This is a genomic window from Alkalihalobacterium sp. TH-98, from assembly GCF_057473385.1.
This window is the reverse complement of sequence record NZ_JBYCKM010000004.1, coordinates 1-168929: the sequence shown is the minus strand read 5'-3', so window position 1 is coordinate 168929 and position 168929 is coordinate 1. Positions and strand designations below refer to the sequence as shown.

Sequence of the window (168929 nt, the reverse complement as noted above, 5' to 3'; positions counted from 1 at the left end):
CAGATGATAGAGTGGTTGGGTCAAGCGGTTTGGGCTTGATGCATCCACGGCATCATCTATGCTTTTAAAAAGTGAAGAAGGGTCTACTGTTTCCATAATACGAGAAACTAAAATTCGTTATTTAGGTGTCCACTTTCTTGACATAGGTCCACAGAAAACTTTATTTTGATAAAAACCATCATTTTAGCAAAGTTAGAGGACTCAGAAGCCCTTATTTACTACTTTCTTTGTTGTTTTTTTATGAGTTTAGGCAAATAAGAGCCTCTGAGGCCGGTAAACACTTAAATAAAGGGGTTTTTCTTGAAATAAGGTCCACTCAGTCCGCTAAATAAAAAACGGTTACTACCTCTCTCTACAACTGACCGTATTTAACCTGGACCGCTCCAGTCCTATGCCGCTACCAATCGCTTGCACTTTTCGTTGTCTAGCTCCAGGGTCCATCGGCTCGAGGTCGCTTCGTTCCATCTAACGTGTCCAAGAGCAGGACACTAATAGATGGCCCTCCAGCGCTTGTCGCCGATAAGCAGGCCCCTTGCACTTTTCTCATATTACAGTGTATGATCGATTTATTAATTTGTTGAGGGTGATCGATTTGAGTAGTGTAACGATTAGTATATACGGTGCGGAAGTGAAATGTGCAAGTTGTGTCAACTTACCAACTTCTTTAGAAACGAAAGAATGGTTAGAAGCGGCACTTACTCGGAAATATCCAGACGTATCGTTGCAATTTAGATACGTTGATATTGAACAGGACGAGATCACAGAGGCGGATCAAGGTTTCGTTGAAGCGATCCATAATGACGAATACTTTTACCCGCTTATTGTCATTGACGGTGAAGTTGTCGCAGAGGGTAATCCAAAGTTAAAAGCGATAAGTGACAAAATAGAAGAAATGATTAAATAATCTTTCGGCCCAAACTATTCAACCCAATAAAATATGTCCAACGGCAAAAATAAAAATAGGGCATGGAGTATAGTCTCCATGCCCTTATTCAATCTAGCTGTACTTCTGTATAAAATCAACCAGAATGATATTTGTACATCCAAAGCACGCCGCTTTTAAGTACACGTGGTACACGGCCTAATAAAGTACGTTCTCCCATTAGTCCGAACCCGTGTTTCTTCCCAAGTGAACCGAGCACACCTTTTAATTTAATCTTAGGAAGTGTTTCAGGTATAGTTTCACCGTTCCAACGTTTTTTCAACACCATGACAATTTGTTCACCTTGGCCTTCAGCAAGCTGAGCACTTGGTGCGTGTGGTAAACTTGCGCAGTCACCGACAACGAAAACATTCTCGTCATTTGGCAGGTGATGATGAGGAGTTAATTTAACTCGACCTTGCTCATCTTTATCTGACTTTAAATTTCTAACGACTTCAACCGGCTGAATACCAGCAGTCCAAATAATGGCATCGCAATGAATTGGTTCGTTATGGTTATATAATGTATTTTCTTCAACAGCCGTAATGTTTGATTTATTGACGACTTCTACACCGTGGCTTTCAAACCAATTTTGCACGTAAGAACTTAAGCGGTGAGGGAACATGGATAATACAATTTCACCACGGTCAAATAACTTGATCGTTAAATCCGGACGACTCTCGCGTAGTTCACTCGCTAGTTCGACCCCACTTAATCCTGCTCCAACAATGGAAACAACAGCATTTGGGCGCAAGTTACTAAGGGTTTCATACGTTTTACGTGTTGCTTCCATGCTTTGGATACTTAATGTGTGTTCAGGTGCGCCGGGAACATTGTGATATTTATCTTCACAGCCTAAACCAATAATTAATGTATCGTATGAAAAAGCATCCTCATCTGCTAAATGAATTAACTTATTTTCTAAATCAATATCTTCTACCGTAGCATATTTAATTTTTAATCGTTCGTCATCTGGGAAGTGGACACGAATATGATGATCTGATTCGGTACCCGCAGCTAGTGCATAATATTCCGTTTTTAAACAATGATAAGGCATTTTATCAATCAATGTTACTTCAATATTGTTAGGTAGATCGTTAGTTAGTAAGCGTTGTAAAACTCTCATACCACCATAGCCGCCACCTAATACTACGAGTTTATGCATGTGATGATTTCCCCTTTTTTCTAGTATTGCCTGTAAACAAATGGTGACTAATTCCATCATTTGTTTAATTACATTATGCTTTGGCTGTCTGTCGGCAAACATGACAAGGCCATATAAAAATTGACTATTTATTAAGTGACTCCATCGTTTAATACATACATCTGGCTTCAGTTCGTTCGCTTGTATGGCTTGGTCTAATAATGCTTCCCAATATGTATGAATAATCTGATCTGATTGTAAGGAATGGACCCACATTTTTACTGTTAATTCAGGGTTATCGTTATAATCTGCTAACAATTCCGCAATTACTCTTTCAATCTTAAATAAAAGCGTTTTCTTCTTAAAGTAAGCTTCATTCATTAATGAAGTAACCGCTGTCAACCGCTCAGCGATTAAGGTTTGTAATATTGATTCTTTTGTAGGAAAATAATTAAAAAAAGTACCTTTTGCAACAGCGGCTGCTTCGGTAATTTCTTTTACTGTCGTTGCGTCAAATCCGTTCTCACGAAAAAGAACAATTGCAGCACTGACAATTCGTTCTTTTGTACGTTCTTTTTTATTTTTTTCCATTTCAGTACTCCTTAAAAGTGACCGTGGTCAGTTTGAATTATAACAATTCCATGTCTAAATAACAACAAATTTGTGAAAAATTTAAGGACTTTTAATAAGGAGTTTATGAGTATTTTTGATAAAAACATGTTAAGATTGATTTATTGTACTAAAGGATGTAGCATAATGGCAGAGTGAGAAATAGAGGTGATAACTGTGATAAAACCAATCGTAGAATTTTGCCTAAGTAATTTAGCTAGCGGTAGTCAAAAGGCAAAAGAAGAGCTAGAGAGAGACCCTAATTTAGACGTGATTGAATACGGGTGCTTAGGTCATTGCGGCCAATGTGCTGTATCGCATTTTGCTCTAGTAAACGGCGAGTTTGTATATGGGGAGTCAACGGACGAATTAGTAAAAAACATCTATATATATATTGAAGAGAATCCAATGTTTTAAAAAAAGCCAGCTCTTGAAAAGGAGCAGGCTTATTTTATAATGAGAATAAATTATCGACTTAAAGAGTAATCGTAGATAATCTAAATCCCATGCCACTACGCCTTAAGGGCAAAAGTGGAATAAATAACCTTATTATGTTAAAGCGGGCTTTGAGATCCTACCATGCCAGTTTGATATACTTTTATAAAAATTGATCTGTAACTCATTGCAAGCTATTAAAGGAGTGTTTCTATTGGATGTCATTCCATTTGAAAATACGTGGCCTTATGAAAAAGTAATGAAAGATATTTACTTTAGTGAATGTCCATATTGCGAGACAGAGAGTGTCTTGCTTCATATAAAAGAAAGTGACTTAAAGAGAGCGAAGGAAGGGATAAAAACGATAGTTGTTATGCCTTGCTGCCGCCATAAAATGACAATACTAGAAGCAGATGATGATTACTTTTGGACGGATGAAAAGTTAAGAAAGTGAGGAACTTCTGATGAAATTCACAAAAATGCATGGATTGGGAAACAGTTATATCTATGTCGATATGTTTCAAGAACAGTTGAAGGAAGAAGAACTTCCGCAACTAGCCGTAGAGGTAGCTGATAAAAATAAAGGAATTGGTTCAGATGGAATGATTCTTGTTTGTCCGTCTGAAGCAGCTCCAGTAAAAATGCGAGTTTTTAATAATGACGGATCGGAAGCGAAAAATTGTGGTAATGGCTTACGCTGTGTCGCAAAGTTTGCTTATGAAAAGGGCTATGTTAGGGATACGACGTTTCAAATTGAAACACTAGGCGGCTTAGTAGAAGCGACCGTCCACTTAATAGGGGAACAAGTAAAAGAAGTAACGGTAAATATGGGACAGCCTCGATTAGCGCGTAAAGATTTACCGATGATTGGTGACCCAGAAGGTCAAGTCATTGCTGAGCCAATTGAGCGAAATGGTCATGCGTTAGAGATGACCGCAGTCTCGATGGGTAATCCACACGCCGTATTTTTCGTCGATCAAATTGCTGACGCGCCTGTAGAAACGTTAGGCCCTGTACTTGAAAAGGACGAGATTTTTCCTGAATGGGTTAATGTAGAGTTCGTTGAGGCAATAAATGCAACTGAACTGCACTTTCGTGTATGGGAAAGAGGTTCTGGGATCACACAAGCGTGTGGAACAGGAGCATGCGCTGCTGTAGTAGCTGCCGTCTTAAATGACAAAGTGAAAAAGGGTGAAGAGATCACGGTTCACTTACTAGGCGGCGATTTAAAAATCACTTGGACAACAGATGGCGATGTCCTCATGACAGGGGCAGCTGAAACGATTTGTACAGGTGAATATATTCGAAAGTAGCAACAAAAAAACGGTCTCCATTTGGAAGACCGTTTTTTTTTTATTTAATTAATATTTCTTAACGATGTTATAGAATGTATCACGTTCTACTGGTGTTCTGCCAGCTGTTTTGATCAAGTGGATTAACTCGTCACGAGTAATACCAGCTGAAGTTAATGCACCGACAGCATGCGAGATACGCTCCTCAATTAATGTACCGTGAATATCATCAGAACCGAACGTTAATGCCATTTGTGTTAGCTGAACGCCGATATTAATCCAATAAGCTTTAATATGATCGAAGTTATCTAGCATCAGTCGGCTGATCGCTACTGTTCTCATATCATCAAAAGCAGATGTTCTACGCTTTAAGCCCGCATTAATAGAACGTGGCTGCATAGCTAGCGGAATAAATACCATATAACCGTTTGTACGATCTTGAAGCTGACGTAAGCGATCCATATGAATCAGGCGCTCTTCATATGATTCAATCGATCCGTACAGCATTGTGGCATGTGTTTTTAAGCCAAGTCCATGAGCAATTTCATGAGCTTCTAACCATTGATCCGTAGATGCTTTATCTGGACTCATTTTCAAGCGGTAACGCTCTGTTAAAATTTCAGCTCCCCCGCCAGGCATAGTATCTAAACCAGCTTTGATTAGCTCTTCAAGAACTTCTTTCATTGAGATCCCGGCAATTCTTGAGAAGAACTCAATTTCAGCACCAGTATAAGCTTTTACTGTAGCTTGTGGATAGTGTTTTTTCAATGTGCGGATCGTATCTAAATAGTAATCAAAAGGCACTTCATGGTTATGGCCACCAACGATATGGAATTCACGAATGTTATCGTTCCATCGATCGCTAACGTACTTTAGTAAAGCTTCTTCGTCCATTGTGTAAGCCCCTTCTTCACCCGGCTTACGCTTAAAGCCACAGAAACCACAGTTCGCTTCACAAACATTCGTAGGATTAATGTACATATTTTCGATAAAATAAACGTTATTTCCATTCTTTTTTAGATTGGCTTCGTTTGCTAGTTGAGCTACTGCTAGAAGATCTGGAGTTTCGTATAAATACAGTCCGTCTTCAATTGAAAGACGTTCACCATTTTGTATTTTGCTTGCAATTTCTTGCATGCGTTTGTCAAGAGTAAGTGTAGACATTAAATTACCTCATTTCATTATATTTGGCTGCATAAAAGCACATCGTGTAGCAGCACCAGTATTTAAAATTTTTTTTAACAAACTTAACGTATAGAAAAATGATAGAAATCTATTCAAATGGTTTTAAGGATAATTTCTTAATAACTAGATCATATAAATTAATGATATTGTACCACTGATATCATTATCCCCCAAGTTATGCGAAACATTTTGTTTTTAAATGTTCTTCTATTATACTATCAAAAAAAAATAAGAAAAAGAAAGAAAGAAGAATTGTAAAAAACTAGATTATTATGTTTAATATTCTTTCGATAAGGGTAAACCTTTAGTACGAGGGCATTTTTCAACGTGGATTTTTCTGAAAAGATATTGAATTCGAGACATTTCGTCTTTGTAAACAATGGGTCTTTTTGGTAAAATAATAAGTAAAGTTGTCCTTTTAAAAAGATAAATAAGGACTAAGGATAGGGGTGAGTGGTTTGGAGAGGATTTGTTGTGAAGAGTGCCTGTCGACAATTGAAGTTTTAAGAGAAAAAATGGTATCAACGGCTCTACAATATGGATTTAACCACCCACTAGTGTTGGAGTACAGTCAAAAAATAGACGAAAAACATAATGAAATATTAACAAAGCAGAAAAAACAAATGTTTTTTAACCAAAAGGTAAAAGAAAACGTCCTTCCTTGAGAACAATATGTATAGGTAGTAAAATAAGATATAGTAGAGGAGGGATTTGAATGTTAACCATAACAGAATCAGCGATTGCTCGTATCAAAGAGATGTTAAATGATGAAGAGGAGCAAGGGTTAAAGCTTCGAATTGGTGTGAAGGGTGGAGGTTGTAGCGGCCTTTCATACGGCATGGGCTTTGATAAAGAAGAGCAAGACAATGATCAAAAATTAGACTATGATGGCATAGAAGTACTTGTTGATGAAGAAAGTGCGCCTGTCTTGAATGGTGTAGTTATCGATTATAAACAAAACATGATGGGCGGAGGATTTACAATTGAAAATCCAAACGCGATCGCATCATGTGGCTGTGGTTCTTCGTTTAGAACAGCTGAGAATGCTGGAAAACCTGAAGAGTGTTAATCACTAATATTAATGGGATAAAACCTTTTTAACGACTTTTCGTTAGAAAGGTTTTTTTACTTTTCATTATTACTGGCTCTGTTATCGTTTGGTGTTAATTTAGGTTCCTTTCTTCTAATTCTTAAAAGGAATTGTGAAGTAACATTCTGACGTTCAATCGAAATTTACAGATATTAACTTAAAAGTTTAACTAATAAAAATAACCGCCTCCACGTTGGAAGCGGTTCGAATCCTTAATTTGCATTTGCCTTGACTTCAATAGCACGCTTTTCTTTACTAGGCCCCATATGGAGCATGTAATGAATAGGATGTAACCCATGTGTATCATATGTTTCTTGCTCATAATGTGGGTTGTTCAAAATTTTAGCGTTTGTTAAATCAGTCCCGTGGAATGGTTCCTGTTTAATAATTACTTCCTTTCCACCAGGAGTAATAATTTTGTGTTCATGCGCTCCAACTGTACTTGCTGCTCCTAGTACAAACGTTGCGGCTAATGCCAAACTAATTCCTTTTTTAAATATTTTCACTATAAACAACTCCTTAACAGGTAAATTTTAAGGTGTTAAATACTTCTATGATAAGGTAAAAATCCCTTCAAATTGCTATTACTAAGTAAAAATAGATCTAAAGTCAAGATAGTTAAAATTGGATAAGTGAGCAAAGTCTAAATGGTTAAAATTGGATAAGTGAGCAAAGTATAAAATCATTAAATTGACATATGTTATACATACATTATACAAAAGGAGGAATTGATCATGGCAAACAACAACAATTCAAATCAATTAGTCGTACCAGGAGTGCAACAAGCACTTGATCAAATGAAATATGAGATTGCTTCCGAATTTGGTGTACAACTAGGTCCAGACGCTACAGCTCGTGCTAACGGGTCAGTAGGTGGAGAAATTACGAAGAGACTTGTACAAATGGCTGAACAACAATTAAATGGCGGCTTTGTAAAATAAAAATACAATACCCATACCACACCTCCACTATGTTGAATAGATGGCAAAAAGGCTGAACTAACATTCAGCCTTTTTGTTTTTAATGTTTATTAAAACATGCTCGAACTGTGACCAGGCTGGAGGCGAGCATCTGGGTCCATATAGAATTTAGCGTTGTTAACGGCAGTAGGGGCTTCACCGAAGCCGACTGCAATTAACTTTACTTTACCTTCATACGAAGCGATGTCACCCGCGGCGTAGATGCCTTTAACGTTCGTTTCCATTTTTGAGTTTACAATGATGGAGTTTTTATGGATATCTAGACCCCATTGTTTAATCGGACCTAGTGAAGAGATGAAGCCGTAGTTGACGATGACAGCATCCACATCAATCGTTTCTTCTTTATCTCCTCGAACTTCTTCAAGGACAACTTGAGTAATGTTCTCACCATCCCCAATTAATTCTTTGATTGCAAAAGGGGTTTGAATGTCGACCTTGGATTGGTGTAACAGTTCTACACTGTGTTCATGGGCCCTAAATTTATCGCGACGATGTACGAGCTTTACGCTTTTAGCAATTGGTTCTAACATTAGTGCCCAGTCAACAGCAGAGTCGCCACCACCGCTCACTAGAACATTTTTATCCTTAAATACACTTAAATCATTTACAAAATAGTGGAGATTTTTTCCTTCGTATTGTTCAGCCCCGTCCACTTCTAAACGTCTTGGTTGAAATGCTCCCGCGCCTGCAGTAATAATGATCGTTTTTGAATAATGTATCTCTTTATTTGTATGGATTTTAAACACTTTATCTTGTTGTTTTTCAATGCTTTTTACAGATTGTTCTAATGCAACGGTAGGATTAAATTTACTCATTTGTTCTTTGAGGTTATCCACCAATTCTTGAGCACGAATTTTTGGGAAGCCAGCTACGTCGTATATGTACTTTTCTGGGTATAAGGCGGAAAGTTGACCTCCCAACTGTGGCATACTTTCGATAATTTTCACTTTCGCTTGTCTCATTCCACCGTAGAAGGCTGTAAATAAACCGACAGGACCACCGCCAACGATCGTAATGTCATAAACATTGCGCTTTTCCGTCAAGACTATGCACCTCCACTTATTTGTCTAAATATTTAAAAATATGTTTCCAATTTAAAAAATAGACGTTATAATGGTAATTTTGAAGAAAGAATTTGTTAATAAAATACGGTAATCAAGTCGATTATACCGGTGACTATAAAACTTTACATTCCAAATAAATACACACATAAACGTACGGAAATAAGAAGAAATTATAAAAAAGATAGTTGAAAAATATAATAAAAACAAATATGATAATACATGTGGATTTGTGACTATTTATCGAATTAATTGTTAGCCTTTGTATAATTTTATAAAAAATTTTAACTTTTTAAGTGAAGTAAATCACAAACTAGTAAATTACTTCAGAGATTAACAGTATTTAACTAAAAAGAAAATGGAAGTGATGAAGTTGAATAAGCCAAAAATTGTAATCCTAGGAGCAGGCTACGGGGGAATGATTACAGCTTCTCGCCTAACAAAAGAGCTAGGTTATAATGAAGCAGACATTACATTAGTCAATAAACATAATTACCATTACCAAACAACTTGGTTACATGAACCAGCTGCTGGTACGTTAGATCCTGAAAAAACACGAATGAAAATCAGTGATGTTCTTAATCTAAATAAGATTCATTTCATTAAAGATGTAGTTGTTGATATTAAAAAGGATGAAAAGAAAGTGATCCTGGAGAAAAACAACGAACTGGATTATGACTATTTAGTGGTTGCTTTAGGTTCAGAGCCTGAAACATTCGGAGTTCCTGGGGTATTTGAACACGCATTTAGTAAATGGACGGTTAACGGTGCTCGTCAAGTGAGAGATCACATTGAGTATCAGTTCTCTATTTATAATAATGAAGACGAAAAGCGTGATGAATTATTAACATTCATTGTTGCTGGTGCTGGATTTACGGGTATTGAGTTTATTGGTGAATTATCTGAGCGTGTACCACAATTATGTGAAGCATATGATGTACCACGCGAAAAAGTGAAAATGTACGTCATCGAAGCTGCGCCAACTGCATTACCAGGGTTTGATCCTGAACTAGTTGAGTATGCGATGAATTTATTAGAAAGCCGCGGGGTAGAATTCAAAATCAGCTGTCCGATTAAAGAGGTAACTGAGCATGGTGTAATTCTTGCGGATGGAAATGAAATTAAGTCTGAAACGGTTGTATGGGCAACAGGTGTACGTGGTAACTCACTTATCGAAAAAGCCGGATTTGAAAACATGCGCGGTCGTGTAAAAGTGGAGTCAGATCTTCGTGCTCCAGGTCATGAAGAGATCTTTATCATTGGAGATTGTGCGTTAATCATTAACGAAGAAATCAATCGTCCATACCCGCCAACTGCTCAAATCGCGATGCAACAAGCTGCCGTTTGTGCATCTAACATTAAAGCATTAATTCATAATGCACCAACAAAAGGATTCAAACCAGACATTAAAGGTACAGTTGCATCTCTTGGTGGTAAAGAAGCGATTGGTATCGTATTTGATCGTAAACTTTACGGTTCTTCTGCAAACTTTATGAAGAAGATGATCGACAACCGCTACCTATACATGCTTGGCGGAACACCGCTCGTTCTGAAAAAAGGGAAAAACCCTCTATAACTGTATGTTCAAAAGCTGACTCACCCAGAGTCAGCTTTTTTATATTAGATCGTTCGTGGATAAATGAGGGTAGCAGGTACCTTTAGTGCACTAAAGGTACCTGCTACCGAAAAGATAACAATTTCTGTGAAAATGCTGTAATTCTTTAAATAACGTTGATTTTAAAAGAGAATATAATTTGGTTGCGCTTACATGATAATAATTAACTAAAATTTATGTTTTGCAATTTCACTGAACAATTGATAAAATTATCTGAAATATCAGAAATATTAACAGGGAGGTTATTATAGATGAAGAAAAGGCAAATTATTCTCAAAGACGGTCAATGTCCATACTGCAACGGAACGGGTTATTTTGAATTATTTTTAGGTGGCAGTGAGACGTGCGACCTTTGTTCTGGGCAAGGTGAATTAAATAAGAAAGTAGAAAAGAGCGTAGTATCTTAATACTACGCTTTTTTTTGTAATGTTCACTAGTCGTTCAATTATTCAATATTGACGCAGTAACGGAGATTAAGTAAACTAACATTTGTAGTATTATGTCTAATTTACTTAGTTAAGCTGCTTTTTTGGGGGTGTAGTTATGGATTTTCTTATGGGTTTGCCCGTTTTAATTATATCGGTATTATTATTTTTAATCTTGTTTTTTGGGATCGGTTTCTTATTAAATATGATTTTACGTTCAACATGGGTCATGGCAATTATTTATCCAATTGTTGTCATTCTAATTGTTGATAACGTTGGATTATTGGATTATTTTACTAACCCTATCACTTCTTTAAGAGCATTGGGATCTGATTTAATCTCATTGAAACCAGCAGACATTATAATTTTATCGAGCGGAATGTTAGGTGCTGTTTTATCTGGTGTCGTTATAAGGATGCTTAGAGCTAGAGGGTATCGAATGTTTTAATGATAATATGGTGAATAAGTTTGAGCTATTCTTTTAGCTCATCCTCAAGTAGTCGGTTGTTTTATCGCCGACTTCTTTGTTTTTATAGACCACACTTCAGGTTTACACCATTAGTTATACAATTTGCTTTTATATTTATTGATTATTTTTGGTTACAGTAACACTAGGAGATAGGTGATAAAATGGGAGATGATCAGGTGATAGTACTCGGCGGGATGATAGGCGTAGGAAAATCAAGTTATGCAGATGCTATTGGTAAATACTATGGAACAGAAGTATTCTTCGAATCAGTAGACAACAATCCAATACTGGATAAGTTTTATTCAGACCAAAAACGCTACGGATTTATGTTGCAAATGTATTTCTTAGGAACAAGATTTAATGCAATTAAAAAAGCGTTTCACCATAGACGTAGTGTTCTAGACCGTTCTATTTATGAGGATGCATTGTTTACGCAAGTAAATTTTGAACTTGGGAATATAGCTAAAGAAGAAAAAATGGTTTATGACATGGTGTTTAAAGAAATGATGGAAGAAATTGAAGGTATGCCAAAAAAGGCTCCTGATTTATTTATCTATTTAAGAGCGAACTTCGACACGATTATGTATCGAATCGGTAAGCGTGGCCGTGATTTTGAACAAGATGAAAAACTAATTGAATACTATCGTTACCTTCATAGTAAATATGATGAATGGATCTATAATTCTTATGACGCTTCTCAAGTGCTTACAATCGATGCTAACAAATACGATATCCATCAAGAAGAAGATGCTAAAGAAATATTTTCTCTTGTGGATAGCAAGTTAGGTTTGATGAAAATATAAGTCAGGCAGATAAATGTTTACAGTACAATTTAGTACAAAATGTTCTTGCAAATAAGTGTCTGACAATGGCATGGAAGTCCGCACAAAATGGAAGGACGGAACTCGAGCATATTCTAAATCCGTTATTAGAAAGCCTACATACAGAATGGAAATGGACTGAAAAAGAATATGGACTTACCTTTAAAGGTAGGTCTTTTTGTTATATCAAAATATTTATTTTAGGGAACTTTGTCGAGAAGTCAGAAAAGTATAAAAGCAGACTTTTTGTATTCCTTTTTTTTGAATAATTTCTTCGAAAGTGGAGAAGCTTAGTCAATGAGAGGGAGTGAAGAAAATGGAAATTGCGAAAAATACATTTCGCAGAATAGCCATGACAATAATGTTTGCTTTAGCGTTTTTCACAACTTATCATGCGATTGTAGGAGCAGGTGCACAAGAATTACCTATATGGTCTAAGCTTGGTCTTATTGAGTCACCTAGTGCAAATGATAATGGAATAAAGGATAGTAAATTAGAACACAAAGAATTACCTACATTTCAGCATATGTATGAAGCAAAATCACTACCAGTCATTGATACAAACTCTGTTTCATTAGAGGACGCAGTGGATTGGGAACAGTATCCTTCTAAGAAGGTAGTGGCAACAGGCTATACTGCAGGATATGAGTCTACCGGAAAACAACCTGGACATCCAAGTTACGGTATTACATATTCTGGCGTACAAGTCCGCAGAGATTTATATTCAACAATAGCAGCCGATCCTAATACTTTTCCTATTGGAAGTATTCTCTATATCCCCGGTTATGGATATGGTGTAGTCGCTGATACAGGGTCAGCGATAAAAGGAAATAAAATTGATTTGTATTATGATACGGTAGCAGAAGTTTTTGATCAATGGGGTAAACAAGAAGTAGAAGTATATGTTGTGAAAGAAGGAACTGGAAAGCTGTCTGAACAAGAACTTGCGGAATTAAATGAAAATGAAGCCGTACAAGTTTTTCGTAGACAAATGTCGTTCTAATCAACCAAAAATAAGAGACTAACAGCAGGGTACCAGGTACCTTTAACACAGTAAAGTGAAGCAATGTAAAGCGGCGTGGATTGAGCGAGCTTACTTGTAGTAGTGTTAAGTGGTGAAGGACAAGCTTTAAGTTAGTCTCTTATTTAGTTTTTGTTTATATGTTCTTATGAGCTACGATTAAATTAGCTCGATGAAAAGAAATAGTATTAAATATCTCTATCCAAAATCAGATCTTTTCCATTAAACTTTGGATATTTTTCTGGATGTAAAAGGTAAGCTACCTTTTGTAATCCAACGAGTAAACGCGGAGATGGCCGGCAGAAAAGAGGCTCATCTAATACGTGAATTTTATCTTCGACGACAGGAGTGAACTCGTTCCAACCAGGACGTTTCCTGACAATATCAGGGTTAACTTTATCGTGGTCGACACCAACCCAGACAAGGCAAATGTGATCTGGTTTTCTGCTCACAACATCATCCCAATCGGTTTGAACACTCGCTTTATCCACGTCATCAAAAATATTCTTTCCTCCAGCTAACCGACTAATCTCTGTCAGCCAGTTTGTTTGACCAGGAGTAAACACGGGTTTTGGCCACCATTCCCAGTATAAACGGGGTTTATGTTCAATCTCATTGCTAATCGCATTATATTGGCTAAGTAAGTTTTGAATTCGCTCCACAACATTATTTGCTTGTGTTTGATGTCCAGTGAGTTCGCCAACTTTAAGAAGGTCCTCACAAATTTCTTCAAGTGAGTTCGGTTGAAGTACAATATGAGGAATATTACGTTCTTTTAGCCGCTCAATGTTTTTCTCCATACCAGGTACACTTAAAGATGCTAGGACGAGGTCAGGTTCAAATGAAGCTAACTTGTCCATATCGATATCTAAGTCTGGACCGAGACGTGGTAATGTTTGAATAGATTTAGGCCAATCTGAATAATCATCAATAGCAATGAGTTGGTCTTCAAGACCTAAATAGCCAAGTAATTCAGTGTTACTTGGACAAATAGAAATAATGCGCATATTTGTTCCTCTCCTTGTTATTTCTTCTCTTTTAATAGAATGTTTATATTTGTTTTGCATGAGGCTGAAACGAAACAATAGTGAAAACAACTAAACCTAGACAAAAAGAAAGATGACTCAAGAGCATAACTTTGGAGTCATCAATTTTACATCTAATATAACATTGTATGAAGGAAAAGTGTTAAGACAATTCCTAATAATCCACCAAAAAATACCTCGATCGGCTGATGGCCTAATAGTTCTTTTAATTCTTCTCTTTTTTCTTCTTCTTGCATTTTTGGCCAAGACTTTACTTCATGAACTAATTTATTAAAATCAGCAACAAGTTGATTGAGGACCGTCGCATGATAGCCTGCGTGTCTTCTAATCCCTGTGGCATCAAACATAACAATAATTCCGAAGATCGCCGCTATAGCAAAAAGAGGTGAGTTTAAACCTTCTTCAATGGCTAATGCTGTTGATAAAGCAGTAACAGCGGCTGAGTGAGAACTAGGCATTCCCCCTGTACTTGTAAGAAGTCTCCAATCGAATTTTCGTGTTGGTATGAAGGCTAGCGGTACTTTTATAAATTGTGCGAAACCGATCGCTATGAGTGCTGCCCATAAAGGGAAATTTTGAAAAATATCCATTGTTCGATATTCGTCCTTTCTATATAAAAGAAAATAATTGCGACATATGATTTGCAATAAGGATCATACTTAGTTTATGTTTTCAGTGGGCTGACATACTTTCTATTCCCGATTCTTTTAAATTTGTAACATGTAATGAGGTGATTTGGAATGGGTGATTCGGTATTATATCCAATGGAATACTATGAGTTTTTTATTAAATTCAATGAAGGTGACTACTATACCTGCCATGACTTACTAGAAGAAATCTGGATGACAGATAAAAGTAATTACTTTCTCAAAGGAATGTTACAAATGACGGTTGCCATTTATCATTATGAGTACGGAAATGTGAAGGGAGCAAGACTGATGATGTCTGCCGGACTCCACTATATTCAACCATACCGACCATTTTATTGGGGAGTCGACTTGGAAGAAATTGACCATTTTATAAAAAGGTGCTTGTCCATTATACCACAGGACATCGAACGCGTCCTGTATGAACAAGTGAATGAGCTTCCAAATCTTCCTCAACTCGCACTATTTCTGCATGATTAAAACAGAAATTCGATACTCGAAATAATGGGAACTTATCGTTATAATAAAAGAAACCGAAAAAGGGGGAAAACGATGTTTAACATTAAGGCATTGAATGATTGGAAAAATGAAGAAGTAGAAGGTCTTTTTATTGGATTGTATGAAGGTGAAAAAAATAATTCTGGAATAGTAGAAGAAATCGATACTGCATTAGGTGGAAATTTGAAGCAAATGCTTAAAGACAACCGTTTTAATGGAAAGGCAAAGGAGATCTTTTCTTTTCATACATTAGGTCAGTTGAAGGCTAAAAAAGTGTATGTCGTTGGTGTTGGTAAGAAGGCTGAAGCCAATGGTGAGCAGCTTCGCAGTGTTTTTGCTTCACTAAGTAAAGCGCTTCATGGCGATCAATTACAACGTGCAGGAATTATTTTAGACTCATTTTCAAATGGAGAAGAAGATTATGAGCAACTGAGTTACCTTCTCGGTGAAGCAATTGAACTTACAAGTTACAAAGTCGCTGATTACAAAGAAAAAAGTAATGTAGTTGAAAAGAAATTAGAAGGTGTCACTCTTTTTACTAATGAAGAAGAACAGTCATTGCTAGAAGAGTTACAAGCAGGGAAAGTTTATGGAAGTGGTACAAACTTAGCCCGTGCGTTAGTAAACACACCAGGAAATTTAATGACACCAACAGACCTAGCTCAAACAGCGAAGGACATTGCAGAGCGTTACGGAATGGAAGTTGATATTCTAGAACGAGAGGATATGGAAAAACTTGGAATGGGTGCACTTCTTGCAGTGGCACAAGGAACAGAACAACCACCGAAAATGATCGTGTTAAAATATCAAGGAAAAAAAGAGTGGAACGATGTTTTAGCGTTTGTAGGAAAAGGGCTTACGTTTGATTCAGGTGGAATCAGTATTAAACCGAGTTTAAATATGCATGAAATGAAGATGGATATGGGTGGTGCTGCAGCAGTACTTGGTGCCATGGAGATTATTGGTCAAATGAAACCGGAAGCCAACGTGTTAGCGGTCATTCCATCAACTGAAAATTTATTGAATGGACTAGCAATGAAGCCAGGTGATGTGATTACATCATTAAGTGGAAAAACGATTGAAGTTAGAAATACAGATGCAGAAGGCCGTTTGATCTTAGCTGATGGTGTTACATATGCGAAGCATTTAGGAGCGGACTATATTGTCGATGTTGCTACATTAACAGGAGCAGTGATTATTGCTTTAGGTGAATATACGACAGGTGCGGTTACAAATAACGAAGAGTTCATGGAAAAACTCTTGTACTCTGCTTACGAGTCAGGAGAATGGGTATGGAGATTACCAAGCTTTGAACCGTACCGTAAAATGCTGAAAACAAGTGATGTTGCTGACTTGAATAATTCCCCGGGCCGTCCAGGCGGCAGTATTACAGCAGGTTTATTCGTAGGTGAATTTGCAGGGGATACACCTTGGGTACACCTTGATATCGCTGGAACTGCGTGGACGTCTAAAGGTACAGAAACCGGTCCAAAAGGCGGAACAGGAGCGATGGCCCGCACACTAGCTAACCTCGCAGAACAGTTCGAATAATTTTTTCGGTACCAGGTACCTTTAATGCGCTATTGCACTAAAGGTACCTGGTACCGTTTTTTTGTTCAATTCTTCCTTTTCGTTCCTTTCCACCACATTTGCTTTTTGTATTTTCTTCCATTTCTTCTTCCTCTTCTTCTTTCATTTTCACAAATTCACCTATTTGGGAGTATTTAGACAGATATGTAAGGAGAGAAGAGGATATGTATATATGATATGGGTCAGTGTACTTCAAGTGAATATATCGTGAACAATCAAGACACACGCCTATATAAGCCAGTTGAGTTGGAAAAATAATCCCAGTATCATTAATGTATGTCGTGTTTTCAGACAACTTAGAATACATAAACGAGGAGGCTAAACTATTTGAATATCATTCAAAAGTTTGACCGTGGAATAATGAAGGTCGAAGAATGGATCTTAAGTTATTCGGTCATTCTCATTGCTGTCATGGTTGCCGGTAATGTATTAAGCCGTGCTATTACAGGGAAAAGCTGGGCTTTTGCAGGTGAGATTAGTGAGTTTGCGGTTATCCTTGCGACATTTATGGGGATCAGTTACGCTGCAAGAAAAGGTCGACACATTAGTATGTCTGCATTTTTTGACGTAGCACCGCCCAAAATTAGGAAAGCACTCGCGATATTCATTCCAGCTGTAACAGCTATTATTTTATTTGTACTTGCTTATTATGCCTATGGATATATGTATACCGTAATGGAAAGAGGAAGAGTCACGATGGCCTTGCAAATTCCAGTATGGATCCTGCTTACTTTTATCCCCCTTGGTCTAACGTTGGGTGGAATTCAATTTTTAAGAAATATGTGGATTAACATTAAAGAAAAAGAGGTGTATTTAGCAACGGAGAAAAAGGATTACTCTGAAAACTGAGTTTTCTTTTATCCTCTAAATCTATGAAAAAAAATGAATAGAGAGGGACAACTATGGTAGCAACTTTACTGACGTTAATGGTTATATTTTTAGTGCTAGGTTTTCCGATGTTAATTCCTTTAATTGCTGCACCCCTTATCGTTGTCATAATATTTATTCCGAACATCGATCCGATATTTCTCATACAACAAATGATCCAAGGAATATCTCCTTACGTTCTATTAGCGGTTCCGCTGTTTATCTTTGCAGCAGACATCATGTCTACCGGAAAAACATCGAAACGGCTATTAGATTTTGTCGGTTCTTTTATCGGACACCTTAGAGGCGGTTATGCGATTACTACCGCAGCGGCTTGTACATTATTCGGATCGATTTCAGGTTCAACTCAGGCGACGGTTGTTGCTATCGGTAAGCCAATGCGCGAACGGTTACGCTCGGTAGGCTATAAGGACTCCAATGCCATTGCTCTTATTATCAATGCGAGTGACCTTGCCTTATTAGTACCACCGAGTATTGCAATGATTATTTACGCACTTGCTGCACCACGAGCTTCTGTTAGTGAGCTCTTTATGGCTGGAATTGGTCCAGCGATTTTAGTTTTTACAATGTTTGCGGTGTACAGCTACATTTATGCGCGGATAAAAAATATCCCAATGGTCCCGAAAGCGACATGGAAAGAGCGATTAGTGTTTACGCGTAAAGCATTACTCCCGCTCGGGTTTCCAGTCATCATTATCGGGGGGATTTACTCAGGGGTTTTTAGCCCGACAGAAGCGGCTGCGATCTCGGTTTTATATGCACTAGTCTTAGAAGTCATTATTTTTAGAACGATAAAAATTACTGAACTCCCAAAAATTGCGTTATCGACTGGATTGGTTACATCGGCAGTCTTTATTCTAGTTGCCGGCGGTCAAGCATTTTCATATGTCATTTCTTATGCTCGTATTCCGCAAATGGTAGCAAATAACGTTATGGGTGGGGACCCATCAGCACTTACGGTTTTATTCATTGTTGCGATTTTCTTCTTTATTGGCTGTATGTTTGTCGATCCGATTGTAGTTATTTTAATTTTAACGCCAATCTTTTACCCAATCGCTATTCAAGCTGGTGTCGACCCGATTCATTTAGGTGTCGTCATTACGTTCCAGGCAGCATTAGGTTCGGCAACACCGCCGTTTGGAGTCGATATATTTACCGCCAGTGCGGTCTTTAACAAATCGTATTTAGATGTCATACGGGGAACACCGCCGTATATTGTCATGCTATTAATTGCATCCATATTAATTATATTATTTGAAGAAATTTCTCTTTTCTATCGTTACTTCATGTAAGGATGATTTGAAAAAGAGAGTTTCATATAAAAAAACAGGGGGTATTTGATGTTTTTTAAACAAAAAAAAGTCATGTTACTAACGTTAGCTATTATGGTCAGTATGATCCTTGCTGCATGTGGAAGTGAAGGCGCAAGCGGTGAAGGCACATACAATTGGACTTTTGTAACAGAAGAGATGGAAGGTCAAGTTCAATATGAATATGCAAGAGAGTTTGCCGAGCGTCTACATGAAAAATCAGACGGTGATATTAACATTGAAGTCTTTGAATTTGGCGGACTTGGAGATGAAGTAAACCAAGTGGAGCAGCTTCAAAGTGGAATTGTTGAATTTGCTATTGTATCTCCAGGTTTTACAGGAACAATGGTTGATGAAGGACAACTTTTTGCACTGCAATTTTTATTTACAGATGATATGGAGTTAAACCAACATATTTTAGATACAAGTGAAGCGTTAAACGTTCATTTAGCAAACAAGTATGAAGAACATAATATTAAGCCGCTTGCATTCTGGACAGAAGGTGCGATGCAGTGGACAGGTAACCGTGAGTTACGTACACCAGAAGATTTCAATGGTTTTAAAATGAGAACACAGGAATCTCCACTAATTGTTCGTTCGTATCAAGCCTATGGTGCAGATCCAACGCCAATGAGCTGGGGAGAACTTTATACTTCATTAGATCGTGGAGTAGTTGATGGTCAAGAAAACCCAATCTTCTTTATTGAAGATGCTTCATTCCATGAAGTACAAAGCCATATGACGATTTCAAGACATAATATTTACGTTGCGATGACAACAGTAAACCCAGACTTCTATAATGGTTTACCTGAAGATATCCGTAACATGATTGATGAGACAGTGGAAGAAATGCGTCCGGTAGGATTTGACCTTCAAGCACAGTTAAATGAGGAGCTATTAGACTCTATCGTTGATAATGAAACGCATCCAACAGAAGTAATTGAGCTAACAGAAGCGGAAAGAGATGCATTCAGAGCTTTAGCAGAGCCAGTTCGTGAGTATTTTGTAAACGAAGTGGTTGACGAAGACGGCAAGATGATTTTAGAAATGCTACAAGCTGAAATTGAAGCAGCGCAGTAATGTGAAATAAGAACAGCAAGGAGACTGACTATGTCACTTTGAACAAGCGATTGTTCAAGGCTGGCATGTCAGTCTTTTTTTGCGTAGTAGTGAGTGAGCGGAATAAACAAGTAGTCGGATTTGATCAAATGGTGTTGAGAAATCGATAAGTGACCATAAGTTGAAAATAAAATTGACAAAGTTAAAAATAAACCTGACAAACTTGAAAATAAAATTGACAAACTTGAAAATAAAACTACGAAACTTAATAAAAACTCCGAATTACAAAACAACACTCTGAGTGTTTGATACTTTTCTAGTAAAATATTACATTGACTTCAGTGGACGAGAAATGATAGTCTTTAGCATGTTAATTATTTAATACACTAAAGTGTTTTTGTGGTCGTTAAGGAGGATTTATTATGAACGCAGTGATCATCGCTGTTCTTATTATGTTAGTGCTAAGCTTAGCTAGAGTTCACGTAGTTATTGCCCTTGTTCTTGGTGCATTGGCAGGTGGACTACTTGGAGGTTTAGGTTTAACCGAAACAATTGATGTGTTTACAAATGGTCTCGGGGGCAGTGCAAATGTAGCACTAAGTTATGCGTTACTCGGTGGTTTTGCTATTGCTATCAGTCGAACAGGGTTACCTGATGTTATTGTAAAAATGGCAATAGCTGTCGTAGGAAGAGAGGGAGACAGTCGGAAAAAAGCATTATCAAAGGCATTAATTTTTATTCTTATACTTACTATTTCATGCTTTTCACAAAACGTTGTCCCAATTCATATAGCGTTTATCCCTATTTTAATCCCGCCAATCTTGAAGATTTTAAATGAACTAGCAGTTGATCGTCGTGCAATTGCAACGATCATTACCTTTGGATTAACAGCACCTTATATATTGCTACCATATGGATTTGGTGCGATTTATCACGATATTCTCGAAGCGAATATAGCTGAAAGTGGACTTGTGATTAATCGATCGGATATACCAACAGCATTATTGTTACCTGTCGCTGGTTTATTGATCGGGTTATTTGTTGCTGTGTTTATCACTTATCGAAAACAACGAAACTATGAAACGAAAGAGTTAATGACTAGTGAGACAAGCTTGGATAAAAACTATACGAAACGCTCGATTGTTTTTGCTATTATTGCAATCCTTGTTACATTAGTTGTCCAAATTCTTACGAAATCAATGATCATTTCCGCTCTAGCAGGGTTAGTAGTCATTTATTTAAGTGGAACGATAAAATGGAAAGAGTCAGATGAACTCGTTACTAATGGTATGAAAATGATGGCCTTTATTGGATTTGTTATGCTGTCTGCATCAGGATTTGCAGCCGTTATTAGGGAAACGGGGCATGTGGACCTGCTTGTTGAACAAGTGGCAGGTGTCATTGGCCATAACCAAGCATTGGCCGCATTACTAATGCTTCTTGTAGGCTTATTCATTACGATGGGAATTGGTTCATCCTTCTCAACGATTCCGATTATTGCAGCTATTTTTGTTCCTCTAGGTGTGGCAGTAGGGTTTAGTCCACTTGCCATCATTGCTTTAATTGGTACAGCTGGAGCATTAGGAGATGCTGGAGCACCAGCATCTGATAGTACGCTTGGACCAACTGCAGGATTAAATGCAGACGGGCAACATGATCACATTTGGGATACTTGTGTTCCAACATTTATCCATTTTAATATTCCGTTGCTCATTTTAGGTTGGGTTGCTGCTATGATTTTATAATTTTTTATTTTTTCCAAAAAAATGATAGATTAATGAAACTTTATACAGGGTAAATACGTCTATATATTTAGTATGGATGTGTTAGGGGAATGTGTATGAAGTATAGATTGAAAATGGTTAGTATAGGCTTAGTTTTTCTCATTTTAAGCGGTTGTTCTACTTTTGATGAAAGAGAAATTATTTATCACTTAAATGATATTTTTAACACCTCTACGAAGCTCTTTCAAAATCATAGTCCGTATGGAGAGATGTTTTACAATGAACAGTTTCATACGTTCGATGAAATTAAAAAATTACTAGACACAAAAGTAACAGAAGATGGTCTTCTTTATATGGTGGATCGCATTTTTGAAGAAGACGATGAGGTTTTAGTGTACAAGCAGCCATTTCAAACGTATATTCAGGAATCTAATGTTTATAATTCTACAACTAATCTAACAAATGGTTACTATGAAACGGTGAGAAAAACCATCTTAAATCCAGGTCTTCGTTTATTACCAGAAGACGAGCTAGTATTTGAAGAACAAGGGGATACCATTATTGTGACAGGAGAAAATGTCTACATTGAGTTTTACGATGAAGAAGAATACGGCGGTTCTGCGCACCAGTATGCTCGATACGGCTATCCCGCAAATGATGTGTTATCTGTCACTTTTACTTTTGTGAAGGATGAAAATGGGTATTTGTTAGACTCTTTTAAAATAGAAGATGGAGAAAATGTTTCATAAACACAATAAAAGTATGTGGATATTTAAAGTAGAAGACGCCAAAATTTTCTCTTTAAAAAATTCCTTCTCAGAGAAGGCGCTCGGGAAATCGGGGGTCTTTTTCTTATTCATTCTTATAACGGTGCCAGGCACCATCAACACTGTGATACGGTACAGTGTTAATGGTGCCTGGCACCTATTTCTATAACGCAGCTTTTAGGATGCTGCGTTATAGCTTCTTGCGTTTTTGCGAGTGGCATTGTAGACTCGTTCGCAAATAATTGCGCCGATAGCTGTAACGATAATGTCTTTAATGAGAGGGGCAACCATCCATGCCCATGCCATTCCGTAAGTGAAGCCCTCTGGAGCTTGAGCGATCGTAGTAAATGCGAAGTACATATAGTTTGTACCAAGAATATAGTTAATTGCTAAGCCTGTATAACCTGCAATTAAAAATGTTTTTAGAGAGGCTACACTAGCTTTTTCTACAATTTTTCCTGTGACATAGGCCATTAGAATAAAAGTTAATATAAATCCAAAGGTTGGTGAAACGAGTGTACTTAATCCGCCCTTAAATTGAGCAAAAACAGGCGCACCTACTAAGCCGACTAGCATATAAACGGTCATCGAAATAGCACCTAACTTACTACCTAATAAGGCACCAGCCATAATAGCAGTGATTGACTGAAGGGTAATTGGAACACCGCCGATCACTAAAAATGAAGTTAAGTTAGCTCCGATCGCCATCAGTGCTACGAATAATGGAACCATGACTAAATCTTTTGTTTTAAATTTTGACGTTGTAGACATATTGTTCACCTCATGAATTGTTTTGGTTAACAATATGATATTTAATGTTAAGGGAAGTGTCAATCAAAATTTTTAAAATTACAAGAATTTAAATAGGAAAAGTATTAGTCATTTTTGACTATACTCTTTACAAGTATTTAATTGACCATTAAGCTTGATGTAATATCTATTTTTATTGATAAACTATTATTTTAAAGAGTAAGAAGGGGCTAGTATGACAAAGATAAAAATTGTAACTGATTCAACTGTTGATTTCTATGAGCAATTAAAGGATTTAAATGTCGAGATCGTTCCGTTATCTGTAACAATTGAGGGGAAATCTTATTTAGATGGTGTTGATATTACGTCTCAAGAATACATTGAAAAGTTAACACAAGTTGAAGAAATCCCTAAAACATCTCAACCGGCTGTCGGTACTTTTGTAGATACATATAATCGCCTTGGAGAAGACGGTAGTGAAATTATTTCAATCCATATGACATCTGGTATGAGTGGAACAGTTGCTGCGGCTGAAACGGCTGCAGGTCTAGTTGATGTTCCAGTTACCGTTGTAGATTCGAAGTTTATTTCAGCCGCTTTGTCTTTTCAAGTCATTGAAGCAGCAAAAATGGCAAAAGAAGGCAAAAGTAAAGAAGAAATCTTACAACGTTTAGAGGAAGTTAGGTCAAATACATCACTCTATATCATGGTAGATACGTTAGACTATTTAGTGAAAGGCGGACGTATCGGCAGAGGAAAGGCATTAATCGGTTCATTGTTAAAAATTAAGCCAATCGCTTCATTAGCAGACGGTGTCTATACGCCAGTGACTAAGGTAAGAACGTATTCACAGTTAATTAAATATGTTCAAGGACAGTTCAAAGAAGAAATGAATGGGAAGACGGTAAAATCGATTGGAATTGCGCATGCGGATACCGAGTCGCTTGCCAATCAAATCAAGACATCATTTATGAATGATGGTGTTGTTGAAGATAAAATAAACATTGCCTTTACGACTCCGATTATAAGTACACATACAGGACCAGGTGCAATTGCTGTTATGTACTACGCTGAATAATGGAATTAATTAAAAAGAAAAGGCCGCACAAGTGCGGCCTTTTCTTTTTTTGGAAGCGCCGCTAAACGGGCGCTTCCGCTTTTCGTGTGTCTAGCTGCAGACGCCATCGGCTCGAGGTCGCTTCGGTCCATCAAACGTGTCCAAAGACAGGACACGTATCGCTGGTCCTCCAGCGCTTGTCGCCGATAAGCAGGCGTCTTCCGCTTTTCGTGTGTTAATTTATATTGAGTCTGTTCACCTAAGTCTTGCTCCAGCTGTTCGAATTCGCTTAACAGTAAAATATTTAACTTAGATCATTATGGTTGTTTATTTAACTGCGTCTTTTAATTGCTTTCCTGCTTTAAATGCAGGTGTTTTACTAGCGGCGATTTCGATTTCCTCACCCGTTTGTGGGTTTCTACCTTTTCTGGCAGCGCGTTCGCGTACTTCAAAGTTACCAAAACCGATAATTTGTATACTTTCACCTTTTGCTAGTGTATCAGAAATAACTTCAAATAGTGAATTGACACAAGTTGAAACATCTTTTTTCGTTAACTCAGAGTGCTCGGCAACCGCATTGATTAGTTCAGTTTTATTCATAATTTACCCTCCCAAATCTACTAATTTTACTTAGTTGCTATCATCGTTGCCGTTTTTTTAATAAATATACATGAAAACAAGAGTTTTAACGGAATTTTTTACTATTTACAACCAAAATGGGTGAAACATGAATATGGAAGGTGAATTTTTTTGATGACTAATACTTCTTTTAGGTGGAGGGGTTATTAGGTTGTAATTATTTAGTAAACATACAAAGGTTTTATAATTAGGGAAAATATAGGGATAAAAAGGAAAAAATTAAAAATACTGAATTTTGATAATTGCCTTTAATCCTATCTCTATATTGTATATAATAAGAAACTGTGTTTGTAATATAATAATTTTCTAATAGACTTAAAGGAGGTCAAGCATGAGAGACAAAAAGAAAGGCGTTGTTTATCAGTCGCTTGATGTGATTGAACGGGTCGGTAATAAATTACCTCATCCTGTTACGCTATTTGCTATTTTTGCTTTTTCTGTTATTTTACTTTCAGGACTTCTTTCAGCCATTGGTCTTTCAGTAGAACACCCTGCAAATGAAGGGGAAGTACTAGAAGTCAAAAATTTAATGAGCGCTGAAGGAATTCAATATATGTTCACAAGTGCGGTTGCTAACTTCACAGGTTTTGCACCGTTAGGTACTGTGCTTGTCACTATGCTAGGGATTGGTATTGCAGAACGTTCCGGTTTAATTAGTGCGGCGTTGCGTGCATTAGTTACTTCGGTTCCTAAGCAACTAATTACAGCAGCTCTTGTATTCGGTGGGATTATGTCAAGTATGGCTGCCGATGCAGGTTACGTTGTACTAACACCACTTGGAGCCGTCCTATTTGCTGGACTCGGCCGACATCCTTTAGCTGGTTTAGCTGCGGCATTTGCTGGTGTATCAGCCGGATTTAGTGCCAATCTATTATTAACATCGCTCGATCCATTATTAGGTGGTCTGACTCAAGAAGCTGCAGCTGTATTAAATCCAGAGTATGCGGCAGCGATGAACTACGCGATGAACTGGTACTTCATGATTGCCAGTGTGTTTATGCTAACGATTGTTGGTACACTCGTTACTGATAAAATTGTAGAACCGCGCTTAGGAAAATACGAGGGCGGTATTACCGAAACCGTAAATGGAATTTCATCTGTAGAGAAAAAAGGATTAATTGGAGCGCTTGTATCATTTATTGTAACAGGTGTTGCAATTGCACTATTAATCGCTCCAGAGTGGGGGCCGTTACGTGGTGAAAATGGAGAGGTGATTAACTCACCATTCTTCGCTTCACTTGTACCCGTCATTTTAATCATGTTCTTTATTCCTGGTTTTGTTTACGGGAAAATTACGAAATCAATTCAAAGTGACAAAGACGTGGCAGATCAGCTTTCTGACACGATGGCGACAATGGGGTCGTATATCGTATTAGCGTTTGCTGCTGCACAATTTGTGGCGTACTTTAATGAAACAAACCTTGGATTAATTCTAGCGATTTCAGGTGCAGAATTCCTGGAAACAACAGGGTTTACAGGATTACCGTTAATTTTAACGTTTATATTTGTAGCTGGTGTCATTAACTTATTTATCGGAAGTGCTTCTGCAAAATGGGCGATTATGGCTCCGGTATTTGTCCCGATGATGATGAATTTAGGGTATTCCCCTGAATTAACACAGTTGGCATATCGTATTGCGGATTCAACTACGAATGTAATTTCTCCACTTATGCCATACTTTGCCATTGTTATTGCTTTTGCACAAAAGTATGACAAGAAGGTGGGGATTGGAACATTAATTTCGACCATGCTCCCATACTCGATTGTCTTCTCGATTGTGTGGGTAATCATGCTAATTGTTTGGATGACTTTCGGTATCGACTTAGGACCAGGTTCTCCAATTCATTACCAACCATAATAAAAAAGTAATGTGTCAACATCCTACGAAAAAGGTTGCTGGATATTTCAGCAAAAGTAGGGTGTTGGCACTTTTTTAGTCTCTAAGTTGTTTACAAGTACATGTGCGATAGGTCAGAGCTATACGGGTAACATGAGCCTTACACTTTTCTTGTACTATAATTCCAACATTTCCTTGAAACTTTTTTACCTAACATTTCGTCTATATTGTAAAATAGAGTAAAAAGTATATTTTAACCAAAGAAAATAGACAGCTTAAGACTAGTTTTGTTCTTAGGTCAGGGTGTGGAGGGGAAACCGTGGCGAAAGATAAAAAGAAAGTAATAATTCAAGCAGCAACAAAATCATTTTCATTATTCGGGTATAAAGCGACAACGATGGATCAAGTAGCGAAAATTGCAAGGGTAGGTAAAGCAACCATTTATACTTTCTTTGCAACGAAAGAGGAATTATTTCAAGAGATTATTAATGACCTTGCAAGAGAAATGAAACAAGTGGCAAACGAAGAGATTGATCATGAACAGTCTTTCTCTATTAACTTACATCGAGCCATGTTACGTATTCTTGATTACCGTGAAACTCATACTTTAGTTATAAAACTGTTCCAAGAAGTAAAGGAATTTGGTACTCCTGCTTGTATAGATGCAATTGCTGTACTAGAAGAGGAAATTATCTCGTTTATTGAAAGAGAAATTGTTTATGCGTTGGATAAAGATCAATTAAAACCTTGTGATCCTAAAATAACGGCTTTTCTCATCTTAAAAATGTATATTTCGCTAGCCCATACATGGGGATTAAAAAATAAAAAAATCCCTAAAGAAGAAATTGCAAACTTATTGAATTTGTACTTAATGGAAGGCATCGCCAATTAAAAATTCTTACTGAACCCAGTGTTTCTGGATGACCAAATAGTTGCTACTAGTAGCGGCTATTTTTTTTGTTGACGTGTGTGTCAATTGTACGGGTGGAAATTTCTTTAGCTAGTGTATCAAATACGATTTTCCCTATTAGGGTAGGGTTATTTTTGTATTGAACACTAGCTGTGATTTTGCGCCTATTTATTGAAATATTTTACAAAAGGTTATTGCTAAAAACAAACTGTTCGAATATAATCGAACTATAAATAATTCGATCGGAGTCGAACAGAATGAAAGTAACCATTATGTTTCATCCAATCTATGAATTTTTCACAAGTTTCTACGTCTTTTCCGATAAAGGAGGACAAAAAAGAACCGATCTTGGGCTTAGTTGGGTCAACGATGTGAAATCCAACCTCAGTTCCGAATTTCAGGAGGAAGTGAAGAAAAAGGAAACAAAAATAAAAGTTGCAGTTATTCAATATTACTTGTTGTCACAATCGTTTGATGAGCAAGACGACATCTTAGAGCTTCTCAGTCAGATAGAGCAGGAAGAAATGAAAGAATTAATTACACCAGCTTATGAATGTACTGAATTTAAAGATCAAATTCCTCCAAATGTAAAAGATGTAATCCCGCTTCTACGAGAGTGGTATGACGCTTATTTTGCAACGTTCGATGACCAGATCCTGAACAATTTAAGGGAGAGTGTCAAAAAAGGATTTGCTCTACAACAACAGTTGGATGCTTCACAGCTTGTTGAAAAGCTGACAAATGGGGTCATTCCGCCGAAAGAAAGTGTTCGAGACGCTTTATTAATTCCGCAATATCATTACTCGCCAACGATCTTGCATGAAAAAACCATTGATCAGTATATCTACTTTTATCCGGTAGATGCCAAACCCGTAGAAGAAGGAAGTCCGCCAATTGAGTTAATGCGAACGATACGGGCTTTGAGCGATGAAAATCGTATGAAGATATTAAAATATTTAGCGCAAGGGGATCGAACATTCTCTGATATCCAAAAATTTATAGGGTTAGCGAAAAGTACAGTTCACCACCATTTAATAGTTCTTCGCTCATCAGGGTTACTAAGTCTAGTTCTTTCTGAAAACCAGCAACATCATTATCGCTTTCGAAAAGAAGGCTACAGGGGAATGGAACAATTGCTTAGTCGTTTTTTTTTAGATAGTGATCAAAAGAATTAAGCATAGGATCGGGTTTGCCGATGAAATTAAGTTTTTAAAGAAAAATAGATTGTAAATGATTTGAATAAAAGGAAGGCGAAAAAATGGGAGACTTATTTAAAAACCGTGCGTTTTCAGCTGTTTGGATCGCTCAGGCTTCCTCTGCTCTGGGCGGAACGTTTGCTACATTCATCATTTCGTGGCTTGTCTATGAATTATCAGGTTCAAAGATGGCGATGGGAAGTATTTGGATTACGTTTATGGTTCCATCACTATTAACAACTCTTTTAGCAGGACCTTATTTAGACCGATTTGATCGTAAAAAGATTATGATTTTATCTGAGTGGGTTCGTGCAGCCGTTTTCTTAGTACCGCTTATTTTATATCCACTAGGGTTACTAAATGTATGGCATTTGTACATCGTTGCAGCGACTTTAGGTGTAGCAGAACCACTTTTCCGGCCAACGAGTATGGCTTATGTGGCTCAAATTTTACCGAAAGATAAGTTAATGAAAGGAAATTCCTTTTTAGAAGGAACGATGCAGCTCATGATGTTAATTGGTCCTGCTCTTGGCGGGTTATTGATGTCAGTGTTAGGGGTTGTTCCTGTCCTTTCTTTCTTAGTTTTTTGTATGGCTGTATCAGGATTTGTCTTATTATTTATTCCAAGTGCCAAGAAGAAAGCAGCTAGTGAGAAAAAAGAAACATGGTTTGTACAGTTTAAAGCTGGTCTTAAGTTTTATCGATTATATCCCGTATTATTTTGGATTGGCATCTTGCTGATGATTTCTAACTTTAGCTCTGGAGCGGCAATGCCGATGTTCCTTCCTTTTGTTCTTGACCATCTTGGTGGTAATGAATTTCAGTACGGTTTGTTTATGTCAGCCTTTCCTTTAGGAATGTTATTAGGCTCGCTCGTAACAGGAACGTTTAATCAACCGAAAAACCTTCGCCGTGTTATGTTAGGCAGCTTATGGATGGGTGGGGTGTTACTTGCTCTTCTTGGTTGGGTAACATCGTATTGGATGGCGTTAATCGTTGTAATGTTCTCAGGATTTTTTGCAATGGTTTTCACGATTAACAACACGACATTCTATCAAAAACGAGTGCCTGATGAAATCCGTGGCCGTGTATTTGCGGTTCGTACATTACTTGCTCAGTCGGGAATGCCAGTCGGTGCAGCATTTGGAGGATTTTTCGCTGAAATGTACAGTTTAACGGCTTTGTTCACGCTGCTAGGAATTCTTTCGATTATTACGATTACGATTGCCTGGTTTGCTAAAGTGTTCTACCATCTCAATGATGAAATTGAAGAAGAACAAGCAACACTTCAAGTTGCTGTCACAAAATAAATACCATGAAGAAGAAACACCCTAATACTGTTTGGAGGTGTTTCTTTAGTTTTCATTGAATGTATGAGTGATTCGAATGAGTTGTGACGGGGCGGTAAGTATATGTGCCACGACCGAAAAACTGCAAGGTACATGAAGAGAAAACTACATGTGGAAGGGAGTGGAAAAATGTGTGTGCTACAAGACCGGAAAACTGCATGTTGAATGAGTGTAAAACTACATGTGGCACGAGCAGAAAATTACATAGCGCACGAGGATGAAAATTAGCGGACTGAGAGACCCTTATTTCGTTAAAAAGTGCCAAATTTGACTAGATAGCGGACTGAGAGGCCTTTATTTCGGTGGATTCGCCATGTTTATTGATGTTTTGTGGCAAATAAGGGCTTCTGAGTCCTCTAAAGTAGAAAATCCGAGCAACTCTGTCAAATAAGGGCCTCTGAGTCCGCTTAATACTAAACACTCTAATTTTTCCACCGCCTCGACCTTCAACAAAAAACAACCTAATTGGCATTGGAGAGCTTCTTCTCCATGTTCCCTCACCACTATCTTTTTACCGCCCCTCACTTATCGACCTACTAAAGAGTGTCAACCTCACTTATTCGTTCTTAAATTCGCGCGGTGGTTTTGTAAAGTAGCATTAATTTCTCCCCCAATGACGAGAATTAATCCGCTTAGGAAGAACCAAAACATTAAAATGATAACGCCTCCTAGACTGCCATAGGTTGCCGAGAAGTTCGCAAAATTCATAACATAAATGGAAAATCCTAGTGAAATAAGCTGCCATGAAATGGTGGCAAATAGCGCACCGTATATCGCATCTTTAAACCCAATTTTTCGATTCGGACCAATCATATATAAAAGGACTAAAACCAACGTCATAATGGCAATCCCAATGACCCAGCGAAGCCGGTTCCACAAAATAAACGCATGATCTGTAATATGAAAGATCGAGTCAATCGCCTCTAAAATTAACTTACCGAAGACAGGTAAGACAAGAGTGACCATGAAAACGATGACTAAGCCAAGCATCAGAATAATAGACAAGAGTCTAACTTTAATAAATGATCTCGTTTCTTCAATGTTATGAGATTTGTTCAGTGCCCGAATTAAAGCGTTAATTCCATTCGAAGCCGACCAGATCGTCGCAATAATCCCGAAAGAAAGTAATCCACCTTTTGGTTCAGCAACAAGTTCTAAAACGGTTGTAATAAATAGATCAGCAAGTTCATAAGGGGCGTACTCCTCAACAAAATCATAGATCTGCGAAACATCTAGTGGTAAGTAAGGAAGTACCGCTAAGATAAAAATGAGAAGTGGGAAAATCGATAGCAAAAAATAAAAGGCAAGCTGTGCTGCCCAATCTTGTATGGGGTCTTTTTTTAGTCGTTCATATAATTCGCCAAAAAACAAAAGCGGCGGTATTCGATTTGGTTTCATAAGGCTCATCCTATCTCATTCATTACTTCGGAAAGTTGCAATGTACAACGGTTCTATTGTCGTCTAATAACAATTCAACAACGTAAGAAATAATCCCTGCCTTACTATAAATTCCCCAAATAACGCTGCTTAAACCTGTTGTTTTAGACGTACGTATCGCCATAAAAAAATGCTAAGGTAAGTTTAGTTTATAACTAAAGACACCCTAGCATTCTTTGAACCTTTATAAAGTTTTACAGCATCTGAATAACGTACTTTATGCTGACATGTGTTCTTTTTCTTGAATCCTTTTGCTTTCGCGAGAGACAGATACCCATAAAAAGATCGCGCTAATGACAAGAAGGAAACCGGAAATATAGAATACCATCCCAATCCCGAACGCTGCAGCTATCACGCCGCCCATTACAGGCCCTATAACATTTCCTAGAAATCGGAAGCTAACATTATAGCCTAACACTTCGCCTTGAATGGAAAGAGGTGCTAGTTGCCTTATATAGGCCGTCATACAAGGAAGTAGCCCGCCAATTTGAAGACCGAATAGAAAACGTAGGATAATAAGTTGCCATAGTTCGGTTACGAGTGCTTGCGGAATAAAAAACAAGGCAGATGTAAATAGCAAAATGATTAATACTTTTCCGTGGCCAATTTTGTCTCCTAAAGACCCCCATCTGCGTGTAGCAACTAAATTTCCGAGCCCAGTAACTGAAAAAGCAAAGCCGGCAAGAAAAGCTAAATTCTCAGTCCGGGTTAATTCATGAACGTAGAGAGCTAATAGTGGTTGAATACTGAAATTAGCTGCTTGTATCACAAGAGAAATCAACATAACCGACATCAAAATCGGACTTTTGAATATGTGCATAACGACTTCTTTTCGCGTATATACTTTTTTCTCTTCGTTTGGTTCTTTAAAAACTACTTCTTTAATTCCAAATAATACGAGCAAGGAAGCTAGAATGATAACAGCACCAGTTAACGTAAACGTGTACTGGAACCCTACAGTGTCCGCTAGCAATCCACCGAGTAACGGTCCGCATAAACCACCGCTTACCGTTCCTGTTTGCAAGGTCCCGAGTGTTCGCCCAGCGGTTTCCTTTTTACATTGTGCTGAGATTAACGCGGCAGACATTGGTATAAAACCGGTCACGACTCCCATGAAAGCTCGTAGTATAAACAATTCAGTGACGGAAGTGACAAACCCCATTAATAGAACACTAAATCCAATACCTGCTGATGTAATTACTAATATTTTTTTTCGTCCGTACTTATCGCCAAATCTTCCCCAAATCGGTGAAAATAAAAAGGCAACGAGAAATGTTACACCGAATACGTAACCTGCCCATTGCTGAACGTATGCATCAGAAAAATCGCCTAATGTTTTAATGTACAACGATAAAAATGGTAAAACCATTGTAGCACTAGCAGCAACGAGAAAGTTAGCAAACCACATAATGACAATATTCTTTTTTTCTATCGTCACGGTACACACCTTCTTGTTGAAAATATTTCGGTACTCTAAATATTATAGAGGAAATGACAAAAATATGAAAGGAAAAAGTGCTAGCAACCTCTAAAAATGGTACTATAATAATGAAAATTGACAGCTGGAGGGAATAACGTTGGAGAAGATTTATCACACAAAAGAAGGAAAAACGATATGGGTGATCTTAATTTTTTTAACAATTATAAATTTATTTATGTTAAATGAACGAATTATGTTTTTACCCTATATTGCTCTAGTTATTTTTGTATGTGCACTTTTTTTGTCCTATGAATTTAAAATAAAAGGCAACACATTAACCTATCGTGTTATTTTATTTGGCTTGGTGATTGTAAAAAAAGAGGCAACAGCGGATGAAGTGAAAGAAATTTATTTTATCAGCTTACGAGGAGTCCCGAACGTACTCATCAAACCAATTAAAGGGATGCGCTGGAAGCTAGCGAAATTCAAGCCAGATACATATGCTGATGATGTTTATATGTTTGCTGAGCAAAACGGGATTAAAAAGGTTGAATTAAACGGTTATCAACCGAGTGATAAAAATGATCAATAATATTCGTTAAGGGTGACGTTGCTACTATACGGATCCTACAATTGTAATTTTCAGAATTTATTAGACAAATGATTGATCAATCCATTATACTTGTTGGAAAAAGACCATTTCTTAGGAGTGATCATCTATGCCGACAGTTGAAAGTTTTGAACTCGATCATACGATTGTAAAAGCACCATTCGTTCGCCCTTGTGGTACACACAAAGTTGGAACAGACGGTGTTGTTAATAAATTCGATATTCGATTTTGCCAGCCAAACAAACAAGCCATGCGCCCAGAAGCAATTCATACGTTAGAGCATTTGCTAGCATTGAACATTCGTCGCTTTGCCGAGGAGCATGAACATTTTGATATTATTGACCTTTCCCCAATGGGTTGTCAAACAGGCTTCTACTTAATTGTAAGTGGTGCGCCTTCAGTCGAGGATATTATCGATGTTCTCGAGCAGACGATGAACTATTCGATCGAACTAACAGAAGTTCCAGCGGCCAATGAAAAACAGTGTGGACAAGCGAAGTTACATGATCTAGAAGGCGCACAAAAGCTGATGAAACATTGGCTGTCGCATGACAAAGACTTTTTAAAAGAAATTTTTTAATGAATAAATAGAACGTTCGAACTGCACGTCATCTTGACAAAAAAAGGTGGCGTGCAGTTTTTTGATCGGATAGAAGACTAACGACCTTCCACGAGGTGACGAAAGTCTGATTGTCATTTTCCGTAATTACCGTTTACATAGAAATTATATATAATTAAAAATTTGCGTATTAAAATCCAACTTAAGAAAGTAAGTCATATATCAAAAAAACGTCCCTTCAAATCTAAGAATTAACTTCCGTGAATTTTTAGAAAAGTAAGTCCTTAATGACAGTTAATATGATATTATAGACGAAATAAAAAATACAAAACAACGAGTAGATAGGAAGGGGAGTATACGGGTGAATAGTAAAGAAATAGAAATTCTCCAAATCATTGAAGAGAATGGCCGTATAAGTATAAATACATTATCGAAAATGTTGGACTTAAGTGAGGAAGAAGTTGAAAATATTCTAAAGAAACTGCAGAAAGAAAAAGTGATTCTAAGTTATTCGGCTGTTATTGATTGGAGTAAAGTGCATGATCATGAAAATGTAACAGCAGTGATTGATGTGAAAGTGACGCCACAACGAGGAGTAGGCTTTGACGATGTAGCAGAACGAATATATCGTTTTTCTGAAGTAAAGGCGCTGTATTTAATGTCAGGTGCTTATGATTTATCGGTTGTGATTGAAGGAAAAAGTATGTCTCAAATTGCGCGGTTTGTTTCGGAAAAATTATCGACGCTCGAATCCGTTATTTCAACTACAACACATTTTCAATTAAAAAAATATAAGCATGATGGGGTTGTGTTTGAAGACGGTGAAGAAGACCGTAGAATTGTGGTGACTCCGTAATGACGAATTCTACACGTATTAACCAACGTCTGTCAAAAGCTGTTCAGTCTATTCAACCGTCAGGCATCCGACGTTTTTTTGATCTCGCATCGACGATGGATAATATTATTTCTCTTGGTGTTGGGGAACCAGATTTTGTCACACCATGGAAAATTCGTGAAGCTGCGTTCTCTTCGATGGAAAGAGGATTTACAGCCTATACAGCGAATGCTGGACTTCTAGAACTTCGAGAAGAAATCTCAAAATATATGAGTGAAGAATTCTCCCTTCATTATAGCCCTACAAGTGAAGTACTTGTTACGGTTGGAGCAAGTGAGGCCATTGATATTGCGATTCGTTCGCTCGTTGATCCCGGAGATGAAGTCATAGTTGTTGAGCCGACGTTCGTTTCGTATGCACCGATCGTCTCTCTCGCAGGAGGGATTCCTATATCCGTAGGAACGAAGAAAGAAGACTCTTTTAAATTAACGCCTGCTCAATTAGAAGCAGCGATCACACCAAAAACAAAACTTGTGATGCTATGTTTTCCGAATAACCCAACAGGTGCAGTGATGACAAAAGAGGAGTTGGAACTCATTTCTCATGTTATTAAAAAGCATGACTTACTCGTGTTATCAGATGAAATCTATGCAGAGCTCTCTTACGATACGAGTCATTATTCGATTGCTCGCCTGCCAGATATGCGTGAACGTACCGTTGTCATTTCAGGCTTTTCAAAATCTTTTGCCATGACCGGCTGGAGATTAGGCTTTACACTCGCCCCAGAGGATATTACAGCGGCGATGTTAAAAATCCATCAATACACGATGATGTGTGCATCTACACCGGCACAGTATGGGGCGCTAGAAGCGTTGCAAAACGGCTTAGTTGATGTAAAGAAAATGGTTCAAAGCTACCACCAACGTCGTAATTTTGTTGTTAAATCGTTTGCAGAAATTGGCTTGCCATGCCATACACCAGGCGGCGCTTTTTATGCGTTTCCCTCGATAAGAAATACAGGGTTTGACTCAGGAGAATTCGCAGAGAAGCTTCTTCTGGAGGAACGAGTGGCTGTCGTTCCTGGAGATGTCTTTGGTGCAGGCGGGGAAGGACATATTCGTTGTTCTTACGCCACATCTATGGAAAACCTAGAAGAATCTGTCCGCCGAATTGGCCAATTTTTAGAAAAGCATTGTTAAAGCTCACACAATCTATAGTTTATTTCAAGATGCTGTCCCTAGAAGCAATAAGCAGTTAGTTAACGCTAATTTTGCAATATTGCTTTAAAGGACAGCATTTTTTAATAGATTTTGCATCACCGTACATAATATATTCGTGAAAATTTACAAATGGAAAAAAGTGAGTCTAAGTTGAGGTTTAGGGCAGGTGAATTCCTGAAAACTGGTAAAAATAAGGTCTAAATTGAAGTTTAGAGCAGGTATATACTTGTAACTGGTAAAAAATGAACCTAAGTTGGGGTATAGATCAGAAATATTCCTATAGCTGGTAAAAACAGAACCTAAGTTGGAGTTTAGAGCAGAAATATCCCTTAAACTGGTAAAAACAGACCCTAAGTTGGGATTTAGAGTAGAAATATCCCTGAAACTGGTAAAAAATGAACCTAAGTTGAGGTTTAGAGTAGAAATATCCCTGAAACTGGTAAAAAATGAACCTAAGTTGAAGTTTAGAGCAGAAATATCCCTTAAACTGGTAAAAAATGATCCTAAGTTGAGGTTTAGAGTAGAAATATCCCTTAAACTGGTAAAAAATGATCCTAAGTTGAGGTTTAGAACAGAAATATCCCTGAAACTGGTAAAAACAGAATCTAAGTTGGGGTTTAGAGCAGAAATATTCCTGTAACTGGAAAAATTGGATACTAAGTTGAAGTTTAGAACAAGGCTATTCCAAAAACCAGAAGAAGTCTCTGAGTTATGATGTACAACATTGTAATAAATCGAAATATTACCGGTGCAACCTACACTCATCTCAACATACTCACACATTCCCAACATTTATCAATTACAATCAAAACAATAAAAAAAGACAAGGCGTTTACACCTTGTCTTAAAAGGGGGAATACTATATGGTAGTAAACAGTTATTCCCCGATATTTATGACTTTATACAAAATCCAGTAAAATAAATTAATTGAGGTGTTAATTATGTATATTTTTGAAAAAATAAAGGTAGATCAGCCACTGATACATTGTATGACCAATGTTGTCGTTACGAATTTTACTGCGAATGGACTCCTTGCGATTGGAGCATCACCCGTCATGGCCTATGCGAAAGAAGAAGTTCAAGATCTTGCTCAAATGGCTGGGGCACTATTATTAAATATCGGTACATTAAATAATGAACAAGTGGACGCGATGATATTAGCAGGACAAGCCGCAAACAAAGCAGGTGTTCCGGTTATTTTAGATCCAGTCGGTGCGGGTGCTACCTCTTATCGAACGGAGACGACTAAACGAATTCTCTCCGCAATAAACATTGATGTCCTGCGTGGAAATGGTGGAGAAATTGCCGCTCTCCTAGGTGAAAGTGGTATGATAAAGGGTGTCGATGGCTCAACAACACTTCCGAAAGATGTTTTAGCGAAAAAGGCAAAAGAAATTTTTAATACAATTACAGTCATTACAGGAGAAACGGACGTTGTTACAGACGGTGAACAAACGTATGAAATAGCAAATGGGCATCCGTGGATGACAAAAGTGGTTGGAACAGGATGTTTACTTGGCGCAGTATTAGGTGCATTTCTCTCGGTGAATAAACAAGAAAATCAAGTGCAAACGTTAGCTGAAGGATTAGCTTTTTATGGCATCGCAGGAGAAATCGCATATGAACAATCCAAAGAAAAAGGGATAGGTACATATCAAGAAGCCTTTTTAAATGTATTACATCAAATGAATGTTGAACAATATGAACAATATAAGAAGTTTTTAATTATAGAATAGAGGGATATTTGTGAGTAAAACATTTTTAGATTTAGGGTTAAACGAACGCTATGTAGAAGTTTTAAACGCTAAAGGAATAGAAGCACCGACAGAAATTCAACAACAGGGCATACCAGCCATAATCGAAGGCAAAAACGTAGTGCTCCATTCTCAAACCGGCAGTGGCAAAACGTTAGCTTTCGTCCTCCCATTATTGGAGAAGCTCGATGAAACGAAAAAGGATCTTCAAGCATTAATTGTCGCACCAACACAAGAGTTGGCAATGCAAATTTTTCAAGAAGTAAAAGATTTAACAAAAGATACGCCATATGACGTGGAAGCGTTTATCGGCAGCGGTAACATCAAACGTCAGTTAGAAAAATTAAAAAAGGTAAAACCGCAATTAGTTGTCGGGACACCGCGTCGAATTATTGAACTAGCTGAATCAAAATTAAAGATGCATCATGTACAAGCTGTTGTTTTTGATGAGGCCGATCGACAAATTCTAGATAGAAAAAGTAATGAAGACTATGTACAGTTAGAGCGTAAAATGCCTGGAAACTGCCAATTTATTTTTGCATCAGCAACCGCGACGCCAGAGCTGATGAACCGCCTCTCTCAAAAGGTCTCTGACCCCGTTTTCATTTCTGTAGATGAGGGTATAGTCAAAAATAAGATCGAACATTTATTTATTGTCGGTGACAGAAGACAACAAATTGAGCAACTTCGAGGAATGATCCGCAATTTAAACATTTCAAGAGGGATGGTATTTGTTAACAACTTAGAAAGAGTAAAGGAAACTGTTGATAAACTTAATTATCATGGAGTTAAAGCGGGCGCGCTTTCAAGTGAGCAAGACAAATTTCAAAGAGCCGATGTAATGGAAAAGTTCAGTAAAGGAGAACTTCAAATTCTAGTGGCAACGGATGTTGCTGCTCGTGGAATTGATATTCAAAATGTTACGCATGTGATTAATCTCCAATTGACTGACGAGAAAGAAGGATACTTACACCGTGCAGGCCGAACGGGACGGATGGGGAAAGAAGGAACTGTTATTTCAATCATCACAAAGCACGAAATCAATAAATTAAAAAAGTGGGCGCAAGCTTTTGAAATCACACTTCATGAAAAGCAATATCAATATGGTAAAATAACGGATTATAAAAAGGATCAAAGTCCTCAAAACCGAAATTCAAAACCTGTTTATTCAAAGGATAAGAAACAGTCGGCTAAAAAGTAATATTTTTGATTTAATATTAAAGTTATGTTAGACTAAGAAGGTTAAAAAATATTTAGGAGTTGTATATTGTATGGTAGCAAATTTAGAAGTAGGTAGCATCGTAGAAGGTAAAGTAACTGGTGTTAAAGCGTTTGGTGCGTTTGTAGCATTAGATGAAAACACACAAGGACTAGTTCACATTTCTGAAGTAGCCCACGGTTTCGTTAAGGATATTAATGAAGTTTTATCAGTAGGAGACGAGGTGAAAGTTAAGGTATTAACAATCGATGAGAACACGAAAAAGATTTCTTTATCTATTCGTGCAACTCAACCGGCTCCAGAGCGTCCAGAAAGAAAAGAGCGTCCAGCTCGTCCAGCTCGTCCACAAGGCGGCGGTAGAAAGCAAGAAAAACAAAGTGCAACTCAAGGTTTCAACACGCTTGAAGATAAGCTAAAAGATTGGTTAAAACAATCTAACGAAATTCAAGCAGAATTAAACAAACGCTCTAAGCGTTAATCTAATAACAAAAAGGAGAGACCTGCTCGGAAACAGGTCTCTCTTTTTTTTCCATAAATATTAATTTGGAATCATTTACATATTAACGCTCTGGTTGAGGACTTCTTTCCAGCTCTTCATCAGGCTTAAAGAGAATGGAAATACAATAAAGTCCAGCTAAACCAACAAGTGCATAAATAAAGCGGGAGAAACCAGCTGCCTGACCACCAAAGATTGCAGCCACCAGGTCAAATCGGAAGAAACCAATTAAACCCCAGTTGATAGCTCCAATGATTGCCAATACTAAAGCTGTACGCTGAATGCCACTCATAACATCCACCTCCGTCATTTTTTGTAGCACTGATAAAGATTGTGCTCTTTTTTTAGAATGAGGTATTTTATATAGAAATATGCATTCAGCAAATTTCTTTCTAAATTACAAAAATTTAAACCGTTGTTTAAGAGGATTTTGCTGTTAAATATCTAATAAGAACTAAATAGTATCTTTTCGTATCTAGATTGTTGCAACGAAGAGGTTTCTCGTTAATAATAATGGTGAAGGGAGTTGTATATACATGCAATCATTTGCGTTTGTTAACCCAACAAAATTAATTTTTGGTAAAGGTCAGATCGAACAACTCAGTAAAGAAGTAAAAAGGTTTGGTACTCGTGTACTTCTTGTTTATGGTGGAGGAAGTATTAAGCGAAATGGTGTTTATGATGACGTTCTTAATGAACTTGAAAAAATAAATGCTCATATCGTTGAATTACCTGGTGTTGAACCAAATCCGAGACTTACTACTGTACAAAAGGGAATCGATTTATGTCGCCAAGAAGAGATTGACTTCGTATTAGCTGTAGGTGGCGGTAGTGTCATAGATGCCGCTAAAGCGATCGTGGTTGGAGCTAAATATGATGGGGACATTTGGGATGTTATTACGAGAAAAGCACGCCCAACAGGTGGATTACCATTAGGGACTGTTTTAACTTTAGCAGCCACAGGTTCTGAAATGAATGCAAACTCCGTAATTACTAATTGGGAACTTAACCAGAAAGTAGGCTGGGCTAGTCCATATTCTTTCCCAAAATTTTCAATTCTTGATCCAGCTTATACGTTTTCAGTTCCTAAGGATCAAACGATTTATGGAATTGTCGATATGATGAGCCATGTACTTGAAGCTTATTTCCATCAAACAGCAAATACACCGCTTCAAGATCGGATTTGTGAGTCCATTCTAACAACTGTTATGGAAGTTGGTCCGAAACTTGTGGAAGACTTACATAATTATGATTATCGTGAAACAATATTATATTGCGGTACGATGGCACTGAATGGTTTTACGCAAATGGGTGCTCGTGGGGATTGGGCGACACATAATATTGAGCATGCCGTTTCTGCTGTCTATGATATCCCGCATGGTGGCGGACTCGCAATTTTATTCCCGCATTGGATTAAATACGCAATGTCGGAAAACTTAGACCGTCATGTTCAGCTGGCAACGCGTGTCTTTGGAGTAGAACCAGAAGGGAAAACGGATGAGCAAATCGCATTAGAAGGTGTTGAAAAACTTTCAGCATTCTGGACAAGCATTGGTGCCCCTGCACGTTTAGCTGATTATGATATTGATGATAGTCGCGTGGAGGAAATGGCAGAGATTGCTGCTCTGTTTGGTGACTTTGGAAACTTTAAGAAATTAAATAAAGAAGATACAGCTAAAATATTAACAGCTGCTCTTTAAAAAGAGCATGTTACCTTGATGTAAAGGAAAAGCTATTAGAGTAGAGAGAGTGGAGAATGTATTTCAATTTAGGAGGATCAACATTAATGAGTACGATACGCTTTGATTATTCAAAAGCTACACCATTTTTCAACCAACATGAAATTGACTATTTAAGCGGAGCTGTAGAAACAGCACATCAGCAATTACATAATGGAACTGGAGCAGGAAATGATTATATTGGGTGGGTGGATCTTCCTGTTAACTATGATAAAGAAGAATTTTCACGCATTCAACAAGCTGCACAAAAAATCAAGTCAGACTCTGATGTTTTATTAGTAATTGGAATTGGCGGATCTTATTTAGGTGCAAGAGCTGCTTTAGAAGCACTTCAGCATTCTTTTTATAATGTATTAGAGAAAGAGAAACGCGAAACGCCACAAATATTCTTTGTAGGTAACAATATTAGCTCCACTTATATGAAAGATTTGTTAACTGTCATTGAAGGAAAAGATGTTTCTCTTAACGTCATTTCTAAATCAGGAACAACGACAGAACCTGCGATTGCTTTTCGTATTTTCCGCGATTACTTAGAGAAGAAATACGGTAAGGAAGAAGCGACGAAGCGCATTTATGCGACAACCGATAAAGCAAAAGGCGCATTAAAAACAGTTGCGACAGAAGAAGGGTATCAAACGTTCGTCATTCCTGATGATGTGGGTGGACGCTTCTCTGTACTTACAGCAGTAGGTCTGCTTCCGCTTGCAGCAGCGGGTATCGATATTGAGGCGATGATGAAAGGGGCACAAGATGCACGCGAGGCATACAGTAACCCAAGTCTTTCAGAAAACGAAGCCTATCAATACGCGGCAGTCCGTAACGTCCTTTATAATAAAGGAAAAACGATTGAGTTAATGGTCAACTATGAACCATCTCTTCAGTATGTTTCTGAATGGTGGAAACAATTGTATGGCGAAAGTGAAGGAAAAGACCAAAAAGGAATTTTCCCTGCGTCTGTGAACTTTTCAACAGACTTGCATTCGATGGGGCAGTATGTTCAAGACGGACGTCGCGATTTGTTTGAAACCATTATTAATGTAGAAAAAGTAAGAGAAGAAATGATTGTTGAAAAAGCGGATAATGATCTCGATGGGTTAAACTATTTAGCTGGTGAAACGGTCGATTTTGTTAATAAAAAAGCATTCCAAGGAACGATGCTAGCCCATACAGACGGCGGCGTTCCGAATTTAATTTTAAACGTTCCAGAAATGAACGAATATCATTTTGGATACATGGTGTACTTTTTTGAAAAAGCTTGTGCGATCAGTGGATATTTACTTGGCGTAAATCCATTTGATCAACCAGGGGTTGAAGCGTATAAAACGAATATGTTTGCACTTCTAGGTAAACCTGGTTTTGAAGCAGAAAAAGCAGAACTCGAAAAACGATTAAAAGACTAAGCGAACAATACTTCTGTATCTCAGTCCATACGTAAATAAAAATGTCTTGCCACTCGATTGAGTGTGCAGGGCATTTTTTAATGGAAAGAGGGTAAGCTAAAGGTAACAACGTGAGTGAAAGGATGAAGCAGGATGATCGAATTAAATTCTGCCATTGAGAATAAACAATTTAAGCTTCAACATTTGGAAGAGAAGTTGAAGCCACTTGGTTATATAATTGGTGGTAATTGGGATTATGATCATGGCTATTTTGACTACAAAATTAACCAAACGGTAGGAAACTATATTTTCTTACGAGTTCCCTTTACAGCTGTCGAGGGCGAGTTAGATCAAAAAGGAGTAAAAGTAGAAATAGGAAGACCATTCTTATTAAATCATGACTTCCAGGAATCACTCGATGACAACATTTTAGAATATAACTCATTTATGAACCAATTTTCTGAGCCGGAAAATAAAGATGCGGAAGTCCCGCAAGACATGATCGCTCATGGTCAAAGCTTAGTGCAAGAGCTTGAAGCAACCCTGCTGTTTTTTCCAAAATAAAAGTAAAAGGCGAACATACACGTTAATTAAACGTTTGTTTAAAGTAGCAAGGTGTCGAATTGTGACATACTGTGTCACTTTTCCGATATATTAGGAAGTTTCGCCGATATATTGAAAGTTACGCCGATAAAACAAACTTTACTCCTATATGTTCTTAATGTTTATTGTAAATTAATAAGATAGGTGAAATTTCATCGATCCAACGAAAAAACCACTACGATCTTCGAAAAGTAGTGGTTTTTTCTAAGGTCCAACATTAAATGCAAAGCTTTTTATTATTTCTTATCAATCGACTTCGCATCTTGCATCACTTCTTCTAAGACATCCATCTCAATCATGTCATCAGCAATCGATTTTTTCTTTTCTTCTTTATGTGGTTGCCGATCGTGGTTGTTTCGTGCAGCTTGCCTGTTCCAATCGCTCATAAAATTCACCTCCAACTTTAGGTTTTGAATAAGTGAATAGCTTCATTCATGTTTCTTTAGACCGAATTCGACATATGTCTAAATTACCGCATGGACGATATATTACCTTTATTTAAAAGGAAAGACCTATACCTATAAGGGTCTTACGGTTCAAATTTTAACGAATATATAAAGATAGATTGTTTGAATGAGAGATTAGTGATATGATTTTTAAGGTTATATAATATGTCGAATTATAATGAATTATAGCTTATATACTACTTTTCATTTCTATATTTTGAGGGGGAATACATAATGACGTTGTTAATCATTTTGTTGTTTTTAGCAAGTGCAGGTTTATTCGTTTATTCTTTTTTTGCCAAAGACTATCAATCTGAAGTTACTACCCAAGTCAGTAATGTTCAAATTAATCTAATGCGAGAAATTAATCAATTGAAAGATAAATTAAAAGAAGTGAAAGAAGGAGGGGTTAAACGTGGATAAGCATACAGCGCGTGGGTTGTCGATGGGATTTTTAATCGCAGGTATCGTCTTGTTAGTGTTTAAATCAATACTAGCCCCTGCTCAAACTACAGCTGAGGCACCAGAATTAAGCCAAGACATGATTGAGGCCTTTCTAAAAGAACATAATCTGCTCGTCGTGTCTCAACAAGATTATGAAACGATGATGGGTGGACAAGTTGAGGTAAATGTACCGGAAGAGCCTGTTGAAGAAGCAAAACAGGAAGAAAAAGCAGAAGAAAAGCAAGAAGTAAAAGAAGAAAAAGAAGAGAAACAAGAAGAAAAGAAAGAAGAAGTAAAAGAGGAAGAGAAAGAAGAGAAGCCTGTTAAACATAAGATCACAATCGCATCGGGAATGGTAAGTCATGATGTGGCACGAATGCTGAAAGAAAAAGGTCTTATTAAGGACACTTCAAAATTCGTAAGCAGAATAGAATCAAGAAATGCAGCTAAGTATGTTCAAATCGGTGAACATACATTAACTACAGATATGAGCATTGATGAGATCATTCAAGTCATTACTAAAGGTAGAGCTGGGTAAGGCGAAGGATTTAAATAGAAGGGTACTGTGAAGCTGCAGTACCCTTTTTTGTCTTTTAATTAGTGATATTTTTACCTCTCTCACTCCTCTCGTTTTATGTGTGTACGACCTTATTGCAAGTAGATTTGGATATCTAGCGACTCGATTTGTGAAGTGAGTAGTTCTTCGTATTCTTGATGAGCTAAATAGTTTATTTCTGCATCGACTGCAGTCGGCTGCTCGTCTCTCACTTTATCAATCATATCTTGTTGGACCTTCTGCGACAAAACGATGAGTTGGTACTGATTTTGTTGCTTCTCCCAAAATCGGTCTTCACCGTATTGTTGAATGAGTTCAATGGCAACAGGTTCATTGGTCAATTCATCTTTTACCTTGGCGATTTCAAGATCCACTTCTTCTTGGGTCGTGAGATGTCCTTTTTCAATTGCTAAAAGGGCAACAGCGCGAAGTCGAATAATTTGTGTCAACAATGTATTGACATTTCCAGCTTCTATTTCTTGGGCATCCCAAAATTTTAAGGCTTCATCTAATTCTTTTCCTTCATACCGTTCTTGGTCATTTTTACGGTAAAGAGCGATTTGTAAGACATTTATAAAGTGGTAAAATTCGAGATCTTCTCCTAATATCTCTTCGCCATTAATCGTCGATATAACTCCTTCTATGTTTTGTTCAGGGGGGTGAGGACTTTCTTTATGTGCCGTTTCGGATGGAATTTCAAACGTTAATAAATGTTCAAAGGTTTGTACACCATTAGACATCGTCAGTTGTGAGAGCCATTCCCCAGCCATCGGTAAATGTAAATTTACTTCATAAACCCCTTTGTCAATTTCTGTAAATTTGTGTTCAATGACCCCATGATCCATTCGTACCATCTCAAAGACTCCCGTGATAACGAGTCCTGTAAGTGGGTCTCCATTGTCAGATATATAAATTTTGAGAATATCCTCTTCATGCTGAGGTTCATATTCAATAATAGTCTCAATTCCTGAACTTGCAGTTGAGCTACATCCGGTAAAGAATAAGAGGAGAAGGAGTAATCCGAATAATTTTATCATTTTGTGTTCCCTCCAAAAGGCATGTGATTTGAAAACTCTTCAACGGTATACTTCGTAATATTTTTATCCTCTAAGTAAGCAATGTGCGAGCAAATTTGTCTGATTTCATCCATATGGTGAGAAGATAATAATATCGTTTTATTCTGTAAGGATTTTAAAATTTGAAGAATTTCTTCTCGTCCCATTGGATCAAGGCCGCTCGTCGGTTCATCCAAAATTAAGATCTCAGTATCGTAATAAAGCATAAGGCCTAATCCTAAACGTTGAAGCATTCCTTTAGAATAGCTTTTTACGGGCAGTGTTCGTGCTTCAAGTAAGTTGACTTGCTGTAACACAGCCGTAACTCTCTGTTCATCGAGTTCCTTTTCTGCTAGGGAAGCAAAGAAATACATATTTTCCTCACCTGTTAATTGTGGGTACAACTGAAACTTTTCTGGTAAGTAAGCGACCTTCTTCTTCCATCCGGTTTTTTTATTAGAGATCCCTCCGAGATGGACTTTACCTTGTTTCATAGGTAGAAGACCGAGAATGATATGAATTAACGTTGATTTACCTGCTCCATTTCGACCGACTAAGGCACAGAGTTCATTTTGTTGGACATTGAAACTAATATCCTCCAAAATTTTTGTTTGTTTGTAGCTATGGGTTACTTGCTCTACTGTAATCATTGTCTGTCCCCCTTATTTCGTAAAAAGACGGCTAGTTCAAAGGATACGACCATCCAAATGATGAGGTTGCTGATGAAGAAAAGTGATGGCGACATCCAGACCACTTTTTCCATCAAACGAGACATGTACTCTAATGAAAAGACTCCCAATGAAGTTTCCAAGAAAAAATTTAGCGTATGAAGAGGATCCAGAAAGTAAAAAACAGAAAAGATGGTTACGTTGGAATACGTGACATAAGGTAAGGCATAAAGAAAAATTAGGTCAACTAAAAATATGAAGAAAAACCAGATGAATGTATTGGCACCAACTAGTTGCATGCGGGTGTTGCAAAGACTTCCCATGAGAAATCCAATTTGGTTAAAAATTAGTAATAAGGCAGAAATCGAAATTAAGAAGTAGAGAAAATCGATGCTATTAAAAGATAAAAATAGTTTCATAGGTATAGCAAAGATAATGTACCAACTAATAAAAACACCTAACGTTATCCCGTGTATAGCAAAACTTTTCTTTAAAAGAAAACTACGGTACGACTCTTTTTTCGTCATGAGGATCATTAACGTCTTCAGTTCTTTCTCTTGCATAATCGTAAATGAGGCTAAAAACAAACTTAATAAAGGAATTAAGTAAATTTGCATTTCATAAAGAGATAGTAAAAAGACTTGAAATCCATGTTCGATCGGAAAACTTCGAGCTTCCAATAGTAAAAAAACAGATAAGATTATCACGATTCCAAGAGCTAACCAAAGACCTTTTGCTCGTGATAGCTCTTTCCACTCTTTTGCCAAATACATCATCATTTGTTTGTCCTCCTTTTCGAGTACAGTGCAATCCATAGGAGTATTAAAGGAGCGGTAACCCAAGCTAGTTGAAGGCTCGTATCCTGCTGTATTAACGGATGTTCATCGACAACCATCACTTCATCTTTATGGATTAATTGATTCATCTTTTCGTATACAGAAATCGTCGGGCTATTTAAAAAAAGGTAGACGAGTTCATTTTCTTGAATTAGACGGTAAAGAGACGAGCTATATTTCAATGGAGTATCCCCGATTCCGTTTTGATCTAAATCGAGTAATGGCATATTAGGACCCCAATTATTTCCGCGATGATGTTCACTCCAGTTCGTTTCCGGTACTCCGCCGACGGTAATAACGGAGGCGACATTTTTCAAAAAGGAATTTTCGGTAAAGGTTTGGTTCTTTGAACTTGCCCAAAGTTCCACACCAATTTGATTTTGTATAATATTATTTTTTTCAATGCGGTTATTTTGCGACTGATCAATAAAGAACGCGCGTTGGTTTTGGAAAAACTCATTTTCTGTAATGACATTATCGTTGGCTGATTGTAGAAGTAGACCAAATGAACGAGTGCTTTGGTTTAATGAAAATTCGTTATTTGCGATCAGATTATTTCTCGAGTTCATAATGGCAGCGCCACCAGTATTAAAACTAAACTGATTGTTCATAAATTGGTTGTCATCCGAATACATGAAATGTAATCCGTACCTTGTATGGGTTAATTTGTTATTTTTCACCTCGTTTTGATTCGAGTAATCAAAGAACAGCCCATCTCTTGTCCCTGTGACGATATTATCGATAAATTGGTTGCGGTTCGAATACGAGACGTGAATTCCATTACCTTGCCCGTGGATCGCGTTATTCCCTTGACCGTTCACAAATACAGTTTCAATGAGATTATCGTGAGCTTGGCTAAGATAGACACCGTGGTAGGCATCGGTAATCGTTATATTTTTCAAAACATTATGGTCGGAATGAACTTTTATTGCTGCAAACTCTTCTTCTGAATTTAAGGAGAAGCTACTATTTTGAACCGACACATTTTCAATTTGAACATTTTCTGCCATAATCGAAATCACGTTTCCTGTACCGTCACCGCGAATCACCGTTTCTTTTGAGCCAATAAGGGTAAGTGGCTTTGTAATGACGATGTTTCCATGGTAGATTTGATCAGCTAGTTCGATAACGCCATGTTCTGGAGCACTCTCAATTACTTTCTGCAGGTCATCTTGGGCAAATGTGAAAGTATGTCCGATGACAGAAAATAAGAGCAGGAACAAAGCCACTTTTTTTACCATTACTTTCTCTCCTTCCAAAGAGGATACAAGATGAGTAAAAAGGCAAAACCAATTAAATAAGACCCAAAACTAAAGGAACTATGCGTTACAAAATTAGCTAACGTGTTTTCTCCAATGACTGGAGGAACAAACGGGTCAATCGTGATCGGTGCTTTGGGGTCTAGCTCAGTTCCGAACTTCGTTAATGTTTGTTGAAGATGATAGAGTCCATAAGCACCAAAAGCTAGGAAGAGACTAATAAGGCCATAAAGCCACTTTTTATTCTGTAATAATGCGACAATGACGGTAAACACCGCTAATCCACCTATGATATAAGGTAAATACTGCAACTCTGGAAAAGTCGATTCACTAAAGTTGGCCATGCCAATATAGTGATTGAGGCTATTGATAATCTGAATTTCACCAACTAATTTGTAAGGGTAGACCAGGATATTTAACCCTTCTTGATATTGGGGAGCGTAAAATTTCATTCCCCACCAAGGTAAAAAGATTGAGATAACGATACATCCGGCAGCTATTAGTAAACTAACAACGGAGGGTAAAGATAGTTTAGTACTCATAAAGTTCACCTCACTAAAAGAAGTGGAAAGGGTAATGCTACAATACCCTTTCCCTTTCGCCTATTATTCCTTAGGTTTGACTAGTAGGTATCCAGTCATTTCTTGGTGTAGTGCTGAACAGAAGTTTGTGCAATAAATCGGGAATACGCCTGGTTTATCGGCGACAAATGTGAGTGATTTCGTTTGACCAGGCATTTGTTCAAAGTTCAAGTTATAGTCCATAATACCAAGTCCGTGAACGATATCTTGATCAAAGTCCGTGTTTGTAATATGAAGGGTGACTGTATCACCTTCGTTTACCTCGATGACATCAGGACGGTCTGCAGCTGCATCAAAGATAAATTTCGAACGCATTGAAATACCGTAAACAGAAACGTGATCTCCATCTCGTTCAATACGAGTATTCTTTTGGTCATATACAGCATATGGATTGTTTTCATCTTGCTCGTATACATGGAAGGTGTTGATCACATCGCGATGAATCATTTGCCCATAGTGTGGTTCAGGGTTAACAGGTGTAGATGATAAGTGAACCATCTTCTCCCCATTAATATTGAATAAATCCATTGATTCTGGATGCGAAGGTCCAACCGATAAATAGTTGTCTTTTGCAATTTTGTTTAAGGAAACTAAGTAATCACCACGTGGTTTTGCTGTATCACCGTGAGCTGTTACTAAGTGACCCGGTGAATAATAGACATCGTGTCGATCTACGACTTCTCCCGTTTCATAGTCCCATTTTACAACTTCAGAAGAAATAAACATGGTAGTGTAAGCATATCCTTTATCATCAAATTGAGTGTGAAGTGGTCCAAGAGCTCCTGGAGGGTCAACTTCACGTTCCATGACAGACTCATAATTTAAGACCGGAATACCATTTCTTTCACTAGAGAAATCTTCATTGGCAATAGCTTCAAAGGCTTTTTCAAATGAAAATACGGTCATTGCAGGTGCTAGTTTACCAGAAGCGACAAAGTACTTCCCATCTGGACTTACGTCAACACCATGAGGAGATTTGGCTACAGGAACTAAATAAATGCCACCTTTATGCTTTTCAGGATAAATCATTTTTTGCCCATCAAATTCCTCATATTCTCCGTTTTCAATTTTCTGTTCTAATTCCTCCCAATTAAACAAAACAATGTAATCACGGTCCGCTTGAGAAGCGTTAATTTCTAAATTTGTTGTTGCTTCTTCTGTGTTATACGTTGTAATAACGGCCCATTTACCAGAAAGCCCTTTACCCGCTCTTGCCTTATCATAAGACCAAGGGGGGAGGGAGACTTGATAAGCAATATCTAATTTTTGTTCTTCTTCATCAAAAGTCACAGCAGACATGACTCCACGATACGTTTCACTGTATTCATCAAGTGAAGCAAATTCATTCCCCATCGGAACAGCAAAGCGTGTTGGTAAGAATAAGTATTCAGTGTTTTCTGTAACGAATGCAGCACAATGTGGTCCACCGCTATTTGGTACTTTTAACATATCGACCGTGTGGAAATCAGCTAAGTCAAGGGCAGCTACGCGGTTATTTGCTACATCGGTAGCAAAAAGAAACTTTCCGTCATAATCACCATCTGTCTCGGAAAAGGCAGGGTGGTGGAGATCGCCCCAAGTATAGTCGCCTAGCATTTCACGTGTATAGTCATCAAAGCCATATCCTGTCGCAGGATCTGGTGTAAAGACAGGGACTGTCCGAATATGGCGCATAGATGGAACACCGTAAATAAATAGCTGTCCGGAGTGTCCACCGGAATTAAATAGGTAATACTCATCTAATTCCCCGTGAGGTACATATACTTGTTCGGCTTTACTTTTTACATTTGCTGATGTTGTTGTTGAGTTTGTTGTATTAAAGTCGGCAAAAAACACAGTTGCAGCTAAGACTCCTGAAATCAAACCTGCAACCCCAGGAATTATGATCTTTTTCACACGATTCACCCCCAAATTATTGTTCAGACGCTTCTTTCAAAATAGCAACGATGGCTTCAATTTCTTCATCGGACATTGGGTTACCACTAACAACACTACTCATTACAGCAGAAGTAGGTTCTTTTAAGTACTCATCTAGTGGTTTCCCGTGCTTTCCTTCTACATTTAGATATGAGTTGGTTAAGTCGGGTCCTGTAACTCCACCATCTAACCCTAATCCTGAAACGGCATGACAAGATAAACAGCTAAAGTTGTTTAATGTTTCTCCAGCCAGCGAATCAACAGTTGCTGACATTTCTTCAACGGTTTCTTCAGCATCAACATGATCTTGTTCAGTTTCGGTGAGCTGTTGTTGTTCCGCCTCTTTTTCCGGTTGAAAAACAAGATAGCCTCCTCCAAAGGCGATTGCAAAAGTAAGTACAAAAGTAAGTATTGAGCTTTTCATCTTCTGGCTCCTTTCTATCTTTTTTGTAGAAAGGACTGAGCCTATTCTATTATTCTTCCAATCAAGGTAATTTTAGGATTATTCCTTTCTAATGATTTAATGATAGATTGTGTAAAATTTTGGAGTTGTGATGAATATCACACTTCACAAATCGTTCACGAATTTCATTCACTATCTTGGCTTGGATATAATAAATAGGAAGGAAGATAAGATGCTAGATAATGAAAAAGTGATATTTTTCACGTCCCACTAAACATCTCTTCGATACAATGAATAAAAAAGAAAAGAGGGTAATGGACAGTGAGTGAAAAGGAAATGAAAACTTTACTAAAAAATGTCACATTATTTAAAGAGTTATCTGATCAAGAGCTAGACCCAGTCATTGAGATTGCTCATCCGCGAGAGTTTAAAGAACGTGAAATGTTGTTTATGCAAGGTGAGCCGCTAGACCGAGTCTTCTTTATTCATAGAGGGAGAGTCAAGATTTTTAAAACCGATGTAAGCGGTAAAGAGCAGATTGTTTCTATCTTACAAAGTGGAGAGATGTTTCCGCATGCAGGATTTTTTCGGACGGGGAATTATCCAGCCCATGCTGAAGTGATGGAGGAGGCTACGTTACTCGTTATACCTATTGCAGAATTTGAACGTTTACTACTCTCCCGTCCTGATATTTGTATGAAGTTATTTCGGGTCATGGGTGAAAAGATCATCGACTTACAAAATCGTCTCGACGAACAAATATTTCATAATACATTTGAGCAAATCTTGATGTTACTTCTCAGGCTTTCTAAAATGTATGGCCAAAAACAGAAAGATGGATATTTAAAATTAACGATTCATTTAACCAACCAAGAACTAGCGAACATGATTGGTACTACAAGAGAGACAGTCAACCGAACGGTGACCAAGCTTAGGAAGAATAACATTATACAAATGAGTGAGAAAGGACATTTACTCATTTCAACAGATTTAGTGAAGCAAGAACTTCAAATTGATTAGAGATAAATCCGCGTTTCAAATGGTTCAATTGAAAATGATGAATGCAAATCTCCCTAAGAACTGTCTCCTAGGCTCGAATTTGACCTTTGAGGCAGCTTTTTTTGTTTTCTGTGATGTACATCACTTCATCAGCTCGTTTGATTCGTTACACTTAAATCGTAGAACAAAACAAAAAAATCCTAAATGGGGGTTATTCATTTGGAAACTGTCTTTGATTTTTCAACGAAAACAGGGGAGATAGTTACTCGATTACCAGAAACAAGTACGATTTTAAAACAATATAAAATTGATTTTTGCTGCGGAGGTAACCGTCCGATTGGTGAAGTGATTGTAGAGAAAAATTTAAATGGCACAGAGATACTAGAACAACTAAATAGTGCTTTTATTAAATCTTTAGAGAAGCCGAGTGTGACATGGGATGAGATGACGAATAAGGAATTAATTCATCACATCATCACTACGCACCATCAATTTTTAAATACGCTCCTTCCTGAGCTGAGCCAATTCACAACGAAGGTTTTCCGTGTTCACGGAAATCATTGTCCGGAGTTAGCTCAAGTTCATAAACTGTTTCATCACTTAAAAACAGAACTTGAACAGCATACGATTGACGAAGAAAATGTAGTTTTCCCATTAATTGAGGCTGTAGAAAAACAACCAACAACGGAGCGAATGAGTGAATTAACAGCTAAAATTGGAGACTTGGAAGGTGAGCATGAGGGAGCTGGAGACCTTCTAAAACAACTTCGAGAAGTGACGAACGACTACACAGCTCCAGATTGGGCTTGCATGACGTTTCAATTAACTTATCAGAAACTCGAACAGTTAGAAAGCGACCTGTTTGAACATATCCACCTTGAAAACAACATTCTGTTTCCAAGAGTTTTAAAAGAGTTAAAGGAGGTTCAATAAAATGAAAACACAACCTTTAGGCTGCATGAGTAGTATGATGATTAAAGAGATGGATCAGTTATGTCCAGGGCTTGAGCAATTGAAGTTAGAGCATATTCCACTTACGAGGCAGATGGAGGATTTTTACGAACTTACTCAACTCATGGAAGGAAAGGAGACAGAAGCAACATACGAAAACTTCCAACAGCTTTATAAGCAAGTCACTCAATTTGTTACAGAACTTGAACCGCACTCAGAGCGGGAGGAAGGAATTCTTTTTGAAATGGTTGCAGTATACATCGGGCGTGAAACGGGACCAATTGCAGTGATGGAATATGAGCATGATCAAGCCAAAAGCCACTTAAGGCAGTTCCTAGAACAAGCTGCTCTAATAGGGGCTGAAACAGATGTTGCTAACATAAGATCGGTTGCTGATCATGCAGCAAAAGCGTATTTAATCCTATCAGAGCATTTTATGAAAGAAGAAAACATCCTCTTTCCTCTTGCCGAGCAATTTCTTTCGCTTGAGGAAAAACAAGAGTTAGAAGTGAAAATAAAAAATGTCTAATTGAAGGGTGGATAGTATCTTATTTTTTAATATTTATGAGGGTATAAGTGAACACCTAATTTGATCTGCAAAAGTATATACTAAAAAACAACGTAAATAATAAATAACTTGATTAAAAAATGTTGCTTCTGTGGTTGGGTACTTTACTACAGAAGCTTTTTATAATTCAATTTTAAAAAACAATTGAAATAAATATAATAATCTGATAACATTTAGTTAATCGGTTTCAGAAACCGATTTCAGAAAACGGTTACATATTTTAAGATTTAATAAGTTCAGGGTGTGATTCTCATGAAAATTACAATGGATGAAGTTGCAAAACGAGCAGGGGTTTCAAAGACTACGGTTTCAAGGATAATTAATGGGAATTTTCAACATGTACATGAAGATACAAAAGAGAAAGTGTTAAGAATTATAGATGAATTAAATTATAAACCGAATGCGTTGGCTAAAAGTCTCAAACAAATGAAAACAAATGTGATCGGAATTGTTCTTTCTAATTTGCAAAATCCATTTTGGTCTAGTGTATTACAAGGAGTAGAAGATACATGTCATTCTAATGGGTACAACTTAATGATATGTAATTCAAATGAAAATTCGATACTTGAGCAAGAGCATATTGAGGGGCTGCAAGCAAAGCAAGTTGATGGAATTATTGTTAACCCAACAATGAAGAATAAACTGCTATACCAATCATTGGTAGATAGAGAATATCCGATCATCGCTATAAACCGCAAAATTGAGGATGTACCTATTGATACAGTCGTAGTAGATAATATTAAAGGTGCTGAACTTGCAATGGAGCATTTCTTGCAATCTGGTAAGCAATCTATAGCAATTATCGTTTATCCGCCAGATGGAATCAGTCCAAGGCTAGAAAGAATTGAAGGATATAAAAGTTCACTTTTAAAACATGGACGACTAATTAATGAAAAACATATTTGTATTGTTGAGGAAAAAAAGGGTGTTGCAAAAGAAGAAGTTAAGAAAATATTAACTTTACAGGATCCACCAGACGCAATCTTTTCAACAAATAATATGATGACATTAGAAATTCTTGAGGGAATTAAAGAGTTAGGTCTAAGAGTCCCAGGTGATGTAAGTTTAATCGGATATGATGAAACAGTTTGGTCTAAGCACTTAGATCCACCACTAACAACGGTCAATCAACCGAGTTATGAAATGGGAAAACTTGCAGCAGAAAAGCTTATTAATCTATTAAAAACAAAGCAGAAACAAGAACCTCAAGTTACTTTATTACAACCAAACTTAATCAAAAGAAGATCTTCATAGATCAAAATAAATAGTAGGAGGCGTCATCAAATGGGTCAATTAGGATTTAGAGTTTTACCAATCAATAAAAGACCAACCCAACAACTACTCGAAGCATTCTCAAATGTAGTAACTCCACATATTAGCGATAATATGAGTCGAATGAATGCAGTCGGAACAGAATTAAAGCCATATCATAAAAGTGGCAAGTTAATCGGTACAGCTTTAACAGTTAAAACACGACCAGGAGATAATCTTATGGTTCATAAGGGCATTGATATGGCTAAATCTGGTGATGTCATTGTTGTCGATGCAGGGGGGGACCTGACGAACGCCATAGTTGGTGAAATTATGTTGCGAATTGCTCAAAAGAATAACATTGCAGGCTTTGTAATCAATGGAGCGATTAGAGATATAGCAGCATTTCAAGAGGACACTTTCCCAGTATATGCAATAGGTGTAACTCACCGTGGTCCTTATAAAGATGGACCTGGAGAAATCAATGTTCCAATTGCTATAGGTGGAATGATCATCAAACCTGGTGATATTGTTGTCGGGGATGAGGATGGAATAATAGTAGTTCCATTAGAAGAAGCGGAAAATGTACTAGAAAAAGTAAAAAAACAACAAATAGCAGAAGAAGAAATTCTAACGTCAATTGCCAACGGCACTGTTGATCGTTCGTGGGTAAATAAGCTATTAGCGGAAAAAGGATGTGAAAATTATGATACCAACTAAATATGATTGGGAAAAGCTTCAAACCTTTTGTAAAGATGTTTTTAAAGCAGCTGGGCTGCCAGAAAGGAATGCCAAAATTGTTGCGGAGTCATTAATAGAAGCGGACTTACGTGGAGTCGACTCACATGGAGTTGTCCGAACATCAATTTACTTAAAAAGAATAGAAGAAGGTATGATCGAGCCTGACTCAAATTTTTTTATACACTCTGAAACCGATACCATGGCAGTTTTAGATGGAAATAATAACTTCGGATCAGTCGTTGGAATGGAAGCTTTAAATACAGCATTAGAGAAAGCTAGTAAAAGCGGGATTGGGGTAGTTGGTGTTAAAAATTCAAATCACTTTGGAACAGGTGCGTATTATGCAAAGAAGGCGATTGATCAAGGTTTTATTTTATTAGTACTATCCAACGCTTCACAAACGATGCCTCCAACGGGTGGAGTAAGACCTTTTTTAGGAACAAATCCATTAGCTATTGGTGTTCCTACAGGTACGGATGTTCCGTTTATATTAGATATGGCAACAAGCGTTGTTGCTAGAGGAAAAATCATTGTTGCGTCCCAAAGAGGAGAGACGATCCCCGAAGGATGGGCTATTGATAAAGATGGTAATCCAACAACGGATGCAGATGCTGCATTAGAAGGTTCGGTCCTTCCACTAGGTGGACCAAAGGGTTATGGTATTTCGATGTTCATTGACATTTTAGCGGGAGTACTTACGGGTGCAGGCTTTGGGAAGTACGTCAATAACATGTATGAAAACTGGGAAGACCCACAAAATGTAGGACACTTCTTCCTTGCGATCGATATTAATAGCTTTATGCCAATTGATTATTTTAAAGCAAGAATGGATCAATACATCAAAGATTTAAAAAGTGAACCGAAAGCGCCAGGTGTGGAAGAAATCTTTATTCCTGGGGAGCTTGAATTAAGAAAAACCCTCGAAAAACAAAAGAATGGTATCGATTTACCTGAAAAAGTAGTACAAGAGCTAATTGAAATTGGCAATAAATATGGATTGGACTTTACTGAAGCAGCTTTTTCAGCAAATATCAATACGGAGGTATCCAACTAATGTTACTAAATAAAGCGTTTAGATATGAAATACCAACTGTTATCGAATTTGAAAATGGATTAATTAGCAGACTTAATGAATTTGTAAAAGAATTTGGAGGAACAAATGTATTAATTGTTTGTGACCCAGGTGTTTTACAAGCAGGTGTTGTTTCAAAATTAGAAGAGCCATTAAAGACAGACAATATCCCTTACTCGATTTTTTCTGAAATTGAAGCTGATCCAGCCATTGAATCAGTTGACTCAGGTTTAGAGATTGCTCAGCAAGATGGCTGTGACATAGTAGTCGGAGTTGGGGGAGGAAGTTCGCTAGATACAGCGAAGGCGATTGGACTGATGTTAACAAACCCAGGCCATATTAAAGATTATGTTGGAATTAACATGGTTCCTAATCCAAGTGCACCTGTTATTGCAGTTCCTACAACAGCGGGTACCGGTAGTGAAATTACGATCTGGTCGGTTCTTTCAGATAAAAAGGAGAAAGTAAAGGTGAGTGTAGGAAGTGTCTATAACTGTCCAAATATGGCACTAATTGATCCAGAGTTAACCATTTCACTTCCGCCGCATATTACAGCAGCAACAGGAATGGATGCATTAACACATGCAATGGAATCTTACGTAAATAAAGCAACTCAACCGATTTCAGAAGGTTTATCTGTTCAAGCCATGAAGATGATTGCTAAAAACCTGCGTTTGGCTGTTGTTCAGGGTGAAAACGTCGAAGCAAGATCTAATATGCTTCTTGCTAGTTTAATAGCAGCTATGGCTTTCAATTCGACGCGCTTAGGGTTAGCTCATGCACTAGCAATTCCACTGGGTGCACATTTCAAAATTCCGCATGGTACTGTAAATGCTATTTTACTACCTGAAGTTATGGAATATAACGTTATCGGTAATGTTTCAAAATATGCAGAAATTGCTTCGATCTTTGGTGTAAATACGGAAGGGTTCACGGAGCGTGAGGCTGCTGAACAGTCAGTTGCAGCGATTCGTCAGTTAAACAAAGATGTAGGTATCACACAAACATTAACCGATTTTGGTTTAAAAGAAGAACATTTACAAATGATTGCAGAGGAAGCGATGTTATCTGGGAACGTTCCGGTAAACCCTAGAAAACCGACAATCGAAGACTTGAAGGCAATCTGTAGAGCGGCAATGTAATTTGCAAAAGGGGTGAAACCAATGAAACCAAAAGTTTTAGTAACAAGAGAGTTACCAGGCGATGGTATTAAAAGATTACGTGAAGTTGCAGAAGTTGAAGTTCATACAGGTAAAGAAGAGTTAACAAAAGAGCAGCTTCTTCAAGCAGTCGTAGATAAAGATGCGATTATCTCATTATTAGTTAATGAAATAGACGCGGAGGTGATGGATGCTTCTCCTCATTTAAAAGTTATTTCTAACTATGCAGTGGGCTTCAACAACATTGATGTGAAAGCAGCACAAGAACGCGGAATTATCGTTACGAATACGCCTGACGTTTTAACAGAGTCAACAGCTGATTTAACATGGGCCCTTTTACTTGCTGTTGCGAGAAGAATTCCGGAAAGTGATACATATACACGAGAAGGAAAATTTGTTGGTTGGGCACCTGAACTGCTTCTTGGAAGAACAGTATATGGTAAAACATTAGGAATTATTGGAATGGGGAGAATTGGTGAGGCTGTTGCGAGAAGGGCAAAAGGCTTTGGGATGAATATCGTTTATTACAACCGTCGGCCCCTCACTGCTGACATTGAAACAGAGCTCGGTGCAAGTTATGCAAGTTTAAATGAAGTGATAACACAAGCTGATTTTCTCTCGCTACACACACCGTTGACACCTGAAACGAAATATTTGATTGATGAAAAAGAGTTAAAGCAGATGAAGAAGACCGCTTATTTAATTAATACGTCAAGAGGTCCGTTAGTTAATGAAAAAGCACTAGTTAACGCTCTAAAAGCAAAAGCCATTGCTGGGGCTGGGCTTGATGTATTTGAAAACGAACCTGCAATTGAAGCAGAACTATTAAACTATCAGAATGTTGTCCTTGCTCCACATATAGGAAGTGCAACGATTGAAACAAGAGTAGAGATGGCCGATTTAGCGATAAATAATACGATCTCCATTTTAAAAGGAGAAAATGCTTTAACGCCTGTGTATTCTTAAGCCTAAGTATTCTTAAAGAAAACAAATCAAGAATAAAAGGAGATGAGAAATAAATGGAAGCAACAACAAACACATTTCTTGCTTGGTTAGAGAAAGAACAAGGAAAGTCCTACGATAACTTTATTAACGGTGAGTGGAAGCCGAGTTTAAGTGGAGAGACCTACCCTGTAACATGTCCAGGTAAAAATGAGCTTGTGTTAGGCCAATTTCCTTATTCTACCGAGGAAGATGTTAACTTAGCTGTAGAAGCAGCTCATCAAGCATACCAATCATGGTCTCAAGTGCCAGGTCCAGATCGAGCGGCTATTCTCCTAAAATTTGCTGATTTATTACAAGATCATTTAGAAGAATTAGCGTTTATTTTATCAGCAGAACAAGGAAAAGTCTTAGCAGAAGCAAGAGGCGAGGTAGGTAGGGCAATTAAAGAAACAAGAAATGTAGCTGGAGATGCAATCCGAATTGAAGGATCTACTTTACCTAGTGAAAAAAGTAATGTGACTGCAGCTGTAAAACATCAACCAATAGGAGTGGTTGCAGCGATTGCACCATGGAACTTCCCAGTCGTAACTCCAATCAGAAAAATTGTTCCAGCGCTTGCTTATGGATGTACTGTTGTTTATAAGCCAGCTTCAGAAACGCCTTGGACATCCATTAAAATTATGGAGCTGTTAAGTGAAGCTGGAGTTCCAAATGGAGTTGTTAACCTAGTTTCAGGTAGTGGTTCAAAAGTGGGGAATCCATTAATCAACCACCCATTAGTTAAAGGAATTAGTTTTACTGGCTCAACTGGTGTTGGAACGAAATTAAATGAAACGGCTGCTAGACGCTTAGTTAAAACACAATTGGAGCTTGGTGGGAAGAACCCTGCGGTTGTCCTTGATTATGAAGATGCAAATATCGTAGCCAAAGAAATCGTCGGTGCAGCCTTTGCTTGTAGTGGTCAACGATGTACATCCATTAGTAGAGTAATTGTTTTAAAAGATAAAGCGGAAGAACTCGTAAGGGCAATTAAAGAGCAAATGAATGCGTTAAAAATAGGACCGTCATGGGAACCGTCATCAACAATTGGTCCACTTGTCAATAAAGACCAGTTAGAAACGACACTTTCTTATATTAATATAGGAAAAGAAGAAGGTGCAACGCTTGCGCTTGGTGGAGAAGTACTAAATGAGGGTGAAATGGGAGAAGGAAACTATATTGTCCCAGCTTTATTTACCAACGTAACTCCAGAAATGAAGGTTGCGAAAGAAGAAATATTTGGTCCTGTCTTAAGTGTTTTAGAAGTAGACAGCTTTGAGGAAGCATTAAAGGTAGCAAATGATGTTGAATACGGCCTAGCAGCGTCAATCTTTACAAACAATCTATCATTAGCAAATCAATTCGTTGAAAGAGTAGAAACTGGTATGGTTCATGTTAATCACGGAACAGCCAGTCAAGCCCATGTTCCATTCGGTGGTGTAAAACAGTCAGGTTATGGAGCGTATTCAATAGGTAAAACAAACAAAGATTTTTATACTAATGTTAAAGTAAGTTATTTTCAATATTAATCAAGCCCATCTTTATGGGTTTGATTAATCTAAAATAAACATTTATAGGGGGATACAAAATGAAGAAATTGTTCTTAGGAAGTTTAACTGTTGCTATGTCACTTATGTTTGCAGTTGGTTGTTCATCATCAGATACTTCTTCAGGGGGAAATGAAGATACGACAAATAATGATGCTGCTCCTAGTGAAGAAGTGGATGCAACCGTTCTTAAATTAGGACATGTTTGGCCAAACTCAGAAATCCATGCACAAGGGGTCGAACAGTTTAAAGCGGAAGTAGAAGAGTTAACGGATGGACGAATTGTTATTGAAGTATATGAAAACGGTTCACTGGGTGATGACAGAGAGTTATTAGAAGGTTTAAATATTGGAACAGCTGACATTTGGGTTGGAGGTGCTGGTGTATTATCAGGTTCTTCTGAAACTGCGCAAATTTTTACAGTGCCGTTTATGTTTAGAGATCAAGCTCATTTTGATAGCGTTTACAACGGTGGAGTAGGAGAAGAAATTTCTAACCGAATTAATGCGGAAACTGGAAATCAAGTGCTTTCGTATTGGACTCGTGGGGCTCGTATGCTTACTGTAAATGAAGAAGTAAATACACCCGAAGATTTAAGTGGACTTCGTATTCGTGTTCCGGACAGCCCAGTTTTCGTTGAATCATGGAGAATGCTAGGAGCAGCGCCAACTCCAATGGCGTTTGGTGAAGTTTTCACTTCTTTACAACAAGGAGTCATTGATGGTCAAGAAAATCCACTTTCTTTAATTTATAACTCTAAGTTTAATGAAGTAGTTGACTACCTAGTGTTAACAGAACACGTAAGGGAGCCAATTGCTATGGTAATCAGTGGCTCTAAATTTGAAGGGTTAGACCAAGAATTACAAGACCTACTTTTACAAGCTGCAAATGGTCAAGGAAAAGATTATGTTGCGAATGAAGTATTATCTGGTGAAGAAGGGTACCTCGAGGCACTTGAGGAGGCAGGAATGCAAGTCGTTCGTCCAGATCTATCACTATTCCAAGGGAAGTTAGAAGGATTTGTTGAACAGCAGTTCCCGGCCGTTACAGAAATTCATGAAATGATTATTTCAGTACAATAAAAGAAAAGCAAGGGTGGGTTTCCTGCCACCCTTGTTTCTATAAATACTTCATGTATATCCTGTTTTTAATGATAGTGTATATATGAAGAATTTATAGATTAAGGAGGACTACAGGATGATAAACAAATATGTTCAATTCATAGACAGGGTCAATAGTTGGGTTTTTAATCTTATAGCAGTTGTATTTGGTTTAGTTACTTTATTAACTATCTACCAAGTATTTGCTAGATATGTGTTAAAAAATCCACTCGTTTGGTCTGAAGCGATTGTCCGTTATTCAATGGTTTGGGTCGTCCTTTTAGGAACAGCAATTGCATTACGTAAAGGATTACTAATATCTGTAGAAGTGGTACTATTTCTCGTTTCGAAAAAAATTAAAAAAATACTACAAATTTTAATTATGCTAGTTAATATTGTTTTCTTACTCTTATTGGTAAAGTATGGCTTAGATATCATGAGTAGTTTGGCAAATCAAAAGACAGGATCTATTAATATTCCTGTCAGTTGGATATATGCTGCAATTCCTGCTGGAAGTTTACTTGGATTGTTAAATTGTACAGTAATTCTGATTGAACTATTTACGAAAAAAGATGAGGAGGAACAAGAAAATGGCGGCCCTGTTATTCATTAGCTTATTTTTAATGTTCTTAATTGGTGTACCGGTAGCTTTTTCTATGGGTCTCTCATCTATGCTGGCGATGATGAATGAAGGAATTTCATTACAAGTAGCTATCCAAAGGATTTTTTCCTCGCTAGACTCTTTTACATTAATGGCTATCCCTTTCTTTATTTTAGCAGGTAGTCTTATGGAATATAGTGGGATATCCCAACGGTTAGTTGATTTCGCGAATTCCCTAGTAGGACGTATTACAGGAGGACTCGGGATGGTAACAGTTTTGACAGCTATGTTCTTTGCGTCTATCTCAGGTTCAAGTGCAGCTACAGTCGCAGCGATTGGGAGTATTTTAATTCCTGCAATGGTTAGAAGGGGGTTTCCGAAAGGTTTTTCCACTTCAGTTCAAGCTGTTTCTGGTGAATTAGGTGTTATTATACCGCCTTCCATTCCGTTAATAATTTTCGCGTTAAGTGCGGGAATGTCAATTTCAATTGGTGACTTATTTTTGGCTGGTATTGTTCCTGGTATGCTAGTTGGTTTATCTTTAATGCTTACCATTTATATAATTAGTAAAATTAAAGGTTATGGCGGACCAGAGACGCTTACAGAAGAAGATAAGCAGTTAATGACTACGACTGGTAGATTAAGAGCTTTTAGAAGAGCAATTCTTCCATTACTAATGCCTGTCATCATTTTAGGTGGTATTTATGGAGGTGTATTTACACCAACAGAAGCTGCAGCAGCAGCAGTAGGGTATGCATTTTTCCTTGGTATGTTTGTTTATAGAAAGTTTAATCCAAAGATTATCATGGATGTATTAAAGAATTCGGTTATTTCTACAGCGATAATTATGTTTATCATTGGAAACGCTGGACTTTTCGGGTGGGTATTAACTTCAGAGAGAATTCCTTATAAAGTAGCAGATTGGTTTGTTTCTATTTCAGATAGCCCAATTATCTTCTTATTATTAGTAAATATTATCTTGTTAGTTGTAGGAATGTTTCTAGAAACAGGTGCTGCAATTGTTATATTGGCTCCAATCCTTACACCAGTTGCAGTTATGTTTGGTATTGATCCTATTCATTTTGGGATTATTATGATCGTCAATTTAGCAGTTGGTATGTTAACTCCACCAATTGGGGTAAATTTATTTGTGGCCTGTCAAATAGCAGGGTTAAGGATCGAACAAATACTTAAGCCACTAATTCCGTTTTATTTGGTTCTAATCATTAATATCATTTTAATTACGTATTTACCTCAACTTTCATTATGGTTACCTCAATTATTCAAATAGAGGAGGGGGATTTTATGAAAATCGTGATAGCGCCGGATTCCTTTAAAGGTTCCATTTCTGCAAAAGATTTATGTGCTGCTATAAATAGAGGGGTTAAAAGCGTTTTTCCAGAAGCAAAAGTAATCGAACTTCCTATGGCAGACGGCGGGGAAGGGACGATGGAAAACTTAGTTCATGCGACAAATGGAACGATTATAAATGTGAATGTAACCGACCCATTAGGAAGAAGCATTCCTTCTGCTTACGGAGTGTTAGGCGATGAAAAAACAGCGGTCATTGAAATGGCTAAAGCATCTGGCCTTACTTTATTGGGAGAGCATGAAAGAAATCCTTTAAGGGCGAGTAGTTTTGGGACAGGCGAATTGATCCTTCACGCATTAGATCAAGGTTACCGGAAATTTATTATCGGCTTAGGGGGAAGTGCTACAAACGATGGTGGTTTCGGGATGCTTCAAGCGCTAGGTGTTAAATTTTTCAAGAAAAATGGCCAGTTAATTAAAAGTCATGTTAGTGACCTGCTTCAACTAGATGAACTAGACTTATCGAGTATAGATCAGCGCTTAACGGAAGCGGAGTTCGTCATAGCAAGCGATGTTACGAACCCTCTATGTGGTCCGAATGGAGCCTCGCATATTTTTGGTCCACAAAAAGGTGCGACACCAGAAATAGTTGAATTGCTAGATGAAAGCCTTGACCAATACGGAAAGGTCATCAATGAACGATTTAATATGAATATACATTCTGTTCCAGGTGCAGGCGCAGCTGGCGGAATGGGTGCTGGTTTAATTGCATTTCTAGGCGCGAAGGTCATGTCTGGGATTGATACAGTGATGGAAGCAGTTATGTTTGATAGTCAACTAGAGGACGCATGCCTCGTCATAACCGGTGAAGGAAAGTTAGATGAACAGACCCTTTCTGGCAAGGTAATCTCAGGAGTAAGTAAAGCAGCCAATCACTATAACATTCCTGTAATTGCAATCTGTGGAAGCAATGAGTTAACGAGTGGTCAGTTAGAACAATTGGGAGTTGCGGCAGCCTTTCCTATCGTTTCAGGTCCTTGTTCGATCGAGACGGCGATGACTCAAGCAGAAAGGTTAGTTGTTCAATGTGTTGAACAAATCATGAGCGTTTATCGATTGAGTATAGGAAAACAGCAAGATTAACGCTATTATAAAATAATAAAAAAACTGAGTGAGTTCACTCAGTTTTTTTGTCGTCCAGCTTTTGTCGGTACATTTAACTAGGTTTTACCGGCCGAGTTTGTAAATACAGTTCTAGGTCAGGACTATGCCCTTTTACAATGTCATCCACAATAATCCTAGATAGAATCATGCTATAAACGGTACCGTTATCACCAAAGCCAAACAAGAAGTGACAATTTGGATATTCATCATATTTTCCGATGATAGGAAGTCCATCATTGGTTCCCCCATAAAAAGCGGTAGCATAATATTCTGGCTCTACTCTTATATCAGGAAAAAGCTTGTTGAATTCCACCAGAAGCTTATCTCTTTTACTAATCAATTTACGATCACGTACTTCAGCGTACGGGGTATTTTCATCTAAGCCGCCGATAATAATCCGGTTATCCTTTGTTGTGCGAATAAAGGTATACGGTCGGGCTGTTTCCCAAATAAGGGTTTTATTGTACCATGACGAGAAGTTATCTACCTCTACAGGTTTTGTTGTGACGATATATGTACTGACAAAAGAAGTTTTCTTTTCTTTTTTGATATCAATTCCTTCGTACCCACAAGCAACAATAACATGACGTGCGTGAATGCTTTGATTATTTTTCGTTCGTATCGTAGCCTTTGTCTGTTCAAACTTTTTACCGTTCACTTCGGTATGTTCAAATATTTTTACGCCTTTTTTTGCAGCGTAATCAAATAAATTATGTGTAAAAGCAAATGGATTTATTTCTCCATCGTCATAAGAATAAAGAGCAGCATCTTTTCTAAAGGGATAGCGTTCTTCAATTTGGTCGGCGGATAGAAAATCGACTGGAAACTTTTCTTCGACTAATAAGTTGTATTCGTTTTGTAACTTCTGAACGTCTTCTTTATAGCTAGCAAAGTAAAAAGAATCTCTTCTAGTAAATTCACAATCAATATCTCCAACCGAAGAGGCTTGTTCAATATCATTGATCGCTTGTTTACATAGTTGTAAATGCCTGGAGATATACGGTCTGCCAAAGCTATTGACTATATCAGAAAACAACCTTTCGCCAGAATATTGAATGATAGCTGTATTGGTCGAAGTACTCCCACTACCAATTGTATTTTTCTCAACTACAACGACATTTAAGCCGGAATCTGCTAACAAGTAGGCGCATTGAGCACCAGAACTTCCACCGCCAATAATAAGAACATCACAATCAAGATCTTCTTGCAGAAGTGGATAGGTAGGTGGATTTTTTAATGTAGTCGGCCAATAATACGTACCTGTTTGTAAATTCATGCGGCTTACTCCTTTATGTTTAGATGTGAGCCGAAACTCGGTTTCACTTTCTACAAGTATTATTACCAAGCCTTATAAATCCATGCGAAGCTTTACTTATCTCGAATAAAAAATGCCTGCTACACTAAATTAGTTCTGTCAGAAACAGAGCTAATTTTTGTAAAAATATAAACCAGAAAACCCCTATCTTTAAGGAGTGGAACGAGTAAGTGGGGGAGTCAGTCACTGTATTGAGTAAGCCTGGAAATTAGGGGACTGAGAGGCCCCTATTTCAGTAAAATAGCGATTTTTTTGAGTTAGCGGACTCAGAAGCCGCTATTTACTAGTTTTTGAGGTGGATACGGCTAGTTTTACGCGAATAAGGGCCTCTCAGTCCGCGAAAACGCAAAATTAGTGATTTTCGACGAAATAACGGCCTGTGAGTCCGCTAAAAATCAAATTCTTGAACACCTAGTAATGATAAATCGTTCAGCTAGGTGTTTTATTCTGCCCCCCAAAAAAATACTAGTTTAAACAAGTACTTTATTAGTGAGCTAAATAAAAATAGTCAATAAAGCGGTATATTACCTATAAATTTAGTTGTTTAAACAAATATATTCCCTGAAAGCCATTGACAATGATTATCAGTTGGTAATATACTGTAACAGTGTTAAAGATAATCATTATCAGTTAGACATCAAAAACTGAAAACCCACCATATTTTCTTTTTTTAACTATTTAATTGATAATGATTATTACTTTTAGTATGCATCCTAGAGAGCAGGGGTAGAACATGAAATTAAGATATTTATTTCTAGCACTAATTCTATTATCTCTCACGTCTTTATTCATTGGCGTAAAAGGAATTAGCCCGTTAGATATCTTCAACTTAACGGAGGAACAAGCACAAATATTATGGGTAAGCAGGTTTCCGCGCTTAGTAAGTATCATCCTTGCAGGGGTGGGTATGAGTATTTGTGGACTCATCATGCAGCAGCTTACGAGAAATAAGTTTGTTTCACCAACGACGGCAGGAACATTAGATTCTGCTAGACTAGGAGTTTTAGTGTCGCTGATGCTATTTGCATCTGCTAGTGCATTTGTGAAAATGCTAGTAGCATTTGCTTTTGCTCTAGTAGGAACATTAATTTTTATGAAGATCCTTGAAAAGGTAAAGCATAAGGATGTTATTTTTATCCCATTAGTAGGATTAATGTTTGGTAGCATCATAGGATCAATCACTACGTTTTTTGCTTATCGAAATGACTTGATTCAGAATATGTCCTCGTGGCTGCAAGGAAATTTTTCATTAATTATTAAAGGGCGCTACGAGCTACTATACATAAGTATTCCGCTTATGATTATTGCTTACCTCTATGCAAATCGTTTTACAGTTGCAGGTATGGGGGAAGAGTTTTCAGTTAATCTCGGTCTTAATTATAAAAAGGTCGTAAATATCGGTTTAATCCTTGTTGCTGCTGTTACTTCCGTCGTTCTTCTAACAGTTGGGATGATTCCATTCTTAGGGCTGATCATTCCAAATATAGTAAGTATCTACAATGGAGATAATTTAAAGAAGAACCTGCCTCATACGGCATTACTCGGTGCAGTATTCGTTTTAATCTGTGATATTTTAGGTCGAGTTATTATATTTCCGTATGAAATACCAATAGGAACTACGGTTGGGGTAATCGGAAGTGCGATTTTCCTTTACTTACTAATGAGGAGAAAAGTCTATGAGTAATAAAACAAAATTAATCATTCTTTCTCTATTATCACTTGTGTTTACGGCTTTATTTATCTTTTATAACCTTAATTTCAATAGTAACTTGGAATATATTTTACCAAGACGTGGCGCAAAAATTTTAGCGATTATCGTAACTGGTGCAGCTATTGCCTTTTCGACCGTCGTTTTTCAAACGATAACAAACAATAGAATTTTAACCCCAAGTATTATTGGTTTTGATTCATTGTATCTGCTAATTCAAACGTTTTTAATCTTTGTGTTTGGATCTGCTAGTTTTCTAGTTATGAATAACCAGGTTAACTTTTTTCTATCTGTTTTGATCATGATGGCGTTTGCTGGAGTATTTTACTACATATTGTTCAAGCGAGAAGGTGGCAGAAATATATATTTCTTACTCCTCGTAGGGATTGTCCTTGGAACTTTGTTTTCTAGCATTTCAACGTTCATGCAGGTTTTAATTGATCCAAATGAATTTCTTATTGTTCAAGACCGAATGTTTGCTAGCTTTAATAACGTTAACACTAACATTTTGGGTATTGCGATCAGCTTATTTATTCTAGTAACGATTTATTTTTGGAGATATTTGAAGTATCTAGATGTCCTTTCACTAGGTAGAGATACTGCAGTTAATCTAGGTGTCGATTATGACCATGTGGTAAAGAGGCTTCTAATTCTAGTCGCCATTCTCGTTTCCATTTCAACCGCATTAGTAGGTCCAATCTTATTCCTAGGCTTACTTGTCGCCAATGTAACGTATGAATTTCTGAAAACACATAAGCACTCTTACATTATTACAGGTGCGATGTTAATAAGTATTGTTGCTCTTGTCAGTGGGCAGTTTTTAGTTGAAAGAGTATTTGCTTTCTCTGTACCCATCAGCGTAATCATCAACTTTATTGGCGGTGTGTACTTTATTTACTTACTTTTAAGGGGGAATAAATCATGGTAGTTGTAAAAGGCGTTTCAAAAAAATACGGAAATAAAAATGTCGTAGAGGACGTTTCCGTAGAAATTGAAAAAGGAACAATTACTTCATTCATCGGACCGAATGGAGCGGGGAAAAGTACACTCATATCGATGATTAGTCGTTTAATTGCGAAGGACTGTGGTCTGATTAGCATTGATGATAAGGAGCTAAGCGAATGCAAAAGTGAGGACCTAGCGAAGAAAATTTCCATACTTAAGCAATCGAATCACCTCAATATTCGTTTAACTATTCGTGACCTTGTGGCTTTTGGAAGATTTCCATATTCAAAAGGAAACCTGACTAAAGAAGATTGGAAACATGTGGACCAGGCAATCAAATATATGGAACTTGGTGAGATGGAAAATAAGTTTCTTGACCAACTAAGTGGAGGACAGCGCCAACGAGCGTTTATCGCGATGGTTATTGCTCAGGATACTGAATATGTTTTACTTGATGAGCCATTGAATAATTTAGACATGAAGCATTCTGTACAAATCATGCAGGTGTTACGAAGATTAGTAGATGAGCTTGGGAAAACAGTCGTAATTGTTATCCATGATATAAACTTTGCGTCCTGTTACTCGGATCATATCGTAGCTCTTAAAGATGGGAAGATTGTCAGAAAGGGAACCACACCTGAGATTATTAACCCAGAGGCATTAAAAGAAATCTATGATATGGATATTCACATCGAGAACATTAACCAAAATCGCATTTGTGTGTATTTTTAGAAGCCTATAGCAATTAGTGTTTAGTAGTTAAAGAAGAGTTAAAAACAAATGTCTATACACTAAACATTGGTAATTCGTTATTTTGATCGTTTCTTAAAATAGCCTGATCAACTATTTAATCGAAGAGACTATCAGAAATAACATTACAATATATTAAAACTAAGGAGAAATGATCAATGAAAAAGAATGCACTATTACTATTCTTAGCACTTATACCAATGTTTGTTTTAGCTGCTTGCGGTGGACAGCAAACAGGAGGAAATGAGTCAACTGAACCAGCTGAAGAGACAGAAGTAACAGAAACAGAAGTAACAGCGGAGCCAACAGAGCTTACTTATGAACACCAATTAGGTGAGGTTACAGTATCTGTTAATCCTGAGAAAGTTGTCGTATTTGACTTTGGAGTACTAGATTCACTTGATAAATTAGGAGTAGAGGTTACTGCATTACCACAAGCTAATGTTCCTCCATACTTAGCAAAATATGAAGATGCAAAATACGAAAATATTGGTTCACTAAAAGAGCCAGATTTTGAAAAAATTGCTGAAATTAATCCAGATCTGATCATCATTTCTGGAAGACAACTAGATTTATATGATGAATTATCAAAACTTGGACCAACGATTTTTATGGGAGTAGATAATACGAATTATATGGAGTCTTTCACTCATAACATGGAAGTGCTTGGGCAAATTTTTGGTAAGGAAGAAGCTGTTGCTGCCGAATTATCAGTAATTAACGAGGCAATTGCAGGTATTAACGAAAAAGCTGCTGACGCAGGAAAAGCTTTAATTATTTTAGCGAACGAAGGAAATATTAGTGCATACGGTCCAGGTTCACGTTTTGGTCTTATCCATGATGTACTTGGTGTAGAAGCTGTAGATGAAGGTATTGAGGTTTCAACTCATGGTATGAACGTTTCGTTTGAGTACCTTGTCGAGAAAGATCCTGACTTGTTATTTGTAGTCGATCGAAACGCGGTTGTAGCAGGTGAAGCGGCTGCTCAAGATACGATTGAAAATGAGTTAGTTCAAGAAACAAAAGCTTATCAAAATGAAAACATCGTATATCTTGATCCAAACTATTGGTACCTTTCTGGAGGCGGTTTAGTTTCAGTTTCTGAAATGGTCAAGGCGATTGAAGCATCAATTCAATAATTAGAGAGAGACCTGTTTTTTCACCTGATAAAACAGGTCTTTTTTCCGAAAAAAGAGGGAGGAATATACGATATGGTTATTCAAACAAGAACAATTACCGTTGAAACTGGCTATAGCGACCTTGTGGTAGAACGTTTTTCACAAGAGAGTCCAATCGACACAATGGACGGGCTGATTGATCGAACGGTTATGGTTAATCGAAAAAAGAAAGACCAAGAAGAGGTCATCGTCATGGTCCGCTGGGAATCAATAGAAGCATGGAAGAATTGGGAGAAAAGTGACATTCATATCCAAGGTCATAAGAACAACAAAGGAAAAGCCAAGCCCGAATATATTCTCGATATAAATGTAAATATGTATGAGGTCAAAGAAGTTAAGAAACAAGAGGCTAAAATAGACTGCTCTATTTTAGTTATTTTAAAATGAAAACGCGAAAAGAAATGAGTGAATGCGAATGGAAAAAGTGGAACAGTATATTGAGTCAACGTTTCATACGAATGATGCTTTTTTAGAAGAAATTAAAGCATCCATTATGGAACGGGGCATGCCGTCCATATCGGTTTCCCCGAATGCTGGGAAACTACTGACCATGCTAGTAGCTATTTCAGGTGCAAAGGAGATCCTCGAAATCGGTGCACTAGGTGGCTATAGTGGAACTTGTTTGGTAAGAGGTTTAGGTGAACAAGGGCATCTAACATCGCTAGAGTTAAAAGAAGAATATGGCAAGCTTGCACTAGAAAATCTAACAAAGGCTGGACTAGGCGAGAAGGTTACATATATGATTGGGGAAGCATTAACGAGCTTAGAAAAGCTAGTGACGATTTCTAGAGTGAAGGGATAGCAAATCGGGACATAGTTGAATTATGCTGTGAATTGACTGTTTCGTTCACAAGCTTGAGCCATGTTCCATTTTTACTACTTTATATTTGTGGAGAAACAAAAAGATGCTGAGTATCATTCAGCATCTTTATTACATATGTATGGTGGAGCATAGGGGGCTCGAACCCCTGACCTCTACGCTGCCAGCGTAGCGCTCTCCCAGCTGAGCTAATGCCCCGTTCAAGTTTTGCTAATTTCTTTTAATTTACAATTCCAAACTCATTCTGTCAATAGGAAGTTTCGCTTTAGTTAAAAGAAAGAAAGTGGATAATTTTTATAATGTAATCATATGTAAATGATTTGAAAAGGTGCAACATTTTATTAAAAAATCCACTCAATAATATACCAAGCCAACCCGCCGATAACTCCCACAACAAATGCACTTAAAATATTCTCCTTAGAGAACTTTTTATGCTTAACAAAGTCGAAAATAACCCATCCGAAAAAGATCGCTATACCGAAAAGAAGTGCCTCAACCATTATTTTACCTCCTTATTCACTATGCTTAGTTTAACAGAAAAACCATCGGGCTTACAGTTTTTCCGTACCTTAAAGCCGTATTTTAAGGTACTTATCCTAATTTTACGAAAACAATTTTTTATTTTGTAAAATCTTGAATTGTATTTCAATGTTTAATTAGTATTTTTTTCTAAAAATGGTTAAGCCTTCACTTTTATAGTGCGTATTAAATTGCTGCTATGATTAGCACCACTGTTTTTTATTTTATGAAGATAGCATTATTAAGGCTTATCAATATATCTAGTACACTATTTGGATCCAGATCCTGATTTTGATCCTGATCCTGTTTAGGGGACTCAAAAACCCTTATTTGTGTCAAGATCGTGATTTTCTTATGTTTAGGTGTCTCAGAAGCCCTTATTACATGAAAACCGAGACGATTTCTCAAGAATTCTATAAAATAAGGGCCCCTCCGTCCTATAACACTGAGAGAATGTTAGATTTTAAGGAGATAAGGGCCTCTCAGTCCCCTTAAGAATTCACCCTATATTGTGGATCAGATCTCACCAGCCATCTTACATTCCTCTAATACCTTCAATAATACGTTCAATATCAACCTTCGTATTACAAGCTTTCTTACTAAAAAATTGGTATATAAAAATATTTTATTTAACCCCCTCAAAATGAAAACCTCCTACGTAAAGCTATAGGAAAGCGGCTTTCTTAACAACAAATTATGTACATAGCTGTGAGGTGCCTCATGTTAAAAATTAAAAAAATTATGGCTTGTTTACTAGCGGGTGCAATGCTTGCTACAGGTTGTTCTTCTGTATCATCAACAACAGCTGATGATGAAGCGCAAGTCGAGAGTAAATCAACCATTTATGAAAATATGGATGCTGGATTAAAAATCTATGAATCTAACCAATGGACGTTAGAACAGGAAGTGTTTACACGAAATTTAAATGCAACCTTTCAATATGAAACAGTAAAAGCAATTGTTTCGGTGATTCCGAGTGAGAAGTCAATGGATCAAATTAAACAGGAACTTCAGTTAGGCGATGGGTTAATTACGATCCTAGAAGAAAACGACCATTTCTTTTCATTTCATACGAATCAAAAAGATGGGATTCGATCAGATTTATTCCTAGACCATCATCAAGGAAAGACATTAATTGTAACCTTCATGTCTCCAATCGGTGATTTTGAACGTTATCAGGAAGATATGGACCAATTCAAAAATAATATAAAACTTACTGAGCAAGAGTTGTAGTGAAAGGGAGAGTTGAATGAGAAAGATAGTTTGTACAATTGTAGCAGGATCATTTTTAATTGCAGGGGCGGTTAAAGCAGATGAAGCAATCGTTTACGAATCTGCAGTAAACACAGGGAATTTAACAGCTTCTTATAATGTCGCTGAGGTTAATGAAGAATCAAACCATGAATTATTTGATTTTGTGGACGCTGTTCACTCTGCAATTATTGATTTAACACCTAGCGAGAAAGAAAAACTAAGATATTTAATTGAATTTGTAGCAAGTAAGAACGCACAATTAGAATTCCTCTTACAACAAGGACAGTTTGACAAAGCAATGACCTTACTTGAAAGGTATAACGAAGATGTAGCTACGATCAATGAAATGATCGAGGGTGAATCACTTAGTCAGGATACTGAAGATGTCACTGGTGATATTATCGTGATCGAGGAAGACGAACTGTTGATTAACACGGATATTGAAGAAGAAGTAGTTGAAAGAACTTCGATGCGCGGTGTGAATTTAGTAGCATTATTAGAGCGCGATGACTTACCAGAACCAGCAAAGGCTGGAATTAGAAAAGCTCTTGCTAATCAAGAAAGAGCAATGGAAAATCGTCAACGAGCGAAAGAGAGAAACGAACTTCGAAAAGCAGAAAGAGAAAATAAGAAAGTGAAGGAAGAAGAACTTGATGAAGAGTTTGTTGACCTAGAAGATGTAACAGCTCCAAAAACAGAAAAAGTGAAGGAGCTAAAAGGAAACCAAAAGCCAAAGAATGAAAATGCAAAAAAGGGGCAAGAACGAGCGGAGCAAGCTAGAGAAAATGCAAAGCAAAAAGCAGAACAAGGTCAAAAGCGCGGTCATGAAAACAAGGAACAAGGTCAAAAACGAGGACATGATGCGAAGCAGCCAGGAGAAAACCGTGGTCAGCAAGCGAATGAAAATGGCTCAGGAAACTCAAATGGTAAAGGAAACGGTGAAAGACCGTAAGAGATAAATTCGATTGACTGGCTCATCTGAACGTGTCATGAACACCTCAAGAGAGGCACTGGCACATGGGTCAGTCTTTTTCTAATGACGTATCACAAATTGGCTGTCTTCTAGGTAAAATTTGGCGTAAAAGTAGGAGCATTGTACATCCCTAAAAAGCTTTACCTATTAATTAATTTAGCGTATGCTTATCGACATAGAATAGCGGTTTCATGAAGAAGGTGTATCGATAATGGAGAATTTTAATTTAAACACAGTCCTTGCTCAAGCAAAGACGGGGAATGACATTGCACGTGAGCAATTAATTCTTCATTACAAACCATACGTTATTAATGTGACAGGCAATATTTGTAAAAGATATATCACCTGGAGCGACGAGGAATCTAGTATAGCCATAATTGCTTTTAATCGAGCGATCGATACGTTTTCTGAAGAAGGTGGACGTACATTTCAAAACTATGTATACCTGTTGATTAAACGAGATTTAATTGACTTCTTCCGAAAAGAACAAAGGGAAGCCCATCTTTCTCTTACTTTGGATAATTCTGAGCAGGATACACTTACTTCAAACTTTGAAAATGATCAGGCGATTGAAAAGTATGAAGAAATGATCCAGTCGCATGACTTAGTAGATGAAATCTTAGAATTAGATCAAAAGCTCAGCGAATATAAAATATCATTTGAGGAACTCGAGCATTACTCACCTAAACATGAAGATACTCGATTGTCTTTATTTGAAATGGCTGCTGTTTTTGTAAATGATGATGAACTGGTGGAAAGCTTGATGCGGAAAAAGCAGCTACCAATCGGTCCATTTTCTAAAAAAATGGGCTACAAAAAAAAGACGCTTGAGCGTCACCGAAAATATATTATCACACTAATTTTAATTAGCTTAAATCCACAATGGGTCCATTTAGCCGAATATGTTAAAGGGACTTCAGGAAAAGGGGGGAAATAAAGGTGGAGACGATCAAAGGTACGGTCGTAAAAGTTACAGAACAACATATTGTCTTGTTGACGACTGATGGAAGGTTTAAAAATGTTCCTCGATCTACTTCCGAGGTACCACTCATAGGACAATCGTTTACTCATATTGAAAAGCCGAAAAGAATATTTCCTATATATAAGGTTGCATCAGCTGCAGCAGCATTATTTTTAATGATCGTCACTTACTTTATTTTTCCTTTTAGTGGGGACGGTAAAGAGGTATATATTATTTCACTCGACATTAATCCTAGCTTTGAAATCGCAACGAATGGTGACTTTAAAGTAGTTCGTGCAGAAGGTTTAAACGAAGAAGGATTAGAAATTATTGAGGCACTTCAATGGAATGACAATCTATATACGGTGATCAATGAAATTATTGACATGACGATTGAAGCCGGTTATATCGAGCAGCATATCGAGCCTGTCGTTGTGACATCAGTAATTCCTTTAGAGGAAACGTCTGAACCGTTCATTGATGAATTAAAAGATGCTATTGATACATCATTAGAGAAAAAACAAATAGATGTTCCAGTATCGGTTTCTCTAGATGAAAAAGAGACTTATGAAGAAGCGAAACAATCTAACATGTCGATCAACTATTATAAAGAGTTTAAGCAGTTGGAAAAACGAGGAATAATACAAAGTCCGAATGAAATTAAAGGAAGATCCATCTCTGAGTTAAAGAGAATGGAAAAACAGCCGGAACGAGCAAGAGAAAGATCGAATTCTTCAAATGGACAGTCTAAAAAGAATCCAAAAGACGAAAAGAAAAAACCTTCAAACGAAAATCAGCAAAATAATATAGAAGGAAACAAAGGAAAGTCTCCTGAAAACAAAGGAAATGGTCCTAGTGAGCCTGCAACGCCTTCTGAAAGTAAAGGAAATAGCCCGAGTGAACGAGGGAAGCCATCTGAAAATAGAGGAAATGGTCCGAGTGAACCAGGGAAACCAGCAGAAAATAGAGGGAATTCTAATTCAAGCCCAGGTAAACAACAAAAAGAAATTAAAGGGCCACCATCAACTCCTCCTGGGCAACAAAAACGAGAAGAACGGTCGAACGTACCAAACCAACCACAAGGACAACAAAATAGAAACAACAATTAGCTATCAAGTAAATTCGGTAGCAGGTACTTTTAGCGGACTAAAGGTACCTGCTACCGTTTTTTTTCTTTCTGTTTTGTTATAATGGTGGGGAGTTGTATGAACGTAGAAAAACAAAGGAGTGTCTATGATGGTTTATATTGATCCGAAAGACCGAAGCAGAAAAGAGAACTATCAGTTATTGAGTAGTGCCGTCATTCCTCGGCCGATTGCTTTTGTCACGTCGCAAAATGAAGACGGGGTGGTCAATGCAGCACCCTATAGTTTTTTTAACGTGATTACTGCAGAGCCGCCGCTTATTTCTATCTCAGTCGGGCGCCGGAATGGTAAAACAGTGAAAGATACGGGACGAAACATTTTAAAAGGGAGAGAGTTTGTTGTGCATATGGTTGATGAAGAAATCGTACAACAAATGAATCAATCGGCAGCCGAGTATCCATCAGATGTGAGTGAAGTGAAGGAAACGGGCTTAACGCTGACAGAGAGTCAAATCGTCACGGTTCCTAGTATAAAAGAAGCTAAAATTCGAATGGAATGTAAACTACATCACGCAGTAGCGCTCGGAACAGAGGAAGAAGCGAGCTGTGACCTTCTGATTGGAGAGGTCGTCATGTTTCACATTGCTGATGAATGCTATCAAGATGGAAAAGTAATCGCAGACGGACTGAATTTAGTCAGTCGCCTAGGAGGCGCTGATTATGCCCGCATTAAGGACACGTTTACTCTTCAAAGACCAGAAACGAAGTAATACTTAAGCCGCCATTGTGCGGTTTTTTATTTACAGTATTTCGTTGTTTTGAGATCTATAATAAGGGTTATCCACTCAAAATCACTTTTACCAAGTATCCAACGTACCCAGTTAAAATAACCGACTGAAATCACAAGCACAAAAGTGTATTCACTCATCTTTTTTCCCGTCTTGTATCATTTTCCCACTCGATCAGATGGATTGTATCTTTATCGTAATTGAGCATAATAAGTCGGGACTAAAAGAGGTGGAGGTCGTGAATGATGAAAAAGCAATCAGTTTTCCTCGTAGTTATTTTATCGATGTTAGCCGTTTTAGTAGGTAGTTGGACAGACAAAACCATGGCGAGTGAAATAGGACAGGATATAAGGATTGCAGCTGATATAATCGTTAGCGCCGACTGGCTTCAAAAAAATAAAGAGCTAGTCAAAGTCATTGATACTCGAAAAAAAGGATTCGATGAGGGGCACATTCCAGGAGCAGTTCATATGCCTTATACGGAATTAAGTGATCCTAAGCATCCAATTGAAGGTTACATGATTTCGAAAAAAGACTTTGAAAAGAAGATGAAAAAGTTAGGCGTACGGAACGATCAGACAGTAGTCGTATACGATGACGGGAAAAGTCCTTATGCGGCTAGATTATTTTTAGCCTTAGACTATTATGGACATGAGGATGTACGATTACTAGATGGTGGACTAACAGCTTGGACCGAAGCTGGTAAAGAACTAGCACAAGATGTGGATGAATATGAAAAAGGGAACTTTAAAGCCAGCCAAAAAGAAAACCTTCTAGTTGATAAGGAATTTGTAAAAAATACGATCGGAAAAGAAGATGTTGTCCTCCTGGATGTCCGATCTCCTGAAGAGTTTCGCGGGGAAGAAAAGCGCGCGAAAAGGGCGGGACATATACCTACAGCTGTAAACTTAGAATGGAAAAATACCATAAAACCAGAAGGAATACCATATCTTAAACCATTACATCAACTAGAACAGCAATTTGAAGAACTTGGCGTCACCAAAGACAAAACGATTATTATCTATTGCCATACGGCTTTACGAACGTCACATACGTATGTTGTGTTACGATTATTAGGCTTTGAAAATCTTCATGTGTATGAAGGTTCATGGGCAGAGTGGGGGAATGATCCAGATACGCCAATTGATAAACCGTAACTATAAAATACAACACCTCATTGGATTTGAGGTGTTTTTTATGCTGTTTTTAAGGTTTGTGCTTTTTGAAACAGCGCAGTCAGGCATTCAATTTAATAAGTAATACTCTAAAATGCAGCTACTCGCCAGGTTGGTTCTAAATCAACAATTATTTCAGAAAGACAAAGCGAATTGTAAAAAAGATCAACAGACCCGAACCATTTAGGTTTTAGAGAATATTATAAAACTGATTAATGTAAATGAGGAGGGTTTTTAGTGGAAGAAAAAGAAAAAAAGGTTACTGAAGCGGAACCGAAACGTGAGGAAGTAGCAATGGATCCTTGGGATATGCTTGTATTTGGGCCTCCTAGGCAACCAGCTGCTCAACCCGAGAATACTGAACAACCTGAGGAAAAGAAAAAAAGTAAATAACGGTCTTCGAGAAAAAGAAATGATGGCCCAGCTCAGCAGATGAATTTGATTGAATTTATCTGCTTTTTTGTGCATTTTACAAGCAACTTGTCCAACGTAGAAAAGATGGCTCATAAAGTGCCATAAAGACATTTAATGAGTCATCCTCTCTTGTCGTTTTCCTAAATGAAGAACGCTCAATTATAAAAAGAAAGGTAAAAATAGCCCGCCTAATCCGAAGAATGGGAAGCGACGACGTCTGAATCTACGGAAGCGCCTAGGATATCCGTAGCCAGGACCATATCCAAATCCAGGGCCAAATCCGTAGCCAGGACCATACCCTAAACCGGGGCCATATCCGAGTCCAGGACCATATCCAAGTCCGCCACCTAAAGCTGCAGCTCCTAAGCCTGCTCCTAAAGCAGCTGTTCCTAGACCAATTTGGCGGGAATGATCGTGCTGGTGTTGTTGTTGGTGTTGATCATCATCCATATCTCCTGTTGGAATTAACATCGTTACACCTTCATGGTCAACATGTTCAATAATTCCTTCAACCGTTTGCCCGTCAATCGTTTGTAGCTGGACAAAGTGTAAATGAAGACTCATGCAAGTATCATGCATGTTCTTGTTATGGTCTTGATGGCCTTCTGTAGCTGCCGTAATGTGTGGACCATGTACAGTAGGGTGTGCCATGTGACCGTGTTGCATAGGTGCAGTATGTTGTTGAGTCATGTGTCCAGTAGGCTGTTGGCCCATATGGCCGTTCATGTGAGAATGTTGCATTTTGTTACCCTCCTTAATGTATTCACCCATATCATATTCATAAGGTAGGCATCTGTTCATTCTTTTTTTAGAAGGACTTAAGCCCAAACATCTAAAAAGGAATTTGCATACAGTATGGTTGTAAGCTGAAATTTAGTTAAAGGAGTGAATGAAAATGTCAGGTTACGGATACACTGGTGGGTTTGCGTTATTAGTAGTATTGTTTATCTTGTTAGTAATCATCGGCGCTAGCTGGGGCTACGGTTATTAATCAGTTCATGCAAAGAGGGTGATGCTTAGTCGTCACCCTCTTTTCTTATGCTTATAGAAAATGTTCAAAAAGTCCGGGAAAAATCTCTTGCGGTAGAAGAACTTGACTAAGAGCTCCACGTCCTGTGGGAACGTCGAAGTCACCACACCATGTGGAAGCTCGTTGGTTTGCTGCTGTGTTCTTCACGTATTTATATCATACTGCGGTACTCGCAACTGCACCGCCTCGAACTTCTTGAATCTTTTTGTCCTCCTTTTTGAACACGCTGTTATTATGTAAATATTATTTTTCATGAAAGGGAAACTATAACTAATGAAGGGAGGGCTTACAGTGAACAAAGATAATAACAAAACACCGATTGAGCAGAGCCTGGAAGTTGCTGAAAATTCGTATCATCCATCTGATTACAAAAGTTCAAATGAAACGGAGCAAGGTCTTGCGTTTGTTCATGAACAAGTAAGTGATGCGTATGTAGAAGGTACAATTGACGGTGAAATTGAGGAGTCGCGAAACAATGCAGATCTAGGAAGAGCTGAAGAAGGCTTCAAAGAAATGGAGAACTTCGATAATTAGTAACACCACGGGCTATTCCAATAGAGCAGGACAAGCTCTATTGGAATAGCTCATTACATTTTTATCTGATGCTTCAAAAAGTTGATAAAGTTGTGTATATTAGAAGGACAGTCTATGAATTGAAGAGGTGGAATCGTGAGTAAACTTAATATTAACCTTGTGCTTTGTCATGAAATCGACAAAGGTACAGGAGCATTAAAAGGCATACATAATCAATTTAAAAAAGGAGAAAAGGGAGTTACCTTCAGTCTCGTTATGTTTATCTCAGCTATCGATCAAATGGAGCGTGATTTACATTTAATTTTATTAGCTGGAGACGGGAAGCAGAAAGTATTAAGAAAAGTAACAGTAGAGCAGGGGGAAAAACAAGCATCAAATGATATGCATGTTAATACCTTTACTGATGTTGGGTTAGAAACAGGCTTATATGAATTTCGAGTGTTCTCTACACCAATAAGTGATGAAGCTGTTACGATGGAAAAGTTAGCAAAAGAAGGTACTCTAGAATCACTAGTTAAACTTAAAATTGTATAATAAGTAGAAGGGCTGTTCTATGAACATTCCCTTTTTATTGGTCTTTTCTCAACCTTATTAGGCGTCTAGAGCAACACAGACAAAAGTTAAATAAACGTTTAATTAAATAAGATCGACAAAAGGAGCCACCTGGGCTCCTTTTGTCATTTATACAATTGAACGTAACGATCTAATAACCAACTGGCGATGATGAGCAGGGTAACGATGATCACAGCCTCAGAGACAAGATAACCTAAATAAAACGTACCGTCCATATCCATGGACACACCAACGTCAGCTTCTATGAGCATCATCTGATGCAGTGTAGTCTGTATATCAGCAGGTGTAATAAGTGCTCCCCATTCAGTCAACGTACGGTAAATATCTGTATTCTTCACTATGTTCCAAACATAATGTGTACCGATTCCAATGGCAACAGCAAGGATCCAACCACCTTTGTAAACCGTTTTTGAAATGAAATATAACACGGTTGCAAAAGCTCCAAGTTGTAATGAGGTTAAAATTAAAATAAAGACTGGAACATACCAATACGTGTGAAAAAGCGAAAGTGCAATAAAAAATGCTTCACTTATTTGATTGTTAAATACAAAAATGAAAAGGTAAAAGCCGAGAAACGTAAGCGCAAGTGAAATCAAAAAGTGAGTAGCCACTGCTGAAAATTTGGCAGTGATAAGGGACCAGCCACTTTGAGGTATAGTTAACCACAAATTCACATTATGATTACGCCATTCTTTTGAGAGCGAGTCGAACATCCCAATCAATAAATAGATCACGTGGAGCATAAGAACCGGAACAAAACTCATTAAAATAAATTCGTTATTGTATCTCATCATGATAAAAAATATAGAGAGGAAGAAAACAAGTAAGAGACTTATATTTACAACTAGACGTAAATTGTTCGCTCGTAAATCTTTTTGATATAAGGCAAACCAGCTCACTTTAACACCTCTCTCATGAAATCAATTACACTTTGTCCTCGTTCTTCACGAAGTTGTTCTACTTCATTAAAGTATAGTATTGAACCATCTTTAATGAACAGAACTTGATCAAGTAGGGGTTCAATTTCTTCTACTTCATGTGTGGATAAAATGATTAATTGCTTTTCTAAGTCAGCATATTTAGCAAAAGCTTTAATAATGTCTTCTCTCACGATAGGATCTAGACCTGACAAGGGCTCATCTAGAAGAAGGCAAGGGACCTTTCGTCCAAGAGCAAGCGCAATCTTCACCCGGGCTCGGTTTCCTTTGGAGAGATGGCCGACCTTTTCTTCAATTGAAACATCAATATCATTTAAGATCTGTACTGATTTAGATCGATCAAAGTCAGGGAACACTTTTTCATAAAAGAGTAATGTATCTTTAACTGTATAGAAAGGGTATAAATCATCATCTTCTGACAGGTAAGCACAATGTTTCGTTGCTTTTCTAGACACATTACTTCCTAATAATTGTACAGTACCCGTTGATGTTTTGAGTAAGCCGGCAATGAGCTTTAATAACGTCGATTTACCACTTCCATTTGCGCCGATGAGGCCGATGATGCCAGGTTGATTTACCGAAAATGTAATGTTATCTACTGCTTTTTTCGTTCCGTACCGTTTCATTACATTTTCAACAGAAAGAATAGGTGTGCTCAATTTAGCTAGTCTCCTTTCTCTGTAATTTTGGTTTGCAGTCTTTGTAAAATTTCAGGCGGAGTAAAGCCAATACTTTTCATTTCTTCAATAAACGAATCCATTTGTTTTTCGGCAAGTTGTAGTCTAAGTTGTTTTATGACTTCCGGTTCATTCACGACAAATGTACCCTGGCCCCGTTTGGATTCAACGACACCCATCCGTTCCATTTCCATATAGGTTCTCTGAACCGTATTTGGATTAACGCCTGCATCAACGGCTGTTTCTCTAACAGAAGGGAGCTTTTCCCCGGGTTGAATGTGACCACTGCATATTTTATGAAAAAACCGATGCATTAGTTGATAATAAATTGGTTTTGTATTGTCAAAGTCACGAGACATAACTCATCTCCTTAACACCTAATTAAGCACCTACATCCCTTTTTACAAACATATAAGATGCAATTGCATGAAAAATAATAAAATATATGAGCAGCATCATTAGCGAAAAGCCTAATGTTAAGCCTTCAATGAGCGGTTGCTCTGTAAAGAATTGTTGAAGGTGTGTATTTGCAAATAAAATATACTTGACCCAATCGTATTGGCTTAAAGCAAAGACTAGCTGTGAGCCAGTAAACATTAAGAAGATCGATAAACCGATTGCTAACGATTGGTTACGGAAAACACTAGCAATCATGAAAGCAAAAGTTACCATCATTAATAATTCTACACTGTTTAGTACATAAATGAAAAGAATGTGTAAGAGCATCGGTGTTTCAGCTATCATTCCTTGTTCATAAGAAAGATTTACTGCATTCAAACTTTCAAATCCGAAAAATATGGCTCCAACTAGCAAAGAAGTGATAAGTAATACCGCTAGAAATACGATCGAAAAGCAAAAAGCAGAAATGTATTTAGAAAATAATATCTTTAAACGATGAACAGGCCGAATGAGTAAAAGTTTGATCGTACCAGACGAAAATTCAGCAGCTACTGATGTGGCGGCGAAAATGATTGTAAATAATGTAATGATACTAATAAGCATCGAACTGCTTAAAGTAAATCCAAAAATCGATTGATCACTAACAGGGGGGAGGTCGTTTGTAAGTCTGTATTCATTGATGGCGATTGTTTCTTGAAGAGCTTGTCGTTCTCCTTCAGAAATCACAGCGTCGTCTACAATTTGAGTTAGGTAAGCATTTTCAGCGGAAACAGCTGCTCTCCAGTCAGTTACTTCTTCAGAAGGCAGTAAAAATTTTGTAACGATACCGACACTTAATACCATAAAAACCAATAAACCAATCATCACCCATGTGCTCGTTCGTGAAGCTATTTTTATATTTTCATTGTGAATCTGGTTTACCATTCGTTTCATCATTTGCGACCTCCTGTCACTTGCAAGAATTTATCCTCTAATGTTGTTGTTTTTCTTTCAATTAAATAAATTTGTAGGTCCTTTTCAACAAGTTCACGTGTAATTGAAGGAATCTCCTCAAAAGAAGCAATCACTTGCAAATGTCCATTTTCTATCTTGCTATGGAGTTGTGGGAATTTCTCGTTGATGACCGTTAAAGCACGATCTAAAGGCTTAACCTCGAACCGATACGATTGTTTTTCTTCTTCATTAACAAAATCTCTAACCGTCTTGATGTCAACCATTTTCCCGTCTTGTATAATTCCGATCCGATCACACATCAGTTCCATTTCTGAGAGTAAATGGCTTGAAACGAGAATGGCTAATCCGTCTTCGTGTGCCAACCTTCGCAAGTAGTCGCGAATTTCTCGAATTCCAGCCGGGTCGAGGCCATTTGTAGGCTCATCTAAAATAAGAAGGGACGGGGAGTGCAAAAGAGCTTGAGCGATACCTAACCGTTGGCGCATACCAAGGGAATATGTTTTTACTTTGTCTTTAATACGGTCTGTTAACCCCACTAATTCGATGACTTCTTTAATTCTTTCTTCCCCAACACCATCTACCATGCGGGCATATTGCCGTAAATTTTCAATGCCGCTTAAGTAGCTGTACATTTCGGGATTTTCAACAATTGCACCAGTATGAGCAATTGCTTTTTCGAATTCTTTTGAAATATGATTTCCCTTGATGTATATATCACCTTCACTAATGGAAATGAGTCCTACGATCATACGAATGGTTGTTGTTTTCCCAGCACCATTTGGCCCTAAAAACCCGAAAACTTCACCGGGATACACATCGAAAGAGACCGAATCGATGATCTTTTTATTTTTAATTACTTTAGAAACGTTTTGTACGGAAAGAACCGTGCCTTTGTTCATAATAGTCACCTCTAATATTAATTGTTTAGTGTACTAGTTAGATAATACACTGTTATTGGTCGGTTTGTAAATGTATAAAAGTAGAACTGTTAATTATTTTATCAATCATGGATTTCTCTATAGGTTCTTATAGATTTCCATCATTCAATCATCAATATCCTTGACCACAACCATCATGAACTTTAATGGGAAGAAAAGCGTGGTTTATTATTCATCTTGCAAGAATATGTATTTAATAACGATAAAAAATGAAAGGAGTTTATTCATGAAAAAAATCCTCCTTTTTTGTGACCCGGGTATCGATGACTCTTTGGCTATAATGTACGCCTTACTTCATCCTAATTTAGAAGTCGTTGGAATTGTGTCTAGCTATGGAAATGTTCCTCAAGAAAAAGCAACGAATAATGCTGCCTATTTACTGAAGTTAGCTGGCAGAGAGGATATACCCCTAATTGGTGGAGCAAAAGGCCCGCTGTCTGGTGAAATTACGGTTTACTATCCTGAGATTCACGGGCCAGAAGGGTTAGGTCCGATCAGACCTCCAGAAACCATTGTCGGTGAACTTTTAAACTATGATCGCGTATTTGATATTATTGAACAACATAAAGGAGAGCTTACAATTGTTGATGTGGGCAGGAATACATCATTGGCAATTGCTTTTATTCTAGGAGAAGAACATATGAAAAAAGTGAAGGAATATTTTATTATGGGCGGAGCCTTTTTAGTTCCTGGTAATGTTACTCCAGTAGCCGAAGCTAATTTTCACGGCGATCCGATTGCAGCGAATCTGGTGCTGACTAAAGCAAAAAATGTAACGATTGTCCCTTTAAACGTAACGAACGAAGCAATCGTTACTTCCGAAGTGGTAGACTATATTACGCAAGTTCAATTCAACCCCTTTACCCCTTTAATTCAACCTATTTTTGAGTTTTATGCCGATGCTTATCGAGAGCTTGTCCCAGGACTGAACGGCGCACCGATGCATGATGTGCTGACTTTAAGTGCATTAACGAAGCCAAAAGTGCTTCAATACATTGAGCGTCCCGTTACAGTTCAAATATTAGAGGAAACGAGTGGGCAGAGTGTTACTGATTTTCGACCTGGTTGGGAGCCGGAACCGACAGATCTTTTACACCGTGTAGCTTTAGAGTTAGATTATCAATTGTTTATCTATGATTTTATAGATGTCATGACAAAATCTCTTAATGAGTAGATCCCTTTTTAGTTTTTATTAGATAAGGTATGATAGAGAAAATGAACAAAATTGGTAGGGTGAGTAGGATGAATGAACAGCAAGCGATTGAATTATTAGAGCAATTGAGAAACGGGGCACAGGAGAAGGTCTTTATTTCAAAAGAGGACTTTATGGTTTTTCGGAATCAATTAGTTCTTCAAAAGGATCGACCTTCTTTTGTTGGAACAGCTGATAAAGGTGGAACCGTTACATATGTATACGTAGAGCAACACGAAGAAGGGCAGAGTTAATTAATTCTGCCCTTCTGTTCTATGATTAAGGGTGGCAGGATAGATATTTTGTGTGAGCTCTTTTTCCTGAATAGGAAGGTAGATAATGAAAGTGGAACCGACTCCTTTTTTACTATGAACTTCAATTCGTCCCTCTAGACAATGAACGAGTTGGTAACAATGCATCAGTCCAAGCCCAGTTCCTTTTTCTTTTAATGAATAAAACGGGGTGCCGATTCGATCCAATTCACTTTGGGTCATACCAATCCCTTCATCACTGATTCGAATCGTCACTTCTTTCTTGGAAACGTCACCATAAACCGTTATTTTGCCTCCAATTGGCATTGCTTCAATTCCATTCGTTATGATGTTGGACAATACGCGTTTCAATTTCTGAGAATCTGTTTGGAATATTCCATTATTACGTAAGGATACCACAATGTCTATGTTTTGCGATTTACAAGTGGTTGTAAGGTCCACGGAGATTTCATGAAGGAGAACATCTAGGGAAGTCGGGGTCAAACGTAGTTGACCAGGATGAGTGATACGAATATATTTCTCCACGACTTCTTCAACTGTTGTGATTTCTCTTAGAATTAATTGAACATACTCCTGTTCTTTAAGAGGGAGCTCTTTTTCAGCTATTAGTAATTGAAGAAAGCCTTTTGCCGAGGTTAGAGGATTTCGTATCTCATGAGCAACGGCGGCGGTTAAATTTGTAATCGCATGAAGACGATTAATTTTTTTATAATAGCTTTGATTATGTATGTTGTATATTCGTTTCTTGTTAAGCTTAGTTGTAACATAGAAAACACCAAGAAGAAGAGTGGCTTGGATGATGATAAATTTAAAGAGATACGAATTGTAACTACTAGTAGAAAGGTTAAATACAAGGCTGGACCCAATTAAAAGTCCACCGAAAAAGAAGATATACATCATAGAATATTGAAAATGCAAATTATTAAACAAAAAGCTCCCTCCAATGGATTGATATATTACAGTTCAAGCTTCATTTATTTCTAAACGGGGTCTTCATAAATCCTCTAGTTAAATCAATCGTTGCGTTGACGTTTTATAGAAGCCCTTGATAGTACGATCAAAATAAAGTCTAACTAGATTTGAAAAGGAGGATGAAGAATGACATCACGCTTTGATCATGTGGAAAATCGTAAAGGTACTCATTCAATGAAATGGGATGCTGTAGATAAGCTTTATGAAGGTGAAGACTTATGGCCAATGTGGGTAGCGGATATGGACTTTTCAGCGCCGCCTGAAGTCATAAAGGCAATTCATGAAGAAGTCGGAAGAGGAATTTTTGGTTATCCGGTTAGGTCTTCTTCTGTTGATTCTGCCGTACAATCTTGGTTAAAGAGAAGGTTGAATTGGGAGGTTGACGCAGAAGAGTTAGTGTACACATCGGGAGTCGTTCCAGCTATTTCGCAAATTATCAAACGGTTTACCGATCCAGGAGATAAAGTGATCATACAACCACCTGTCTACTATCCTTTTTTTAACGTAGTGACCAATCAGGATCGTCAATTAATTGAAAACCCATTAGTTTTTGACGGATCTCATTATCGAATGGACCTAGAACATCTACGGTCGGTTATTGATCATAAAACGAGAATATTATTATTATGTAGTCCGCATAATCCGGTCGGGCGAGTATGGACAGAAGAAGAGCTTCAGAAATTAGCAGAAATTTGCATTGAACATGATTTATTAGTCATATCTGATGAAATTCATTGTGACATCATTTTTAAAGGACATCAACATATACCAACAGCTACATTATCAGAGGAGATGAAACAACGAACGATAACATGTATGGCCCCCAGTAAAACGTTTAATCTAGCAGGATTGCAAACCTCTTATACGATTATCTCTAATCCAGCTCTAAGGAGAAAGTTTAAGAACCATCTCAGTCGAGAATTCTTAAATATGTTTAATTCAATTGGTGCGGTGGCTATGGAAGCTGCATATAACGAAGGTGAAGCGTGGCTAGAAGAATTCCTTTCTTATCTAAAAGGAAACGTTCAATTTGTCAAAACATACATCGAAGAGCATATGCCGAAAATTAAAGTTGTTCATCCTGAAGGTACCTATTTATTATGGTTGGATTGCAGTGAATTGGGGATGACGGCTCAAGAAAGAAAGAAGTGGCTTACTGAGCAAGCGAAATTAGCCTTAAGTAACGGAATTGTGTTTGGTAAAGAAGGAGAGCCATTCGAACGAATGAATTTAGCTTGTTCACGGGATTCGGTAAAGGAAGGACTTAAGAGATTAAAAAAAGCATATAACTCTTTAAAGTAGTATAACTACTTTAGTTTACACTAGGAATATTAATGAATTGTTAAGTAGAGGTGTTAAATCACACAGTAAGTGTTAAAAAAGTATGATAAATCTGATAATTTTCCTTGAAATTTGATATTAAACCTTGTATCTTAAAACATGTTGTGAATAATTACCATGCTGAAAGAGGGCAAAGTTATGTATCATATCGATAATGAATTGTTATTAGATGTTTATGCGAAGGCACTAGAACTCGAATTAGACGAGGATTTCATAGCGTTATTAAAAGAGGAACTTGAGGAAAGAGAGCTGTTAGGTTCATTGACTCCTTCCCAAGCTGACAAAATTAAAGTCTTGCACCCACAATGTTAAAAAAATTAAAATATTTGAAGGTATTCCTATAAGTAATGTCTAATAAGTAGAGTGGTGTTCAAAATGAAATCTAATACAAAGGAGTCATCATTCATGACCTTTGATAAGTTTTACAATGATTTAGTTACCGAATGTACTTTAAAATTAGGAAGAAAACTTACGAAAAAAGAGCTGGAGTTTATTATGTGGGTGAAAGAGCGCCAATATGAAAAAAAGTATAACAATTTAAAAAGTTCTTAAACCTTATTATGTTGAGGCTGACACAAACTATTGAGTCAGTCTCTTTTACGTTTAGGCCAAGATGAACATGCATCATGATAAAATATATGTTTTAATGATACATATAAAATGTAGTTAACGGAGGCGATCGTGTGAAAACTTATCGGTTATTTTCACTTCGAGTGTTGCAACCTCATGAAAAAGGGGTTAGTCAGGTTGATATTCCTTTACAAGATGGTCTAATTATCGATATGGAAGATAGCGCCAAAAAATGGTTAATCGATGCTGTTATTCATCAAGATGGTATCGGTCTTTTTGAAAAGTGTGATGAGGAGAATGGGAAATTAATTATTGAAGCAGTAATTACAAGTGAAAATAATTATCCGGCGACGATGGTGACAAAGGTGCGAAAAATTACTCACCTGTCGAATAAAGTGAGTATTTTACTGGATGGATTAATGGCCGTCCGAAAAGATGACATTATAGATGTTATTCTAGAAAGTATCGTTGATGAAGGTTTAACGGGCGAAGCCTTACTCGAAGAATTCAAAAAAAGAAAAGCAACCCGTGGTGTCGAAAAAATCGTAGAAAATATATACAAACAAGTAAACTCCGATGAAAACCTTAGCTTTCATAGTACGGAACCTAGTGAAAAATAAATGTCCATAAGATATATAACTAAAGTTCCAAAGCAGTAAGCAGTACAAAAAAAGTTTACGACGTGAGTGTTAGAAGACTACAGGCTGCTGGTTGGCAAACTCCCAATTAATCCAACGTATAGAATCACCCCGATGTATTATACTACACATATTGATTGGACTTTGGGGGGAATTGTGATGGAAGAGAAAAAGACATGGGATTTGGTCTCCATAGCCTCCATACCGTTAGTAATGACACTTGGGAATTCCATGTTAATACCTGTCTTGCCAGCAATTGAAAAAGAATTGAATATTTCAGCGTTGCAAGTAAGTATGATTATTACGGTTTACTCGGTTGTTGCTATCATATGTATTCCTATTGCAGGTTATATGTCGGATCGTTATGGACGAAAAAAAATCATTATTCCTAGTTTAATCATTGCAGGGATTGGAGGATTAATCTCCGGATTTGCTTCTTGGCAAATTGATGATCCTTATGGAATTATTATTTTCGGTAGACTGTTACAAGGGCTGGGGGCAGCTGGTGCTTCACCGATTGTACTGCCTTTAGTAGGTGATCTGTTTAAACAGGAAAGTGAAGTAAGTGAAGGATTAGGGATCATCGAAACATCGAATACATTCGGTAAAGTTTTAAGTCCAATCCTAGGGGCACTCCTTGCAAGTTGGGTTTGGTTTATGCCATTCTTTGCCTTTCCAGTCTTTTGCACGATTTCGATTTTTTTAATGATATTTCTAGTTAAGACTCCGTCAAAAACTGGAGCACCTCTTGCATTTAAGGATTTTCTACATTCGGTAAAAAGAATATTTACTAATGAAGGTCGCTGGTTATATGCGATCTTTTTAATCGGCTGTATTTGTATGTTTGTTATCTTTGGTGTACTTTTTTATTTATCAACGATGCTTGAGGAACAATACGGAATTGATGGTGTGAAAAAAGGGATTATATTAGCTATACCATTAGCTGCACTTTGTCTATCGTCTTATATAACTGGAAAAGGAATTGGTGAAGAAAAAATAAAGATGAAATGGATGACAGTGATTGGATTAGCATTATTAACCATATCTGTTTTTTCCATATCGTTTTCAACAGATATTTATGTTCTTCTAACAGCACTATTTGCAAGCGGAATAGGAATTGGAATTGCCTTACCTAGTCTGGATGCCCTCGTAACAGAAGGGATAGCAAAAGAGCAAAGAGGAACGATTACTTCCATTTATAGCAGTATGCGCTTTGCTGGGGTTGCCCTTGGACCACCTGTCTTTGCTGTTCTTATGAAAGCATCTCACTTTATTTTATTTTTTACAAATACACTTGTTTGTATTGCTGCTCTCGTAACGGCATTGGTGGCGATTAAGCCGACAGAAGATGAATAGAAAAAAACAATTAGGGTTGAGGAGAAATAAATGAGTAAGTTCATAAGTTTTTATGATGAAAAAGGATATCTTGTTGAATTAAGTCTAGGTACGACACCCTTTTCACTACAGCCAAAGCATGTGCTAGTTATTTCATTTTACAAAGGAAGTTGGTTATTCATCCAACATCCGAAAAGGGGGATTGAATTCCCAGGTGGAAAAGTGGAAAAGGACGAAACCGTTGAATATGCCGCCAAGCGAGAACTCTTTGAAGAAGCAGGAGCAATTTTGAATGAACTGCATTATGTAGGCCAATATAAGGTTAACGATCCAGATGGAGAATTTGTTAAAAATATTTATTTTGGTCTAGTCAAACAACTGATAAAGAAAGACGATTATTTAGAAACAAATGGTCCAGTATTGATGAAAAACTTCCCATTAAATATAAAGGAAGATGTTCGCTTTAGCTATATTATGAAGGATCGAGTGATAGAAATTGGTATGAAGGAAGTAAATGAAAAGTGGAACCATTTACTTACGGAGAGAAAGGGAGCGGAGTGATGGATGGTCAAGTCATCGAAAAAGTACGCTTACCTTCACCACACCCCAGAATAAAGCTTTATATAGTAACTTATAGAAGTGACGGTCTAAGAGTTAAAGGTTACTTAGCTGAACCTGAAACTGATGAAAAACTACCTGGATTTTTATACTTAAGAGGCGGAATTAAAAATGTAGGTATGCCGAGAATTGCGAGACTTATTCAATTTTCTTCAGAGGGCTTTGTTGTTTTTGCCCCTTTTTATCGGGGAAATAAAGGGGGAGAGGGGCAGGAGGATTTTGCGGGTGATGACCGTAATGATGCGATAAATGCATGTTGGCTCTTACATAGACATCCGTCTGTTCAAAAGGACAGTATTCATCTATTTGGGTTTTCTCGCGGTGGTGCCATGGCTTTACTTACAGCTTCTGAATTGAATTTTATTCGTTCAGTGGTGTGCTGGAACGGTGTTTCTGATATGAAACTTACGTATGAAGAACGGCTTGATTTACGGCGAATGATGAAGCGAGTCATTGGAACACCCGCTAAATATCCAGAACGGTATGACTGGAGAACGCCACTCAATGTCAGCGAACAAATTTCCTGTCCCATACTTCTTATCCATGGGCAACAAGATGAACATGTTTCGATTGAGCATAGTTATCGATTAGAAGCGAATTTAAATAGTAAAGGGAAGAGCGTTGAAGCTTGGTATTACGAACAGTTTAATCATTTCTTTCCAGAACCGGACAACCGAAGAATTGTTGTACAGTTGACGCAATGGATGAAACGGCAGAGTCAACACGGTATATGAAGACAAATAACAAATGGTTTTCATAGGAAAAGGAGACTGACATCAATCAGTCTCCTTTTTCTTATTAAACGTTTGGACCTGCATTTTTAATATCTTCTGTAACGTTTTCGAACTTTTCGAAGTTCTCTTTGAACTTGTTTGCAAGCTCTTGAGCTTTTTTATCGTACTCTTCGCCATTAGCCCAAGTCAGCTTCGGTTGAAGAACTTCATCTGGAACACCAGGGCAGTGAACAGGGACGTTCAGGCCGAAAATTGGATCTACTGAGAATTCAGCAGAGTTTAATTCGCCTTGAAGAGCCGCTTGGATCATTGCACGAGTGTAAGCTAAGTTCATACGCTTCCCAACACCGTAAGGACCGCCTGACCAACCTGTATTCACTAGGAACACTTGTGCATCGTGTTGCGAGATTTTTTCACCTAACATTTCAGCATAACGACGAGCTGGTAATGGAAGGAATGGTGCACCGAAACAAGTTGAGAATGTTGCTTCAGGCTCTGTAACCCCACGCTCAGTTCCTGCTAGTTTACTAGTGTAACCAGATAAGAAGTGATACATCGCTTGCTCTTTTGTTAACTTACTGATTGGAGGTAATACACCGAAAGCATCAGCAGTTAAGAAAATAATTGTATTTGGATGGCCAGCAATACTTGGCATTAATGTATTTGGAATAGCCTCTAGTGGGTAAGCTACTCGAGTATTTTCTGTAAGGCAAGTGTCATCGTAATCAGGATTTCCTGTTTTTTCATCAAGAACAACATTCTCTAATACTGAACCAAAACGAATTGCATTCCAAATTTCTGGCTCTTTTTCATAAGATAAATTGACGCATTTAGCATAGCATCCGCCTTCAACGTTAAATACCCCGTTGTTAGACCAACCATGCTCATCATCACCGATCAGGTAGCGGTTAGGATCTGCAGATAACGTTGTTTTACCCGTTCCAGAAAGTCCGAAGAATAGGGCAACGTCTCCTTCTTTACCAGCATTTGCTGAACAGTGCATAGAAAGAACATCTTGTTCTGGTAATAAGTAGTTCATAATAGAGAAGATTGATTTTTTCATTTCACCAGCATATTCAGTACCGCCAATTAGAACAACTCTCTCTTCGAAAGAAACAATAATGAATGTTTCAGAGCGAGTCCCATCCACTTCAGGGTCTGCTTTAAAGTTCGGAGCAGAAATAACCGTGAATTCAGCTTCGTGGTTTTCTACTTCTTCTTGAGATGGACGGATGAATAATTGTTTTGCAAAAAGGTTATGCCAAGCATATTCGTTAATTACTTGGATTGGTAGACGATAGCTTTTATCAGCACCAGCAAAGCCGCGGAAAACAAAAAGTTCTTCTTGTTCTTTTAAGTAGTTCATTACTTTGTTATATAATTTAGTAAATACTTCTTTTTCAATTGGTTGGTTAACAGAACCCCAGTCAATTTTGTCTTTAACTGAGTCTTCCATAACGATAAATTTATCTTTAGGTGAGCGTCCAGTGTATTTTCCCGTAGCTACACTTAATGCACCTGTTGAAGTTAAAGCACCTTCATTTCTCATTAGTGACCTTTCGACTAATTTAGAAACAGGAAGATCTAGGTGAACATTCTCTCCTCGTAAAATATGCTCTAATTCAGTAGCGAAGCTAATTGTACTCATTGGTCACAAAACCCTCTCTTTTTTATATTTTATAATTATGTTAGTTAGGATTAACAATTAATTTTTTATGTTGAAATTAGTATAACACATTTTACTAAATAGTCTATACTATTATTTCAATTTGTGTGCAAATAAGTTGAAAAATCATGTGTCTAATTTAGTATGGGGTTTATTATATATGAAGGAAAACAGTTTTTGTAACTTGGAAACGCTTTTATAAAGTATCATAATGTTTAAACCTGTATATATAATTGTACCATTCATAAACGCAATCTACTGTTAAAAAAGTTACATTTTAAAGGAATAAAAAAATTAAGAAAAGTACGGCAAATGGATAAGTCATAAGTGAAAAATAGAATTAGGACTAGTAATCATGTGGCCTTTTTATCTATGCTGCATAGTATAGAGGGAAAAGGAGGGAGTGCAGTGGACAGTATTTCAATAATGGACCTTGCGACCGTTTCAGCTGTCGTTGCTGCATTAGTTACGGTTGTAGGAAATGCTTTTAATATTGATAAAAAGTATCGTGCATTGCTAGCCATCGGAGTAGCCTGTCTATTATGGTTTATTCCGAGAGAATGGGGAAATGAAGTGCTAGTTGCTTTAGTGATCGGTTTAACGGCGAGTGGTGTGTACAGTCAGGTGAAACCGAGAGATAATCAAAATGAATTATTAAGGATGCAAATGCGTGAAGAAATTAGAGAAGAACAGGATCAACAAAGGCAAAACCAGATGCAACCAAACCAAAACATGAATCATTATCAAACGACTAATCAACGTTCCAATCGTAATCCTAACCAAAATCAAAATCAAAACCAAAATGTAAACCATAACAATAATCAAGATATAGATACACCTTATTAACCTCATTTTATATTTTGTTTTTTTCGACTTTTATAGATGTCAACTAGCAATAGTTGACATCTTTTACTATGTAAGTTATGATATGTCGCGAACGGATACTCTTATCCCGAGTCGGTGGAGGGACAGGCCCGAAGAAACCCAGCAACCAACACCTAGAAAAAAGGTGAAAAGGTGCTAACCTGCAAAGCGCATGCTTTGAACGATAAGAGGTTAAAGGTGATAAGTCTAACCCTTTTCCTCATGAGGAAAAGGGTTTTCATGGCTATATATGTCTTAATTTTTTACTCACGATGGTGAGGGAATGAGTGCCGTATCAATATTTAACACATTTTATGGGGAAGCTACTTTTATAGGATTGTATTCACCCTAAAAGATGTGTAAAAGGAGGATACTGTTAGATGGTAGAAAAGAAAAGTCGTCGCTTATTCACTTCAGAATCAGTGACAGAAGGGCATCCCGATAAAATTTGTGACCAAATTTCGGATGCGATTCTAGATGCAATCTTAACAAATGATGCGAATGCACGTGTAGCTTGTGAAACTTCAGTAACTACAGGGCTAGTACTTGTAGCGGGTGAGATTACGACAAGTACATACGTTGATATTCCGAAGATCGTTCGTGAAACGGTTCAAAACATTGGCTATACGCGAGCGAAGTACGGATTTGACTCTGAAACGTGTGCCGTATTAACTTCAATTGATGAGCAATCTGCAGATATTGCTCAGGGGGTAGACCAAGCCCTTGAGGCTCGTGAAGGACAAATGTCTGATGAAGAGATTGAAGCGATCGGTGCTGGAGACCAAGGATTAATGTTTGGTTACGCTGATAACGAAACGGAAGAATTAATGCCGCTTCCAATTTCTTTAGCACACAAATTATCTCGACGCCTGACTGAAGTACGTAAAGAGGACATCCTTCCATATTTACGACCAGATGGAAAAACACAAGTAACCGTAGAATATGATGAGAACGGAAAGCCGGCAAGAATTGACACGATCGTTATTTCTACTCAACATCACCCTGAAGTAACGTTAGAACAAATTCAACGTAATATTAAAGAGTATGTCATTAAACCAGTTGTCCCTGCTGAGTTAATTGATGAACAAACAAAATACTTTATTAATCCAACGGGTCGTTTTGTAATTGGTGGACCTCAAGGAGATGCTGGATTAACAGGACGTAAGATTATTGTTGATACCTATGGTGGTTATGCTCGTCATGGTGGGGGAGCATTCTCAGGTAAGGATCCAACAAAGGTTGACCGTTCTGGTGCATATGCAGCTCGTTACGTTGCTAAAAATATCGTAGCTGCCGGTTTAGCTGATCGTTGCGAAGTACAACTTGCTTATGCCATTGGTGTTGCACAACCAGTATCCATCTCAGTTGATACGTTTGGAACAGGTAAAGTATCAGAAGAAGTACTAGTAGGACTTGTTCGTAAGCACTTTGATCTTCGTCCAGCTGGTATTATCAAAATGCTAGATCTTCGTCGTCCGATCTATAAGCAAACTGCTGCTTACGGTCACTTTGGACGTAATGATATTGATCTTCCTTGGGAGCAAACAGATAAAGCGGATGTTTTAAGAACAGAAGCACTATAATATAGGAAAGAAAGGAGCGAATTTTCGCTCCTTTTTTTTATGATAAGGTTTTGAAGAGGTCTACCACCAGCGCCTTGTCTCAGTTAGAAGAAGCCAGCTTAATGTGTGAACGTGACATTTCGTAAGCTTTCTCATATTGGATCAGAAGGTTGTCAAAGATAACTTCCCATGATTGTGTTCTGGCATACTTTCTTGCTTCATAGCCCATCTGTAAGCGCAGCGTATGGTCAGTTAATAGTTTTTCAATGGCATCAATAAAGGATTGTGTTTTTTTCGCTTCACAAATTAATCCTGTTTTTTCATGATGTACAATCTCAGTGACGCCACCTCTGTTGGCGACAATCGCCGGTGTTCCTGATGCTAAAGCTTCTAAAACGACATTGCCGAATGTTTCAGTAGTAGACGGGAACACGAACAAATCTGCTAATGCATAGATAGAAGCTAACTCATTGCCCGCTAAATAACCAGTGAATGTAATGTTTTGATTAAAGCGTTCTTTATATTCATTTAAAAGCGGACCATCCCCAACATAAATCCAATGAATTTCATTCCTCAGATGTTCTGGAAGTTGTTCCATGACTAATCGTAATGTGTCTAAGTCTTTTTCAGGAGCCATTCTTCCTACGTAAAGAAGGATATATTTTTTGCGTATGTTAAAACGGTCGTATAGACTGATATCCTTTTCTTGCGGACTGAATTGAAAACAATCTACACCTCGAGTCCAAAGTTCAATATTTGTAAATCCCCGTTTGGCTAAATGGGTCTTCGTTTCTTTCGAAGGAACAAAGGTTTTGTTGAAATGAGAATAAAACCACTTCATAAATTTCCATAACCACTCAGACATAAAGGTTAGCTTATAGTATTTTAAGTAATGGTCGAAGTGGGTGTGGTACGAACCGACCATTGGAATATTATGTTTTTTTCCATAATGAAGTCCGCTTAAACCGATATTAAACGGAGTTGTAATATGAATGAGGTCGGGTTTAAAGCTGTCCATCTGTTGCCGAATAGTAAATGGATTAGGAAGGGCCATCCGACATTCAGGATACAAGAAAAAAGGTAAGCTAAAAAATGAGTGAATATGATTAGAGTACAAGTCAGTTTGTTGGATAGTTTCAGGAACAAATAATTGGTAAGGTACATTTCTATGCTCAAAGTGATTGACTAGTCGTTGTAAAGTTCTAGCTACACCATTTACTTGTGGTGTAAATGTATCAGTAAATAAAGCTATTTTCATTTGTAGACCTCCTACATCATTCCTTCAAAGGGTTAGTGAATTAATAGAACCAGTAATTCATGAAAATAGTCGTCAAAAATGCACTAGAAAAACCAAGTAAAGCTCCAACGACTACATCAGAAGGATAATGTAGCCCTAAAAAAATTCTAGATATGCCTACTAAAATGGCAATAGGTAACAAAAGAAGGGAAAGGATAGGGTTATAAAGAATAAACGGTGTTACTACTGAGAAGATAGCTGTCGTATGTCCCGAAGGAAAGGAATGGTCCTTGAACGGGTTATTAACTACATTAGTATTTGGTAAGACGAGGTAAGGGCGCTTTCTGTGGTATCCTTTTTTTACGATTACGACAACGACATGACTAAGAGTTAACGCCAGTGCTGCTGCGAATGCCATGGATTGAAACGGAGCTGTCAGTAGTATGCAAAGGATAATGGTGCTGCCTACCGTAAAAGTCGCGCCTCCTAAATGTGTAATGTAGTTCATGAAAAGAAAAGTACCTTTGGAACGACTTTTTACGTTGAAAAAATAAAACAAGTTACAATCAGTACGGTAAAGCCATTGTTTTGATCGATCCATACGAAAACCTCTTTTCATAGGAAGTTGCCCAAAAGGCACTAAATGAAAGTTGTTAACAGAATTGTAACAATTCTTTGTATGGTTAATATGAAGGTAGTTTTAAAATTAATTAAATTAACGTAAAGGGAACTTAATGATATTCCTCAATTTTCTGCAATTACTGACGAAGGATAGCGAGTGGTAGAGTTAATACAGAGTAACAGGGGCATGTAAAAACACACACGAATAAGTGTGTCTTAATGTGGAAGCAGGAACTTCGGAGGCAAATGAAACAGTTATAATAATCAAAATAAAAACCATAATTTTGATTAAGAATTTTTCAAAATTATGGTTTTCAATTTGCTGTTGTTACGAGGTTCTAAGTGGATATAAATTAATCTATATTATTTCTGCAAACTTTTATAGTACTGTCCTTTTTCCACATACTCCCTTCGAATACGGGCCATATCTTTACGGTCTTCTTCAGTTAATTCACGTACGACTTTTGCCGGTCGACCGAACGCAAGAGTGTTGGGTGGAATGACCTTACCTTGGGGAACGAGACTTCCAGCACCGATAAAAGCGCCTTCACCGACTTCAGCCCCGTCAAGCACGATTGAGCCCATTCCAATAAGAGCATTTTTGCGAAGAATACAGCTATGTAAAATCACTTGATGACCTACCGTAACGTCATCTTCAATAATAAGCGGATTGTTTGGGCTTTGATGCAAAACTGAATTATCCTGTACATTTACTCTGTCGCCAATGATGGTAGGGGCTACATCTCCACGGATAACGGAGTTAAACCAAATGCTCGTTTCCTCTCCAATTTTCACATCACCCGTAACTGTTACAAAGTCTGCGATAAATGCGGACTCAGCAATATCTGGTGTTTTGCCGTTATATGGATAGATCAAAGAAAACAACTCCTTTTAACTAATAAAGTAATAAAAAGATTTATGATGACAAGGACACGAAAATCTGACATAAATATAATAAAAACCATCAAATCTCCTAATACACAATACGTTTAGTTTAGCAAATACTGGGGGAAAAAAATAGAGAGAAAGGGGATTAATATGTGGAAATGGGAATGTAGTGAAAAACCAAAAGGTGTGATCGTAATCGTTCATGGAGCTGGAGAGCACCATGGTAGATACGGCTGGTTAAGAAAAAAATGGCAGGAGGCTGGTTTCCATATCGTCATGGGCGACTTGCCTGGACAAGGGAAAACGAGAGGGAAACGTGGTCATATCGACTCGTTCAATCAATATATTGAGACGGTTTATGAATGGTATAAAGAAGCCGCCTTGTATGGTTTGCCTATTTACTTACTAGGCCATAGCATGGGCGGGCTCGTTTCCATTCGTACGTTAATGGAAAAGAAGATGGACTTACATGGAGTCATTTTGTCGTCACCGTTATTAAAGCTAGCAGAAGAACCACCGAAATATAAGACGATGACTTCAAAGGCTTTGCATCGATTATTACCAAGTGTAACTGCACCGTCAGGACTGAAAACACATCTAGTCACTAGAAATGTAGAGATCCGAGAAGCGTATATGATGGATGAATTACGAGTAACTAATGTATCTCTACGGTGGTATCAAGAAATTGTAAAAGCAATGACAATAGCTAAAAGAAATATCAATAAATTCCCGAATGTTCCACTTCTTTTAATACAAGCTGGTGACGATCATATTGTAGATAATGAAGCTTCTAGGTTCTGGTATGATGAGTTAAAAATCTCTGAGAAATGGTTTAAGGAATGGGATGGGTTATACCATGAGCTATTTAATGAGCCTGAACGAGATGACGTTTTTCAATATGCGAAACTATTTGCTGAGCTTCACCTTTGACGGGGTGAGGCTTCTTCACGGTAAAAATACAGTCTTTAGGCGAGTGTTTGTTGCAGACGTCGTGGCTTGAGGTGGTTTGTTCGAACAGGCTGTTAAAAGCAAGACATTTGCAGGAATAGGGCAGTGTGATATTACAGCACCTTACACTTTTTTCAAAATCAATAGATTTGGATAATAAAAATGGGTATGATAAAGTACCTTTAATAAAGGAAGAAACTGGCGAGGAGGGTTAATTTTTGAAAATACCAAGTCAGCCGTGGACGTTAATGTACAGCATTTACCGGAATGTTATCCCAAACGTTCATCGTTATTTAGAGGAATGGAAAGAAAAAGCTGAAGCCATTCCGAATCCAGAACTGAAAAAACAAGCACTGATGAGTATAGAGACAAAGACTTTTCATTGTGAAGGCGGCGGGATATACGGCTTATTGGCAGGGCCAGAAGTTGATAAAATAATAAAATTTATCGTTGCGTATCAAACCATCAGTGATTACTTAGATAACCTGTGTGATCGCAGTACTTCGTTAGATCCTGAAGACTTCCGTGCGCTTCACCAATCTATGGTACACGCTTTAACTCCTGGAACAGAGCCGGAGAATTATTATCGACTGAGAGATGAACAGGACGATGGAGGTTACTTAAGTAGCTTAGTACTTACGTGCCAGCAAGTTTTAAAGCAGTTGCCATCCTTTGCAAAGGCTCAGTCTGTTATGCTAGAGCTTTGTCAATATTACTGTGATCTTCAAGTTTACAAGCATGTTAAAAAAGAAGACCGTGTACCGCTTCTTGAAGACTGGTTTTCCTTACATAAAGATAAGGTTCCTGAAATGTCATGGTTTGAGTTTTCAGCTTGTGCAGGTTCAACTTTAGGTATCTTTTGTCTTGCGGCTTATGCCACGACTGAAGACCTTTCGGAAGAGACGGTTGAACGAGTGAGAGAAGGGTATTTTCCTTATGTACAAGGGTTACATATATTACTAGATTATTTTATTGATCAAGAGGAAGACCGGATCGGCGGAGACTTAAATTTTTGTTTTTACTATGAAAATGAAAAAGAACTTATTTCACGCTTTCGCCATTTTGTAGAACAAGCGGAGGCGAGTATCGACCAACTTCCTAATCGAAACTTCCATTACTTGATTAATAAAGGTTTAGTTGCCATTTATCTAGCAGATGAGAAAGTACAAAGGCAAAAGAAGGTAAAGGATACAGCCAAGAAGTTTATTCGACTTGGCGGCATGTCTACGCTTTTCTTCTATATAAATAGTTGGGTTTACCGGCGAGGAAGTAAGTGATATTTGACGAGATGCTGATTGTATACGTAGGGCAGGGTGATGGTGCTGATCAATTAAAAAGAGAGACAAATGGTTACCAGAATTCATTTAAGTCCGTTAAATTTCATATGAAAAACAAAAGACGCATTGGGGTTGTAATCCAATGCGTCTTTGTTGTCTAGCTACCTGCTGAGAGAAAGGGAACATTAACTCGTATGTACTTTCCACCTTTGAAAAATGGAAAATTATGAAATTTATCTTTTTTCAATCGCAATAATAAAGGGGGGATTGTTTTTTTGATTAATAAACTCGTATTTTAATACATGAGCTTGTTCTTGATTAAGTTGTTCCGCATAATGTAAAACAGCCGTCTTTTCAAGTTTTCCTTGTTCGTGGCCGTGATAGATCACTAGAACAATTATGCCGCCTGCATCTAACATACGAAAGAGCTGTTCAATAGATGTTAGTGTTGAATCAGGTTTCGTTACAATTTCTTTGTCACCGCCGGGTAAATACCCTAAATTGAAAACCGCACCTTTTATTTTTCCTTGATGATCTTCCGGGATGCATGCTGTTAAACGATCATGACTTTCATGAAGAAGTGTTACTTGTTTCTCAACCTCATGTTCTTGTATTCTCTTCTTCGTTTTTTCGATCGCCTGTTCCTGAATATCAAAAGCATAAACGCGTCCATTTTCTCCGACTCGTTTGGCTAAGTATAAGGTGTCATGACCATTTCCTGCCGTACAATCGATCGCAATGTCCCCACTGTGAACCGCTTTTTCTAATAGTATCTTGGCAAAAGGAAGAATTCCATCTATATTCATCCTAGTTCAACGTCCTTTCGGTACAACTTTCCTTGCCATGTATCACGGCGTTTAAGTTCAGCTTCAATGGCATTTAGTACATCCCATTTTTTTAAACTCCACATTGGGCCAATCATCATATCGGCTGGTCCGTCACCAGTTAAACGGTGAATAATAACATGCGGTGGGAGCATTTCAATTTGATCGACGACTAAATTGATGTATTCATTGAAATCCATGAACTGGACGAGTCCTTTTTCATATTGTTTAACCATTGGCGTTTTTTTCATTAAATGAAGCAAGTGAATTTTAATGCCTTGGATGTCTAACTTACAGACTTCTTCTACCGTTTGTTTCATCATTTCCGTCGTCTCTAAAGGCAGCCCATTAATGATGTGAGCACATACACGGATGCCGTGCTTTCTGAGTTTATTTACACCATCAATATAACATTGATAGTCATGTGCGCGGTTGATTAAGAGAGCAGTTCGTTCATGAACGGTTTGAAGACCGAGTTCAACCCATAAATAAGTTCGCTCGTTTAATTCAGCTAAATAGTCAACGACGTCATCAGGCAAGCAGTCTGGGCGAGTAGCGATTGAAAGCCCAACCACATCTTCTTGTTGTAAAATAATTTCAAACATTTCTCTAAGCTCGCTGACCGGTGCATACGTATTACTGTAGGCTTGAAAATAGCCGATATATTTACCGCTTTTCCACTTTCGGTGCATACGCTCTTTAATGGTATGAAACTGTGTGACTAAGTCGTCTTTTCGATCACCAGCGAAATCACCAGAACCACGTTCGCTGCAAAACGTACAGCCACCACTGGCCACCTTACCATCGCGGTTAGGACAATCAAATCCAGCATCGAGTGGTATTTTAAACACCTTTTCACCAAATTGTTGTCTTAAGTGGTAATTCCACGAATGATATCTTTTGTCGCCGAAACGTAGAGGAACAGGTTGATGTTGTTTAATATCCATTTATATCACCTTTAGTTGGTTATAAGTTTCTGTCACTTCATCATCCTATCACAAACGAGCAAGAAACTCGAACAGTTGAAATGGGCAAATTAAAAAGGTGATGGGGATTGGTTCTAATTGTTTTTTGGGTGATGAAGATAACATTTTAACACTGAATTTAAGTGAACGTTTTCGTTTGGCGGACTGAGAGGACGCTATTTTAACAAAAATGACCTTATTTAATCATTTATAGGACTGAGAGGTGCTTATTTCCTTCATACTAAGTAAAATCATCATCAGATACAGTAAATAAGGGCTTCTGAGACACATAACGAGTCAAATTAGCGACCTTTTAATGAAATAAGGGCCTGTGAGTCCGGTAATATTTTCATACACCTTGAAGGCCCTTCCCTACAACAACTAACCGTTGACGTATCGGAAGGGAGCAAGCGGCGTCCGCTAACTCATACGTTGAGCGCATGCAGCTAGACAAGAAAAGCGGAAGGGCCTGCATATTGGCGACAAGAGCTGGAGGGCCAGCAAAAAGTGGCTCTCTTTTTAGCCACGTGTGAAGGACCGAAGCGACCACGAGCCGATGCGCCTGCAGCTAGCCAGCAACTAAACACTACACTTATACTTTCATTTCCATTGAAAAAGCATTGCTATTTTGATTGTTATCTTTTACTATTTCCTTAGAGAGACGAAATAAGAGGAGAGTCATATAATGCCTAAAGCAATTTGGTTACTTGTTATTGGTATGGTTATCAATGTAACAGGTGCTTCTTTCATTTGGCCGTTAAACACAATTTATTTACATCAAGAGTTAGGTCAACCATTATCTGTTGCGGGATTCGTACTAATGATGAATGCAGGTGCTGGTGTCATTGGAAATCTCATTGGGGGAACGTTGTTTGACCGAATAGGTGGGTATAAAACTGTCATCTATGGAATAGCGATTACGATTATTAGTGCCTTTATTCTTGCCTATAACCATACGTTTTTATGGTATGTAGCTCTTTTGGTAGGGATTGGTTTTGGCGCTGGGATGACATTTCCTGCCCTTTATGCGATGGCTGGAACGGCGTGGCCTGAAGGAGGAAGAAAAGCCTTTAATGCAATGTATGTTGCCCAAAATGTCGGTGTTGCTTTAGGAACTGCATTAGCTGGTGTCGTTGCTTCTATAAAGATCGATTATATTTTTATTTCCAATGGAATCGTCTATTGTTTATTTTTATTGTTGGCTATTTTCGGTTTTAAACAAATAGAAGCAAACCGAACAGTGGCACCAACTACTTCAAATGTGTTTGAACAAAAGAAAAACTTTTCGTTTAGCCGCCCGTTTATAGCATTACTCATTGTATTAGCGGGATACTTTATTTGTTGGCTGGCTTATGTACAGTGGCAGTCGAATATTTCCGTTTATACCCAACAACTTGGCATCTCATTAAAGCAGTATAGTATCTTGTGGACGATTAATGGGGCAATGATCGTGCTGTTTCAACCGATTATCGCATTCTTCGTTCGGAGATGGGTGCACACACTAAAAGCACAAATCTACACAGGGTTAGTTATATTTATCATTTCCTTCTTTGTGTTATCACAAGCTCAAGTGTTTACGATGTTTATTGCGGCCATGATTATCTTAACGATTGGTGAAATGTTTATTTGGCCAGCAATACCAACAATTGCCCATAAGCTCGCCCCTGAAGGTAAAGCTGGTTTTTATCAAGGTGTTGTTAACAGTGTAGCAACAGGTGGGAGAATGATGGGTCCATTTGTTGGAGGTCTAATTGCTGAAGCTTTTGGTATGGTCATTCTTTTCTACGCGATCATGGGATTATTCTGTCTTGCGTTCATATCAACGGCTCTATACGATCGAGTTTTAAAAGAGAAAACAACTGCAGAACCTGCTGTTAAACATTCTATCCAATCATAATTGTATAAAAAGAGTATGTTTCTAGTGAAAATTGGCAAAAATGGTCTTGACAGAAAATCGACATATTCATACAATAGCAAGTATATTGACTTTTTAGTTATAAAATAAAGGCTAATAACGATGAAGAGGAATAGTAGTGACGTATCTCGTAATTAGAGAATTGACGGTTGGTGAAAGTCAATCGATGATACCCATGAACTCGCCTCAAAGTTGCAGTAGTGAACGATTAGTAGCTGTTGCCGTCCGCCGCGTTAAGGTTACTAAAGTGAGTGTAAACTTAGGTTTATGCTAATTTGGGTGGTACCGCGGGAAATTTTACTTTGTGATCAACCTCTCGTCCCTAACGATAACGCTAGGGGTGGGAGGTTTTTTATTGGTCATAAGCAAAATTTTCATACATTATGGTTTATGAACGCTCAATGTAAAACTAATACATATTAATCTAAACATAACATTCAATTGGAGGAAAAAATAATGTCTTTTCAACATCAAACAATCGAAAAAAAATGGCAACAGTATTGGGAAGAAAATAAGACGTTTAAAACGTTAGATGAGCTAGAGAAAAAGAAATTTTACGCACTGGATATGTTCCCTTATCCATCTGGAGCAGGTCTTCATGTTGGACACCCGGAAGGTTATACAGCTACTGATATTTTATCGAGAATGAAGCGTATGCAAGGATATAATGTGTTACATCCAATGGGGTGGGACGCTTTTGGACTTCCTGCTGAACAGTATGCGCTTGATACAGGAAAACACCCGCGTGATTTTACGCAACTAAATATTAATAACTTCCGAAGACAAATTAAATCTTTAGGTTTTTCCTATGATTGGGATCGTGAAGTCGATACAACTGATCCGAACTATTATAAGTGGACGCAATGGATTTTCTTGCAGCTTTATAAAAAAGGTTTAGCCTATGTCGATGAAGTAGCTGTAAACTGGTGTCCTGCTTTAGGAACAGTGCTTGCGAATGAAGAAGTCATTGATGGAAAAAGTGAGCGTGGTGGACACCCTGTAGAACGCCGTCCAATGAAGCAATGGATACTAAAGATCACAGAATATGCGGATCGTCTGTTAGAAGATTTAGAGGAATTGGATTGGCCTGAAAGCATTAAAGACATGCAACGTAACTGGATTGGAAAATCAGAAGGGGCAGAAGTGACGTTCACGATCGACGGTCACGATCATTCGATTACGGTATTTACAACGCGTCCTGATACGTTATTTGGTGCAACGTATATGGTATTAGCACCAGAGCACAAGTTAATTAATCAAATTACGACCCCAGAACAAAAAGAAGCAATTGAAGTGTACAAAAAGAAAGTTGCTACAAAAAGCGATCTAGAGCGTACAGAACTTGCTAAAGAAAAAACAGGTGTTTTTACGGGTGCTTATGCGATTAACCCTGTAAATGGCGAAAAGCTGCCGGTTTGGATTGCTGATTATGTACTTGTCAGTTACGGAACTGGTGCCATCATGGCAGTTCCAGGACATGACGAAAGAGATTATGAGTTTGCGAAAGAATTCAACTTGCAAATTAAAGAAGTTGTAGCTGGCGGTAATATCGAAGAAGAAGCCTACACAGGTGACGGTCCTCATGTCAATTCAGGCTTCCTCGATGGTTTAGATAAAGAAGAAGCGATTAGTAAAATGCTTGAATGGCTTGAAGCAGAAGGAAAAGGGACGAAGAAAATTACGTACCGTCTTCGTGACTGGTTATTTAGCCGTCAACGTTATTGGGGTGAGCCGATTCCAATTATTCATTGGGAAGATGGTACAATGACTCCTGTAGCTGAAGAAGAGTTACCGTTAGTTCTTCCAGAAATGGATGAAATCAAGCCATCTGGAACGGGTGAATCTCCATTAGCTAATGCAACAGAATGGCTAGAAGTTGTTTGTCCAGAGACAGGGAAAAAAGGACGACGTGAAACAAATACAATGCCTCAATGGGCAGGAAGCTGCTGGTATTACTTACGATATATTGATCCAAAAAATAATGACCAGCTTGCAGACCCAGAAAAATTAAATCACTGGCTTCCAGTTGATATTTATATCGGTGGAGCAGAGCATGCGGTACTTCACTTACTATACGCTCGCTTCTGGCATAAAGTTCTTTATGACCTTGGCGTTGTTCCAACGAAAGAGCCGTTCCAAAAGCTATTTAACCAAGGAATGATTCTAGGTGAAAACAACGAAAAGATGAGTAAATCAAAAGGAAATGTCGTAAACCCAGATGATATTATTGAAAGCCACGGGGCTGACACACTTCGTCTGTATGAAATGTTTATGGGACCGCTTGATGCTTCCATCGCTTGGTCAGAAAATGGCCTGGATGGTGCACGTCGTTTCTTAGACCGCATTTGGAGATTGTTTATCGATGAAGCGACTGGCGAACTTAACTCAAAAATCACTGAAAAAGAAGGAACAGAAGTTTTAACACGCACGTATCATCAAACGGTTAAAAAAGTAAGCGAAGATTTTGAAGGCTTACGTTTTAACGTTGGTATTTCACAATTAATGGTCTTCATTAACGAGGCATATAAGCAAGAAACATTACCGAAATCATTAATGGAAGGCTTTGTGAAGCTCATTTCTCCAGTTGCGCCTCATTTGGCTGAAGAATTATGGCAAAAGCTTGGGCATCAAGGGACGCTTGCTTATGAAGCTTGGCCAACATATGATGAAAAGTATTTAGTCGAAGATGAAATTGAAATTGTTGTTCAAGTAAACGGGAAAGTAAAAGCTAAATTAGTCCTTCCGAAAGATGCAAATAAAGAACAAATGGAAGAACTAGCACGTGCTGATGAAAGGGTAGCAGAAGCAATTGAAGGGAAAACGGTTCGTAAAGTAATTGCCGTTCCTGGGAAGCTTGTAAATATCGTCGCTAACTAATGAAAATGGAGAAGGTTATTCTTTATTTTGGAATAATTCTTCTCCGTTTTTTCCTTTTTCCACTTATCTATCTAGCCAATACAACTATCAATGGGAGAGGTTGGGGATAACTTCTTTAAGTGTGAATAAGTCTGTGAGTAACCTATAGTATTATACACAACCTCAATAAAATCCTTGTTTTTTCGGTACATATAACCTAAGAAAGTTGTTCACAAATAGGGGGATGGATATCCACAGGTTGTGAATAACCTGAGGGGAACTCGATTAAATCATTAAATTCATAAGTTATTTATTATGAGTGTATAATGATTAGATAAAAATTATTACTTTAACCATAAATTGGTACAAGAAGTTCTTCATATGAAGAAGGAGTTTAGCTATAATTGTTTGAATATATAGAATAATAATTTAGTATAGTTGGGAAAGGGGAATATATGAAACTATTATTTATTCATGGGGCTGGCGGTTCAAAGAGTAAGTGGCGAAAGATGGACGAATATTTACAGAATGTTTCATTTGAAAGTATTGACCTTCCTGGACACGGAGCGAATAGTGAAACAATCGCAACATCCGTCGAAGAATATGCGGAACGTCTGTCACAAAATATAACAGAAGATGTTGTGATAGTTGGGCATTCTATGGGAGGTTTAATAGGAATTGAACTAGCAGCTAGGAATCCGTTTGTAAAAGGTCTTGTTCTGGCCGCGTCATACTATGAACTACCCGTACACTCTAAGATTATTAGTCATTTAAAAACAGGTGTGTTCCCTGAATTTTTATTCCTTGCTTCATATAGTAGAACGGCAAGTGACGAACTAATAAAAGAGGAACGTGAAGAGCTAAATGGCAGTACGGTTTCTATTGCACTAAATGATTTTAAAGCCTGTGATTCATACAAATGTGGGGGAAATACGCTTGCTCAGTTAACTATTCCAATACTAACGATATTTGGAGAAGAGGATCGTCTATTACCGCCACAGGCTGAAACGAAAATCAGGACCGCAAATGAGCATGTTGAGATCAAAGTAATATCAGGTGCGGGCCATTATGTACAGCTAGAGAAGCCTGAGTCTTTTGCGCAGCATTTACAAATGTTTTTTGAGCGGATACAAAATGTTAAGGATATAAAAATATAAGAAAATAAAGAGGCTGATCTTTTCAGCCTCTTTTCTAATTAATATAAGTAAAGAATTACAAAATAATCAAAAAATTTTTTTAGTAATGTCGAAAATTATCATCTTTTTGTGAGTAACGTTGTGGATAAATAAAATATCTGTCCACAACGCTAAGAATATGTAGAAAAAAGGTTGATTTTCTGTTAAAAAATAATCCACAGATTGTGATTGTTTTTATCCACAGGTTGTGTATAACCTTGTGGTTAACTCACATTTTACTTGAACCAGCGGAAAAACCAGCGGTATAACCTGTGGAAAAAGCTGCGGTTATGTTATATCCACCTGTATACCCGTGGATATCTAAAACTTCTCCACAAAAATATAAGCCATTCTTACATTTTGACTCCATTGTTTTAGGATGAATTTCTTTTACTGAAACGCCGCCTCCTGTAACAAACGCCTTTTCAATTGGTAAAGTTCCGTTCACTTCAAAGCGAAACTCTTTAATGAGTAGAGAGAGAGAACGCAAAGGTTCATTTCCGATGTTGGCGCAACTAGTTGCTAAATCGATGTCTATTTTCTGTAATAAGAACGTGAGCATTCGATCAGGTAAGTAGCCTTTCAGGACATTTTTTACTGCTTTTTTCGGCTCGTTGTTGATGAGTTTACGCAATTCTTGAAAGATCTCTTCTCCAGATTTACCAGGATTAAGATCAATGCTCATGACAACCGTAGCGGGCTGCTTTTTTTGTTTCTTTAATTCTTTTACAACGTATTGACTACATCTTAAAGCAATCGGTCCCGAAATGCCAAAGTGAGTGAAGATCATGTCTCCTTCATGAGTTTTGATTACTTTTCCTTTTGCATTTAAAACTGAAAGTTCAACGTCTCTTAACGATAAGCCTTGAAGTTCCTTATTTTTAATAAATGGTTCATTAGATGTAATCGGTACTTCGGTAGGATATAAATCAGTAATCGTGTGCCCGGCTTTTCTTGCCCATGGATAACCATCGCCAGTAGAACCCGTATGAGGTACACTTTTTCCGCCTGTTGCAATGATAACGGCATGAGCGTCAATCGCTTCGCCATTTTCAAGAGTAACCCCAAGCACTTTTTCGTCATCATAACGTACTTCTTTGACCGGAGAATGCGTTTTTATTTTTACTCCAAGGTCTTTTACTCTATCAATGAGTGTTCGGACAACAGTTGAAGCTTTATCACTGATAGGAAACATTCTACCGCGGTCTTCTTCTTTTAGTCGAATTCCTAAATTCTCAAAAAATCGAATGATGTCTTCATTATTAAAGACGGAAAAAGGACTGTGCATGAAGCGGCCATTTCCAGGAATGTGAGCAATTAAGTCATCAAGTGCCATTCGATTGGTCACATTACAGCGACCGCCACCGGAAATACCTAGCTTTCGACCAAGTTGATCTCCTTTATCAATTAGAAGAACGGCAGCGCCTTGACTAGCAGCAGCAATGGATGCCATTAAACCAGATGGTCCACCGCCAATTACAATAACATCATACATACTTTCATAGCACCTTTCATTAGGTATTTATAGAGGTTAGTTTATCATGGTTATATGTTTGTTGGTAATTGTTTCACTATTAAAAGAAATTATACTACGAGAGGCGCATCACAGCTAATCCATACGAAAAAACTTCTTAGAAATACATAGCCATAAAGAATTTCGCTAGCAGCTCTATAGAAAAAAATTGAAAAACAGGCACCGAATTGGCGCCTGTAACTTAAGCAAGGTAGGTTGATCTTTGTACATAGATGGTACTCCTATCTCTTGATTAGTAAGTGTAGAAAGTACCAACAATAACTAACAAGATAAATAGGACTACGATTAACGCAAAGTCAAATTTGTATGCGCCCATCCTAAACACCTCCTCTAACCTTACTTAGTACAACTTATGCAAAAAGTCACAAGTTGCAATAGGTCATACGTGGAAAGTACCAAATGAGATCGTAATATGGTTTAATAACATTGATCTAAAAATAAGAGATTAGTACAATGTAGAAATGGTAGTAAGAAAGGGGCCCTCTCATGTTAACAAAACTAACAATACATACAAATTCTCGCGATGAGATGATTGATATTACGAGTGAGGTACAGCAATTTGTAAAAGATGTTGGCGTAAAGGACGGTATAGTATTGATTTATTGTCCGCATACAACGGCGGGGATTACAATTAATGAAAATGCAGATCCAGATGTAGTGCATGACATGCTCATGCGGTTAGATGAGGTCTATCCTTGGGAACATCCAAAGTACCGTCATATGGAGGGGAATTCTGCTTCTCATTTGAAAGCGAGTACGGTAGGTTCTTCGCAGTCTGTCATTATTTTTAGTGGAGATCTCATATTAGGACAGTGGCAAGGAATTTATTTTTGCGAATTTGACGGACCGAGAAAAAGAGACTATTTTCTAAAAATTTTAAAAGGGTAACTTGATACTTTGTAAAAATACGGTAGACTGTATATGTTCAGTTCGTTTTAATGACTCAGGAGGACTATATGTCAGACTCTAAACTTCTCCGTGGCACGATGATTTTGACAGCCGCGACATTCATTTCTAAAATACTTGGCTTAATTTACATTTTCCCGTTTAGCGCAATTGTTGGCCAACAAGGTTTAGCATTGTATGCTTACGGATATTTGCCATATACGGTCATACTTAGTTTAGCCACAATGGGAGTCCCGTTGGCAGTTTCTAAATTTGTAGCAAAATATAATGCTCTGGGAGACTATTATACAGGACGAAGATTGTTTCGCTCAGGAATGGTCGTCATGTCAATCACAGGATTTATTGCTTTTTTAATGTTATTCTTTATGGCGCCTGTTTTAGCTACGTTGATTATAAAAGACCCGAGTGAACTTCAAGGAAATTCGATGGATGATATTATCTTTTCTATCCGAATGGTGAGTACGGCCTTAATCATTGTACCGATTATGTCTGTCATTCGCGGGTATTTCCAAGGCTTTCAGTCCATGGGACCAACAGCCATATCCCAAGTGGTCGAACAAATTGTACGGATTATTTTTATTTTAAGTTTAACGTTCTTAATTGTTGGAGTTTATCAAGGAGGGATCGGATTAGCAGTTGGATTTGCTACTTTCGGTGCGTTTGTTGGGGCGTTAGGTGGTCTTGCTGTACTATTAGTTTATTGGTTTAAAAGAAAAGAGCTCTTAAATCGTCAAATGAGCGAGAGTACAGTTGATCATCAAATCCCGCTTAAAAGCATGTATCGGGAGCTCATTTCCTATGCATTACCTCTATCCTTTGTTGGACTTGCCATTCCGCTCTATCAACTCATTGATTTATTTACATTTAATAATGCGTTGATAGCTTCAGGGGTTCGTCAAGAAGAGGCGGAGGTTGCTTTCGGTGTATTTTCACAATCTGCTCATAAGCTCATATTAATACCCGTTGCATTAGCAACTGCTTTTTCAATTACTCTTGTCCCAACGATTACAAAGTCGTTTATTAATGGTGATGAGGACTTATTACGAAGTCAAATCACACAAACCTATCAGATTATTTTATTCTTAACGATCCCTGCAGCGGTCGGATTATCAATCTTATCATTTCCGGCGTTTGGTGTCCTGTTTGGACTGGGCGATGTTGAAATAGGCGGAAGTATTCTAAGATACTACGCACCGATTGCTATTTTCTTCTCCTTATTTGCGGTTTCTGCTGCGATCTTGCAAGGAATGAATAAGCAAAAGTATGCTGTGATCGGATTACTAGTGGCACTCATCGTAAAGCTCTTAACAAATTATTGGGCGATTTATTCACTAGGTGCACTTGGTGGTGTGTTAACGACTTATCTAGGTTACACGATTTCGATTGCGATCAACGTTTGGGCCATTGGAAAGTTTGCTAACTATGATTATCGTTTTATTGTTAAGCGATTTATACTGATATCCATCTTTGTTGCCTTTATGGCATTTGTTGTAGTGATCATCAAACATGTCCTTGAACTCGTTTTCCCGATGACAAGTTGGGCGAATACGTTGATTGTGTTAATACCATCGATTGCGTCAGGTGGACTTGTTTATTTCTTCTTAACGGTGAGGTCTCACTTAGCAGGCCAAATTCTTGGTCAGCGCTTTTCCTTCCTACGCTGGAAGAAAAAAAGAACGGAAGCACAATAGGAGAGCGACAACGTCGTTGAATTTAGCCGTGCCAGCAGGAGGAAGCGGTAACTAAACTAAGTGAATAGAGCCCGAAAGCAGTGCCAGCAGGACGAAGCGGTCACCAAAGTGAGTGAATAGAGCCGGAGAGCCGTGTCAGCAGGAGAAAGCGGTCACTAAAGTGAGTGAATAGAGCCTGAGGGCCGTGTCAGCAGGAGAAAGCGGTCACTAAAGTGAGTGAATAGAGCCTGAAAGCCGTGTGAGCAGGGAAGAGCGGTCACTAAAGTGAGTGAATAGAGCCCGAGGGCCGTGTGAGCAGGGAAGAGCGGGCACTAAAGTGAGTGAATAGAGCCCGAGGGCCGTGTGAGCAGGGAAGAGCGGGCACTAAAGTGAGTGAATAGAGCCTGAAAGCCGTGTGAGCAGGGAAGAGCGGGCACTAAAGTGAGTGAATAGAGCCTGAGGGCCGTGTCAGCAGGAGGAAGCGGTCACTAAAACATGTGAATAGAGCCTGAAATAGAGCCTGAAAGCCGTTTCTAATTAGAGACCTGTTTTTAAGCTTTTAATCTTCCTATGAAAGAGCTCTCTAGGACAAACGTATATACACCAGGATTAAATTTTAAATGCTAGGGCAAACGCGAGCCCTAGCATTATCTCGTTTGTTAAGCAATTAAAAAACTACTTTTTTCTTAAAATCCGTCAGCGAATCCTCCAAAGCCTAGTTGGCGTTCTACTCTGCGAAGACGACGGTTTAAACGGTTAATTCTCTCGGTATTTTGTTCAACAGTACGCTCTAGTCTTGCTAAGCGGCGTTCAATATCTCGAGGCGGTGTATGGCCTGGGAAGCCAGTGCCGGGAAACCCTGTACCAGGAAAACCAGTGCCAGGAAATCCGGGTCCAGGTAAGCCAGGCGCTCCAGGCGATGGGAAAAATTGAGGCTGTTGTCTCTCATCTTGCCCGGAAAACTGCTGAAGTTGGCTTTCATCCATCACATAAGGTTGTTGTTGGTGTTGTTGATAATAATAATTCAATGATCTCTCTCCTTAATTGGGTATTCGTACATTACAGTTTCAGCTTATGTGAAAAAGAGCAGATGGGTATAAGGCAAACGCCTATTTTTATAGAAATCTTGTTATAATCGTTGTTTTAACTTATTTTTCTACAATAAGTGCCAGCAAAAGTCTCTTTCTCTTATTTTCACGGTTTGATATAATTGTACAAGCATGAAAAGTAATTGAATTCCAATTACTATGTCAGTGAGCCTTTTAAGGACATAAACTTTGGAGGGGCCATGAAATATTCAATTTCAAAAGACAATGACTGGCTGCTCATTGTCGTTACTGCATTGTTATCAATATTTGGGTTAATTATGGTTTTTAGCTCAAGCTATGTTTGGGCTTTATATGAATTTGGGGATTATTACTTCTTTATTAAGCGCCAGGCGATGTGGTTTTTTATAGGGATCGTTGTTTTTTTTCTTGTCATGCATGTGCCTTTTCAACTCTATCGGAAGCTATCAGCAGTGATTATATTTGGATCGATAATAATCCTTACTGCAGTCTTGCTTTTTGGGCATGAAGTTCTCGGGGCTCAACGCTGGTTGAGAATAGGATCGTTCCAAATTCAACCATCAGAGTTTGTGAAGTTGGGAATGATCATGTATTTAGCATCAGTATATAGTAAAAAACAAGCCTATATTGATCAGTTTATTAAAGGAGTTATGCCACCTTTAATTGTTGTAACGATCGTATTGGCTTTAATTGTTAGACAACCTGACCTAGGAACGGCAACGTCAATCCTCATGGTCACGATATTAATCGTATTTTTATCAGGAGCAAAGATCAAGCATCTTATCTTATTAGGGATGTCAGGCTTTGCAGTGTTTGTTATTGCCGTTTTGGCAGCTCCTTATCGGATGAAGCGAATTACGTCTTATCTGGATCCATTTGCTTATGCCTCAGGTGATGGTTATCAGATTTTGCAGTCGTATATCGCGATTGCACACGGCGGTTTAACTGGTGCCGGTCTTGGTCAGAGTGTTCAAAAGTTAATGTACCTTCCTGAACCACAGACTGATTTTATATTAGCGATTATTTCCGAAGAGCTTGGGTTACTAGGTATCGCCTTTGTTTTTGCTTGTTACACGATTATCTTCTTTAAAGGGATAATGGTTGGAATTCGTTGCAGAAACCCGTTTGGTAGTCTATTAGCGTTTGGAATTGTCTTTCAAATTGGTATTCAAATTGTTTTTAATGTCGGAGCGGTTTCAGGGTTATTGCCGATCACCGGTATCCCATTACCGTTTATTAGTAATGGAGGTTCTTCATTACTTGTATCGATGATATCGATAGCTGTTCTAGCTAATATTGCAAGACAAAATCGACAACAACGACGGCTAGCTGAAGAAAGTGATGAACGAATAGGGGCATAGCTCGTTTTATATAGATGGAGGAAATTATGGAAGAACGTAAATCGAGTTTACAGCAGATTGATTTAACGTTGCTATTTTTGTTTTTTTTGTTAATGTGTATAAGTTTATTGGCAATCTATAGTGGATCGGGTGGACAGTATACCGCTGATCCCATGCAATTCGTTAAAAGGCAAGCGGTTTGGATAGTTCCAGGGCTCTTTTTAATGGTTGCGGCAATGGTTCTTGATTATGATATGTTTAAGAATTTTTCAATTCCTTTATATATTCTCGGAATATTACTACTGTTGTGGGTTGAGTTTTTTGGAGTGGTCTTTAATGGCTCCCAACGTTGGATTCAAATTGCCGGTCAACGATTTCAACCGTCTGAGTTTGTAAAAGTCTTCGTTGTTATCGCACTAGCTCATTTATTGTATAAAATTACAAAAGATGGTCGTGAAAAAAGTTTTAAATCAGATTGTATCGTTGTTGCGAAAGTGGTTGCAGTAGGCTTACCGCCATTTTTCCTCATTCTGAAACAGCCTGATTTAGGGACGGCTTTAGTTATCGGAAGTATTATGGCGACTATGATTTTAATGTCTGGTGTCGGATGGAGAATGTTATCCTTACTAGTTGTTAGTGTCATTAGCGGCATCGGTTTCTTAGTTTGGTTACACAACAATTATTTCGCGATATTCAATAAAGTTATAAAGAACCACCAGATGGAACGGATTTATGGTTGGTTGTATCCGAATGAAAATGCAGGTAGTTACGGGTATCAGCTGGTTGAGGCTTTAAAAGGAATTGGTGCAGGGGGACTATATGGAAGTGGGTTTATGCAAGGAGTCCAATCACAAAGTGAACCTGCCCGTGTTCCAGAGCTTCATACTGACTTTATTTTTACAGTAATTGGAGAAGAGTTTGGGTTTCTCGGCGCGACCATTTTAATCGTTATTTATTTCTTAATGTTTTATCGAATGATTGTTATTGCTTTTAGTTGTAATAACTTGTTTGGAACGTATTTAGTTTCAGGTATTGTCGGATTACTAGTGTTTCAAATATTCCAAAATATCGCTATGACGATAGGACTAATGCCTATCACAGGTCTTGCATTACCTTTTATCAGTTATGGCGGTAGTGCCCTGATGACCAATATGCTGGCTCTCGGAATTGTTTTAAATGTAAATATGAGAACAAGGCATTATATGTTCCAAACTGAAGAATTGTAAACAGGGATGCCCACACTATTGTATGGATGAGGTATAGTGTAATGTATTGTACATTAGCACTAAAGCTCTTCATTAAGTGTGGGTGTTTTTATTTTATCTAGTTTAATGGTCAGTGTTCGGGTAAATATTGAGACCTAAAAGGTGATTTAGAACAAAGGATATACTAAAAATGGAAACGGGAGGACTTAATAGAGGGTTTAGAACAAGCAATCTCCTTAAAATGTAAATACGAGGACCTAAAAAGAGATTTAGAACAATAATTTTCCTTTAAATGGGAATATAAGAATTTAATAAGAAGTTTAGAACAACTAATTTCCTAAAAGTGGTAAAATAAAGATCTGAAAAGAGATATAGAATAATAAATTACCTTAAATTGTAAGTGAGAAAATCTAAAAGAAAGTTTTCTGAAATTTAGATGAGATGACGATATTCTAACATCTAATAGGGGGAGGCACACATGATCTTATTTATTGGATTTGGTCGGTTAACGAAGTCACTTTTACCCTTCATAAAAAGTGAAGAAACCATTTATGTGTTCCATAAAAATCGTCGAGACGAGGATTATTACAATCAATTGAAGGTTAAGTATGCAGGTCCAGATATGTTTTCAAAGGCTAGTCATGTTTTTGTAGCTTTACCAGCTTCAGCATACAACGATTTTTTTACTCAATATGGTCAATACTTACATAAAGAAGCCATCATTTTTCATATGGCCACTGCAATTATGGAGGAGGAAGTTATCTCATACGTGCTAGGCAGTAAAGTGGTACCGTGTAAATGTATCGGTCAAGCGGATCAGATGGTGACAGATAAACGAGGATTACTCATAGTACCAGAATCGTTTGATCAGGAAGTAAAGTGGCTAAAATCTTTTTTTAAAAAAGATATGACAGTGCAAACTGGAGAAGAAGACAGGGTGCTTCTCATAAATCAACTTGCAACAAAAGCCGCACTAGAATCAGCGGTGTCATTAAAAAAAGAACTACATAAAGAAGGTTTTGATGAGAAGTGGATTGACCATTCACTTGAAGTGACGGTTAGAGGCGTAATAAAAAGTTATTGTCATCAACAGCTAGGAGGGTTTGGTCGGAACCTCCTGAAAGAGATAGAAAAACTAAGTGAGGGGACAGAAGATGAGAATTGATAAATTGCTCGCGAATGTTGGTTTTGGTACAAGAAAAGAAGTAAAAAAGCTATTGAAAACTGGAGTTGTCCATGTCGATGGTGAACCAATAAAGGACGGTAAGTGTCACGTAAAACCTGATGAGCAGTCGGTTACTGTTCATGGGGAACCGGTAGAGTATAAACCGTATATTTACTTGATGCTCAATAAACCAAAAGGAGTTATTTCTGCTACTGAGGACAACCAACATGAAACCGTCATTGATTTACTCGCTTTTGAACATGCTGTGTACGAACCTTTTCCTGTTGGAAGGCTCGATAAAGATACGGAAGGTTTTCTTATTTTAACGAACGATGGAAAACTGTCTCATGAATTGATGTCTCCTAAAAAACACGTCGATAAAACTTATGCAGCGACGGTAAGAGGAGAAGTGACTGAAGAAGATGTGCAGAAATTTAAAGAAGGGGTCGAACTAGATGACGGCTATGTTACGAAGCCAGGACATTTAGTGATCCGTGAATCAGGTCCGATGTCAGAAATTGAATTAACCATTACTGAAGGTAAGTTTCATCAAGTAAAACGAATGTTTCAAGCAGTAGGAAAAAAGGTAATCGAGTTAAAGCGCATCTCAATCGGTCCACTAGAACTAGATTCAAGTTTGCGTCTTGGGGAATACCGAGAAATGACAGAAGAGGAAATTGAAATATTAAGGAATTCAAAATGAAGAAAACAGCCACTTCTGTGGCTGTTTTCTTATTAAAGGATCTAAGATACTTTCGTTTTCTTCTTGTTTACTGTCCATTTTCCACGGCTAGGACTAAGTACTAAATCATTATACTCTAAGACATTCAAGTCTCGCTGGATCGTTCTTTGAGTTATGCCAAACTCTTCAACCAATTCATTCGTTGTGACAGTCCCCCTTTGTTTAATGTAGAGGTAAATCGACTTAATACGAGTCAGCATTCGATCAGTTGAAGCTTTCAAAAAACCACTCCTTGTTATAAATGATCGTCCTTACAACCATTGTATTAAAAAGGGGTAATGATCATTCGTGCCAATTACAGTTATGGCCGCATGGTCGAATGAGCAGTGAGTGGACATTAGCCTTTAATACCAATGTTTTGTCCTAGAATCGGGTGAGGGGCTGATGTCTTGTTTGAAATCTGAATGAAACATGATCAATCTTAATCACTGCAAAAGCTGCTTGTGTTGCCATTGACAAGTTTAGTATATTAATACGTAACGTTGTTGTAATTGACGAACATTCGCAGCCATCATATGGCTAAAATTCACATCAAATCCCTCTTGTTACTTATTGTACAATAATTCATTTAATTTAGCAAAGTACCGTAATACAATTTTGAAGAAATGAAAGGCTGTGAATACAAATTGTCAAGCATTAATTGGAAGAATGAAGTCGAAAAAAGAAAATCAGATTTAATTAATGAAACACAAAAATTCCTACAGATACCAAGCGTTTTGGACGAATCTAGTGCAGAACCAGGACAACCATTTGGTACGGGTATAAACGATGCTTTAAACTTTTTATTAAAAATAGGTGAAGAATGTAACTTTCATGTTAAAAATTTAGACGGGTATGCAGGACATATTGAATTTGGTCAAGGAGAAGAATCTGTTGGGATACTCTGCCATATCGATGTTGTACCAGAAGGTGAAGGATGGACTAGTCCTCCTTACGCTGCTGAGATTATAGACGGGAAACTCATTGCTCGTGGTGCGATTGATGATAAAGGACCGACGATGGCTGCATTTTATGCCATGAAAATCGTCAAAGAACTAGGCTTACCATTATCTAAAAGAGTGAGGATGATTATAGGGACGGATGAGGAGAGTACATGGCAATGTGTTGACCATTACTTTAAACATGAAGAAATGCCAACCATTGGCTTTGCTCCAGATGCCGATTTCCCAATCATTTATGCGGAAAAGGGAATATGCGATATTCAACTAAAGACGACATGGAATGGTACAGAAGAACAATCGTTGCCTTTATTAGTGAGTTTTCAATCAGGCAGAAGAATGAATATGGTACCTGACCAGGCAACAGCAATAATCCAAGTAAAACAAGAAGACCTTTTAAGAATAAAAACGGGCTTCCATTTATTTTTGAAAAATAATAATTTGGAAGGGCATTTAACGGAAGAGAATGAAAAATTGAACTTACATATGAAAGGAAAATCTGCCCATGGCATGGAGCCTAAATTAGGTGTAAATGCTGGTTTGTATTTAGCTGAATTCCTCAATGGAATTTTAGTTGAAGGCGGTGATAAGCAGTTTACTCAATTTATAGCAGAGTATTTACATAACGAATTTAGAGGGAAACAGTTAGGAATAGCTTTCACTGACGACATTACAGGTGACTTAACCGTTAATAGCGGCCTCCTTTCCTATGAACGAGTAAGTGGCGGGAGTATAGGGTTAAATATTCGTTACCCCGTTACGAATGATGGAGACCAAATGATTAATACCATAAAATCGTTAGCGGAGAAAAAGGGGTTCTCTATAACTGTACTTGATCATTCACCACCTCATCATGTCGATAAAGAGCATTCGTTAATTCAAGTCTTATCTAGAGTATATGAAGAACAAACAGGTGAAAAGGCAGAGCTTCTTTCGATTGGTGGCGGTACATATGCGCGCTCATTGGAATCTGGAGTCGCATTCGGCCCACTATTTCCTGGTCGTGAAGATGTAGCCCATCAAAAAGATGAGTATATCATGATAGACGATTTATTAAAGGCAACAGCCATATACGCCCAAGCTATTTACGAATTAGCCAAAGAATAAATAGCTAGATGCAAGCTGGCTATTAATAAAAAAGTGCAAATGAAATACCTGTCACCTGTCTTGTCCGCATGACGTTGTTGGCGCCGCTACACTACATTGAAGTAGAGTTAGTTAACCGTCTAATTAATGAAGAAGCGGACTCACAGGCCCTTATTTGTGTCAAAATTGGCATTTTGCATTGCTAAGAGGACTCAGAAGCCCTTATTTGCAAGAATTCGTGATGTTTTCATGCAAAATCAAGTAATAAGAGCCTCTCAGTCCGCTAAATGCTTCAAGAAGGTCGTTTATTTTAAAATAAGGTCCTCTCAGTCCGCTAAAATTTAAAATCTCATCCGAATCAGCTCCGATTCTTACTTACGCCGATAACCAGGCACCTTCCGCTTTTCTTTGTATAATGTTGGCTTGGCTAAGGATAATAAGAGAAGGATTGCATTCGTCAAGGGGGATGTTTTGGGTGAAGAAGAAAACAGTTACTACTTTCCTTTTTATATTAATCGGGCTTGTTTGTAGCAGTGGTTGGGTGCATGCTGAGGATTACTACGGTGAAAGTTATTGGAACCCACAGTCGATTGAAGAACAGTACCAAATTATGGGGTACCGATCGCTTCAAGTAGCGGTAAAAGAGTTTGAGAACTTGTATCAAAGAGAGGTAAGTCTGCCAAATAAACTGCCGCCAATCGAAATTACCCATACGTTTGGAATTATTGATTCCTATAGTTATCCTGCGAAATTAGAAATTGAGTATGTAAACGAGAATAAACCCCGGGAACAAATTAAAATGTTTATTATTCCTGAAGCACAAGGAATCTATAATAAAGCAAAGGTTGCTCGGTTACTTTCTTTATCAGATGGTTCAAAGGCCATTCAATTAAGGGATAGATATCATAATATCTTAATTTTTCATAAAAACGGTTGGGAATACATTCTGGCCAATAGTAAGAGAATTGAAGAGCAAGTCTCCATTGATGATTTAATTGAAATGGCGAACTCAATAAAATAAAAACAGGCTAACTCATACGCTGCGTCGCATAAACCTTACTGGTTATCCAAGGGGACAGCGTATAATGAGTTAGTCTGTTTTGTCTAGCTGCAGGTGCCATCGGCTCGAGGTCGCTTCGGTCCATCAAGGGTGTCTAAAGAGCAAGACACTCATTGCTTGCCCTCCAGCGCTTGTCGGCGGTAAGGAGGCACCTTGAGCTCTATGTCTAGCTCCAGGTGCCAACGACTAGCGAGACTTTCGCTCAACTACTTGTGATATGTCAACATCGGCTCATTACCGTTCACCGAGTTTCTTTTATCTCATACGGTGGGCTCCAGTCTGCACGTCGCCAAACGGGCGCTTGCGCTTTTCTTCCGTTATTTGTTTTCAAAGTCAAATAAATCAGTGGATAAATAGCGTTCACCTGTATCACAAGCAATAGCTACAACTACATCATCTGGTGTTAATTTTTTAGCGACTTCTAGAGCTGCAAAGCATGCCGCACCAGAAGAAGGCCCAACAAGGATTCCTTCTTTTTGAGCAAGCTCAATCGTTGCCCAATATGCATCTTCATCTTCAATTTTTTTAATTTCATTATAAACTTGTTGATTTAAAATTGGGGGAATAAACCCAGGACTTGTCCCGACCAGTTTATGTGGACCCGGTTTTCCACCCGATAATACGGGTGAGCCTGCTGGTTCAACAACATGTACTGTAGCTTCTGGGTAAAACTTTTTTAATTCTTCACCCGTACCTGTAATCGTTCCACCTGTACCAGAGGCAGCTACAAACGCCGATAATTTTTTTCCGATACTATCGAGTGCTTCTTTAATCTCTACCGCTGTTGTGTAACGGTGGGCATCTGGATTTGCTGCATTTTCAAATTGCATAGGGACAAAGCTATTTGGAATTTCTTTTGCTAATTCATGAGCTTTTTCAATAGCCCCAGGCATTTTTTTATCTCCATCGGTTAAAACTACTTCTGCACCATAGGCTTTAAGAATATTAATACGTTCTTGGCTCATCGTATCAGGCATTGTTAAAATGGCACGGTAGCCTCTTGCCGCAGCATTCATAGCAAGACCAATTCCAGTGTTTCCGCTGGTCGGTTCTATAATCGTTGCTCCAGGCTTTAACAAACCGTCTTGTTCTGCTTGAATAATCATTTGATAAGCAGCACGGTCTTTTACACTTCCACTCGGGTTAAAAAATTCAAGCTTGAGGTAAACGGCTGCACCATTTTTATCTGCAATTCGGTTAAGTTTAACTAAAGGGGTATGACCGATTAAATCCGCAATATTGTTTACAACTCGCATATAGTCACTTCCTTATTTTAATGTTTAGCAATAATACTTCCTCTTATTTTATCATAAATAAAAAAATAATTCCTATCAAATAGATTGGATTTAACCACTTACATTTTTTATTTAAAAGGAATTACAAAAATTGTAACGACAAAATGTGAGAAATTCGTTAAAATATTTAGAAGAAGGTGTATGATAATGAAACCGCATTTTTTCTTAGCGATACCGGTATTAGATCTTGCAAATAAAAGTTTGATAAATTGGCAAGAGCAAAATCGAGATTTTTACCCATTTAAAAAATGGGTGCATCCACAAGATTTACACATTACGCTCGTTTTTTTAGGGTATGTGGAAGACGGCTTGTTAAAACGTTTGGGAGATCATCTTGATGTAGTTGCAAAACAGCAGCGTACCTTTAACTTAACACTCAATGGGCTAGACACTTTTGGTGAGAGAAATCATCCAAGAATTTTCTGGGCAGGTGTTAAAAAAGAAGAACAATTAATTGAATTACAATCGAATGTTGCCAAAACATGTGCTAGTCTTGGGCTAGATATTGAAAACCGGCCATACCGCCCACATATAACGTTAGCAAGGCGTTGGACTGGTGACGATATCTTTTCATTAGAAGAAGCTAATCACTCATTAACAAAAGATGATTTAAGCACCTGGAAAGTCGATAAATTTCATTTATATCAATCACATATTGGAAAAAGTCCAATGTATGAACCACTTCGAACTTTTTCTTTTTCAGCTGATGCATTTCGTACTAACAAAGAGGAGTAGTGTTTCAATTGACTATCTTTCGTATCATTTTGCATATCGGGATATTATATTTATTTTATTGGGTCGGAGCATGGATCCAACAAACGTTTGATTTATTCATTCCGGGTAGTATCATTGGAATGTTACTATTGTTTGTGTTATTTGCCACAAAAGTCATAAAACCGAAATGGATTGAGTATGGAACTTCTTTGTTGCTGAGACATATGCCTTTATTATTTTTACCAGTAACTGTAGGGGTTTTAAATTTTCTAGATGTCTTTTCTGGAAAAGGGATTATACTGGTTATTATTGCTTTAATTAGTACATTAATTGTAATGGTTTGTTCTGGCGCTCTCAGTCAACTATTAGCAACACGAAAGGAGCAGAAATTATGAATGATTTTTTCTTAGCTCTTTTTTTTATTAGCTTAACAGTTGGTGTCTATTGGGGGGCGAGACTTTTTTATCAAAAATATCCTTATCCAATTACACTACCTTTAGTGATAGGAACAATTGTAATGATAGTGATCTTGGTTGTGTTTCAAATTCCGTACGATACGTATAGTATAGGCGGTGAATGGATAGAAAAACTATTAGGTCCGGCAGTAGTTGCACTAGCTTACCCGCTATATAAACAGTTAAGTATGTTGAAGAAATATTTCACTTCAATCGTCGTAGGTGTTTTCGTTGGGGCAATTATCGGAATCGTCAGTGGATTGCTGTTGGCGAAATGGCTTGGTGTTGAAGAAATGTTAATTTATTCTCTAGTACCAAAGTCGGTTACAACACCTGTAGCAATGGACGTTGCAAAGACGCTGGGCGGGGCACCTCCGCTGGCAGCTATATTTGTAATGGTTGCAGGGATTGGAGGAGTGGTATTAGCTCCTTATTTATTTAAGTGGTTTAAGATTAATCATTATATTGGAAAAGGTATCGGGACAGGGAGTGCTTCGCACGCAATTGGAACAGCAAAAGCCTTAGAAAATAGTGAAGAAGAAGGAGCAGCTAGTTCAGTTGCAATGACTTTAAGTGCCATCGTTGTATCGGTGTTAGGCCCTATGCTTGTTTTTCTATTATATTAGTAAAAGGTTTTCATTGAAAAAAAGTCTAATAGATAAGCTGTATGAATACATGTTGTTATTTTTCACACGCTATTGAGATAAAGAAGAAAGCAGATAAGTATTACGGAGGTTCACGAATTGGCCCACTTGATCAAGTTAGAAGATTATATATCTAGATATCAATTTGACATGCAACGTTATCCAACTCAATTTACACGAATGAAAAAGGAACGTTGGTATTACTTAAAAAATGAATGGGAGCAATTGCAACTTACTAATCCGAATGAAGATCCCCAACAAGTGAATACAGTTCGTGATGAGGAGTCGACGCAATCGAGCATCTTACAGTCAACCGTTCAGAAATTAAAAAGATGGAATGTCTTCTCGAAAGATAGAAAGGGAGAAGAAGTAGAGGTTATTGAAATCTCTGGGGAGGAAGAAGAGGATCGATTACCTTTAAAAGCTAAAAATCTTGAACATTTGAAAAAGTTATTTCTTGATGACTTATATCAATCACAAATCATGTGGGCTAGCTCCTCATTACTTGAACGATCTTACTTAAATCCAAAATATAAATACGATCAACAATTACGCTTTTTTGCACAGCAAATTCCTGATAATTATTTTTTAATGTATTCACCTGTTTTTTGGATCAAACAGGCACCGGTTGATATGGATATTGTCTTAATCACACCGAGCGAAATTCAATGTATTACGATTTTAGAAGGAAGTGAGCATAGTGTTTTTGAAGCTTCATCGGATCGATTTTGGGTGGAGCTTGTCCATAAAAAAGAAAGAAAATTATTAAGTCCAATTATAGCTGTTAATAGGATGGCGAGTATCATTAAGGACATCCTACAAGAAAATAATTGTGAATTTTCAATTAAAAGAACTGTTCTTTCAAAAGATTGTATCATTGATTATAAGGGTCAAGGATTAAGGGTGGAGCTAGTTGATAAGCGCACGTTTTCGCAGTGGCATGAAAAACTGAAAAAGCACCCATCACCTATAAAGAGCCAACAATTAAAAGTTGCTAAACTATTATTGGACCATTGTCATACTTCAGCTCATGTCCGTCAAAGAGTAGAAAATGATAATCTGGATCAAGATCAATTATAATATTCGAATAAAAAAAGAATAGATAAATTAGAATTTGGGTATAATTAAATTTTATGAAGAGAAATTGAAAAAAGACTGACTGAATGGAAGTCTGTTGGTTTAAACGGCAGTTATTCTAGACGCTGTTAGAAAGGTCCAGATAACAAGGAGCCCAACAAAGACAGTTAGTCTTTTTAAAACGTGTAAAAGGGGAATTTTATGAAACGTGGACATCAAGAGTTTCAGAATATATTAGATTTAGGGCAGCAATCATTACTTGTGCGGCGACAATATAATTGGAAGGGTCAAGAAGAATATTGTGTAGCGGTTAAAGGTATTGATGCTTGTGTTGGCTACGGTGATACATATAAAGAGGCAAAGGAAGATTTAATTTTGGCTGTTAGGCTGTGGTTAAAGAAAGAAGGCCGATTAGAGCTTCCACCGCTAAACGAAAAAGAAAAACCGTTGTTATATATTGAACCTGCGATGACCGACGAAGAGTTCAATCAAATAAATGTCATCGTAAAAGAATGGAATGAATGAAAGGTCGATTAAGTCCATAGAATGAATATTAAAGCACATAAGAACGTTTAAACTCAGATATTGTTAGCTTCAGACGTCTTCCAATGTAAGTAAACAACGGCTTGTCGTATTGCCAAGTCTTCTTTAAAGGAGGGCTTGTTCTTACGATACTGCTAAATCGTGCTTACATGCTGAAAAGGGGCTGCCAACAAATTGTGGCAGCCCTTTCCATCTCTTTATCCCGACTAACTGGCGCTAAGACTCACACTTCAAGCTTTTGAGAAAGGAAAAAAGGCTAGTGGGAGACGGAGCCTCAGTAACAACCCGATTGGTTCAACTAATTTTCAGTGGGGATGAAGACAACCCTACTAAAAAAGTTTCACTTTATGAAAAGACAATCGTTTTATTTCCATATGTAATGATGCGGTCTTCGTTATGCCATGCCACCGCCCTGGCAAACGTAACACGTTCAACATCTCGACCCGCTATTTTTAATTGTTCTGCTGTAAATCTATGATTTACTCGAAGAACATCTTGTTCAATAATTGGACCTTCATCTAAATCATCTGTCACGTAATGAGCGGTTGCACCAATCAGTTTTACTCCACGGTCAAATGCTCGATCATATGGATTTGCTCCGATAAATGCAGGTAAAAAGGAATGATGAATATTAATGATTTGCTTTGGAAACTCGGCTACGAAAGTAGATGATAAGACTTGCATATAGCGAGCTAATGCAATGAAGTCGATATCATATTGCTTAAGAATTTGAATCTGACGTTGTTCAGCTTCTGCCTTGGTGTCTTTACTTACGGGAATATGATAAAATGAAATACCGTAAGCTTCGACCGTTTCTCTTAGGTCCGTATGATTACTAATTACTAATGGTATATCTACTAATAATTCTCCAGAGCGCCATTTCCATAGTAATTCTAATAAGCAATGATCTTGCTTTGATACAAAAATGGCCATTCTCTTCATACGCTTTTCACTTTCAAGGCGCCATTCCATCGATAGTCTATCAGCAATAGGTGCAATTCCTTTTTGGATATTTTCAAACGATTGATCAAAATCATCTAAATCGAATTCGACTCGCATGTAAAACATGCCGCTTTCCGGATCCGTTGTGTATTGATCCGATTGGACGATGTTTGCACCTTCTTCATGAAGGAAAGTTGATATCGTTGATACAATTCCAGGACGATCCGGACACGATATCAGTAATTTTGCGCGGTTCTCTAATTTTCTTTGTCTCATTTTTTCTCCACCTTAACTTTTTATATATACGTTAGTTTAGAAAATAGTATCATGTTTGTACATAAAAAGAAAATAGTTATGTAACGACTGTCTGAATATTAAATTAATTAAGGTTAATAATTATTGGTGGTCGAGTATAACCAATTTATAGCTTCTGAAATATACTATTATAAAGAGAGTTAGGGGGCATGTCTATGAGGGCTTTTCAAGTTCAAAAAGCAGTAATAAAAAAAGTAGACCAAATAACAGTTATCATGTCCTCACCGATTGAACAACAACTCGAAAATGATTACTTTCGGTTGCGAATGGGGAACAAAGAAATCCCAATTCTTAATGTCAATACAACATCTAGTAATGAAGTGACGTTACAGCTCATGCAATCTATTGAATTTGGAAAAGAGTATACGTTATATACGAAAGATGGTGAGAGTTACTTCGTTGAAGTAGGTGAAGTCGTTCGAACGAAAGCATTTGATGATATGTTTTATTATGAGTTAAATGATCTAGGAGCGAATTACTCTAAAGCTGGAACTACGTTTAAAGTATGGGCCCCTACGGCAACAGAAGTAAGGCTAGTTATCTTTACTAATTGGCAAGAGGAAAAGGGAATAGAAATTCCAATGGTTCGTAAGCAAAAAGGGGTTTGGAAGCTAACGTTACCAGGAGATCAAGATGGTTTGTTTTATCTTTATAAAGTTTGTGTCAATAAAAACTGGCAAGAAGCAGTCGATCCATATGCCAAAGCCTTAGCAGTAAATAGTTTAAAAGGAGTCGTTATTGATTTAGAAAAAACAAATCCACCTTCTTGGCATGTAAAATTACCATTTCACAATCGAGATGAGACGATCATTTATGAAGCTCATATACGAGATTTTACGATAGCACCAACGAGTGGTATAGAAAATAAGGGGAAATATGCAGGATGGCTAGAAGATGGAACAACGGGTGTTAATGGAACAGCTACTGGATTGAATTATTTGAAACAGTTAGGTGTCACTCATGTTGAACTGCTACCTATTAATGATTTTGGAAGTGTCGATGAGCTAAAGCAAGATAGCTATAATTGGGGATATGATCCAACCCATTATTTTGCACCTGAAGGTAGTTATTCGGATGATCCTACCAATCCTCTGTTACGTATTTACGAGGTAAAGCAATTAATTGCTGCTCTGCATAAAAGCAATCTCCGTGTTATTTTAGATGTCGTATATAATCACGTTTATATATGGCAAACGAGTGATTTTGAAAAAATAGTACCGGGATATTATTTTAGATATCATTCAGATGGGCAAATTTCTAATGGAACCGGCGTTGGGAATGACATCGCTTCTGAACGGAAAATGGTACAAAAATTCATTATAGATTGTGTCTCTTTTTGGGTCGAGGAGTATAAGGTAGACGGTTTTCGCTTTGACTTAATGGGGATTTTGGATGTTGAGACTATGGATAAGTTAGTGAAACAGTTAAATGGTCTTAACCCATCGATCGTTTTGTTGGGAGAGGGTTGGAACTTACCGACTGCCTTTCCGTTTGAGAAGCGAGCAGTGTTAGAGCAGGCAAAAACGCTAGAAAAGGTCAGCTTTTTTAATGACCGTTTTCGAGACCGATTAAAGGGAAGCAGCTTTAACCATCAAGAGAAAGGGTTTATAAACGGAAATGCTGAAGTAACGGAAAGTACGAGAGAAGTATTAGCGGGAACGACTGGCGTATTTCAACCGCAAGATCAGTTATTTCTGCACCCTCAGCAATCGATTAATTATATTGAATGTCACGATAATCATACATTATGGGATAAACTCATGTTATCGAATGGGGGAGATCTAGAAGAATATCGCTATAGGATGCATCGGTTAGGTACTTCAATGGTCTTAACGGCCCAAGGTATTCCATTTCTCCATGCGGGCCAAGAATTTTTTCGGACAAAACATGGCGTAGAAAACAGTTATAATTCGCCAGATACGATTAATGCATTGGACTGGGAAATGAAAGAGAAGTTTAAAGATAATGTGGAATACGTTAAAAGCTTAATCGCGTTACGAAGGAAACATGCTGCTTTTCGTTTAACCTCTATGGAATTAGTTAAAGCGCACATGAAACCTTTCGACACGCCGCCTCATGTGATCGGATATATGTTAGATGACCTGTCGAAAATGGATGAGTGGAATCGAATCGCGGTTATTCATAACGGCAGCTGGTCAACGATCGAAGTTTTTTTACCATATGATGGTGAATGGCAAGTAGTCGTTGACGATAATAGTGCAGATTTGATACCATTATATTCGGAAAAAGACAGGCAGATAAAAATTGCCCCAATTAGTACAAAAGTATTATTTCAGATATAAGGCAGAGTCTATCAAAACGACTCTGCTTCATTATTCTGTGAAATTATACATAGGCTAACTCACAAAATTGGGTTATACTGTAGATAGCAAATGGGTGGGAAATAACTACAGAGAAATTGAGGGTGAAATGGTTGAAGTTTTTTTTAGGAGACGACTGGCAAGTAACACCAGCCGGTGGAGCAACAGGAGAAGCGTATATTGCACAGCAGGGTGACCAGAAGCTTTTTTTAAAGCGGAACTCGTCTCCATTCTTAGCCGTTTTATCTGCAGAAGGAATTGTTCCCAAATTGCTTTGGACGAAACGATTAGAAAGTGGAGATGTGATTACTGCACAGCGGTGGGTAAATGGGCGTGAATTAAAATCACATGAGATGAACGGTAAGAATGTTGCCAAATTATTGTCGAAGATCCATTGTTCTAGTGAATTACTAGAGATGTTTAAACGAATTGGCAATACACCTCTAACTCCACAAATTATTATTGAAAATCTACAAAAGAAGTTATCATTACTCCAATCATATGATGAAATTTTAGAACATGGGTTGATTTATTTATTCAAACAAAAAGATAAAGTGGAACATAGTAGATTCGTTGTTTGTCATACTGACGTTAATCATAACAACTGGATTTTGAGTGAAAATGACGAATTGTACTTGATCGATTGGGATGGCGCCACAGTTGCCGATCCAGCACTTGATTTAGGTTTACTATTATATTTGTATATATCGGAAAATCATTGGGAAAGTTGGCTCACGCAGTATGGGATTTCTTTAACCCCTGAGCTACATTTACGTATGCATTGGTATGTTGTATCACAAACGATGTTTATTATACTTTGGCATATTCAAAGGAACGAATTAGACCAAGTAGAACGTTGGGAAACATATCTTGTCGAACTGATTAGAGATCGTACCAATTAAAAACTGTCGATAAGAGAAGAAAGAACGCTTAAAACTAGAAAATAATGCAAAATTCCCCAGGAAATATGGGGAATTTTTTATTTATTTTGTCGTTATACAATTGGTTTTCTGAAAACTTTCTTGTTGTTTGAAATTCGAGCAAGCTTGAATTTAAGTGAGACTCGTGTTATCTAGAATTTCAATCCATTGATTAACATCTTGATCTACAAAAGGTTGATGATTATCGACATTTAATTGTTGAATTGACTGAAGGGCTTGTAATAAATTGGGATCGTTGTGGCTTTCAGCGATAAGAGACTGGGTAAGGCGATTAATTTGTTCATACTCATCTTTAGTCATATATTGCTCGGATGATTGATTTTTTAAAATATCAGTTAGTAGCCCGAGTTTATCATAACTGTTCATTGGCATAACGGATACGTCCTTTCAGCATAATATACATAAGTCTAATGTTAGAATGCGTTAAGGAATGAATTACTATCCGTTAAATTTCTCTGCCTTTTCGTTGGTCGTAGTCAATCGTTACTGCCTCACTTCCTTTCATGACAAGGTGAAGCTCCTCGATCCAACGTTTCAAATTCAAATCATTTAATTTAATATGTTCAGCTGTATCCTCACTCGCTTTAATTGTTTTACAATAAGCATTTATTTCTTGTAATGTTCCCTTAAAATTTGGATCGATATCATCCGAGAGAATAGAGGAAATTTCCTCCTGTAACTCCTCGCATTGTGAAAAAGATGTAGTCCCTTTCTCAAGATGGAACTGTAAAATAGAAATTATAGGTTTTGTATTCACTAACTTTTTATGTGACATCAAAGTCCCTCCTTAGTGAGCTTGTATATATAAAACAGATACCCGGATTAAACTTTAATAAACATAGGAGACTGAATAAGTTATCGGACTATCTATACATTTTGAAGGAAAGAACATATAATAAAATTTTGAGTATGAGATCGTGAAAGTTTTCTAGGGAAATGGTTGATTATCAACATGACCTATTAACAACAGGTATTAAAAAGGAGTGGAAGCATGCGTTTACGTAATAAACCTTGGGCACACGATGAAATAAATAAAGAACCATCTATTGTCATTGCTCATCCAGAAGAATATAAAGGGAAATGGAATGAACTTTTTGGGAACAATAACCCGATCCATATCGAAGTTGGAACAGGGAAAGGTCAGTTTTTAACGAGGATGGGACAAGCTAATCCCGATATCAATTATATTGGGATTGAGAAGTATACGAGTGTTATTCATTCTGCTATGGAGAATGTTCGTGATGAAGCTGTAGATAATGTAAAGCTCCTTAATAAGGATGTTTTAAATCTAGGGAATTATTTTCAGGATGGCGAAATTGACCTTGTTTATATTAACTTTACTGATCCTTGGCCAAAAGCGAGGCATGAAAAAAGACGACTTACTCATGAAGGCTTTTTAAAGTTATATGAGTCAGTATTAAAGCCAAATGGAGAAATTCATTTTAAAACAGATAACCAAGCTCTATTTGAGTATTCACTTCATAGCTTTTCAAAATACGGGTTAATCCTTAATAATGTAAGTTTAGACCTTCACAACAGTGATATGGTAGGAAATATTATGACAGAATATGAAGAAAAATTCTCGTCTAAAGGAATGAGAATTTATAGATGCGAAGCAGTCTATCGTTAAACGATTTGTTTGATGGTTTACTAAAATAAAATCGAATTTACTGTATCGTCTAGTAACTACAGAAATGTTGCTAAACGGTGCAGTTTTTTTATTTTCTTAAACAATCAGTTTTCTGTTAGTTGGGTAATCTAACTAGGGACTAGGAAACAGTAAGGTTCGATAAAAATGGACCTTTAACATTCGGTGAACGTTCATGAAAGTTTTTGAATAAATTTGAATGGAAATGATTGATTTTGAAAGCGTTTCAACCTATAATAAACACATCAGCAACTAGAAAGTAGGTGCTAGGTATGCTAACTGCAGAGCGATACCAAATTATATTAACTCTTTTACATGAAAAGGAAATTGTAAAGCTACAGGAGTTTGTAGAGGCAACAGGTGCTTCAGAATCAACGATTCGAAGGGACCTGACTGATTTAGAAAAGGCTAATAAGCTTAAAAGGGTTCATGGAGGCGCTTCATTAATTAAGAAGAGATTAATTGAACCGACATTGGCTGAGAAAACAGTCAAAAACAATCAAGAAAAAAATAGTATTGCTAGATACGCATCACAGTTTATAGAAAAGGGAGACTCGATTTACCTCGATGCCGGAACTACGGTAACTGAGATGATCCCATTTTTAAAAGGTAAAGAAATTGTTGTTGTAACAAATGCCATTAATAATATCAACTCTCTAATTGAACATGGTATTGAAACCCACGTAATTGGAGGCATTCTTAAATCACAGACAAAAGCCTTCGTTGGGAGAGCGGCAATTCAAGGAATTGAGTCGTTCCGTTTTGATAAAGTTTTTCTTGGTGCCAATGGTATTCACTTAGATTATGGAGTTACAACGCCTGATACACAGGAAGCATTTGTGAAAGAATGTGCATTAAAAAGATCACAGCAAGCCTATTTGCTTGTAGACCATACCAAGTTTGGAGAAATCTCTTTTGCGAAGTTTGCAGATATTGATGAGGTAACAATTGTTACAAGTCTGTCAGTAGATAATGAAACGATACGAGCTTATAGAAAGAAGACAGATATTAAGGTGGTAGACAAATGATTTATACAGTGACATTAAATCCTTCAATTGACTTCATTGTAAAAGTAAATGACTTTCAACTCGGTGCTTTAAATCGAAGTCATGAAGAATTAAAACAACCAGGCGGGAAGGGAATTAATGTTTCAAGGGTACTTTCTAGATTAGGAAAAGCTTCCACTGCAACAGGTTTCATCGGTGGATTTACAGGTGATTATATTGAACAAAGCTTAAGAGAAGAAAAAATTACAACTCATTTTGTACGTGTAAATGAGGACACGCGAATTAATATAAAATTAAAAACAGAGACTGAGACAGAAATAAACGGAGCTGGACCAATAATTTCCAATGAACAATTACAACAGTTAAAAGCGGTGACGTCACAATTAAAAGTGAATGATTATCTTGTTTTAGCTGGTAGTGTTCCAAGTACGTTATCGAGCGACATATACATTGAATTAATTGAAATGGCGCAACAACGTGGAGCAAATGTAATTGTTGACACGAGTGGGAAACCATTTTTACAAGTGATAGAGTCTAAGCCATTCCTGATAAAACCGAACCATCATGAGTTAGGAGAACTTTTTAACAAAACGATTGAAACAGTTGAAGAAGCTATACCATTAGCTGAGCAGCTGTTAGGCAAAGGTGTAGAAAATATCATTGTGTCATTCGCTTCAAAAGGAGCACTACTAATCAATAAAGATTATTGTGTCCATGGGACTGTTCCAAAAGGTGAAGTAATTAACTCCGTTGGGGCAGGAGATTCATTAGTCGCTACTTTTCTAGCATATTTACAGGATACAAATGATAGTTTACAAGCTTTTCAATATGCCATTGCTGCAGGAAGTGCAACTGCCTTTTCTAATGGATTTTGTACTAGAGAGCAAATAGAACGTTTAGTTTCGCAAATAGACTTAACACCTAAGAAGAGAGGAAGAAACAACGATGAGAATATCTGAACTCTTAAAGAAAGAAACGATGATATTAGATTTAAAAAGTTCAACGAAGGCACAAGTTATTGATGAGTTGGTAGACCAACTAGATCGTGCCGGTCGTTTGAATAATAGAGAAGAATTTAAAAAAGCAATTCTTGCAAGAGAAGAACAAAGTACGACGGGAATTGGTGAAGGGATTGCTATACCGCATGCAAAGACAGCTGCAGTTCGAACGCCAGCTATTGCTTTTGGTCGTTCACTAGAAGGAGTCGATTATGAAGCGCTTGACGGACAGCCGAGTCATTTATTTTTCATGATTGCAGCGAGTGAAGGCGCTAATAATGAGCATCTAGAAACATTATCTCGCTTAGCAACGTATTTAATGGACACAAACTTCCGTAAGGCTATCTTAGAAGCGCGCACGGAAGAAGAGGTTTTACAAGCGATTGATGCAAAGGAAGCAAATGAAGAAGAAAACAATGAAACTACTTCATCTGAAAAAGACAGTGAAAAATTGATATTAGCAGTTACAGGTTGCCCAACAGGAATTGCTCATACGTATATGGCAGCTGATGCGCTGAAAGAAAAAGCAAAAGAATTAGGTGTAAAAATTAAAGTTGAGACAAATGGTTCTGGCGGGGTTAAAAATCGCTTAACAGCTGATGAAATTTCAAAAGCGGATGCGATTATTGTTGCTGCTGATACAAAAGTGGAAATGGACCGTTTTGCCGGAAAAAAAGTAATTCAAACGGCTGTAACAGATGGTATTCGTAGACCTAAAGAGTTACTTGAAAAAGCAATAAGCGGTAACGTCTCTGTTTATCAATCAATAGGTGGGTCACAGCAAGAAGGATCATCTGAAAAGGGAAGTAAAGGTGGATTTTATAAACACTTAATGAATGGTGTTTCGAATATGCTCCCGTTCGTAATTGGTGGAGGTATATTGATAGCGTTGTCATTTGCTTTCGGAATTGAAGCTTTTGATCCTGATCATCCAAGTTACCACCCTCTGGCAGAAATGCTGATGACTATTGGTGGTGGAAATGCGTTTGGATTAATGATCCCTGTATTAGCAGCTTTTATTGCGATGAGTATTGCAGACCGTCCTGGTTTTGCTCCTGGTATGGTCGGCGGGTTAATCGCTTCAACAGGAGGCGGCGGTTTCTTAGGAGGCTTAATTGCAGGTTTCTTAGCAGGTTACCTAGTAGTATTAATAAAGTGGGGACTTCGCAACTTGCCTCGTTCGCTCGAGGGAATTAAAACGATATTGCTCTACCCTGTATTTAGTATTTTGTTTACGGGTATGATCATGTTGTCGATTGTTGGACCGTTAAGTGCGTTTAACACAAGTTTAGAAAACTGGCTCGGTGGTATGGGTACTACGAATGTTATATTATTAGGAATTATCCTTGGTGCAATGATGGCTATTGATATGGGAGGGCCTATTAACAAAGCTGCATTTACTTTCGGTATAGCAATGATTGATGCAGGAAACTTTGGTCCGCATGCTGCAGTTATGGCAGGTGGAATGGTTCCGCCATTAGGTATTGCTCTTGCTACAACTTTCTTTAAAAAGAAATTTACGAAACAAGAACGTGAAGCTGGAAAAACAAACTATATTATGGGTGCATCGTTTATTACAGAAGGAGCAATTCCTTTTGCAGCAGCAGACCCTGGCCGCGTAATTCCTTCTATCATAGTTGGTTCTGCTGTGGCAGGTGCCTTAACAATGATGTTTGGCATCGGTTTGCCCGCTCCTCACGGCGGGGCATTTGTTATTGCTCTTGTTAGCGGAAGTCCGTTGATGTATGCCTTAGCCATTATTACAGGTGCTGCTGTAACAGCACTTATGCTTGGTATATTAAAAAAACCAGTAACATAACACAAAAAAGGCTGCGATGATCCGCAGCCTTTTTATGATTATTCTTTTTTTCGGTAGCAGGTACCTTTAATACATTAATGCATTAAAGGTACCTGCTACCATTTATTTCACCATATATTTTGCGTTTTGTTATTGGTTAACGTCTAAGATGGTTCCGGTTTTAGCGTCTACGATGAAGTCGTACTGCAGGTTTTCATCATTTTCTGTTGAGGCCGTTAACCCACCACGATACACTGTGTATTCCAGCTGATTTTTGTTCCACGTTTCGGGTATCATATGAATCCAAGACCCTGTTACATTAAATGAGTGAGATAACTTGTTTTTGACTTGTTTCAGTGCTCTCTCAGGTGCAATAAGATCTTGCCCCATCTTTGAGCGCAGTAAAAGTCCAGCAACAAGTCCAACTCCTATACCAAGTGCAAAGCGTTTCATTCCCAAAACAATCCCACCTTCATAATTAGTCGTTTCTTAAAGTATACTTAATTCTTAAGAGATTTCCAAATCAATACAGTGAAATATCACTCATCTTTACGTTTCTCTGGAAAAACAAGTGATCTTTCGGTAAAATAAGCCGTGTACATAATATTTTTCGGAACTCGAAAGGAGTCTAGTCATGAACAAAGATACATTAGCTCTTTTTAAAACATTAACAGAATTACCGGGTGCCCCAGGATTTGAACATGAAGTTCGTCGTTTTGTTCGCACTGAGCTTGAAAAGTATTCAGATGAAGTGATCCAAGATAAGTTAGGGAGCATCTTTGGTGTTAAAAAAGGAAATGAAAACGGTCCCAAAGTAATGGTAGCTGGTCATATGGACGAAGTAGGTTTCATGGTCACTTCTATTAATGATAAAGGTCTTATCCGTTTTCAAACATTAGGTGGTTGGTGGAGCCAAGTATTACTTGCTCAACGTGTTCAAATTATTACAGATAATGGACCAATTATCGGTGTCGTTGGCTCAACGCCTCCACACTTATTAGAGGATGCTCAACGTAATAAACCAATGAATATCAAGGAAATGTATATTGACATCGGTGCAGATGATAAAACTGATGCATTGAAAATCGGAGTTAAGCCAGGTCAGCAAATCGTTCCAATTTGTCCATTTACGCCGATGGCAAACGAAAAGAAAATTTTAGCGAAAGCTTGGGATAATCGTTATGGTGTTGGTTTATCCATTGAACTTTTAAAAGAGTTACAAGGAGAAGAGCTTCCTAATACATTATTCTCTGGTGCTACTGTACAAGAAGAAGTTGGACTAAGAGGGGCAGCTACAGCAGCCAATATGATCCAACCGGATATTTTCTATGCATTAGATGCTAGTCCTGCAAATGATGCAACAGGTGGAAAAGATGCTTTTGGACAGTTAGGTAAAGGAGCGCTTCTTCGTATTTATGACCGAACGATGGTTACACACCGTGGTGTGCGTGACTTTGTATTAGACACGGCCGAATCAAATAACATTCCATACCAGTATTTCCTATCTCAAGGTGGAACAGACGCTGGACGTGTTCATACGAGTAATAACGGAGTACCATCAATTGTTGTTGGAGTATGTTCACGCTATATCCATACACATGCTTCTATTGTACATGTCGATGATTATGCCGCTGCAAAAGAACTATTAACGAAGTTAGTAAAAACAACAGATAACAATGTTGTTGAGCAAATTTTAAAAAACAGCTAATGAAATAAGTTCGATTGGTTGAAAGTTAATATTAAATAGTACAAATTACAGAGGTGCAAATCACACGATGGTTGGCACCTCTGTTTCTAATGAGGTGAGAAGATGAATACATATGCTGTAGGGTCTACGAATCCGGCGAAAATTAGTGCGATCCGTTCTGTTTTTACAGAGGATAAGGTAAACATTAAAGGAATGGAAGTCGAGTCAGGTGTATCAGCACAGCCTTTTTCAGATGAGGAAACGATGGAAGGTGCGGTGCATCGAGCAAAAGCTTGCCTTGTCAATGAAAAAATACAGATTGGTTTTGGTTTAGAAGGCGGAGTAACCGAAACAAAAGCTGGGCTTATGCTCTGTAATTGGGGTGCCTTAGTCGATCGAAATGGGGAAGTAATTGTTGCCAGCGGCGCGAAGATTTTACTGCCGGAACAGATCGCAGAGCGACTAAGGGCAGGGATAGAGTTAGGTGAGGTCATTGATATATATGCTAAAGAGCGAGATGTTCGTAAAAAAGGAGGTACAGTTGGTATATTAACAAACGGTTGGGTCACCAGAAGTTCGATGTTTGAGCACGTCGTGCAGTTATTAGTTGGTCAGTATGAATTTCAAAAGTTGAAATAAACTTGAGAAAAAAGAAGGTTAACTTAATAGCGCTGTGAAGATCACTTTAAGTTAACCCAATCCAATATTACTTTTCAAATACGTAAGTGAGTGCTTTTAAGGCTTGTTCAGGTGTTTCGCATACGACTTGCGCTTTATTAGCTAATTCTTTTAAAGGGTGGTGTAGTGAAGCTGGACGTACAAGAACTAGAGGCTTGTTTAAAGCTACAGCAGTTGCTGCATCCATCGCACTATTCCATTGGCGGTATTGTTCTCCAAATAATGCAATAACAACGTCGGCCTTCTGGAGTAGAATTTGTGTGCGCAAATTGTTTATGCATGATGCCGCTTCATCTTTAGCAATCGCATCGTGTTGTTTGCCTAAAATCTCTTCCCCAATATTGTCTGAACGTTCATGGTTTTCCATTGGACCTGTGAATTCAATAGGGAGGCCCGTCTGTTGAGCTAATCTTTTAATTTCTTCGCGCCAATTGTCGTGAATTTGTCCTGCTAAGTATACAGATAACTTCATTTACAATCATCTCCTTAAGTAGGGCTAGCTCTATTTTAACATCCATCAATATAGGTCGAAACAGCAAGAGTAAATAAAAACCATAATAAGGTAATGAGTACTATTTTCTTATAAATGTTAAGGTAGATAGTTGTCAAAAAAAGGCTATACTTGTCAATAAAAATCATTTCAATGTATTATAAGCATAGTCAATATTTAATTTATTGAAAGGGCGATTACGGGTGAAGCCATTTTTCTCAATAGCGATTATATTATCATTTTTTCTTTTTTTAACAGCATGTCAAATTACTGAAGAAGAAGCAGTTGAGATGTCTCAACAAGCTTTTTCTGAACGTTTTGCTTCGGCAGAAACAGTTGAAGTAAATTATGAGGGTGACCAAATTGATTTTTATTTACCACGAGGAATGGAAGTTACAGAAGAAATCGATTTTAATGTTCAGCTAGAAAAAGATAATCAAATCTTTTTATTGTTTTTTATACCAGCTGAGCCATGGGACAGCGAAGTTCATTTAATACGAGACCGAGAAATTGAAATTGACGCAGTTGCGTTTGAAGTTATGGAGAATGAAGATAAGCTTGGTTATTTATCTATTTCACCGAGTGAAGAAGGATATTATAAGATCATTGTTGGATTAGGCGGGGCAAAGGTTACAACAATATCTACAGTAGAAAATGTAGTAGAAAGTACGGAAATAATGAATGAGATATTACATAGTGTTCAATTTAAAGATTAAACTAAAGTAAGTGAGTGAACTTTAGGAGGAATAGAAAATGGGATTTCTTGAGCGAAAGGGAATTGACTTGTCTTGGAGAACCTATGTAATAACGGCATTAAGCTTTATGGCACTCGGTCTATTCTCTTCGTTAATCATTGGTTTGATTATTCGGACCATTGGTGAACAATTGGCTCGCTTTGAATTTTTAGGGGCTGTGCCGCAATTTTTAACGGAAATGGGCGTATTAGCAATGGGGCTTATGGGTCCGGCTATTGGTGTCGCGATCGCTTTTGGTTTAAAAGCACCAAGGCTTGTCCTTTTTGCAGCTGTCGTCAGCGGTGCAGCTGGGGCTCAGCTAGGTGGTCCTGCAGGTGCATTTGTTAGTGCATTACTTTCAACAGAGATCGGAAAAATGGTTTCAAAAGAAACAAAGGTAGATATTATAGTAACTCCTTTTGTTACAATTGCTGTAGGTTTTTTTGTAGCCAATTTTATAGGTCCGGTTATTCAATCCGGGATGACCCAATTTGGCAGTTTGGTCATGTGGGCAACGGACCAACAACCATTTCTCATGGGGATCTTAGTAGCTACTTTAATGGGGCTGGCATTAACAGCACCTATCTCTAGTGCTGCGATAGCGATTATGCTTGAACTTGAAGGAATTGCTGCAGGGGCAGCTACGGTAGGTTGTGCCGCTCAAATGGTTGGCTTTGCTGTGAGCAGCTATCGTGAAAATGGTGTGTCGGGTTTAGTTGCTTTGGGGATTGGAACATCAATGCTGCAAGTTCCTAACATTGTAAAAAATCCGTTAATACTCGTGCCGCCGACTGTAGCAGGGATTTGCCTTGCGCCATTTGCAACTGTCGTATTTCAAATGGTAAATAACCCGGCTGGTGCTGGAATGGGCACGAGCGGATTTGTAGGGCAAATCATGACGTTTACGGCTATGGGATTTTCATGGAATGTCTTTTTTATTATATTATCTTTACATATTATTGGACCGGCTGTTATTAGTCTGATCGTCTCGGAATGGTTTAGAAAGATGAATTTAATTAAATTCGGTGATATGAAAATTGAACAATAAATGATTAACAGGAGGAATGTAAAATGAAAGAATTACAATCAATGGAAATGTTCAATACTGAAATACAATCAGGCATAAAAGTGGTTATGTTTTCAGCCGATTGGTGTCCAGACTGCCGAGTAATTGAACCATTTCTACCAGAAGTGGAAGATAAATTTTCGCAAATTACTTTTTTATATGCAGATCGAGATAAGTTTATTGATTTATGTGCTGAACTGAATGTATACGGAATTCCAAGTTTTCTAGCTTATCATAATGGAAAAGAAATTCATCGCTTCGTAAGTAAAGATAGAAAGACTCAGGATGAAATTGAAACTTTCTTATCAGAAGCATTAAGCAAGTGTTAAGTCCTGTATCGTGTTATAATTGGGCCATGATATTAGTTAGGGGGACGTTATATGGACCTTCATATGCTAAGGGAAACTCTTGAAAAGCGGTTAGAGCGACCAGAGTGGACGATTAATTATGATCAAGAAGAAGATCGCCTTCGCATTGAAAACAAAGATATTCGAAAAGGGGCAAATGTTGCACTTAAGCCACTTTTAACGAAGTATGAAAGAGTAAAGGATGAAGCGATAGAGGAAGCGGTTCGATATGTAGAAATTACGTTAACTGCGATGGAACGTGATATATCGTTAGACGGAAGAGAAAAAGAAATTTTTCCTGTCATTCGCGGGACGTCATTTCCAACAGAAACGAAGGATGGAAAAAAACTAGTGTTTGATGAACACACAGCAGAAACGCGGGTTTTCTATTCAATAGATATGGGTAGTTATTACACACTCATTGATGAAGACATGTTAGAACGGAATAAGTATACTTTAAAAACGATTCGTGAAGTTGCGTTGTTTAATATCAGGTCTTTATCTCATTCGTTAAAAGAGGACCAAGTGGCTGAGAATACATTCTATTTTTTAAATACGAATGACGGTTATGATGCAAGCCGAATTTTAGACGAGTCATTGCTTGAAAAAATGAAGCAGAAAGCTAAAGGAACATTAGCTGTAGCTGTACCACATCAGGATGTATTAATATTTGGAGATATTATAAACGATACAGGCTATGATGTATTAGGCCAAATGGTGTTTCAATTTTTTACACAAGGTCGTAATCCAATAACAGCTCTTCCGTTCATTTATGAAAATGGTGAACTAGAACCGACGTTTATTTTGGCGCAGCGGAAACCTAAACATTAAAAAACGTTGTTAAAAATATGAAAAATGTAATATCTTTGCCAACCACTAGAGATTTCTAGTGGTTTTTACGTTAAAATGAAAAGACTACCAAAATATTTTGTTTTGATAAGTATTACCTTAAATAAAGTAGGTGAAATAGTGGTTTCCAAACATAAAAAATGGTTACGCAAAATCCAGGAGTGGTTTTTGGGTAAAGAAGAGACATACACGGTGGAGCCAAACAAACGAAAGCCTCAATATGGCAGATTAGAAGCAGACGACCGACCTGCTGAGATGAGAGTCGTTCATCAATACCCGAAACAAGGAAAGTTCCGATTTCCAGTAATAGAAGATGAAACAAAAACAAGCGCCAAAGAAAATCATCAATTTAATACAAAGAAAGTAACTGAGAAGAAGGTAGTAGAAAAAGAAAAGTCACAGCAGACCCAAGAAAAAACAAGAGTGGTTTCTACCTATCAAGGCTCCCGTGAAGAATATAAAAGCTCGAGCGAAAATAAACGTGAGTTTTTCTCTAACAGTAACTTTAAGCCAACATACATTCCTTCTCCTGTTTACGGCTTTAAAAAGCGTGAAGAAAACAGGGAACAAGCAGAAAGTGAAAAAAACGATATTGGACAAGTCCCTCAAAAAGACGCACTGCCGAAATCAAGTGAGATCAAAGAGTGGCTTGAAAGTAAAGACGATCACGATGCCGATAGGGGACGTGAGGTTGCAGCGACAACTGAAGATGTTCCGGATGTTACACTCCTCAAGGATATCTCGAACTTCAAACCATCTATTGTACAACTAAAAGCAGGAAACTCGTATTCTAGTACGCGCGAGCAACAGTATCCGAGTTTTACTTACCAAAACAAACGAGATGCAGCCGAAGAAAGTATTGAAGGTACACATCAGCAAGCAGAAGCGCCGAATGAGGAGTATCACCAAGTACAAGAGGCAAAAGTTCCGGAAGCGGAATACAACGGTGAGCAAGAAGAAGCGCCGAATGAGAAGTTTCATCCAGAAAAAGAAGTAGAAGTTCCGGAAGCGGAATACAACGGTGAGCAAGAAGAAGCGCCGAATGAGGAGTTTCATCCAGAAAAAGAAGTAGAAGTTCCGGAAGCGGAGTACGACGGTGAACAAGAAGAAGTGCAAAATGCAGTGTACCACCAAGAGCAAGAAGAAGAAGCGCCGAATGAGGAGTTTCATCCAGAACAAGAAGCAGAAGTTCCGGAAGCGGAGTACGACGGTGAACAAGAAATAGAGGCGCAAAATGCAGAGTACCACCAAGAGCAAGAAGAAGCGCCGAATGAGGAGTTTCATCCAGAAAAAGAAGCAGAAGTTCCGGAAGCGGAGTACAACGGTGAGCAAGAAATAGAGGCGCAAAATGCAGAGTACCTGCAAGCACAAGAAGTAACACCGGCAAGCACTGCATATCTTCAAGCCATTGAGGCACCAGAAGAAAGTGTGGGGGATTTACATCATCAAGAAAAGACCGGGGAAGAAATGAAACGGAGTGAACACTCGGAAAAACGTGCTGTACCGAACAGACCAAAAGACACAACGACTCGACCTTCTGCTCAAGCCATTCCATTTAACGTCCTCATGTTGCCACAAGACCGGATGGGTAAGCAGCGAAATGATGCCGCTGAAGAGAATGATAAGCTGAAGTATCAATTCCCACCTATTCAAATGCTTAATATTCCTCCGCGTCAAGAAGAGGAAAGTACGGATTGGTTAAATGACCAGGGTGAAATTTTAGAGTCGACTCTACAAAACTTTAATGTATCAGCAAAGGTGATCCATGTAACAAAGGGACCTTCAGTGACAAGGTTTGAAATACAGCCGGCACCTGGAGTAAAGGTAAGCAAAATTACGAGTTTAACAGATGATATAAAACTATGTTTAGCTGCAAAAGATATCCGGATGGAAGCACCGATTCCAGGAAAACATGCGATTGGAATTGAAGTGCCTAATATCAAGAGTGAGCCTGTATTTTTGCGTGAAATCTTACGACGTGGAGAGTTCCAGAAAGGTTCAGCTCTTACGGTAGCACTAGGATTAGATATTTCGGGACATCCAATTGTAACGGATTTAGCGAAAATGCCGCACGGTTTGGTAGCAGGAGCAACTGGTTCAGGGAAAAGTGTATGTATTAACTCCATTCTTGTTAGTCTTTTATATAAAGCAACACCAGATCAAGTGAAACTGCTGCTTGTTGACCCTAAAATGGTAGAATTAGCGCCTTACAACGAATTGCCACATCTAGTTACACCGGTGATTACCGATGCGAAACAAGCGACAGCAGCCTTAAAGTGGGTTGTCGCTGAAATGGAACGAAGGTATGAATTGTTCTCCCAGCGCGGTGTTCGCGATATTGGCAGATACAATGACCTGTATTCAGAAGAGCCTGCTAAGCCAGCATTACCGTATATTGTTGTCGTTATTGATGAATTGGCAGACTTGATGATGGTTTCACCACAAGATGTAGAAGAAGCGATTTGTCGGATTGCTCAAAAAGCTAGAGCTTGCGGGATTCATCTTTTACTGGCAACACAGCGACCTTCGGTGGACGTTATTACAGGGTTAATTAAAGCTAATATTCCAACACGTATTGCTTTTTCAGTTTCATCGCAAGTCGACTCACGTACGATTATTGATATGAACGGTGCGGAACGCTTGCTTGGAAAGGGTGATATGCTTTTCCATGAGAACGGGACAGCGAAGCCCATCCGAGTTCAAGGTACTTTTGTATCAGATGAAGAGATTGAGAGAGTCATTGAATTTGTCAAAAAACAAAGGAAGCCGCAATATTTGATTGAAAATGAGCATTTAAATAAAGTTCAAGAAATTGACGGACAGGAAGATGATTTATTTGAAGAGGCATGCTATTTTGTAATCGAACAAGACGGTGCTTCAGCCTCTAGTTTACAAAGACGGTTTCGAGTCGGATATAATCGTGCTGCTCGGTTAATCGATATGATGGAGGCAAAAGGAATTGTCTCAGAAGCAATGGGAAGTAAACCGAGAAATATATTGATGTCAGTAACTGAATTTGAAGAAAATGTTTTATCAGTTTCAACTGATTAAAAGTTGTCATCTTTGAACAGTTTTTTTATGATAAGGACGGAAGACGTCTGCATGCCAGCGAGGGATTGGAACCCCCACTAGAGAAGACACGTCTTAAAATGTAATTAACCACGTGTATTTATTTTAAAGGACTGAGAGGACGCTATTTTGCCTAAAACCACCTCATTTGAGTATTTAGCGGACTCAGAGGCTCCTATTTGGCTATAATCATTAAAATACAGTACGAATATAAGTAAATAACGGCTTCTGAGTCCGCTAAGGTGTGTATTATTGAGATTTTCGCTGAAATAACAGCCTGTGTGTCCGCGAAATGCAGAACACAACATGCAGTTTCATCAAATTTCAGTGAACGGATGTTTTCTACCAATAGGAAGTGAACGCGACAAGGCGCTAGGAGTTGTATCTACTAAAGATAACAAAATACGGTCCTGTATGGATGAGATTCTTTAAACTAGGGAAGTTTATCTATAAATGCTTTTAACAGGAAAAGACCCAAGGAGATTAACAAATGAAAGAAATTGAACTCAAATTACAAGGGAAAATAAAACGACTTACTAACAAAACATTTAAATTCGATGAACGAGTAAGGGAAGGCTGGTTCTCTGCTGTCTATTTCTTAAAAACTCGTGAAATTGTCGAAAAACATAAACCGAATAATATAGTTACGATGCAGTTTTTCCAAAAAAATAATGCCGTACTATGTGGAACAGATGAGGTTATTGCTTTAATCAAGACTTTTGCAAAAGATCCTGACAGCCTTGAAATTTATTCACTCAAAGATGGAGATAAAATCAAACCATTTGAAACGGTATTAACGATTACAGGTCCATATCAAAACTTTGGATACTTAGAAGGAATTATCGATGGAATTTTTGCGCGTAGAACTTCAGTAGCCACTAACGTCTATACTGTCGTAAAATCAGCGAGGAAATCCGGCCGCGAAAAACCAGTTATCTTCATGGGGGATCGAGATGATCACTTTACCCAACAATCTGGGGATGGTTATGCGGCTTATATTGGTGGATCGAAGGCCCAAGCTACGCATGCCATGCATGAATGGTGGGGTAAAAAAGGGATGGGTACTATGCCGCATGCCTTGATTCAACTATTCGAAGGTGATGTAGTCGCTGCGACTCGTGCCTATAAAGAGACGTTTCCAGAAGATGATATAATGGCACTTGTTGATTACAACAATGATGTCATAACGGATTCCCTGCGAGTAGCGAGAGAGTTCGGTGAGGAATTAAAAGGAGTTCGCGTTGACACTTCTCGAACAATGGTTGATCAGTACTTTTGTCGCAACCCTAAGGTGATGGGTTCTTTTGACCCGCGCGGCGCCAATCCAGAACTCATTTTTGCCCTTCGGCAAGCACTAGATGAAGAAGGGTTTAATCATGTAAAGATTATTGCTACAGGTGGATTTACTGCTGAACGAATTGCAGAATATGAAGATTTAAATGTACCGGTTGATATTTACGGAGTTGGTAGTAGTTTGCTGAAAATTAATATCGGTTTTACTGGTGATAACGTCATCCTTAATGGAAAAGACGAAGCAAAAGCAGGCAGAAGATACCGAGAAAATCCTAACCTTGAACTTGTTGAATAGTAAAAATGTACTTGGAATATCGGCTTGTTATCATTGACGAGAGATTTCTAAGTTCAAAAGACCTGTCGAAAGTGACAGGTCTTTTCTAAAACAGCAGGGCATATATTCTGTGTTGGGAAGAGAATGTGGTCATTTACCTATTTTTTTGTTGTCCTTCTATTTGTTGTTTTTCTAAACCATGGTTTCTGTTATAATAAATCTTTGTATGGCGTATCCTAATTGAAAATATTTATTCCCCTTTTTAGTGGAATTTTCATACATAAGTAATAAGAGCGCTTTTTAATGGAGAAGATATATCATTTATTTGGAGGTTCAGTCAATGACTGTTTACCATTTTATTGGAATCAAAGGTTCGGGAATGAGTGCATTGGCTCAAGTTATGCACGATATGAATTATACGGTGCAAGGTTCAGATGTAGAAAAAGTATTTTTTACACAAAAACCTTTAGAAGACAAAGGGATTACAATACTACCTTTTAATGCTGATAATATTGAGGACAATCAGGTCATTATTGCTTCAGCAGCCTACAAAGACGATCATGTTGAAATTCAACGTGCCAAAGAGATGGGACTTGAAGTATATCCATATCCGACGTTTTTAGGCGAATTTATTAAAAAATTTACAAATATTGCTGTCACTGGCGCGCACGGAAAAACGTCGACGACTGGTCTGTTAGCGCATGTTCTTGGCGAGGCCTATCCAACGTCTTTTTTAATTGGTGATGGGACTGGAAAAGGTGCTTTAGACAGTAAGTACTTTGTATTTGAGGCATGTGAGTACCGCAGACATTTTCTAAACTATACGCCAGATTACTGTATAATGACAAATATCGATTTTGATCATCCGGATTATTTTAAGGATGTCGAGGATGTATGTGCGGCATTTGAAGAAATGGCAATGCAGGTGAATAAAGCGATTGTGGCATGTGGTGACGATCGATATTTACAAGAAATTCATGCTAATGTTCCTATCGTCTTTTACGGATTTGAAGAACATAATGACTTTCAGGGTCGTAACATTCAAGTCACAGAATCTGGACTTTCCTTTGATGTATTTGTAAGGAATAACTTTTATGGAACTTTCACAATCCCAGGCTATGGCAAGCACAATGTATTAAACGCTTTAGCTGTTATTGCGATATGTCATTATGAAAATGTACCAGTGGATGTACTTATTGAGCACCTGGCAACGTTCCAAGGCGTGAAGCGCAGGTTCAGCGAGACTTTTTATAATAACCAAGTGTTAATTGATGATTATGCTCATCACCCGACTGAGATCACTGCTACAATCGATGCATCTAGAAGAAAGTATGAGGATAAGGAAGTTGTTGCTGTATTCCAACCCCATACATTTACAAGAACGAAAGCATTTTTAAATGAGTTTGCTGATAGTCTTAATGAAGCTGACAAGGTTTACTTATGTGATATTTTTGGTTCGGCTCGGGAAGATCAAGGGAGTTTAACGATTAATGATCTTAAGGAATTAATTCCTAATAGTGAAGTGATCGTTGAAACCGAAGTTGAAAAACTGAAAAGGCACGACAATGCGGTTTTATTGTTTATGGGTGCAGGGGACATTCAAAAGTTTCAAAAAGCTTATGAAGATCAAATTAAATAAGAGTGAAAAATAAAGGCAGGAGCTAATTCAATTTCAAGAATTAGCTCCTGCTATTTAGGTTCTACATTAGATTAAAGGGCTGTTTAAGACTATTTAAGGTTTTCTGGATTGAGAGCTTGTAATTCTGGGATGACAAACCGGCCATCTTTACGAATGAGAACATCGTCAAAGTACATTTCACCGCCGCCATATTCGGGACGTTGGATCATAACTAAGTCCCAATGGACTGCTGAATGATTATCATTAAAGGCATCGTCGTAACATTGTCCAGGTGTAAAGTGGAAACTACCATCAATTTTCTCATCGAAAAGGATATCATTCATTGGATGTTGAATGTATGGATTAACTCCAATGGCAAATTCCCCAATAAAACGAGCGCCTTCATCGGTATCGAGAATTTTATTAATTCTGTCTGTATCATTTGAAGTGGCATCGATAACTTTTCCATCTTTAAACGTAAATTTAACATTCTCAAATGTAAAACTTTGGTAAGGAGATGGCGTGTTATAAGAGATTGTACCATTGACAGAATTTCGAACCGGTGCTGTATATACTTCTCCGTCAGGGATGTTCATATTCCCAGCACATTTTACAGCCGGAATGTCTTTAATAGAGAAAGTTAAATCAGTTCCTGGTCCTTTAATTTGAACTTTATCGGTTTTGTTCATTAACTCTACAAGAGCATCCATTGCTTTGTCCATTTTACCGTAATCTAAATTACAAACATCAAAGTAGAAATCCTCAAAGCTTTCTGTACTCATATTAGCCAATTGAGCCATGGATGAAGAAGGGTAACGCAATACACACCACTTCGTTTTCGGTACACGAATTTCACGATGAACCTTAGTTCCTACGGTTTTACTATGTAATGCCATCTTATCAGAAGGAACATCACTTAGCTCTGAGATGTTATTCCCAGCACGTAACCCAATATAAGCATCCATCTCCTTCATAACGTTTGCCTCAAACTGTGCTGTAAGAGCTTGTTGTTCCTCAGTTGCATTCATCAGAAGGGCACGATCAACTTGGTGATCTTTTAATGTAACGAAAGGTAACCCGCCTGCAGCGTAGGCTTCTTGAACGAGAGCATTGACTAATTCTTTTTGCAGACCGAAATTTTCTATTAAAATCTTCTCGCCTTTTTGAAGACGAACCGAGTAATTAATTAGATTTTTTGCTAATGTAGTTATTCTTGGATCCCGCATAGTTGTAATCCTCCTAAGGTAATATTCGAATTGTAATCGTCTGATAGCTAATATAATAGCAGTCGTTGGTTCAATAGTAAATGATACTGATGCAAAATAAATGGTTGTATATGTTAATTATATTGCTTGAAAAAACATAAAAAGTACATTGATAAACGGATCATAAGTTAAAAGAATGGACACAATCAATTAGAAAATACCTAAATAATTGAAGGATTATTATATTATTTGTAGAAATTGTTACCAAGTCTCCGTTTAAAAATGCTTCTATGTGGGTAAATAGCATGATGTAGGGAGGTGGAGAATAACATGATAATCGTATACATAAGTGCAGCAGTTGTAGCATTAGCATTTTTAATTTTAGTTCTTTATCTTGTTCAAACCTTAAAGTCAGCAACGAAAACATTAAATAATGTAGCAGATACTGTTAGCAGTTTAGAAAAGCAATTACAAGGAGTTACAAGAGAAACGGAATTTCTGCTTCAAAAGACTAATCGTCTCGCTGATGACATTCATGATAAGTCTCAGTCTCTTAATACGATGTTTGACTCGGTCAAAGATCTCGGTGAATCTGTCCAGACGGTAAATGACTCATTAAGAAGGGTCTCAAACGAAGTAGCGAGGCAGTCAGAGCAGCAATCAGCACAAGTGGCTCAAGCTGTTCAATGGGGTAATGCAGCCATTGATTTATATTCGAAGTGGAAAGAAAAGAAGCAACACCATCCAAACGATGTTAATTCATAAAAGGAGGAATTTGATATGGGAGACAGAGACATGAATACAAAGGACTTTTTAATTGGTTCATTAATTGGAGGAATTGTAGGTGCTTCAGCGGCACTTCTACTTGCACCAAAATCAGGAAAAGAGCTTAGAACGAATATTAATGAACAAGCTCAACTAGCTAAAGAGAAAACGACTAAATTTACGAATTCAGCGTATGAGAGAGGAAATGAGTGGGCAACACTTGCAAAAGAAAAATCCTCAACCCTTGCAAAAACAGTCTCAGAACAATCGTCTCAAGTGGTGGATAAAGTAAAGGAAGTTACAAAAAATATTAAATCGGATGTAGCAGATGCTCAGAGTTCTTCTGAAGATTTAGTAGCAGATGTTTCCGACCAAATTCAAGATAGTGCGGAAAACTTGCAAGAAAATATTCAACAAGAAGTACAGAACTTACACAATACGATTACAGAAGAAACAGAAAAGCGTAAAGAAACAGTTGATCAAGCATAAAAAGGAGTAAATAGAGATGCAGAAAGTAAATACAACCGAAGAGTTTACAGCACTATTAAGCAAGCATAGTAAGTTATTTTTACTAAAAAACAGTACGACTTGTCCTGTAAGTCATGAAGGCTATAAGGAGTTTTCAAGGTTTGCAGAAGAAACGGACGGAGCATTTTTTTACTTAAATGTTCAAGAAGCAAGACCGCTGTCTAATGATATTGCAGATCAATTTGAAGTAAAGCATGAGTCGCCCCAAGCTTTATTATTTTCAGAGGGCAAAGTTGTGTGGGATGCCTCGCATTGGAATGTGACGGCTGCTTCATTAAAAGCCGAGTGGGATAAGGTTAATGGATAAAAGAAGTGCAACCCAGTGTTGCACTTCTTTTACATTTTTATATCGTTAACAGGTGTTTAGACTCCTAGTTTTCCAAAGTGTTTATAGGAACTAAACGAATTTCCAATTTATCACCACTGTAGATGGCTTCACTAAAGGACGCTTCCTTTCCATTCCGTGCAATGAAAGCACGTTGAAGAGGTTGTGGAGAAATATCCACATCTACATACCGGAATAGATCTTGAAAGATAAACGGTTCGTTGTCTACCTTTGATAACGATAAAGTTTCACCGTGTACAAGTGGTGTTCCTTTTTCAATTGGTTGACCTTTACGAGTCATTTGTAAAGAAGGTTTGGACAACTGTACAGGGTTTCCGTTATATAAAACAGAAATGCTTTGTTCAATTGGAACGTTTAGTACAGCTAATAACTCTTTTGTTGTGGGTTGAAAATCCTCTTTAACAACATGAACTACTAACGTGTCGCCATTTTTAATGGAAGAGTGAATCGTCGCTTCACTCCCATTCAATGTAAGTGTATGCTCTTGCGGTACGGTGATTTTCTTCTCGTCTACATAAACAAAGAACGGTGTTAGAGCGTCTGCCTCATCTTTATAATGAAGAGCGGTTAGAACATCCTTTACGGTCTTAGGCAGTTGAATGACAAGTTTGTCTCTTTCCTGAAGTGACTCCCCAGTGTCCGCCGGATTGCCGTTTTTCAAAACGAGTGCTGAAACCGTTTTGGGCTCATTATTAATTGTGATTTGAACGGAGGGTACTTCTTCCACAATATCTTTTACTTTAGCTGAAGCAGGGGCACCGTCTTTCCCTTTTTCAGTAGTAATCCTATCATTCGGTTCTAGTGGAGCGTCAAGTGATGTTTTTTCACCATTTTTTAATATGGTCGGCGGTTCACCGTGGAAACCAGGGATTGTGACCAGCTGTTCATTTACATAGATCATCATGGCACTGCCAGGTCTTCCGTAAAGTTTTGATATCTCTATCCCTGCCGCAAGAAGAGCGTCTCCGACCGTTAATTTTTTTACATCAAAAACACGAATGGTCCGATCATTCACGATAATACTAATATATTCGATTGGATTTTCCTTTGCTGCAATTGCAATACCAATCGGAGTCACTAGTTCAGGACCTTCCTTAATACCTTCCGTAGATGCCAATGTTTTAATCGCATCAATTCCCCGTATCGCAACGCGATTATCAGGTAATTGTAAAGCTTGGGCGATATATTTTGTAAGAGAGGGTGTCATACTGCCGCCACCAACGAGCATCACTGCTTTTGGCGATTTGCCATTGAGTTCTAGGATTTGCGCTGTAATGGCATTGGCTAACTCTTTAATCGTGCCTTCAATAGCTGTTATTACTTCATCCTTAGGGTATGTCGTTTCAAAGCCGAGAATATCTGTAAGAGTCACTTCGTCTTTTTCTGATAATTGTCTTTTAATAAGCTCGGCATCAGGGAAATCTAATAGAAAGTGATCACTAATCGCTTCTGTTACTTCGTCACCAGCAAAAGGCACCATTCCATAAGCTGTTACTGTTCCTTCATCTGTAATGGCAATATCGGAGGTCCCAGCACCAATATCGACGAGTGCTACATTTAACCGTCGCATCGATGGAGGTATGAGGACATTAATGGCAGCAATTGGTTCTAGTGTTAAAGCTTCTAGTTCCAAACCACTGCGTTGAAGAGCTGCTATTAACGACTCAACAACCACTTTCGGTAAGAATGTTGCAATCACTTCAACTGTTGCCGTTTGCCCTGATTGATCGAGAAGACTGCCGATTTTTTCGCCATCTAGTCGATAGTCCAGAACGGAGTAGCCGACACAGTAGTAATTAAAGCTTTCTTGATCTTGAAAGTCGTTCGCTAGGTGAAATTGTGCTTGTTGAACAGCACTTAATTCTAAGTGAAGAATATCCTCTTGATTAACTAAGTTTTTTCCTGATATATTTATTTCAACTTTAGCTCGCTTCGTTTTTAACGATCGTCCAGCAGCAGCCACGCACACTTTAGTTAACTTTCCGTGCTTTTCTTCGAGAACGGTTTTAATTTCTAGAATTAATTCAGAAACAGACAAGACATTATGAATTTGACCATCTAGCATCGCACGCTCTTTATGTTCTTTTGATATAACATCAATTACTTGATAATGATCTTTTTGCTGTTGTAAAAGCAATCCAACGACAGAACGAGTTCCTATGTCTAGAGCAAATATAGGCGAATGTTCAATTGTGTTCATATGTAACACCTTCTTAACAAATATTTCATAAGCTATAATTTAACAGTAAACTATTTTCTAGAAATAATAATTTTTACTTTAGTGCTTAAAAGCGTTTAATCAATAAAGAAAAAAGTCGTGACATAAAGTGAAATATCGTTTATAATAATCCCTAATCATTAGAAATGTACCATATTTCATAAAACTTTGAAACAAACAATAAGGAGTGGGAGAGATGAGTAACGAGCAATTAGATACGTTGAGAGACAAGTTAGATGAGGTTAATTTACAGCTGTTAGAGCTAATTAATGAGCGTGCCCGCTTGGTTCAAGAAATCGGTAAAGTAAAAAATAAGCAAGGTGTAAATCGATTTGATCCGGTTCGTGAGCGAAAAATGCTTAATTTAATAGCTGAAAATAATAATGGACCGTTTGAAACATCTACACTACAACATCTATTTAAACAAATTTTTAAAGCAGGTTTGGAATTACAGGAAGACGATAATAGAAAAGCCCTGCTTGTATCTCGTAAAAAACATCCTGAAGATACAGTGATCGATCTTAAAGGTGAACTGATTGGTGATGGTCAACAACGTCTCGTAATGGGGCCATGTGCTGTTGAAAGTTATGAGCAAGTTGCTGCAGTAGCCAAGGCGATGAAAGATCAAGGAATGAAATTATTACGCGGCGGCGCATTTAAACCTCGTACATCTCCTTATGATTTCCAAGGTTTAGGACTTGAAGGATTACAAATCTTAAAACGTGTAGCTGATGAGTATGATATGGCTGTTATCAGTGAAATTGTTCGACCTGAAGATATTGAAGTTGCTGTTGAATACATTGATGTTATTCAAATTGGTGCACGTAACATGCATAACTTTGAATTATTAAAAGCAGCAGGATCTGTTAATAAACCAGTTCTACTGAAGAGAGGACTTTCAGCTACTATTGAGGAGTTCATCAATGCAGCAGAATACATCATTTCTAAAGGTAATGGAAACATCATGCTTTGTGAACGTGGTATTCGTACGTACGAAAAAGCAACCCGTAACACACTTGATATTTCAGCAGTTCCGATTTTAAAACAAGAAACACACTTACCGGTACTAGTGGATGTAACTCACTCTACTGGACGTAGAGATCTTTTACTTCCAACTGCAAAAGCAGCACTAGCAATCGGCGCTGATGCGGTAATGGCAGAAGTACATCCTGATCCTGCAGTCGCACTTTCTGACTCAGCACAACAAATGGATATCGGTCAATTTAACGAATTTGTAAGCAATCTTAGAGAATCTGGGTTATACAAATTTTAATTTTAAATGATTCGAGGCTGTCTCAAAATGAAAGAGTCAGGCATCTCACCGATCTAGCGGAAGGTTAGCTTTACTAGATCTTACGTAACTTTGAGAGCCTGACCTTTTGGGACAGTCTCTTTTTGCGGGAAAGAAAGAATAACATTTCAAAGAAGAGTATAGGAAATAAGTGTTAAGGAAATTGCTAATTATATGAAAGTTTATGTTCGTTAAGGAGCCTTGTCGACATTTTTACATAAAATCAGGAAAATTAAAATCTATGCTCAAAAATGATCAAAATGTTGTCGATATAAGTACTGTAAACAGATTGCGGAACCTCCTTAATGTATCGTATGATAACAATACAATTAAACCATTTTAAATTAGGTATTTAATATAGAGGAGGATCATCGTGAATACAACGATTTATGATGTAGCAAGAGAAGCAGGAGTATCAATGGCAACCGTTTCTCGTGTTGTCAATGGAAACCCAAATGTAAAACCTGCAACAAGAAAAAAAGTAATGGAAGCAATCGAACAACTCGGTTACCGGCCGAATGCTGTAGCTAGAGGGTTAGCTAGTAAGAAAACAACTACAGTAGGTGTAATTATCCCTGATATATCTAGTATTTTCTTTGCAGAGTTAGCTCGTGGAATTGAAGATATTGCGACAATGTATAAATATAACATTATCTTATGTAATTCAGATCAAAACAAAGAAAAGGAAATTCGCCTGATTAATACGTTGTTAGAAAAGCAAGTGGACGGTATTGTCTTCATGGGTGGACAAATTACAGACGAGCATGCTGCACAATTTAAGAATTCTCCAGTACCTGTTGTACTGGCAGCCACTTTAGACTCTGAAAAAACGATTCCATCTGTTGTCATCGATTATCAACAAGCTGTTTATGATGCAATTAATCATTTAATATCAGAAGGCCATAAAAAGATTGGAATGTTATCAGGTCCACTTGAAGATCCAGTGAATGGCTATCAAAAGTTTGCAGGCTATCGTCAAGCAATTGAAGAAGCTGGTTTAACTTTTAACGAAGACATGATTAAAATTGGTGATTACACTTATGATTCCGGAATTGAAGCGATGCAGAGCTTTTTAGAGATGGAAGAAAAACCGACCGCCATCTTTGCTTCAACGGATGAAATGGCACTTGGTATTATACACGGTGCCCAAGACAGAGGATTTGAAGTTCCAAAAGACTTTGAAGTCATCGGGTTTGACAACACTCGTTTAGCAACGATGGTTCGCCCGACGTTAACGACAGTTGTACAACCTATGTATGATATCGGGGCTGTATCGATGCGGTTATTAACAAAATTTATGAACAAAGAAGAAGTTACAGACCATATTGTCGTCCTGCCACATCGGATAGAGTTTCGAAATTCTACCGTACAAAAGGAAAGTTAACTCTCAAACACTTAGACTTAAGTGGTAGGTGGACATAGTCAGGGAGAGGATTATGAAGAAGTTTGATATTTTAACGGTTATAGGTATTTTTCTAGGGATTTCAGTACTATTATTAGCAATTTTCTCGAATTCTGGTCCATCTGGAGTTGTATTTTTCATTCAAGTTGCCTCAATCTTAATTGTTTTTGGGGGGACAATCGCTGCTACGGTGATCAATTTTACGTTAGCTGACGTGAAATTACTGCCAAAAGTATTTATGGAAGCTTTCCGTCACGAAGAGCGAGATTTAAACAAGTTAATCGACACATTTGTAGACTTGTCAGGAAAAGCGAGGCGGGAAGGGTTATTAGCACTAGAAGCAGGATTAGAAGAAGTAGAGGACCCTTTTATTAAAAAAGGGGTGTTACTTGCAGTTGACGGAATTGAACCCGATGTTATTAAGGACATTATGATGGCTGAAGTAGTTGCCATGGAAGAAAGGCATCGTAAAGGAAGAGCAATCATCTTAAAGATGGGAGAATATGCTCCTGCTTGGGGGATGATTGGTACTTTAATCGGTCTTGTCCTTATGTTGCAAAACTTAAATGATCCATCGACGCTTGGACCTAATATGGCTGTCGCATTATTAACGACCTTATATGGAACGGTTTTAGCTAACCTAGTGTTCTTACCAATTGCTGCTAAATTGGAAAATAAGACTGAAGAAGAAGTGTTTGTGAAACAAATTATCGTTGAAGGAGTCATTGGTGTTCAATCAGGTCAAAATCCGAAAATTTTGGAAGAGAAATTAAGTGCTTTTATTCCAAAAGGTAAAAAAGTAGATGTCAACGAAGAGACGAGTGATTTAAATGTTGAATCGTAGACGTCCTAAAGAAGAGAAGGGTGCTCCAAAATGGATGGTCACTTTTTCGGATTTAATGACTCTTATTCTAGTATTCTTTATTCTATTATTTTCAATGTCTGTAGTCGATGCTGAAAAATTCAGAGCGATTGCAGAATCGTTTCAACAGCGGCAAGTTCTAGACTTCCTTCCGTCAGCGATTGAATTTGAGACACCGAGAGAAGAAAGAGGCGAACAGCGCAAAGATCCTTTTGATGAAGGAAAATTTGGTGAAGAACAAGATGTTAACATGGATGAGCTTTTAGAAGAAGTACAAGAATTCCTGGAGACGAATGAACTAACCGAATTAATATCAGCAACTCGTGATGATCGCGGGGTCGTACTTGTTTTACAAGAGCGAACGTTATTTGCTACAGCTGAAGCGGATGTCTTGGCAGATGCTAAACCGTTTTTGGACAAAGTCGGTACATTGTTAGTGGCTATTCCAAATATGGTCAAGGTTGAAGGGCATACCGATTCTAGACCGATTTCAACGTTTCGTTATCCTTCCAATTGGGAACTATCTGGTGCTCGCGCTAGCAGTGTTATTCGTTACCTTGTAGACAATCACAATCTCGAGCCCAATCGTTTTATAGCAACAGGATATGGGGATACACGTCCAGTTGTGCCTAACACATCCGTTGAGAACTTACAAACTAACCGTCGGGTGGTCATTGTAATTTCTGACCCTGCATATGACGCTGAAGATACATTTTAAGGCTGGCCATTCATTTGGTCGCCTTTTTTTGCTTTATTAGTAGGATGACTGATAAATCAAGTGAAACTAATATATAATAAGCATATTCGTATAGGTTATGACTAAATGAACGGGTGAAGTTAGTCCGTCTTAAACCACAGACATTATACTAATGAAAGCGATTAGAGTTGGAGGGCTTATGTATGGTCATTGGAATTATTGGTGCAATGAGTGAAGAAATTGAACTGATGAAAGAAGAAATGGATATTGAGAGTGAAAGGAAAATTGCAAGAATTACTTTCTATTCAGGAACGATGGGGAAGCATAAAATTGTTCTTTGTAAATCGGGAGTAGGGAAAGTTAATGCGGCGCTGACTACCCAAATTTTAATTGATCATTTTGAAACGGAGAAGATTATCTTCACGGGTGTAGCTGGAGCCCTTGATCCCAACTTAAATGTTGGTGACATTGTAATATCAACGAGTGCACTTCAGCATGACATTGATGCAAGTCCATTAGGGTTCAAACGTGGAGAAATTCCAATGTTTGAACACACGTCTGACTTTCCTGCAAACGCCTCACTTATTGAGTTAGCAACAAAAGCATCGGAACAATTAAATATCCAAGTTGTTAAAGGACGAATATTAAGCGGAGACCAGTTCATTGCGAGTCAGGAATTGGTTCAGGAGCTTCAAGATACATTTTCAGGAGCTTGTGTTGAAATGGAAGGTTCAGCAGTTGCTCAAGCTGCGATGCTAAATGACATTCCTTATGTCATTATTCGTTCGATTTCTGACAAAGCAAATGGCGAAGCTAAGATGAGCTTTAATGAATTTGTGGAGGTAGCAGCCAAACAATCGAATTTTATCGTTAAGGCCATGTTAGAGCATATGGAGTAAGGTTGTCCATGTTTACATCACTCAAAAATAACAGGTAAGGGTCTGCCCTACCTGTTATTTTCCACTTTTCATCTGTCTAGCTCCAGGCGCCATCGGCTCGAGGTCGCTTCGGTCCATCAAGCGTGTCTAAAGAGCGAGCCACTTATTGCTGGCCCTCCAGCGCTTGTCGCCGATAAGCAGGCTCCTTCCGCTTTTCTATCATGATTGCGTTTTCATTTCTCGGCGTATATGATAGAGGGCTTTCTCTACTGTCTTCTGATTTTTTTCTACAATCTCTGGTTTCCTGGGGATCTCTGGATATAGGTTCTCAGGGTCTTCCCATGTTGTAGTTAAAGCTACAGGCGCTTGATCTTTCCATTGGTCTATCCATGCTTGAGGGAGTGGGCCTTGTGCTAAGTGAAGTTGGTTTGTCATTTCTAACCAAATCATCGACCAAGCACGCGGTACAACTCTCCATATGTCGTAACCGCCGCCGCCTACGGCAATCCAGCGTCCATCACAATATTCATGGGCTAAATCATGAGCTAACTTAGGGATAAAGCGATAGGTCTCAATTGTCGAACACAGATGAGTTAAGGGATCATAATAATGAGCATCTGCACCGTTTTGAGTAATAATGACATCTGGCTTAAAAAACTCAATCACTTCACGAAAAGCAGTTTCATAGGCTTTCATGAACGATTCATCTTCAGTAAATGCATCTAATGGTATATTAATAGAAAAGCCGTAACCTTCACCTTGGCCTTTTTCACTTACATGGCCTGTTCCTGGGAATAAGTATCGGCCCGTTTCGTGAATAGAAAAGGTGCAAACGTCTGGGTCATCATAAAAGGCCCACTGAACACCATCGCCATGATGAGCGTCCGTGTCAACGTAAAGCACTCTCGCACCGTACTTCTGTTTCATATACTCAATTGCTATGGAACTGTCATTATAAATACAAAAGCCTGATGCCTTTCCACGAAATCCGTGGTGAAGACCACCGCCTAAATTCATCGCATGTTTCACTTTATTTTCCATGACGAGATCACAAGCGGTGAGTGTTCCGCCGACGAGAAGGCAAGCTGCTTCGTGCATATTCTCAAACATTGGAGTATCTTCAGTCCCAAGACCATAATTATTGGCAATCCCAATGCTTAATTCACCCTTACCGGCTGCTTTAACAGCATCAATATAAGCTTTATCATGAATTAGAGCAATTTCTTCATCGGTTGCCATCCTTGGCTTAACAATTTGATTATCATCAATAGCATTTAATTTTTTTAACATATCGTATACGAGATTTAATCTTAAATGGTTGAAGGGATGATCCTTACTAAACTTATAGGAAAGTTGATCTTCGGAATAAATAAATGCTACATCTTTATTCATAGGCCTATACCTGGAATGTTTGGCCAAAGCACTTTATAGCCTTCTTTTTCGATTGCTTCAATAATCCCCCTTGGATCCATCGTTTGTACACGAAACGTTAAGACTTTAAAGTTGGGATCATCATTATACGGGTAAACGAGTACACTCGTTATATTAACTTTTCTTTCTTTGAAAATATAAGCGATGTCGGCAAGTTTTCCGGTAATATTTTCAACTAGGACGTCGATTTGTGAACTAGGTTGATGTGCTCCCATTAATTCGACTAATGTATGGAGAATATCTGTCTCTGTAATAATTCCAATTAATTTATCTTCTTCAGTAATAGGTAAACAGCCGATGTTATGCTCGTAAAAAATAGCAGAAACTTCAGCAACAAAGTCGAGTCGATGGGCAGTAATTACATCTTTTGTCATAATTTCAGATACTGGTTTTAAAAAGTCTTCTTTATGTTCGTCTGCATGAAAAATAGATGGACTAGCATCACGAACATCGCGATTAGTTACAATTCCAAGGATATGCATTTCATCATCTACAATTGGAATATGGCGGATTCGGTTTTTATTCATCATTTCAATAGCATCTTGAATGGTTGCTGTAATCTTTAAGGTAGTAATGTCTGTACTCATAATTTCTTCCACAATCATTTGTAAGCACCCTTTCATTGGAAACAAAAATACTCCTTTTTGAACACATACTATAACTTCTTTACATTTTTGAAATTAGTACATAAAACGATTCTTAAAACGTAATCGGTCAAACTTCTCAATCGACTCTGTATCTACACGACTGCCGATACGAACCATGAGGCAATTTGCTGGATGTGAACATATTTCAGGATCGTCGGTAGCATACCAAACGAGTCCGCCGGCATTCATCATCTTTTCCATGACTTTGCGGTAGTCCCAAACCGATAAGCCGCTTCCTTTTAAATCCCAATGCCAATAGTATTCAGTCGTAATTAGGATGTAGTCTTCCATTGCATCATCCATTACAGATAATCTGAGCAGGTTTTTCCCTATTTGTATCCCGCGGTACTCCCTGGCAACTTCAATTGCACCTAATTCAATTAGGTTCTCCATGTTTCCTTCTGACCAGCGCTCTAGAGGATCAGGATATACAAAAGTTACATATCCGATAATTTGATTTCCATCTCTTGCAATATTAATTCTGCCCTCTGGCAAATCAGCAATTCCAACTAAAGCTTTTTTTTGCTGTTCTGGAACTCTAAAAGCAGTTAAACCGTGGTGAAAATCCAATCTTTCAATTTCTGATCCGCTTATCGGACCTTCAATCACAATCGTTCGATCTTCAAATGGAATTTCTGTTTTATAATACGTTTTTACATGGTTCAATGTGGTAACCACCTTTTAAAAAACTAAAAAATTATTGTTTCCGTTACGTTATCATCATTATACATGAATCATATTACAAAAGCGTTGCATCCAACAATTGACACAAAAAGTTAAAATAAATAAATCTAGTCAATAAAGTGTTATTATTCCAAAACTGCAAATAATAATTGAAGAAATATTCTAACTATAATATAATAAATTAAGAAAGTAGGGAAATACATATAGGGAGGAAGATGATAAATGAACGTGCAAGCGCTTCCAGCAACGAAAGGAAACCACAATCTAGTAAGTTATAAAGAAACAGCTGCAAACTTTGATTGGAGTACAGTTGAAAAGGAATTTTCTTGGAGTAGAACTGGTAAGGTAAATATGGCATTTGAAGCCATCGATCGTCATGCCTTATCTGATAAAAAAAATAAAGTAGCACTGTACTATAGTGACGCAAAGCGTGATGAGAAGTATACATTTGAACAAATGAGTCAAATGTCTAACCGTGCAGGTAATGTTTTAAAAAGCGCAGGGGTAGAGAAAGGGGACCGCGTATTTATTTTTATGCCACGATCTCCAGAACTATATTTTTCTGTACTTGGCGCTCTTAAACTAGGTGCTATTGTTGGTCCACTATTCGAAGCATTTATGGAGGGAGCTGTACGGGATCGTCTTGAGGATAGTGCCGCAAAAGTATTGATAACTACACCAGATCTTCTTGAGCGTGTACCAGTCGGGGATCTTCCAAATCTAGAAACTGTATTTATTATTGGTGATAATGTAAAAGAAGAAGGTCCAATTAAGGACTTCAATAAATTAATGCAAGAAGCAAGCAGTGAATTAGAAATTACATGGGTAGATCGTGAAGATGGATTAATTCTGCATTACACTTCTGGTTCAACAGGAAAGCCAAAAGGGGTACTTCACGTCCATAACGCAATGATTCAACACTACCAAACAGCTAGATGGGTACTAGATTTACAAGATGATGATGTATACTGGTGTACGGCTGATCCAGGCTGGGTAACAGGAACATCATATGGAATTTTTGGTCCGTGGTTATGTGGTGTAACCAACGTCATTCGTGGAGGACGTTTCAGCCCGCAAGACTGGTATGAGACATTACAGCGTTATCAAGTATCTGTTTGGTACAGTGCACCAACTGCGTTCCGTATGCTTATGAGTGCTGGCGATGAGCTTGTGAAGCAGTATGATTTATCAAAGATCCGCCATATTCTGTCTGTTGGTGAACCGCTAAACCCTGAAGTAGTACGTTGGGGATCTAAAGTGTTCGATCTGCGTATCCATGATACTTGGTGGATGACTGAAACAGGCGCTCAGCTTATCTGTAACTATCCTTGTATGGATATTAAGCCAGGATCAATGGGTAAACCAATTCCAGGAGTAAAAGCAGCTATTATTGATGATCAAGGAAACGAATTACCGCCAAATCGTATGGGGAACTTAGCAATTGCTAAAGGTTGGCCGTCTATGATGAGAACGATTTGGAATAATGAAGAAAAGTACCAAAGTTATTTTGAAATTGACGGATGGTATGTTTCAGGTGACTCGGCATATATGGATGAAGAAGGTTATTTCTGGTTCCAAGGCCGAATTGATGATGTTATTATGACAGCTGGTGAGCGTGTGGGTCCATTTGAAGTAGAAAGTAAATTAATCGAGCATCCAGCTGTAGCAGAAGCGGGCGTTATTGGTAAGCCAGATCCTGTCCGCGGGGAGATTATTAAAGCCTTTATCGCTTTACGAGAAGGTTATGAACAAAATGATGAACTAATCGAGGAGATTCGTAACTTCGTGAAAAAAGGTCTTGCAGCACATGCAGCACCGCGTGAAATTGAATTCCGTGAAAAACTTCCGAAAACAAGAAGTGGAAAAATTATGCGCCGTGTTCTTAAAGCTTGGGAACTTGATTTACCAACTGGTGATTTATCTACAATGGAAGATTAATAGAAGGGAGGCTAACTGCGGTTAGTCTCTTTTTTAGTCTCGGTTGAGTCGATAATAAATAAAGGTAGTGAATAATCAAAAAGAAGAGGCTGATATATTATCAGCCTCTTTAATATTAACCATTATTTTCACTTCCACCTGACTCTGAAGGAGGTTTTGGTGTTGACGGATTTCTAGAATCACCGTTGTCAACGGAAGGTGGTTTTGGCTTTTTATCTTCATCTTCTTTCTTATCTTCTTTAGGCTCTTTTTCTTCTTTTTCCTCTTTCGGTGGTTCAGCACTCCAATTATCACCTTTAGCAATATTCGAAGCAGGAGATTCTTTTCCTGCAACGTCAACCGCAGTTACATAGTAGGCATAAGAACCTGAATTAATGTTGTGGGACGTAGCACCACTTCCTTTAACACTTGCAACGCGCGTAAATTGATCAGACCCATTTGGTGCTTGATATATACGGTATCCAACGATGTCATTTTCATTTTGTTTAGCCCAACTTAATGTTGAACCGTTTAAGCTGACATTGGTTACAGCTGCTGGCTGTTTGCCGTTATGTTTTGCTTTTCGATCAGGTATCACATTGCTTAACTGATTTTGAAGAGACTGGCTTTGTCTATATGTCTCTAAATATTGTTCTTTAATCATAACGCCGCTAAAAGTGAATTCTGAAGGTGTATTTTCTAGAGCAACATACGGTTGGTCATCAATTAATACGTAATTCACTTTTTGTAAGCTGTCATCCACTTTAGTTGGCGCAAATTTAGCATTAAAGAGGTCCGTTTTCACTAGACCAGCTTCTTTACACAGATCAGAAGGAAGCAGTCCAGATACGCCGCATATGGCTCTTGAAACAATTCCATCCGGCATTTGGAAGTTATGGCCTGGGGACATGACTTCCGGTCGAACATCATAAGCTGCATTTGCAATGTTAGCCCAAATTTGTTGTGTACGTTGGCTGTAGCTTAGTCCAGCTATACGATTTGTACTAACAGGACGAGGTGTATCATAACCGACCCATACACTCATCGTAACATTTGGATTTGTAGCAACAAACCAAATGTCGTGGAAGCGCTGGGACGTTCCTGTTTTACCAGCCCAATCTGCACGGAATTTTAATCGTCCTGGTAAAGAGCTTGCAGTACCTCCACGTAAAACATCACGCATCATATCAATCATTAAGTAGGATGTTTGTGGTGAAAACACTTCGACTTCTTCGATTTGATGTTCGAAAACAGTTTCGCCATCTTTCGTTTCAATTCTATCAATCATATATGAAGGAATGTACTTTCCACCATTGGCAAATGTAGCATAAGCATTTGTATTTCCTTCTACAGTCACATTGTGATCAATCGCTCCTAGGGCGGCTGACTCATATGGCTCTCCAGGATTTAATCTGAAGCCCATTTTTAAAAGAGTTTCTCGATTTTTTTCGTGCGGTGACATCCATAGGCTGCGAACAGCTGTCGTGTTCTGAGAAGTTTTAAGTGCTTCTCTAACAGTTATTAATCCACGATATGAATTATTAAAGTTCGAAACGGGACTGTTCCCATTTTTGTAATTTGTAGGAATATCAGGAATGATATGTCCAGGCTGAATAGCACCGATATCCATCGCCGGCCCATAAGCGAGAAGTGGTTTCATTGTTGATCCGTTTGAACGACGGGCATTTGTTGCATGGTTTAGCTGTTCGCGTTCAAAATCTCGACCACCGACAAATCCTAAAATGGCTCCTGTTCGGTTTTCAATTAAGATCGAACCTACTTCTTCCGGTTCGCCAAGATCATTTTTGGGTCCGAAAAAGCGTTCATCTTTTATCGCTTCATTCATCGCATCGTGGAGTTCTTTATCAATCGTAGTATGAATGCGATATCCATTCTGTCGTAAGTCAATTCGAGCTTGGGCTGCATGTTTATTAATGATTTCCAATCTTTCTTCGGCATCTAACTGTTCAAGTTCAATACCATCTTCTAAAATATATTGGTTAGTTAAAATGCTTATCGCTCGCTCAACAACTTCATCGGCTATATACGGATATTCATCTCTTATACTTGGTGTTGCTTCTGTTAAATTGGCACGAATATCATAATTTAATGCTTTTTGATATTCTTGCTCAGTAATATGTCCACCTTCATACATTCTTCTGAGAACTGTTTTCATCCGGTTAATACCAGGGTCTAGATTTTCTTTAACTACCACTTTTCCTTCACTGCGATAAAACGGTGTGTACCCAAAAGGACTTTGAGGTAATCCTGCAATGAATGCCGCTTGTGGAATATTTAAATCCTTAGCATCAACACCGAAAATACCTTGGGCAGCAGCTTGAACACCTGCAATGTTTCGCCCGTTTGCATTTCTTCCAAACGGTACAATGTTTAAGTATGCTTCGAGTATTTCATCTTTCTCAAAAAAGTGCTCTAAGCGCATTGCAAGTACGATTTCACGAGCTTTCCGGTCAAAAGAGACTTCGCTCGTTAATATTTGGTTTTTTACTAATTGTTGAGTAAGTGTACTTCCACCAGTTTGCAGGGAAGCGTTGGTAAATTCCTGGAAGGTTGCACGCATAATTGCTTTTGGTACAATTCCTTCATGTTCATAAAAATATTCGTCTTCTGTGGCAATAATAGCATTAATGAGATGAGGAGAAATATCTTCCAAAGGAATTTCCCGTCGTTCTAGATCGGTAGGAAGTTCACCTAGGTAGACATCATTAGCAAAATATATTTCACTTACTTCCTCATAATTGTAAATGTCTTTTTTCATGGCTTCATAACTTCTTAATTGTTCATCTTTGACAAGGGACGCAAAGAAGCCAGCTCCTGCACCACCTACAAAAAATAGTGAAATAACCCCAAATACAAGAAAAACTAAGAATAAGTTCCAAACGACTTGATATGTAATATCGAGGTTACTTAAGATTTTTTTGTGTCTTAAGAAGTTAACAACCCGTTCACATTTACTCTTTAAAGTATTTAATAGATTTCTCATAGATAAGAACCTCCTAAACTTCAAACAATATTATACCATATTTAAATTTGTCATTAATATGGTTTTTCTGTCACATTGTACAGTCAAAGATTGACATTGGAAAATAATTATGTTAAAAAGATAAGAATAATAAATATTTATTGCATGGATTAGTTTTCAGTAGTAGTCTCTCCCTGTTTTAGAGAGCCGATGGGTGGTGCGAATCGGTACAAAGAGTAACTATGAATTACAAACTAGGAGCAATCTGTTATGGCTGTTCATAACAGCGGATTTATTCCGTTATCATGTGAAGTGGAAGATTAATGTTCTTCAAGAAGGGTGGTACCGCGAGATGTCTCGTCCCTTTTTGAAGGGCTTTTTTTATTTATCAGCTATTTTTTTATGCCATTGTTGATTTGAGGACTGGTTAAAAAATTTTTAGAATGAACTTAACGATGTTCTAAATCAAACGTTATCATTAAATGGTATTCAATATAGCTAATTCAAGACTAACATTTATAAAAAAATAGGAGTGGAACAAATGGAGTTATTAAAGGATTTACAATTTCGAGGATTAGTTAATCAAGTGACGGATGAGGAGGGGTTAGCAAAGCAGCTAAGTGAAGAGCAAGTAACGTTATACTGTGGGTTTGATCCTACAGCAGACAGTTTGCACATTGGACACCTGCTTACAGTCCTTACCTTAAGAAGATTTCAATTGGCAGGTCATAAGCCACTAGCGCTTGTTGGCGGTGCTACAGGTCTTATTGGTGATCCAAGCGGTAAAAAAGCAGAGAGAACGTTAAACGAAAAAGAGATCGTTGAACAATTTACAGAAGGAATTAAAGGACAGCTGTCTCGTTTTCTTGATTTTGAAGGTGAAGCCGGGGCTAAGTTAGTGAATAACTACGATTGGATCGGCAAACTGGATGTTATTACGTTTTTAAGAGATGTAGGTAAGAACTTTGGGATTAACTATATGCTAGCTAAAGATTCTGTAGAGTCACGTATCTCTTCAGGAATTTCATTTACTGAGTTTAGCTATATGATCTTACAGTCGTACGATTTTCTTAATTTATACCAAAATGAAAATTGTAAGCTTCAAATTGGTGGAAGTGACCAATGGGGAAATATCACAGCAGGTTTAGAATTGATTAGAAAATCATTAGGTGATCAAGAGAAAGCGTTTGGTTTCACGATCCCTCTAGTTACTAAAGCAGACGGGACTAAGTTTGGAAAAACAGAAGGCGGAGCCATTTGGTTAGATCCAGAAAAAACAACACCATATGAATTCTACCAATTCCTAATCAATACAGATGACCGTGATGTTATTAAGTTTATTAAATACTTCACATTCCTATCCCACGATGAGATTACTGAGTTAGAAAAAGCAGTTGAAACAGAACCGCACTTACGTCTCGCACAGCGCAGACTTGCTGAGGAATTAACTAAGACTGTTCATGGAGAAGATGCGTTAGCACAAGCGATTCGAATTTCTGATGCTTTATTTAGTGGAGATATAAAGAACTTGAGTGCTAATGAAATCAAGCAAGGCTTTAAAGATGTTCCTTCTTATACTTGTGAAGATGAAAATATGGCATTAGTTGATTTACTAGTTGCAGCTAAAGTATCACCTTCTAAACGTCAAGCGCGTGAAGATATTCAAAACGGTGCAATTTACATCAATGGTGAAAGAAGTACGGATGTGGGTCGACTATTACAAACTGAAGATAAGATTGAAGGGCAATTTACGATTATTCGTCGCGGGAAAAAGAAGTACTACCTAGTTCAATACTAAGTTATAGATATATTGTAGAGCAGGCTAGCTTTGGTTAGTCTGCTTTTTTATGTGCGCCAGGCATGCGCACATTCTCTAGGGTTCAAGTCCCGAACTGTGAAGGCAGTAGTAACAGTTAGCTTAAGACAAGGGTGTCTGGGGTG

At 37.9% G+C, this 168929-nt stretch carries 174 protein-coding genes, 1 tRNA gene, 1 pseudogene, 1 riboswitch and 2 other annotated features; of the genes and pseudogenes, 121 read left to right on the top strand and 55 right to left on the bottom strand.

What is annotated here, in order from left to right:
* Positions 1 to 342 precede the first annotated feature (342 nt).
* Positions 343 to 465, bottom strand: a complete 123-nt coding sequence (locus AC2VNP_RS01460) for a hypothetical protein (RefSeq protein ID WP_486915421.1) — start codon at positions 463 to 465, stop codon at positions 343 to 345.
* 118 nt (positions 466 to 583) lie between these two features.
* Here AC2VNP_RS01460 and AC2VNP_RS01455 point away from each other — a divergent pair, with 118 nt between their 5' ends.
* Positions 584 to 904, top strand: a complete 321-nt coding sequence (locus tag AC2VNP_RS01455; RefSeq protein ID WP_486915444.1) for a YuzD family protein — start codon at positions 584 to 586, stop codon at positions 902 to 904.
* Between the two features lie 115 nt (positions 905 to 1019).
* On the opposite strand, the gene AC2VNP_RS01450 is transcribed toward AC2VNP_RS01455, so the two are convergent.
* Positions 1020 to 2657 carry an FAD-dependent oxidoreductase gene (locus AC2VNP_RS01450; RefSeq protein ID WP_486915419.1) on the bottom strand — a complete coding sequence of 546 codons (1638 nt, stop codon included), beginning with the start codon at positions 2655 to 2657 and terminating at the stop codon, positions 1020 to 1022.
* Between the two features lie 198 nt (positions 2658 to 2855).
* On the opposite strand from AC2VNP_RS01450, the gene AC2VNP_RS01445 reads away from it, so the two are divergent.
* From AC2VNP_RS01445 to dapF, 3 genes are all read left to right on the top strand, one after another.
* Positions 2856 to 3092: a YuzB family protein gene (locus tag AC2VNP_RS01445; protein ID WP_486915442.1), complete on the top strand. Its 237-nt coding sequence runs from the start codon at positions 2856 to 2858 to the stop codon at positions 3090 to 3092.
* Between the two features lie 232 nt (positions 3093 to 3324).
* Complete coding sequence (locus tag AC2VNP_RS01440) at positions 3325 to 3564, top strand: hypothetical protein (RefSeq protein ID WP_486915417.1); 240 nt, start codon at positions 3325 to 3327, stop codon at positions 3562 to 3564.
* A gap of 10 nt (positions 3565 to 3574) precedes the next feature.
* Entirely contained in the window at positions 3575 to 4423 is an 849-nt protein-coding gene (gene dapF, locus AC2VNP_RS01435) for a diaminopimelate epimerase (protein WP_486915415.1), read from the top strand.
* Between the two features lie 48 nt (positions 4424 to 4471).
* Here dapF and mqnE read toward each other — a convergent pair whose 3' ends face one another.
* Complete coding sequence (mqnE, locus tag AC2VNP_RS01430) at positions 4472 to 5566, bottom strand: aminofutalosine synthase MqnE (RefSeq protein ID WP_486915413.1); 1095 nt, start codon at positions 5564 to 5566, stop codon at positions 4472 to 4474.
* A gap of 479 nt (positions 5567 to 6045) precedes the next feature.
* Here mqnE and AC2VNP_RS01425 point away from each other — a divergent pair, with 479 nt between their 5' ends.
* On the top strand, positions 6046 to 6252 hold the full coding sequence (locus AC2VNP_RS01425) for a Spo0E family sporulation regulatory protein-aspartic acid phosphatase (protein ID WP_486915411.1): 207 nt from the start codon (positions 6046 to 6048) through the stop codon (positions 6250 to 6252).
* A gap of 50 nt (positions 6253 to 6302) precedes the next feature.
* Positions 6303 to 6656, top strand: coding sequence for a HesB/IscA family protein (locus AC2VNP_RS01420; protein ID WP_486915409.1), 354 nt, complete (start codon positions 6303 to 6305; stop codon positions 6654 to 6656).
* A gap of 233 nt (positions 6657 to 6889) precedes the next feature.
* Here AC2VNP_RS01420 and AC2VNP_RS01415 read toward each other — a convergent pair whose 3' ends face one another.
* Positions 6890 to 7183, bottom strand: a complete 294-nt coding sequence (locus AC2VNP_RS01415) for a hypothetical protein (protein WP_486915407.1) — start codon at positions 7181 to 7183, stop codon at positions 6890 to 6892.
* A gap of 228 nt (positions 7184 to 7411) precedes the next feature.
* On the opposite strand from AC2VNP_RS01415, the gene AC2VNP_RS01410 reads away from it, so the two are divergent.
* Positions 7412 to 7618: an alpha/beta-type small acid-soluble spore protein gene (locus AC2VNP_RS01410; RefSeq protein ID WP_486915405.1), complete on the top strand. Its 207-nt coding sequence runs from the start codon at positions 7412 to 7414 to the stop codon at positions 7616 to 7618.
* A gap of 89 nt (positions 7619 to 7707) precedes the next feature.
* Here AC2VNP_RS01410 and AC2VNP_RS01405 read toward each other — a convergent pair whose 3' ends face one another.
* Positions 7708 to 8700 (bottom strand): NAD(P)/FAD-dependent oxidoreductase, encoded by a 993-nt coding sequence (locus AC2VNP_RS01405; protein WP_486915403.1) that lies wholly within the window; start codon positions 8698 to 8700, stop codon positions 7708 to 7710.
* 391 nt (positions 8701 to 9091) lie between these two features.
* On the opposite strand from AC2VNP_RS01405, the gene AC2VNP_RS01400 reads away from it, so the two are divergent.
* The 5 genes from AC2VNP_RS01400 (at position 9092) to AC2VNP_RS01380 (ending at position 13051) form a co-directional block, all read left to right on the top strand.
* Positions 9092 to 10294, top strand: coding sequence for an NAD(P)/FAD-dependent oxidoreductase (locus AC2VNP_RS01400; protein ID WP_486915401.1), 1203 nt, complete (start codon positions 9092 to 9094; stop codon positions 10292 to 10294).
* 290 nt (positions 10295 to 10584) lie between these two features.
* Complete coding sequence (locus AC2VNP_RS01395) at positions 10585 to 10740, top strand: YuiA family protein (RefSeq protein ID WP_486915399.1); 156 nt, start codon at positions 10585 to 10587, stop codon at positions 10738 to 10740.
* A 136-nt stretch (positions 10741 to 10876) separates the two neighbouring features.
* Positions 10877 to 11206, top strand: coding sequence for a YuiB family protein (locus AC2VNP_RS01390; protein WP_486915398.1), 330 nt, complete (start codon positions 10877 to 10879; stop codon positions 11204 to 11206).
* A gap of 182 nt (positions 11207 to 11388) precedes the next feature.
* On the top strand, positions 11389 to 12030 hold the full coding sequence (locus AC2VNP_RS01385; RefSeq protein ID WP_486915396.1) for a deoxynucleoside kinase: 642 nt from the start codon (positions 11389 to 11391) through the stop codon (positions 12028 to 12030).
* Between the two features lie 334 nt (positions 12031 to 12364).
* Positions 12365 to 13051 carry a 3D domain-containing protein gene (locus tag AC2VNP_RS01380; RefSeq protein ID WP_486915394.1) on the top strand — a complete coding sequence of 229 codons (687 nt, stop codon included), beginning with the start codon at positions 12365 to 12367 and terminating at the stop codon, positions 13049 to 13051.
* Positions 13052 to 13257: 206 nt separating this feature from the next.
* Here AC2VNP_RS01380 and AC2VNP_RS01375 read toward each other — a convergent pair whose 3' ends face one another.
* A complete protein-coding gene (locus AC2VNP_RS01375) occupies positions 13258 to 14076 on the bottom strand; it encodes a cobalamin-binding protein (protein WP_486915392.1) in 819 nt (272 codons plus the stop codon).
* Between the two features lie 152 nt (positions 14077 to 14228).
* On the bottom strand, positions 14229 to 14705 hold the full coding sequence (locus AC2VNP_RS01370; RefSeq protein ID WP_275119951.1) for a divergent PAP2 family protein: 477 nt from the start codon (positions 14703 to 14705) through the stop codon (positions 14229 to 14231).
* A gap of 150 nt (positions 14706 to 14855) precedes the next feature.
* On the opposite strand from AC2VNP_RS01370, the gene AC2VNP_RS01365 reads away from it, so the two are divergent.
* The 7 genes from AC2VNP_RS01365 (at position 14856) to AC2VNP_RS01335 (ending at position 22580) form a co-directional block, all read left to right on the top strand.
* Positions 14856 to 15242 carry a DUF309 domain-containing protein gene (locus AC2VNP_RS01365; RefSeq protein ID WP_486915390.1) on the top strand — a complete coding sequence of 129 codons (387 nt, stop codon included), beginning with the start codon at positions 14856 to 14858 and terminating at the stop codon, positions 15240 to 15242.
* Positions 15243 to 15314: 72 nt separating this feature from the next.
* On the top strand, positions 15315 to 16811 hold the full coding sequence (locus AC2VNP_RS01360; RefSeq protein WP_486915388.1) for a leucyl aminopeptidase: 1497 nt from the start codon (positions 15315 to 15317) through the stop codon (positions 16809 to 16811).
* A 366-nt stretch (positions 16812 to 17177) separates the two neighbouring features.
* Complete coding sequence (locus AC2VNP_RS01355) at positions 17178 to 17699, top strand: TRAP transporter small permease (protein ID WP_486915386.1); 522 nt, start codon at positions 17178 to 17180, stop codon at positions 17697 to 17699.
* A 53-nt stretch (positions 17700 to 17752) separates the two neighbouring features.
* Positions 17753 to 19030 (top strand): TRAP transporter large permease, encoded by a 1278-nt coding sequence (locus AC2VNP_RS01350; protein ID WP_486915384.1) that lies wholly within the window; start codon positions 17753 to 17755, stop codon positions 19028 to 19030.
* 48 nt (positions 19031 to 19078) lie between these two features.
* Positions 19079 to 20128, top strand: a complete 1050-nt coding sequence (locus tag AC2VNP_RS01345; protein ID WP_486915382.1) for a DctP family TRAP transporter solute-binding subunit — start codon at positions 19079 to 19081, stop codon at positions 20126 to 20128.
* A 401-nt stretch (positions 20129 to 20529) separates the two neighbouring features.
* A complete protein-coding gene (locus AC2VNP_RS01340) occupies positions 20530 to 21852 on the top strand; it encodes a Na+/H+ antiporter family protein (RefSeq protein ID WP_486915380.1) in 1323 nt (440 codons plus the stop codon).
* Between the two features lie 95 nt (positions 21853 to 21947).
* On the top strand, positions 21948 to 22580 hold the full coding sequence (locus AC2VNP_RS01335; protein ID WP_486915378.1) for a hypothetical protein: 633 nt from the start codon (positions 21948 to 21950) through the stop codon (positions 22578 to 22580).
* A 195-nt stretch (positions 22581 to 22775) separates the two neighbouring features.
* Here AC2VNP_RS01335 and AC2VNP_RS01330 read toward each other — a convergent pair whose 3' ends face one another.
* Positions 22776 to 23369, bottom strand: a complete 594-nt coding sequence (locus AC2VNP_RS01330; RefSeq protein ID WP_486915376.1) for a biotin transporter BioY — start codon at positions 23367 to 23369, stop codon at positions 22776 to 22778.
* A 214-nt stretch (positions 23370 to 23583) separates the two neighbouring features.
* Between AC2VNP_RS01330 and AC2VNP_RS01325 the strand changes: the two genes are divergently transcribed.
* On the top strand, positions 23584 to 24426 hold the full coding sequence (locus tag AC2VNP_RS01325; RefSeq protein WP_486915375.1) for a DegV family protein: 843 nt from the start codon (positions 23584 to 23586) through the stop codon (positions 24424 to 24426).
* Positions 24427 to 24431: 5 nt separating this feature from the next.
* Here the strand turns inward: AC2VNP_RS01325 and AC2VNP_RS01320 are convergent, their stop codons facing one another.
* Positions 24432 to 24557: a hypothetical protein gene (locus tag AC2VNP_RS01320; protein ID WP_486915373.1), complete on the bottom strand. Its 126-nt coding sequence runs from the start codon at positions 24555 to 24557 to the stop codon at positions 24432 to 24434.
* Positions 24558 to 24562: 5 nt separating this feature from the next.
* On the opposite strand from AC2VNP_RS01320, the gene AC2VNP_RS01315 reads away from it, so the two are divergent.
* Positions 24563 to 24718, top strand: a complete 156-nt coding sequence (locus AC2VNP_RS01315) for a hypothetical protein (protein WP_486915371.1) — start codon at positions 24563 to 24565, stop codon at positions 24716 to 24718.
* 14 nt (positions 24719 to 24732) lie between these two features.
* Here the strand turns inward: AC2VNP_RS01315 and AC2VNP_RS01310 are convergent, their stop codons facing one another.
* The gene (locus AC2VNP_RS01310; protein ID WP_075387876.1) at positions 24733 to 25005 is read right to left on the bottom strand and encodes an HU family DNA-binding protein; all 273 of its coding nucleotides are present in this window, start codon (positions 25003 to 25005) and stop codon (positions 24733 to 24735) included.
* A gap of 370 nt (positions 25006 to 25375) precedes the next feature.
* Here AC2VNP_RS01310 and AC2VNP_RS01305 point away from each other — a divergent pair, with 370 nt between their 5' ends.
* The 4 genes from AC2VNP_RS01305 to AC2VNP_RS01290 all read left to right on the top strand — a co-directional run bounded on the left by AC2VNP_RS01305 (position 25376) and on the right by AC2VNP_RS01290 (position 30297).
* Positions 25376 to 26902, top strand: a complete 1527-nt coding sequence (locus tag AC2VNP_RS01305) for an AbgT family transporter (RefSeq protein WP_486915368.1) — start codon at positions 25376 to 25378, stop codon at positions 26900 to 26902.
* 298 nt (positions 26903 to 27200) lie between these two features.
* Positions 27201 to 27773 carry a TetR/AcrR family transcriptional regulator gene (locus tag AC2VNP_RS01300; protein WP_486915366.1) on the top strand — a complete coding sequence of 191 codons (573 nt, stop codon included), beginning with the start codon at positions 27201 to 27203 and terminating at the stop codon, positions 27771 to 27773.
* 275 nt (positions 27774 to 28048) lie between these two features.
* Entirely contained in the window at positions 28049 to 28966 is a 918-nt protein-coding gene (locus AC2VNP_RS01295) for an ArsR/SmtB family transcription factor (protein WP_486915364.1), read from the top strand.
* A gap of 83 nt (positions 28967 to 29049) precedes the next feature.
* Positions 29050 to 30297, top strand: coding sequence for an MFS transporter (locus AC2VNP_RS01290; RefSeq protein ID WP_486915362.1), 1248 nt, complete (start codon positions 29050 to 29052; stop codon positions 30295 to 30297).
* A 591-nt stretch (positions 30298 to 30888) separates the two neighbouring features.
* Here AC2VNP_RS01290 and AC2VNP_RS01285 read toward each other — a convergent pair.
* The 3 genes from AC2VNP_RS01285 to AC2VNP_RS01275 all read right to left on the bottom strand — a co-directional run bounded on the left by AC2VNP_RS01285 (position 30889) and on the right by AC2VNP_RS01275 (position 33181).
* Positions 30889 to 31734 (bottom strand): YihY/virulence factor BrkB family protein, encoded by an 846-nt coding sequence (locus AC2VNP_RS01285; RefSeq protein ID WP_486915360.1) that lies wholly within the window; start codon positions 31732 to 31734, stop codon positions 30889 to 30891.
* Positions 31735 to 31756: 22 nt separating this feature from the next.
* The gene (locus AC2VNP_RS01280; protein ID WP_486915359.1) at positions 31757 to 31897 is read right to left on the bottom strand and encodes a hypothetical protein; all 141 of its coding nucleotides are present in this window, start codon (positions 31895 to 31897) and stop codon (positions 31757 to 31759) included.
* Between the two features lie 93 nt (positions 31898 to 31990).
* Complete coding sequence (locus AC2VNP_RS01275; protein WP_486915440.1) at positions 31991 to 33181, bottom strand: MFS transporter; 1191 nt, start codon at positions 33179 to 33181, stop codon at positions 31991 to 31993.
* Positions 33182 to 33350: 169 nt separating this feature from the next.
* Here AC2VNP_RS01275 and AC2VNP_RS01270 point away from each other — a divergent pair, with 169 nt between their 5' ends.
* The 8 genes from AC2VNP_RS01270 to yugI all read left to right on the top strand — a co-directional run bounded on the left by AC2VNP_RS01270 (position 33351) and on the right by yugI (position 39868).
* Positions 33351 to 33785: a hypothetical protein gene (locus tag AC2VNP_RS01270; RefSeq protein WP_486915357.1), complete on the top strand. Its 435-nt coding sequence runs from the start codon at positions 33351 to 33353 to the stop codon at positions 33783 to 33785.
* A 127-nt stretch (positions 33786 to 33912) separates the two neighbouring features.
* The gene (locus tag AC2VNP_RS01265; protein ID WP_486915355.1) at positions 33913 to 34383 is read left to right on the top strand and encodes an S-ribosylhomocysteine lyase; all 471 of its coding nucleotides are present in this window, start codon (positions 33913 to 33915) and stop codon (positions 34381 to 34383) included.
* 334 nt (positions 34384 to 34717) lie between these two features.
* Positions 34718 to 35218 carry an Lrp/AsnC family transcriptional regulator gene (locus AC2VNP_RS01260; protein ID WP_486915438.1) on the top strand — a complete coding sequence of 167 codons (501 nt, stop codon included), beginning with the start codon at positions 34718 to 34720 and terminating at the stop codon, positions 35216 to 35218.
* The gene (locus tag AC2VNP_RS01255; protein WP_486915353.1) at positions 35218 to 36396 is read left to right on the top strand and encodes an aminotransferase; all 1179 of its coding nucleotides are present in this window, start codon (positions 35218 to 35220) and stop codon (positions 36394 to 36396) included. The genes AC2VNP_RS01260 and AC2VNP_RS01255 overlap by 1 nt, the downstream gene beginning before the upstream one ends.
* Positions 36397 to 36721: 325 nt before the next feature.
* Positions 36722 to 37057, top strand: a complete 336-nt coding sequence (locus AC2VNP_RS01250; protein ID WP_486915351.1) for a hypothetical protein — start codon at positions 36722 to 36724, stop codon at positions 37055 to 37057.
* Between the two features lie 301 nt (positions 37058 to 37358).
* Complete coding sequence (thiM, locus tag AC2VNP_RS01245; RefSeq protein WP_486915349.1) at positions 37359 to 38153, top strand: hydroxyethylthiazole kinase; 795 nt, start codon at positions 37359 to 37361, stop codon at positions 38151 to 38153.
* A gap of 10 nt (positions 38154 to 38163) precedes the next feature.
* Positions 38164 to 39372, top strand: coding sequence for a DEAD/DEAH box helicase (locus tag AC2VNP_RS01240; protein WP_486915347.1), 1209 nt, complete (start codon positions 38164 to 38166; stop codon positions 39370 to 39372).
* Positions 39373 to 39442: 70 nt separating this feature from the next.
* Entirely contained in the window at positions 39443 to 39868 is a 426-nt protein-coding gene (yugI, locus tag AC2VNP_RS01235) for a S1 domain-containing post-transcriptional regulator GSP13 (protein WP_486915345.1), read from the top strand.
* A gap of 82 nt (positions 39869 to 39950) precedes the next feature.
* Here the strand turns inward: yugI and AC2VNP_RS01230 are convergent, their stop codons facing one another.
* Entirely contained in the window at positions 39951 to 40178 is a 228-nt protein-coding gene (locus AC2VNP_RS01230; RefSeq protein ID WP_075387890.1) for a DUF378 domain-containing protein, read from the bottom strand.
* 244 nt (positions 40179 to 40422) lie between these two features.
* Between AC2VNP_RS01230 and AC2VNP_RS01225 the strand changes: the two genes are divergently transcribed.
* The 3 genes from AC2VNP_RS01225 (at position 40423) to AC2VNP_RS01215 (ending at position 43568) form a co-directional block, all read left to right on the top strand.
* Positions 40423 to 41586 (top strand): iron-containing alcohol dehydrogenase, encoded by a 1164-nt coding sequence (locus tag AC2VNP_RS01225; RefSeq protein WP_486915343.1) that lies wholly within the window; start codon positions 40423 to 40425, stop codon positions 41584 to 41586.
* A gap of 86 nt (positions 41587 to 41672) precedes the next feature.
* A complete protein-coding gene (locus AC2VNP_RS01220; RefSeq protein ID WP_486915341.1) occupies positions 41673 to 43025 on the top strand; it encodes a glucose-6-phosphate isomerase in 1353 nt (450 codons plus the stop codon).
* Between the two features lie 132 nt (positions 43026 to 43157).
* Complete coding sequence (locus AC2VNP_RS01215; protein ID WP_486915339.1) at positions 43158 to 43568, top strand: YugN-like family protein; 411 nt, start codon at positions 43158 to 43160, stop codon at positions 43566 to 43568.
* A gap of 275 nt (positions 43569 to 43843) precedes the next feature.
* Here AC2VNP_RS01215 and AC2VNP_RS01210 read toward each other — a convergent pair whose 3' ends face one another.
* The gene (locus AC2VNP_RS01210) at positions 43844 to 43993 is read right to left on the bottom strand and encodes a hypothetical protein (protein WP_486915337.1); all 150 of its coding nucleotides are present in this window, start codon (positions 43991 to 43993) and stop codon (positions 43844 to 43846) included.
* A 294-nt stretch (positions 43994 to 44287) separates the two neighbouring features.
* Between AC2VNP_RS01210 and AC2VNP_RS01205 the strand changes: the two genes are divergently transcribed.
* Together AC2VNP_RS01205 and AC2VNP_RS01200 are read left to right on the top strand one after the other, a co-directional pair.
* Entirely contained in the window at positions 44288 to 44476 is a 189-nt protein-coding gene (locus AC2VNP_RS01205) for a hypothetical protein (protein WP_486915336.1), read from the top strand.
* On the top strand, positions 44469 to 45035 hold the full coding sequence (locus tag AC2VNP_RS01200; protein ID WP_486915334.1) for a hypothetical protein: 567 nt from the start codon (positions 44469 to 44471) through the stop codon (positions 45033 to 45035). The genes AC2VNP_RS01205 and AC2VNP_RS01200 overlap by 8 nt, the downstream gene beginning before the upstream one ends.
* A 110-nt stretch (positions 45036 to 45145) precedes the next feature.
* On the opposite strand, the gene AC2VNP_RS01195 is transcribed toward AC2VNP_RS01200, so the two are convergent.
* The 7 genes from AC2VNP_RS01195 to AC2VNP_RS01165 form a co-directional block, all read right to left on the bottom strand.
* Positions 45146 to 46090, bottom strand: coding sequence for a FixH family protein (locus AC2VNP_RS01195; protein ID WP_486915332.1), 945 nt, complete (start codon positions 46088 to 46090; stop codon positions 45146 to 45148).
* Positions 46087 to 46758, bottom strand: coding sequence for an ABC transporter ATP-binding protein (locus AC2VNP_RS01190; RefSeq protein ID WP_486915330.1), 672 nt, complete (start codon positions 46756 to 46758; stop codon positions 46087 to 46089). Before AC2VNP_RS01190 ends, AC2VNP_RS01195 begins: the two co-directional genes overlap by 4 nt.
* The gene (locus AC2VNP_RS01185) at positions 46755 to 47555 is read right to left on the bottom strand and encodes a copper ABC transporter permease (RefSeq protein ID WP_486915329.1); all 801 of its coding nucleotides are present in this window, start codon (positions 47553 to 47555) and stop codon (positions 46755 to 46757) included. The genes AC2VNP_RS01190 and AC2VNP_RS01185 overlap by 4 nt, the downstream gene beginning before the upstream one ends.
* A complete protein-coding gene (gene nosD / locus AC2VNP_RS01180) occupies positions 47552 to 48853 on the bottom strand; it encodes a nitrous oxide reductase family maturation protein NosD (protein ID WP_486915327.1) in 1302 nt (433 codons plus the stop codon). The genes AC2VNP_RS01185 and nosD overlap by 4 nt, the downstream gene beginning before the upstream one ends.
* Complete coding sequence (locus tag AC2VNP_RS01175; protein ID WP_486915325.1) at positions 48853 to 49413, bottom strand: hypothetical protein; 561 nt, start codon at positions 49411 to 49413, stop codon at positions 48853 to 48855. The genes nosD and AC2VNP_RS01175 overlap by 1 nt, the downstream gene beginning before the upstream one ends.
* 63 nt (positions 49414 to 49476) lie before the next feature.
* Entirely contained in the window at positions 49477 to 51348 is a 1872-nt protein-coding gene (nosZ, locus tag AC2VNP_RS01170) for a Sec-dependent nitrous-oxide reductase (RefSeq protein WP_486915323.1), read from the bottom strand.
* Positions 51349 to 51364: 16 nt separating this feature from the next.
* Positions 51365 to 51793 carry a c-type cytochrome gene (locus AC2VNP_RS01165; protein WP_486915321.1) on the bottom strand — a complete coding sequence of 143 codons (429 nt, stop codon included), beginning with the start codon at positions 51791 to 51793 and terminating at the stop codon, positions 51365 to 51367.
* 315 nt (positions 51794 to 52108) lie between these two features.
* Between AC2VNP_RS01165 and AC2VNP_RS01160 the strand changes: the two genes are divergently transcribed.
* From AC2VNP_RS01160 to AC2VNP_RS01100, 13 genes are all read left to right on the top strand, one after another.
* Positions 52109 to 52792, top strand: coding sequence for a Crp/Fnr family transcriptional regulator (locus tag AC2VNP_RS01160; protein WP_486915436.1), 684 nt, complete (start codon positions 52109 to 52111; stop codon positions 52790 to 52792).
* 198 nt (positions 52793 to 52990) lie between these two features.
* Positions 52991 to 53704, top strand: coding sequence for an iron-sulfur cluster repair di-iron protein (gene ric, locus AC2VNP_RS01155; protein ID WP_486915320.1), 714 nt, complete (start codon positions 52991 to 52993; stop codon positions 53702 to 53704).
* 1 nt (position 53705) lies between these two features.
* The gene (locus tag AC2VNP_RS01150) at positions 53706 to 54251 is read left to right on the top strand and encodes a hemerythrin domain-containing protein (RefSeq protein ID WP_486915318.1); all 546 of its coding nucleotides are present in this window, start codon (positions 53706 to 53708) and stop codon (positions 54249 to 54251) included.
* Between the two features lie 291 nt (positions 54252 to 54542).
* Positions 54543 to 55544: a LacI family DNA-binding transcriptional regulator gene (locus AC2VNP_RS01145; RefSeq protein WP_486915316.1), complete on the top strand. Its 1002-nt coding sequence runs from the start codon at positions 54543 to 54545 to the stop codon at positions 55542 to 55544.
* A 30-nt stretch (positions 55545 to 55574) separates the two neighbouring features.
* On the top strand, positions 55575 to 56261 hold the full coding sequence (locus tag AC2VNP_RS01140) for an RraA family protein (protein ID WP_486915314.1): 687 nt from the start codon (positions 55575 to 55577) through the stop codon (positions 56259 to 56261).
* Complete coding sequence (locus AC2VNP_RS01135) at positions 56248 to 57336, top strand: Ldh family oxidoreductase (protein WP_486915312.1); 1089 nt, start codon at positions 56248 to 56250, stop codon at positions 57334 to 57336. The genes AC2VNP_RS01140 and AC2VNP_RS01135 overlap by 14 nt, the downstream gene beginning before the upstream one ends.
* On the top strand, positions 57336 to 58496 hold the full coding sequence (locus tag AC2VNP_RS01130) for an iron-containing alcohol dehydrogenase (RefSeq protein WP_486915310.1): 1161 nt from the start codon (positions 57336 to 57338) through the stop codon (positions 58494 to 58496). The genes AC2VNP_RS01135 and AC2VNP_RS01130 overlap by 1 nt, the downstream gene beginning before the upstream one ends.
* A 21-nt stretch (positions 58497 to 58517) precedes the next feature.
* Positions 58518 to 59480 carry a 2-hydroxyacid dehydrogenase gene (locus AC2VNP_RS01125; RefSeq protein ID WP_486915308.1) on the top strand — a complete coding sequence of 321 codons (963 nt, stop codon included), beginning with the start codon at positions 58518 to 58520 and terminating at the stop codon, positions 59478 to 59480.
* Between the two features lie 53 nt (positions 59481 to 59533).
* The gene (locus tag AC2VNP_RS01120) at positions 59534 to 61027 is read left to right on the top strand and encodes an aldehyde dehydrogenase family protein (RefSeq protein WP_486915306.1); all 1494 of its coding nucleotides are present in this window, start codon (positions 59534 to 59536) and stop codon (positions 61025 to 61027) included.
* 59 nt (positions 61028 to 61086) lie between these two features.
* A complete protein-coding gene (locus AC2VNP_RS01115; protein WP_486915304.1) occupies positions 61087 to 62127 on the top strand; it encodes a TRAP transporter substrate-binding protein in 1041 nt (346 codons plus the stop codon).
* A 115-nt stretch (positions 62128 to 62242) separates the two neighbouring features.
* Positions 62243 to 62758, top strand: a complete 516-nt coding sequence (locus AC2VNP_RS01110; protein WP_486915302.1) for a TRAP transporter small permease — start codon at positions 62243 to 62245, stop codon at positions 62756 to 62758.
* The gene (locus AC2VNP_RS01105; protein ID WP_486915300.1) at positions 62736 to 64037 is read left to right on the top strand and encodes a TRAP transporter large permease; all 1302 of its coding nucleotides are present in this window, start codon (positions 62736 to 62738) and stop codon (positions 64035 to 64037) included. The genes AC2VNP_RS01110 and AC2VNP_RS01105 overlap by 23 nt, the downstream gene beginning before the upstream one ends.
* Before the next feature lie 14 nt (positions 64038 to 64051).
* Positions 64052 to 65200, top strand: coding sequence for a glycerate kinase (locus tag AC2VNP_RS01100; RefSeq protein ID WP_486915298.1), 1149 nt, complete (start codon positions 64052 to 64054; stop codon positions 65198 to 65200).
* Positions 65201 to 65273: 73 nt separating this feature from the next.
* On the opposite strand, the gene AC2VNP_RS01095 is transcribed toward AC2VNP_RS01100, so the two are convergent.
* The gene (locus AC2VNP_RS01095) at positions 65274 to 66497 is read right to left on the bottom strand and encodes an NAD(P)/FAD-dependent oxidoreductase (protein WP_486915296.1); all 1224 of its coding nucleotides are present in this window, start codon (positions 66495 to 66497) and stop codon (positions 65274 to 65276) included.
* Between the two features lie 772 nt (positions 66498 to 67269).
* On the opposite strand from AC2VNP_RS01095, the gene AC2VNP_RS01090 reads away from it, so the two are divergent.
* The 6 genes and pseudogenes from AC2VNP_RS01090 to AC2VNP_RS01065 form a co-directional block, all read left to right on the top strand.
* Positions 67270 to 68220, top strand: a complete 951-nt coding sequence (locus AC2VNP_RS01090; RefSeq protein ID WP_486915294.1) for an ABC transporter permease — start codon at positions 67270 to 67272, stop codon at positions 68218 to 68220.
* Entirely contained in the window at positions 68213 to 69172 is a 960-nt protein-coding gene (locus AC2VNP_RS01085; RefSeq protein WP_486915292.1) for an iron chelate uptake ABC transporter family permease subunit, read from the top strand. The genes AC2VNP_RS01090 and AC2VNP_RS01085 overlap by 8 nt, the downstream gene beginning before the upstream one ends.
* A complete protein-coding gene (locus AC2VNP_RS01080) occupies positions 69166 to 69921 on the top strand; it encodes an iron ABC transporter ATP-binding protein (RefSeq protein ID WP_486915290.1) in 756 nt (251 codons plus the stop codon). Before AC2VNP_RS01085 ends, AC2VNP_RS01080 begins: the two co-directional genes overlap by 7 nt.
* Positions 69922 to 70097: 176 nt before the next feature.
* Positions 70098 to 71078 carry a siderophore ABC transporter substrate-binding protein gene (locus AC2VNP_RS01075; protein ID WP_486915289.1) on the top strand — a complete coding sequence of 327 codons (981 nt, stop codon included), beginning with the start codon at positions 70098 to 70100 and terminating at the stop codon, positions 71076 to 71078.
* A gap of 72 nt (positions 71079 to 71150) precedes the next feature.
* Positions 71151 to 71504 (top strand): antibiotic biosynthesis monooxygenase, encoded by a 354-nt coding sequence (locus AC2VNP_RS01070; protein ID WP_486915287.1) that lies wholly within the window; start codon positions 71151 to 71153, stop codon positions 71502 to 71504.
* Positions 71505 to 71532: 28 nt separating this feature from the next.
* Positions 71533 to 71895, top strand: a pseudogene (locus tag AC2VNP_RS01065) (O-methyltransferase); the annotation flags it as partial.
* A 164-nt stretch (positions 71896 to 72059) separates the two neighbouring features.
* Here AC2VNP_RS01065 and AC2VNP_RS01060 read toward each other — a convergent pair.
* Together AC2VNP_RS01060 and AC2VNP_RS01055 are read right to left on the bottom strand one after the other, a co-directional pair.
* A tRNA-Ala gene (locus AC2VNP_RS01060) sits at positions 72060 to 72135 on the bottom strand.
* Between the two features lie 143 nt (positions 72136 to 72278).
* Complete coding sequence (locus tag AC2VNP_RS01055) at positions 72279 to 72437, bottom strand: hypothetical protein (RefSeq protein WP_486915285.1); 159 nt, start codon at positions 72435 to 72437, stop codon at positions 72279 to 72281.
* A 739-nt stretch (positions 72438 to 73176) separates the two neighbouring features.
* Between AC2VNP_RS01055 and AC2VNP_RS01050 the strand changes: the two genes are divergently transcribed.
* The 7 genes from AC2VNP_RS01050 (at position 73177) to AC2VNP_RS01020 (ending at position 79084) form a co-directional block, all read left to right on the top strand.
* Positions 73177 to 73689 (top strand): hypothetical protein, encoded by a 513-nt coding sequence (locus tag AC2VNP_RS01050; RefSeq protein WP_486915283.1) that lies wholly within the window; start codon positions 73177 to 73179, stop codon positions 73687 to 73689.
* 16 nt (positions 73690 to 73705) lie between these two features.
* Complete coding sequence (locus AC2VNP_RS01045; protein ID WP_486915281.1) at positions 73706 to 74662, top strand: hypothetical protein; 957 nt, start codon at positions 73706 to 73708, stop codon at positions 74660 to 74662.
* A 232-nt stretch (positions 74663 to 74894) separates the two neighbouring features.
* Complete coding sequence (gene sigI / locus AC2VNP_RS01040; RefSeq protein ID WP_486915279.1) at positions 74895 to 75620, top strand: RNA polymerase sigma-I factor; 726 nt, start codon at positions 74895 to 74897, stop codon at positions 75618 to 75620.
* Positions 75621 to 75622: 2 nt separating this feature from the next.
* Complete coding sequence (locus tag AC2VNP_RS01035; RefSeq protein ID WP_486915278.1) at positions 75623 to 76753, top strand: anti-sigma-I factor RsgI family protein; 1131 nt, start codon at positions 75623 to 75625, stop codon at positions 76751 to 76753.
* Positions 76754 to 76880: 127 nt separating this feature from the next.
* Positions 76881 to 77498, top strand: coding sequence for a flavin reductase family protein (locus AC2VNP_RS01030; protein WP_486915434.1), 618 nt, complete (start codon positions 76881 to 76883; stop codon positions 77496 to 77498).
* 260 nt (positions 77499 to 77758) lie between these two features.
* A complete protein-coding gene (locus AC2VNP_RS01025) occupies positions 77759 to 78673 on the top strand; it encodes a sulfurtransferase (protein WP_486915276.1) in 915 nt (304 codons plus the stop codon).
* A gap of 255 nt (positions 78674 to 78928) precedes the next feature.
* Positions 78929 to 79084, top strand: a complete 156-nt coding sequence (locus tag AC2VNP_RS01020) for a hypothetical protein (protein WP_486915274.1) — start codon at positions 78929 to 78931, stop codon at positions 79082 to 79084.
* 180 nt (positions 79085 to 79264) lie between these two features.
* Here the strand turns inward: AC2VNP_RS01020 and AC2VNP_RS01015 are convergent, their stop codons facing one another.
* Positions 79265 to 79846 (bottom strand): hypothetical protein, encoded by a 582-nt coding sequence (locus tag AC2VNP_RS01015; protein WP_486915273.1) that lies wholly within the window; start codon positions 79844 to 79846, stop codon positions 79265 to 79267.
* 154 nt (positions 79847 to 80000) lie between these two features.
* On the opposite strand from AC2VNP_RS01015, the gene AC2VNP_RS01010 reads away from it, so the two are divergent.
* From AC2VNP_RS01010 to AC2VNP_RS01000, 3 genes are all read left to right on the top strand, one after another.
* Complete coding sequence (locus AC2VNP_RS01010) at positions 80001 to 80096, top strand: YjcZ family sporulation protein (RefSeq protein ID WP_275120311.1); 96 nt, start codon at positions 80001 to 80003, stop codon at positions 80094 to 80096.
* A gap of 330 nt (positions 80097 to 80426) precedes the next feature.
* On the top strand, positions 80427 to 80669 hold the full coding sequence (locus AC2VNP_RS01005) for a DUF4025 domain-containing protein (RefSeq protein ID WP_486915271.1): 243 nt from the start codon (positions 80427 to 80429) through the stop codon (positions 80667 to 80669).
* 135 nt (positions 80670 to 80804) lie between these two features.
* Complete coding sequence (locus AC2VNP_RS01000; RefSeq protein WP_486915269.1) at positions 80805 to 81203, top strand: hypothetical protein; 399 nt, start codon at positions 80805 to 80807, stop codon at positions 81201 to 81203.
* Between the two features lie 143 nt (positions 81204 to 81346).
* Here AC2VNP_RS01000 and AC2VNP_RS00995 read toward each other — a convergent pair whose 3' ends face one another.
* Genes AC2VNP_RS00995 through AC2VNP_RS00975 form a run of 5 tightly spaced genes read right to left on the bottom strand, consistent with a single transcriptional unit; the run spans position 81347 to position 85109 of the window.
* Positions 81347 to 82141 carry a hypothetical protein gene (locus AC2VNP_RS00995; RefSeq protein ID WP_486915267.1) on the bottom strand — a complete coding sequence of 265 codons (795 nt, stop codon included), beginning with the start codon at positions 82139 to 82141 and terminating at the stop codon, positions 81347 to 81349.
* Positions 82138 to 82839 (bottom strand): ABC transporter ATP-binding protein, encoded by a 702-nt coding sequence (locus tag AC2VNP_RS00990; protein WP_486915265.1) that lies wholly within the window; start codon positions 82837 to 82839, stop codon positions 82138 to 82140. Before AC2VNP_RS00990 ends, AC2VNP_RS00995 begins: the two co-directional genes overlap by 4 nt.
* A gap of 5 nt (positions 82840 to 82844) precedes the next feature.
* The gene (locus AC2VNP_RS00985) at positions 82845 to 83216 is read right to left on the bottom strand and encodes a GntR family transcriptional regulator (RefSeq protein WP_486915263.1); all 372 of its coding nucleotides are present in this window, start codon (positions 83214 to 83216) and stop codon (positions 82845 to 82847) included.
* A 22-nt stretch (positions 83217 to 83238) separates the two neighbouring features.
* Positions 83239 to 84192 carry an ABC transporter permease gene (locus tag AC2VNP_RS00980; protein ID WP_486915261.1) on the bottom strand — a complete coding sequence of 318 codons (954 nt, stop codon included), beginning with the start codon at positions 84190 to 84192 and terminating at the stop codon, positions 83239 to 83241.
* Entirely contained in the window at positions 84189 to 85109 is a 921-nt protein-coding gene (locus AC2VNP_RS00975; protein ID WP_486915259.1) for an ABC transporter ATP-binding protein, read from the bottom strand. The genes AC2VNP_RS00980 and AC2VNP_RS00975 overlap by 4 nt, the downstream gene beginning before the upstream one ends.
* A 265-nt stretch (positions 85110 to 85374) precedes the next feature.
* Here AC2VNP_RS00975 and AC2VNP_RS00970 point away from each other — a divergent pair, with 265 nt between their 5' ends.
* Entirely contained in the window at positions 85375 to 86322 is a 948-nt protein-coding gene (locus AC2VNP_RS00970; RefSeq protein ID WP_486915257.1) for a nucleoside hydrolase, read from the top strand.
* A gap of 68 nt (positions 86323 to 86390) precedes the next feature.
* Positions 86391 to 86594 (top strand): hypothetical protein, encoded by a 204-nt coding sequence (locus AC2VNP_RS00965; RefSeq protein ID WP_486915255.1) that lies wholly within the window; start codon positions 86391 to 86393, stop codon positions 86592 to 86594.
* Here AC2VNP_RS00965 and AC2VNP_RS00960 read toward each other — a convergent pair whose 3' ends face one another.
* Both AC2VNP_RS00960 and AC2VNP_RS00955 read right to left on the bottom strand, forming a co-directional pair.
* The gene (locus AC2VNP_RS00960) at positions 86595 to 87542 is read right to left on the bottom strand and encodes an ATP-binding protein (RefSeq protein ID WP_486915253.1); all 948 of its coding nucleotides are present in this window, start codon (positions 87540 to 87542) and stop codon (positions 86595 to 86597) included.
* Positions 87543 to 87681: 139 nt separating this feature from the next.
* Positions 87682 to 87759, bottom strand: coding sequence for a hypothetical protein (locus tag AC2VNP_RS00955; protein ID WP_486915432.1), 78 nt, complete (start codon positions 87757 to 87759; stop codon positions 87682 to 87684).
* Between AC2VNP_RS00955 and AC2VNP_RS00950 the strand changes: the two genes are divergently transcribed.
* The 7 genes from AC2VNP_RS00950 to AC2VNP_RS00920 all read left to right on the top strand — a co-directional run bounded on the left by AC2VNP_RS00950 (position 87732) and on the right by AC2VNP_RS00920 (position 92820).
* Positions 87732 to 88886 carry a MalY/PatB family protein gene (locus AC2VNP_RS00950; protein WP_486915251.1) on the top strand — a complete coding sequence of 385 codons (1155 nt, stop codon included), beginning with the start codon at positions 87732 to 87734 and terminating at the stop codon, positions 88884 to 88886. The two genes, AC2VNP_RS00955 and AC2VNP_RS00950, sit on opposite strands and share 28 nt — an antisense overlap.
* A 177-nt stretch (positions 88887 to 89063) precedes the next feature.
* Positions 89064 to 89237 (top strand): sporulation histidine kinase inhibitor Sda, encoded by a 174-nt coding sequence (gene sda / locus AC2VNP_RS00945; protein ID WP_486915249.1) that lies wholly within the window; start codon positions 89064 to 89066, stop codon positions 89235 to 89237.
* Positions 89238 to 89330: 93 nt separating this feature from the next.
* The gene (locus AC2VNP_RS00940; RefSeq protein ID WP_275120297.1) at positions 89331 to 89477 is read left to right on the top strand and encodes a hypothetical protein; all 147 of its coding nucleotides are present in this window, start codon (positions 89331 to 89333) and stop codon (positions 89475 to 89477) included.
* Positions 89478 to 89608: 131 nt separating this feature from the next.
* Positions 89609 to 90115, top strand: a complete 507-nt coding sequence (locus AC2VNP_RS00935; RefSeq protein WP_486915246.1) for a YwpF family protein — start codon at positions 89609 to 89611, stop codon at positions 90113 to 90115.
* Between the two features lie 177 nt (positions 90116 to 90292).
* The gene (gene bcbE / locus AC2VNP_RS00930; protein WP_486915244.1) at positions 90293 to 91489 is read left to right on the top strand and encodes a bacillibactin exporter BcbE; all 1197 of its coding nucleotides are present in this window, start codon (positions 90293 to 90295) and stop codon (positions 91487 to 91489) included.
* Between the two features lie 30 nt (positions 91490 to 91519).
* Complete coding sequence (gene ytkD, locus AC2VNP_RS00925) at positions 91520 to 92029, top strand: RNA deprotection pyrophosphohydrolase (RefSeq protein WP_486915242.1); 510 nt, start codon at positions 91520 to 91522, stop codon at positions 92027 to 92029.
* A complete protein-coding gene (locus AC2VNP_RS00920) occupies positions 92029 to 92820 on the top strand; it encodes an alpha/beta hydrolase family protein (protein ID WP_486915430.1) in 792 nt (263 codons plus the stop codon). The genes ytkD and AC2VNP_RS00920 overlap by 1 nt, the downstream gene beginning before the upstream one ends.
* A 64-nt stretch (positions 92821 to 92884) precedes the next feature.
* Here AC2VNP_RS00920 and pckA read toward each other — a convergent pair whose 3' ends face one another.
* Positions 92885 to 94468, bottom strand: a complete 1584-nt coding sequence (pckA, locus tag AC2VNP_RS00915) for a phosphoenolpyruvate carboxykinase (ATP) (protein ID WP_486915240.1) — start codon at positions 94466 to 94468, stop codon at positions 92885 to 92887.
* Positions 94469 to 94894: 426 nt separating this feature from the next.
* Here pckA and AC2VNP_RS00910 point away from each other — a divergent pair, with 426 nt between their 5' ends.
* Together AC2VNP_RS00910 and metK are read left to right on the top strand one after the other, a co-directional pair.
* On the top strand, positions 94895 to 95332 hold the full coding sequence (locus AC2VNP_RS00910; protein WP_486915238.1) for a hypothetical protein: 438 nt from the start codon (positions 94895 to 94897) through the stop codon (positions 95330 to 95332).
* Positions 95333 to 95430: 98 nt separating this feature from the next.
* Positions 95431 to 95541: riboswitch (SAM riboswitch) on the top strand.
* Between the two features lie 189 nt (positions 95542 to 95730).
* Positions 95731 to 96933 (top strand): methionine adenosyltransferase, encoded by a 1203-nt coding sequence (metK, locus tag AC2VNP_RS00905; RefSeq protein WP_486915236.1) that lies wholly within the window; start codon positions 95731 to 95733, stop codon positions 96931 to 96933.
* Between the two features lie 79 nt (positions 96934 to 97012).
* Here metK and AC2VNP_RS00900 read toward each other — a convergent pair whose 3' ends face one another.
* The 3 genes from AC2VNP_RS00900 to AC2VNP_RS00890 all read right to left on the bottom strand — a co-directional run bounded on the left by AC2VNP_RS00900 (position 97013) and on the right by AC2VNP_RS00890 (position 99646).
* A complete protein-coding gene (locus AC2VNP_RS00900) occupies positions 97013 to 98170 on the bottom strand; it encodes a glycosyltransferase family 4 protein (protein WP_486915234.1) in 1158 nt (385 codons plus the stop codon).
* A 40-nt stretch (positions 98171 to 98210) separates the two neighbouring features.
* Complete coding sequence (locus tag AC2VNP_RS00895) at positions 98211 to 98750, bottom strand: phosphatase PAP2 family protein (protein ID WP_486915232.1); 540 nt, start codon at positions 98748 to 98750, stop codon at positions 98211 to 98213.
* Positions 98751 to 99133: 383 nt separating this feature from the next.
* Positions 99134 to 99646: a gamma carbonic anhydrase gene (locus AC2VNP_RS00890; RefSeq protein ID WP_486915230.1), complete on the bottom strand. Its 513-nt coding sequence runs from the start codon at positions 99644 to 99646 to the stop codon at positions 99134 to 99136.
* Positions 99647 to 99808: 162 nt separating this feature from the next.
* Here AC2VNP_RS00890 and AC2VNP_RS00885 point away from each other — a divergent pair, with 162 nt between their 5' ends.
* Together AC2VNP_RS00885 and AC2VNP_RS00880 are read left to right on the top strand one after the other, a co-directional pair.
* On the top strand, positions 99809 to 100588 hold the full coding sequence (locus tag AC2VNP_RS00885) for a lysophospholipase (protein WP_486915228.1): 780 nt from the start codon (positions 99809 to 99811) through the stop codon (positions 100586 to 100588).
* Between the two features lie 236 nt (positions 100589 to 100824).
* Positions 100825 to 101883 (top strand): tetraprenyl-beta-curcumene synthase family protein, encoded by a 1059-nt coding sequence (locus AC2VNP_RS00880; protein WP_486915226.1) that lies wholly within the window; start codon positions 100825 to 100827, stop codon positions 101881 to 101883.
* 233 nt (positions 101884 to 102116) lie between these two features.
* On the opposite strand, the gene mnmM is transcribed toward AC2VNP_RS00880, so the two are convergent.
* Both mnmM and mnmL read right to left on the bottom strand, forming a co-directional pair.
* Complete coding sequence (gene mnmM / locus AC2VNP_RS00875) at positions 102117 to 102689, bottom strand: tRNA 5-(aminomethyl)-2-thiouridylate-methyltransferase MnmM (protein ID WP_486915224.1); 573 nt, start codon at positions 102687 to 102689, stop codon at positions 102117 to 102119.
* A complete protein-coding gene (gene mnmL, locus AC2VNP_RS00870; protein ID WP_486915222.1) occupies positions 102686 to 103654 on the bottom strand; it encodes a tRNA modification radical SAM protein MnmL/YtqA in 969 nt (322 codons plus the stop codon). The genes mnmM and mnmL overlap by 4 nt, the downstream gene beginning before the upstream one ends.
* 703 nt (positions 103655 to 104357) lie before the next feature.
* Here mnmL and AC2VNP_RS00865 point away from each other — a divergent pair.
* The 3 genes from AC2VNP_RS00865 to AC2VNP_RS00855 all read left to right on the top strand — a co-directional run bounded on the left by AC2VNP_RS00865 (position 104358) and on the right by AC2VNP_RS00855 (position 109600).
* Complete coding sequence (locus tag AC2VNP_RS00865; protein WP_486915220.1) at positions 104358 to 105569, top strand: MDR family MFS transporter; 1212 nt, start codon at positions 104358 to 104360, stop codon at positions 105567 to 105569.
* A gap of 111 nt (positions 105570 to 105680) precedes the next feature.
* Positions 105681 to 105914 (top strand) — a binding site (T-box leader).
* A gap of 129 nt (positions 105915 to 106043) precedes the next feature.
* Positions 106044 to 108464, top strand: coding sequence for a leucine--tRNA ligase (gene leuS / locus AC2VNP_RS00860; protein WP_486915218.1), 2421 nt, complete (start codon positions 106044 to 106046; stop codon positions 108462 to 108464).
* A gap of 434 nt (positions 108465 to 108898) precedes the next feature.
* Entirely contained in the window at positions 108899 to 109600 is a 702-nt protein-coding gene (locus tag AC2VNP_RS00855) for an alpha/beta fold hydrolase (protein WP_486915216.1), read from the top strand.
* A gap of 247 nt (positions 109601 to 109847) precedes the next feature.
* Here the strand turns inward: AC2VNP_RS00855 and AC2VNP_RS00850 are convergent, their stop codons facing one another.
* Both AC2VNP_RS00850 and AC2VNP_RS00845 read right to left on the bottom strand, forming a co-directional pair.
* Positions 109848 to 111113, bottom strand: coding sequence for a BaiN/RdsA family NAD(P)/FAD-dependent oxidoreductase (locus AC2VNP_RS00850; protein ID WP_486915214.1), 1266 nt, complete (start codon positions 111111 to 111113; stop codon positions 109848 to 109850).
* Positions 111114 to 111384: 271 nt separating this feature from the next.
* Positions 111385 to 111468 carry a YjcZ family sporulation protein gene (locus AC2VNP_RS00845; protein WP_275120328.1) on the bottom strand — a complete coding sequence of 28 codons (84 nt, stop codon included), beginning with the start codon at positions 111466 to 111468 and terminating at the stop codon, positions 111385 to 111387.
* Positions 111469 to 111638: 170 nt separating this feature from the next.
* On the opposite strand from AC2VNP_RS00845, the gene AC2VNP_RS00840 reads away from it, so the two are divergent.
* Positions 111639 to 112040, top strand: coding sequence for a secondary thiamine-phosphate synthase enzyme YjbQ (locus AC2VNP_RS00840; RefSeq protein ID WP_486915212.1), 402 nt, complete (start codon positions 111639 to 111641; stop codon positions 112038 to 112040).
* A gap of 68 nt (positions 112041 to 112108) precedes the next feature.
* A complete protein-coding gene (locus tag AC2VNP_RS00835; RefSeq protein WP_486915210.1) occupies positions 112109 to 113749 on the top strand; it encodes a putative polysaccharide biosynthesis protein in 1641 nt (546 codons plus the stop codon).
* A gap of 665 nt (positions 113750 to 114414) precedes the next feature.
* Here the strand turns inward: AC2VNP_RS00835 and AC2VNP_RS00830 are convergent.
* The gene (locus tag AC2VNP_RS00830) at positions 114415 to 114756 is read right to left on the bottom strand and encodes a hypothetical protein (protein ID WP_486915208.1); all 342 of its coding nucleotides are present in this window, start codon (positions 114754 to 114756) and stop codon (positions 114415 to 114417) included.
* 260 nt (positions 114757 to 115016) lie between these two features.
* Here AC2VNP_RS00830 and ftsW point away from each other — a divergent pair, with 260 nt between their 5' ends.
* The 4 genes from ftsW to AC2VNP_RS00810 all read left to right on the top strand — a co-directional run bounded on the left by ftsW (position 115017) and on the right by AC2VNP_RS00810 (position 119208).
* Positions 115017 to 116156, top strand: coding sequence for a putative lipid II flippase FtsW (gene ftsW, locus AC2VNP_RS00825; RefSeq protein ID WP_486915206.1), 1140 nt, complete (start codon positions 115017 to 115019; stop codon positions 116154 to 116156).
* Positions 116157 to 116182: 26 nt separating this feature from the next.
* Positions 116183 to 117361: a rod shape-determining protein RodA gene (gene rodA / locus AC2VNP_RS00820; RefSeq protein ID WP_486915204.1), complete on the top strand. Its 1179-nt coding sequence runs from the start codon at positions 116183 to 116185 to the stop codon at positions 117359 to 117361.
* A gap of 457 nt (positions 117362 to 117818) precedes the next feature.
* The gene (locus tag AC2VNP_RS00815; protein WP_486915202.1) at positions 117819 to 118505 is read left to right on the top strand and encodes a eukaryotic translation initiation factor 6; all 687 of its coding nucleotides are present in this window, start codon (positions 117819 to 117821) and stop codon (positions 118503 to 118505) included.
* Entirely contained in the window at positions 118495 to 119208 is a 714-nt protein-coding gene (locus tag AC2VNP_RS00810) for a pseudouridine synthase (RefSeq protein WP_486915200.1), read from the top strand. Before AC2VNP_RS00815 ends, AC2VNP_RS00810 begins: the two co-directional genes overlap by 11 nt.
* 41 nt (positions 119209 to 119249) lie before the next feature.
* Here AC2VNP_RS00810 and AC2VNP_RS00805 read toward each other — a convergent pair whose 3' ends face one another.
* On the bottom strand, positions 119250 to 119468 hold the full coding sequence (locus AC2VNP_RS00805) for a DeoR family transcriptional regulator (RefSeq protein WP_175576473.1): 219 nt from the start codon (positions 119466 to 119468) through the stop codon (positions 119250 to 119252).
* A 405-nt stretch (positions 119469 to 119873) separates the two neighbouring features.
* Here AC2VNP_RS00805 and pepV point away from each other — a divergent pair, with 405 nt between their 5' ends.
* Together pepV and AC2VNP_RS00795 are read left to right on the top strand one after the other, a co-directional pair.
* Positions 119874 to 121292 (top strand): dipeptidase PepV, encoded by a 1419-nt coding sequence (gene pepV, locus AC2VNP_RS00800; protein ID WP_486915198.1) that lies wholly within the window; start codon positions 119874 to 119876, stop codon positions 121290 to 121292.
* A gap of 454 nt (positions 121293 to 121746) precedes the next feature.
* Positions 121747 to 122292 carry a hypothetical protein gene (locus AC2VNP_RS00795; protein WP_486915196.1) on the top strand — a complete coding sequence of 182 codons (546 nt, stop codon included), beginning with the start codon at positions 121747 to 121749 and terminating at the stop codon, positions 122290 to 122292.
* 356 nt (positions 122293 to 122648) lie between these two features.
* Here AC2VNP_RS00795 and cysK read toward each other — a convergent pair whose 3' ends face one another.
* Entirely contained in the window at positions 122649 to 123587 is a 939-nt protein-coding gene (gene cysK, locus AC2VNP_RS00790; protein ID WP_486915194.1) for a cysteine synthase A, read from the bottom strand.
* Between the two features lie 186 nt (positions 123588 to 123773).
* Between cysK and thpR the strand changes: the two genes are divergently transcribed.
* The 5 genes from thpR (at position 123774) to AC2VNP_RS00765 (ending at position 127041) form a co-directional block, all read left to right on the top strand.
* On the top strand, positions 123774 to 124361 hold the full coding sequence (thpR, locus tag AC2VNP_RS00785) for an RNA 2',3'-cyclic phosphodiesterase (protein WP_486915192.1): 588 nt from the start codon (positions 123774 to 123776) through the stop codon (positions 124359 to 124361).
* Between the two features lie 8 nt (positions 124362 to 124369).
* Positions 124370 to 124735 (top strand): CidA/LrgA family protein, encoded by a 366-nt coding sequence (locus AC2VNP_RS00780; RefSeq protein ID WP_486915190.1) that lies wholly within the window; start codon positions 124370 to 124372, stop codon positions 124733 to 124735.
* Complete coding sequence (locus tag AC2VNP_RS00775; RefSeq protein ID WP_486915188.1) at positions 124732 to 125421, top strand: LrgB family protein; 690 nt, start codon at positions 124732 to 124734, stop codon at positions 125419 to 125421. Before AC2VNP_RS00780 ends, AC2VNP_RS00775 begins: the two co-directional genes overlap by 4 nt.
* Positions 125422 to 125538: 117 nt before the next feature.
* A complete protein-coding gene (locus tag AC2VNP_RS00770; protein ID WP_486915186.1) occupies positions 125539 to 126519 on the top strand; it encodes an NERD domain-containing protein in 981 nt (326 codons plus the stop codon).
* 198 nt (positions 126520 to 126717) lie between these two features.
* Positions 126718 to 127041: a type II toxin-antitoxin system HicB family antitoxin gene (locus AC2VNP_RS00765; protein ID WP_486915185.1), complete on the top strand. Its 324-nt coding sequence runs from the start codon at positions 126718 to 126720 to the stop codon at positions 127039 to 127041.
* Positions 127042 to 127404: 363 nt separating this feature from the next.
* Here the strand turns inward: AC2VNP_RS00765 and purU are convergent, their stop codons facing one another.
* Positions 127405 to 128277, bottom strand: coding sequence for a formyltetrahydrofolate deformylase (gene purU, locus AC2VNP_RS00760; RefSeq protein ID WP_486915183.1), 873 nt, complete (start codon positions 128275 to 128277; stop codon positions 127405 to 127407).
* Between the two features lie 194 nt (positions 128278 to 128471).
* On the opposite strand from purU, the gene pulA reads away from it, so the two are divergent.
* Both pulA and AC2VNP_RS00750 read left to right on the top strand, forming a co-directional pair.
* A complete protein-coding gene (gene pulA / locus AC2VNP_RS00755; protein ID WP_486915181.1) occupies positions 128472 to 130619 on the top strand; it encodes a type I pullulanase in 2148 nt (715 codons plus the stop codon).
* Positions 130620 to 130750: 131 nt separating this feature from the next.
* Positions 130751 to 131539 (top strand): phosphotransferase, encoded by a 789-nt coding sequence (locus tag AC2VNP_RS00750; RefSeq protein WP_486915179.1) that lies wholly within the window; start codon positions 130751 to 130753, stop codon positions 131537 to 131539.
* A 150-nt stretch (positions 131540 to 131689) separates the two neighbouring features.
* Here the strand turns inward: AC2VNP_RS00750 and AC2VNP_RS00745 are convergent, their stop codons facing one another.
* Both AC2VNP_RS00745 and AC2VNP_RS00740 read right to left on the bottom strand, forming a co-directional pair.
* The gene (locus tag AC2VNP_RS00745; protein WP_418199211.1) at positions 131690 to 131950 is read right to left on the bottom strand and encodes a YtzH-like family protein; all 261 of its coding nucleotides are present in this window, start codon (positions 131948 to 131950) and stop codon (positions 131690 to 131692) included.
* A 73-nt stretch (positions 131951 to 132023) separates the two neighbouring features.
* The gene (locus AC2VNP_RS00740) at positions 132024 to 132353 is read right to left on the bottom strand and encodes a YtzH-like family protein (protein ID WP_486915177.1); all 330 of its coding nucleotides are present in this window, start codon (positions 132351 to 132353) and stop codon (positions 132024 to 132026) included.
* A gap of 216 nt (positions 132354 to 132569) precedes the next feature.
* Between AC2VNP_RS00740 and trmB the strand changes: the two genes are divergently transcribed.
* The 4 genes from trmB (at position 132570) to AC2VNP_RS00720 (ending at position 137050) form a co-directional block, all read left to right on the top strand.
* Positions 132570 to 133208, top strand: a complete 639-nt coding sequence (trmB, locus tag AC2VNP_RS00735) for a tRNA (guanosine(46)-N7)-methyltransferase TrmB (protein ID WP_486915175.1) — start codon at positions 132570 to 132572, stop codon at positions 133206 to 133208.
* Positions 133209 to 133498: 290 nt separating this feature from the next.
* On the top strand, positions 133499 to 134254 hold the full coding sequence (locus AC2VNP_RS00730; protein WP_486915173.1) for a DeoR/GlpR family DNA-binding transcription regulator: 756 nt from the start codon (positions 133499 to 133501) through the stop codon (positions 134252 to 134254).
* Complete coding sequence (gene pfkB, locus AC2VNP_RS00725) at positions 134251 to 135192, top strand: 1-phosphofructokinase (RefSeq protein WP_486915171.1); 942 nt, start codon at positions 134251 to 134253, stop codon at positions 135190 to 135192. Before AC2VNP_RS00730 ends, pfkB begins: the two co-directional genes overlap by 4 nt.
* On the top strand, positions 135179 to 137050 hold the full coding sequence (locus AC2VNP_RS00720) for a PTS fructose transporter subunit IIABC (protein WP_486915169.1): 1872 nt from the start codon (positions 135179 to 135181) through the stop codon (positions 137048 to 137050). The genes pfkB and AC2VNP_RS00720 overlap by 14 nt, the downstream gene beginning before the upstream one ends.
* 129 nt (positions 137051 to 137179) lie before the next feature.
* Here AC2VNP_RS00720 and AC2VNP_RS00715 read toward each other — a convergent pair whose 3' ends face one another.
* Positions 137180 to 137482: a PepSY domain-containing protein gene (locus AC2VNP_RS00715; protein ID WP_486915427.1), complete on the bottom strand. Its 303-nt coding sequence runs from the start codon at positions 137480 to 137482 to the stop codon at positions 137180 to 137182.
* Between the two features lie 181 nt (positions 137483 to 137663).
* Between AC2VNP_RS00715 and AC2VNP_RS00710 the strand changes: the two genes are divergently transcribed.
* Positions 137664 to 138737 (top strand): M42 family metallopeptidase, encoded by a 1074-nt coding sequence (locus tag AC2VNP_RS00710; protein ID WP_486915167.1) that lies wholly within the window; start codon positions 137664 to 137666, stop codon positions 138735 to 138737.
* 102 nt (positions 138738 to 138839) lie between these two features.
* The gene (locus AC2VNP_RS00705; protein ID WP_486915165.1) at positions 138840 to 139355 is read left to right on the top strand and encodes a DUF84 family protein; all 516 of its coding nucleotides are present in this window, start codon (positions 138840 to 138842) and stop codon (positions 139353 to 139355) included.
* 67 nt (positions 139356 to 139422) lie between these two features.
* On the opposite strand, the gene AC2VNP_RS00700 is transcribed toward AC2VNP_RS00705, so the two are convergent.
* The gene (locus tag AC2VNP_RS00700; RefSeq protein ID WP_486915163.1) at positions 139423 to 139866 is read right to left on the bottom strand and encodes a YtoQ family protein; all 444 of its coding nucleotides are present in this window, start codon (positions 139864 to 139866) and stop codon (positions 139423 to 139425) included.
* 221 nt (positions 139867 to 140087) lie between these two features.
* Here AC2VNP_RS00700 and AC2VNP_RS00695 point away from each other — a divergent pair, with 221 nt between their 5' ends.
* From AC2VNP_RS00695 to murC, 7 genes are all read left to right on the top strand, one after another.
* A complete protein-coding gene (locus AC2VNP_RS00695) occupies positions 140088 to 140600 on the top strand; it encodes a hypothetical protein (protein ID WP_486915162.1) in 513 nt (170 codons plus the stop codon).
* 37 nt (positions 140601 to 140637) lie between these two features.
* Positions 140638 to 141666 (top strand): PTS sugar transporter subunit IIC, encoded by a 1029-nt coding sequence (locus AC2VNP_RS00690; protein ID WP_486915160.1) that lies wholly within the window; start codon positions 140638 to 140640, stop codon positions 141664 to 141666.
* 23 nt (positions 141667 to 141689) lie between these two features.
* Entirely contained in the window at positions 141690 to 142013 is a 324-nt protein-coding gene (locus AC2VNP_RS00685; protein ID WP_486915158.1) for a thioredoxin family protein, read from the top strand.
* Positions 142014 to 142064: 51 nt separating this feature from the next.
* On the top strand, positions 142065 to 142862 hold the full coding sequence (locus AC2VNP_RS00680; protein WP_486915156.1) for a DUF1444 domain-containing protein: 798 nt from the start codon (positions 142065 to 142067) through the stop codon (positions 142860 to 142862).
* Positions 142863 to 143048: 186 nt separating this feature from the next.
* Positions 143049 to 145931 (top strand): DNA translocase FtsK, encoded by a 2883-nt coding sequence (locus tag AC2VNP_RS00675; RefSeq protein ID WP_486915154.1) that lies wholly within the window; start codon positions 143049 to 143051, stop codon positions 145929 to 145931.
* A 508-nt stretch (positions 145932 to 146439) separates the two neighbouring features.
* Positions 146440 to 147537, top strand: a complete 1098-nt coding sequence (locus tag AC2VNP_RS00670; RefSeq protein WP_486915152.1) for a nicotinate phosphoribosyltransferase — start codon at positions 146440 to 146442, stop codon at positions 147535 to 147537.
* A 319-nt stretch (positions 147538 to 147856) separates the two neighbouring features.
* The gene (murC, locus tag AC2VNP_RS00665; protein WP_486915151.1) at positions 147857 to 149155 is read left to right on the top strand and encodes a UDP-N-acetylmuramate--L-alanine ligase; all 1299 of its coding nucleotides are present in this window, start codon (positions 147857 to 147859) and stop codon (positions 149153 to 149155) included.
* An 89-nt stretch (positions 149156 to 149244) separates the two neighbouring features.
* Here the strand turns inward: murC and AC2VNP_RS00660 are convergent, their stop codons facing one another.
* Positions 149245 to 150360, bottom strand: coding sequence for an aminopeptidase (locus AC2VNP_RS00660; protein ID WP_486915149.1), 1116 nt, complete (start codon positions 150358 to 150360; stop codon positions 149245 to 149247).
* A gap of 309 nt (positions 150361 to 150669) precedes the next feature.
* On the opposite strand from AC2VNP_RS00660, the gene AC2VNP_RS00655 reads away from it, so the two are divergent.
* Genes AC2VNP_RS00655 through ytxJ form a run of 3 tightly spaced genes read left to right on the top strand, consistent with a single transcriptional unit; the run spans position 150670 to position 151939 of the window.
* Positions 150670 to 151104 (top strand): DUF948 domain-containing protein, encoded by a 435-nt coding sequence (locus tag AC2VNP_RS00655; RefSeq protein ID WP_486915147.1) that lies wholly within the window; start codon positions 150670 to 150672, stop codon positions 151102 to 151104.
* A 15-nt stretch (positions 151105 to 151119) separates the two neighbouring features.
* A complete protein-coding gene (locus AC2VNP_RS00650; RefSeq protein ID WP_486915145.1) occupies positions 151120 to 151593 on the top strand; it encodes a YtxH domain-containing protein in 474 nt (157 codons plus the stop codon).
* 16 nt (positions 151594 to 151609) lie between these two features.
* Positions 151610 to 151939: a bacillithiol system redox-active protein YtxJ gene (ytxJ, locus tag AC2VNP_RS00645; protein ID WP_486915143.1), complete on the top strand. Its 330-nt coding sequence runs from the start codon at positions 151610 to 151612 to the stop codon at positions 151937 to 151939.
* Positions 151940 to 152003: 64 nt separating this feature from the next.
* On the opposite strand, the gene AC2VNP_RS00640 is transcribed toward ytxJ, so the two are convergent.
* The gene (locus AC2VNP_RS00640) at positions 152004 to 154178 is read right to left on the bottom strand and encodes a cell division protein FtsA (RefSeq protein ID WP_486915141.1); all 2175 of its coding nucleotides are present in this window, start codon (positions 154176 to 154178) and stop codon (positions 152004 to 152006) included.
* A 214-nt stretch (positions 154179 to 154392) separates the two neighbouring features.
* On the opposite strand from AC2VNP_RS00640, the gene AC2VNP_RS00635 reads away from it, so the two are divergent.
* The 5 genes from AC2VNP_RS00635 to AC2VNP_RS00615 all read left to right on the top strand — a co-directional run bounded on the left by AC2VNP_RS00635 (position 154393) and on the right by AC2VNP_RS00615 (position 159347).
* Positions 154393 to 155469, top strand: coding sequence for a bifunctional 3-deoxy-7-phosphoheptulonate synthase/chorismate mutase (locus AC2VNP_RS00635; protein ID WP_486915139.1), 1077 nt, complete (start codon positions 154393 to 154395; stop codon positions 155467 to 155469).
* Positions 155470 to 155860: 391 nt separating this feature from the next.
* On the top strand, positions 155861 to 156871 hold the full coding sequence (ccpA, locus tag AC2VNP_RS00630; protein ID WP_486915137.1) for a catabolite control protein A: 1011 nt from the start codon (positions 155861 to 155863) through the stop codon (positions 156869 to 156871).
* Positions 156872 to 156923: 52 nt separating this feature from the next.
* Complete coding sequence (motP, locus tag AC2VNP_RS00625) at positions 156924 to 157733, top strand: flagellar motor protein MotP (RefSeq protein WP_486915135.1); 810 nt, start codon at positions 156924 to 156926, stop codon at positions 157731 to 157733.
* Positions 157723 to 158469, top strand: coding sequence for a flagellar motor protein MotS (motS, locus tag AC2VNP_RS00620; RefSeq protein ID WP_486915425.1), 747 nt, complete (start codon positions 157723 to 157725; stop codon positions 158467 to 158469). The genes motP and motS overlap by 11 nt, the downstream gene beginning before the upstream one ends.
* A 182-nt stretch (positions 158470 to 158651) precedes the next feature.
* Complete coding sequence (locus AC2VNP_RS00615) at positions 158652 to 159347, top strand: 5'-methylthioadenosine/adenosylhomocysteine nucleosidase (RefSeq protein ID WP_486915133.1); 696 nt, start codon at positions 158652 to 158654, stop codon at positions 159345 to 159347.
* 198 nt (positions 159348 to 159545) lie between these two features.
* On the opposite strand, the gene AC2VNP_RS00610 is transcribed toward AC2VNP_RS00615, so the two are convergent.
* From AC2VNP_RS00610 to AC2VNP_RS00600, 3 genes are all read right to left on the bottom strand, one after another.
* Complete coding sequence (locus tag AC2VNP_RS00610) at positions 159546 to 160718, bottom strand: acetoin utilization protein AcuC (protein WP_486915132.1); 1173 nt, start codon at positions 160716 to 160718, stop codon at positions 159546 to 159548.
* Positions 160715 to 161362 (bottom strand): acetoin utilization AcuB family protein, encoded by a 648-nt coding sequence (locus tag AC2VNP_RS00605; RefSeq protein ID WP_486915423.1) that lies wholly within the window; start codon positions 161360 to 161362, stop codon positions 160715 to 160717. The genes AC2VNP_RS00610 and AC2VNP_RS00605 overlap by 4 nt, the downstream gene beginning before the upstream one ends.
* A gap of 75 nt (positions 161363 to 161437) precedes the next feature.
* Positions 161438 to 162070, bottom strand: coding sequence for a GNAT family N-acetyltransferase (locus AC2VNP_RS00600; protein WP_486915130.1), 633 nt, complete (start codon positions 162068 to 162070; stop codon positions 161438 to 161440).
* A gap of 240 nt (positions 162071 to 162310) precedes the next feature.
* Here AC2VNP_RS00600 and acsA point away from each other — a divergent pair, with 240 nt between their 5' ends.
* A complete protein-coding gene (gene acsA / locus AC2VNP_RS00595; protein WP_486915128.1) occupies positions 162311 to 164026 on the top strand; it encodes an acetate--CoA ligase in 1716 nt (571 codons plus the stop codon).
* Between the two features lie 115 nt (positions 164027 to 164141).
* On the opposite strand, the gene AC2VNP_RS00590 is transcribed toward acsA, so the two are convergent.
* Positions 164142 to 167009 carry a transglycosylase domain-containing protein gene (locus AC2VNP_RS00590; protein ID WP_486915126.1) on the bottom strand — a complete coding sequence of 956 codons (2868 nt, stop codon included), beginning with the start codon at positions 167007 to 167009 and terminating at the stop codon, positions 164142 to 164144.
* A gap of 136 nt (positions 167010 to 167145) precedes the next feature.
* Positions 167146 to 167356 (top strand) — a binding site (T-box leader).
* 173 nt (positions 167357 to 167529) lie between these two features.
* Between AC2VNP_RS00590 and tyrS the strand changes: the two genes are divergently transcribed.
* Entirely contained in the window at positions 167530 to 168786 is a 1257-nt protein-coding gene (gene tyrS / locus AC2VNP_RS00585; RefSeq protein ID WP_486915124.1) for a tyrosine--tRNA ligase, read from the top strand.
* Positions 168787 to 168929: the final 143 nt, after the last annotated feature.

Coding starts and splice junctions, on each gene's coding strand:
- AC2VNP_RS00985 (WP_486915263.1), bottom strand. CDS start 83,216: ATGTCTCGTGACTTTGACAATACAAAACCAATTTATTATCAACTAATG.
- AC2VNP_RS01090 (WP_486915294.1), top strand. CDS start 67,270: ATGAAATTAAGATATTTATTTCTAGCACTAATTCTATTATCTCTCACG.
- AC2VNP_RS01340 (WP_486915380.1), top strand. CDS start 20,530: ATGAACGCAGTGATCATCGCTGTTCTTATTATGTTAGTGCTAAGCTTA.
- metK (WP_486915236.1), top strand. CDS start 95,731: ATGGTAGAAAAGAAAAGTCGTCGCTTATTCACTTCAGAATCAGTGACA.
- AC2VNP_RS01290 (WP_486915362.1), top strand. CDS start 29,050: ATGGGAGACTTATTTAAAAACCGTGCGTTTTCAGCTGTTTGGATCGCT.
- AC2VNP_RS00705 (WP_486915165.1), top strand. CDS start 138,840: ATGAATACATATGCTGTAGGGTCTACGAATCCGGCGAAAATTAGTGCG.
- AC2VNP_RS01120 (WP_486915306.1), top strand. CDS start 59,534: ATGGAAGCAACAACAAACACATTTCTTGCTTGGTTAGAGAAAGAACAA.
- AC2VNP_RS01295 (WP_486915364.1), top strand. CDS start 28,049: ATGAAAGTAACCATTATGTTTCATCCAATCTATGAATTTTTCACAAGT.
- AC2VNP_RS01350 (WP_486915384.1), top strand. CDS start 17,753: ATGGTAGCAACTTTACTGACGTTAATGGTTATATTTTTAGTGCTAGGT.
- AC2VNP_RS00975 (WP_486915259.1), bottom strand. CDS start 85,109: ATGAACAAAGGCACGGTTCTTTCCGTACAAAACGTTTCTAAAGTAATT.
- AC2VNP_RS01135 (WP_486915312.1), top strand. CDS start 56,248: ATGATACCAACTAAATATGATTGGGAAAAGCTTCAAACCTTTTGTAAA.
- AC2VNP_RS00815 (WP_486915202.1), top strand. CDS start 117,819: ATGATCTTATTTATTGGATTTGGTCGGTTAACGAAGTCACTTTTACCC.
- dapF (WP_486915415.1), top strand. CDS start 3,575: ATGAAATTCACAAAAATGCATGGATTGGGAAACAGTTATATCTATGTC.
- AC2VNP_RS01140 (WP_486915314.1), top strand. CDS start 55,575: ATGGGTCAATTAGGATTTAGAGTTTTACCAATCAATAAAAGACCAACC.
- mnmM (WP_486915224.1), bottom strand. CDS start 102,689: ATGAATATAGATGGAATTCTTCCTTTTGCCAAGATACTATTAGAAAAA.
- bcbE (WP_486915244.1), top strand. CDS start 90,293: ATGGAAGAGAAAAAGACATGGGATTTGGTCTCCATAGCCTCCATACCG.
- AC2VNP_RS01055 (WP_486915285.1), bottom strand. CDS start 72,437: ATGGTTGAGGCACTTCTTTTCGGTATAGCGATCTTTTTCGGATGGGTT.
- AC2VNP_RS01210 (WP_486915337.1), bottom strand. CDS start 43,993: ATGAGCGATTGGAACAGGCAAGCTGCACGAAACAACCACGATCGGCAA.
- AC2VNP_RS00980 (WP_486915261.1), bottom strand. CDS start 84,192: ATGATGAAACGAATGGTAAACCAGATTCACAATGAAAATATAAAAATA.
- AC2VNP_RS00965 (WP_486915255.1), top strand. CDS start 86,391: ATGAATGAACAGCAAGCGATTGAATTATTAGAGCAATTGAGAAACGGG.
- AC2VNP_RS01420 (WP_486915409.1), top strand. CDS start 6,303: ATGTTAACCATAACAGAATCAGCGATTGCTCGTATCAAAGAGATGTTA.
- AC2VNP_RS01110 (WP_486915302.1), top strand. CDS start 62,243: ATGATAAACAAATATGTTCAATTCATAGACAGGGTCAATAGTTGGGTT.
- AC2VNP_RS01345 (WP_486915382.1), top strand. CDS start 19,079: ATGTTTTTTAAACAAAAAAAAGTCATGTTACTAACGTTAGCTATTATG.
- purU (WP_486915183.1), bottom strand. CDS start 128,277: ATGAGACAAAGAAAATTAGAGAACCGCGCAAAATTACTGATATCGTGT.
- leuS (WP_486915218.1), top strand. CDS start 106,044: ATGTCTTTTCAACATCAAACAATCGAAAAAAAATGGCAACAGTATTGG.
- cysK (WP_486915194.1), bottom strand. CDS start 123,587: ATGCGAGTTGTAAACAATATTGCGGATTTAATCGGTCATACCCCTTTA.
- AC2VNP_RS01095 (WP_486915296.1), bottom strand. CDS start 66,497: ATGAATTTACAAACAGGTACGTATTATTGGCCGACTACATTAAAAAAT.
- AC2VNP_RS01030 (WP_486915434.1), top strand. CDS start 76,881: ATGGTTTATATTGATCCGAAAGACCGAAGCAGAAAAGAGAACTATCAG.
- AC2VNP_RS01365 (WP_486915390.1), top strand. CDS start 14,856: ATGGGTGATTCGGTATTATATCCAATGGAATACTATGAGTTTTTTATT.
- tyrS (WP_486915124.1), top strand. CDS start 167,530: ATGGAGTTATTAAAGGATTTACAATTTCGAGGATTAGTTAATCAAGTG.
- AC2VNP_RS00885 (WP_486915228.1), top strand. CDS start 99,809: ATGTGGAAATGGGAATGTAGTGAAAAACCAAAAGGTGTGATCGTAATC.
- AC2VNP_RS01310 (WP_075387876.1), bottom strand. CDS start 25,005: ATGAATAAAACTGAACTAATCAATGCGGTTGCCGAGCACTCTGAGTTA.
- AC2VNP_RS00715 (WP_486915427.1), bottom strand. CDS start 137,482: ATGAAACGCTTTGCACTTGGTATAGGAGTTGGACTTGTTGCTGGACTT.
- sigI (WP_486915279.1), top strand. CDS start 74,895: ATGGAGAATTTTAATTTAAACACAGTCCTTGCTCAAGCAAAGACGGGG.
- AC2VNP_RS01390 (WP_486915398.1), top strand. CDS start 10,877: ATGGATTTTCTTATGGGTTTGCCCGTTTTAATTATATCGGTATTATTA.
- AC2VNP_RS00740 (WP_486915177.1), bottom strand. CDS start 132,353: ATGTCACATAAAAAGTTAGTGAATACAAAACCTATAATTTCTATTTTA.
- AC2VNP_RS00730 (WP_486915173.1), top strand. CDS start 133,499: ATGCTAACTGCAGAGCGATACCAAATTATATTAACTCTTTTACATGAA.
- ftsW (WP_486915206.1), top strand. CDS start 115,017: ATGAAATATTCAATTTCAAAAGACAATGACTGGCTGCTCATTGTCGTT.
- AC2VNP_RS00710 (WP_486915167.1), top strand. CDS start 137,664: ATGAACAAAGATACATTAGCTCTTTTTAAAACATTAACAGAATTACCG.
- AC2VNP_RS01375 (WP_486915392.1), bottom strand. CDS start 14,076: ATGCGCATTATTTCTATTTGTCCAAGTAACACTGAATTACTTGGCTAT.
- AC2VNP_RS01410 (WP_486915405.1), top strand. CDS start 7,412: ATGGCAAACAACAACAATTCAAATCAATTAGTCGTACCAGGAGTGCAA.
- thiM (WP_486915349.1), top strand. CDS start 37,359: ATGTATATTTTTGAAAAAATAAAGGTAGATCAGCCACTGATACATTGT.
- AC2VNP_RS01050 (WP_486915283.1), top strand. CDS start 73,177: ATGTTAAAAATTAAAAAAATTATGGCTTGTTTACTAGCGGGTGCAATG.
- AC2VNP_RS00680 (WP_486915156.1), top strand. CDS start 142,065: ATGGACCTTCATATGCTAAGGGAAACTCTTGAAAAGCGGTTAGAGCGA.
- AC2VNP_RS00840 (WP_486915212.1), top strand. CDS start 111,639: ATGTTAACAAAACTAACAATACATACAAATTCTCGCGATGAGATGATT.
- AC2VNP_RS01010 (WP_275120311.1), top strand. CDS start 80,001: ATGTCAGGTTACGGATACACTGGTGGGTTTGCGTTATTAGTAGTATTG.
- AC2VNP_RS00745 (WP_418199211.1), bottom strand. CDS start 131,950: ATGCCAATGAACAGTTATGATAAACTCGGGCTACTAACTGATATTTTA.
- AC2VNP_RS01395 (WP_486915399.1), top strand. CDS start 10,585: ATGAAGAAAAGGCAAATTATTCTCAAAGACGGTCAATGTCCATACTGC.
- AC2VNP_RS00920 (WP_486915430.1), top strand. CDS start 92,029: ATGGATGGTCAAGTCATCGAAAAAGTACGCTTACCTTCACCACACCCC.
- nosD (WP_486915327.1), bottom strand. CDS start 48,853: ATGGTAAAAAAAGTGGCTTTGTTCCTGCTCTTATTTTCTGTCATCGGA.
- AC2VNP_RS01230 (WP_075387890.1), bottom strand. CDS start 40,178: ATGAGTGGCATTCAGCGTACAGCTTTAGTATTGGCAATCATTGGAGCT.
- AC2VNP_RS00835 (WP_486915210.1), top strand. CDS start 112,109: ATGTCAGACTCTAAACTTCTCCGTGGCACGATGATTTTGACAGCCGCG.
- AC2VNP_RS00700 (WP_486915163.1), bottom strand. CDS start 139,866: ATGAAGTTATCTGTATACTTAGCAGGACAAATTCACGACAATTGGCGC.
- AC2VNP_RS01190 (WP_486915330.1), bottom strand. CDS start 46,758: ATGATTACAGTAGAGCAAGTAACCCATAGCTACAAACAAACAAAAATT.
- AC2VNP_RS00670 (WP_486915152.1), top strand. CDS start 146,440: ATGAAAGAAATTGAACTCAAATTACAAGGGAAAATAAAACGACTTACT.
- AC2VNP_RS01160 (WP_486915436.1), top strand. CDS start 52,109: ATGAAAACTTTACTAAAAAATGTCACATTATTTAAAGAGTTATCTGAT.
- AC2VNP_RS01370 (WP_275119951.1), bottom strand. CDS start 14,705: ATGGATATTTTTCAAAATTTCCCTTTATGGGCAGCACTCATAGCGATC.
- AC2VNP_RS01185 (WP_486915329.1), bottom strand. CDS start 47,555: ATGATGATGTATTTGGCAAAAGAGTGGAAAGAGCTATCACGAGCAAAA.
- AC2VNP_RS00940 (WP_275120297.1), top strand. CDS start 89,331: ATGACCTTTGATAAGTTTTACAATGATTTAGTTACCGAATGTACTTTA.
- AC2VNP_RS01450 (WP_486915419.1), bottom strand. CDS start 2,657: ATGGAAAAAAATAAAAAAGAACGTACAAAAGAACGAATTGTCAGTGCT.
- thpR (WP_486915192.1), top strand. CDS start 123,774: ATGAAACCGCATTTTTTCTTAGCGATACCGGTATTAGATCTTGCAAAT.
- pfkB (WP_486915171.1), top strand. CDS start 134,251: ATGATTTATACAGTGACATTAAATCCTTCAATTGACTTCATTGTAAAA.
- AC2VNP_RS01130 (WP_486915310.1), top strand. CDS start 57,336: ATGTTACTAAATAAAGCGTTTAGATATGAAATACCAACTGTTATCGAA.
- AC2VNP_RS00685 (WP_486915158.1), top strand. CDS start 141,690: ATGAAAGAATTACAATCAATGGAAATGTTCAATACTGAAATACAATCA.
- AC2VNP_RS01305 (WP_486915368.1), top strand. CDS start 25,376: ATGAGAGACAAAAAGAAAGGCGTTGTTTATCAGTCGCTTGATGTGATT.
- AC2VNP_RS01115 (WP_486915304.1), top strand. CDS start 61,087: ATGAAGAAATTGTTCTTAGGAAGTTTAACTGTTGCTATGTCACTTATG.
- pulA (WP_486915181.1), top strand. CDS start 128,472: ATGAGGGCTTTTCAAGTTCAAAAAGCAGTAATAAAAAAAGTAGACCAA.
- AC2VNP_RS01150 (WP_486915318.1), top strand. CDS start 53,706: ATGAAAACACAACCTTTAGGCTGCATGAGTAGTATGATGATTAAAGAG.
- AC2VNP_RS01125 (WP_486915308.1), top strand. CDS start 58,518: ATGAAACCAAAAGTTTTAGTAACAAGAGAGTTACCAGGCGATGGTATT.
- AC2VNP_RS00765 (WP_486915185.1), top strand. CDS start 126,718: ATGAAACGTGGACATCAAGAGTTTCAGAATATATTAGATTTAGGGCAG.
- AC2VNP_RS01380 (WP_486915394.1), top strand. CDS start 12,365: ATGGAAATTGCGAAAAATACATTTCGCAGAATAGCCATGACAATAATG.
- AC2VNP_RS01070 (WP_486915287.1), top strand. CDS start 71,151: ATGGTTATTCAAACAAGAACAATTACCGTTGAAACTGGCTATAGCGAC.
- AC2VNP_RS00655 (WP_486915147.1), top strand. CDS start 150,670: ATGATAATCGTATACATAAGTGCAGCAGTTGTAGCATTAGCATTTTTA.
- AC2VNP_RS00845 (WP_275120328.1), bottom strand. CDS start 111,468: ATGGGCGCATACAAATTTGACTTTGCGTTAATCGTAGTCCTATTTATC.
- AC2VNP_RS00895 (WP_486915232.1), bottom strand. CDS start 98,750: ATGGATCGATCAAAACAATGGCTTTACCGTACTGATTGTAACTTGTTT.
- AC2VNP_RS01145 (WP_486915316.1), top strand. CDS start 54,543: ATGAAAATTACAATGGATGAAGTTGCAAAACGAGCAGGGGTTTCAAAG.
- AC2VNP_RS01195 (WP_486915332.1), bottom strand. CDS start 46,090: ATGATAAAATTATTCGGATTACTCCTTCTCCTCTTATTCTTTACCGGA.
- AC2VNP_RS00660 (WP_486915149.1), bottom strand. CDS start 150,360: ATGCGGGATCCAAGAATAACTACATTAGCAAAAAATCTAATTAATTAC.
- AC2VNP_RS01025 (WP_486915276.1), top strand. CDS start 77,759: ATGATGAAAAAGCAATCAGTTTTCCTCGTAGTTATTTTATCGATGTTA.
- AC2VNP_RS01015 (WP_486915273.1), bottom strand. CDS start 79,846: ATGCAACATTCTCACATGAACGGCCATATGGGCCAACAGCCTACTGGA.
- AC2VNP_RS00610 (WP_486915132.1), bottom strand. CDS start 160,718: ATGAATAAAGATGTAGCATTTATTTATTCCGAAGATCAACTTTCCTAT.
- AC2VNP_RS01285 (WP_486915360.1), bottom strand. CDS start 31,734: ATGAAACCAAATCGAATACCGCCGCTTTTGTTTTTTGGCGAATTATAT.
- AC2VNP_RS00690 (WP_486915160.1), top strand. CDS start 140,638: ATGGGATTTCTTGAGCGAAAGGGAATTGACTTGTCTTGGAGAACCTAT.
- AC2VNP_RS01280 (WP_486915359.1), bottom strand. CDS start 31,897: ATGGCGATACGTACGTCTAAAACAACAGGTTTAAGCAGCGTTATTTGG.
- AC2VNP_RS01045 (WP_486915281.1), top strand. CDS start 73,706: ATGAGAAAGATAGTTTGTACAATTGTAGCAGGATCATTTTTAATTGCA.
- AC2VNP_RS01075 (WP_486915289.1), top strand. CDS start 70,098: ATGAAAAAGAATGCACTATTACTATTCTTAGCACTTATACCAATGTTT.
- ytxJ (WP_486915143.1), top strand. CDS start 151,610: ATGCAGAAAGTAAATACAACCGAAGAGTTTACAGCACTATTAAGCAAG.
- mqnE (WP_486915413.1), bottom strand. CDS start 5,566: ATGTCTACACTTACTCTTGACAAACGCATGCAAGAAATTGCAAGCAAA.
- sda (WP_486915249.1), top strand. CDS start 89,064: ATGTATCATATCGATAATGAATTGTTATTAGATGTTTATGCGAAGGCA.
- AC2VNP_RS00900 (WP_486915234.1), bottom strand. CDS start 98,170: ATGAAAATAGCTTTATTTACTGATACATTTACACCACAAGTAAATGGT.
- AC2VNP_RS01325 (WP_486915375.1), top strand. CDS start 23,584: ATGACAAAGATAAAAATTGTAACTGATTCAACTGTTGATTTCTATGAG.
- AC2VNP_RS01385 (WP_486915396.1), top strand. CDS start 11,389: ATGGGAGATGATCAGGTGATAGTACTCGGCGGGATGATAGGCGTAGGA.
- rodA (WP_486915204.1), top strand. CDS start 116,183: ATGGAAGAACGTAAATCGAGTTTACAGCAGATTGATTTAACGTTGCTA.
- AC2VNP_RS01275 (WP_486915440.1), bottom strand. CDS start 33,181: ATGTGGTTTGCTAACTTTCTCGTTGCTGCTAGTGCTACAATGGTTTTA.
- AC2VNP_RS01105 (WP_486915300.1), top strand. CDS start 62,736: ATGGCGGCCCTGTTATTCATTAGCTTATTTTTAATGTTCTTAATTGGT.
- trmB (WP_486915175.1), top strand. CDS start 132,570: ATGCGTTTACGTAATAAACCTTGGGCACACGATGAAATAAATAAAGAA.
- AC2VNP_RS00720 (WP_486915169.1), top strand. CDS start 135,179: ATGAGAATATCTGAACTCTTAAAGAAAGAAACGATGATATTAGATTTA.
- AC2VNP_RS00855 (WP_486915216.1), top strand. CDS start 108,899: ATGAAACTATTATTTATTCATGGGGCTGGCGGTTCAAAGAGTAAGTGG.
- AC2VNP_RS00850 (WP_486915214.1), bottom strand. CDS start 111,113: ATGTATGATGTTATTGTAATTGGCGGTGGACCATCTGGTTTAATGGCA.
- AC2VNP_RS01080 (WP_486915290.1), top strand. CDS start 69,166: ATGGTAGTTGTAAAAGGCGTTTCAAAAAAATACGGAAATAAAAATGTC.
- AC2VNP_RS00775 (WP_486915188.1), top strand. CDS start 124,732: ATGAATGATTTTTTCTTAGCTCTTTTTTTTATTAGCTTAACAGTTGGT.
- AC2VNP_RS00865 (WP_486915220.1), top strand. CDS start 104,358: ATGCCTAAAGCAATTTGGTTACTTGTTATTGGTATGGTTATCAATGTA.
- AC2VNP_RS01100 (WP_486915298.1), top strand. CDS start 64,052: ATGAAAATCGTGATAGCGCCGGATTCCTTTAAAGGTTCCATTTCTGCA.
- AC2VNP_RS01215 (WP_486915339.1), top strand. CDS start 43,158: ATGATCGAATTAAATTCTGCCATTGAGAATAAACAATTTAAGCTTCAA.
- AC2VNP_RS01175 (WP_486915325.1), bottom strand. CDS start 49,413: ATGAGTACTAAACTATCTTTACCCTCCGTTGTTAGTTTACTAATAGCT.
- murC (WP_486915151.1), top strand. CDS start 147,857: ATGACTGTTTACCATTTTATTGGAATCAAAGGTTCGGGAATGAGTGCA.
- AC2VNP_RS00615 (WP_486915133.1), top strand. CDS start 158,652: ATGGTCATTGGAATTATTGGTGCAATGAGTGAAGAAATTGAACTGATG.
- AC2VNP_RS01255 (WP_486915353.1), top strand. CDS start 35,218: ATGACGAATTCTACACGTATTAACCAACGTCTGTCAAAAGCTGTTCAG.
- AC2VNP_RS00605 (WP_486915423.1), bottom strand. CDS start 161,362: ATGATTGTGGAAGAAATTATGAGTACAGACATTACTACCTTAAAGATT.
- pckA (WP_486915240.1), bottom strand. CDS start 94,468: ATGAGTACAATTAGCTTCGCTACTGAATTAGAGCATATTTTACGAGGA.
- AC2VNP_RS01205 (WP_486915336.1), top strand. CDS start 44,288: ATGACGTTGTTAATCATTTTGTTGTTTTTAGCAAGTGCAGGTTTATTC.
- AC2VNP_RS00590 (WP_486915126.1), bottom strand. CDS start 167,009: ATGAGAAATCTATTAAATACTTTAAAGAGTAAATGTGAACGGGTTGTT.
- AC2VNP_RS01330 (WP_486915376.1), bottom strand. CDS start 23,369: ATGTCTACAACGTCAAAATTTAAAACAAAAGATTTAGTCATGGTTCCA.
- AC2VNP_RS01085 (WP_486915292.1), top strand. CDS start 68,213: ATGAGTAATAAAACAAAATTAATCATTCTTTCTCTATTATCACTTGTG.
- AC2VNP_RS00970 (WP_486915257.1), top strand. CDS start 85,375: ATGAAAAAAATCCTCCTTTTTTGTGACCCGGGTATCGATGACTCTTTG.
- ytkD (WP_486915242.1), top strand. CDS start 91,520: ATGAGTAAGTTCATAAGTTTTTATGATGAAAAAGGATATCTTGTTGAA.
- AC2VNP_RS01335 (WP_486915378.1), top strand. CDS start 21,948: ATGAAGTATAGATTGAAAATGGTTAGTATAGGCTTAGTTTTTCTCATT.
- AC2VNP_RS00650 (WP_486915145.1), top strand. CDS start 151,120: ATGGGAGACAGAGACATGAATACAAAGGACTTTTTAATTGGTTCATTA.
- AC2VNP_RS01265 (WP_486915355.1), top strand. CDS start 33,913: ATGCCGACAGTTGAAAGTTTTGAACTCGATCATACGATTGTAAAAGCA.
- AC2VNP_RS01320 (WP_486915373.1), bottom strand. CDS start 24,557: ATGGACCGAAGCGACCTCGAGCCGATGGCGTCTGCAGCTAGACACACG.
- AC2VNP_RS00810 (WP_486915200.1), top strand. CDS start 118,495: ATGAGAATTGATAAATTGCTCGCGAATGTTGGTTTTGGTACAAGAAAA.
- AC2VNP_RS01360 (WP_486915388.1), top strand. CDS start 15,315: ATGTTTAACATTAAGGCATTGAATGATTGGAAAAATGAAGAAGTAGAA.
- AC2VNP_RS00640 (WP_486915141.1), bottom strand. CDS start 154,178: ATGAACACAATTGAACATTCGCCTATATTTGCTCTAGACATAGGAACT.
- AC2VNP_RS01165 (WP_486915321.1), bottom strand. CDS start 51,793: ATGAAAAGCTCAATACTTACTTTTGTACTTACTTTTGCAATCGCCTTT.
- yugI (WP_486915345.1), top strand. CDS start 39,443: ATGGTAGCAAATTTAGAAGTAGGTAGCATCGTAGAAGGTAAAGTAACT.
- motP (WP_486915135.1), top strand. CDS start 156,924: ATGAAGAAGTTTGATATTTTAACGGTTATAGGTATTTTTCTAGGGATT.
- mnmL (WP_486915222.1), bottom strand. CDS start 103,654: ATGGATATTAAACAACATCAACCTGTTCCTCTACGTTTCGGCGACAAA.
- AC2VNP_RS01220 (WP_486915341.1), top strand. CDS start 41,673: ATGAGTACGATACGCTTTGATTATTCAAAAGCTACACCATTTTTCAAC.
- AC2VNP_RS00635 (WP_486915139.1), top strand. CDS start 154,393: ATGAGTAACGAGCAATTAGATACGTTGAGAGACAAGTTAGATGAGGTT.
- AC2VNP_RS01225 (WP_486915343.1), top strand. CDS start 40,423: ATGCAATCATTTGCGTTTGTTAACCCAACAAAATTAATTTTTGGTAAA.
- AC2VNP_RS01460 (WP_486915421.1), bottom strand. CDS start 465: ATGGAACGAAGCGACCTCGAGCCGATGGACCCTGGAGCTAGACAACGA.
- acsA (WP_486915128.1), top strand. CDS start 162,311: ATGAACGTGCAAGCGCTTCCAGCAACGAAAGGAAACCACAATCTAGTA.